Genomic DNA, 221,796 nt, shown 5'->3' on the forward strand with positions numbered 1-221,796 from the left:
GCGCTCCATCGCTGCCGTCTGGCATCGCATTGGCTCGTTGCTTGGCGAGTTCTCACCAACCGAGTGCGCCAATTACTTCGCCCATGCCGGATACGCTTCAGTGTAAGCCGATCACGCTCTAACCCCTTTTAGCCGTTTATGCCGATTAGAGGCTTTTAGCACCGAATTCGCGGCCTCGATGCCGGACTTTTCGTCAATTCATGGAGATGAATTGTCCAGTCATCCGCATTCGGCTTGCGCCAGGGCGCGGTTGTCCCCAGGCAAGCCCGAACATAGAAAGAACACTGCGAAAAGGCCAGCAATTCGGCGGCCTCAGCGGCGCTGCACCGTCTCCACCACCACCGCCCGGGCCGACACCTGGCTGTTCTGCAGCCGGGCATCGCGCAGCGCCGTGCCGAGCGCGGCCAGGTAGTCGTCCAGCGGCTCGATCACCGGGCGCGGCTGCGGGAAGAGCGGCCGTTCGGAGGCGAAGACGACGATGAGGTCCGTGCCATAGGGCTCATCCACCTCCCACCCCGGGAAGCCCGGGCGGGGATCGCCGAGGCGCACCCGCGCGCCGGCACCCTGGGGCTGGGAGGGCACGAGATGCACGATCTCGTTCGATTTCATGATGTAGCTGACATAGAGGTAGCTGGCCCGGTCCGGCATCTGCACGTCGAGCCGCAGCAATTCCGCATGCTGCAGCGGCTGGATGCCGGCGATCTGCACGCGCGGCGCCGCGCCGGCGGGGGCGGCGACCTGGCGGAGCACGTCGAGCGCGCCGCAATAGGGGCCATCGAAGGGCTGCAGGGCCAGGGTGGCGGCGCCGGCCGGCACGCCGCGATCGGCCAGCACGCGGCGGATCTGCGCCTCCCCGCCCCGGCGCAGCACGCCGGCCAGGCTGAGCGACTGGTCGCCGGCGGAGCCATCGACCAGGCTGCAGGGCGCGGCGGAGGCGGCGGCCTGGGCGGCGGCGCGGAAATCCACGCGCGGGGGCACCGGCACGGCGGCCGGGGCGGGCTGGGTGACGACCGGGGGCGCGGGGGCCGGCAGGGCGGCGATGACGGGGCCGGGCGCGGGCTCCGCGGCCGGCCTGGCCGGTGCGGCCTGCGGCGGCGCGGTGGTGACCGGGGCGGGCTGCGGGGCGGCCTGCGCCGGGGCCTGGGGCGCGATGGCGACCGGCGCCGGCTGGGGCGCCGGCTGGGGCGCGGGCTGGGGCGCGGGCTGCGCCGCGGGCGGGGCCGTGGCGGGCTGGGGCGGGCTGGCGGCCGGGGCGGGCGCCGGCTGCGGGCTGGTGGCGGCCGGGGCGGGCGGCGGCGCCAGGGGCGGCGGGGCGATGGCGGCCGGCGGCGGCACGGGGCCGGCCACCGGGGGCGGGGCGCCCTGGGGCGCCAGCACGCCGAGGCCGGTGGGCGGCAGCACCGCCGGGGGCGGCGCGGCGGGGCTGGCGATGGCGGGCGGCGCCACGGGCTGCGTGGCGGGCGGGGCCGCGGCTTCCGGCGCGGGGCGCGGCGGCTCCACCGCCGGCGGGGCCGCCGGCGTGGCGGGATCGCTGGCCGCGGGCGGCAGGCTGGCCACGGGTGCCGGCGCGGGGTCCTTGCCCATCAGGAAGAAGGCGGCCGCGCCTGCCGCGACCAGCACGGCCAGGCCGCCCCCGATCAGCGCCGGCGAGGCACCGCCGGACCTGGCCGGCGGCGGGGGCGGCGCGGCGGGGCGGGGCGGATCGGCCGGCCGGGCGGCGGGCGGGGCCGCGACCATGGTGGCGTCGTCGAGCCCCGGCAGCTTGCCGGCGCCGGCGAAGCCGAAGCCCGTGGGTTCCGGCGCGGCGGCACCGCCGGCGGCGCGGATCGCCTCCGCGAAGGCCGTCGCGGTGGGAAAGCGGTCATCGGGGCGCTTGGCGAGGGCGCGGGCCAGCACGGCGTCGAAGCCGCGCGGCGCGCTGACGGCCAGCTGGCTCGGCGGCGGCGGGTCCGTGTTGAGGACGCGGTGCATGAGCGCGGTGTAGTTGCCCTCGAAGGGCTTCTCCCCGGTCAGCAGCTGGTAGAGCACGACGCCGGCGGCCCAGATATCGGCGCGGGCATCGACGGGTTCGCCGCGCAGCTGTTCCGGCGCCATGTAGGCGGGCGTGCCCATCACGGTGCCGACCTGCGTCATCGAGGAATTCTCGATGCGCGCGATGCCGAAATCGGCGATCTTCACCGCGCGGTCGCCGGCCAGCATGATGTTGGCGGGCTTGATGTCCCGGTGCACCACGCCGCGGCCATGCGAATAGGCGAGCGCGGCGAGGATCTGGTCCATCAGCCGCACCACCTCCGCCACCGGCATGCGGTCGCCGCGGTCGATGATGGATTTGAGGGAGCCGCCCTCCACCATCTCCATCACGATCCAGGCGGTGTCCGCATTCTCCCCGTAGTCATAGACGCCGACGATGTTGGGGTGGCTGAGGCGGCCGGCGGCCTGGGCTTCGCGCCGGAAGCGCGCATGCGCTTCCTGCGATTCGGCATCCCCGCCTTCCGGCAGCCGGACGAGCTTCACGGCGACGCGGCGTTCGATCATGCGGTCGAAAGCCTCGACCACCGTGCCCATGGCGCCGGCGCCGAGCGTGCCGCGGGCCTCGTACTTCCCTGAAAGCTCCCTCGGCAGCATGGACCCCGCCTGCGGCCCTGGCCGCGATCGTTGCGCCGGCGGAGGCTACCGCCGGGATCATCGGCCGCAACAATAGGGGCGCGCGGCGGCATCGGGAAGCGTGATGCGCCCGGGTGGCGGAGCGGGATTGCTTCGCCTAGCGTCGCCGCCGGGGATTCTTCCAGGGACGGATGGCCATGGCGGTGCGCAGGCTCGGCATCATCTTCAACGGCGCGACGGGCGAACTGGCCCGGCGGCAGCATCTGCCGGCGCTGGTGGCGATGCGGGAGGAAGGCGGGCTGGCCCTGTCCAACGGCGACCGCGTGATGCCGGATGTGATGCTGGTGGGACGCTCCGCCGAGCGCCTGGCGCCGGTGGCGCAGGCCACGGGCTTCACGCGGTTCACGGATGACATGGGCGCGGCGCTGGCGAATGCGGAGGACACGCTGTTCTTCGATGTCGGCGCGACGGGCGGGCGCGTGGAGGTGCTGAAGCGCGCCATCGCGGCCGGCAAGCACATCTACACGGACAAGCCGATCGCGCCCGACGTGCCGACGGCGATGGCGCTGGTGGCGGCCGCGGATGCGGCGGGCGTGAAGCACGGGACGGTGCAGGACAAGCTGTTCCTGCCGGGCTTCGCGACGCTGCAATCCCTCATCCGCTCCGGCGTGCTCGGAAGGCTGCTGGAGGTGCGGCTGGAGATGGGGCGCTGGATCTGGGACGGGGAGCTGCATCCGGGCCAGCGGCCGAGCTGGAACTACCGGAAGAAGGATGGCGGGGGGCTGATCCTCGATATGTTCCCGCATTGGCGCTACATGCTGGACCACCTGGTGGGGGAGGTGCAGTCGGTCTCCGCCGTGGCGCGCACGCAGATTCCGCGCCGGCGCGACGAACAGGGCGCGCCCTATGAGGTGGATGTGGAGGATGCGGTCTTCGCCAAGCTGGAACTGGCAGGGGGCGTGATGGCGTCCGTGAACTGTTCATGGGCCACGCGGGTGCGGCGCGATGCTGGCATCCAGGTGCAGGTGGACGGCACCAAGGGTTCGGCTGTGGGCGGGCCCTATGAATGCTGGATCCAGGATGAGAAGCAGACGCCGGTGGAAGGCATCTCCGCCGCCATCAAGATGACGCGCAGCTTCTTCGATGACTGGACGCCGGTGCCGGTGCCGACGGGGATGGTGAACAGCTACCGCGCGGGATGGGAGAAGTTCATCCGGCACCTGATGGAGGGTGCGCCCTTCCCCTATCCGCTGGTGGAAGGGGCGAAGGGCGTGCAGCTGGCGCAGGCCGCGTATCGCAGCGCGGCGGAGCGGCGCTGGGTGGACCTGCCGAAGCTGGGGTGAGGCTGGGCGGCCTCAGCCCGCGCCCGACATCGCGATCAGGTCGCGGGCGCGTTTCGCGACGGGTTCGTCCACCAGCTTGCCGCGGACGATGATGGCGCCGCTGCCGCTGGCCTGGGCGGCGGCATAGGCGGCGTCCACCTCCCTTGCCCATTCCAGCTCCGCCGCTGGCGGCACCAGGCCGGCGCGGAGCGGCGCGACCTGGGCGGGATGGATGGCGAGCTTGCCGCCGAAGCCGATGGCGAGGCTCGCGCGCATCGCGGCCTCCGCCCCCGCGGCATCCTTCACATCGAGATGCACGCCATCGATGGGCGCGGCGAGGCCGGCGGCGCGGGAGCCCGCGACGCAGAGGCGCTGCGCATGCAGGATCGCGGCATCCGCATCCGCCGCGCCCGTGCCGAGATCGGCCAGCAGGTCCACCGTGCCGAGCGCCACGCGCGTGATGCCGCAGGCGCGCCAGGGCAGGCTGGCGAGATGCACGAGGCCGCGGGCGGTCTCGACGATGGGCAGGATCTCGATGGCCGAGGGATCGCGGCCCAGCGACGCGCAGGACTGGCGGAAGGACCAGGCGAAGGCGAGCAGGTCCTCCGCATTGTCGGCCTTGGGGAGGACGATGCCTTCCGCGCCAGCGGCCAGGGCGGCCTGGAGATCGGCGAGGCAGAGCGGCGTGGTGGCGGCATTGACGCGGACGTAGCGCAGCGCGGTGCCCGTGCGGGGTGTGGCGAGCAGCGCGGCGAGGGCTTCGCGCGCGGCGGTCTTCTCGCCCGGGGGGACCGCGTCCTCCAGGTCCAGGATCGCGGCATCGGCGGCGGAGCCCATCGCGCCCTCCGCCCGGCGGGCGACATTGGCGGGGGCGAAGAGGAAGATACGGGGCGTGGTCATGCGGAATCCTGCCTCAAGCCTGCGGGATACGGGCGGTGGCCTTGATTTCCACGAGCAGCCCGGGGCGGGACAGCTCGACGATGCCGATGGCGGTCCAGGGCGGCTGGTGGCCCTGCATGAAGCGATCCCGCACCTGCTTGAACAGCGCGATGTGGGACTGCAGGCCGACATGGAAGGTGGTGAGGTCCACGATGTCCCGCACCGTGCAGCCGGCCTCCGTGAGGATGCGGCCGACATTCTCGAAGGCGCGGGCGAATTGCGCCTCGGGATCGGCGATGACGTTCATCTGCGCGTCGCGGCCGAGCTGGCCGGCCATGAAGAGGAAGCCGTTGCAGATCATGCCGGGGGAGTAGCCGGACTGGGTCGGGAAATTCTCCATGCCCGGGGGGACGATGGCGCGCATCAGCCGAAGCCCTTCTGGCGGGAAGCCTCGGCACCCCAGAGGCGGAAACTGTCGGAGGCCGGGACCTCGTTCCGCTCGATCATGCCCTGCCAGACGCCGCAGGCATCGACGAAGTTGGGGATGCTGCCGGGGAACATGGCGTAGGAGATGCCCTCCGCCAGTTCGAGTTCCGGCACGCCCTCCGCATAGGCGCCGCGGATATGCACGGCGAGTTCCCACCAGGCGCGGCGCGTGGTGTGCACGGCGGCCAGCGTGACTTCGACCAGGCCGCGCGGGATGGTGCTGCCGGCCTGCGCGGCATCCAGCGCGGCGCGATAGGCGGCTTCGCGGTTGTAGGCGGGCAGGTGGTGGCCCCATTTCTCCGCGGCGAAGGCGAAGCAATGGGCGCCCTCCGCAAAGGCAGCCAGGCGGACGGCCAGCTCGATCTCGGCATCCGTGCCGCCGCCGTTGCGGAACTTGGCGATGTGGTGCGTGGCCAGCGCTTCGTCCGTGGAGACGAGGACGGCGAGCCAGACGAATTCCTTCGACCGTTCGTCCATGCTGCGCGGCGTCAGCGTCAGCGCCGTATAGGCCGCGTCGTAGCCCGCGAGCAGTTCGGGCGCGGCGATGGCCAGCAGGCCGTGATGCGGCAGCAGGTAGCCGCGCTTGGCGCGCACCTCCGCAAGGCGGCGATCGACTTCCGCGGCGTCTGGCATGCCGGTCATGGCCATGGCTTCTCCCCCATCCGCCTGACCATGACCATGCAAGCGCCGTGGCGGCAAGATGGGGTGGACGCGGCGGCGCGCGGGCGGCAGGCTTCGCGGCATGGTGATCAACGGGTTGAAGGCGCGGCTGGCGCAGGGTGCGACGGCTGTCGTGGTGACGCTGCAGCTGGCGCGCAGCGGCGATGTCGCGCGCATCATGGCGCAGGCGGGGTATGACGCGCTGGTGCTGGACCGGGAGCACAACCTGATCGGCGGCGATGCGGCGGGCGAGATCATGATGGCGGCGCTGGATGCCGGCATCCTGCCGCTGATGCGCCTGCCGGATGCGCAGCCCGGGCCGATCGGCCAGGCGCTTTCGGCGGGCGCGCTCGGCGTGATGATCCCGCGCATCGAGGATGCGGCGCAGGCGGAGGGCGTGGCGCGCGCGGCACGCTTCGCGCCGGAGGGGCGGAGGCCCCTGCCCCCGCTATTCCCGCATTTCCGGCGGCGCGCGATCGGCCAGGGCGACGCGGTGGCGGCGCTGTCGGCCGAAACGCTGGTGGTGGTGATCATCGAGACGCGGCTTGCGGTGGAGAATGCGGCGGCGATCGCGGCGGTGCCGGGGATCGACGTGCTGTTCCTCGGCGCTTCGGATCTGAGTGCGGATCTCGGCCGGCCGGGGATGAAGGAGGACCCGGTGCTGTGGGAGGCGGCGGCGCGGGTGGCCGAGGCCTGCCGCGATGCGGGCAAGGTGCCCGGCATCGGCGGCATCACGGAGGAGGCACATTTCGCGCGCGCGAAGGCGCTGGGCTTCCGCTGGATCTCCGCGGGGCATGACGCGGCGCTGCTGCAGGCCGCCGCGACCGCGAAGGTGGCGTCGATCCGGGCCTAGACGTTCCAGGGCCGCACGCGCCACAGCGCGCGGTGCGTGGCGTCCGAGGCGCGGAGATAGGCGACGTAGTCGGCGGAGTTGAGGTAGCGGAGCGGCTGGAAGGCACGCTCGCTGGTCGTGATGAACTCCGGATTGGCGACGACCTTGGCGATGGCGGCGGAGAGGCGCGCGACGACATCGGGCGCCATGCCGCGCGGGCCGCCGACGCCGCGCAGGCTGCCGCCGAGGATGTCGAGGCCGAGTTCGCGCAGCGTCGGCACATCCGGCGCCATGGCGTTGCGCGCTTCGGCCATCACGCCAAGGGTGCGCCAGGGCTGGTTGCGGGCGAAGGTCAGCGCCTCACCCAGATTCGCGGTGGCGACGGTGACTTCCTTGCGCAGCAGCGCGAGCGCCGCGGGGGCAGCGCCCTGGTACACCACGGGTTCCAGCTGCGCGCCCGTCGCCTGTTCCAGCAGCAGCGTGTTGATGTGGCCGGCGGAACCCACGCCCTGGGTCGCGACGGTGATGCGGCCGGGTTCGCGCTTCGCGGCCTCCACCAGGTCCGTCATGGTGCGGATGGGGCTGTCCGGGTGGACGGAGAAGGTGCCGGGATCATCGACGACGCCGGCGATGAAGGTGAAGCTGTCCATCGTCCAGCCGGCATTGCGCTCGATGGGGATGGTGACGATGCCGGGCGTGTTGATGATGGCCAGCGTGTAGCCATCCGGCGCCGCGGCGGCGAGCGCGCCGAGGCCGATGCCACCGCCCGCGCCCGGGCGGTTCTGCACGACGAAGGGCTGGCCCAATTCGCGCTCGAGGTACTGCGCCATGACGCGGGCGGAGATGTCCGTGCCGCCGCCGGCGGCGAAGGGGACGATGAGCGTGACGGGGCGTTCCGGCCAGGCGGCCAGCGCCACGCCCGGCGCTGCCAGGCTGAGCGATGCGGCGAGCGCGGCGCGACGGGTGAGCATCATCGAGACCAGTCCTCCTTCAGCGGTGCGACGGGTGACTCTGCGTTCCTGCGCGCGACCCGATCTGGTGTCGGGATGAGCGATCCGGCTTGTATCGGGATCGCGGCGGCGTGAAGCTGGCATAACACTCGACGCTTGCGGCTGTCCATGTGGCGACTGGATTGCCGGAATGGCGCAGGCGCGATGCCGGAATGCGAAAGGGACCGCGCGATGAACGAGGAGAAGCTGGTCGTCGCGCTGGGCGACGACCTGTACGAGGTGGAGCGGCCCTGGGCGCTGGATGGCGCGAGCTTCAAGGGCGGGCGCATCACCGATGTCGCGGTGGATGCGGATGACAACGCGCATGTGCTGGTGCGCTACGACCGCTATGTTGATCCCGCGGGGCTGCCGGCGGTGGTGGTGGTGGCGCCGGATGGCAGCGTGGTGCGAAGCCACGAATTGCCCGGCGTGACGGATGGCCACGGCATCACCATCGGGCCGCGTGGCCAGGCGCTGATCGCGGATCGCGACCGGCATGAGATCCAGGTGCTGGATGGCGCGGGCGCGGTGGTGCTGCGGCTCGGCGAACGCAACCGACCGGGGCGGCCCTTCAGCCATCCCGCCAATGCGGCGGTGCATCCGAATGGCGACATCTACGTGGCCGATGGCTACGGCAACTCCGTGGTGCACCGCTTCTCCGCCGGGGGGACGCTGCTGAAGACATGGGGGAGGCCGGGCGCCGGCGCGGGGGAGTTCACCACGCCGCATGACCTGGCCTTCGGGAAGCAGGGCGAGGTGATCGTCTGCGACCGGGAGAACAACCGCATCCAGTTCTTCGACCCCGATGGCGCCTTCATCCGGGAGGCGACGGATCTGTTCCACCCCATGGGCATCGTCGTGGAGCCCGATGGCTGCATCCTTGTCAGCGACCAGATCCCGCGCCTCACGCGCCTGTCGCCGGAGGGGAAGCTGCTGGGGCGGTGCCGGCCGGTGCTGAATGCGGGGCATGGGCTGGCGCAGGACAGAAGCGGCAACATCCTGCTGGCGGAAATCCGCGACAACCGGCTGACGCGGCTGACGCGGAAGGGCTGAGCCACCATGCATGACCTCGTCATCCGCAACGGCGTCCTGGTGACGGCGAGCGACGTGTTCCAGGCCGAGATCGGCATCACGGGCGGCGTGATCGCGACGCTCGGCCAGGGGCTGCAGGGGCGCGAGGTCATCGATGCCGCGGGGAAATTCGTGATCCCCGGCGGCATCGACAGCCATTGCCACGCCGAACAGCGGATGAGCGGCGGCGTGAACAATGCCGATGACCTGTTCACGGCGACGCGGAGTGCGGCCTGCGGCGGTACGACGACGATCATCGCCTTCGCGCTGCAGCCGCGCGACGGCACGCTGGCGGATATCGTGCCGCACTACACCGAGCGGGCGCGGCGCTGCGCGGTGGACTATGCCTTCCACCTCTGGGTCACGAACCCGACGGAGGCCGTTCTGCGCGAGGAATTGCCCGCGCTGATCGAAGCCGGGCACCGATCCGTGAAGGTCTTCATGACGGGGAAGACCAACTGGCTGGACGACTTCGCGCTGCTGCGCGTCATGGAAGTGGCGCGGGAGCATGGGGCGCTGGTGACCGTGCATGCGGAGAACTGGGGCATCCACCAGTATCTCGGCGAGAAGCTGGCCGAGGGCGGCTTCAGGCATCCGAAATACCAGGCCGTGCTGAAGCCCGCGATCGGGGAGCGGGAGGCGGTGCACCGCATCGCGTCCCTGGCGGAGCTGATCGACACGCCGATCCAGGTCTTCCATGTCAGCGCGCCGGAAGCGGCGGCGGAGATCGAGGCGGCGCAGCGGCGCGGCGTGCGCGTGCATGCGGAGACCTGCACGCAATACCTGGCGCTCTCCGCCGCCGATCTCAACCGGCCGGGATTCGAGGCGGCGAAATACGTCTTCGGCCCGGCGCCGCGCGGCAGCGCGGAACGCGGATCGCTGTGGGACTATCTCAAGCGGGGCGTCATCGATGTCGTCACCTCCGACCACGCCCCCGTGAATTTCGATGCGCCGGATGGCAAGAAGCGCTGGGGGACGGAGCCGCGGGTCGACCAGATCCCGAACGGCATCCCGGGGGTGGAGACACGGCTTTCGATCCTGTGGTCCGAAGGCGTCGCGAAGGGGCGGATCACGCCTTCCGAATTCGTCGCGCTGTCATCCACCAATGCGGCGAAGGCCTTCGGGCTGCATCCGCGCAAGGGAACCATCGCGGTCGGCGCGGATGCGGACCTGGTGGTGTGGGATGGCGCGCGGTGCGATCGCGTGACCAATGCGGCGCTGCACCACGCCGTGGACTACACGCCCTATGAGGGCATGGAGCTGACGGGCTGGGCCGAGACGACGCTGCTGCGCGGCGCCGTGGTGTATGACCGCGGCCGCTACCTCGGCCATGAGGGCCAGGGACAATGGCTGCGGCGGGAGCGCTATGACTGGCTGCGGCCCAGCGGGCACTTCCCCTCCGGCTACGATCCCTTCCGCCAGATCGTCACGCATCCCGACCTGGGGTAGGCGACGTCAGGGAAGCTTGACATTCCTGGCATGATTCGCCATTTCAGAAATTCCTGAAATAACGGTCAGCCATGAAGCTACCTCCGCTCGTCCAGTCCTTCGTGCTCCATTTCGGCGAAATGGGCAGTCGCTGGGGCATCAACCGCACCGTCGGGCAGATCTACGCGCTGCTCTACGTGTCACCCGGCCCGCTGAATGCGGAACAGATCGTGGAGGCGCTGGGCGTCTCCCGCTCCAACGTCTCCATGGGCCTGAAGGAATTGCAGGCCTGGAACCTGGTTCTGCTGAAGCATATCCCGGATGACCGGCGCGATTACTTCACCACCCCCGACGATGTCTGGCTGATTCTGCGCACGCTGGCGGAGGAGCGGAAGAAGCGGGAGGTGGACCCGACGCTCTCCGTGCTGCGCGAGCTGCTGATGCAATCGCCGGGCAGCGAGGATGAGCGCCACGCCCAGGCCCGGATGGCCGAGATGCACGGCCTGATTGAGCGCCTGACCAATTGGTACGAGGACGTGAAGCGGTTGGAAACCGAACGTCTGGCAGCCTTGCTGGCGCTGGGCGCCAAGGTGACGCGGCTGCTGGAGGCAAAGGACAAGGTCGTCGGCCTGGTTCGGCCGCGCAAGGGAGGTTGAGCCATGGATCCGGTCCTGCTGGCGCGCATCCAGTTCGCCGCCAACATTTCCTTCCACATCCTGTTCCCCACCATCACCATCGCGCTGGGCTGGGTGCTGCTGTTCTTCAAGCTGCGCTTCAACGCCACGCGCGACGAGGCATGGATGGATGCCTATCGCTTCTGGGTGAAGGTCTTCGCGCTGTCCTTCGCGCTCGGCGTCGTGTCCGGCATCACCATGTCCTTCCAGTTCGGCACCAACTGGCCGGGCTTCATGGAGCGCGTCGGCAACATCGCGGGGCCGCTGCTGGCCTATGAGGTGCTGACGGCCTTCTTCCTGGAGGCGACCTTCCTCGCCATCATGCTGTTCGGCTTCAGCCGCGTGCCGGGCTGGGTGCATACCGGCGCCACCTTCCTGGTGGCCTTCGGCACGACGATGAGCGCCTTCTGGATCATCGTGCTGAATTCCTGGATGCACACGCCGCAGGGGCATGAGATGCGCGATGGCGTCGCGCATGCCGTGGACTGGGCGGCGATCGTGTTCAACCCCTCCATGCCCTATCGCCTGACACATATGCTGATCGCCAGCGCGCTGACGGTGGCCTTCCTGCTGGCAGGCATTTCCGCCTGGCGCTGGCTGAAGGGGGACCGCGCGCCGGCGGTGATGGCGGCGCTGCGCACCGGCGTGGTGATGGGCGCGGTGCTGGCGCCGGTGCAGGCCTTCGTCGGCGACCTGCACGGCCTCAACACGCTGGAGCATCAGCCCGCCAAGGTGGCGGCGATGGAGGCCAATTGGGAGACGCGCGGGCATGTGCCGCTGGTGCTCTTCGCCATCCCGGATGAGGCGAACCGCACCAACCGCTTCGAGATCGCGATCCCCTCCGGCGCCAGCCTGATCCTGAAGCACGATCCCGCCGGCGTGGTGCCCGGACTGAATGAGTTCGAGGGCAAGCACCCGCCGGTGGCGCCGGTCTTCTACGCCTTCCGCGTCATGGTGGGCACCGGGCTGCTGATGATCGCCATGGCCTGGGCGGGTGCCTGGTTCCTGTGGAAGCGCGGCGCGCTGCCGGTGCTGATGCTGCGCGGCTTCGCGGCGATGGCCTTCGCGGGCTGGGTCGCGACGCTGGCGGGCTGGTACGTGACGGAGATCGGCCGCCAGCCCTGGCTGGTGACGGGCGTGCTGACCACGGCGCAGGCCGCGGGGCCGGTGCCGGCCATGGCCATCGGATCGACGCTGGTCACCTACCTCGTGCTCTATGTCCTGCTACTGGGCGCCTACATCACCACGATCTACCGGCTGGCCAAGAAGGGCCGCGTGGCGGAGGCGACGGACACGTCCATGGTGAAGCCCGGCAGCGCGCCGGGGGAGATGGTGGCATGACCCCCTTCCTGCCTGCCGAATGGCTGCCGGTGATCTTCGCGGGCCTCATGGCGACGGCGATCCTGGCCTATGTGGTGCTGGATGGCTTCGACCTCGGCGTCGGCATCCTGCTGGAGACGCGGGCGGCGGAGCCCGACCGGGACCGCATGATCGCCGCCATCGGGCCCTTCTGGGACGCGAACGAGACCTGGCTGGTGCTGGGCGTCGGGCTGCTGCTGGTGGCCTTCCCGGTGGCGCATGGCATCATCCTGACGGCGCTCTACCTGCCCGTGGCGGTGATGCTGGTGGCGCTGACCTTGCGCGGCGTGGCCTTCGAGTTCCGCGCCAAGGCGACGGACGAGGCCGGCAAGCGGCGCTGGGACCGGTGGTTCTTCGTGGGATCGCTGGGCGCGGCGCTGGCGCAGGGCTGGATGCTGGGCCGCTACGTGCTGGGCTTCGCGGAAGGATGGGCGGCGATCGGCTTCGCGGCCATGACGGCGATCGGGCTCGCCATCGCCTATGCCTTCATCGGCGCCTGCTGGATGATCTGGCGCTGCGAGGGCGAGTTGCAGCGGCACGCCATCCTCTGGGCGCGGCGTGCGATCTGGCCGCTGGGCTTCGGCATCCTCCTGGTCTCCGCCGTCACGCCGCTGGTCAGCGACCGCATCGCGACGCGGTGGTTCGAGATGCCCGTCGTGTTCCTGCTGGCGCTGCTGCCGCTGGCGACGGCGGCGCTGCTGGTGGGGCTGGCGCAGCTGCTGGCGCATATGCCGCTGCCGAACGACGTGCTGCGCCGCCTGCCCTTCTGGGGCGCGGTCGGGCTGTTCCTGCTATTCTTCGCGGGGCTGGCCTGGTCCTTCTTCCCCTATGTGGTGCCGGAACGACTGACGATCTGGGACGCGGCGAGTGCGCCGGAGAGCCTGTCCATCATCCTGGCCGGCGCGGCCTTCGTGCTGCCGGTGATCCTGGCCTATACGGTCTTCGCCTGGCGCATCTTCGGCGGCAAGGCGCAGGCGCTGAGCTACGACTGAGCCCGCTTTGACAGGGAAGCGCGGAGCTTCCTACCGTGTCCCCCGGCACAGGGGGACACGGCATGGGCACGCGCAGCATCCGCATCATCATGGATGGCGTCACGGGGCGGCTTGGCACAAACCAGCACCTCGGGCGATCCGTGATGGCGATCCGGCGCGATGGCGGGCTGGCGCTGGCGGATGGCACCAGGCTGATGCCGGAACCGGTGCTGCTGGGCCGCAATGCGGAGAAGCTGGCGGCGCTGGCGGCAACGCATGGCGGGCTGGCCTGGAGCACGGATCGCGACGCCTGCCTGGCTGATCCCGCCAACGCGATCTACTTCGACGTCAGCGCCACCGGCGGCCGGCACCAGCGCGCCATGGCGGCGATCCGCGCGGGCAAGCATGTCTATCTGGAGAAGCCCGTCGCTTCCTCCGTCGAGGAGGCGCTGGAGATCACGCGCGCGGCCGATGCGGCGGGCGTGAAGCATGGCGTGGTGCAGGACAAGATCCATCTGCCCGGCTTCATGAAGCTGAAGAGCGTGATCGAGACCGGCATGCTGGGGCGCGTGCTGTCGGCGCGGCTCGACTTCGGTTGGTGGATCTTCGATGGGGTGCTGCATCCCGCGCAGCGGTCGAGCTGGAACTACAAGCGGGCGGAGGGCGGGGGCCTCGTCCTCGATATGTTTCCGCACTGGCGCTACATCGTCGAGCACCTGCTGGGGCCGATCCGCGGCGTGTCCTGCCGCATCGCGACGCGGGTGCCGGAGCGGCGCGACGAGAAGGGGCGGCCCTACGCCGTGGATGTGGAGGACGAGGCCTTCGGGACCTTCGAACTGGAAGGCGGCGTGCTGGTGCAGGTCAGTTCCTCCTGGGCCACGCGGGTGAAGGGGGAGGACATGCTGACGGTGAAGGTGGACGGCACCATGGGCTCCGCCACCTGTTCGCTGCACCGCGCGCATGTGCAGCCGCTGGCAACCACGCCGAAGCCGCGCTGGGACGTGGATGCGCTGGTGGACAACCGTCATGCCGAGCACTGGCAGGAAGTGCCGGACATGGGCCCTTATGCAAACAGCTACCGGCGGGGGTGGGAGATGTTCCTGCGCCACGTGGCGGAGGATGCGCCCTTCCCGTCTCCGCTGCTGGCCGGCGCGAAGGGGTTGCAACTGATCGATGCCTGTTATCGCAGCGATCGCGAAAGGCGCTGGATCGATGTGCCACCGTTGACGGCGTGATCGGCGATTGACCGCGCTGGTGGGCGGCTTACGATCCCCGGCAACGGAGGCACAATGAAGCTGGGCGCCCTGATCGACCACCATGGCCACCTGGCGCCGCGCGATGCGCTGGCGGAAGCGATGGGCCGCCACTTCATGCCCTTCCCGAAGGATCCCCCACCGCTGCTGTTCGACGTGGACGGCAACCATGCGCAGATGGAGGCGCAAGGGATCGTGAGCCGCATCGTCTCCGTCCCGCCGATCCTCTACCTCTATGAGTTGCCGGCGGAGGAGCAGGCGCGGCGCATCGCCGCGATGAATGACTGGCTGGCAAAGACCGTGGCCGGCACGCGGATGACGGCGATGATGGTGCTGCCGCTGGGCGACACCGCGGCGACGCTGGCGGAGATCGCGCGCTGCCGCAGCCTGCATGGCACGGCGGATTTCGCGATCGGCACTCATGTGCATGGCGTGGACCTCGACAAGGCCGTGCAGGCGGAGGTGTGGGCGGCGCTGGCGGAGGGCGGTGGCCTGGTGATGATCCATCCCTGGCAGGTGCGGGATGGGGCGCGGCTGAACGACCTGAAGCTCGGCAATCCGCTGGGCAATCCCTTCGAGACGACGGTCGCGGCGGGGCGATTGATCGAGGCGGGGACGCTGATGACGCATCCATCGCTGCGCGTGATGCTGGCGCATGGCGGTGGCACCCTGCCCTTCATCCTGGGCCGGATGGATCGGGCATGGGAGGCTGCCGCGCATGGCCGCGCGCCGGAACGGCCTTCGCTGGCGGCGAAGCGGTTCCTCTACGATACCGTGCTGTTCGAGGCCGCGCCGCTGCGGTTCCTGGCCGGCATGGTCGGGGCGGATCGCATCATCTTCGGCACCGACAGCCCCTTCGACATGAGCCTGCAGGACCCCGCCGGATTGCTGGCGGAAGCGGGGCTGGCGCGATGAAGGCGGTGCGGCGCTGGGCGGGCGGCCAGGGCGCCGCGGTGCTGACGCTGGCGGCGCTGCTGGCGATCTGGGAAGCGGCCGTGGTCGGGCTCGACATCCCGCGCTTCCTGCTGCCGGCGCCGAGCGACGTGGTGGCGGAATTCATCAAGGACCACAAGCTGATCTTCGGCCACGCCATCCAGACGGTATGGGGAATCCTGGCGGGCTATGCCGCGGCCGTCCTCTTCGCGCTGGCGGCGAGCATGGCGATGATCCGCTGGCCACTGGTGGAACGGATGATCATGCCGATCTTCGTTGCCAGCCAGTCCGTGCCGAAGATCGCGATCGCGCCGTTGATCCTGCTGTGGATCGGCGCGGGGGCGGGATCGAAGATCCTCGTCGTGGCCTCCATCGCCTTCTTCCCCGTGGTGATCAACACCATGGCGGGGTTCAAGCAGGTGGACCAGGGGCTGATGGACGTGTTCCGCAGCGTGGATGCGACCAGCCGGCAGACCTTCCTGCGGCTGCGCCTGCCCTATGCGGTGCCCTACATCTTCGCGGGGCTGCGCATCGCGACGACGCTCGCGGTGCTGGGTGCGATCGTGGCGGAATGGTTGGCCGCGACGGATGGCATCGGCTACCTGGTGCTGTCCGGCAGCTTCAACTTCAACACCGCGCGCAGCTTCGCCGCCATCATCCTGCTGGCCGTCATCGGCATGAGCTTCTTCGGCGCCATGGGCGCGATGGAACGCGCGCTGTCGTGGCGCAGGCCCTCGGAAGAGGCGACACGGGTCCAGGCTTGAACACGGGAGAGAACACGATGAGCGGTATCGGACGACGCAGCTTCGTGGCTCTCGGCGCGCTGGCCGGGCCCATCCCCATCGGGCTGCGGCCCGCGCGGGCCCAGGGGCGCTTGCAGGACGCGATCCTGCGGCTGAACTTCACGCCCTGGGGCATGCACGCGCAGTACTATGCCGGGCTCAAGCAGAACATCTATCGCAGCGAGGGCATCAACCTCGAGATCCGCCCGGCGGCGGCGGGGCAGCAGAACGAGGTCTTCATCGCGGCGGGGCGGGAGCAGTTCCTGGTCGCGAATGCGGATGGCTACATCAAGTCCCGCGCCGCGGGGCTGCCCGTCGTGGCCGTGATGGCGGACCAGCCGGACAATCCCTTCTCCGTCTTCTCGCTGAAGACCAGCAACATCACGAAGCCCGCCGACATGCGCGGCAAGAAGATCACCTGGTTCCAGAGCCAGGTGCGCGGGCTGCTGGACCCGCTGCTGGCCTCCGGCGGGCTGACGCGGAACGACATCACCTTCCTGACTGTCAGCCGCGGCGCGGAGGTGCAGATCGTGGCCGCGGGTCAGGCCGAATGCGGCTTCGGCTTCAGCTACGGCCAGCCGCTGACGCTGGAGGATCGGGGTTTCCCCTGCAACGTGATGGCGCTGAAGGATTACGGCGTGAAGTTCGCGGGCACCCAGATCGTGGCGAATGAGCGGGAGGCGCAGCGCGGCGACCTGACGGAGCGCTTCATCCGCGCGACCATGAAGTCCCTGATCTGGACGCGGGACAACATGGAGACCGCGATGAACTACGTCGTGGAAGTCGCACCCGACCGCAGCCATGCGCTGGAGGTGCGGAAGCTGCGAATCATCTACGACCTCTACCGCAGCCCCGACTTCAGCCAGCGCTTCGGCCGGTTCGAGGAGAGCAAGTGGGAGAGCTCCATCAACTACCTGATGGAGGGCGGCGATCTCCAGCGCCGTCCCACGGCGCGGGAGCTCTACACGAACGACTTCGTGGACCGCATCCCGGAGGCGCTGCGGCTTTCCTCGCTGGTGCATGGAAGGGCGGCGAGCTGAGCGTGGACGTGGTAACAGGCCTGCGGGGCTTCGCGGGGCCGGCGGGCACGGAGGATGCGCCGCCCTTCATCGCGGTGGAGGGCGTGCAGGTTGTCTATGGCGCCGGCGGCACGGAGGCCGTGCAGGCGCTGAGCGACATCCATTTGGCGGTGCCGGAAGGCGCCTTCGTGTCGCTGGTGGGCCCCTCGGGCTGCGGGAAATCGACGCTGCTCAAGGCGGTGGGGGATCTGCTGGCGCCGACGGCGGGGCGCATCACCATCGGCGGCACGCCGGCGGCGGAGCTGCGGCGCCAGGGGCGCATCGGGACGGTGTTCCAGGCACCGAACCTGATGCCGTGGCTGCGGATCGAGGACAATGTGCGGCTGCTCTACCGGATCGTGGCGGAGAAGGCGCCGCGCGCGGGGCTGGTGGAGCCGGACGTCCCTGCCCTGCTCAAGCTCGTGGGGCTGGACGGGTTCGGGGGGAAGCGGCCGGCGCAGCTTTCCGGCGGCATGCAGTCCCGCGCGGCCCTCGCGCGGGCGCTCGCGTTGGACCCGACCGTGCTGCTGATGGACGAGCCCTTCGCCGCGCTGGACGAGATCACGCGCGACCGCATGGGGATCGAGCTGATGCGCATCCATGCGCAGTTCCGCAAGACGGTGCTGTTCGTGACGCATTCGCTGGCGGAAGCGGCCTTCCTGTCCGACGCCATCGTGCTGATGACGCCGCGGCCGGGCCGCATCGCGCGCATCATCCCCGTGCCGCTGCCGCGGCCGCGCGTGCCGGAGATGCGGCTGACCGACGAATTCGCGGCGCTGGTCGCGGAGTTGAACCGGGACCTGTATCGGATGATGGCATGACGCATCCCGTGCTGACGTCGGCGGCGATGGAGCGCGCGGCGCTGCTGCTGGTGGACATGAACCGCAGCCACCTCGACCACGAGATCGGGCATCTGCTGGTGGCGAAGCCGGATGCGGACCGGATCATCCGGGCGGCGGTCAAGGTGCGGGAGGCCTGGGCGGCGGCGAGGCGGCCGGTGATCTTCGTGCGCACGCATCACCGCTGGAACAGCGACACGGGCGAGGTAATCGACAACCGCAACCCCTTCTGGATGGCGCAGCACAAGGCCCCTATCCCGGGCCTCGCCAAGCCGCGCAAGACGCTGGCGGTGGAGGGCGCGGCGGTGACGGAGGTGGTGCCGCAGCTGGCGCCCCGGCCGGGGGAGCACACGGTCTTCAAGCATCGGTACAGCCCCTTCCACAACACGGATCTGGAGCTGCTGCTGAAGAACCTCGGCACGGAAACGCTGGTGATCGGCGGCGTGAACACCAACAACTGCGTGCTCTGCACCTGCTTCGAGGCCTTCAACCGCGACTTCCGCGTGGTGCTGATGCCGGATGTCTGCGCCAGCATGAACGGGGCGGACTATCACGACGCCTCCCTGAAGCTGATCGAGGCGGCGCTGGGCTGGCTGGTGCCCTCCGCCGATGTGATTGCCGCCTGTGGCGCCGGAGGAACGGCCTGATGGATTTCGACCTGCTGCTGCGGAACGCGCGCCTGCCGGGGATGGCGAAGGATGCACCCGCCGTCGATGTGGGCGTCGTCGCTGGCCGCATCGCCGCCATCGCGCCAGGGCTGCCAGGCGCGGCGAAGGACAGCGCGGATGCAGGCGGTAGGCTCGTCTGTGCGGGCTTCGTCGAGACACATATCCACCTCGACAAATCCTGCATCCTGGAACGCTGCCGCTGCGAGACCAGGCGCTTTCCGCACGAGGCCATGCAGATGGTCTCGGAGGTCAAGCACAGCTTCAGCGTGGAGGATGTGACGCGCCGCGCCAGCGGCACGCTGGAGAAATGCATCAGCCACGGCACGATGCGCATGCGCACCCATGCGGAGGTCGATCCCAAGGTCGGGCTGCGCGGGTTCCAGGGGGTGAAGGCGCTGGTGGATGCCTATGCCTGGGCCATGGATATCGAGATCTGCGTGATGCCGCAGGAGGGGATGCTCAACAATCCCGGTACCGAGGAGCTGATGATCGAGGCGCTGAGGACCGGCGCACGCGTCATCGGCGCGGCGCCGAACTTCGACAGCGATCGCCATGGACAGATCCGGCGGGTCTTCGAGATCGCGCGGGAATTCGATGTCGATATCGACATGCATCTCGACAGCGGGCATGTCCCGGATGACTTGGACACGCGGCTGGTCTGCGAGCTGGCGGACCAGTATGGCTGGGGCGGGCGGGTCGCAGTCGGGCATGTGACGAAGCTTGCGCACCTCACCCTGCCCGCCTTCGACGACATCGCGAAGCGCATGGCGGATTCGGGCGTGGCGCTGACGGTGCTGCCGGCGACGGACCTCTACCTGATGGCGCGGGCCTTCGACCATGCGGTGCCGCGCGGCGTGGTGGATGCGACCAGGCTGGTGGCGCAGGGCGTCACCTGTTCGCTGGCCTCCAACAACATCCTCAATCCCTTCACGCCCTTCGGCGATGGGCAGTTGCTGCGGCAGGCCAACATGTTCGCGAATGTGGTGCAGCAGGGCGCCGACCGGGAAGTGGCGGCGGCCTGGGGCATGGTGACGGATGGGGCGGCGAAGCTGATCCGGAACAAGGATTATGGCGTTGCCATCGGCAATCCCGCCGACCTCGTCGTGCTGGACGCGCCGGACGAGATCGCGGCGCTGCGGCAGCTGTCACCGACGCTGATGGGCTTCAAGCGCGGGCGGCGGACCTTCACCCGCCAGCCCGTCGAGTTGCACAAGCCGCACTGATCAGCGCGCGGCGGCGCCGGAGACCTCCACGGCGCGGCGCCACTTCGCGAGTTCGGCGCGGTGGATGGTGGCGGCTTCCTCGGCCGTCGTGCCGGTGACGGTCGCGCCGAGTTCGGCGAGGCGCGCACGGATGGCGGGTTTCGCCAGCGAGATCCGGGTTTCCGCTGACAGCTTCTCAATGACGGCGGGTGGCGTGCCGGCGGGGGCAAAGAACATCACCCAGGCGCCGGCATCGAAGCCGGGCACGGTTTCCGACACCGCGGGCACGTCCGGCAGCAGGTGGGACCGCGTCGCACCCGTGACGGCGATTGCGCGGACCTTGTTCTCGGCCAGGAAGGGCGGAAGGGTCAGGATGCCTTCCACGCACATCTGCACGTCGTTGGAGAGGATGGCCTGAAGGGTGACGAGGCCGCCGCGATACGGGACGTGTGTGGCCTCCAGCCCCGTTGCGGCGCGCAGCATCTCCATCGCCAGATGGTTCGTCGCGCCGATGCCGGAGGAGGCGTAGTTCAGGCGGCCGGGGTTCGCCTTGGAATAGGCGACGAGTTCGGCCAACGTGCGCGCCGGCAGGCTGGGCGCGATCACCAACACCTGCGGGAAGGTGACGAGATGCGTGACCGCGGCGAAGTCGCGCGACACGTCGAAGGGCAGGTTCGGCATCATCGCGGGGTTGATCGCCATGTTGCCGGGGGAGCCGACGAGGAAGGTATCGCCATCGGGCCGCGCCCGTGCCGCGGCTTCCGTGCCGATGGCGCCGCCGGCACCGGTGCGGCTTTCCACGATGAAGGGCTGGCCGAGGCGCTCCGCGAGGTCCTGCGCGATGAGGCGGGCGACGACATCGACGGCGGAGCCTGGCGTGAAGGGGAAGATGAAGCGCACGGGGCCGCGCGGCCAGGCGGGTTGCGCGGATGCGGCGCTGGTGATGCCGAGGGTGGCAGCAAGACTTGCCAGGGCGCGACGGCCCAGCGTGATCGTGGCCATGTGACGTTTCCTCCTGTTCAGGACAGCCTGGAACAGGGTGTGTCGGCAGAGCAAGGGGCCTTCCGTACGGCGCGATATGGCAGGAGACTGCGCGGCCTCTGGTCAGGGATCATCGCCTTCCATGCCGCCACGCCAGCTGAAGCTCGCCGCCTTCTTCAACCCGCCGGGGTCTCATGTCGCGGGGTGGCGGATGCCGGATGCGGTGCCGACCGACCTGGAGTTCGACGAGTATCTCGACGTGGTGCGGGAGGCCGAGCGCGGGGTGTTCGACATGGTGTTCTTCCAGGACAGCGCCGCGGTACCACCCGCGATCACGCTGGCCGGCAAGGACACGGAAGCGGCGGCGGGCGCGGCGCGCACGGTGCGGATCGAGCCGATGACGCTGCTCGCGGCGCTCGCGGTGACGACGACCCGTATCGGCCTGGTGGCGACAGGCACCACTTCCTACAACGAGCCGTACCACATCGCACGGCGTTTCGCGTCCATCGACCACCTCAGCAAGGGGCGCGCGGGGTGGAACCTCGTGACGTCGCAGAACGAGGACGAGGCGCAGAATTTCGGGCGGGATGCGCATCTGGATCACGCGCTGCGCTATGAGCGTGCGGCGGAGTTCCATGATGTGGTGGTCGGTCTCTGGGAAGGCTGGGACCACGACGCCTTCATCAGGGACAAGGAAAGCGGGCGGTACTTCGATCCGGCGAAGCTGCGCATCCTCCATCACGTGGGCAAGCATTTCCGGGTGCGCGGGCCGTTGAACGTCGCGCGGTCGCCTCAGGGCAGGCCGGTGATCGCGCAGGCCGGGTCCTCGGAGCCGGGAAAGGAGCTGGCGGCGCGGACGGCGGACGTGACCTTCACGGCGCAGACGTCGATGACGGAGGCACAAGCCTTCCGTGCGGATGTGCGGGAACGCGCGATGCGCCACGGCCGGTCGCCCGACGCCATCAAGATCATGCCGGGGCTCAACTATGTGCTGGCGGAGACGGAGAGCGACGCGCGGGCGCTGTATGAGCACCTGCTGTCGATGATGACGGATGAGGTGGTGATGCCGTCGATCATGCGGCTGTCGGGCGGGCTCGACCTGCGGCAATTCCCGCTGGATGGGCCGCTGCCGGAGTTGCCGCAGAGCAACGCGGCGCATGCGCGGCAGAAGATGCTGGTGGAGCTGGCGCGGCGGGAAAACCTGTCGATCCGGCAGCTGGCGCGGCGCTATGCGACCTCGAACGGACACAACGTCTTCGTCGGCACGCCGAAGGCGCTGGCCGACATGATGGAGGAGTGGTTCCAGGCGGGCGCGGCGGATGGCTTCGTGATGCTGTCGCCCTACTACCCCACGCCCATGCGGAATTTTGTCAGATGGGTTGTGCCCGAATTGCAGCGGCGGGGAATCTACCGGACGGCCTATGAGGGCACGACGCTGCGCGAGAACCTCGGGCTGGTCAGCCCGGCGCCGCCGCTCAGGTGAAGGCGCTCCAGAGGAAGGAAACGCCGGAGAAGGCGACCATCACCTCGATGAGGGCGGTGTGGATGCGGAGATGGATGCGCGCGATGAGGAAGCGCGCGACATAGGCGCCGGGGATCATGCAGAGGCCGACAAGCACGCCGCCGATGAGCAGCGGGCCGTCGATCAGATCCAGGCGGCCGTAAAGCAGCGTCTTGGCGATGTTGACGGCGGCGCCGATCACGGCATCCGTGCCGACCAGCGCGCCACCGGCCAGGCCGAGGCCGAGGAGCAGCGGCACGACGATGACGCCGCCGCCCGGCAGCGCGCCGGCGACCAGGCCGAAGAGGAAGCTGATGCCGATGACGGCGATGGGCGTCGGCACGACCTTCCGCTTGTCCAGCCATCGGCGCAGCGGGATGGAGATCAACAGGAAGCTGCCGATCAGCGCCGCCAGCGGCGCGCGCGGCAGCACATCGTAGATCAGGCCACCCACCAGCACGCCGGGCAGCGAGGGTAGCAGCACGCGCAGGATCAGGTCCGGGCGGATCTGGTCGCGATAGACCCAGGCGCGGGAGAGGTTGCCGAAGGTCATGGCCACCGCCATGACCGGCACCACGCCCTTCACGCCGACGACGGGGACGAGGAAGGGCGTGACGATCAGCCCGGCGCCGAAGCCGCTGAGCCCGCCCAGCACCGCGCCCCCGAAGGCGATGAGGCCAAGGGCGAGGAAGCCCAGCCAGCCAAGATCCTCCATCAGCCCGCCAGCACCGCCGCAACCCAGCCGGCGGCGGCGAAGAGGCGTTCATCCTCATGCCGCTCCGACACCAGTTGCAGGCCGAGCGGCAGGCCGGCGGGGCCCTTGCCGAAGGGCAGCGTGAGGCAGGGCGTGTAGAGCATCGTCCAGAGCGAGTTGAAGGTGGCGCTGCCGGTGCCGGAAAGGCCGACCGGCGCCTCGCCGGCGGCGGAGAGGGTGAGCACGGCGTCGAAGCCGGCCAGCGCATCATCGGCCCAGAGGCGCATCGCCTCCGCGCGGCGCTGCGCGTCCACATAGGCGGCGACGGGCGTGGTCTCTCCGTCGCGGATGCGGCCCTCGCCGAGTGCCTTGCTGATGAGGTGGCGGTGGCCGTGGCGTTCATGGCCGAAGTTGCGCGCGCCCTCGAAATTGGCGATGCGCTGATGGACCTTCAGCCAGCCGTCGAAGGTGGGCGACGGCAGGGTGAGGTCGGTGACGGTGGCGCCGGCGGCCTCGCAGCGGCGCGCGGCTTCCTCCAGCGCCTGCTGGGCGGCGGGTGACGCCTCGGACCATTCGGGGGTGCGGCAGAGGGCGAGGCGCGGCGCGCGGTCGAGCGGCGCGATGGGATCGTAGGGGATGCGGGTGAGGACGGCGCGGAGGCGCTGCACATCCTCCAGCGACCGGGCGCAGAGGCCGACCGTGTCGAGCGAGCCGGATTGCTGGAAGACACCGACGCGGCTGACCTCCCCAAAGCTCGGCTTGTAGCCCCAGAGGCCGCAGAAGGCCGCGGGGCGGATCATGGAGCCGGAAGTCTGCGTGCCGAGCGCCAGCGGCACCTGGCAATCCGCGACGGCGGCGGCGGAGCCGGAGGAGGAACCGCCCGGCGTGCGCGTCGGGTCGAGCGGGTTGCGCGTGGCGCCGGGATGGCGGTTGGCGAACTCCGTCGTCACGGCCTTGCCGAGGATGGTGCCGCCGGCCGCGCGGATCAGCGCGGCGACGGCGCTGTCGGCATAGGTGCGACGCCCCGCATGGATGGGGGAGTTGCACTGGGTCGGCATGTCGAAGGTCTCGATGATGTCCTTCAACGCGACGGGCACGCCGTGCAGCGGGCCGCGCGGGGCGCTGCGATCGGCGGCGCGGGCCTGGACGAGGGCCAGGTCGGGATCGAGGAAGGCCCAGGCGCCGACCTCCGCATCGCGCGCGGCGATGCGGTCGAGGCAGGCGCGGGTCAGGGCTTCCGCGGTCAGGGTGCCGGCGGCGATGGCATCGGCGGCGGCGCTGGCGGTGAGGGTGGCGGGATCGATGGTGAGGGACATGGGCGTGATCCTCAGCCGGCCAGGATGCGTTCGGCCCAGGCGGCGACGGCGAGGAGCCGATCGTCGTCGTGGCGGCGGGAGACCAGCTGCACGCCGACCGGCATGCCGTTCGGCCCGGTGGCGAAGGGCAGCGTGATGCAGGGCATGTGCAGGTTGGTCCAGAGGTAGTTGAAGATGGGGTTGCCCGTATGGGCGAGGCCGGAAGGGGCTTCGTCAGGGGCGCTCGGCGTCAGCAGCGCGTCGAAGCCGTGCTCGGCCATCAGCGCATCCATCAGGGCGCGGCAGCGATCGCCCTGGCGGATGGCGGCGCGGAACTGCGCGAGGGTCGAGGCCTCCCCGACATTCACGCGTTCCTCCAGCCAGTCCTGGCTGACCAGGTGGCGGGAGCGCGTGAGTTCGTCGGCGTAGTTGCGCACGGCCTCGTAGCCGCAGACCACGCGATGGGCGTCGCGCAGCGTGGCGAGGTCGGCGGGGACCTCGAACGCCGTGACGGTGGCGCCGGCTTTCTCGAGTACGCGGGCGGCGTCCTCGATGGCCTGGCGCGTCGCGGCGGACGCCAGATCCCAATGCGCGGTTCGGGCGATGGCGATGCGGGGGGCGGCGATGGCGGCGGGCGGCTCGTAGGCGATTTCCATGATGGCGGCGCGGAAGAGGGCAATATCCTCCACGGCGCGGGCCATGATGCCGACGGTGTCGTAGGCCTCCGTGTTGGTGCGGACGCCGCTGTTGCCGAAATGCTGGAAGGACGGCTTGAAGCCGACGACGCCGCAATAGGCGGCGGGGCGCAGGACGGAACCGCCGGTCTGCGTGCCGATGGCGAGCGGCACCTGGTAATCCGCGACCGCGGCGGCGGAGCCGGAGGAGGAGCCGCCAGGCGTGCGCGTGACGTCATGCGGGTTGCGCGTGGCGCCGGGCTTGCGGTTGGCGAATTCCGTCGTGACGGTCTTGCCGAGCAGCACGGCGCCGGCAGCGCGGGGGCCGGCGACCGTCGCGCCATCGCGGTTCGGGCGGTGGCCGACATAGATGGAGGAGCCGTAGCCCGCCGGCATGTCGGCGGTATCGATGATGTCCTTCACGCCGAAGGGGATGCCGTGCAGCAGGCCCGTCTCCGGCCCGGCATCGAGCGCGCGGGCGCGGGCGCGCGAGGCTTCGGGATCGAGGAAAGCCCAGGCGGCGACGGTGCCGTTACGCTGCGCGATCCGTTCGAGGCAGGCTTCCAGCAGCGTCGTCGCGGTCAGCGTGCCGGCGGCGATGGCGCGGCGGGCGGCGGCGGCGGTCAGGCGTTCCGGCGCGGTGGCGAAGGCGGCATCCATCGGGTCACTCCGGCTGGTCGTCGCGGCGGGATCAGCAAGCACGATGCCAGCGCAGCATTGCGCGGCAGGGCCGTCAAACGCCGCATGCCGGCGGCATCGCGGTGATGCCGAAGCGGGATGCTGCCTGGATCGCGGGATTCTGCCGATGGCGCGGGCATCGCCGGCACCATCCCCGCCGCCTTGCGGCAGCCGCCCTGCCGCGGCGCGCTGTGGCCCGAGGATTGCAAAGCCGTCATGGAGATCGAGCGTCAGGAGGCCGCATGACCTGCTTCACCAAGCTGCGCCGCTTCGCCACCGCGCTGCTGCTGCCCGCGCTGATGGGCATGACGACGCAAGCCGCCGCGCAGGGAACGCTGCGCGTAGCCATGACGCTGGCCGATATCCCGCTGACCGATGGGGCGCCGGACCAGGGCACGGAAGGCGTGCGGTTCAGCGGCATCACGCTCTATGACGGTCTGACGAACTGGGATCTGACGCAGGCGGAACGGCCGGCGGAGCTGCGGGCGGGCCTCGCCACCGAATGGGCGCCGCGGCCTGACGATCCCACGCGCTGGATCTTCAAGCTGCGCCAGGGCGTGCGCTTCCACGACGGGTCCGTGATGAATGCGGATGCCGTCATCTTCACCTTCGAGCGGGCGCTGAACAGCAACCATCCCGCCTATGACGTCTCCGCCCGCCGGCAGCTGCAGGCCTTCATCCCCGCGGTGAAGGCGTGGTCGAAGATCGACGACTACACCATCGAGATCGAGACCAACGGCATCGACAGCCAGCTTCCCTTCCAGATGACGCGGCTCTTCGTCGTCTCCCCCGCGCATTGGGAAGCGGTGGGGCGGGACTGGAATGCGTATCGGCGCAATCCGTCCGGCACCGGGCCGTGGCGGATGGATGCGCTGGTGCCGCGGCAGCGGATGGAGCTGGTGCCGAACCGTGACTACTGGGATCCATCGCGCCGGCCGCGGCTGGACCGGCTGGTGCTGCTGCCCATTCCGGAAGTCTCCGCACGCACGGCGGCGCTGCTGTCGAACCGGGTGGAATGGGCGGAAAGCCCCTCCCCCGACAGCGTTCCGCGGCTGCGCCAGGCGGGGTTCAACATCTCCACCAACGCCATCCCTCATATGTGGCCCTATACGGTCAGCGTGCTGCCCGACAGCCCCTTCCACGACATTCGCGTGCGGCAGGCGGTGAATCTGGCGATCGACCGCGACGGGCTGGTGCAGGTGCTGAACGGGTTGGCGGTGCCGTCCATCGGCAACCTCACGCCGGATCATTCCTGGTTCGGCACGCCCTCCTTCCGCCCGCGCTTCGACCAGGCGGAGGCGCGGCGGCTGCTGGCAGCCGCAGGCTACGGGCCGAACCGTCGGCTGCCGCTGAAATTCATCATCTCCGCCAGCGGGTCGGGGCAGATGTATCCGCTGCTGATGAACGAGTATGTGCAGGAGAACCTCCGCCAGGTCGGCATCGACCTCGAATTGCAGGTCTTCGAGTGGGAGGCGCTGCGCGGGCGGCGGCGGGATGGCGCGCAGGGGGCGAGCAATCGCGGCGTGCATGCGCTCAACAATTCCTGGAACTCGATGGACCCCTATAACGGCCTGCTGCGCTTCTTCGGGCCGAACGAGTTGCCGCCCAACGGCACCAACTGGGGCAATATCCGGGACGAGGTGCTGGAAGGCCTGGCGGAACGCGTGAAGGGCGAGTTCGATCCGCAGCGCCAGGCCGCGCTGCTGGCGCAGATCCACACGCGCTTCGTGGACCAGGCCTACTTCATCTGGGTGGTGCATGATGTCGGCCCGCGTGCCCTGTCCCGCCGCGTGCAGGGGCATGTGCATGCCAAGTCCTGGTACGTGGATTTCTCGCCGCTGTTCCTGCGCTGAGGGCCGCGCGTGCTGCGATACCTGCTGCGGCGGCTGGCCTATGTCGCGCCCATCGCCGTCGGGGTGACGCTGATCGTCTTCCTGCTGGTGCATATTGCGCCGGGGGATCCGATCAGCGCCATCCTGCCGGATGACGCGAGCGCAGAGATGGTCGCGGAGGCGCGGCGCGAGTACGGCTTGGACAAGCCCCTGCCGGTGCAATACGGCATCTGGCTGTGGCGCGCGGCGCAGGGCGAACTGGGGACCTCCATCCGGTCCGGGCGCACGGTCGCATCCGAATTGTCGATGGCGGTCGGTAACACCTTCATCCTCGCGGTGGCCGCGGGGCTGCTCGCCTGCGTGCTGGGCGTGGCGCTGGGCCTGGTGGCGGGGCTGGCGCGGGACCGGATCGGCGATCACCTGACCAGCCTCTTCACCCTCGCCGGCGTCAGCCTACCGCATTACTGGGTGGCGATCCTGCTGGTGATCGTCTTCGCCGTGGAGAATCCCTGGCTGCCGCCGCTCGGCATGGGGCCGGACAGCAGCGATGGCTGGCGGCCGGACTGGGCGCATCTCCAGCACCTGATCCTGCCCGCCATCGCGACGGCGCTGATCCCCATGGCGGTGATCGCGCGAACGATGCGCGCTTCCGTCATCGAGGCGCTGGACCAGGATTTCGTCACCACGCTGCATGCCAAGGGGCTGCTGCCGGGGCGCCGGCTCTGGCATGTGCTGCGCAACGCGCTGCCGACGACGCTGGCTGTGACCGGGCTGCAACTCGGCAACATGCTGGGGGGCTCGGTGCTGGTGGAGACGGTCTTCGCCTGGCCGGGCACGGGTTTTCTCCTCGCCAACGCCATCTTCCAGCGGGACCTGCCGGTGTTGCAGGGCACGATGCTGGTGCTGTCGCTGTTCTTCGTGGTGCTCAACCTGGCGGTGGATCTGCTGCAAAGCTGGGCCGATCCACGGATACGGCGGGCATGAGCGCGACCGTCGCCGTGCCGGCCAGGGCGCAGGGCACGGGGTATTGGGGCGGCGTCGCCCGGCGCTTCCTCCGCCAGCCGCTCGCGGTGGCGGCGACGCTGGTGCTGCTGGTGGTGATCCTGGCTGCCATCGGCGCCGACTGGATCGCGCCGGCCGATCCCTTCCAGACCAGCGTGGCGCGACGGCTTGCCGCCATCGGCACGCCGGGGCGGCCGCTGGGCGGTGACGAACTCGGGCGGGACATGCTCTCGCGCCTCATCCATGGCGGGCGCGTCTCGCTGGCCATGGCGATCGTGCCGGTGGCGGTGGCGCTGGTGATCGGCGGCTTCCTCGGCGTGCTCGCGGGCTATGCTGGCGGCGCGGTGAACATGGCCATCATGCGGGTGATGGATGTGTTCTATGCCTATCCCTCCATCCTGCTGGCGGTCGCCATCGCCGGCGCGCTGGGTCCCGGGATGCTGAACGGGATGGTGGCGCTGACGCTGGTCTTCGTCGCGCCCATCGCGCGCGTGGCGGAGAGCGTGACGACGCAGGTGCGGGCGAATGACTATGTCGTGGCCGCGCGGCTGTCCGGCGCGCCGACCTGGATGATCCTGCGGCGCCATGTGCTGAACAATGTCGCGGGGCCGGTGCTGGTCTTCGCCGCCAGCCAGGTGAGCGTCTCCATCATCGCGGCCTCGGGGCTCAGCTTCCTCGGGCTTGGCGTGTCGCCGCCGCAGGCGGATTGGGGGCTCATGCTCTCCGCCCTGCGGCAGGCGCTGTATGTGAATCCCTGGGTGGCGGCGCTGCCGGGGGCGGCGATCTTTCTCTGCTCAATGGCGGTGAACATCGTGAGCGACGGCATCCGTCGCGCCATGGAGCTGCGGCGATGATGGCGCCCCTCCCCTCCCTGCCCGATCGCGGCGGGCCGGCGCAGCCCATGCTGACGGTCAGCGGGTTGCGGCGCTGGTTCCGGCTGGACCGGCGGCGCGTGATCCGCGCGGTCGATGGGCTCGACTTCAGCGTGGCCAAGGGAGCCACGCTCGGCATCGTGGGCGAGAGCGGCTGCGGGAAATCGACCGCGGCCAAGCTGGTGGCGGGGATCGAGGCCGCCGATGCCGGTGAGGTGGTGCTGGATGGGGAGGTCTTCTGGGCCCGCGGCGCGCGGATCGGCGCGGAGGCACGGCGCGCGGTGCAGATGGTGTTCCAGGACAGCCATTCCTCGCTGAACCCGCGCATGACCGCCGCCGAGAGCATCGCCTTCGGGCCGGAAGCGCATGGCGTGAAGCCGGCCGTGGCGCGGGCCTATGCGCTCGAATTGCTGGAAGCGGTGGGGCTGCCGCCCGACCGTTTCGCGGATCGCTCCCCCCTGGCGCTGTCCGGCGGCCAGCGCCAGCGCGTGAACATCGCGCGCGCGCTGGCGCTGCGCCCGCGGGTGCTGCTGCTGGATGAGCCGGTCTCCGCGCTGGACAAGTCGGTGGAGGCGCAGGTGCTGAACCTGCTGGTGCGGCTGCGGGCGCAGCTCGACCTCACCTATATCTTCATCAGCCATGACCTGTCCGTGGTGCGCTACGTCGCGGATGAGGTGGCGGTGATGTATCTCGGCCAGGTGGTGGAGCAGGCGCCGGCCGCGACCATCTTCGCGCAGCCGCTGCACCCCTATACGCGGGCGCTCTTCGCCTCCAAGCCCTCGGTCGATCCGCGCCGGCGTATCGCGGCGCCGCCGATCCTGGGCGATCCGCCGGACCCGGTGGACCCGCCCTCCGGCTGCCGGTTCCGGACGCGCTGCGGCTTCGCGGAGGCGCTCTGCGCCACCAGCACGCCGCCGCTGGGCGCGGTGGCGCCGGGGCATCGCGTGGCGTGCTGGATGACGGTGCCGCGCAGCGGGCACAGCAAGGCCGGGGCCGCGGCATGAGTGTGGCGCTGGAGGTCAGCGGGCTGGAAGTGGCGTATCGCGCGGCGCGCGGCTTCGTGCCGGTGGTGCGCGGCGTCGATCTCTCGCTGGCGAAGGGGCGCGTGCTGGCGCTGCTGGGGGAGTCGGGCTCGGGCAAATCCGTCACGCTGCGCAGCGTGGTGGGGCTGACGGCGCGGGAGGGGGCGCGGGTTTCGGGCAGCGTGCGCGTGCTGGGACAGGATGTGCTGGCGATGGATGCGCGCCGGCAGCTCGATCTGCGCGGCAGCCAGGTGGGCTTCGTGTTCCAGGAACCGATGACCGCGCTGGACCCGGTGTTCCGCGTGGGCGACCAGATCGCGGAGGTGCTGGTCCGCCACCGCGGGGCGACATGGGCGGAGGGGATGGCGCGGGCGCGGGCGCTGTTCGACCTGGTGCAGATTCCCGCCGCGGCGCAGCGGCTGCGCGCCTATCCGTCCGAATTGTCGGGGGGCCTCCGGCAGCGCGCGATGATCGCCATCGCGCTGGCCTGCGAGCCGCCCCTGCTGCTGGCGGATGAGCCGACCACGGCGCTGGATGCGACGGTGCAGATCCAGGTGCTGCTGCTGCTGCGCGACCTGCAGAAGCAACTCGGCACGGCGGTGGTCTTCGTGACGCATGACCTGGGCGTCGCCGCCGAGATCGCCGATGAGGTGGCGGTGATGTATGCCGGCCGCATCGTGGAACGTGGCAGCGCGGAGCAGGTGCTACTGGCGCCGGAACATCCCTATACGCGGGCTCTGCTGGGCTGCGTGGTGCGGGGCGGCTATGCGGAGGCGCCGCTGGTGGAGCTGGCCGGCAGCCCGCCTGACCTGGCACGGCTGCCGCCGGGGTGCAGCTTCGCGCCGCGCTGCGCGGCAGCCTTCGCGCCCTGCGGGGTGGAGGAGCCGGGCGAGCGCGAGCGGGAGGCGGGACATCGGGCGCGCTGCCATCTGGGCGGCACCGCAATCCCCCAGCCCATCCCTGCCCCGTAAGCACGGGGGAGGGATTGCCTCAACGCTCCACCACGGGCGCCACGGGCATGCCGGTGCCGAGGCGGCCGAGGCCGGGGAGCTTCAGGGCGGGCTGGAGGACGTCGATGCCGGCGACGGCGCCGAGGATGTTGATCTCGATGCCCTCCACCAGGCCGATGGTGAGGCCGAGATAGCCGCCGAGGGTGGCGCGGAAGCCGGTGCCGGTCAGCGACAGCCAGCGGCCATCATGCGGATAATCCTTGCCGATGGCGGTGGGCGGCAGGGTGGCGCGGACCTCCGGCACCGCATCCAGGATGGCGGCGACGAAGGTGTTGGAATTGGGACCCGGCCAGGCGCGGTAGTCGCCGCGGGACTGGTGGGGATAGGCCTGGATGGCGGCCTGCATGCGGGGGATCAGCGCCTCCGCCGCCGGGCCATCGGCGGCGAAGACGACCTCCGGCAGCCGGCCGAACCAGCGGCCATCGGGTTCGAAGCCGTTGACGCGGATGGGGTCGCCCCAGGCGGTGTAGTCGTAGCGCGTGTAGGTGCGGGCGCCGCGCGGCTTGATGACGATCCAGCAATGGCTGGCGAAGATGCCGCGCCACCGCACGGTGGGCGCGGCCAGCACGCGCACCACCGCGGCATCGGGGTCGGGCGGCGGCAGCAGACCGGCGCTCGACCGGTCCGCCGCCCACCACCCGTCGCCGATGCCGTTGCGCAGGTGCAGCAGCCCGGAAATGCCGAGCGGCAGCAGCCAGAACAGCAGGAACAGGAGCAGCCCGATGCGCAGCGGCGACATCAAGCGCCCCTGATCGGGCTCAGCGCTCGCCGGTCGGCGTGGCGGTGGCTTCCATCATCCATACGGCCTTGTCGATGTTGCGGGACACCGCGGTCAAGAGATCGGCGGTATCGGCGTCGCCGGCCTCGTCCGTCTCATCGATGCCCTCGCGCACGGCCTTGGCGACGGCGCTGTAGCGGTCGAGCAGCGCGTTCAGATGGTCCATGCCGGCGTTGATGTCGGCGGGATAGGGCGGCAGGCGCGTGGAGCCGGCGACGGACTGGGAGGTGCCCATGGCGGTGCCACCGAGCTGGACGAGGCGCTCCGCGACCTCGTCGATGTCCTTCTCCAGCGTGCCGTAGAACTCCTCCAACATGATGTGCAGCGCGTGGAAGTGCGGGCCCTTCACGTTCCAATGGGCGTGGCGGGTGGTGTTGTAGAGGTCGATGCTGTCGGTCAGGCAGGCGGAGAGCACGCCGATCGAGGTCTGCTTGGCGTTGTCCTTCAGGTCGTTGCGGTTGGCGACCTTGGCGGTGGATTTCGGCATGGGGTTGTCTCCACGGTTGTTCCAGCGGGCCCAACGTGGATCAGCCCTGGTCGTTGCATGTCCTCATGATGACGCGCCGGGGGGCACGTTCAGGTAGCGCGCGGCCTCCGGCGGCGCGGCGCCGCGATGCAGGGCGGCGGCGCCGGCGAGGATGGCGAGGTCCGATTCCGTCATGCGGCCGGCCTCCCGCAGATGCTCGGTCCAGCTCTCGACCAGCCAGAATTCGACCCAGCGTTCGGGATGGGCCACGTCCTCGAACAGCCGCCAGCCCAGCGCGCCGCTGCGCAGCCGGACCTGGCGGCATTCCGCCATGATGGAGAGGAAGGTGGCGCGGTCGGCGGGGTCTATCTGGTAGCGCACCACCTCCAGCACCCGGCCGCTGTCGTCGTTCAGCAGCGCGGCCAAGGCGGGGGCGGCGGGTTCCGGCGCGGGGATGGCGGGGGCGGGCCTGGCGTCGGCGGCCGGGGCGGCGGGCGGCTCGATGGAGAAGCGGCGGACGGCGATGCCGCTCGCGGCGCAGAGGGCGCCGGAGACGGCGAGCGCCCAGCCGATGCCCAGCACCTCGCCCCCCCAGCCGCTGAGGGCGGAGCCGAAGGTCAGGCCGCCGAAGGTGGCGAACTGGTAGATGCCGATGGCGCGGGCGCGCACCCAGCCGGGGACGGAAAGCTGGGCGGAGGCCTGCAGGGTGGAGGCACCCGTGATCCAGGCGACGCCATAGAGCAGCATGGCGAGCAGCCCGACGGACCAGTGATGCGCCTGGCCGAGGAGCACGAGGGCGAGGCCGGCCAGGATGGCCGCGCCGGTGACGGTGCCGTTGCGGTCGAGCCGGGAGCGGAGCGAGGGCAGGATGAAGCCCGCGCCGACCGCGCCCACCCCCATCGCCGCCAGCATCAGGCCAAGCCATTCGGGGCCGAGGCCGAGCTGCTGGCGGACGAGCAGCGGCAGCAGGCCCCAGACCGCCGCGGCGAAGAGGAAGAACATGAAGCCGCGCAGGATGGTGGCCCGCAGCACGGGGCTGTTGCGGGTGAAGCCGATGCCGGCACGGATGGCGGAGAGGAAATGCTCCTTGGGCAGGCCGGCGCGCGGTGCCTCCCGCTTCCAGAACAGGAGCGCGACGATGACGACCATGAAGGAGAGGGCGTTGAGGGCGAAGGTCGCCTCCGGCCCCGCGGAGGCGACGGTGAAGCCGCCGATGGCCGGGCCGATGGCGCGGGTGATGTTGAAGCCGATGCCATTCAGGACGATGGCACTGGCGAGATCCGCGCGGGGCACGACCTCCGGCGTGGTCGCGGACCAGGCGGGGGAATTCATGGCGGTGCCGGCGCCGATGGCGAAGGTGAGCGCGACGAGCCCCCAGGGGCCGAGCATGCCCTGCCAGGCCAGCAGCGCCAGGATGGTGCCGGCGGCGGCGATCCAGGCCTGGGCGGCGATCAGGTAGTGGCGGCGGTCCACGATATCCGCCAGCGCGCCCGCGGGCAGGGCCAGCAGGAAGACGGGCAGCAGGCTGGCCACCTGCACCATGCTGACCATGAGCGGCGAGGGTGCGAGGGAGGTCATCATCCACCCCGCGCCGGTGTTCTGCATCCACATGCCGGTGTTGCTGCAGAGATTGGCCAGCCAGAGCAGCCGGAAGGCGGGGTGGCGGAGCGGCAGGAGGGCGGCGGGGAGTTGCATCGGCCACAGGGTGGCAGGAGCGGTCGCGCCGCGTGAAGCGCAAAGCAGCGAGAGGTGGCGGAAGGCCGGATCCCGGGGCTAGGCTCACCGCATGGAGACGCCACGGTTCCGGACCTATGCCGATTTCTGGCCGCATTACCTGCGCCAGCATGCGCGGCCGGCGACGCGTGCCTGGCATGCGGTCGGGACCTTCACGGGGCTGGGGCTGCTCGGCCTTGCCGTGGCGACGGGGCGGCCCTGGCTGGCCCTGCTGGCGGTTGTGGTCGGCTATGGCTGCGCCTGGCTGTCCCACTGGCTGGTCGAGGGCAACCGCCCCGCGACCTTCGGGCATCCGCTCTGGTCCCTGGCGAGCGACTTCCGGATGGCCTGGCTGTTGGTAACCGGGCGGTTGCAGGACGAGCTTCGGGCAGCGTCTCGAACAAATCAATAATGATACAATTTACGAATTATGATGCGCGTGAAGGCGTCGTCCCGGCTTGCATGGGGATCGCGGCACGGGGCTGATCGGGCCCTATCAAACTGCAATTGCGAGGGTTTTCCTGGCGTAAGGGCTGGGCATCCCGAGCCAGCGGGCCGTCTCAAAAGCAGCACGCCATCGGCATGAACCGCGCCTGGCGCCGGTAACCCTGCAGAAACCTGTTGACGCGGGCGTCATCCAAAATATACGACAATCCTCGAAGAAAGCGACCATCCCCAGCGATTCCCCGCCCTCATGAAGGAGCGATGACATGACCGGCTTCGCCTCCATTCACGGCTCCGCCTGCGACGACACGATCGACACGACCTCGGCCGGATCCCGCCGGGACTACATCGAGGCCGCCGGTGGCGCCGATACGGTGAATTCGGGCGGGGGCAACGACAGCATCCATGCGGGTTCGGGCCATGACCTGGTCTATGCGGGTTCGGGGAACGACGAGGCCTTCGGCGATGCGGGCCGGGACACGATCTATGGCGGGTCGGGCAACGATTTGATCCAGGGCGGCAGCGAGAACGACGCCCTGTTCGGCGAGGCCGGGCGGGACACCCTGATCGGCGGGCAGGGCGAGGATTTCCTGGCCGGCGGCTCCGGCAACGACGTGCTCACCGGTGACGGCGCCGGCTTCGCCGCCCGCGAGGACACCTTCTTCTACGACAGCAACTTCGGCGATGACATCATCACCGACTTCGACCTGACCCGCGACGTGCTGGAGATCAAGGGCGGGATCAACGCGACCGGCGTGAACGATCCCGCGGACCTGGCCCCGCTGGTCACCGAGGTCCAGGGGAACGCGGTGATCGCCTTCGCCAATGGCGACAGCATCACGCTGCAGGGCATCTCCAAGGATGACCTGCTGGCCGACCTCGACCACGTGATCCGCATCGTCTGACCGGCGCCGTCACATGACGGCGAACTTGATGGCGGAGAGGGCGGCCAGCAGCCAGACGGCGCCATGCACCTCCCCTGCCCTGCCGGCCAGGGTCTTCACCAGCGCATAGGTGATGAAGCCGAGGCCGATGCCGGTCGCGATGCTGAAGGTGAAGGGCATGGCAAGCGCCGTCAGGATGGCGGGCAGGTATTCCGTCGTGTCGTCCCAGGCCAGGTCCTGCAGCCCCTTGGCCATCAGGCAGGCCACGAAGACCAGCGCCGGCGCCGTGGCGAAGCCGGGGATGGAGGTGGCCAGCGGCGCCAGGAAGAGCGTCAGCAGGAACAGGCCCGCGACCGTCAGCGCCGTCAGCCCCGTGCGGCCGCCGGCCTGGATGCCGGCCGCGCTTTCGATGTAGCTGACGGTGGTGGAGGTGCCGAGCGCGGCCCCCATCATGGCGCCGCCGCTATCGGCCATCAGCGCGCGGCCGAGCCGCGGCACGGTGCCGTCCTTGTTCATCAGGCCGGACCGGTGCGTGGTGGCGATCAGCGTGCCGGTGTTGTCCAGCAGATCCACCAGGAAGAAGGTGAAGACGATCCCCACCAGGCCGACGCCGATGGCGCCGGCGATGTCCATCTGGAGGAAGGTGGGCGCCAGGGAGGGCGGCGCGGAGACGATGCCCTTGAACTCCGTCAGGCCGAAGGGCAGGCCGATGGCGGCGGTGCCGATGATGCCGAGCACGATGGCGCCCGGCACGTTCCGCGCGACCAGCCCCGCGATCAGCACGAAGCCCGCGCAGGCGATCAGCGTGCTGGTGGTGGAAAGCGGGCCGAGGCCGACCAGCGTGGCCGGATTGGCCACCACCACCCCCATGCCGCGCAGCCCGATCAGGCCAAGGAAGAAGCCGATCCCCGCCGCGATCCCGAGCTTGAGCGAGAGCGGGATGCCGTTCACCAGCCATTCCCGGATCTTGAGCACGGAGACGAGGAAGAACAGGAAGCCCGAGAGGAAGACGGCGCCGAGCGCCACCTGCCAGGAAATTCCCATCCCGCCCACGACCGCGAAGGCGAAATAGGCGTTGAGCCCCATGCCGGGGGCGAGCGCGATGGGGAAGTTGGCGAGCAACCCCATCAGCGCGCTGCCGATGGCGGCCGCCAGGCAGGTGGCCACGAAGGCGGCGCCAGGGTCGATGCCGGCGGCGGCCATGATCGAGGGATTGACCACGACGATATAGACCATGGTCAGGTAGGTCGCGATCCCGGCCAGGATCTCCGTGCGCGGCGTGGTGCCGCGGGCGGTCATGTCGAAGAAGCGGTCCAAGGGGGCGACTCCTCTGCGCTGCAATGCAGCGAAACCCTAGGCTGGTTCGAGCGGGAAGGAACAGGGCGTGGCGTGGATCTGGCTGGGGCTTGCGGGTTTGCTGGAAGTGGGTTGGGCGGTCGGGCTGAAGTTCACCGAGGGGTTCTCCCGCCTGCTGCCCACCGTGCTGACGCTCGGCGCCATGGCGCTGAGCATCGGGCTGCTGGGCGTGGCGCTGAAGACCCTGCCGGTCGGCACTGCCTATGCCGTCTGGACGGGGATCGGCGCGGTGGGCACGGCGATCTTCGGCGTGCTGGTGCTGGGGGAGCCCGCGACCGCGGCGCGGATCGGCGGCATCGCGCTGATCGCGGCAGGGATCGTGACCCTCAAGCTCGGAAGCTGATTGCCGGTCCCCGCCTGGCTGGTAGCGTGTCGCCGGGCCATGGGGGACGGATGATGCGGGCAGCGCTGTCGGCGATGGCCTTGATCGCGGGGCTGGCGGGCCCTGCCGCCGCGCAGACGCTGCGGATCGGCATCGGGGCGGACCCCAACATGCTCGACCCCGCGCGATCCTCCGGCTTCGTGGAGCGGGTGGTCTTCACGGCGCTGTGCGACCGCCTGGTGGATGTGGGGCCGGACCTGGCCTTCCGGCCGGAACTCGCCACCGCCTGGGCATGGGAGGATGGCGGGCGGACGCTGCGGCTGACGATCCGCATCGATGGCCGCTTCCATGATGGCACGGTGCTCGATGCCGCGTCGGTGAAGGTGAACCTCGACCGCTACCGGACGGCGCCGGAATCGCTGCGGCGGTCAGAATTGCGGCCGGTGACGGCGGTGGAGGCACCTGACCCGACGACGGTCCTGATCCGGCTGTCGGAACCCTATGCGCCGCTGCTGTCGGTGCTGTCCGACCGGGCAGGCATGATCATGTCCCCCGCCGCGCTGGCGCGGATGGGTAACCGGATCGCGGAGGACCCTGTCTGTTCCGGCCCCTTCCGCCTGGTCCGCCGCGTGGCGCAGGAGCGGATCGAGCTGGAACGCGTGGCGGAGCACTGGAATGCCGCCAACATCCATGTCCAGCGGCTGGTAATCCTGCCGATCCCGGACAACAGCGTGCGGCTGCTGAACCTGCGCGCCGGGCAGCTGGACCTGATCGAGCGCATCGCGCCATCGGATGTGGAGGGCGCACGCCGCGCACCGCGGATGGCGGTGCGGGAGGCGACCTCGATCGCCTACCAGCTTCTCTACATCAACCAGGCCGGCGCGCTGCGGGATGGGCGGGTCCGGCGGGCCTTCGAGCTTTCGATCGACCGCGGCATCATCAACCAGGTGGCGCTGCAGGGGCTGTTCGTGCCGAGCAACCAGCCGGAGCCACCGGGCACCGCCTTCCATTTCGCCGACCTGCCGATCCCGGCGCGCGACGTGGAGGCGGCGAAGGCGCTGCTGCGGGAAGCGGGAACGCCGAACCCCGAATTCACCCTGCTGACGCCGAACAGCCCGGTCGAAAGCCAAGTGGCGGAGATCATGCAGTCCATGGCGGCGGAGGCCGGGTTCAGGCTGCGCATCGTGACGATGGAAGCGTCCTCCATCGTCACGCGGGCCCATGCGCGGCAATACGACGCGGCCTTCGGCATCTGGTCGGGGCGGGCCGATCCGGATGGCAACATCGCGGCCTGGGTCGCCTCCGACGGGTTCCTCAACCGCACGGGCTATGCGAACGCCGCTGTCGATGCGGCCTTCATCGCGGCGCGACAGGCGACGGACCAGGCCGAGCGGCAGCGGCACTACCGGGGCGCGGCAGCGCAATGGCTGGCGGACCGGCCGGTGATGATCCTGTATCACTATCGATGGTTCTGGGGGCTGCGGGCGGGGATCACGGGCTTCGAGCCCTCACCCGATGGCCTCATCCGGTTTTCGGGGCTGCGGTTGCCGCCGGGCTAGCGTCCAGGAAGACCGGGCGGGCCTGCGGGTCCCAGGGGATGCGGGCCTCCGCCAGGGTGGCGGCCAGATGGCCGCGGTCCAGCCGTGCATGGCGGACCAGCAGCCCGACATAGACGCCCATGAAGGCGGGGCCGTGGCCGTCCCCTGCCCCGTCATGGTCGGCCGTCATCGCATGCGCGATTTCATGCAGCAGCACCCAGCTTGGCAGTTCTGCCGGCGCCTCGATCGCCAGGCGGCTGCCGGTGGCGATGACGCGGGCTGAGGGGCGCTTGCGGCGGACCCTGGGTGGCCAGCGGAGGCCGGCTTCGGCCCAGACGTAATCGACCAGCGCCTGCATCTGCGCGAAGGGCACGCGGGAATGGTCGAGCGGCGCGACGACCCGGTCCTCCCACGCATAGACGCGGCGAGCGCGGGGCTGGTCTCGGCTCACGGCTTGCCGCGCAGGCTCCGCGGGCCGGCGCCCGCGCCGACCGGACGGTCCAGGCCGACCCGCCCGCCGGCTTCCTGCCCATGCCGGAAGGCGGCGCCGTCCCGCACGCGGCGGGTGGTGCTGCGGGAGACGAGGCGGATGCCAAGTTCCTTGAAGGCGGCCTGCACGCGCTTCTCCTTCGCCACCACCAGGGCGGTGCCGGCGGCGGGCGTGGCGCGGGCCGCGGTGGCGGTTTCCCGGCGATGGCGGGCGATCTCCTCCAGCCGCTCGGACACGCGCTCCGCGAATCCGTAGCGGAAGCTGCGAAGCCGGGCCTGGGGTTGCAGGCGGCTGCGGCGATAGGCCTCGCTGGCGCGGAAATCGGCTTCCTCCCGGTCCACGGCCCCGGCGACGAGGTGGAGGAGGTATTCGCCCATCAGCACGTCGGGCTCCAGCCCGAAGAGCACGAAGGTGCCTCGGCCGGCGGTCCAGCCCTTGGTCTCGGTCAGGCGGATGATGGCGAGGAAGATGGCGCCGACGGCCTGCAGGCGCGGGCCTTCCATGACGATCTCCCGCTGCAGGCAGGCTTCCTCACGCAACTCGACCTCGGACATGCTGAGGCCATAGACCTCCAGCAACTGGCCGACCTTCTCGGCCGCGGCCATGGCCTCGGCCTCCGAACAGCCGCGGTCGGTCGTCTTGGCGGCCAGCGCACGGATGCGGGCCTTCACCTTCTCGAGTTCGCTCGCCTGGCTCATCCGTCCTTCCGGGGTGGGGAGAGGGCCCGGTAGCGCGCGAGCCGAGGCGCCGTCCAGGGCAAGCTGGGCAGCGCCGATCCACCATGCATAATGGACGAACTGGTCCATACACAGAGGAATACGCCATGATCGCCCGTCGCCACCTCGCCTTCGGTGCGGCCGCCGCCCTGGCCGCCCGCCCGGCCGCCGCGCAGGACGGTTTCCCGACCCGGCCCATCACGCTGGTCGTCGCCTGGGCGCCGGGCGGGTCCAGCGACCTGGTGGGGCGGATGGTGGCGGAGGGGATGGCGAAGCAGCTCGGCCAGCCTGTCGTGGTGGAGAACCGGCCGGGTGCGGCCGGGACGATCGGCCAGGCTTCCGTCGCGCGGGCGCGGCCGGATGGCTACACCATCCTGATGTCGGGGCGCGGCACCTTCGCCATGGCCGGCCACCTGATGCCGAACCGCGGCTATGACGATGCGCGGGACTTCGCCGCGATTGGCCTGCTGTGCGAGACGCCGATCTACCTCTGCGTCAACCCGCGCCTTGGCGTGCGGGACGTGGCGGGGCTGGTGGCGCTGGCGAAGGCGCGGCCGGGGGCGCTGAACTACGCCTCCTCCGGTGCCGGAAGCTCCGCGCACATCGCCACGGAGCTGTTCCTGTCGATGGCGGGGATCGAGGTGCAGAACGTGACCTATCGCGGCGGTGCGCCGGCGGTGCAGGCGCTGATCACCGGCGATGTGCAGATGGCCTTCGTCGATGCGGTGACGGCGCTGCCGCTGATGCGGGCGGGCCAGGTGGTGGGGATCGCGGTCGGCAGCACGGAGCGCTTCCCGCAGACGCCGGAGGTGCCGACCATCGCGGAGACGCTGCCCGGCTACGAGATCTCCTCCCAATTCGCGCTGCTGGCGCCGGCGCATACGCCGGCCCCGGTGATCCGGCGGCTGTGGGGCGCGATGGATGCCGCGATGAGGGACCCGGCGATGCTGGAGCGCCTGCGCGCGGCGGCGTACATCCCACGCGTCGGCACACCGGAAGCCTTCCCCGCCTACCTTGCCGCGGAAACGCAGCGATGGGGCGAGGTGATCCGGGCGCGCCGCATCACGCTGGAATAGGACGCACGCATGCAGGACCTGCCCGCGCGGATGGAGCTTCACGCCATCCGCAGCCTGACCCTGACGGACCGGCATTTCCTGCTGGGCCGGGCGGAGGGGCAGGAGGCCATCGTCACCGGGCTGCTGAGCCTGGCGCAGGGCGAGGGTCGGCAGCCCGTGGTGGTGGTGATGCATGGCTCGGGTGGCATCGGGCCTTCGGTCGCGCTGTGGCAGCGGCAGATCAATGCGATGGGCGCGGCCGCCCTGGTGCTGGACGGCTTCACCGGGCGGGGGCTCGTCTCCGTCGCCGGGGACCAGGCGAGGCTCGGGCGCCTGGCCTTCGTGCTCGACATCTACCGCGCGCTCGGCGTGCTGGCGGCGCATCCGGGGGTGGATCCGGCGCGGATCGCGGTGCTGGGCTTCTCCCGCGGGGGACAGGGCGCGCTCTATGCCGGGATGGCGCGCTTTCATCGAATGTGGAACCGGAGCGGCGTGACGCCGGTGGGCACCGCGGCGGTCTATCCGGATTGCGGCACGCGCTACATCGGGGATACGGCGATGCTGCCGGCGCCGCTGCGCGTCTTCCATGGCCGGCCCGACGACTTCAACCCGATCGGGCCCGCGCGGGCGCATGTCGCGCGGCTTCGGGAAGCGGGGCATGACGCCGAGATCGTCGAATACGACGATGCGCATCATGGCTTCGACAACCCGCTGAGCCCGGCGGCGGCCCTGGTGGAAGGGTCGCAGAGCGTGCGGGATTGCCGGATCGAGGAGCGGGAGCCCGGGCTGCTGGTGAATGCCGCGACGGGCCAGCCCTTCAGCTATGCCGATCCCTGCGTCGCCACCCGCGTGCATGTCGGCGGCAACGCCGTGGCAGGGGCCGCGCTGCGGCGCGACGTGCTGGCCTGGCTGCGCGGGCTGCTTCGGCTAGACTGAGGCGAGCACGACGGAGTTCGTACCATGCTGCGCATCTGGGGCCGCGCCACTTCCTCGAATGTCATGAAGCTGCTCTGGCTGTGCGAGGAGCTGGCGATCCCCTTCGAGCGGATCGATGTCGGCGGCCCCTTCGGCGGCACGCGGGAGGCTGCGTATCTCGCGAAGAACCCGAACGCCCTGGTGCCGGTGATCGAGGAGCCGGACGGCTTCGTCCTGTGGGAGAGCAACGCCTGCCTCCGCTACCTCGCGCGGTCACGAGTGCCGGGCCACGCGGTGTATCCGGGCGACCTGCGCGCGGCGGCGGATTGCGACCGCTGGATGGACTGGCAGCAGACGGCGCTGAACCCGCCGCTGGTCACGGTCTATTTCACCCTGTTCCGCATCCCGGAGCCGGAACGGGACTGGGCGGCCTTCGAGAAGGCGAAGGCGCAGGTGGAGGCGCTATTCGGGATGCTGGACGACCGGCTGTCCCGCAGCGCGTTCCTCTGCGGCGATGCGCTGACGCTGGCCGACATCGCGCTTGGCATCTACGCCTATCGCTGGCTGCTGCTGCCGATCGAACGGCGGGCGATGCCGCACCTCCAGCGCTGGCACGATGCGCTGGCGGCGCGGCCTGGTTTTCAGAAGTACGTGGCGCTGCCGCTGAGCTGAGGGACGCTCGTGGCGACGAAAGCAGCGTCGTCCCCCGCCCCGACCAGCCTGCGGCGTTGCGGCAGGGCCGCAACCCCCCTTCCCGCAAGCGCGGGGGAGGGAGAAAGGCGGATCAGCTTTCCAGGCGGATGCCGAGGTCGCGGATCAAGGGGCGCCAGACCGCGTTCTCCCGCCGGATCAGCTCCGCGCATTGCGCCAGCGTCAGGGGCTCCGTCTCCGCGCCCGTGGTGCCGAGCTGGCGCACGACTTCCGGGCTGGCCATGGCGGCGCGCACCGCGGCGTTGACGCGGGCGAGGAGGTCCGGCGAGGCGGCGCGGTGCAGCGAGACGCCCTGCCAGCCATCGGCCACGCAATCCGCGATGCCTGCTTCCGTCGCGGTGCGGACATCCGGCACGGCGCGGGCGCGGTTGGCGCCGAAGGTGATCAGCGCCCGGGCGCGGTTGGTGGAGAGCAGCGGCAGCGCATTCGTCACATCAGCGACGGCGCAATCGACGCGGCCGGCGATCAGGTCCTGCAGCACGGCCGGCATGCCGCGATAGGGCACGTGTTCCACCTGCACGCCGGCGCGGACGCGCAGCAATTCCATCGCCATGTGGTGCGGGCTGGCGACGGCGGGCGTCGCATAGGTCAGCGCCTGGCGCTGGCCGGCGGCGCGCCATTCCTCGAAGGTGGTGAGCGGGCTTTCGGGGCGGGTCAGGATGAAGAAGGGGAAGCGGGCGATGAAGCCCGCCATGACCAGGTCGCGATCCGGGTCGAAGGGCAGCCGGCTGTAGAGGGCCGGGTTGTACACCATCATGCCGTTGTCGACATGCAGCACGGTGCTGCCATCGGCGGGTGAGGACAGGACCGCTTCCGTCGCGACGATGCCGCCACCGCTCGGCCGGTTCTCCACCACCACGGGCGGCACGCCGGGCGCGGCAAGCGCGCGGGAGATCATGCGGGCGAAGAGGTCGGAGGCCCCGCCGGCGCCATAGGCCACCATCCAGCGCGTGGGCCGATCCGGCCAGGCGGCGCCCTGCGCCAGGGCGGGCATGGCGGTGAGCGCGAGGGGGGTCGCGAGCAGGGCGCGGCGGCGGAGCGTCATGGGGCCTCCTGGGGCTGACGGGCTCATGCTGGGGGCAGAACGGGCGGGCGCGCCAGCCCCTCCGCGCGAAGCCGGGCGATCAGTTCGCCCAGGCGCCGGCGCTTATGGGCGGCGATGTCCATCTCCGCCCAGGGCAGGAAGCCGCTGCCGGTGCCCATGCCGAGCTTTCCCTCTGCCATGTGCTGCCCGACGATGGCGGGGGCGCGGTAGCGGGCGTCGCCGAGGGACGATTCCAGATAGCGGCTGGCGTGGTGCAGGATGTCCACGCCGCCCCAGTCGATGAATTCCAGCATGCCGAGCACGCCGAAGCGGAAGCTGAAGCCGTAGCGAAGCGCTCGGTCGATGTCCTCGGCACTGGCGACGCCTTCCTCCACCAGGCGCGCGGCCTCGTTCATCGCCAGCGCCTGGATGCGGGGGATGATGAAGCCGGGGCTCGGCGCGCAGCGGACCGGGACCTTGCCCACGGATTCCAGCAGTTCCATCAGGCGCGCCGTGACGGCGGGATCCGTGTGCTGCCCTGGGGAGATCTCGACCAGCGGCACCAGGTAGGCGGGGTTGAGCCAATGCGCGTTAAGGAAGCGCGCGGCGTTCGGCACGGCGGGGGAGAGGTCGTCCACCATGATGGTGGAAGTGGTGGAGGCCAGGATGGCGTCGGGCGCCATCAGCGCCGCGGCCTCCGCCAGCGCGGCGCGCTTCAGATCGAGGATCTCGGGCACGCCCTCGAACACCACCGGCATGTCGCGCAGCGCGGCGGCTTCGGCTGCGGGGAGGATGGTGACGCGTGCGGCGATGGCGGGCACGGCGGCGGCATCGCCCAGGCCGAGATCGGCCAGCATGGCGAGCGTCGCCGCGATCTCGGCGTGGGCGGCGGCGGCCAGGGCGGCGAAATCCCCGGCGGCGCGGGGCTTGAGGTCGAAGAGGGTGACGGGGTGGCCGGCATAGGCGAAGTGCACGGCGATCCCGCGCCCCATGCGGCCGGCACCGAGGCAGCCAATGGCGATTCGCTCAGAAGCCATCGCGCAGTACCTTCGCACGGCCGGCGCCATCGGTTGGCAAGCCGCAGCGCGCGAGCGTGCGCGATTCGAGAAAATCCTCGGCGCAGATGGCGCTGCCGATGGCGAGGAAGGCGCGGGCGAGCGGTGTTGGCAAGCCGGCCACGCGGCCGGCATCGATGAGGAGCGACAGGCCGAGGCGCGTATCCTCCCGCATGTAGCGATGCTCGGTCAGCACGATGTTCTCGCGCCAGTCGCCGCTATCGGTCAGCCGGTCATGGCTGCCGCGGCCGTAGCACCATTCGGGGCCTTCCTTGGCGTAGTGGTCGGCCAGCGGGAAATGCGGCGCGGCGTAGCCCAGGGCTTCGCGCGTCGCCACGCGCTCCGCATCCAGCGCATCGGTCACGCGGCGGATGCTGCGCTGGGTGCCTTCCTTGTGGATGTCCCACTTCGGGAAATGCTCGAGCGGCCCGGCATTCATGGTGATGAGCGGCGGGTGGATGATGGGCCCCGCATTCATCAGCGCGCCGGACAGCGCATCGCCGCAGGGTTCGATCACACCGGGGAAGGCGGCGCCGATGGTGGCGATGGCGTGGTCGGCGAGGGCCAGCGGGAAGACGCCGACCGGCAGGCGCTTGGCGCGCACCGTGATGGCGACCAGCTCCGGGCCGTGCTTGCGGGCGAGCCAGGGCAGCGTGCCGGTCTCCGCGAAGGCCACGCGTGCGCCAGGGCGATGCGCATGCAGCGCGCGCGCCAGGATGACGGTGCCGAGCGTGCCGGGGGTGAGGAAGACGACCTGGCCATCCTCCAGCAGCGGGGCCAGTTGCGGCGCCAGCGCCTCATGCGTCGTGGCCGGCGCGGGGGCGAGGATGAGGGCGGCGCCGCTTATCGCCGCCGCCAGGTCGGCGGTGACGAGGGCGGGCGTGATGGCGCGCTGGCCGCGTGCATCCTTGACCGTGATGGTCGTGGCCTGGCGCGCCGCCTCCGGGTTCGTGCGCCAGAGGCGGACCTCGTGCCCGGCCTCGGTGAAATCCGCGGCCGCGGCGAAGGCGCCGTTGCCGCCACCAAGAACAGCGATCTTCATGCGTGCTCGCTCAGGGAATGGACCATCAGGGCTTCGGCATCGGCGCCGAAGCGCGCCATCGTCAGGCGCAGCATCTGCAGCGCCAGGCCCGACATGGGCACGGGCGTGCCGGTCTGCGCCGCCAGCTGCAGCACCGCCTCCAGATCCTTCACCATGGAGGCGGCGCTGCCGATGGGCGGCTCGTGGTTGCCGGAGGCCATGCGGGGCACGAAGAGGCGCAGCGGCAGGCTATCCGCAAAGCCGCCGGCGAAGGCCTCCGGCAGGCGCGCGGCATCGATGCCGGCATTCTGCGCCAGGCGCACGGCCTCCGCGATCACGCTCATCAGGCTGCCGGAGATGATCTGGTTGCAGAGCTTCGCCGTCTGGCCGGCGCCGACCGGGCCGAGATGCGTGAGGTTGCGCGCCATGGCCATGACGTAGGGGCGGATGGCCTCGATGTCGGCGGCCTCCCCGCCCGCCATCACGGCGAGCGTGCCATCCGAGGCGCCGCGCGTGCCGCCGGAGACGGGCGCATCCACCCAGCGCGTGCCGTTGGCGGCCAGCAGCCGCGTGGCGATGGCGCGGGTGCGGTCGGGCGCGATGGAGGCGTGGTCGACGACGATGCGGTCCGCGGCGGGCGCCTCCGCGATGCCGCCGGGGGCGAAGCAGACGGCCTCGGTCGCGGCGGCATCCATCAGGTTGAGGAAGACGATGCGCGCCCCGGCCGCGGCCTCGGCGGGCGTGGCGGCGAGGCGCGCGCCGGCCTCCACGAAGGGTGTGGCCTTGGCTGGGCTGCGGTTCCAGACCGTGACGTCCTGCCCCGCCGCCAGCAGGCGCCGCGCCATCGGCGCGCCCATCAGGCCGAGGCCGAGGAAGGCGAGCTTCACAGCGGCCATTCCGCCGGGCCTTCATGGGTCACGGCGCCACCCGGCGCCTGGCCGACCAGCTTCGCGTATTTCGCCAGCAGGCCCGCGCGGTGGCGCGGCGCAGGCGGCGTCCAGGCGGCACGACGCGCCGCGACGTCGCTGTCCGGCACGAGCAGGTCCATGCGCATCGCCCTGGCGTCGATGCGGATGCGGTCGCCGTCCCGGACCAGCGCGAGCGGGCCGCCGATGGCGGCTTCCGGCGCGACATAGCCGATGCACATGCCGCGGGTCGCGCCGCTGAAGCGGCCATCGGTGACGAGGGCGACCTTCTCCCCCATGCCCTGGCCATAGATCAGCGCGGTGACGCCGAGCATCTCCCGCATCCCCGGGCCGCCGACCGGCCCCTCGCCGCGGATGATGAGGACCTGGCCTGCTTCGTAGTCGCGGGCGCGGACGGCTTCCACGCAGGCATCCTCGCCCTCGAAGACGCGGGCCACGCCCTCGAACACCAGGGACTTCAGGCCGGCCACCTTGATGACGGCGCCATCGGGGCAGAGGTTGCCGCGCAGGATCGCGACGCCGCCATCGGGCGCGATAGGCGTCGCGGGGTCGCGCACCACCTGGCCATCCGGGGCCTCGGCGCCGGCATACTCCTCCGCCATGGTACGGCCGGTGACGGTCAGGCAATCCCCATGCATATTCCCGCTGCGGATCAGCGCGCCGATGATGATGGCCGCGCCCCCGGCATCATGCACGTCCTTGGCGGTGAAGCGGCCGCCCGGGCGGAGATCGCCGATCAGCGGCGTGCGGGCGAAGACGCGGGCAACGTCCTCCATGGTGAAGCGGATGCCGGCCTCATTCGCGATGGCGGGCAGGTGCAGCGCGGCGTTGGTGGAACCGCCGGTGGCGGCGACGATGGCGGCGCCATTCTCCAGCGCCTTCCAGGTGACGATCTCCCGCGGCAGCGGCCCGCCCTGTTCCAGCATGGCGAGCAGCCGCTTCGCCGCCTGCTGCGCGATGGCGGCGCGGATGGAATAGACGCCCGGCACCATGGAGGAGTTGGGCAGCGAGAGGCCCAGCGCTTCCCCCACCATCGCCATGGTGTTCGCGGTGAACTGGCCGCCGCAGGAACCCACGGTCGGCAGGCAGGCGTGCTCGATGCGCGCGGCCTCCGCCGCATCCATCGTGCCGGCCATGACGGCGCCCACGGCTTCGTAGCTGTCGAGCACGGTCAGGTCGCGGCCCTTGTAGCGGCCGGGCAAAGCGGAGCCGCCATAGAGGAAGATCGAGGGCAGATTGATGCGCAGCATGCCCATCATCACGCCGGGCAGCGTCTTGTCGCAGCCGCCGAAGCCGAGCAGCGCGTCATAGGCCAGGCCATGCATCGTCGCCTCGATCGTGTCCGCGACGAGTTCCCGGCTGACCAGGCTGAACTTCATGCCCTCATGATTCATGCTGAGGCCGTCGGAGACGGAGGGCGCGGTGAATTCGCGCGGCACGCCGCCCGCCGCCGCCACGCCGAGCCGCGCGGCATCCACCTGGAAGCCATGGGTCTGGTTGCAGGGCGTCTGGTCCCCCTTGAAGGAGACGATGCCGATCATGGGCTTGGCGAGGTCATCCTCCGACAGGCCCATGGCGCGGTAGAAGGCCCGGTGGGACGCACGGTCTAGGCCATCGATGGTGATGCGGGATCGGTTCGGCATGCGGGAAGGTTAGGCAGAAAGCCGGGCGCTTGTCTTGCCCCGGGCCGTCTGCGAACCTTCCCGCGCTGCCGGAGGATTGCCGCCCCATGCTGACCCGCCGATCGCTTGGCCTCGCCACGCTGGCCCTGCCTGCCCTGGGCGCCGCGGCGCGGGCGCAGTCCTTCCCGGAACGCCCCCTGCGATGGGTGATCGCCTATGGCGCGGGCGGGCCTTCGGACCAGTTCGCGCGGCTGATCGGGCGGCAGATGGCGTCGCGGCTGGGCCAGAACGTGGTGGTGGATAACCGCCCGGGCGGCGGCGGCGTGCTGGCGACGGAAACGGTGCTGCAGGCGCCAGCCGATGGCCACACCATGCTGATGGTGGACAATGGCATGGCGATCTACAGCCCGGCCCTCTATGCCCGGCTGCCCTATGACCCGGATACGGCGCTGACCGGCGTCGGGCTGATCGCGCGCTTCCCGCTGATCCTGATCGTGCGCACCGAAAGCCCGATCCGCGACTGGGCAGGCTTCCTGGCCGCGGCACGCGCCAAGGCCCCCACCTTCGGCAGCGGCGCGGTGGCCAGCCCGCAGCACCTGGCGATGGAGTATGTCGCGCGCGTCGCGCGCTTCGATGCGACGCATGTGCCCTATCGCAACTCCCCGGCCGCGCTGCAGGACATGCTGGCGGGGTCGGTGGATTGCATGCTGACGGACAGCGCCTCCTCTATGGGCGCGATCCGGCAGGGGCAGGCGCGGGCGCTGGCGGTGATGTCACCCGCGCGCATCCCGGCGCTGCCGGAGGTGCCGACCTTGCAGGAACTCGGCCTGGCGGAGGCGGAGGCCTATGCCTGGATGGGGATGAGCGTGGCGGCGGCGACGCCGGCCGCCTCGGTGGCGCGGCTGAACGCGGTGCTGAACCAGGCGATCGCGAGCGACGAGGTCGCGCAGGTCGTGCGCAACCTGAGCGCGGAGGCGGTGCCCGGCGATGCGGCGGCCTTCAACGCGCAGATGCGCAGCGAGATCGCGCGCTGGCGGCCGCTGATCCGGGACCTCGGCATCAAGCTTGACTAGGGCGGGCTGCGTCCGCCTTCGCTGGGTGCTGCCGCAACAGACCGATGCGGCGACGCTGTCGGCCTGGCATGCGGCGCTGGAACCGGCGGAACAGGCCCGCGCCGCGCGTTTCGTCAGCGACCTTGACCGTCACGCCTATATCGCCGCCCATGCGCTGGCGCGGCGCATGCTGGCCGAGGCCGGCGGCCTGGCGCCGGATACCTGGCGCTTCGTGGAAGGCCCCGCCGGGAAGCCGGAGGTGGCGCCCAAGCACGGAATGCCCTGGCTGCGCTTCAACATCAGCCACACGCGCAACCTCGTCGCCTGCGCGGTGGCGCGTGATGACGATGTCGGGCTGGATGTGGAGGACCTGACCCGGCGCGAGGCCGGCGAGGGCATCGCGGAGCGCTTCTTCGCGCCGAGCGAGGCCGCGATGATCGCGGCGCTGCCGCGCGCGGAGCGGCATGAGGCGTTCCTGCGCATCTGGACGCTGAAGGAGGCCTTCGTGAAGGCGACGGGCGAGGGCATCGCCATGGGGCTGGAGAATTTCGGCTTCACCCTGGGCGAGCCCCCTGCCCTCGCCTTCGCGCCGGCCAGCACGGGCCCCGTGCCGGCCTGGCGGTTCCTTCAGTTCAAGCCGACCGCGACCAACATCCTGGCCGTGGCGCTCAGGCGCCGTCAGCCGGGGTAGGTCAGGTGCTTGACGTCGGCGGCCCAGGTATCGGGCAGGTCCAGCATCTCCGTCGTCACGCCATCCTCCGCCAGGTGATGCAGCAGCGCACCGCAGCGGCGCAGGCCCTGGAGGTTGTCCTGCTGGTCCGGCGTCATGACGAAGGAGGCGGCGGGGCACCAGATGCGGCTCACGGCGCCCTCGGCTTCCTGCCGGAACATGTGGAGATGGCCGGAGGCGACGAGGCGCAGCGCGGGGTGGCCGAGCAGCGGCGCCAGGCCGGGCCGCGAGGCCGGCGGCACCGACCAGACATCGATGGCGGGATCGTCCGGCGTGGTGACGAAGACGGGCTTGTGGAGGAAGAGTGCGAGGCGACGGTCGCCGATGGTGGCGGCGGTGGCGGCGACGAAGGCGGCCTGGGCTTCCTCCTCCACGCCCGTCGCCATGATTTCCGTGTTCAGGCCGACGGCCCGCCAGCCCGGCAGGTCCACCGCGCCGAAACCATCGCCGAAAAAGCGGCGGTAGCGGGCCAGGCGTTCGGCGTTGACGGGCTGGTGCGGCATGCCGACCGGGTGGCTGCCGGTGTCGTGGTTGCCGGGGATGAAGAGGTGCGGGCCGGGGAAGGCACGAAGCAGGTCGGCCGCGAAGGCCAGGTCATCCTCCCGATCCGCGCCATCCAGCGACAGGTCGCCGCTGAACACGGTGAGGTCGGGGCGCCGATCCTCCGCGATGCGGCGTAGCGTCGCGACATTGTCGAGGAAGAGGCCGTTGCGGGGGGAGAGGTGGGTATCGCTGATCTGCAGGATGGTGGGCATGGCGTGACCTATTTGCCGACCTTGGCCAGGACTTCGGCGCGGAGGAATCGTTCGACGATGAGCATGAAGAGCACACTCGGCACCAGCAGGATCAGCGCGGTGATGGCGGCCACCTGCATGTTGCCGCCCGCCGCGGCGCTGAACAGCAGCAGCGGCAGGGTGCGGACTTCCGGTGCGCCGACGAAGTAGCTGGCGGTGAATTCGTCGAGCGATTCGAGGAAGACGAAGACGGCGCTGGCGGCGATGCCCGGAGCGGCGAGTGGCAGGGTAACGGTGCGGAATGCCGTCAGCGCGCCAGCGCCGATGTTGCGCGCGGCGAGTTCCAGATCGTCATCCACCGCGGCGAAGGCGGCGGTCGCGATCCAGATGGAATAGACGAGGCCGTGCGCGGCATGGACGAGCACCACGCCGATGACCGTGCCATTCAGGTCGAAGGTGAAGAAGATGCGCGCGATGTTGATGTAGACGGGCAGGTTCGGGAAAGCCTGGGGCAGCAGGAACAGCATGAGGATCGCGGCCCGCCAGCGCAGATTGGCCTTGGCCAGCGCCCAGGCGGCGGGGACGGAGACGGCGAGGCAGAGCAGCGTCGTCAGGCTCGCGATCCAGATGGATAGCCAGAGGCTTTCCATCGCCTGGCCTTCGGGGCGGAAGACGCGTTCCCAGAAGCGGAAGCCGTACTGGCTCGGCAGCCGGTTGGGCCAGAACCAGGATTCGGCAACCGACCACAGGACCAGGTTCACCAATGGCCCGAAGATGAAGAAGGCGAAGAGGCCGAGCAGGATGCCGCGCGGCAGCCACCACATCACCGATCGGCTCATCGCGCACGCTCCGCCGCTGCCTGGCGCAGCCAGACCCAGGCGACAAGCCCGGTCATGACGCAGGAGACGAGGCCGAGGGCATTGGCCGTGCCGTAGTCCCCGAAGGAGTTGATGCGCCAGGCCATGGCGACGGTCAGCATCGTCGGGCTCTGCCCGCTGATCATCATGGGCACGGAGAGCACGGACATCATGGTGACGAAGGACAGCACGAGCGCGACCATGATGTTACGCGCGACCTGCGGGATGACGATGCCAAGCAGGATGCGAAGACGGTTGGCGCCGAGGTTCTGCGCGGCCTCGATCCCCGACCGGTCCAGCGCGGCCATGGCGCCCGCGACCAGCAGCGTCGCGAAGGGAAGCTGCTTCCAGACGAAGGTGATGACGATGCCGCGCCAGTCGAGGAAGCTCTGCGCCCATTCCTGCGGCATCAGGCCGATCCAGACCAGCGTGTTGTTCATCAGCCCGTTCTGGCCGATGAAGCCGCGCATGGCCTGCGCCGCCACAATGAAGGGGATGAAGAGCGGCCAGCGATACATGGCGCCCAGCAGGCGCAGCGCGAGCCTCGAGCGGCCGAGCGTCAGGTAGCCGCCGATCGAGACCGCGCCGAGCCCCGTCAGCGCGGTGGAGGCCACGACGATCAGCAGGGTGAAAAGCAGGTCCATGCGGTAGAGCGACGCGGCATTCGCCAGGTTCGCAAGGGTCGCGCCCTGCGGGCCTTCGAAGGCGCCGCCGACCGAGAAGGCCAGCGGCACCAGGAAGAAGGCGCCGACGACGAGAAGCGCCGGCGCCAGGAGGAGATAGGGCAGCACCGCGTCAGTTCAGGACGACACGTTCATAGGCTTCCTGCAGCGCGCGCATGAAATCCGCCTGCGGCATCGGTCGCGCGCCGCGCGCCAGCTGGTCGGGCCCGACGTCGCGGAACAGGCGGTCCCAGGTCTGCTGGTCCAGGTGCTGGCGGACATGCTGCGCATCGATGCCGGGCAGCCAGTTGAAGCGGCGGACGATGCCCTCCGCCTGCACCGGCGGGCTGGTGGCCAGTTCGATGAAGCGGCGGGCCACGTCGCTGTTCGCGGCGCGGGCGGGGATGACGTAGTACATGGGCTGGCCGGGCATGCCGGATTCCGGCAGCACGAGGCGATAGGCCGGGTTGAGGCGCCCCTCCGCCTGCCAGCTGTAGAACATGTCCATCCAGACCGGGCCCATGTCGATCTCGCCGCGGTTCATCGCATCCAGCGTGCCGGCATTGCCGGGGGTGATGACGACGTTGCGGTTGAATTCGCGCAGGCGCTGGAAGGCGGGCGTCAGCGCGCTGACGGCTTCCGCATCGAAGGGGCCCTCGATCAGGCGCTTCTGGTCGGGGCCAAAGGCATAGGCCCAGCCGAAGACGAAGCCGACGCCGGACATGCCGCCGCGAATGCCGTTGTAGCCGAACCGGCGCGGGTTCTGCTTCACCCAGTTCTCCAGCTCCGCGAAGCTGCGGGGCGGGTTGGCGACGCGGGCGGGGTTGTAGGCCAGCGCGATCTGGCTGTTGAACATCGGCAGCACGAAGCCATCGACATTCTGGCCGAGCGCGTTGCGCGTGACGTCACTGGTGGCCAGCTGCCCCGTCGCGGCCTGGTCGCGATAGCGGGCAAGCAGGCCCTCCGCCACCATGCGGCCGGCCATGGTCTGGTGCACGACGGCGACATCGACATCGACGCTGTTGGTATTGGCGCGGCGCTGCGCCTCCAGCCTTTCCCAGATGCGCTGGCTGCCGGCATCGCCGGGCCCGGTGCCGAGCGCGCGGACCGTGACGCCCGGGTTCTGGCGCTGGAACATCGGGCCGAGATAGTCCGTGATGTAGTCGACCATGTTCTGGTCGCCGGCGGTCAGCACGTTCAGCGTGACGCGCTGCTGCGCCAGGGCGGGCGTGGCGGCCAGGGTTGCCGTCGCGGCCAGGAATGTCCTGCGGTCCATGGGCTTGCGTCCTCCGTTTCTTGCGCGTTCAGGGGGCGGCGAAGACATGCGCCGCGGGAGAGGGAATGCCGAGCCGCACCGCGGCGCCTTCCGGCAGCCGGTCCGGCACATCGACCAGCACGTCGTCGCGGCCGACGCGGATGGAGGCGCGCCAGCGGCCGCCCGGATAGGCGGAGAGCGCGACGGTGCCGTGGAAGACCAGGCCATCGAGCGGTTCGCCGGCGGCGAGGATGCGCGCTTCCTCCGGCCGGAAATGCACGGTGGCGGGGCCCGGCGCGGGCGCGCGGCCAGGGGGAAGGCGGAGAGGCGCCTCCCCGGGTGCTGCCTCCGCCTCGGCGCCCGCGACGCGGACCGGCAGGCGGTTGGTGGCGCCGAGGAAATCCGCGACATAGGCGCTGGCCGGCCGTGCCCAGAGATCCTCCGGCGTGCCGGCCTGGGCGATGCGGCCTTCCTGCAGGATGACGATGCGGTCGGCGAGGATCATCGCCTCCTCCCGGTCATGCGTCACATGGATGGCGGTGATGCCGAGGGATTGCTGGAGCGCGCGGAGTTCGTGGCGAACGCCCTCCCGCACCCGGGCGTCGAGGTTCGACATCGGCTCGTCCAGCAGCAGGATCGCCGGATCGACCGCCAGCGCGCGGCCGAGCGCTACGCGCTGGCGCTGGCCGCCCGACAGTTGCGCGGGCAGCCGGTTGCCGAGGCCCTCCAGCCGCAGCAGGCGCAGCATCTCCTCCACCTTCGCCTCGATCCGCGCGCGATCCCAGCCGCGCAGCTTGAGGCCGTAGCCGATGGTCTTGGCGACGGTCATGTGCGGCCAGAGCGCGTAGGACTGGAACACCATCGCGGCGCCGCGCTTCTCCGGCGGTGCCGCGGTGATGTCCTGCCCGCCGGCGCGGATGCGCCCGCCGGCCGGCGCGACGAAGCCCGCGATGGAGCGGAGCAGCGTCGTCTTGCCGCAGCCCGACGGGCCGAGCAGCGCCACGAATTCGCCGGCGGCGACGGAAAGGGAGATGCCGTGCAGCACCGGCGTCCGCCCGAAGGAAACCGACAGGTTCTCCACCTCGACGCTGCTGCCCAAGCCTGCCTCCCTTTTGCGCGGACGGTAGAGCAGGCGGCCCCCGGCTGGAAAGGGCCGCAACCGCGATAAGTGCATGACATCGGGCCGCGGGGTGTCTGGCGTCCCGGCGGGGATGTCCCCTATCCTCCCCGCCGCACCCTGACCCACGGATCGCAGCGCTGAAGCCCGCCATGACTGTGCCGCACGGGCCGCGAGGCGACATCCGCCTCGACGGCATCACCAAATCCTTCGGCGATACGCAGGCCCTGGCCGGCATCAGCATCGTCGCGCGCCCGGGGACCTTCCTCGTGCTGCTTGGCCCCTCGGGCTGCGGCAAGTCCACGCTGCTGCGCGTGGTGGCGGGGCTGGAGGCGCCGACCAGCGGCCGCCTGCTGCTGGAAGGGCGGGACGTGACCGGCCTGCCGCCCGCGGCGCGCGGCATCGCCATGGTGTTCCAGTCCTACGCGCTGTTCCCGCATCTGTCGGTGGCGGAGAACATCGTCTTCGGGCTGCGCGCGCGGCACGTGGCGGCGGCGGAACGCCAGGCGCGGCTGGCGGCGGCGGCGGAGATGCTGGGGCTGACCACGCTGCTCGCCCGGCGGCCGAGCCAGCTCTCGGGCGGCCAGCAGCAGCGCGTGGCGCTGGCGCGCGCCGTGGTGGCGGAAGCGCCGATCTGCCTGATGGACGAACCGCTGTCGAACCTCGACGCCAAGCTGCGGGCGGAGATGCGGCGGGAGATCCGCGCGCTGCAGCAGCGACTCGGGATCACCATGGTCTACGTCACGCATGACCAGGCGGAGGCGATGAGCATGGCCGACCAGGTGGTGCTGATGCGGGACGGCCGGGTGGAGCAGGATGCGACTCCGGCGGAACTCTATGCGCGGCCGGCCAGCGTCTTCGCGGCCTCCTTCATCGGGACGCCGCCCATGTCCCTGCTGCGGCTGGTGCCGGGGGAGCATGGCGCGGAGGTGCCGGGCGCGCCCGGCTTCGCCGTGGCGCCCGCCAGCGCCGCCGGCCAGGTGCTGGGGCTGCGGCCGGAGGAAGTGTCGCCGACGGAGGGGCCGGGCCTGCCCGCCCGCGTGCAGGCGGCCGAGTTCCTGGGCGCGGAGACGGTGCTGGCCGTGGCGGTGGGCGATGGGGCGGAGGCGATGCAGCTGCGCGTCCCCGGCCACCACGCCCTGCCCGCCGGCACGCCCCTGCGGCTGAAGCTGCCGCCGGCCCTGCACCTGTTCGACCCCGCCAGCGGCCGCCGGCTGCCGGACCCCGTCACTGCCTGAACGAACACGCCTGAACCAACACGGAGGAGAAGCCCGATGACGATCACCCGCCGCGCCACGCTCGGCGCGCTTGCCGCGAGCCCGCTGCTGGCCTCGCCCGCCGTCCACGCCCAGGCGCCGACCGAGATCGTGTTCAACTACCCGATCGCCGTCGGCGGGCCGATCCCGCGCCTGATCGACGGGTATTGCGAGGAATTCGCGCGGGAGAATCCGCGCTTCCGCATCAAGCCGATCTATGCCGGGTCCTACCAGGACACGCTGACCAAGACGCTGACGGCGATGCGCGGCGGGGACGCGCCGCAGCTCGCCTGCCTGCTGGCCGTCGATATCTTCACGCTGATCGAGGAGGACGCGATCCTGGCGTGGGAGGATATGGCGGGGGTGGAGAAGCCCTGGCTGGACAGCTTCTATCCCGGCTTCATGGAAAACAGCCGCGCCCGCGGCAAGACCTGGGGCATCCCCTTCCAGCGCTCCACCATCGTGACCTACTGGAACAAGGACGCGTTCCGGGAAGCCGGGCTGGATCCGGAGACGCCGCCGCAGAACTGGGCGCAGCAGGTGGAGTTCGCGCAGAAGCTGACGAAGCGGCAGGGCGACAACGTCACGCAATGGGGCATCCAGATCCCCTCCTCCGGCTTCCCCTACTGGCTGTTCCAGGGGCTGACGACGCAGGCCGACGTCCGGCTGATGAATGCGGATGGCAACCGCACCTTCTTCAACGACCCGAAGGTGGCGGAGGCGCTGCAATACTGGATGGACCTGTCCCAGCGCCACCGCGTGCATCCCGGCGGCATCGTCGAATGGGGCACCACGCCGCGCGACTTCTTCGAGCGCAAGACGGCAATGATGTGGACGACCACGGGCAACCTGACGAATGTCCGCCGCAACGCCCCCTTCCCCTTCGGCGTCGGCATGCTGCCCGCGGGCCGCAGGCTGGGCAGCCCGACGGGGGGTGGCAACCTCTACGTCTTCAAGTCGGCCAATGCGGCGCAGCGGGAAGGCGCGGTGCGCTTCGCGCGCTTCCTGACGACGCCCGAGCGCGCGGCGCATTGGGGGATCGAGACCGGCTACGTCGCCGTCACGCCCGCGGCCTTCGAGACGGCGGCGATGCGCGCCTATGTCGCGGACTTCCCCGCCGCCGCCGTGGCGCGGGACCAGCTGCCGCATGCGGTGGCGGAGCTTTCCACGCATGAGAACCAGCGCGTGACCAAGGCGCTGAACGACAACCTGCAGGCCGGGCTGCTCGGCCGGAAGCAGGCGGGCCCCGCCATGGCGGATGCGCAGGCCGAGGCCGAGCGCATCCTGCGCCGGTACCGCTGAGGAAACGGCGATGCGGGGCCGGACGACCATCCATGCGTGGCTGATGCTGTCGCCGGCCCTGCTGCTGCTGGTGGCCTTCACCCATTATCCCGCGATCGCCACCATCTGGCATTCCCTCTTCTCCACGCCGCGGGGCAGCCGCCCCGCGCGCTTCGTCGGCGCGGAGAACTACCTGGCGCTGGCGGAGGACCCGATCTTCTGGCAGGCGCTGACCAACAACCTGGTCTATGCGCTGGCGACCATCCCGCTCTCCATCGGGCTGGCGCTGATGATGGCGCTCTGGGTGAACGGCAAGATCCATGGCCGCACCGCGCTGCGCATCGCCTTCTTCACGCCGACCGTGCTGCCGATGATCGCCGTGGCGAATCTCTGGCTGTTCTTCTTCACGCCGGATTACGGCCTGCTGGACCAGGTGCTGCGCACGCTGTTCGGCTGGGGGCCGACCAACTGGATCGGCACGACGGAAACCGCGCTCGGCGCGATGATCGTCGTGGCCGTCTGGAAGGAGGCGGGGTTCTTCATGATCTTCTACCTCGCCGCGCTGCAGGCCATTCCGCCCAACCTCTACGAGGCCGCGGCGATCGAGGGTGCGTCGCGCGCCCGCATCTTCTGGCGCGTGACGTTGCCGCTGCTGGGGCCGACGACGCTCTTCGTGCTGGTGAACGCCGTCATCAACGGCTTCCGCCTGGTGGACCACATCATCGTCATGACGAAGGGCGGCCCGGACAACGCCACGGCGCTGCTGCTGACCTATGTCTACGAACTCGGCTTCCGGTTCTGGGACACGGCCACGGCCTCCGCCCTCACGGTCGTGCTGCTGGTGATGCTGGCGCTGACGGCAGTGCTGCAATTCGCGCTGGGCGAGAAGCGGGTGCATTACCGGTGAACGGGACGATCGGGCGTATCGCCGAACATGCGGCGGCCTGGCTGCTGGGCCTGGTCTGGGTGGCGCCGCTGCTCTACGCGGTCTGGGCCGCGATCCACCCGCAGGGTTATTCGACGCGCTTCGAGTTGTTCGCGCCGCTGACGCTGGAGAATTTCACCGCTGCCTGGGATGCGGCGCCCTTCGCGCGCTACTTCCTGAACACCTTCATCCTGGTGACCATGGTGCTGGCGGCGCAGTTCGTGCTCTGCACGCTCGCGGCCTTCGCCTTCGCCCGCAGCGAATTCCGCGGCAGCGGGCTGCTGTTCGGGCTGGTGCTGCTGCAGTTGATGATCATGCCGGACGTGCTGCTGGTGGAGAACTACCGCAGCATGCGGGCACTCGGCCTGGTGGATACGATCCTGGCGATCGGGCTGCCCTACATGGCCTCCGCCTTCGGCATCTTCCTGCTGCGCCAGACCTTCAAGCAGATCCCGCGAGAGCTGGAGGAGGCCGCGCGGGTCGAGGGATGCGGCACCCTGGCGATCCTGCTGCGGGTCTATGTGCCGCTGGCGAAGCCGACCTACCTGGCCTATGGGCTGACCTCCGTCAGCTACCACTGGAACAACTTCCTCTGGCCGCTCGTCATCACCAACACGGTGGAGACGCGGCCGCTGACCGTGGGGCTTTCCGTCTTCGCCTCCACCGACCAGGGAATCGACTGGGCGATCATCTCGGCCGCCACGCTGATGACATCCGCGCCCCTGCTGCTGGGCTTCCTGATGTTCCAGCGGCAATTCGTGCAGTCCTTCATGCGGGCCGGCATTCGTTAGGGCACGGACAGGCCGATAGGCGCTGCCGATCCGGTGATCCCGCGGGCATCCTTGTTGCGCTGGGGGAGGAGAGGCCGCATGTCTGGCCGATGACCCTCCCCCCCGACCGCCACCAATCAGCGCCAGAGATCAGCCCGGGTCGGGTATCGAGCCTGCTGACCCGGGCAGGCCTTCCCCCGGAACGGGGGGAAGCGAGGCTGGTGGCCGGGATGCTGGCGGAGGTCGGCACGCTGGAACCCTCGGCCGCGGAGGCGGCGGAGGCACTGCGGAAACTGCGGGCGAATGGCGGCATCCCGCCCGAGCCGGAAGCGCCATCCGCCGCCGCGATCCAGGCCATGGCGGGGATGCTCTCCGGCATGGGGCTCAGCGCATCCGCGGCGGAGATCACGGTGCTGGCCCGGCGCTTCGCCGATGCCCCGCCGCCGTCGTCCGCCATCCTGGCCCAGGCCTGGCGAACATTGCGGCGCCCGGCACTGCGCGCCCGCCTGGCCACTGCCATGGCGGAGCATCCCTCCCTGCCCGCCCGCAAGGTGGATGTCGAGGCCGCACTGGAGGCCCTGACGGGCAGCGACGACTCCCCAGCGACCGTGCTGGCGGCACTCCGCGGGGCCATCCAGCAGCGCCTGCGCGGCGCGGGATCGGTCGAGGCCGCTGCGGCCGTGGCGGCGGACGACTCGGCGGCGCTGCTCGGCAAGCCGGAGGCGACGCTGGAAGCCATCGCGGTCGGCGCCCGGCTGGCGGCGGACGCGTTCGGGCTCGATGCCACCGCGGCAGAGCGCTTCGCGGAGGCCACGGTCGAGGCGGAGCGGGTGCGCCGCAAGGCATTGCGGGACGCGGCCGCCGCGGCCCGCAAGGCGCGGGCGGAGGCCGATCGCCAGCAGCGGGAATGGGAAGCGAGCCTGGTCACGCGCGACGCCATCGCCCCGCTGCTCGGCTGTTCGCCGGCCGAGGCGGAAGCCTGGCTCCGCGCGAAGCGTATCCCGGTTGCGCGCCGCATCGCGAAGGGCCGCGGACGCGGCGCGGAAGAGCTGCAGTTCGATCCCGCCGTGCTCGCGACGCTGCGCGCCGAGGTGGCGGCATGGCGGCAGGAACGGGTGGCGCCGGCCAGGGCGAACCCGCGCGCCAGCATCGCCAAGGCGGCTGAAGCGCCGGTCCGGGTGGACAACGCCGTGCTGGCGGAAGCCGCGGCCATGGATCGCTTCGTCAGCCATTTCACCACGGCACGCGCGCTCGACCGTCGCATCACCCTGATCACCGGCCCCACCAACTCCGGCAAGAGCCACCAGGCGCTCGACCGGCTTGCCAAGGCGGAGAGCGGAATCGCGCTCGCGCCGCTGCGGCTGCTGGCGCATGAATTCCGCGAAGCCCTCGCCGCGCGCGGAATCCTGGCGAGCCTCGTCACGGGCGAGGAGCGCGATCCGGTGCCGGGAAGCCGCTTCACCGCAGCGACGGTGGAGATGTGCCCCTTCAACACGCCGGTCGATGTCGCGGTGATCGATGAGGCCCAGCTGCTGACCGATCCCGATCGGGGCCATGCCTGGACAGCCGCCATCATGGGCGTCCCGGCCCGGGAGGTCGTGGTGCTGGGCTCGCCGGACTGCATACCCCTCGTCCGCCGGATCGCGACGCTGACGGACGAGCCGGTGGAGGAGATCGTCCTGGAGCGGAAGTCGCCGCTGCTGGCGGCCGATGAGCCCATCGCGCTTGGCGACCTGCGCAAGGGTGACGCGCTGATCGCCTTCTCCCGCCGCGATGTCCTGGAACTGCGCAGCGAATTGCAGCGTCGCAGCCGGCGGGTCGCGACCATCTACGGCGCGCTGAGCCCCGAAGTGCGCCGCGCCGAGGCGAGGCGCTTCCGGGAGACGGGCGAGGCGGACATCCTGATCGCCACCGATGCGATCGGGCTCGGGCTCAACTTGCCGATCTCCCGCATCGTGTTCTCGACGCTCGAGAAGTGGGATGGCACGGCCAGGCGGGCGCTCAATGCCTCCGAGGTCAGGCAGATCGGCGGCCGGGCGGGACGCTTCGGGCACCATGAGGAGGGGATCGTCGCCGTCCTCGTCGGTGCCGGGCGCCCGGCGGCGATCAAGCTCGCGCTCGGGACCCAGCCCGCTGCGCCGGCCGACCTGCGGCCCCGCGTGGCGCCGGACCTCGCCATCGTCACGGCCGTGGCGCGGGAGATGGGCACGACATCGCTCTACGCCACGCTCACGCGGCTGCAACGGGCTGTCCTTCGGCCGGATGATCCGTCCTACCGCCTTGCCGACATCTCCGCGCAGATCAGCATCGCCGCGGAGATCGACAAGCTCGACCTGCCGCTCGCGACGCGCTGGACCTATGCGCTATGCCCGGTCGATACGCGGGACTACGGGATCGAGCGCCTGTCGCGATGGGCGCTGGACCACGCCCGCGGCCACAAGGTCCGCCCCCCCGAAGCCGGCCCCCTGCCCCGGCCCGACACCGCGGGCCCGCTGGAACTGGAGCGGGCGGAGAAGACCTACAAGCGGCTGGTGGCGTGGCGATGGCTGTCGATGCGCTTCCCGGACGTCTATGTCGCTGCCGATGCCGCGACGCGGGAAAGCAACCGGCTGAACGACTGGATCGAAGCGGTGCTCGCCAGCCATCCTGCGCGCGGCGGGCGCCATGCGCAGGAACGGCCGGAGCCGAAGGCCAGGCGCCGGGCACCGGCGCCGCGGCGGTAGTCCCGCCCTCAGATCCAGGGCTTCTGCTGCCACAGGGCCCGGAAGCGCGTATCGGCATCGCGGAGATGCGCGACATAGGCATCGCCCAGCATGATGCGGAGCGGCTGCTGCGTGCGGCGGCATGCCTCGAGGTAGTCCGGGTCCCTCGACACCTTGTCGATCGCCGCGGTCAGCCGCGCCAGGATCGGCGCCGGAATCCCGCGCGGTCCGACGAAGCCCCGCAGGCTGCCGATGGCAACATCGACGCCCTGCTCGCGGAAGGTCGGCAGCGTGGGGTCCAGCGTCGAGCGTTCCTCCGCCATCACGCCCAGCATGCGGAAGGGCTGGCTGGCGGTCATGATCATCGCCTCGCCCAGATTGGCGGCGGCGCCGCGCACTTCCCGCTGCGTCACGGCCAGGACACCCGGCGGCAGGGCGTTGTAGATCACCGGCGTCAGGCTGATGCCCGCCGCCATCTCCAGCATCCGGACACTCAGGAAGCTGGTCGATCCGCGCGCCTGCGTGGCGATCGTGATCATCTCCGGCTCCCGCCGCGCGGCGGCCACCAGGTCCGCGAGGCTCGCGATGCCCGACTGCGCGTGCACGCCGATGATCGCCGGGTCATCGACCAGGCTGGCGACGAAGGAGAAACTGTCGAGGTTCCAGCGGGGATTCCGCTCGATCGGGATGGTGACGAGGCCTGGGGTATTGAGGATGCCGAAGGTGTGGCCATCCGGCCTGGAATCCGCGACGGCATTGATGCCGATCTCGCCGCCCGCGCCCGGCCGGTTCTGCACGACGAAGGGCTGGCCGAGTTCACGTTCGAGGAACTGGCCGAGGGTGCGCGCGGTGATGTCGTTGCCGCCGCCCGCGCCGAAGGGCACGACCAGCGTGACCGGACGGTCAGGCCAGGCGGGCTGCGCCTTCACGATGGCGGGCTGGGCCAGGGTGGCTGCGCCCAGGGCCAGCCATCGGCGGCGTGTCAGGGCGATGGGGAAGGTCATCGTCGGGCCTTTCATCGGGCTGGGGCATGGCAATCCTGCGCCGGCGGTCCTGGCATCAGCCATCCGAGACCGCCGAGGGCCTGTTGCCGCCTGTCGTGCTTGCGATGACTATCCCATGGCGAATGAGGGCGCGCCTAGATGAACCCTCCCTGTCACTGCCGGAGATGCCGATGAGCGACCAACCTGCCCTGCCGCTTCTTTTCACGCCGCTGACGCTGCGGGGGCTCACGCTCAAGAACCGCATCGTCGTTTCCCCCATGTCGCAGTATTCGGCCGTGAATGGCGAGCCGACGGATTGGCACCTGGTGCACCTCGGCAAATTCGCGATGGGCGGCGCCGGCGTGGTGTTCTGCGAGGAAACCTCCGTTTCCGAACGGTCGCGCAAGACCTATGACTGCCCGGGCATCTACACCGAAGGCCAGGTCCGCGCCTGGCGGCGCATCACGGATTTCATCCAGGGCCAGGGCGCCATCGCGGCCATGCAGCTTGGCCATGCGGGGCGGAAAGTCGCCACCCGCGCGCCCTGGGACGGGTTTGCGCCGCTGGGCGAACAGGATGCCGCGAATGGCAGGCCGCCCTGGGCCGGGATCGCCCCGAGCCCCATTCCCTTCAAGGAAGGAGCCTTGGTTCCGAAGGAGATGGACGCCGACGATATCCGGCGCGTCATCGCCCTGCATGTCGATGCGGCGAAGCGGACGCGGGATGCCGGGTTCGGCATCCTCGAGATCCATGGGGCGCATGGCTACATCATCCAGCAATTCCTTTCGCCCATCACGAACCATCGGAAGGATGGCTATGGCGGGGATATCCAGGGCCGGATGCGGTTCGGGCTGGAATTGATGGAAGCCGTGCGCGAGGCCTGGCCCGCCGAACTGCCCCTGTTTTTCCGCGCGTCATGCGTCGATGGCCGGGGCGGGATCTGGAGCCTGGACGATACCGTGGTGCTGGCGCGTGAGCTTAAGGCGCGCGGGGTCGATGTGATCGACTGCTCATCGGGGGGCATCGAAGGGCCGCTGACCCTGCACCTGGTGCCGCGCGTGCCGGGTTATCACGTGCCGTTCGCGGAGCGGATCCGGAAGGACGCGGCCATGCCCACCATGGCGGTCGGCCTGATCACGGAAGCGCATCAAGCCGAGGGCTACCTGCAGGCCGGGCAGTGCGACCTGGTGGCGCTGGCGCGCGAGATGATGTGGAACCCGAACTGGCCGACGCATGCCGCAGCGGCGCTGGGCATGGACAAGCCGCATGAGCAGCTGCCGAGGCCCTATGCGTGGTGGCTGCAGAAGCGGGAGGATGTCCGCCGGATCAGCCAGGCTTGATCGGCGAAAGGTCTATCGCCCGTGACCGCACGCGACGGGCTGCCACCGCCGCGCGAGGGGAATCTGTCAGGGTCTCGGCGGCGGCCGCTGCAACGCTTCAGGCGGCCGCGGAGGCCGGCCCGTCGCGGTGGTCGGCGGGGCCCGACAGCCTGATGGCCCCGTTCGGCTCGCGCAGCACGTAGCCGCGGCCCCAGACGGTGCCGATCAGTTCGGCCGCCCCGGCATTGGCGAGCTTCTTGCGCAGCTTGCAGATGAAAACGTCGATGATCTTGACCTCGGGTTCATCCATGCCGCCGTAGAGGTGGTTCAGGAACGCTTCCTTGGTCAGCACCACGCCCTTGCGCAGGGTGAGCAGTTCGAGGACCGCGTATTCCTTGCCGGTGAGATGAACCGCGCGTCCGTCCACGAGGACCTCGCGCGATCCGAGATTCAAGGTCAGGGGGCCGACCGAGAGGGTGGGCTGGCTGAAACCCTTGGCCCGACGAACGATGGCCTGGATGCGGGCCACCAGTTCCTGCTGATCGAAAGGCTTCGTGATGTAGTCGTCAGCCCCCATGCCGAAACCGCGAACCTTCGCCTGGGGGCGGGTGAGCCCGGAGAGGATGAGCACGGGCGTCTCCACCCTCGCCGCACGGAGGCGGCGCACCACCTCATAGCCCTCCATGTCCGGCAGCATGAGGTCGAGGACGACGATGTCGTAGTCGTAGAGGCGGGCAAGCTCCAGCGCCTCCTCGCCGGTGTCGGCCGTGTCGATGATCATCGCGGCGGCCTTGAGTGCCAAGGCAACACCTCGCGCCACGATTGTATCGTCTTCAACCAGAAGGACACGCATGGGCCGGCTCCACACACCTGATGCGTGTAGAGATACCACCTTCACGCGATATGTGAAGGCCTGATTCATCCGAAAAATGGATAATCTTTCGCGTCTATATAAAAAAAGAGAGAAACTGATAGAAATGAAGATAAATCCGATCGGGCAGCGACTGACATTGGCGGAGGCGTTAATCCGGTCCTCGCCCTTAACCCAATCGCAAGGGCGTATCGTGGCCGTTGACCAGAATGGCATCGCGCTCTCCGGGTTCAGGCCACCCCTCGCCTTGCGTGACCGCGTCGCGACCACGGACCGATCGGGCACCACCATCATCGCCGAGGTCGTCGGCACGCGTGACGGGAACGCGCGGGTTGCCGTTCTCGGCGATGCCGACGGTCTCTCCGAAGGCAGCACCGCACGCGCCACCGCGACCGAGGGTTTGGGCATCAGCCAGGCATGGCTCGGCCGCGTGCTGGATCCGATGGGAAATCCGCTCGACGGGCAGCCGAAGCCGCCCCCTGCGCTCCACCGATGCCCGACACGGCGCCAGCCGCCCGCCCCCGGTCTGCGCCAGCGCCTCGGGCCCGCCGTGTGCCTGGGTGTCCGCGCGCTGGACTGCTTCTGCACGATGCGGGAGGGGCAGCGCCTCGGGCTTTTCGCCGCGTCGGGGGTCGGCAAATCCACCCTGCTGGCAAGCCTGGCGCGCTCGGGCGATTTCGACGTCACCGTCGTCGGCCTGATCGGTGAGCGTGGGCGTGAAGTCCGTGAATTCGTCGAGGACGATCTTGGCCCCGCGGGACTGGCCAGAAGCGTCGTGATCTGCGCGACATCCGATGCCGCCGCCGCCGTCCGGCGAGAGGCCGCCTTCGCCGCCGTCACCGTCGCCGAACACTTCCGCGACCAGGGGCAGCGGGTTCTCCTGCTGCTCGATTCCGTCACGCGATTCGCGCAGGCCTGCCGGGAGATCGGCCTGGCCGCGGGGGAACCGCCCGCGACGCGGGGATATCCGCCCAGCGTCTTCCGTGAACTGCCGGCACTGCTGGAACGGGCGGGGCCGGGCGGGCCCGGCGCCGGCAGCATCACCGCCCTCATTACCGTTCTGGTCGAGGGCGACGACCATGACGAGCCGGTCGCGGATTCCGTCCGGGGCATCCTCGATGGCCACGTCGTGCTGGACCGGCGGATCGCCGAGGGTGGACGCTTTCCCGCCATCGATGTGCTGCGCAGCCTCTCCCGCACCGTGCCCGGATGCCAGACCGCGGAGCAGGCCGCGCTCGTCACGCAGGCGCGGCGCCTGCTGGCGCTGCGCGATGAGGTCGCCGACCTCGTGCGCCTCGGCGCCTACCGGGCCGGAACCGACGCCGACACGGACCGGGCCTTGCGCGCGGCCCCCCGCATCGAAGCGATGCTCAGCCAGAAGAAGACCGAGGCCAGTTCGATGGAGGAGGCCTTTGCCGCGCTGGCACGGGCGGTGAGCGATGAGCCGGCCTGACCCGCTGGCCGTGATGCGCCTGCTGCGCCGCGCCGAGCTGGAGGCCGCGCGGCAGCAGGCGGCCGAGGTGCTGGATCGGCGCCGCCAGGCCGAGCAGGCCGTCACCGCGACGATGCTGGCCGTGGCGGAGGAGAAGCGATCGGCCGAGCCGGCGGCTTACGCCGGCTGGGTGTCGGCGCCGCGGGCCGAACTGGCGTTGCTCGCGAGCCGGCTGTCGGCGGCGGAGGCCAGCGTCACGCTGGCGCAGAACAAGGTCGTCGCCGCCAAGCTGTCGGAGCAGCTGGTCATGGATGCGCAGCAGCGGCAGCGGCAGGCCATGCGCCGCAAGCGCCTCGCAAAGGAACAGAAGCTCCTCGACGATCTCTGAGCCCGGCTGCCGCGTGCATGGAAAGCAGGCTCCGCGACATCGGCCGGGAGGATCGGGGCCTTCCGCCGGCCAGGCGTCAATGCACCCCGGGGCGTGGCGTCCCGATGGCATCGCCGGCACCTGGCGGGCATGCGGGAATGATCGTGGCCTGGGACAGGGCCTTCGCCAGGTCGCAGAGGGCTTCCAGGATCCGCACGGCCGCGCTGTACTGCGCGCTTCCGATCGGCGCTTCCGCGCAAACCTTGACGGCGGCGCGGCGGGCAGCGTCCGCGGCCCGCATCGCCGCGAAGCGGGTCTCGGAGGTCATCAGGCGTGGTGTACGAGCCATGGCCAAGGTCTAGCAGGCGGTTCGCAGCAAACTCTGAACGGGCCCCATCGAAGCGGCGGCTGATCCTGCCGGCATGGAAGGCTCAGCGCAGCTTGAGCGGGCACTCCTGCACGCAACGCTCGGCATGGGTGGCGAGGCAACGGCCCAGGATGCCTTCCCGCTGCATGGCGCCGACGCAGTTCAGCAACGGGAAGCTCGCGCGGCGCAGCGGTTGCGCGGCGCGGGGCTTGGCGCCGGTCTCCTCCTCCGCGATGCAGAGGGCCTCATCCTCATCGGGTGCCAGCACGCAACCCGGCGACCGCCCTTCGAATGTGACCAACCAAGCGCCCACGACGCACGACCCACTTGCTGTCAAGCCAACTTGACAATTCCGGCGCCTCCACGCAAGCCGACTTGACAATCAATGACGAAAATCATCCGGTCCATCCGTCCCGGTGGCCCTCAGCCGGGGCCGAGCCGCAGGATGGCCCGCGCCATCGCCTGCGCGCGCGGGACGAGGCTCGCCACCTCCAGGTATTCCTCCGGCGTGTGGGCCCGTCCGCCGACCGGGCCGACCGCGCACAGGGTCGGTGCCCCCATCGCCGCGGTGAAGCCGCTATCGGCACAGCCGCCGCTGAACTCCCCCTCCGGCACGAAGCCCGTCTCCCGCGCCGCATCCCGGTACAGGTCGAACAGCTTCCGCGCCTCGGGGGACTGCGTCAGCGGCAGGAACTCCCCCTTGATGGTCAGCGTGGCGCGGGTGCCCGGGACGAAGCTCTTCGCGATGATGGCTTCGATCTTCGCCATCACCTCGTCGCGGTCGGCCGGTTCGACATAGCGCAGGTCGATCTGCCCCTGCGCCCAGGGTGCCACCGTGTTCACGGACTGCCCGCCGCTGACCAGGCCGACATTCAGCGTGATGCCGCGCTTCAGGTCGGTCAGCGCATGGATCGCCGTGATCTTCGCGGCCAGCTCGCCGATGGCGCTGATGCCGGCTTCGAAATTCCCGCCGGAATGGGCGGCCTTGCCTTCGATGTCGAAGACCGAGAAGACGCCGCCCTTGCGGCCCGTGACGATGCCGCCGGTGGGGCGGCCGGGCTCCGAGTTGAAGACGACGCGCGCGGCCCGCGCCTCCGCCTCGATCACCGGGCGCCCCTCCGGGCTGCCGATCTCCTCATCGCCCGTGAACAGCGCGACGAGCGGCCCCGGCGCGCCGCCGAACTTCCGGAAGGCGGCGAGGACGAACATGTTCATCACCAGGCCGGCCTTCATGTCGGCGACGCCCGGGCCATAGGCGCGCGCACCCTCGATCCGGAAGGGGCGCCGCTCGGGCTCCCCCTTCGGGAAGACCGTGTCGCGATGGCCCATCAGCACGATGTTCTGCCGGTTGTTGCCGCCGCTCAGGCCATCGCCACCCTCGACCGTGGCGCGGATGCAATCGCCATGCTTCCGCTGCGGAAGGACTTCCGTCGGGATGCCCTGCGCTTCCATGAAGCGGCGCACCTGGGCGCCGACCCGGTCAACCCCTTGCTTGTCGTAGCTGCCGCCATCGGTATCGACCATCTCGCGCAGCGTCGCGAGCATGGCGTCCTGCTGCGAAGCAAGCCAGGCCAGGATCTCGTTCTCTGCGCTCATGGTGCGTCTCCCGCTGCATCGATGGGCGCAGGCTGGCACCGCGCCCGAGGCCTGGGAAGCCCAGGGGCGCCGATGCGTGACGCTCGTCCTGCCGGGCGATGCAGGCTCGGCTATTCCACCCGCCCGATGCGCTGCACGGCGCGCACCAGGCGCGCGCTGTCCTCGGCGAAGAAGGCGGCGAAGGCGGGCGCGTCCATGTAGCGCACCGGCGCGCCGGCGGCCGTGAAGGCCTGGACCAGTTGCGGGTCCGTGACCGCTTCGCGCATCGCATCGCGCAGCTTCTGGATCACCGAGGCCGGCGTCGCGGCGGGCGCGAACATGCCGGCCCAGATGTAGAACTCGACGTCGGCGAAGCCCTTCTCGATGAAGGTCGGCACGTCGGGGAAGGCGGGCACGCGCTCCCTCCCCCAGCAGCCCAGCACCCGGATGCGGCCGTCCCGCGCATGCTGCGTCAGCGTGCCGGGTGCCGAGGCCAGCGCCTGGATCTGCCCGCCGAGCAGCGCCGTGATGGCCGGGCCCGCGCCCGTGAAGGGCACGTGCAGCAGCCGGATATTGGCGGAGGCCGCGAGCATCTCCATCGCCACATGCAGCGTGCCGTAGGTGCCGGAGGAGCCGTAGGGGATGTTGCCTGGATTGGCGCGGGCGGCGGCGATGAACTCCTCCATCGTGCGCCAGGGGGCGGAGGCCGGCACGGCCAGCATGGTCGGGTCCGCATTCACCAGGGCGACGGGCGCGAACTGGTCGGCGGTATAGGGCGGCGCGCGGTTGAACAGGCGCTCCGCCTCCGGGATCACGGCGAGCGACGACAGCGCCATCACCAGCGTGTAGCCATCCGGCGCGCTGCGGGCGACGAAGCCGTTGCCGATGGCGCCGGCGGCGCCGCCACGGTTCTGCACCACCACCGGCTGCCGCAGGATCTTTTCGAGAGCCGCGGCCACGGGGCGGGCGGCGAGGTCGGCCTGGCCACCAGGCGGGAAGGGCACAACGAGGTTGATGGGGCGGGTCGGGTAATCCGTGCCCTGCGCCTGTGCGGCCAGGGGCATGAGCGCGGAAGCGGCCAGCAGCGAGCGGCGGTCGATCATCGTTCTTGTTCCTCCCGGTGGTTTGGCGCCTCCCCCCGCGCATGAGCGCGGGAGGAGGAAAGGCAGGCGTCAGGCGACGGGGTTTTCCAGGATGCCGATGCCCGGCACCTCGATCCGCACCACGTCGCCCGCCTTCATGAACTTCGGCGGGTTGAAGCCGATGCCGACGCCGGCGGGCGTGCCCGTCGCGATCACGTCGCCCGGCTCCAGCGTGATGGCAGCGCTGATCGCCTCCACCAGGGTCGGGATGTCGAAGATAAGGTCGGAGACGGGCGCATGCTGCCGGCGCTCCCCGTTCAGCCAGGTGGTCAGCGTCAGCGCCGTGGGGTCCGGGCACTCGTCGGCCGTGAGGATAGCCGGGCCCATGGGCGCGAAGGTGTCGAGGCCCTTGCCCAGGATCCACTGGCTGTGCCGCTTCTGCAGGTGCCGCGCCGTGACGTCATTGACGATGGTGTAGCCGAAGACGTGCTTCAGCGCGTCCGCCTTGCTGATCCCGCGCCCGCCGGTGCCGATGACGACGCCGAGTTCGCCCTCGTAGTCCAGGCCCCCGGTCGGGTCCATCGCGCTCAGGATCGGCTCGCCATTCGCGATGATGCTGGTGTGGGGCTTGCTGAAGACGACGGGGAACGGGGGCACCACGTCCTTGGCGCCGCCATCGAAGCCCGATCCCGCGAATTCCTTCGCGTGCTCGTGATAGTTCTTGCCCACGCAGAAGATGTTCTTGGGCGTGCGGGGGATGGGCGCCAGCAGCTTCGCCCCCGCCGCGACCGGCGCCTTGGCGGCCGCCGCCTTGGCCGCCGGCAGCGCGCCGGAGGCGATCAGCCCCACCATGTCCCGCGGCAGGCCGGCATCGGCGGCGGTCAGGTCCAGCACCTGCCCCGCCGCATCCAGCGCGCCCACGCGCGCGCCCTTGGAATCCGTGAACGTCACCAGCCGCATCGCGCGGTCCCCCAGTCAGTTGAGCTTGGCGCGCATCTGCCCGGATTCCGAGGGATTGGCCAGGGGGAGGCTCGCCGCCGTCTCCAGCGCCCGTGCCGCGCGGAAGGCGAGGTCATCCCGGTAGAGCGCCGCGGCCACCTGCACCGCCCGCGGCATGCCGGCCTCATCCAGGCCGATCGGCACGGCGATGGCGGGCTGGCGGGTCAGGTTGAAGGCGAAGGTCCAGGGCGCCCAGTCCCGCCACAGCGCTTCCACCGGGCGGATGGTCGGCGCATCGGCGTCCAGCGCCGCGGTCGGTGTGGCCGCCGTCAGGATCAGGTCGTAGCGCTGGTGGAAGCGCGCCATGGCGTGCCCGCATTCCACGCGCAGCATGTCGGCGCCGAGGAAATCGGCCGCGCCCATGTCGCCCATCTTCCGGGCCACTTCCTCGATCCCCGCATCCAGATGGCCGCGCTTCTCGGCTGGCGTGCCGGTCCAGATGCGGGCGATCGCGACGCCCCAGACGCGGGAGAAGATGGCGCGGGTGTCGGGCAGCTGGGGGTCCGCTTCCTCGACGATCGCGCCCTGCTCCGACAGCAGCCTGGCCGCGACCTGCAGCGCCGCCTCCCCTTCCTCATCCAGCGGGGGCTCGAAGCCCAGGCGCCGGACGACCGCCACCCGGAGGCCGGCCACGCCCTGGTCCATGCCCGCCCGCCAATCACGCGGGTCATCGGGCAGGCAGACGGGGTCGCGCAAATCGTGGCGCGCCATGGCGGACATCATCAGCGCCGCGTCGCCCACGCTCCGCGTCATCGGCCCGGCGCAGGCGACGGCGGAGAAGGCGCCATGCGGCCATTGCGGAATGCGCCCATAGCTCGGCTTCACGCCGACCAGGCCGCAATAGGCGGCGGGGATGCGGATCGATCCGCCGGCATCGGTGCCGATATGCAGCGGCCCGAAGCAGGCCGCCCCCGCGGCCCCGGCGCCGGAGGAACTGCCGCCCGGCGTTCGCTGCGGGTTCCAGGGGTTGCGGGTGATGCCATGCAGCGGGCAGTCGCCGGGCGTCTTCCAGCCGAATTCCGTGGTTGTCGTCTTGCCGATGATGACGGCCCCCGCCGCCTTCAGCCCGACCACGGCCGGCGCATCCTCGGTTGCCGGCGCGGGGTCCGTCACCAGGCTGCCGCGCCGCGTCGGGAAGCCCGCCATGTTCAGCAGGTCCTTCACCGTGCAGGGCACGCCATCCAGCATGCCCATGGGCCGGCCCGCGGCCCAGCGCGCCTCACTTTCCCCGGCATCCTTCAGGGCGCGGGGGTTCATGGCGGCGAAGGCATTGACCCAGGGGTTGTAGCGGGCGATCCGCTCCGTCACCGCCTTCAGCGCCTCCACGGGGGAGAGGGCGCGCCGCGCATAGAGCGAGAGCAGCTGCTCCGCCGTCATCAGCGCGGGATCGGTCGGTGTGGTCATGCGGGGCTTCCAGGGGGGCTCGGTGGCGGGCAGCATGGCGCCACGCAGCCCGAGAGGAAACCCCGATGCCCGAACCGACTCCCCCTTGGGAACTCACCGAGCCCGAGTGGCGGAAGATCGTCGGCCGCGCCCGCGCCGGCCGCAGCCTGCGCCCGGCTTCCTGGCCCGGCGGGGCGCGGTGCTGCGTGACGCTGTCCTTCGACGCGGACCATGAGACGGGGCCGCTGCGCGACTCCGATGACAGCCCGATGCGCATCAGCCAGGGGCAGTACGGTTCGCGCCAGGGCATTCCGCGCATCCGCGCGCTGCTGGCCAGGCACGGCATCCCGGCGACCTTCTTCTACCCCGCCGTCAGCGCCATGCTGCACCCGGAGGAGATCCGCGCCGTGGCCGATGAGGGCCATGAGATCGGCATCCATTCCTGGATCCACGAGGCCAACACCAAGCTGCCCCAGGGGGTGGAGCGGGACCTGACGCTGCGTTCCGCCGATATGCTGGAGAAGCTGTCGGGCCAGCGCCCCGTCGGCATCCGCACGGCCTCCTGGGACTTCTCCATCGACACGCTGTCGATCATCAAGGAGATGGGGCTGCTCTACGATTCGTCGCTGATGGCTGACGACGATGCCTATGAGCTGCTGGACCAGGGCGAGCCGACCGGCATCGTGGAACTGCCGCCGGAGTGGATCCGCGACGACGCCGTCTATTTCAACATGCTCCGCTTCAGCGGCCTTCGCCCCTACACGCCGCCTTCCGCGGTGGAGGAGATCTTCACGGCGGAATTCGACGGCGCCTATGCGGAAGGGGGCATGTTCCTGCTGACCATGCATCCGCACATCATCGGCCACCGGTCGCGCCTGCCGCTGCTCGACCGCCTGATCACCCGCATGAAGAAGCATGAGGGCGTGTGGTTCGCGACCCATGCGCAGGCCGCGCAATGGTGCAAGGACCATGGTGGCGGCTGACCGTCGCTGGCTGCCGGCGCTGCTGCTGATCCTGCTGGCCTGGCTGCCGCTGGCGGCCCAGGCGCAGGACCGCGTGCTGCAATCCGGCTGGTATGCCGGGGAGCCGCAGCAATACCTGCGCCAGGGGGAGTTGACGGGCCTCGACATCGAGATGGTCCGCGCCATCGCCCGCCAGGCCGGGGAGGAGGTCCGCTTCCTCCCCATGGAATACCTGCCGCTGCTCGATGCCGTGGCGGCGGGGCGCCTCGACCTCGCGACCGGCATCCCGGAGACGCCGGAGCGGGCCGCGCGCTTCGCCCTCTCCCTGCCCTACCGCCACGATACCAACGTGCTCATCACCCGGCGGGGGGAAGCGGCGCGGCTCCGCTTCGCCGATGCCGCCGGGCTCGCAGCCTTCATGGCGGAAGACAGGCATTTCCGCCTCGGCGTGCGGGCCGGCTTTTCCTACTTCGATGCGGCGCTCGATGAGGTGATCGCCGCCCCGCCCGCGCCGGGCCGTGTCCGTGCGGCGAGCAACGACGCCACGAACATCCGCCGGCTGCTGGCCGGCGAGATCGATGGCTTCCTGGCGGAGCGGCTTTCCGTCGCGCTCGCGATCACCAGCCTTGGTGCCGCCGCACAGGTCGAGGAAGCGCGGATGCGGATCGTCATCCCCCTGCACCTCGCCTTCAACCGGGAGACGATGACGCCGGCGCTGCTCGGCCGCATCGATGCGGCGATCGAGATGCTGACGGAGGACGGCACGCTGGACCGCATCGCCTCCCGCTTCCGCTTTCCCATCCTGCTGTCGCTGACCATCGACAGCCGCTGGTTCCTGATGCTGCAGATCACCGGCGCGATCGCCAGCGCGCTGGCCGGGACGCTGGCCGCGCGGCACAGCGGCTGGTCGCTGTTCGGGGCCTTCGTGCTGGCCGCCATCACGGCCGGTGCCGGCGGCGTGCTGCGGAACCTGCTGATGGGGCGCTTCCCGCTCGGCATCCTGCGCAATCCCCTGTTCCTCCAGCTCATCCTGGGCACGGTGCTGGTGGTCTGGGCGGTGATGCATGCCTGGGCGCTGCTGCGGGGCCGGGCGATCCTGGCCTTCTGGATCGCGCAGCTGGCGGTGGCGATGCGCCGGCGCCGCGCCGATCGCTGGCTGTTCGATTTCGCCGATGCGCTCGGCCTGGGGGCCTCCACCGTCCTCGGCGTCACCATCGCCTTCGGCATGGGGGCGGACCCGCTCTGGCTCTGGGGGCCGCTGCTCGGCACCATCACCGGCGCGGGCGGCGGCATCATCCGCGACGTGCTGCGCGGCGGCGGCAGCATCCCGAACCTCACGACCGGCTTCTACGGGGAGGTGTCGCTGATCTGGTCCCTCGCCCTCACCGGCTACCTGATGGCGCGCGGGCCGGGGATCGAGATCGATGAGGTCGTGCCCGCCGTCATCGTGGCCGTCATCGGCTGCGTCGTGACGCGCATGGCGGCACTGGCCTTCGGCTGGAAGCCACCGCGCCTTGCCTGAGCAGGAGCCTGCATGACCTCCCCCTTCGTTCCCGGCACCGCCGTCCATGTCGAAGGCCGCGCGGGCGGCCCGCTCTCGGGCCTCCGCTTCGCGGCGAAGGACCTGTTCGACGTGGCCGGCCATCCGACCGGCGGCGGCAACCCGGACTGGGCGCGGCAGAACCCGGTGCCCTCGCGGCATGCCTGGGCGGTGCAGGCGCTGCTCGACGCGGGCGCCACGCTGATCGGCAAGACCATCACGGACGAGGTCTCGCTCGGCATCCTCGGCGAGAATGCCTTCGAGGGCACGCCGCCGAACCCCGCGGCACCGGGCCATGTGCCGGGGGGTTCCTCCTCCGGTTCCGCCAGCGCCGTCGCGCAGGGGCTCTGCGAGACGGCGCTCGGCACCGATACGGGCGGGTCTGTGCGCGTGCCCGCCAGCTTCTGCGGGCTGTTCGGCATCCGCCCGACGCATGGGCGGCTCGACCTCTCCGGCATGATGCCGCAGGCGCCGTCATCGGACACGACGGGCTGGTTCGCGCGGGATGCCGCCACCTTCGCCCGGGTTTCCGCGGTGCTGCTGGAGGAGGCGATCGGCGATGCGGTGCCGGCGCGGCTGGTGGTCGCGACCGATGCCTTCGCCTTCGCGGATCAGGAAGCCGCGGCGGCGCTCACCCCGATGCTGGACCGGCTAAAGCGCCTGGTGCCGGAGTGGCGGGAAGAAGCCATGGCGCCCCAGGGCCTCACCACCTGGTCCCGCGCGCAGCGCACGCTGCAACCGGTGGAGGCATGGCAGACCTTCCGGCCATGGGTGGAGCGCGACAATCCGCGCTTCGCCTTCGGGGTCGCGCGCGGCCTCGTCATGGCATCGCTGACGCCGGAGGCGGAGTTGGGCTGGGCGGCGCTGGTGCGGCGGGAGGCGCGCGGGCGGCTGCGGCACCTGCTGCCGCCAGGCACCATCCTGGCCATGCCGACCACGCCCTTCGCCGCGCCGAAGGCGGGACTGCCGCTGCCGGAACTGGACGGCATCCGCGCCGCCATCAACGTGCTCTGCGCCCATGGCGGGCTGGCGGGCCATCCGCAGGTCAGCATCCCCGGCGCCACCGTGGATGGCCGGCCGATCGGGCTCAGCCTGCTTGCCGCGCGCGGCGCCGATGCCATGCTGGTGCGCATGGCACTCGCGATGGAGCATGGCTGATGGAGGTGAACATCCCCGAGGTGGTGGAGGAGATCCGCGGCCTGTTCGAACGCTACGAGCAGGCGCTGATCGACAAGGATGTCGATGTGCTGGACGCCACCTTCTGGAACAGCCCGCACACCATCCGCTACGCGATCCATGAAAACGGCTACGGCTTCGACGAGATCCACGCCCATCGCGTCCGCCGCCCGCCGGGCCCCGGCATCAAGCTGGCGCGCCGGCGCCTCGTGATCACGACGCTGGGGCGGGACATGGCGACCGTGAACCTGGAGTTCGACATGCGCGGCCGCGCCACCACGGGCCGGCAGAGCCAGACCTGGGTGCGGTTCCCCGACCTCGGCTGGAAGGTCGTCTCCGCCCATGTGTCGGTGACGGAGGCGACGCCCGCCTATTGAGTCAGTGGATGGCGCCCTGGCGCATCAGCGCAGCGTAGATGTCCCGCGTCGCGGCGCCGAGCGAGCGCGACAATTCCTCCAGCGCCGCGATCCGCTCCACGCGCGGGGCGGCGCGCGACGCTTCCTCCGCCGAGAGCAGCAGCGGGACCAGGCCGGTGGCGCGGGCAAGCCCGATGAGGAGGGAATCCCGGGGGTCCGGGATGCTGTCGTCCAGCAGCACGTGACGCAGCCGGGCGCGCACTTCCTCCACCGCCGCGGCGCCTTCCGCCTTCGGGTAGCGGCGGTCGGGGAAGACCCAGAGGAAGCGGTCCTCCACCCGGCGCAGCACGCCCTGCTGAACCAGGCGTTCCAGCAGCTGCGTGCGGAGCGGCCCCGCGCCCTTGGCGATGTCCTGGATCCAGCCGCGGCTGGTCCGCGCGCGGCCGAGGGCGCCGAGCCGGGCGAGCACGCCATCCAGCACCGCATCGCCGGTCGGCCGCGGGTCGACGACCGAAAGGCTGTCGAGGTCCGTGTCCACCCGCCCGGCCAGGGCGAGTTCCATCAGGATGGCGCCGACGACGGCAAGATCCCCCGCCGGGCCGGGCAGCCCGACGGGCTTCCCCGTCTCGTCATCGAGGAGGAGGAGCAGGATCTCCTCCGGCATCGTCAGGGCCATCGCATCCATCCCGGGCATCGGGCGCGATGGTGCACGAAAAAGGGGCGGCCGTCAGGCGGCCGCCCCCGCTTCACCACCGTGGGCTCTTTGTCAGCTGACGGTGATGTTGAACTGCCGGGCCACGGCGGTCCATTCGGCGATCTCGCGCCGCATCAGCGCGATGAAATCCGCGCCCGCCGGCGGCGGGTTGCGCGGCATGGTCTGAAGTTCGACGAAGCGGGACGCCAGCTCCGGCCGCGCCAGGATCGGCGGGATGATGGAGGCCAGCTTCTCCACGATCGGCGCCGGCAGGCCCTTCGGCCCCGACAGGCCGAGCCACTGCGCGGAGGTCAGCTTGGGATAGCCGAGTTCCGCGAAGGTCGGCACGTTCGGGAACATCGCCAGGCGCTGGGCGGTGGAGACCGCGAGCGCGCGCAGCGACCCGTCGCGCATCTGCTGCGTGTTGGTGGTGATGGGGTCCACCATGCATTCGATGTTGCCCGCGAGCACGTCCTGCATGGCCGGCGCGCTGCCGGCATAGGGGATGTGGTCGAAGTTGGGCGCCCCGGCCTCGGCCGACAGCATCGCGCCCAGCAGGTGCGGCGCGGAGCCGATGCCCGAGGAGCCGTAGCGCACCGGCCGCGTCTTCGCCGCCGTCACCAGCTGCTCCAGCGTCTGGAACGGGGAGTTGGCGCGCACCAGGATGATGTTCGGCGCCTCCACCAGCTGCATGATGTGGGTGAAGTCGTTGATCGGGTCGAAGGGCAGGCTCGGCCGGGTCGCCGTGCTGAACACATGCACGGAGGCATGGCTGACGAGCAGCGTGTAGCCATCGGCCGGGGCCTTGGCGACGAGGTCGGTGCCGATGATGCCGCCGGCGCCCGGGCGGTTCTCCACCACGATGTTCTGGCCCAGCGCCTGCGCCATGGCGGGCGCCATCAGGCGGGCGACGGTATCCACCAGCCCGCCCGGGGGGAACTGTGCCACCAGGCGGATCGTACCGCGGGTCGGCCAGGCGCCCTGGGCGCAGAGCGCGGCCGGGGCGGCGAGGGTCCCGACGGCGCCGGCGGTGAGGCCGAGCAGGTGACGACGTTGCAACATGGATGCGCTCCCAGAGGTCAAACCAGGGAGAGGTTCCGCACAAATTCCGGGCAACATGCCCGGTTCCTATGGCGGATACCCCAACCTGCCTCCCGGTTAGGCAAGCGCCATGCCGCGGCATCGGCCTGACCTGACGGCGCGGCCACCTGCCGGTAGGCTGCGCTACACCTCCCGCTGCGTGGTGCCCAGGCCGACGCCGCGGATATCCGCCACCGCCACGGCGAGCGAGCGGTTCAGGCTTTCGATCCGGGTCACGAGGTCGAGCCAGGGCTGGACCCCGGCGAGTTCCCCGGCCGAGAAGATCAGCGGCAGCAACCCCGCGGCCCGGGCCAGGCCCAGCAGCAGCGCGTCATGCGGGTCCGGGATCTCCTCCCGCAGCAGCAGGGCACGCAGCCGCGCCCGCGCTTCCGTCACTTCGGCCCGCCCGGGCGCCTTGGGGTAGCGGCGGTCGGGCAGGATCCAGAGCACCCGCTGGTCCAGGCGGCGCAGGATGCCCCTGGCCACGAGGCGGTCCAGCAGCAGGGCGCGCGCATCCGCCGCATCCCGCGCCAGCAGCGGGATGGCGCCGCGCGCATCGGCCGGCGCCCCGGCCTCGGAAAGGCGCGCCAGCGCCCGGTCCAGCACCGGATCGCCGGTCGGCGTCGCATCGACCAGGATCAGGCGGTCCCGGTCCGTATCCACCCGGCCGGCCAGGGCCAACTGCATCAGCAGGGCCCCGGCCAGCGCGCGGTCCGGCGCCATGCCGGCGCGCCCGACCGGCCGCCCGGTCTCGTCATCGAGGGAGAGGAGCGTGATCTCCTCCGCCAGGGTCAGGGCGCCGTCCATGCCGGTCAGGCCTGGGCGAGCGCCGCGGACCAGGGCGACATCACGTCGGTGATGCCCTGGCGCGTGCCGTCGGCGGCGATGCGGATCAGGTTCGGGCAGGCGAAGTTCACGGGCAGCACCGCATGCTCCACCACCTCCAGCGGCCCCATCGCCGCCAGCGCGTCGAGCGTCGCCTGGGGCAGCCGGCGGTCGGCGGTGGCGCCTTCCGGGCCGCTGACATCGATGCGGGGGAAATGCGCCGCCGCTTCCGGGTCCATCCCGAAGCCCGCGACCAGAGCGAGGGTCTGGTACACCGCCGCCAGGATCCGCCGCCCGCCGGAGGCGCCGAGCGCGATCTCCGGCACCCCCTGTGGGCCGGAGGCCAGCACCGGGGACATGTTGGTCAGCGGCCGCTTGTTGGGCCCGATGGCATTGGGCGTGCCCGGCCGCGGGTCGAACCACATGACGCCGTTGTTCATCAGCACCCCCGATCCCGGCAGCACGACGCGGCTGCCCATGGAGGAGAGCAGCGTCGTCGTCATCGCCACCATCATGCCGTCCGCATCGCAGACGGTCAGGTGCGTGGTGCAACTGTCGGCGCCCTTGGGCTCGGCATCGCCCAATCCCTCCAGCCGCTCCGCATAGGCGGCCTGCATGGCCTTGGCGAAGGCCAGGTGCCAGGCCGTGCCGGGCTCGCTGCCCGACCAGTCCGCACCCTCCATCAGCTCCATCACGCGCCGGAAGGTCGGCGTGGCCGTCAGGCCGTTGGAGAGGTGGAGCGTGCGGCCGCGCCACGGCACGGACACCGCCGGCAGCACCCGCGCCCGGCAGCCCGCGAGGTCGGCAGCGGACAGCACGCCGCCCATCGCCTTCACATCGGCGGCGATGGAGGCGGCGATGTCACCCTCATAGAAGTCGCGGAACCCCGCGGATTGCAGCCGCTCCAGCGTCGCCGCGAGGTTGCCCAGCTGGAAGAAGCCCGGCGTGCCCTGATAGGGCGCGACGGGCGGCAGGCCACCCGGCAGGTAGATGCGCGCGGATTCGGCATAGAGCTTCAGGGTGGAGGCCGCGTTGGCGATCTTCAGCGTGGTGAACCAGTCCTGCGCCAGGCCCCGCTTTGCCAGCGCCACCGCCGGCGCCAGCACGTCCCGCGCCGGCAGCCGCCCGCGCTTTTCATGCAGCAGGGCGTAGCCGGCGACCGAGGAGGGGATGACGAAGCTCATCGGCCCGTGGATGTTGCGGTCGCCCTCCACCTCCGGCCAGGCGAAGAGGTCCTGCTTCATGCGCCCCGTGGTGGGGAAATCCTTCGCATCGAGGCCGGCGGGGGAGACAGGGCCGAAATCGAAGGTCTCCGCCGGGCCGCCGGGCGCCGCCACCTGCGCGAAGCCGATGCCGCCGAGGCCGCTGTTCCAGGGCTCCATCGCCGCCAGCGCGAAGGCCATGCCGACCGCGGCATCGGCGGCATTGCCACCCGCGTCGAGGATCGCGATCCCCGCCTCCGCCGCATCCCGCGACTGGCTGGCGACCATGCCGCGCCGCCCCGTCGCACCGGGCTTTCGCACCCCCCAATGCTGGCTGACATGGACGGGCGGCGAATAGGTGAGCGTCATCGGGCAGGGTCCTCCGTGGGCGGGAGGATCGGCCGGGGGCGGCGGGCGGGCAAGCCCGCCTCAGCCCCCCTTCTGGCTGTCCGCGAGGCCCTTGCCCATCAGCAGCCCCATCTCTCCGGGCCGGTCGCTATAGGCGCGCATGGTGCGGTAGGGCACTTCGGTGATCTCCGCGATCAAGTTCAGCTTCTGCGCCACATCCAGCGCGCTGAACTTCCCCGCCCGCGGCCGCTTCTCATACAGCGTGGCCACGGCCTGCACGGTACGGGGCGGGATCAGGCCCAGCACCCGCACATGGTCCGGCGTGATGTCGGCGGCGACCAGCGTGCGGTCCACCATGGAATAGGGGACGGAGGCCGCGGCCCGGTGGGCCGGGGTCGCGGCGGCGGGCGCCGTCAGGCTCAACTCGCGGGCCGGGAAATCCAGCTCCGCGCCGTTCTCCTGCTCGATGAAGACGCGGTCGCCATCGCTGTCCAGCACCACGCCGCTGCGCTTGCCGTCGCGATGCCAGACCCTCTGCCCAACCCGGAACATGCGCCGATCCTCTCCAGCCAGGCCGCGGGCGAGGATCGCCGGCGGGTCGTCAGGCCCGGTTCTTGCCGAGCCGGCGGCGTTCGACCTGGCGTTCGAAGTCCAGGTCCTCATGCCAGGCGAGGTGGGCATCGAGCGCCGCCTGCGCGCCGGCGGCATCGCCGCCGGACAGGCGTTCCAGGATGTCCCGGTGTTCCTGCGCGATGCGCGGCTTGGGGCGGACGTCGTGGCCCAGGCCCCAGACGACCGACAACTGGCGCGCCACGCTGAGCCAGAGGCCATGCAGAACGCCATTGCCGGACAGCCGGCAGAGCTCCCCGTGGAAGGCCTCGTCCGCCGCCACGATGGCCGCCGCATCCGGCCCCTGCGCCGCCGCCTCATACCGCTCCGCCGCCCGCCAGGCAGGCGCGAGGCGCTCCGCCGTGGCGGGGCCGCTCGCGGCAATCTCGCGCAGCGCCAGCGTTTCCAGCGCCGTGCGCACGCGCATCAGTTCGGCGACGTTGCGGTTGGTGATCTGCATCAGCCGCATACCCTTGTAGGGCGTGCTGACGACGATGCCCTGGGATTCCAGCAGGCGCAGGGCTTCCCGCACCGGGACGCGGGAGATGCCGAGGTCGCGGGCGATTTCCGCCTCCACCAGCCGGTCACCCGGCAGGAAGATGCCGCGGGCCGCGGCGGCGACGATGGCCTCCGCCGCCTGTTCCACCATGGTGCGGGGTTGCACGGGCGACAGGCGCGGGGCCTCCGCCGCGCCGTCGCGGGACGGCGGCTCGGAGAGGTCGGGAGACAGGGTGATCACGATGCGGGGGGCCTCGGTCAATCGTATCCATTCTAAATTCAATCTATTGGTTCGAGTAGCCTCTTGATCGAGTCAACGAATGCCACCGCGGCGGTAACACGGCGGTGTCGCTTTCCTGCAACAGAATCCCCCCTTGCCCGCCGCGCGAATCCCTGGCTGTTGCGGCCGCGGCGCGACCGGCACCGCCAGAGTCCCGGCGCGCCACCCAACCCTGCCGGGAGACACCCACGATGTTCGGAATGTTCAAGAGCCAGGCGCCGGCCTTCGACCTGACGCCGCGCAACTGCCTCGTCGCCAGCCTGCTCTACTGCATGGCCTCGGACGGGGAGATGGACCAGGAGGAGATCGGCCACCTCCTCTCCGTCATGGGCCCCAATGCCACGCGCCAGGCGCTGGACAATGCGCTGCGCTACTGCCGCGCGACGCCGGCGGAGCAGTTCGCCGCTGCCGCCGCGCCGAAGCTGCGGCATGACCAGAAGCTCTGCATCCTCCTCAACATGATCGACAGCGCCATGTCCGATGGCCAGGCGGAGCCGGAGGAGCAGCGCCTGGTCATGGGCTTCGTCCAGGCCTTCGGGATCAGCGAGGCGGAGCTGGAGCCGCATTTCCGGAGCCTGACCGCCAAGAACGACCGCGCGGTGCTGGACCGGTAACGGCCGGGCGGGGGGGACAGCCTGGCCTGGTTGTCCCCCTTGCCACATCTGCCTTTTGCCCGCAGATGGCCCCGCGAAGACCACCCCCGGGCGCCGGGGCATGCAGGCAGGGAGATGATCCGGTGGCAGAGACCGTGAAGATCGGCAAGCTCGGCATGGAGGCGGCCTTCCGCGCCTTCATCGAGGACGAGGCCCTGCCCGGCACCGGGATCGAGCCCGCGCGCTTCTGGTCCTCCTTCGAATCCATCCTCGAGGAATGGGCACCGCGCAACGCGGAGCTGCTGGCCAAGCGCGACGAGCTGCAGGCGAAGATCGATGCCTGGCACCGCGCCAACCCCGCCCGCCCCGTGGACCTGCCCGCCTACACCGCCTTCCTGAAGGAGATCGGCTACCTGGCCCCGGCGCCGGAGCCCTTCACCGTCGGCACGACCGATGTGGACCCCGAGATCGCGACCATGGCGGGCCCGCAGCTCGTCGTTCCCGTCTCCAACGCCCGCTACGCGCTGAACGCCGCCAATGCCCGCTGGGGCAGCCTCTATGATGCCCTCTACGGCACGGATGCCATCCCGGAGACCGACGGGGCGGAGAAGGGCCGCGGCTACAACCCGAAGCGCGGCGCCAAGGTCATCGCCTTCGCCCGCCGCGTGCTGGACCAGGCCGCGCCGCTGGCCGGCGGTGCCAGCCATGCCGACAGCAAGGGCTACGCGATCGAGGGCGGCACCCTTGTCGTCACGCTGAAGGACGGGACCAAGGCGCATCTGGCGCGCCCCGGCCAATGCATGGGCTACCAGGGCGAGACCTGGGCGCCCAACGCCATCCTGCTGTCCAACAACGGGCTCCGCATGGAGCTTCACATCGACCGCGGCAGCGCGATCGGGCGTGAGGATCCGGCGGGGGTCAGCGACCTGGTGATGGAAGCCGCGCTGACCACGATCATGGATTGCGAGGACAGCGTCGCCGCCGTCGATGCCGCGGACAAGATCGACGTCTACCGCAACTGGCTCGGCCTGATGAAGGGCGACCTGACGGCCGACCTCGAGAAGGGCGGCAAGACCATCACCCGCCGCCTGAATGCCGACCGCGTGTGGAAGACGCCGAATGGCGGCGCCATCACGCTGCATGGCCGCTCCGTCATGCTGGTGCGCAATGTCGGCCATCACATGATGACGGATGTCGTCACGCTGGACGGTGCCGAGATTCCCGAGACCGCGCTGGACGCCATGGTCACGGTCGCGATCGCGCTGCACGACATCCAGCCGCCCGGCCGCGGCAAGCGCATGAACAGCCGCACCGGCAGCGTCTATGTCGTGAAGCCCAAGATGCACGGGCCGGAGGAAGTCCGCCACGCGGACCTGCTGTTCAAGCGCGTCGAGGATGCACTCGGCCTGCCGCGCTACACCGCCAAGCTCGGCATCATGGACGAGGAACGCCGCACCACGGTGAACCTGGCCGCCTGCATCCGCGCCGTGAAGGACCGCGTGGTGTTCATCAATACCGGCTTCCTGGACCGCACGGGCGACGAGATCCACACGGCCATGGAAGCCGGCCCCGTCGTGCGCAAGAACGACATGAAGGGCCTGCCCTGGATCAAGGCCTATGAGGAGTGGAACGTCGATGTCGGGCTCGCCGCCGGGCTGCGCGGCCGGGCCCAGATCGGCAAGGGCATGTGGGCCATGCCGGACATGATGGCGGCGATGCTGGACCAGAAGGTCGGCCACCCCAAGGCCGGCGCCAACACCGCCTGGGTCCCCTCCCCCACCGCCGCCACGCTGCACGCGCTGCACTACCACCAGGTCGATGTCCCCGCCCGCCAGGCGGAGATCGCGGCCGGCGGCCCCCGCGGGAAGCTGGAGGACATCCTGACCGTCCCCGTCGCCACCAACACCAACTGGGCGCCGGAAGACGTGCAGGCGGAGCTCGACAACAACGCCCAGGGCATCCTGGGCTATGTCGTGCGCTGGGTGGACCAGGGTGTGGGCTGCTCCAAGGTGCCGGACATCAACGATGTCGGCCTGATGGAGGACCGCGCAACGCTGCGCATCAGCAGCCAGCACATCGCCAATTGGCTGCGCCACGGCATCGTCACCCGCGCCCAGGTGGAGGAGACGCTGAAGCGCATGGCCGCGGTGGTGGACCGCCAGAACGCCGGCGATCCGCTCTACACGCCGATGGCGCCGGGCTTCGACGGGCCGGCCTTCAAGGCGGCCTGCGACCTGGTCTTCGACGGGGCGACGCAGCCGAATGGCTATACCGAGTTCATCCTGACCCGGCGGCGGCGGGAAGCAAAGGCGAAGGGATAACCCCCTCACCCAACCCTCTCCCCTTTCGGGGAGAGGACTTTTCGAGGCTGCCGCCGCATGATTCCCGGGCTGGTGGCGCCAGAGAGGGTGCCTTAGCCTCGCAGCGCGATCACACTGCGGAGAGCGGACACTGGCCCGATACGCCTTCCTGCTGCTGCCCCTCCTGGCCGCCTGCGCCACCCGGTCCGAGGTGGTGGAGCTGTCGCCGGAGGTCTTCGGCCTGACGACCCACGCCTCCACCCCCGCCACCGCGGCGCGACGCGGCGTGGAGCTGGCGCAAGCCTACTGCGCCCAGCGCGAACGCGGCTTCGACATCGTCCGCAGCGAGATCTGGCCGAACGAATACCGGATCGCCTTCCGCTGCCCGCGCATCACGGCGGACCCCGTGGCGGAAGCCCTGGCGGTGCCCGCGCCGGCGCTGCCGCCGCCCCCTCCCGAACCCGCCCCCGCAACCGCGCGAAACCGCCGGGGCGTTCCCAGCAGCCCCGGGCTCTTCTAAGATGCCGCCTTGGCAGCGGAAGCAGTGATGGCGGACGAGGACTGGACGATCCCCCCGGAGATGCGGCCCGACCCGGCCGACTACCGCTTCGACCTGGCACGGACACTGGCCTCCGTGGTGGCCATCAAGTCACGCGTGCCGGCCGATGCCTTCTCCGCCCGCACGCTGGGGACGGAACGGGAGGGCAGCGGCGTCGTCATCGGCGAGAAGGGGCTGGTGCTGACCATCGGCTACCTGATCGGCGAGGCCGACAGCATATGGATCACCACCGCCAGCGGCCGCGTCGTGCAGGGGCATGGCCTGGCCTATGATTTCGAGACCGGCTTCGGCCTGGTGCAGGCGCTGGGGCGGCTCGACTCCCCCGCCATCCCGCTCGGCACCGCGGCGCTGCCGGACGCCGGCACCAACACGATCCTCGCCGCCGCCCCCCATTCCGGCCGCAATGCCGCGGAGGGCGGTGCGCTTGCCTGTTCCATCGTCGCGAAGGAACCCTTCGCAGGCTACTGGGAATACCTGCTGGAGGAGGCGCTGTTCACCGCGCCGGCCCATCCCTCCTGGGGCGGTGCCGCGCTGATCGGCGAGGATGGCGCCCTGATCGGCATCGGGTCGCTGGTGCTGCAGCACCGGGATTCGAAGGGACGCCGGCTGGACCTGAACATGGCGGTGCCGATCGGGCTGCTGCACCCGATCCTGGGCGACATGACCAGCTATGGCAGGGTCAACAAGCCGGCGCGCCCCTGGCTCGGCCTCTACTGCGCGGACCAGGAGGAAGGGATCATCGTCGCCTCCGTCGCCAGCAAGGGTCCGGCCGAGAAGGCCGGCATCAAGGCCGGCGACCGGATCATCGGCATCGATGGCGAGGATGCGGCGGACCTGGCCGCGCTCTGGCGGCGCCTCTGGTCGCTCGGCCAGGCGGGTGTCCTGGTGCAGGTGGCGGTGGAACGGGATGGCCGGCGCTTCAGCCTGCCCGTCACCAGCGCGGACCGGACCAGCTTCATGAAGGCGCCGCGGCTGCATTGAGGGGCGCCTGTGACCTTTAGGTCACTAACCCGATTATGCCGTTTATGCCGATTATGGGCCTTTAGCACCGATTCCGGCGTGGTCCGGGGCGCATTTCGCCCGTGATCAGGGGATCATAGCGGGAACGGAGCGGCGGTTCCAGCTTGTCGTCACCGGCGCCGCCAGCCCTGCGTCGCCCGCGCCGTCAGCGCCCCCACCCCCATCTGCGCCAGCTTGGCCAGGATCGCCACCCCCAGCAGCACGCAGGCCATGGCGGCCGCGGCGCTGGCCTGCCCGGCCTCGTCCATATGGACGACGGAGACGGAGGCCGGCTTGGTGTCCGGACCGTAAAGGAAGATCACCGCGCTCACCGTCGTCATGGCATTGACGAAGAGATAGACCCAGATCTCCAGGATCGCCGGCAGGCAGATCGGCAGGGTGACGCGGCGGAAGGTCTCCGCCACCGGGACCTTCAGGCTCGCGCCCACGGCCTCGAACTCCGGGTCCAGCTGGCGGATCGCCGTCGTCGCGGCCAGGTGGCCCACGGTGTAGAAATGCACCAGGGAGTTCAGCACCAGGATCGCCAGCGTGCCGTAGAGGAAGCCGAGCGGATTGGCCGGGTGGTTGAAGAACAGGATGTAGGCGAGCCCCAGCACCAGGCCCGGGATCGCCAGCGGCACCGTCGCCAGCAGCCCCACCGCGCCGCGCAGCGCGCCATCGCCGCCCGACATCCGCGGCGCGCGTTCCATCACATAGGCGCCCAGGAAGACGATGGCGGTCCCGATGCAGGCGGTGCCGAGCGCCATGCGGATGGAGGTGCCGACCGCGCCCCATCCCTGGGAGTCGAAGCGGGCGAAATCGTAGTTGTCGAGCGTCAGCGACAGGTTCCAGGGCCAGAAGCGCACCAGCGATCCCCAGGCGGCGACGGCGACGATGCCGACCAGCACGCCGGCCATGGCCAGGCAGAACAGCGCCAGGGGCAGGTCCCGCGCCAGGCGCGGCTTTGGCGCCAGCGGCACGGCGCGGCCCGTCAGCGTCGCGGCGCGCTTGCCTTCCGCCCAGCGTTGCAGCGCGAAGGCGGCAAGGGCGGGCAGCAGCAGCACCAGGCCCACCACCGCGCCCATGTTGAAGTCCTGCAGCCCCACGACCTGCTTGTAGACATCGGTCGCCAGCACCGGGAACTGGCCGCCGATCACCTTCGGGATGCCGAAATCCGTGACCACGGTGGTGAAGGTGACGACGGCGGCGGAGACGATGCCGAAGCGCGCGCCCGGCAGCGTGACGGTGGCGAAGATCCGCGCGCGCCCGGCCTTCAGCGCTTCCGCGGCCTCATAGAGCCGCGCATCGGCGGTGGCGAGCGCGACGGAGAGGATGATGGCGGCGGCCGGGAAGGTGCTGAAGACCTGCGCCACGATGATGCCGGGCGCGCCGTAGATGTTCTCCATCGGCAGCATCCAGCGGAGCATGCCCTGGTTGCCGAAGAGGTAGATGAGCGAGAGCGCCGGCAGCAGCGACGGCGCCAGGATCGGCAGCAGCATCACGGCGCGGAAGAACGGCTTGAAGGGCAGGCGCGACCGCGCCAGCGCATAGGCATAGATGAAGGCCAGCGGCACGACGATCACCATCGTCAGCGCCGCCGTCCAGACGCTGTTCCAGGCGGAACGCAGCAGCGCGGGCGTGCTGACATAGGTGGCGAAGTTCGCCAGCCCGACGAAGCGGCCGGCCTGATCCTCGAAGGCGCGGGAGAGCAGCGTGGCCATGGGCAGGCCGAGGGCCAGCAGCAGGAAGACCCCGGCCAGCCACAGACCCGCCCGCATCAGGCGCTGGTCGGCGGAGGCCGTGACGCGAACGGCCGGGCCGGCCAGGGCCTCACTCATCCGCAGGGAAGACCATGATGCGGTCGGGGGCGATGGCGGCGAGCACCTGCGCGCCCGGCAGGGCGCCGGTGGCCCGCACCAGGTCGGGGGCGGCATCGGCCTCCAGCCGGAAGGCGCCCTGTTCCAGCGCCAGGCGGCAGGTGGGGCCGAGGAATTCCAGATGCGTCACGGTCATGGGCAGGGCGCCGGGCATGCCCTCCGCCGCCTGGCCCAGTCGCACATCCTCCGGCCGCACGAAGGCACGGATGGGGGTGCCATAGACCAGGCCGCGCACGGCATCGGCGGCCAGGGTCACCCCATGGGCGGTGATGCTGCCCGGCGCGGCCTGCACCACGGCATCGAAGGCGCTGGACCGGCCCACGAAGCTGGCGACGAAGGCGGTGGCGGGGCTGCGGTACACTTCCTCCGGCGTGCCGACCTGCTGCACATGGCCGCTGCGCATCACCAGGATGCGGTCGGAGACGGCCATCGCCTCCTCCTGGTCATGGGTCACCATGATGGTCGTGACGCCGAGGCGGCGCTGCAGGTCGCGGATCTCCTGCCGCAGATGCAGCCGCACGATGGCATCGAGGGCGGAAAGCGGTTCGTCCAGCAGCAGCAGGCCCGGTTCGGGGGCCAGCGCACGGGCCAGCGCCACGCGCTGCTGCTGGCCGCCCGAGAGTTGCGCCGGATACTTCCTCGCATGCTCCGCGAGGCCGACGAGGTCGAGCAGTTCGGCGACGCGCGCCGTGACGCGCGCCTTCGGCCAGGCCGGCCCGCGCAGGCCATAGGCGATGTTGTCGGCCACGGAAAAATTGGGGAACAGCGCGTAGGACTGGAAGACGATGCCGAAATCCCGCGCGGCCGGCGGCAGGCCGGTGATGTCCCGCCCGGCCTGGCGGATCACGCCCGTCGTCGCGGGATCAAGCCCCGCGATGGCACGCAGCAGCGTGGTCTTGCCGCAGCCGGAGGGGCCGAGGAAGGAGATGAACTCCCCTTCCTGGACCCGGAGGCTGACATCCTTCAGCGCGACGAAGGTGCCGAACTGCTTCCCCACCCCGGCGATGTCGAGGTAGGGGGCCTGCGTCGCCGCGTGGCGCAGACCGCCCTGGAGCAGCGTGTCGAGGGCGGTCATCCGATCGGGCTCAGCGCGGCGCCGACTTGCCGTCGAAGCGCTGCGACCATTCGCGCAGGATGCGGTCGCGCTGCAGCGCCGTCTCCCGGAAGTTCACGTTCACCAAGCGCTGCGCGAATTCCGGCGGGTAGTTCCGCACCGTGGCATCCACCCCCGGCAGGGCGAGCAGCGCGTAGAAGCGGCCATACTGTTCCATCGCGGGGCGGGAGACGGCGAAATCCGCCAGGCGCTTCGCCGCATCCAGGTTGCGCGTGCCGCGCAGGATGGCGGTGCCTTCCAGGTCGAAGCCCACGCCATCGGTCGGGATGATGACCTCGATGGGCGCACCCTGGTTGCGCAGCGTGACCGCGCGCATGTCGAGCGAGATGCCGACGCCGTATTCACCGCGCGCCGCGTTGTTGCAGGGGGCGCTGCCGGAATGGGTATAGACCTGCGCATTCTCATGCAGGCGGGCCATGAAGGTCCAGGCATTGGCCTCCCCCATCGATCCAATCCAGCCCGCGACGGTCAGGAAGCCGGTGCCGGAGGAGGAGGGGTTGGGCATGGCGACCTGGTTGCGGAAGCGCGGGTCCAGCAGGTCCGCCCAGGTGGAGGGCCGCGGCAGGTTGCGCTGCGCGGCGACGGCCGTGTTGAAGCAGATGGTGGAGACGAAGGCGTCCATGCCCGTCCAGGTCATCGGGCTGCGGTCGCTGCGCATGTTGGGGCGGAGCGCATCGGCGCCGGCGGGGGTGTAGCCCTCCAGCATCTCCAGCGCTTCCATCTGCAGCAGCGAATAGACGGAGAGGCCCCAGACGACGTCGGCGCGGGGGCTCTGGCGTTCCGCGATCAGGCGGGCGGTGATGACGCCGGTGCTGTCGCGCACCCAGACGATCTCGATGTCCCGCACCGCGGCCTCGGCGGCCGCCTTGAAGGGGGCGAGCTGTTCGTTTTCCAGCGCGGTATAGACGGTGAGGCGCGTCCGGGACTGGGCCTCCGCCTCCGCGAGCGGAAGGGCGGCCAGGAGGCCGGCGGCAATCAAGGCGAAACGCATGCGGGTGGGGTCCTTCCCTGGCGTGCGTCGCCTGCCCTAGCCGCGATCTGACGTCGCTGTGATGACGATACTGTTTCAGATCGGTGTCAGGCGTCAATCGGCCCGTCAGGGGGCCTCGCCGGCCGCCATCCGTTCCTCGATCGCGGTGATGGCCCAGGGGAGGTCGGCGATGCTGTCGATGACGAGGTGGGCGCCGGACTCCACCAGCTCCGCCGTCGCGCGGGCACGGATGGCGTCGCGCCCGGCCTCGGGCAGCGCGGCGAGTTCCTCGGCGGAGAGCCCGGCGATGTTGCCGGACAGCGCCAGGCCCACGGTCCAGGTGCCGGCGGCGCGGCCTTCCCCGATTCCGGGCGGCGTGTCGTCCACCTTCACCACGGTGGAGGCCGGCCAGACGCCCATCTCCGCCATCACCTTCCACATCTGCAGCGGCGCCGGGCGGCCGGCGGCGAGGTCCCCGGCGCAGACCATGATCTCCGGCGTGAAACCCTGCGCGGCGGCCAGGGGCGCCAGGCGCTGCATGATGGGCCGGGTGTAGCCGGTGGTGGAGCCGATACGGATGCCGCGTTCGGCGAGGCTCGCCAGGGTTTCGCGGGCGCCGGGGATCAGGGCGGAATGGGCCTCCACGGCCGCGATGTTCAGGGGCTCGAAGACCTCGAAGATCGCCTGGACGTCGGCTTCGTCGAAGTCCCGGCCGTGCCGGGCGCGCCAGGCTTGGTTCACGGCGGCGCCGACCATGCGGATATGGTCCGCCTTGGCCATGCCCATGGGCCCGCGCGCATCGGCGATGGAGATGGCGACGCCGAAATGCGCGAAGGCGTCGACGAAGGCGCCCATGGGCGCGCGGCTGCCATGGTCCAGCACCGTGCCGGCCCAGTCCAGAACAACGGCCTTGATCATGCGGGCAACCCCCAGGCGGTGAAGACATCGGCGGCCAGGCCGAAGGCGGTGGAGGCCCCGGTGCCGGAGGTGACGGAGACGAGCATGACGCCCGCGGCCACTTCCTCGAAGAAGGCGTCATCGGGGCCGGAGGGATAGATTCCGATCCAGCGGTCGATGGTGGGCGGCGGCGTGCCCAGCACCCTGGCGTATTCGTCGAGGATCAGCGCATCCACCGCTTCCGGCTGGAAGGGGTCCGGCGTCGGGTCGTAGTGGTGACTGTCGCCCACCACCAGCGACCCATCGGCCGACTGCACGACGATGAGGTGCACGCCGTTGCCGAGATGCGGCTGCTGGTCCCGCGCGAGTTCCGCCCGCAGCGCGGGCAGCGAAGGACAGCCATGGTAGCCGCGGTAGCGATGAAGGCCGAGGTCGCTCATCACCGCCGCCGGCAGCCGCCAGCCGGGATCGGCGAGGCGCAGCATGTGCAGCTTGCAGAGCGTGACCTGGCGCTTCGCGAAGGCGTCCGGGAAGAGGCTGACGAGGTCCGTGCCGGGGCAGACGGCGATGCGGTCGGCGTGGAGCGGGCCCTGCGGCGTCTCGATACGGCCCGTCTCGACAGACAGCGCGGCGCGGCCCGGGAAGAAGGTCACGCCCTGGGTCGCGAGCCAGCTGCGCAGCTTCGGGATGGCGTCGCGGCTTTCGACGCGGAGCTCGTGCGGCGAATGCAGCGCGGCCAGCACGGCGCCGTCCTGGCGCAAGGGCTCGGGCAGCGCATCGCGGCGCAGCACCGTGCAGCCCTCCCCCATCGGGCCGGCGGCGAATTCCTCGATGACGGCGACGGCTTCGGGGCGGCGCGCGGCCATCAGCGTGCCGCGATGGATGACGGGGATGCCGGCGCGGGGCGCGACATCGGCCCAGACATCGCGGGCATGGCGGGCGCGGCGCCAGGTGTCCGGCGCCCCCTGGCCGGTGACGGTGACGAAGCCGAAATTGCGGATGGAGGCGCCATTGGCCCGCACGTCGCGGTCCAGCACCCCGACTCGCAGCCCGGCCCGCGCGCCCTTCAGCGCATGGGCGAGCCCCACGATGCCGTGGCCGATGACGAGGAGGTCGAAGCGATTCATCCCCGCAGCATCGGCACGCCTTCGCAACCGCACAAGCGACAATTCAGAAACGGTTGGGGGAGAAGCACCGGGGCGCGGCGCCGCGGCCGCGGATGCCATCGGCCACCAGCTGCCCGACCACGGGGCCGAGCGTCCATCCGTTGAAGGTGACGGCGTGATGCAGGCCGGGCACGCGGGCATCGGCGCCGATGATGGGGCCGGGCAGCTGGACATTCACCCCCGTCCAGGCGCGGATGACATGCAGCCCCGCCAGCGCCGGCAGCACCGTGCGCGCGACGTAGAGATTGCCCTCGATCGAGGCGCGGAGGTTGCGCGGGCGGCCGGCGCTGTCCGTCACGCCGGGCCAGGCGCCGCCGATGACCAGATGCCCCGCATCGCCCTGCTTGACCGAGAGATGGCGGCCGGAATGCAGGATCAGGTGGCGCATGATCTCCTGCCCCGCGGCTTCCGTCGCCATCACCTGCTGCACGGCGGCCTTCACGGGGATGGGGGCGCCGAGCATGGCGCCGAGCTGCGCGGCCCAGGGGCCGGTCGCGTTCACGACATGGCCCGCGCGGATGCGAAGCCCATCGGCGGTGTCGGCGGTGAAGCCGGCGCCGTCACGTTCGATCGCGGCGATGGCGGTGGCGGCGCGGATACGGGCGCCGGCGCGGGTGGCGGCACGCATCAGGACGGAGAGGCCGCGCAGCGGGTCCATCTGGCCCTCATCCGGGCAGAAGGCGGCGCCGGCGAAGCCGGGGGCGAGGTAGGGCGCCATGGCGTAGAGCTCGTTCGGGCCGAGCATGTCGGACGCCACGCCGAACTGGCGCTCCATCGCCACCTTGTCGGTCAGGGCGCGCATCTGTTCGGCCGTCTCGGCCAGCATGATGCCGCCCTCGGTCCGGATGCCGAGATGTTCGCCGGACTCGGCGGCGATGGCGCGCCAGAGGCGGATGCTCTCGGGCCCGATGGCCAGCACCTGGGCGGCGGCGCTGTCAGGCCCCTCCGCCGCGCCGGCGCTGTCATAGGCATGGAGCTGGACATGCAGGCTGCCGGCATTGGCGGTGGTGGCGCCCTGGCCGGGCTCCGCGCGTTCCACCACCAGCACATCCAGGCCATCCCTCGCGCAGGCCAGCGCGGTGGACAGGCCGAGGGCACCGCCGCCCACGACCAGCACGTCGCAGGTCAGCGTCTCCCCGGTGGGTGGCTTGCGGGAAGCGGGGGCGGTGGGGCCGGGATCGGCGGAGGGGCCTTCCGTCCATTCCGGCTTCTCCATCGCCAGTGCGATGGCGGGCACGGGCTTGAGCGGCGCGCGGGGGGCGGCGAAGCCGGCTTCCTCCGAGGCGCCGACCAGGCGGGCGACCGTCGCGCCGCACATGCGGCCCTGGCAGCGGCCCATGCCGGCGCGCGTCGCCTTCTTCACGGCGCCGAGCGAGCAGGCGCCCTCGGCCTTGGCGGCACGCAGCGTGCCGGCCGTCACTTCCTCACACCGGCAGACCAGCGTGGTGTCGGCGATGGCGGTGACGTCGAAGGCAGGCACGGCGAAGAAGCGCCAGAGCGCGTCCTGGAAATCGACCGCGCGGGCGAGCGCCCGGCGGGAGGCGGGATCTTCGGGCACGTTCGGCAGCAGGTCCCGCGCGGCGGCGAGGCCCGCGAGGCGGCCGCGCGAGAGCGCGATGCGCGATCCGCCGATCTGCGCACCATCGCCGATGGCGAAGACGTTCGGCAGGCTGGTGCGGCCGTCCTCGTCCGTGATGGTCTCCAGCCGTCCGAGGCCAGAATCGGTGAAGCGATGGGCGCAGCCGAGCGCGCGGGCGAGGCCCGTCTCCGGCTGGAAGCCGAGGTTGAGGGCCAGCGCATCGGCCTCGATGGTCATCTCGCCGCTGGGGGTGGCGGCGCGGAGGCGGGCGAAGCGGCCCTCCCCTTCCGCGGCGATGGGCGTCGCGCCCCAGATCAGGGGCACGCCGGCGCGCTTCAGGGCCGCGAGGTAGCGGGCGCCATCCCAGGCGAGGTCCGGCGCCGTCGCGGCGAGGCGGAGCGCCTGGCGCCAGGCGCGAAAGCCGGGCTTGGGCGCGGCTTCCAGCACCGCCGCGACCTTCACGCCGCCTTCCACCAATTCGCAGGCGAGTTGCAGGTTGAGCGGGCCGTTGCCGGCGATGACGACGCGTTCGCCGGGGGAGACGCGGTTGGCGCGTGCCAGGGTCTGCAGGCAGCCCGTGGTCATCACGCCGGGCAGGGTCCAGCCCGGGATGGGCACGGGGCGTTCATGCGCGCCGGCCGCGATCACCAGGCGGCGCGGGCGGAACAGCACGTTGCGGCCTTCCACCAGCGCGGCGACCTCGTTCTCGGAAAAGCCGCCCCAGACGGTGGCGCCGAAATGGAAGGTCACGCCGGCCGCCTTCGCGCGGTCCCGCAGCGCCTCGCCCTGGCGGAACTGGCGGTCCGGCGCGGCGTGCCTGTGGCTCTTGGCCAGCGGCTTGAGGTACTGGCCGCCGGGGGCGTCGCGCTCATCAAGGGCGATGACGCTGGCGCCGGCCTCTGCCGCGGCGATGGCGGCAGCGAGGCCCGCGGGGCCGGCGCCCACCACCAGCACGTCGCAGCCGCGCTGCTCGGCCTGGTGCTCGGCGGGCGGTGCGAGCGGCGCGGGCGCTGCGGGCGGCGCGCGTTCCACGCGCATGCCGGGTTCCACCTTCGCCAGGCAGGCGCGCTGGTTGGCACGGCCATCGATGGTGACGAGGCAGTCGAAGCAGGCGCCCATGCCGCAATGCAGCCCGCGTGGCGCGCCGGATGCCGTATACCGCAACACCATCTCACCGGCGGCGGAAAGGGCCGCGGCCACCGTTTCCCCGGGCAGCGCGGGAATCGGGCGGCCGTCGAAGGTGATGCCCACGGCTTCGGCAGCTTGGGTGATGTCCGGATGGGTCAGGCGCATGGAGTGGGCTTGATGCTTTCGCGGAAACTGGGCTGGATGCTGCCCACTTGAGACATGGGAGTCATTCGATGGCCGGCGAGCCTTTTCGCGGCTGCTACACCGTCCTGATCACGCCCTTCACGGAAGATGGCAGCGCCGTCGATGTCAAGGCGCTGGAGCGGCTGGTGGAATTCCAGATCCGCGAGGGTATACGCGGCCTGATCCCGCTGGGCTCGACGGGCGAGTTCCTTTCCGTGTCCCCCGACGAACGCACGCAGATCGTCGAGACGGTGGTGAAGACCGCGCGTGGCCGCGTGCCCGTGCTGATCGGCACGGGCGCCGAGGATACGCGGGAGGTCGTGCGCACCTCCAAGGAAGCCGAGGCGCTGGGCGCGGACGGCGTGATGATCATCCCGCCCTTCTATTCGGTGCCGACGCTGCCGGAGCTGATGCACCACTACGACACGGTGGCGAAGGCGATCGGCATTCCCATCATGGTCTACAACAACCCCGCCACGGCGAATGTGGACATGACGGCGGCGATGCTGGCCGAGATCTCCCGCATCCCCAACTGCAAATACGTCAAGGAAAGCACGCTGGAAGTGACCCGCGTGCGGGATATCGTCGATCTCTGCGGCGACCGGATGGAGGTCTTCGCCGGCGTGCTCGGCTATGAGAGCGCCTGGCTCGGCGCCATCGGCTGGGTCGCGGTGTGCAGCAACCTGGCACCGAAGCTGTCCACGGACATGTTCCATGCCGCGGCCTTCGAGAAGGACATGGACAAGGCGCTGCCCCTCTATCGGAAGCTGATGCCGCTGCTGCCCTTCGTCGGTGGGCCGCGCTACGTCAGCGGCACCAAGATGGGTTTCAAGCTGATGGGCATGGGCATGGGCAATCCGCGCCCGCCGCGGCTGCCGCTGCCCGGTGCCGATACGGCCGCGCTGTCCGCCGTGCTGCAGAAGATGGGCCTGCTCGCCGAAGGGGCGCGGCAGGCCGCCTGAACCGAACGACCTCACAGGGAGAATTCCGATGCGTCGCCTACTGCTTGCCGCGGCCCTTGCCGCCTTTGCCACACCCGCCTTCGCCCAGGCGCCGGCCTGTACGCCGCGCGTCGCCGACAGCGAACTCATCAAGCCGCGCACGCTGGTGATGTCCATCAACCCGACGCTGCGGCCGCTGCAATTCGTGGATGCGCAGGGCCAGCTGCAGGGGCTGCGCTTCGAGCTCGGCGTGGAGATCGCGCGGCGGCTCTGCCTGACGCCGGAATGGGTGCGGATCGAGTTCAGCGCCATGATCCCGGGCCTCGCCGCGCGGCGCTGGGACATGATCAACACCGGCACCTTCTACACGGAGGAGCGCGCGCGCATCATGCAGATGCTGCGCTACGAGAACCAGGCCGTCGCGATCAGTGCCGCGCGCGGCAACCCGCTCAACATCCGCAGCGTGGATGACCTGGCGGGCCGCACCATCGGCGTGGAGATCGGCGGGTTCGAGGAGGCGCGCACGCGCCAGATCAGCACGGAGCTGCAGGCCAAGGGCCTTCGCCCGCTGAACATCCGCACCTTCGACAATTTCGCCGTGGCCTTCCAGGCGCTGCGCGCCGGCCAGGTGGAGGCGGTGACGAATGTCGATGCCGTCGCCGCGGAATACGACCAGCGCGGCGAATTCTCCCGCGTGCTGTTCGGCCTCTATCCCAGCCCGGCCAGCCTGAATTTCCGCAGCCGCGTGCTGGCGACGGAAGTCGCGAAGGTGATGGAGGAGATGCGCGCCGATGGCTGGTACGACCGGCTGTTCGACCGCTACGGCGCCAGCAAGTGGACCGGCGCCTTCGAGATCGTCGGCCCGCAATAACGGGACTGCACCGGCCCCGCATCGGCGGGGCCGGTTTCCTTGAGCAACGGGGAGCCTTCCCATCCATATCTGGTCCTGGTCGGGGTTCCTCGACTACCTCTTCAATGCCTATCTCCTCGAAGGTGCGGTCACGACGCTGTGGCTGACCGCGGCCTCCCTCTTTTTCGGCCTGGTGCTCGGCGTGCTGATCGCGTTGATGCGCCTGTCCGGCAACAAGGTGCTGGCCGGCGTCGCGGGGTTCTACTGCTGGATCTTCCGCGGCACGCCGCTGCTGGTTCAGCTGCTGATCATCTATACGGGCCTGCCGCTCTTCGGCATCCGCTTCAGCGTGACGACGGCGGCGCTGCTCGGCCTCGCCTTGAACGAGGCCGCCTATCTCAGCGAGATCGTGCGGTCCGGCATCTCCGCCGTCGGCAGCGGGCAGCGGGAAGCGGGCCTCGCGCTCGGCCTGTCCCGCACCCAGGTCTTCCGCACCATCACCTGGCCGCAGGCCTTCCGCATCATCATCCCGCCGCTCGGCAACAGCGTGAACGGGCTGCTCAAGACCACCTCCGTCGCCAGCGTCATCTCCATGGAGGAGCTGCTGCGGCGGACGCAGATCCTGATCCAGGAGAAGTTCCTGGTGCTGGAGCTCTTCATCGCCGCCGCCTGCTGGTACCTGGTGATGACCACGGCCTGGGAACTGGTGCAGCGGCAGCTCGAGAAACGCTATGGCCGCGGCTATGCCGGCCATGCAGCAGACCGACGATAGGAGGTTCACGATGAGCACCTACGACATCGCCATCCGCGGCGGCCAGGTCGCCACCAGCTTCGGCGTCACGCGCTGCGACATCGGCATCAAGGATGGCCGAATCGCCGCGATCGCGGAGAGCATCACGGACGCCGCCCAGGTGATCGATGCCGGCGGGCTGCTGGTGCTGCCCGGCGGCGTGGACAGCCACTGCCACATCGAGGAGACGTCGCGCGGCGGCTATACGATGAGCGACGGCGAGCCGCAGGTCACGGTGAACGAGGAGAGCTTCGTCACCGCCTCCGCCAGCGCCTTCGCCGGCGGCACCACCAGCGTCGTGTGCTTCATCCCGCAATGGAAGGGCTTCGGCGTCTGGGAACGCTATGTCGATGCCCGCAAGCGCGGCGAGACGGGCATGCTCGACTTCGCCTTCCACCAGATCATCAGCGACCCGACCGAGGCGGTGCTGAAGCAGGAAGTGCCGAAGCTGGTGGCCGAGGGCGTGCGCAGCCTCAAGGTCTTCCTGACCTATGAGCCGCTGCATCTGAGCGATGCCGAATACATCAAGGTGCTGCTGACGGCGCGGGAGCATGGCTGCCTCGTCACCGTCCATTGCGAGAACTACGACGCCATCGGCTGGCGCACCCGCGCGCTACTTGATGCGGGCCTGACGGGGCCGAAGTACCACGCCTGGTCGCGGCCGCGCGTGGTGGAGCGGGAGGCGACGCATCGCGCCATCGCGCTGGCGGAACTCGTGGACCAGCCGATCCAGGTCTTCCACGTCTCCTGCGAGGATGCCGCCGAGGAGATCGCGCGGGCGCAGGCGCGGGGCGTGAAGGTGTGGGGGGAAACCTGTCCGCAATACGTCACCCTCACCGCCGCCGACATGGACCGTCCGGGCTTCGAGGGGGCGAAGTTCATGTGCTCGCCCTCCCCCCGTGACACGGCGGAGCATGGGCGGATCTGGGAGATGATCCGGCGCGGCACGCTCGACGTCGTCTCCTCCGACCATTGCGGCTTCAGCTACGAAGGCACCAAGGGCAAGGGTTCCTCCGGCCGCAATGCGAGCTTCGAGAAGATCCCGAACGGCATCCCGGGCCTGGCCGCGCGGTTGCCGATCATCTTCAGCGAGGGTGTGTCGAAGGGCCGCATCTCCATCGAGAAGTTCGTGGAGTTGACGAGCACCAACCCGGCACGGCTGATGGGGCTGTATCCGCGCAAGGGCGCGATCCAGCCGGGGGCGGATGCGGACCTCGCGCTGTGGGACCCCGCAAAGAAGGTCACCATCACCAACGCGCTGATGCAGCACGCCATCGACTACACGCCCTATGAGGGGCTGGAAGTCACGGGCTGGCCGGTGACGACGATCCGGCGGGGTGAGGTGGTGATGCGGGACGGGAAGGTGCAGGCGGAGCCGGGGACGGGGCGCTTCCTGCCGCGCGGGCCCTACGAGATGGTGAAGCCGCGGGGGATCACGCCGGAAGGGTTCGGGGCATAGGCAGAAGACGGGGGAGCGCTGCTCCCCCGTGCCCCCTCGCCAGGGTCCAAGGGGACCCTGGACCGCCGGATTTACGGGGCTGCGAGGCTGCGCAGGAGCCTTGCGAGGTCGGGTTCCAGCACAAGGGCCGCCGCGGCTTCGGGGCGGAACAGGCGGCGTTCGCGCTGGTGGCGCTCCGGCCATTCCGCCAGCATCCGCGTCACGCGCAGGCGGAAGACCAGCACCTCACAGGGCAGCAGCACGCCATTGGCCTTGCGCTTGTCATAGGCATAGGTGCCAAGCGGATCGGGATCGGCCTCCCCCTCCAACCCCGCCTCCTCGAAGGCCTCGCGCGCCGCGCTGACATGGGGAGCCTCGCCAGGCTCGACCCAGCCCTTGGGGACCACCCAGCGACGCGTCTCCCGGCTTGTCACCAGCACCACGCGCAGGTCGCCGGCCTCGCCCGTCAGCGGCACGGCCGCGCATTGGCGACGCAGATCACCCGCGGGCCTGCCGCCCATCATCACGCCATCCGGCATCGCCAGCCCCGTTCCCCAACCAGGCCGGGGGTGAACCCCGTTGATTCCACATGGAGAATCATGGGGCGCTTGTGAAGGGCGGATTAACGGATTGGCGCTGTTTCAGTATACAAGGCGCAAATTCATGGAGGTGTCACGAAGCCAGGCCCAGCACCTGCAGCGCATGGGCGCGCAGCTTCACCTTCTGCACCTTCCCGCTGGCGGTCATGCCGATGGCCTCGAAATCCTTCACGATGCGGAGGTGCCGGGGCAGGCGGAAATTCGCGACCTGGGGCTTGAGCCAGGCGAGGAGGTCCGCGGCCTCGATACTGGCGCCGTCGCGCAGCTGCACGAAGGCGGCGCAGACTTCGCCGAGCCTGGCATCGGGAACGCCGACCACCTGGGCCATGGCGACGGCGGGGTGGGCGGAGAGGACCTCCTCGACCTCCGCGGGGGCCACGTTCTCCCCGCCCACGCGGATCACGTCCTTGATCCGGCCGGCCATGCGCAGCCGGCCATCCGCATCCATCGTGCCGAGGTCGCCAGTGCGCAGGAAGCCGTCCGGGGTGAAGGCCTTGGCCGTGTTGTCGGGATCATTGAGGTAGCCCTTCATCACGGACCAGCCCTTCACCTGGATCTCGCCCGCGCTGCCGGGCGGGAGCGCGGCGAAGGTCTCGGGATGGGCGATGCGGAGTTGGAGGCCTTCATGGGGCACGGCGCCGCCGGCGATGCGGGCGGCGACGGGTTCGCGATGGTCGGAAAGCGCGACGTTGGGCGAAGCCTCGCTGAGGCCATAGGCCCAGCAGAGATCGCCGACGCCCATCTCCTCCACGATGCGGCGCATCGTCTCCGGCCCCGCCGCGGCCCAGCCGCCGCGGAGGTGGATGCGGGTGCGGTCGAAGGACGGATGGGCGAGCATGAGCTGGAAGATCGCGTCATTGCCGGAGGTGACGGTGCAGCGCTCCTGATCCAGCAGAGCCAGCGCCTCGCCGGCCTCGAAGGTCGGGGGCGTGACGAGGGTGGCGCCGGTGACGAGGCAGACGAGGAGCGAGAGGGTGGAGCCCGCGACGTGGAAGAAGGGGCGGCAGTTGAGATAGCGGTCATCGCTGCGCACGCCGAGTTTTTGCGAACAGACGGTGGCGTTGCGGAGCATGTTGTGATGCGTCAGCAGCACGCCCTTGGGATGGGCGGTGGTGCCGGATGTGTATTGCACCAGTAGCGGATCATCGGCGTTGACCTGCGCGATGGCGGCGTCGAGCACCGCTTCAGGTGACTGCTGCGCGCGGAACACGTCCCAGGATTCCTCGCCGCTGACGATGATGTGCGCGAGATCGGGCAGTTCCGGCGCCACCTGGCGCACCGCGGCGGCGAAGTCGATGCCAAGGAAGGTCGCAGACAGCAGCACGGCCTTGCACTTCGCGCGCGACAGCGCGAAGGCGATCTCCGGCGCCTTGAATCGCGTGTTGATGGGCACGGTGACGGCGCCGATCAGCGCGCAGGCGTAGAAGCTGCTGACCCAGCGCGCATCGTTCCCCATGAGCAGGCCGACGAAGTCGCCCTTGCCGATGCCGCGCGCGAGCAGGCTGCGCGCGATGGCGCGGGCTTCTTCGCGGAGCTGCGCATGGGTGAGGCGCGCATCGCGGGCGACGACCGCCTCATCCGCGCCACGGTCACGCGCATGGGCGTCGAGGAAGTCGGCGAGGCGCTTCGTCCAGCTCATGAGCCGAAGCCCGCCATGGTCTTGCGCCATTCGGCGGCGGCCAGGCTTTCCTCGATCGCCAGCAGTTCCGTGGCCAGCGCACCGCGGGGGTCGCGTTCCAGCCCCTCATCGATGCTGCGCTTGGCCAAAGCGAGGCCGGTGGCGGGCGCCTTCAGGATCGTTGCGGTGATCTCCGCCAGCGCGGCTCCCAGCGCTTCGGGCGGGAGGAGGCGCGTGACGAAGCCAGCGGCGACGGCCTCCTCCGCCGTCAGGGTGCGGCCGGTGAACATCATGTCCTTGGCGAGGCGCTTGCCGAGGATGCGGGGCAGGCGTTGCGTGGCGCCCACCGTGCCCCACAGCGCCTCGGGCGTGCGGAAGCTGGCCTTGGGGGTGGCGATGATGAAGTCGCAGGCGCCGGCGATCTCGACGCCGGAACCAATGGCGGGCGCCTCCACCACGGCGATGCTCGGCATGGGCAGGCGTTCGATCAGGTCGTAGGCGAGGAAGCCTTTCACGCGGCGGGCGCGGACGGCGTCGTCGCTCATCCCCTGGCGTTCCTTGAGGTCCGCGCCGGCGCAGAAGACGGGACCGTTGCCGCGGATGACGACGAGCTTTGCGGCCTCCGCGGTCGCACGGCGGCAGGCGGCGGCGAGTGATTCCGCGAGCGCGGTGTTCAGCGCGTTGCGGGCGGCGGGACGGTTCAGCGTCAGCGTCACCAGGCCATCGGCCGCGTCGTAGATCAGGACGTCATCGGTCATAGGGCGGATTCCTCGCGCAGCGCGGCGATGCGGGCGGCGTCGTAGCCGAGTTCGGAAAGGATGGCGTCCGTATCAGCGCCGAGCGCGGGTGCGGGGCGTGGCGCGGGGTCGTCGAAGCCGTCGAAGCGGAAGGGCAGGCGCAGCGCGGGGTGCGTCGCTTCGCCATGCGGGACTTCGGCGATGCAGCCGCGGGCCTGGACATGCGGGTCGGCCACCACCTCGTCCAGCGCCAGGACGGGGCCGTTCGGCACATCGACGGCGTCCAGCGCCGCGACGGCCTCCGCGCGGGTCATCGCCTCCATCGCCGTCGTCATCGCTTCCATCACGCGGTCGCGCTGGGCCAGGCGGCCCGCATTGGTGGACAGCGCCGCATCCGCCAGCAATTCCTGCAGGCCGAGCGCGGTGCAGAGCGGCGCCCAGTGCTGGTCGCTGGCGGTGATGTGCAGGAAGCGGCCGTCGCGGCAGCGGAAGCTGGCGGTGGGCACGCGGCCGGGATGTTCGGTGCCGAGGCGGGGCGGCACTTCCCCCAGCGCGAACAGCCGCGCGGCGGCGATGGTCAGCAGCGCCACCTGGCCATCCAGCATGCTGAAATCGACATGCGCCCCCTGCCCCGCCGCATCCCGCCCGCGCAGCGCCGCCAGCAGGCCGATGGCGACCCAGAGCCCCGAGGTCAGGTCGGCCACGGGAAGGCCGGGCTTCACCGGGCCGCCGCCGCGCTCCCCGGTCAGGCTCATCAGCCCGCCCATGGCCTGGAAGACCGTGTCGTAGCCCTTGCGCTTCGCATAGGGACCGGTCTGCCCGAAGCCGGTGCAGGAGAGGTAGACAAGGCGCGGGTTCACTTCCTTCAGCGACGCATAGTCGAGCCCCCGCCGCTTCAGCGCGCCGGTCGGGAAATTCTCGACGACGACATCGGCGCGCGCCGCGAGGTCGCGGATCACCTGGCGGCCGCCTTCCTTCCGCATGTCCACGGTGATGCTGCGCTTGGCGCGGTTGCAGGCGAGGTAGTAGCCGCTGACGCCGAAATCGAAGAAGGGCTCGAAGCTGCGAGTCTCGTCGCCGGTGCCGGGCTGCTCCACCTTGATGACCTCGGCGCCCATCTCCGCCAGCAGCATCGTGGCGAAGGGGCAGGCCAGCACCCGCGACAGGTCAAGGATGCGCACACCGTCCAGCGGCTTCATGGCGAGGCCCCCGCCAGGCGGAGGCGCATCGCCTCGGCTTCCCGCACCAGGCGCCCCATGAGTTCCTCGGCGCCCGGGATGTCATCGATCAGGCCGGCGGATTGGCCGGCCTCCGTCTTGCCATTGGCGACATCGCCATCCAGCGCCGCGTCCTTCAGGGACCGTGATCTGAAGAGATCGTCCAGCGCTTCCTTCGTGGCGCCGGCGCGCTCCGCCGCTTCCATGGCGCGGGCGAAATGGTTGCGGAGCTGGCGGATGGGCAGGCCCTGCTTGCCGACCAGGGCGGTGTCCGCGATGCCGGCCTTCAGCACCGCCTGCTTGTAGGCGTCATGCACCGTCGCCTCCCGCGTCATCAGGAAGCGGGTGCCGAGTTGCGCGCCCTCCGCCCCCAGCGCGAAGGCCGCGCAGATACCGGCGCCATCGGCGATGCCGCCGGCGGCCACCACGGGGATGGTGACGGCCTTCACCACGGCGCGGACCAGCACGAGCGTGGACACCTCATGCGGCGGCGGGTGGCCGCCGGCCTCCCCACCCACGACGATCAGGGCATCGACGCCGGCGGCTTCCGCCTTCACGGCATGCTCCGGCGCCGCCACCACATGCAGCCAGCGCGCGCCAAGGCGCTGGAAGCGCTCGACATGGCCGCGGGGGCCGCCCTGGCTGCCGATCATCACGGGCACGCGCTCCGCCGCCGCGATATCGAGAAACTCGGAGGACCGCTTGTTGTAGAGCGGCACGTTGACCGCGAAGGGGGCGTCGGTGCCCGCGCGCACCGTGCGGATGGCGGCGACCAGGTCATCCGGCCGCATGGGCCCTGCCGCGATCACGCCAAGCCCGCCCGCCCGGCTGACCGCCAGCGCCAGAGCGGGGCTGGAGGAGGCCCAGCTCATGCCGCCCTGGATGATCGGGTGGCGGATGCCGAGCAGGCGCGGCAGGCGCGATCGGAATCCCATGCGGTCCATGCGGCGTTTCCTCGACAGGCCCTTGCCGGTTTCGGGCATATTGGTTGATATTGTCAACCGTCAGGGAGGAACGCCAATGATGCGAATGACGCGCCGTGCCTTGGTGGCTGCTGCCGCCGCCCTGCCCCTTCCGGCCCTGGCACAGGCGCCCTGGCCCAGCCGGACCATCCGCTTCATCGTCCCCTTCGCGCCAGGCGGCCCGGTGGAGGTGCCGGCGCGCTTCCTGGCGGACCACCTCGGCCGCGCGCTGGGCCAGACCGTGCTGGTGGAGACGCGCCCCGGTGCGGGCGGGTCCATCGGGGCACGAGAGGTGGTGGCGACGAATGATCCGCACACGCTGCTGGTCTCGACCTCCGGCGTCGCCATCGCGCCAGCGCTGATGCGGAACCCGGGCTACGACCCGATCGCCGACCTGGTGCCCATCACCGTCATCAGCGATGCGCCGATGGTCATCATGACGCGGCCGGACCATCCCATCCGGGACCTGGCGGACCTGATCGCGCGCGCGAAGGCGCGGCCGGATGGCCTCACCTATGGCACCTCCGGCGTCGGTTCGACCACGCATATGGGTGGCGCGCTGTTCGCCACCCGGGCGGGGATCGAGCTGCTGCACGTGCCCTATCGCGGCGCGGCGCAGGCGACCACGGCGCTGCTGTCCGGCGACACGGATCTGGTGGTCGCCGGCACCATCGATGCGCTGCCGCATCTGCGCGACGGCAGGCTGCGCGGCATCGCCATCACCAGCGGCCAGCGCAGCCCCGTCCTGCCCGCGGTGCCCAGCATCGCGGAGGCGGTGCCGGGCTTCGACCTTGCCATCTGGTACGCCATGTTCGGGCCGCGCGGCACGCCGGCCGCGGTGGTGCAGCGCCTGGCGGCGGAGATGGCGCCGCTGGCCCGCGGCAACATCCTGGCGACGCGCATGGAGGAAAGCGGCGCCACGCTGCTGCTGGACGGGCCCGCGCGGCTGGCGGAGCGCATGCGCGTCGAGGTCCCGCAATGGCGGGAGGTCGCGACGCGCGCGCGGATCAGCGCGGAGTAGCGCCGGCGAGGCGCAGCAGCGCCGCCGCGATCTCCGCCGGGCGTTCCAGCGGCGTCAGGTGGCGCGCACCCTCCAGCGGCTGAAGGGTGGCGCCGGGGATGCGGCGGACGATCTCCTCCGCCATGGCGGGGGGCGTCGCGCCGTCATCCGTGCCGACCATGACCAGCGTCGGGACGCGGATGGCGGCAATCGCTTCCCGCAGGTCGGCCTGCCCCAGCATGCGGCAGGCGGCGGCGTAGGAGGCGACGTCATTCGCCAGGAACACCGCATCGGCGGCGGCCTCCACCTCCGGATGCGCCTCGCGGAAGGCGGGGCTGAGCCAGCGGGCGTGCTGGAAGGGCAGCAGCGCGGCCATACCGGCTTCCTCCGCCTTCGCGGCGCGATCGCCCCAGGCCTGGGGGGCTTCGGGGCCGTACCAGGCGGTGGTGTCGATCGGGACCAGGGCCGTGCAGCGCGCGGGATGGGCGACGGCGAAGGCCAGCGCGATGGTGCCGCCCATGGAACAGCCGCAGACCAGCGCGCGGTCCCAGCCCGCATCATCCAGCACCGCCGCCAGATCATCCGCCATGCGGGAGACGGGCGTCGGCCCGGCATCGCGGCCGGAGGCACCGTGGCCGCGGCAATCCATCGCCAGCAGCTCGGCACGACCCCCGATGGCGGCGGCGACCTGGTTCCAGAAATGCCGGTCGAGCGCCAGGGAATGCAACAGCGCGATCCGCGGCGCGCCCGGGGCCGGGGCGATGGCATAGGCCAGCGCCAGGCCATCGGCGGCGCGGGCGATGCGCGTGGCGGCGAAGGGCATCAATGGTGTTCCCAATCGTCGAGGGAGTCGGTGTTGGGCGGGGAGGTGCCGAGGATGTCCCCGGCTGTGGTGACGCCAAGGCCGTTCAGCAGGCGGTTGGAGTAGTTGAAATAGGCGCAGACCTGGTTAGCCTCCAGGATCTCCCCGTCATTCGCCCCGGCCTCCCGCAGCGCGGCGATATCGGCCTCCACCATCCCCTGCGGATCGAGCGTCAGCTTGCGGACGTAGCGCAGCAAAGCGAGTTCCTTGCCCTGGAAGACGCGTTCGGGCTGGGCGGCGGCGAAGGCCTTGTAGATGGCGCCGGCGCGGGCCTCGTCCTTCAGCAGGCGCGACAGGCCGGCGAAGTGGTGCGCGACCGAGTAGTCGCAGCGGTTCGACAGGCTGGTGTAGACGGCCAGGCATTCCAGGAACCAGACGGGCATGGAATTGCCGGTGTGGTGGAGGACCGATTTGTAGAGGGCGCTGTGCCCTTCCATCGTGTGCGGCCGCAGGCTGTGCGCGCGCATCACGTTGTCGATCTTGCCGCCCGGGCCCTTCACGCGGTCATAGAGCGTGCGCAGATACCCTTCGCTTTCGTCGTAGGGCACCAGCCGGATCCAGGCGGGATTCGCGTCTTCGGTCATGACATCCTCTTGGCGAAGCGCCGTTCCAGCCGCGCGGCGGCGGCGGAGAGCAGGGCGCAGATGATGAAGTAGAAGAGCGCCACGACCAGCCAGGTCTCGAACACACGGCCGGTGGTCGCGGCGACCTCGTTCCCCAGGAAGGACAGGTCCTGGATGGAGATGAGCGAGATGATGGAGCTGTCCTTCACCAGGCTGATCCCCTGCCCCGCCAGCGGCGGCACCACCCGCGCCACGGCCTGTGGCAGGATCACCAGGCGGAACAGCCGGAGGCGCGAGAGGCCGAGCGCCTGCCCGGCCTCCCACTGCCCGCGCGGCAGGGACTGGATGCCGGCGCGGACGATCTCCGCGACATAGGCGCCCTCGAACAGGCCGAGGCAGAGGATGGCGGCGATCACGCCGGTGGCGTGCTGCGGCGGGCCGAAGAGCCAGCCGATGACGCGCAGCGTGTCCTCGTCCTGCCGCCGGATCCAGTCCTCCAGGCCCAGGGCGGGGACGATCTGCGCGGTGACGAAGAAGTAGAAGACGAAGATGAAGACCAGCGGCGGGATGTTGCGGATGGTCTCGACATAGGCGCCGGCCACCAGGCGCGGCAGCAGGGCCGTCGCGCTGCGCGCGATGCCCATCAGCGTACCGACCACCGCCGCCACGATCGCCGCCCAGAAGGAGACGCGGAGCGTCGTCATCACGCCCTGCAGCAGCAGGTTGGCGACCCAGCCGCGTTCCGCGTCGTGCCGTGCGACGAAGCCCAGCACGGGACCGAAATTCCAGCGATAATCCAGCGCCGCGCCGGCGCGCCAGGCCAGGAAGCCCAGCGCACCGACGACGATTGCCAGCAGGGCGGCGTCCAGCAGGCCGAAGCGCGGGGTGCCCCGCGCGAAAGGACCTCCCGGACGTTGCATCAGCCCGGGACCTGGTCCCGCCATTCGCGGTTCTGGAACCAGTAGGCTTGGCGTTCCTCCAGGAATCCGTCGAGCTGGCGCGACGCGATCCAGTTGTTGAGGAAGTTCAGCGCATCCGGGTCGCCCTTGCGCACCGCCATGCTGTCGATCTGGCGGGCCAGCGGCTGGGCGAAGGGGCTGAACAGGGCGGCTTCGTTGTCCAGCACCGCGAAGCGCGGGCGGGGCATCGATCCCACCATGCCATGGGCGCGGCCGTTCACGACTTCCAGGATGGACTGCGCATCGTCGTCGAACTGCCGGAAGGTGGCGCGGGGGAACAGGCGCTGCGCGGCAGCGAGGGCGGAGGTGCCGCGACGGCCGCTGATGGTGACGTTGGGGCGGTTCCAGGCCTCCATCGTCGTCATGCCCTCCGCCAGGCGGCGGCTGGCGGCGAGGTCCACGCCCGAGGCGGAGTAGGAATTGGTGAAGTTGGCGGAGAGGTTGCGCGCCGCCGTCACCGTCATGCCGCCGATGATCATGTCGAAGCGCCCGGCGAGCAGCGCGGGGATGATGCCGTCCCAGGCCGTGGGCACGAATTCGGGCCGCACGCCCATATCCTGCGCCAGGCGCGTCGCGACGTCGATCTCATAGCCGATCAGCTCGCCCGCGCGGTTGCGGAAGGCCCAGGGCACGAAGGTGGACATGCCGACGCGCAGCGTGTTGCGGCGCTTGATCTCCTCGATGACCGAGGACGCGGCCAGCGCGGCGCGGGCATCCGCGGTCTGCGCCTGGGCCGTGCCGGTGATGGATACCGCGGCGCCGGCCGCGGCGGCGGGGGCCAGGAAGCGTCTCGTGATCCAACCCATCGTCTCTCTCCTTCTCGGTTGTCGTTCAGGCCGCGGCGCCGCGCAGCCGGCGTTCCAGCCCCTGCACGGCAAGCGACAGCGTGACCGTCACGCATAGATAGAGCGCGGCGACGGTCAGCCAGATCTCGAAGGTCATGAAGGTGTCGCTGATGACGTTCCGGCCTTCATTGGTCAGGTCGAAGATGGCGATGACGCTGACGATGGCGGAGTGCTTGATCAGTGACACGCCGAGGCCGGCGAGCGGCGGCAGGATCACGCGCAAGGCCTGGGGCAGGATGATGAGGCGATACGCCTGGGCGCGCGAGAGGCCCAGCGTCCACGCGGCTTCCCATTGGCCGAGGCGCACGGCCTGGATGCCACCCCGGAAGATCTCCGCGGCGAAGGCGCCTTCGAAGATGGCCAGCGCCAGCACCCCGGCCCAGAAGCGATCCATGCCGAGGATCGGCGCCAGGATGAAATAGACGATGTAGAGCTGCACCAGCAGCGGCGTGTTGCGGATGGCCTCCACATAGCAGGCCACGATCCAGCGCCCGGCGACCGAGCCCGACAGCCGCAGGATGGCGGCGCCGAGGCCGATCACCACCGTCAGCAGCAGCGCGAGCGCGCTGATCTCCAGCGTTACGGCCAGGCCCTTCAGCAGGGGCCCGGGGAAGAACTCACCCTCGAAGACCTGGAACAGGTGGCGGGGCACGCGGTGCCATTGCCAGTTGTAGCCCATCCCCGCGGCGCCGGAGACGACAAGCCAGACCAGCGCACCGGCGAAGACCGCGAATTGCGCGATATCGATCAGGGCGCGGCGGCGGCCCTGCCACCGCGCGGCGGCGGGGGGTGGCCTCACGGCGGCAGGATGCGGCGCGGCGGGCGCGACAGGATGCGCGCGACCATGGGGGCGAAGACGGCGATCGGCGCTTCCGGCAGGCCGGCGGCGATGGTGGTGATGTCGTAGCGCTCCACGAACTCGGCCGTGGCGGCGAAGTGTTCGTGGCCGCGCCAGCGTTCGCGGCCATCCGGGTCCACCGCTTCGTCCGGGTGGTCGTGGCAGTGGTGCGACTGGAAGATCTGGTGGCGTTCCAGGATCCAGCGGCTGGCGTCGCTGACATAGGGCGCCAGCATGGCGGCGGCGAAGGCGCCATGGCTGTTCGGGCAGACGGTGAAGCCGACATCGTGGAACAGGGTGACGACGACGTATTCCTCGTCCCGCCCATCCTGCAGCGCCGCCGTCGCGGCCTGGATGCTGTGGCGGTAGTTGTTGACCTGGTAGCCGAAGCCGGGATCGGCGGCGGTCGCCTCCAGCATCCGCAGCGCATGCGCCGCCTGCTGCCCGGCATCGAAGACCTGGCGCTGCCGCGCCAGCAATTCCCAGTCGCCACGGCGGAAGGCGTCGAGGCGCGGCGCCTCGACATACTGCCAGCCGGGCTCCAGCAGGGGGGACCGATCCGCCGCCATCGCGCGGGTCAGCCCGTCGGCGCCCGGTAGCGGAAGGCCTTGTCGAAGCGGCCCACCACCCATTCGCCGCAGGCCACGGGCGCGTGCTTCGCCTGGGCGGGATCGTCCAGCAGGTCACGCGGATCGACCACGGTGTGGAAGCCGGGATCGTAGAAGACGGCGACGCTCTGCCGCGCGCGGCCGGAGGTGTTCACCACGCGATGCGGGTTGGAATGGAAGCGGTCATTCGTCCAGCGATGCATCAGGTCGCCGATATTGACGACGAAGGTGCCCTCGATCGGGTGGGCCATCACCCAGTCGCCGCTCGCGCTGCGCACCTGAAGCCCGCCCGTCATGTCCTGGTAGAGGAAGGTCAGACCGCCGTAATCCGTGTGGGGGGCGACGCCGAACTGGTCCTGGCCGAGATCGGGCGGCTGCGGCGGGTACCAGATCAGCGAACCGCGGGCGAGCGGACGCGCGAAGCGCTCCGCGAAGAAGCCGGCATCGCGGCCGAGGCTGAGCGCCAGGCCGCGCAGCACCGCCTGGCCGAGGCCGAGCACCGCCTCGTAATAGGGATAGACCGTCTCCCGCAGCGCGGGCAGGGCTTCCGGCCACTGGTTCGGGCCCATCAGCGGCGTGCCGGCGGCGACGTCGGGATCATCCTCCGGCAGTTCCAGGCCGAAGACGAAGCTTTCCTTCAGATCGACCTTGGCGCCCGTATACATCTTGGCACCGCCATGGCCGATCCAGCCGCGGTGGCGCTTGTTGACCTTCACCGCGGCCTTGGCGTCCTCCGGCAGGGCGAAGAAGTCGCGCGCGCGGGCGAAGACGCCGTCGATCAGCGCCTGGGGGATTCCGTGGTTGGCGACGTAGAAGAAGCCGATACGCTCGCTGGCTTCCCGCATCGCCTGGCCGGCGGCGGCGCTGCCTTCAGGGTCGCCGGCCACCAGGGCGCCGATGTCGATGACGGGGATCTCGCTGACGGCGATCTGCTTCGCGGTCGCATAGGCCATGGTGACAGTCTCCTCTGTCGCCATTGTCATGCGGAAGCCGCGTGGCCGCCAGCCCAGAAGGCGAGTTCCTCGCCCGTCACCTGTCCCTCCACCGCCGCCGCCAGGCCGAGCGCCATCAGCGGCGCCAGCTTGAAGCCGTGGCCCGAACAGGCGCTGGCGAGCGTGACGCCGGGCGCGACCCCGCGCAGCACGAAGCGGTCCTCCGGTGCCATGGTGTAGAGGCAGTGGCGCGCCGCGATCAGGCGGTAGCGGTCGAATCCGGCGATGGCGCGGGCACCGGCATCCAGCAGGGCGGCGACGCGCCCGGCCCTGGGCGGATGGCGTGGCGCGGCGGGATCGACGGTGAGGGAGGTGTCGTAATCCCCGATCTTCAGCCGCGTGCCCGCCCGCGGCGGCAGCACATAGATGCCGCCCGTCGCATGCCCCGGCAGGCGGCAGAGCAGCATCGGCGCGTCCTCCCACAGCCCCGGCGGCGGATCGAGATAGGCGATGGTCTGGAGCGAGGCGCGGAGCCCGAATCGCCGCGCGGCTTCCGGCATCAGCGCCAGCACGCCGGCGCCGGCGGCCACCAGCGTCGCATCCGCGGCGACGCGCGATCCATCCACGAGCAGCGGACCCCCTTCCGGGCAGGCGGCGACCGGGGTGTGGGGCCGCAGTTCCACGCCACAGCGCGGCAGCAGCCCGGCCAGGTCCGCCAGGATGGGTGCCGCCAGCAGCATGCCCGATCCCCCGACCTCCATGGCGCGGATCACGCCCTCCGGGTTCAGGGTGGGGATGGTCGCGGGATCGACGGCCGCGAAGGGCAGGCCGTGGCTGGCCTGGGTCCGCGCCACCGCGCCCTGCCAGGGGGTTTCCTCCCGCAGCGCATAGATGGCGCGGGCCGGCACCAGGCGATCCTGGCCCGTCTCCGTGAAGAGCGCGCGCCAGGCGGCGAAGGCAGCCGGCATCATCGCGGCGTAGCCTTGCATGGTGCCGTAGGCGTGGCGGATGATCCGGCCCTCATCGGCGGAGGAACCGCCGGGGTTGGGGATCGGCCCGCCCTCCAGCACCGTCACCGCATGGCCGCGCCGCGCCAGCGCCCAGGCGGCGGAAAGGCCGAGGATGCCGGCGCCGACCACGGCGATGCGCCGCGGCCGGTCCGTGCGATCCTGCAGCAGCCCAGCGATTCGGCGGGTCAGGGAGTCCATGGATGCGTCTCGACCGGATGAGCGTCTCGGCGCTGGAGGCGCGCTTCGCCGTGGGCCAGCGCGGCATCATCCTGCCGCTCGGCAGCCTGGAACAGCATGGCGCGCCGGGGCTGCTGGGGACGGATGCGATCTGCGCGCAGGCGGTGGCGGATGGCGCGGCGGCGCGGGCGGATGGCGTCAGCGCGCCGGTGCTGGCCTATGGACAGGCGCAGTTCCATCTGGGGCGGGCGGGCACGGCGAGCCTGCGGCCCTCCACGCTGATGGCCGTGCTGGTGGATGTGATGACCAGCCTGGCGCTGGGCGGCTTCACCCGGGTGCTGCTGCTGACCGGCCATGGCGGGAACATCGCGCCGGCCCAGGCCGCGATCCAGGAGGTGATGGCGGAGGTGTCGATGGGGCGCCTCCTCCTGCCCGCGCCGCTGACGGTGAAGCTGCGGACGTGGTGGGAGGGGCCGCGCCTGACGGCGCTGCGGCGGGAGCCGTATGGGGACCGGGAGGGCTTCCACGCGACGCCGTCGGAGATCGCCATCGCCATGGCGCTGCATCCGGAGGCGCAGCCGGAAGGCTGGCCGGCCTTCCGCCCCCTGCCCGCCGACCCGCTGCATGATGCCGGCGGCGACCGCCACCTGGATGCGGCGCGCCACCGCGCCATGTTCCCGGACGGGCTGATCGGCAGCGACCCGTCCCTGGCCCGCGCCGAACACGGCCATCCGTTGCTGGAGGCCGCGGTCGCCGATGTCGCGGAGGTCTTCGCGGCCTTCCAGGCGGCACCGGATCATGCGGCGCGGTAGGCGGTCGCCTCCACCTCCACCGTGATGCCGGGGGCGAAGAAGCTGCTCATGTAGATCCAGCCAAGCGCGGGGCGGATATCGGCGAAGACCTCCCCATGCGCGCGGCCGGATTCCTTCCAGTGCTCGGGGTTCACGACGTAGATGCGGGTCTTCACCACATCGGCCATCGTCATGCCCACCGCCTCCAGGCTCTCCCGGATCAGGTCGAGGCAGGCCAGCGTCTGCCGGTACACATCGCCGGGGTGCAGCACCGTGCCGTCCGGCGCGCAGGGGCTGCAGAGCGCCGTCTCCGCATAGGGCCCCACGCGCACCGCCCGGCTATAGCCGCAGGCGACCTCCCAGGGCCGGTCGGTGGCGTGCGACGACCGCTGGCCTGTTGTCGGCCCGGCCGATTCAGACGTCCGCGACCTGCGGTCGCTCCCGTCATCGGACGGGCTCACCCCTGCGAAACGCCCCAGCGCGTGTTGATCTCCTCGAAGAAGCCGCTGGCGGTGCGGATGGTGATCCAGGCGTTCAGGAAGTTGGTGAAGACCACGTCGTTGACCGGGCTCAGGAAGGCCATCGGGATCGGGTTGCGCGGCGTGTTCTGGAAGATGGCGACGAGGTCCGGATACTCCTTCGTCAGGAAGGCGGCCTCGATCAGGGAGGACATGGTCGCGTCCACCCGGTTGCCGAGCAGTTCCTGCCAGTCCCGCGCCGGGCTTTCCACGCGGCGCAGCGTGGCGCCGGGCAGCGCGGACTGCACCCAGGTCTCCATGGTGGTGCCGAGGTTGACGCCGATGGTGACGTTGCGCTGGTTCAGCGCGTCCCAGTTGGCGAAGCGGTTGGCATCCCGCCGGCGGACCAGCGGCACGAAGGCGTTGCGGCCCCAGGGGATGGAGAAGCTGGCGGCCATGGCGCGGGGGACGGACATGGAGGTGCCGGTGAAGACCACGTCGTACTGGTCCGCCTGCAGCCCGTTGATCAGGGTGCGCCAATCCGTCGCGATGAATTCCGCGCGCACGTTCATGTCCCGCGCCAGCTGGTTGGCGGCATCGATCTGGTGGCCGCGATACTCCCGGCTGGCGGGGTCGCGGAAGCTCATCGGGTTGAAGTCGCCCGTCGTGCCGAAGCGGATGCGCCCCGCCGACTGAATGGTCTGGAGGCGGGAGGCCCCGGCGGCCTGGGCGCTGGCCTGGCCGGGCATCGCCACGGCGGCGGCGGCCGCGGCAGCGGCGGGGAGGAAGCGGCGTTGCATGGGGGGTCTCCTGACGAGCAAGCGGGCTTGCTTTGGGACATAAGGGTGCGACAACGATTGGCCAGGTGCAACGGGTGCGCCGGGATTCGATGGGACACCGCATCGCATGAAACTCCAGGCGCGCGCCACCATCCTTCTGCTGGCCGCCCTGCCCCTGCTGGCGGGCTGCGGGGGCAATTGGGGGTGGCATGTCGTCGATCCCCGGGATTCCCGCGGCCAGGCCAACCTGTCCTTCATGCTGTCGGGCTTCTGGGCCACCGTGTCGCTCAGCCTGTCCACCATGCTGCTGTCGGTGCTGCTGGGCCTGGCGGTCGCGATGATGGGCATGGCGCGCTTCCGCGTGCTGCGCTGGACGAACCGCGCCTATGTGGAGCTGTTCCGCGCCATCCCGATCCTGGTGATGATCCTCTGGGTCTTCTACGGGCTGCCCGTGGTGCTCGACATCCGGCTCGATGTCTTCGTCGCCGCGATGCTGGCCATCGCGATCTGCGACAGCGCCTTCGAGGCCGAGATCTTCCGCGCCGGCATCCAATCCGTGGAGCAGGGGCAGCGGGAGGCCGCGATGGCGCTCGGCCTGTCGCCCTGGCAGCGCATGCGCTTCGTCATCCTGCCGCAGGCCATCCGCCGCGTGCTGCCGCCCATCGCCAACCAGTTCATCTACGTCGTGAAGATGTCGTCCCTGGCCAGCGTGATCGGCTACCAGGAGCTGACCCGCAAGGCGAATGAGCTGGTGGTGACGGTGTTCAGGCCGCTCGAGATCTACACCATCCTCATCCTCGAATACCTCGTGCTCATCCTCTGCATCTCCTTCGCCGTGCGGTGGCTGGAGAAGAAGATGGGCGCGGACCAGGGCGTGCGGCGGGTGGGGTAGGCTGCATCATGCCGTGAGGCGCCGGGCGCGCGCCCGGCTTCGCCGCATGAGCGGCGGGCGCTACCTGTCCACCGCATCGGCGGCGATGATCATCGGCCGCCAGAGATCGATCTGCGCGGCGACGAAGGCCGGGAAATCGGCGCCCGCCATCGGCGCGTGATAGTTGCCGATGGTGGCGAATTGCGCCGTCGTCGCCGGGCGCGCGCAGATCTCCGCCAGGCCGCGCTGCAGCCGCTCCGCGATGGCGGGCGGCAGGCCGGCCGGCGCGCTCAGCCCGTGCCAGTTCTTGATGATGAGGTCATGGCCGAGCTCCCGGAAGGTCGGCAGGCCGGGCGCGGCCGGGATGCGGTCCTCCGCCGCCACGGCCAGGCCCACCAGCTGCCCGGCCGCGATGGCGGGCAGGCTGCCCACGATGCCCTCGAAGTTCAGCGCCACCACGCCCGTCATCAGGTCGATGCGCAGCGGCCCCGCCCCGCGATAGGGGACATGCACCATGTCGATGCCCGCGCGCAGGCAGAAATTCACCCCCGTGATGTGCCCGATGCTGCCGATGCCGGAGGAGCCGAAATTGATCGTCCCCGGCGCGGCCTTCGCCTTCGCCACCAGCTCCTCCAGCGTGCGGACGCCGAGGGAGGGATGCGCGACGCAGCCGCCGAAGGTGCTGCCGAGATAGGCGACATGCGTGAAATCACGCAGCGCGTTGTAGGTGATGCGCGGGAACATGGTCGGCGCGATGGTGAAGGGCGCGTTGTTGGAGAGCAGGAAGGCGTGCCCATCCGCGGGTTCGCGCTTCAGCGCCTCCGCAGCCAGCATGCCCGCCGCGCCGGGTCGGTTATCGACCACGAAGGACTGCCCGAACATCTCCGCCATCTGCGGCGCGATGACGCGCGCGACGAAGTCGCTCGACCCGCCGGGCGGGAAGGAGATGAGGATCCGCACCGGACGGCTCGGCCAGGCGGGCTGCGCGATGGCCGGCAGCGCGAGCGTCGCGGCGGTGGCGGCCAGTAGTCGGCGGCGGCTCGGCATGCAGGCGGGCTCCGTCCGGATCGGTACGGGCCTTGCATGCCAATCCCGTGCCACGCCCTCCCCTCCCTGATGACGAGGCCCCGAAGCCCGCCCATGCCGCGCCTGACGATGCTGCTGAATGCCGGCTTCTCGGGCCCCCAGGCCTGGCTGCTGCTGGCCATCCGCCGCGGCTACCTCGGTGATATCGCCATCGACCTGACGCCCGGGACGGGCGCCTGGAACGCCGCGCCCGGCCTCGTCGCGGGGGGCCATGACCTCGCCTATGGGGATGTCCATTCCTTGGTGGAGGTCGCGGCGCGGCAACCGGAGGTGGCGCCGATCGGCATCTTCGCCGTGCACAATGCCTCCCCCAGCGCCATCGCCGTCCTGGCAACGGGTCCGATCGGGGGGCCGGCGGACCTGCCGGGACGGCGGCTGACCGGCCATGCCTCCGATGTCGCGCTGCGCTGCTTCCCCGCCTATGCCGCCGCCACCGGCATCGATCCCGCCGGCATCGTGGTGGCCCCGGCGGAAGGGGCGATGGCCAACCTCGTCGCCTGGATGCGGGCGGGGGAGGCCGATGGCCTGTTCGGCTATGTCAGCACGATCACCGCCGCCATCGGCCGCGACGCCGCGCGGGGGCTGCGCTTCCTCCGCTACGACGCCGCCTTGCCGGACAGCCTCGGCAGCCTGGTGATGGCCTCCCCCCGCCTGGTGCGGGACGAACCGGCGCTGCTGGGCCGTCTCTGCGCCGCCCTCGCCCGTGGGGTGCGGGAGGCGATGGCGGAGCCCGCGGCGGCGATGGACGCGGTGCTGTCCTTCGCCCCCGCCGCCGATCCCGTGGCCGAACGGCTGCGCTGGGAGACGACGCTGGCGGTGGAGATGGCAAATGCCGCGCCCGGCCTGCCCCCCGGCGCGATCGCCCCCGGGCGCCTCGCCCGTTCCGCCACCGCCTTCGCCGCCAGCCTCGGCCTGCCACCGACCGATCCCGACCGCCTCTTCACCTCACGCTTCCTGGGAGCCGCCCGATGAGACGCCTCCGCATCCGCCTCAATGCCGGCTTTTCCGGCCCCCATGCCGGCTTCCTGCTGGCGGAGGCCGACGGGCTGCTGGAGGCAGCGGGCATCGCGGTGGAATGGCAGCCGGGCAACGGCGCCGCGGCCGTGGTGGCCGACATGGCGGAGGATGTCTGCGACCTGGCCTATGGCGACCTCTCCGCCCTCATCATGCGGCTGGGCCACAGCGCGCCGGGCAGCGGGCCGCAGGCGGTCTTCATCGGCTTCAACCGCACGCCGCTGACCATCGCCGTGCCGGTCGCCGGCGCCGCGCAGCATCCCGTGGACCTGGGCGGCCGCATCCTGACGGGCCATGCACGGGATGCCGCGCTGCTGGCCTTCCCGGCGCTGGCCCGCGCCGTGGGGCTCGATGCCCGCAGCGTCCGCATCCAGCCATCGGAGGCATCCCTGGCCGAGCAGGTGCGGCAGATGATCGTGGGCGACGCTTCCGACGGCGTGTTCGGCTTCGCCAACACCATCATCGCGTCGCTGGAGGCGGCGCGGCTGGATTTGGCGGGGTCGCTGCGCTTCCTGGACTACGCCACCTGGCTGCCGGACCTATACGGCAACGCCCTGATCGCGTCGCGCCACCTGGTGGAGCGGGAGCCCGAGGTGCTGCGCGCGCTGGTCGATGCCGTGGCGCGCGGCTTCGCCGCCGCGGTGGCGGACCCCGAACGGGGCGTGGAGGCCGTGCGGCGCCTGGCGCCCGATATCGACCTGCGGATCGAAACGAAGCGCTGGCGCGGCACCATCGCGCGGGAGATGGGGCACCCCGAGGGCGCGGTGCTCGGCATCGGGGACGCGCACCCGGCCCGGCTGGCGCAGGCGATCACGCAACTGGCGGAGGCGCTGGAACTGCCACGCCGGCCTGGCGCGGCGGAGGTCTTCACGCCGGACTTCCTGCCACCGATCGAAATCAGGCGAGGTCGGTGATCGCACCATGCGATACCGTTTCTTTACCGCAACCGCCTTATCGACGGTCCCTGCCCCCATCCCAAAACGGATCGGGTCTGCAGGAGATGCTCGATGTTCGGTGACCTCTCGATCCGCAGACGGCTGATCGGCACCTTCGGTCTTCTGCTCGTGCTCACGGTCCTGCTCGGCGCCGTCGCGCTCAACCGCATGGGCGCGGTGCGCGAGGTGGCCGTTGATCTCGAAACCAACACGATGCCGAGCGTGCGGGGGCTGGGATCCCTGAATGTTGTCGCCGGCGACCATCGCTTCAACCTGGCGCTGCACGTCGTCAAGACGACGGAGGCGGAGATGCGGCGGGTCGAGGGACGGATGGAGATGTGGGAAGCCCGCTTCGCGCAGGTGCTGACCGCGTATGAGCCGCTTGCCAACAGCGCCGCCGAGCGGCAGCTCATCGGCAGCATGCGCCGCGCCTGGGATGGCTACGTGCTGGCGGCGCGGGAGACGCTGGCGCCATCCCGCGCGATGCAGAAGGAGCAGGCCGCACAGCTGCTGGAAGACCGCGCCATCCTCGCCTATCGCACGCTGAGGGAGGAACTGGACAAGCTGGTGCAACTCAACATCGACGACAGCGCGCGATCGGGGCGGGAGGCTGCCGAGGCCTTCTCCCAGACCTGGACCCTGGTCCTTGGCCTTGTCGCCCTGTCGGTGCTGCTGGGCGGGGGACTGGCCTTCATCATCCTGCGCGGGGTGGATCGCGACATCGCCTCCGTCATCAGCCCGATGCAGGCGATGGCGGGCGGCAACCTGTCCGTGGTGGTGCCCGCCATAGCGCCGCGAACGGAAATCGGCCGCATCGCCACCGCCCTGCACGCCTTCCACCGGGCGCTGCTGGAGAAGCGCGCGGCCGACGAAGCCACGGCGCGGGAGGCTGCTGCCAAGGCGGCCCGGGCCGCGGCTCTGGAAGCCATGGTGCAGGGCTTCGAGGCGGAAGCGACAGCGGCGCTCGCGCGCGTCATGGAAGCCTCGGCGGCGCTCGACACCACGGCGGGCGAGATGCAGGACATCGCGACTGGCGGTGCGGAGCGTGCCACGTCCCTCGCCGCCGCATCCGAACAGGCCAGCGCCAATGTGCAGACCGTGGCCGCCTCGGCGGAGGAGATGGCCGCATCGGTCGGGGAAGTCGCCCGGCAGATCAACGGCAGCGCCCAATCGGCCCGCCTCGCGCTGGAGCAGGCGGAGGCGACGGACGTGGCGGTCGGCGAGCTTTCGGGCTCCGCGCAGCGCATCGGGGAAGTCGTGCGCCTCATCACCGGCATCGCGTCGCAGACCAATCTCCTGGCCCTGAATGCGACGATCGAGGCGGCGCGTGCCGGCGAACACGGCAAGGGCTTCGCCGTGGTGGCCGGGGAGGTCAAGGCGCTGGCCACCCAGACCGCCCGCGCGACGGAGGAGATCGGCGCCCAGATCAGCGCGATCCAGGTCGGCACCGCCAAGGCGGTCAGCGCCATCCAGGACATCGCGCGCACCATCGCGACCATGAGCAATGCGACGCAGCAGGTGGCCGCGGCTGCCGAGGAGCAGGCCGCGGCGACCCATGAGATCGGCCGTGCCGTCGCGGAAGCCGCGGCCGGAACGCAGGATGTGAGCCGTCACGCAAGCGGCGTCACGCAGGATGCGCGGCAGACCGGCGAGACCGCGCGGCGTGTGCGCGGCGCCTCCTCCGGCCTCCAGCAGGATGCGCTGGCACTGCGGGGGCGGATCGACAACTTCCTGGGTGGCATCAGGGCCGCCTGACCGCCCGCGATCCACTCGACAGCGCTGGCCCATGCCTGGTCCGGCACCCGGGAGCCCGGATCCTTCGCGGATGCCCGGCCGGTCTGTCAGCGGGCCAGCGCCGGCGCCAGGCTGGCGGCGAGTGCCTTCACCGCCTCCGCCACGGGTCCGGCCAGCAATTCGGGCGTGACGACGGAGACGGCGCCACCGCAATTCAGCGCCATCACGCGCGACCCATCGGGGCAGATGATGGGCACGCCGATCGAGTTCACATCGGGATGGGCGCGGCGGAGGTTCAGCACGAAGCCGTGGCGGGCGAAGTGCTCCAGCGCATCCTCGATCTCCGCCCGCGTCCCGGCTTCCAGCCGCGCCAGCACGGCCAGGCGCTCCGCCGCATCGACACCCGCCAGCCAGGCCCAGCCGAGTGCGGTGGACGCGATGGGCAGGGTGGCGCCGACAGTGAAGGACAGGCGGAGGATCGTCGGCGCCTCGGCCCGCGCCACGATCAGCATCGTATCGTCCTGCCGGGTGGCGAGCGACAATTGCACGCCGAAGCGGTCCGCGATTCGCTGCATGCCGGGTTGCGCGGCCTCCGCGATGCCGCCCTTCGCGAGGGCAGCGTAGCCGAGCGAGAGCAGCCCGTAGCCCGGGCGCAGCCGCCCCGGGTCCCGCCCCGGCACCAGCACGCCCATGCCGGTCAGCGTGTGGCACAGGCGCCAGACGGTGGATTGCGCGAGGCCCGTCATCGCCGCGATCTCCGTCGTGCCGAGCTCCGGCCGCGCGGCGGTGAAGCAGCGCAGCACCTGGACGCCGCGGGCCAGCGCCGTGACGAACTGGCGGTCCTTCTCCTCCACAGGCCCCCCGTTCCGTGATGCTGCACCGCATGGGCGGAAGGTTGACGCCGGCCGGGTGCGGCGCGACGCTCCACCCACGATGCAAATAGCCAATCCGCACAGCGAATTCAAACCCGGCGCGCTGACCGCCCATGGCTTCCCGGACCTGCGCCCCTTCTTCGCGCCCCGGGCGGTGGCGCTGCTGGGCGCGACGGAGGACCTGGCGAAGTTCGGCGGGCGCTGCCTGAAGCAGATGCTGGATTTCGGCTTCGCCGGGGATGCCTTCCCGGTGAACCCGAACCGGGCGACGGTCTTCGGGCGCCCCTGCTTCCCGAACCTCGCCGCCCTGCCGGCACGGCCCGACCATGTCGGCATCGTGCTGCCGGGCAAGGCGTGCATCGAGGCGGTGGCGGAGTGCGGGCGGCTCGGCATTCCCTTCGCCACCGTCTTCTCCTCGGGCTTCGGGGAGCTGGGCACGGAGCAGACGCTGGCGGCGCAGGCGGAGCTGGTGCGGGTGGCGCGCGCGGGCGGCGTGCGCATCATGGGGCCGAACTGCAACGGCATGATCAACTTCGTCGATGGCTTCGCCCTGACATCGACCGCCACCATCAGCGGGCCGAGGCGCCCGGCGGGCGATATCGGCGTGGTGGGGCAGAGCGGCGGCGCGGCGCAGGTGAACGTCATGTGGCGCGCGCAGGAGATGGGGCTCGGCATCTCCTACCAGGTCAGCAGCGGCAACGACGCGGATCTGGACCTGCTGGACTATGCCGCCTTCATGCTGGAGGACGCGCACACCAAGGTCGTGCTGATGCTGGCGGAGCGCATCCGGGATGGTGCGCGCCTGCGCCTGCTCGCCGCGCGGGCCGCCGAGCTGGAGAAGCCGATCGCGCTGGTGAAGTTCGGCAGGACGGAGGCCGGCGCGCGGGCGGCGGCGTCCCATACCGGCGCCATCACCGGATCGGATGCGGTGTTCGATGCGGCCGCCAGGCAGCTCGGGCTGATCCGCGTGAACGATGCGCGCGAACTCTATGAGGTCGCGATGCTGCTCCGCCGGCGGCAGCGCCCCGCGGGGCATGGCGCGGCGGCACTCGCCGTGTCCGGCGGCAACCTGGTGGCGCTGACGGACCAGGCGGCGAGCGTCGGCATCCGCTTCCCGGACTATGTGGCGGAGACGGCGGAGCAGCTGCGGAGGCTGATCCCGGGCTTCGCCGCGGTGAACAACCCGACCGACCTCAGCGCCGGCGCCATCGGCACCAGGGACACCTTCGCGAAGGCGGCGGCGATCATCCTGGAGGACCCGGCGGTGGACGCGCTGGTGCCCGTCATCACCATCGCGCCGAACGACGACATCCGGTCCGTCACGGCGCTGTCGGCGGCATCCGACAAGCCCGTCGCCATACTCTGGACCGGCCGGTCCGCCGCTGATCCCACGCTGACGCCGGAGGTGCTGGTGCGGGAGGGCCATGCGGTCTTCCGCGATGCCCTGCCCTGCGCGCAGGCGCTGGCGCGCAGCATGGACTGGGCCGCCTTCCTGCGCCGCCGCACCGCGCCGCCCACGCGGCCCGCGGGCCTGGACGCGGCGCGAGCGCGAAGCCTGCTGGCCGCGGCGCCGGCCGGGGCGATGAGCGAGGCTGCATCACGCGCCGTGCTCGCCTGCTACGGCCTGCACGGGCCGCTTGAGGGCATCGCCAAGACGGCGGAGGAAGCGGTGGCGGAAGCCACGCGCATCGCCGGCCCGGTCGCGCTGAAAATCCTCTCCGCCGACATATCGCACAAGACGGAAGCCGGTGGCGTGCGCCTCGGCGTGCAGGGCGCGGAAGCGGTGCGCGAGGCCTTCGCGGCCATCATCGCCAATGCCCGCGCCCATGCGCCCGCGGCGCGGATCGAGGGTGTGCTGGTGCAGGAGATGGTGGCGGGCGGGCAGGAGATGCTGCTGGGCCTGACGCGCGACATCACGTTCGGCCCGGTGCTGACCATCGGCTTCGGCGGCACACTCGTGGAAGTGCTGCGCGACGTCACCTTCCGCCTGCCGCCGGTTTCGACCGACGAGGCAGAGGAGGCGCTGGAATCGCTGCGCCTGGCGCCGCTGCTGCACGGGCATCGCGCCGCGCCCGCCTGCGACATCGCGGCACTGGCGGAGGCCATCGCGCGCTTCTCCTGGCTCGCCACCGATCTCGGCGAATTGGTGCATGAGATCGACGTGAACCCCATCGCGGTGCTGCCGCAGGGCATCCGGGTGCTGGACGCGCTGGTCGTGACGCGGGACGCTGGGGCATGACCCTTCTGATCGACCACGCCGAGGCCGGTGTCCTCCGCCTCACCCTCAACCGCCCGCAGGCCGCGAATGCGCTGTCCCGCGCGCTGCAGGATGCGCTCGTCACCGCGCTGCACGATGCCGCGACGGATGCGGCGACGCGCGCCGTGCTGGTCACCGCCGCCGGCGGGCGCGTCTTCAGCGCCGGCGCCGACCTCCGGGAGGATCTCGGCCTGCCGGTGGTCGAGGCGAAGCGGCTGCGCCGCGCGATGCTGCTGCGGAGCATCCTGGCGGTGCTGGATTGCCCGAAGCCGGTGGTGGCGATGGTGCGCGGCAAATGCGTCGGTGGCGGCGCCATGCTGGCGCTGATGGCGGATGAGGTTCTGCTGGAATCCGGGGCCTCCATCGCCATGCCGGAAATCGCGCTGGCCATGCCCTCCCCGCTCGGCATCACCATCATCAGCGCGCGGGGCGGCCGGCAGGCGGCGCATCGGCTGATGCAGGCGAACCAGCCCATGGATGCCGGGGCGGCGCTGGCCTCAGGACTTGCCGATGCGGTGCATGACGATGCGGCGCTGGAGGAAGCGGCGCAGGCGCGCGCCGCCGCGCTCGGCGCGATGGATCCCACCGCCTATGCCACCAACAAGCGATGGCTGAACGGCCCGCTGCGCGCGCGCATCGTCGCGGCCGCGCAGGCCGCCGAGGCCGCCCATGCGACAGGTCCCCATGATGCGCATTGAACTCTCCCCCGAACTCGCCGAACTGCGCGGCCCGATCCGCCGCTTCGTGACGGAGCAGCTGGAACCCATCGCGGCGCGCATCGATGCGGAGGGTGAGATCCCGGATGCCGCCTGGGACCTGATGCGCAGCCAGGGATGGCTCGGCATGCTGCTGGCGGAAGCGGATGGCGGCGGCGGCGCGGACCTTCCCACCTACTGCCTGGTGATGGAGGAAGTGGCGCGCAGCCATCGCTGCTTCACGCTGCTGCTGGACGCGACCAGCGGGCTGACACCCATCGCCATCGCGCGCCACGGCACGGCGGCGCAGAAGGATCGCTGGCTGAAGGGCCTCGCCACCGGTCGGCTGCGCGCTGCCTTCGGCCTCACGGAACCCGGCGCGGGATCGGACGCCGCGGCCATCACGACGCGCGCGACGAAGGTCGAGGGCGGCTGGAAGATCGAGGGCCGCAAGCAGTGGATCAGCGGCGGCCATGCCGCCGACGTCGTGATGGTGATGGCCGTCACCGATCCCGCCAAGCGCGCCCGCGGCGGCATCGGCGCCTTCCTGGTGCCGCGCGGCACGAAGGGCTTCGACGTCACGCGCATCGACACCACGATCGGGTCGGAGGCGATCAAGCTCGGCGAACTCACCTTCACGGATTGCGTGGTGCCGGATGACGCGCTGCTGGGCGATCCCGGCCAGGGCTTCGCCATCGCCATGGGATCGCTGAGCAATGGGCGCCTCGGCGTTTCCGCCGCCTGCGTCGGCGCGGCGGACCGGCTGCTGGAGATGTCGATCGCGCATGCGAAGGACCGCAGCACCTTCGGCCAGCGCCTGGCGGACCGCCAGGCCATCCAGTGGATGCTGGCCGACAGCAAGGCGGAGATCGAGGTTTCACGCGCCTTCCTCTACGAGACCTTGCGCAAGGCCGCGGCGGGGGAAGACCTCGGCAACCTCGCCGCCATCTGCAAGCTGCAATGCAGCGAGATGGTCGGCCGCGTGGCGGATCGCGCGGTGCAGATCCATGGCGGCGCCGGGCTGATGCGCGGCGTGCCGGTGGAGCGCTTCTACCGCGATGTGCGCCACTACCGCGTGGGCGAAGGCGCCTCCGAGGTGCTGCGCATGGTCATCGCGCGGGAGCTGGTGAAGTGAGCACCGTCCTGACCGAGACGCGCGACAGCGTCGCCTTCGTCACGCTGAACCGGCCGGAGGCGATGAACGCGCTGTCCATGCAGCTGCGCGCGGAGCTGGCGGCGGCGATGCGGGCGGCGGAGGCGGACGCCGAGGTGCGCGTGGTGGTGCTGCGCGGCGCGGGCGAGCGTGCCTTCTGCGCCGGCGCGGACATCAAGGAATTCGTCGAAGTCCCCTCGCCCCCTGCCTACCGCCAGGCCCGCGTTCCCGAGAGCTGGATCAGCCCCTTCGATCACACCCGAAAGCCGATCATCGCGAGCATCCATGGCTTCTGCCTCGGCGGCGGGCTGGAAGTGGCACTCGCCTGCGACATCCGCATCGCGGCGGAGGATGCGCAGTTCGGCCTGCCGGAAACCGGCCTCGGCATCATGACCGGCGTCGGCGGATCGCAGCGCCTGCCGCGCATGGTGGGGCTGGCGCAGGCGCTGGACATGATCCTGACCGGCGACCGCATCGACGGTATCCGCGCGCGGGAGATCGGCCTCGTCACCCGCGTGGTGCCGCGCGCCGATCTGGCGGCGGAGACGGAGGCGCTGGCCGTGAGGCTCGCCGCGCGGCCGCCCATGGCGATGGCCTTCGCGAAGGAGGCCGTGCGCGCGGCGCAGGATCTGCCGCTGCGCGACGGCATGCGGCTTGAGATCGACCTCATCACGCATCTGCTGAACACCGAGGACCGGATCGAGGCCGCGCGCGCCTTCCGGGAGAAACGAAAACCGCAATTCACCGGCCGCTGACGCGGCCGCGACGAAGGGGAGGAACAACAAGATGCCAGGACCCACACGCAGGCTGCTGATCGGTGCCGCGCTGGCCCTGCCCGGCCTTGCCCAGGCCCAGGCGCCCTGGCCTTCCCGCCCCATCCGCCTGATCAATCCCTGGACGCCGGGTGGGCCCGCCGATGTGGTGGCGCGGCCGGTGGCGCAGAAGCTGTCGGAATCGCTCGGCCAGCCCGTGGTGATGGAAAACCGCCCTGGCGCCAACGGCACCATCGGCGCCGCCGCGGTCGCCCGCGCGGCGCCGGATGGCTACACGCTGTTCTTCAGCCATGTCGGGCCCATCGCCATCAGCCCGAACTTTTCCGCCAGTGTCCCCTTCGATCCGGTGCGCGACTTCGCGCCGGTCACGCAGCTCGTCTCCGGCCCCATCGTGCTGGTGGTCCGGCCTGACGTGCCGGCGAACAGCGTGGCGGAGCTGCTGGCGCTGGCCCGCGCGCAGCCCGGCGCGCTGTCCTACGGCTCCGTCGGCCCGGCCAGCACCACGCATCTGGCCGGGGAGATGCTGGCGATGATGGGCGGCGTGCAGCTGCTGCATGTGCCCTACCAGGGCGCGGCACCGGTGGTGACGGACCTGCTTGGCGGGCGGCTGCACTTCGCCTTCATCAACTTCGCCGGGGCGGTGGCGCAGATGCAGGCCGGCACGCTGCGCGCCATCGCGGTGTCCACCGAACGCCGTTCCTCCGGCCTTCCCAACCTGCCGACGGTGGCGGAAACGCTGCCGGGCTTCGAGGTGAACTCCTGGTACGGCGTCATGGCGCCTGCGAATACGCCCGCGGCCATCGTGGACCGCCTGCACCGCGACATCGCCGCGGCGCTGCGCGCGCCGGATTTGGCGGCCGCGCTGCGCGCCCAGGGCTTCGACATCGAAGCGACGACGCCCGCGCAATACGCGGCGAAGATCGCCGCGGACCTGCAGCGCTGGGGCGAGCTCGCGCGCGCCACCGGCATCAAGGTTGGATGACCCTTCGATCGCCGAAGGGCGCAGGCGGTGCAGCCGCCGAGCACCCGGAGGCGTGAATCGATGCGTGCTTCAAGGAGGAAACCATGGGCATGCGCATCTGGCACCAGGGCCTGGTGATCTTCGAGGACCTGCCCGAATACGCGGCGGCGACGAAGAAGCACCTCGCCTCCGTGGTGCGGCCGGACACGGAAATCGTCATGCACGGCATCCTGAAGGGCACCTACGCCACCGACTATCCGATCGATGAGCTGCAATACCGCCCGCTGGCGCTGATGCATCGCGCGCAGCCCATGGCGGCGGCCTATGCCGCGGAACGCCAGGGCTATGATGCCTTCGTGATGAGCTACCTCTCCGGCGTCATGCTGCCGGAAATCCGTGCGCTGGTGGATATTCCCGTCGCCAACTACCTGGAAGCCGCCGCGCACCTCGCGACCATGTATGGCTACCGCTTCGGCATCACGCGCTTCGCGCCCCAGCTCGGCAACGAGATCAAGGATTTTCTCGACAGCATCGGCCTGGGTGCGTGCTTCGCGGGCACGGTGGCGTCGGGATACTCCTACAAGGAGATCTTCGGCGGCTTCGCCACGCCCGATGCCGTCATCTCCCGCTTCGAGGAAACGGTGCGCGACTTCGCGAAGAACACGGGCTGCGACGTCATCATCCCGGGCGAGATGCCGCAGAACGTCTTCCTGACCACCAACGGCGTCCATCGCGTGGACGACATCCCCGTCATCGACGGCATCGCCGCCACCTACAAGCTGGCGGAGATGATGGTGGACATGAAGCGGCAATTCGGCCTGACGCGCAGCCGCCACGGCCAGAAGAACTGGCGCCCGCCGCCCGACCGCGTGGCGGACGTCATGCGCTTCTACGGCGTGGACAAGGCCTGGAAGGCGATCGGGGCACTGGAATGAACGCGACCCGCCGCGCGCTGCTGGCCGGCGCGGTCCTGCTGCCCGCCGTGGCGCGCGCGCAGGATGGTTACCCCACACGCCCCATCCGCCTGGTGGTGCCCTGGCCGCCTGGCGGGCCGATCGACCTGGCGGCGCGGCCGATCGCCGCACGCATGGCGGAGCTGCTGGGCCAGCCCGTGGTCGTCGAGAACCGCGGCGGCGCCAATGGTACTATCGGCGCGCTGCATGTCAGCCAGGCGGCGCCGGATGGCTACACCCTGCTGGTCGCCTCGCCCGGGCCGGTCTCGATCAGCCCGCTGGCGCGCGGCCAGGCGGCGCTGGAGCCGCTGCGCATCTTCGCGCCGGTCTGCCAACTGGTGTCCTCGCCCTCCGCGCTGGTGGTGCGGAAGGATCTGCCGGCCCGCGACATCCCCTCCCTCATCGCGCTGGCGAAGGCCCGGCCCGGCGCGCTGACCTATGGCTCGGCGGGGCCGGCCAGCATCAACCACCTCAGCGCCGCGACACTGGCCGCGCGTGGGGGCGTGGAGATGCTGCACATCCCCTACCAGGGCGCCGCGCCGCTGCTGACGGATTTGATTGCCGGGCGCATCGACATGGCCTTCCTCGGCATCGGCGTCGCCCTGCCGCTGGTGACGCAGGGCAATGCCCGCGCGCTGGCCGTCGGCAATCTGAAGCGCGCCGCCGCCATGCCGGATGTGCCGACGGTGGCGGAGACCTATCCCGGTTTCCAGGCCGACAACTGGTACGGCATCCTGGCGCCCGCCGGCACGCCGCGCGCCATCATCGACCGCCTGCGCCGCGATGCCGCCGCCGCGGTCCGCACCCCCGCCGTGACGCGGGCGATGGTCGAGGCGGGAAACGAGGTCGCGCCATCGGAATCGCCCGATTCCTTCGCCGCCATGATGGCGGAGGACCTGGAACGCTGGCGCGAATCCGTCCGTGCGGCGGGGCTGCGGCCGGAGTAGCCTGCCCGCATGGCCGTGACCCGCCGTGCGACACTCGCCCTGCTTGCCCTTCCCGCCTGTGCCCAGGGTGCCGGGCTGCTCGCCACGCTCCGCCCCGGGCATCCCAGGCTGCTGACGACGCCGGCGGAACTCGCCACCCTGCCCGCCCGGCTGGCGGCGGAGGAGACCGGCCGCCGCTGGCGCACCGCCTTGCTGCGCGACGCCGATGGCCTGCTCGCCCGCCCGCCGGTGGAACGCCGCTTCGAGGCCCGGCGCCCCGTGCTGCTGCCGACGTCACGGGAGATCCTGCGGCGGACGGAGGCGCTGGGCGTCGCCTTCCTCCTCACCGCCGATCCCCGCTACGCGGCGCGGCTGGCGGCGGAGATGCGCGCGGCCGCCGCCTATCCCGACTGGAACCCGAGCCACTTCCTCGACGTGGCGGAGATGACCACCGCCTTCGCGCTCGCCCTGGATTGGTGCCACGCCGCCTGGGGTGAGGCCGACCGTGCCATGGCGCGCGACGCCATCATCGCCAAAGGTCTGCAACCCGGGCTGGAGGGCTTTCGCCAGCGCGCCTTCTGGACGCGGGTGACGCACAACTGGGCGCTGGTCTGCATGGGCGGGCTGGTCTGCGGCGCGCTGGCGGTGGCGGAGGACGCGCCGATGCTGGCGGCGGAAATCCTGTCCCTCGCCATCCCCGCCGCGCGACCGGCCCTGGCTTCCTACGCCCCGGACGGCGCCTGGGATGAGGGCGTGGCCTATTGGGACTACGCCACGCAATACGCGGTCTTCCTGATGGCGGCGCTGGACAGCGCGCTGGGCTCGGATCAGGGGCTTTCCGCCGTGCCCGGCCTGGCGGAGGCCTGGCGCTTCCGGCTGCACCTGGAAGGGCCGACGGGCCGCGTCTTCAACTTCGCCGATGGGCCGGAGGGCGTGCGCAACACCCCGGCGCTGATGTGGCTGGCGCGGCGCTACCAGGCGCCAGCCGCGGCATGGCTGATCGGCCGCGCGCCGGGCGTCACGGGGACCGGCGTGCTGTGGTACCAGCCGGGCGGGCAGGCGCCCGGGGCGATGGGCCTGCCGCTGGATGCCCGGTTCCGGCATGTCGAGGTGGCGAGCCTCCGCGGCGCCTGGGGCGAGCCCGGCGCGAGCTGGATCGCCTTCAAGGGTGGCGACAACGCGGCCAATCACGGGAACCTCGACCTCGGCACCTTCGTGATGGAGGCGGGTGGCGAGCGCTTCGCCATCGACCTCGGCGCCGATGACTATGCCCTGCCCGGCTATTTCAGCCCGGGCCAGCGCTTCAGCTACTACCGCAACGCGACCGCGGGGCAGAACGCGCTGCTGGTGGATGGCGCGGACCAGCCCGCCCGCGCCACGGCCGCGATCACCACCTTCCGCTCCGAACCGGGCTTCGCCCGCGCCGTCGCGGACCTGTCCGCCGGCTACCCGGCGCTGGCCTCCGCAAGGCGGGGTATCGCGCTGCTGGACCGGCGCGTGATGGTGGTGGCGGATGAGGTGACGGGCAGCGCGGGACGGCGCCTGCGCTGGCAGATGCACACGCGCGCGGCCGTGGAGCTGGCCGGCGCGGCGGCCGTGCTGCGCCAGGGCGCGGCGGTGCTGCACGCCCGCATCCTGGAACCCGCCGGCGCGGTCTTCAGCCTGGACAGCGCCGCCCGGCCGCCGCCGGAGAACCCCAATACCGGGGTGCAGCGCCTGGCGGTGGAGGCCACGGGCGCCGCGCGGATCCTGGTGGCCTTCGCGCCGGGGGAACCGGTGGCGGAGGACCGGGTGGCGCCGGTGCGGCGGCCGGTCACGGCCTGGGGCTAGGCGCCCCGGCGCGCATCGTGCCGAGCAGCGCGCGGACCGCGGCGCCGCCCTGGTCCACCAGCGGCAGCGTGCCGCCGGAGAACAGCCAGGACTGCACCAGCCCGAAGGTCATGGACCGCGCGGCCATGGCCGCCAGATCCGCCGTCCAGGGCGCCGCGAGGCCGCCCGCCACGGCGGCGCGCTGGAAGGCGCGCGCGAGCGCGGCCTGTAGGCCGGTTTCCGCCTGGCGCTGCCGGTCCAGCGCCGGCGCCATGTCCTCCGTGTATTCGCAGCGCAGCAGCAGCACCGTCAGCACCTGCCGCCGATCCGGATCCGATTCCAGCGTGGCGAAGCTTTCCACCACCGCCTCCGCCAAGCCCTCCAGCGGGTCGTCGCCCTCCAAGGCGTCGATCCGTGCCACCAGGTCCTCCAGCGGCAGTCGGGCGCGCTCCTCCATGGCGAGGAACAGCGCCATCTTGTCGGCGAAATGCCAATAGACGGCGCCGCGCGTCACGCCCGCGGCGCGGGCCACCTCCTCCAGCGTCGCGCGCGCCACGCCGCGCTGCAGGAAGACGGTCACCGCCGCGTCGATCAGCGCCGCCCGCGTCCGCTCGGCCTCCGCCTTCGTCTTGCGCGCCATCGGTCATGCCCTTCCCACGGTGGTTGCAACCCTTCGTCACTTTACATACGTTCATGAACGTATATTGTCCAGCCCTCTCGCCGGGCAAGCCATCCGCCTGCCCGCCCCTTGCAAGGCCAATGACATGAGCTGGTCGGACTTCCTGTCCCGAACCCTGGGCACCCAAGCGGCGGCCCCGCAACCCGCCCCCTCCCCCCTCAGCCGCCGCCAGGTCGCGCTCGCGGCGCCGGTCGCGCTGCTGGCGGTGGCGGGTGGCGGGAAGGCGATGGCGGAAACCGCTTCCCCCGGCGGCCCGCCGCCCGTCCCCGTCACGGTCGTCACCCTGCGGGCGGAACCGGTGAAGCTCACCACGGAACTGCCCGGCCGCGTCGCCGCCTTCCGCACCGCGGAAGTCCGCCCCCAGGTCGGCGGCATCATCCGCGACCGCCTGTTCACGGAAGGGGAGAGCGTGGCCGCGGGCCAGCCGCTCTACCAGATCGACCCCGCCAGCTACGAAGCCAGCCTGCAAAGCGCGGAGGCCAGCCTGGCGCGCGCGGAAGCGACCGCCGCATCCGCCCGCACCACCGTCAACCGCTACCGCCCCCTGGTCGCGGCGCGCGCCGTCAGCCAGCAGGATTTCGATACCGCGACGGCGAGCCTCCGCCAGGCGGAGGCCGATGTCGCCTCCGCCCGCGCCGCCGTCACCTCGGCGCGCCTCAACCTCGGCTACACGCGCATCACCGCGCCTATCGCCGGGCGCGTCGGCCGGTCTTCCGTCACCGCCGGGGCGCTGGTCACGGCGGACCAGGCCACCAGCCTCGCCACCGTCATCCAGCTCGACCCCATCTATGTCGATGTCGTGCAGGCCAGCGCCAGCCAGCTTCGCCTGCGGCGGGAGATGGAGGCCGGCCGCCTGACCCCGGCGGAGGGCGGCGGCGCGCAGCTGCGCCTGATCCTGCCCGATGGCTCCACCTATGATCGCCCCGGCCAGCTCCAGTTCACCGAGGTGGTGGTGGACCAGGGCACGGGCTCCGTCGTGCAGCGCGCCATCTTCCCCAACCCCGATGGCATCCTGCTGCCCGGCATGTTCGTCCGCGCGCAGCTGGAGGAAGGCGTCTCCCCCGGCGCCGTGCTGGTGCCGCAGCAGGCCATCAGCCGCACGCCGCGGGGCGAGGCGACGGTGACGGTCGCGACCCCGGCGGGCGAATTGCAGCCGCGCCGCGTGCAGGCGGAACGCACCGTCGGCAATCGCTGGCTGGTCACGGCGGGGCTTTCCGCCGGCGACCGCGTGGTGGTCGAAGGCGCCTGGCTGCGGCCGGGCGTGCGGCCGCAGATCACCGAGATCACGCTGGAGGAGCTGGACCGCCGCGCCGCCACGCCCCGCCAGGCCCGGGGCTGAGGGCGCGCCATGTCCCGCTTCTTCATCGACCGCCCGGTCTTCGCCTGGGTGGTGGCCATCATCGTCATGCTGGCCGGCGTGCTCGCCATCCGCCAGCTGCCGATCGCGCAATACCCCTCCGTCGCGCCGCCCAGCATCTCCATCACCGCAACCTATCCCGGCGCCTCGGCGGAGACGGTGCAGAGCACGGTCGTGCAGGTGATCGAGCAGCAGCTGACCGGCATCGACAACCTGCTCTACTTCTCCTCCCAATCCACCAAGGACGGCACCGCCACCATCCGGCTGAGCTTCGCCCAGGGCACCAACCCGGACGTCGCGCAGGTGCAGGTGCAGAACAAGGTGCAGCTGGCCACGCCGCGGCTGCCGCAGGTGGTGCAGCAGCAGGGCCTGCGCGTCGCCAAGGCCACCCAGACCTTCATGATGGTGATCGGCTTCGTGTCCACCGATGGGCGGCTGGATGCGACGGACCTCGGCGATTTCGCCGTCTCCACCGTGCAGGACCAGCTGTCCCGCACCCCGGGTTTCGGCGACATCCAGGCCTTCGCCTCCCAATACGCCATGCGCATCTGGCTGGATCCCGCGAAGCTGCGCGCCTTCGGCCTGACGCCGGGCGACGTGACCAGCGCGATCGAGGCCGAGAACGTCCAGGTGGCCGCCGGCGAACTGGGCGCGCTGCCCTCCGCGCGCGGCCAGCGGCTGAACGCCACCGTCGTCGGCCCCACCTACCTCCGCAACCCCGAGGCCTTCGGCGCCATCCTGCTGAAGGCGAATGCCGATGGCACGCAGGTGCGGCTGCATGACGTCGCCCGCGTGGAGCTGGGCGGGGAGAGCTACTCCACCTCCTCCCAGTTCAACGGCCGCCCCGCCGCCGCCATGGCGGTCAGCCTGGCCAGCGGCGCCAATGCGCTGGCGACCGATGCCGCCGTGCGCGCCACGCTGGAACGGCTGAAGCCCGCCTTCCCGCAGGGCGTCGAGGTGGTCTACCCCTACGAGACCACCCCCTTCGTGCGCCTGTCGATCCATGAGGTGGTGAAGACCCTGGCCGAGGCGGTGCTGCTGGTCTTCATCGTCATGCTGGTCTTCCTGCAGAACCTGCGCGCCACGCTGATCCCGACGCTGGCGGTGCCGGTGGTGCTGCTGGGCACCTTCGCGGTGCTCCACGTCGCGGGCTTCACCATCAACACGCTGACGCTGTTCGGCGTGGTGCTGGCCATCGGCCTGCTGGTCGATGACGCCATCGTGGTGGTGGAGAATGTGGAGCGGCTGATGGAACAGGGGCTCTCGCCCCTCGACGCCACGCGCCAGTCGATGCGGGAGGTCGGCGGCGCGCTGGTCGGCATCGCGCTGGTGCTGGCGGCGGTGTTCCTGCCGATGGCCTTCCTCGGCGGCTCCACCGGCGTGATCTACCGCCAATTCGCCATCACCATCGCCACCGCGATGGGGCTTTCCGTCCTGGTGGCGCTGATCTTCACGCCGGCGCTCTGCGCCACGCTGCTGAAGCCGCGCGCGCATGGCGCGGCGGAACGCGGCCTGGCCGGCTGGTTCAACCGCAACTTCGCCCGCGCCACCAACGGCTACGGCCGGGTGCTGGGGCGGATGCTCGGCAAGCCGCTGCGCTGGATGGTCGTCTATGGCCTGCTGGCCGGCGGGATGGCGCTGCTGTTCACCCGCCTGCCCACGGGCTTCCTGCCGGATGAGGACCAGGGCGTGCTCTTCGTGCAGGTGCAGGGATCCCCGGGCGCCACGGCGGACCGCACCCATGCGGCGCTGGATGCGGTGACGCAGCATCTGCTGGGGGAGGAAGGGGCGAATGTCGCCTCCGTCTTCACCGTCAACGGCTTCAGCTTCGGTGGCCGCGGGCAGAATGCCGGCCTCGCCTTCGTGTCGCTGAAGGACTGGTCGCAGCGGGAGGGTCGGCAGAACAGCGCCCAGGCCATCGCCGGCCGGCTGATGGGCCGCTTCTCCGGCTTCGCGGATGCGATGATCTTCGGCTTCGCGCCGCCCGCCATCATCGAACTCGGCAACGCCACGGGCTTCGACATGATGCTGGTGGACCGCGCCGGGCTGGGGCACGACGCGCTGCTCGGCGCCCGCAACATGATGCTGGGCGCCGCCGCGCGCAGCCCGGCCCTGGCCGGCGTCCGCCCCAACGGGCAGGAGGATGAGCCGCAGTTCCGCCTGGTGGTGGATTGGGAGAAGGCGCGCGCGCTGGGCCTGGCGCCGGCCGATGTGACGGCGACGATCAGCGCCGCCTGGGGCTCGACCTATGTGAACGACTTCGTCGATCGCGGCCGCGTCAAGCGCGTCTATGTCAGCGGCGAACCGGATGCCCGCGCGGCGCCGGAGGATCTGTCCCGCTGGTTCGTCCGCAATGCCTCCGGCGACATGGTCTCCTTCGCCGCCTTCGCGACGGCGGAATGGGGCCAGGGATCGCCGCGGCTGGAACGCTACAATGGCCAGCCCTCGATGGAATTGCTGGGCGGCGCGGCCCCCGGCGGCACCAGCGGCACCGCGATGGCGGAGATGGAACGCCTGGCCGCCGCGCTGCCGCAGGGCATCGGCATCGAATGGACCGGCCTGTCCTATGAGGAACGGCAGGCCGGGTCCCAGGCCCTGGTGCTCTACGGCATGGCGATGCTGGTGGTCTTCCTGTTCCTCGCGGCGCTCTACGAAAGCTGGGCGATCCCGGCCTCCGTGATGCTCGTCGTGCCGCTCGGCGTGCTGGGCGCGGTGCTGGCCACCACGCTGCGCGGCTTCGCCAACGACGTCTATTTCCAGGTCGGCCTGCTGACGACCATAGGCCTGGCCGCGAAGAACGCGATCCTGATCGTCGAATTCGCGAAGGAGGAGATGGAACGCGGCAAGCCACTGGCGGAAGCGGCGCTGCACGCGGCCACGCAGCGGCTGCGCCCCATCCTGATGACGTCGCTGGCCTTCGTGCTGGGCGTGCTGCCGCTGGCGATCGCGACCGGCGCCGGATCGGGCGGGCAGACCGCGATCGGCACGGCGGTGATCGGCGGCATGCTGTCCGGCACGGTGCTCGCGATCTTCTTCGTGCCCGTCTTCTTCCTCGTCGTGCTGCGCCTCGCCCGCCGCCCCACCCCGCGCGCCCTGCCGGCCGCCCATCCCGTGCCGGGAGAATGACCATGAGACACCCCCTTCCCGCCCGCCTGCTGCCCGCCATGGCGCTGGCCCTGCTGCTGCCCGCCTGCAGCCTGGTGCCGGATCTGGCACCGGTGGAATCCCCCGTGCCGGCCGGATGGCCGGAAGGCCCGGCCTATCGCCGCCCCGCCACCGTGGCGGCCGGGGCGCCGACGGCGGCGGCGATCGGCTGGCGCGACATGCTGCGCGACCCGCGGCTGCAGGACACGGTGGCCCTGGCGCTGGCCGCCAACCGGGACCTGCGCGTCGCCGCGCTGAACGCCGCGAATGCCGAGGCGCAGTACCGCGCCCAGCGCGGGGATCTGTTCCCCAGCCTCGGCGCCACCGGCGGCGTGGAGGCCGCGCGCAGCCCGGCCGCCGTGGCGGGCGCGCAGCCCGCCACCTATGGCGGCACGGCCGGCGTCACGGGCCGGACCTGGTCCGCCGGGATCGGCTTCAGCAGCTATGAGCTGGACCTGTTCGGCCGCGTCCGCAGCCTGACCGCCGCCGCCTTCGAACAGTATCTGGGCTATGAGGAGACGCGGCGCAGCACGCAGATCAGCCTGGTGGGCCAGGTGGCGAATGCCTGGCTGACCATCGCGGCGGATGCGGAGCTGCTGGACCTCACCCGCCAGACGCTGGCGAACCAGGAGGATTCCTACCGGCTGACCCAGGCGAGCTTCGCCGGCGGCAACACCACGGAAGTGGCGCTGCGCCAGGCGCAGACCGCGGTGGAGACGGCACGCGCCAACCTCGCCCTCTACACCCGGCAGCTGGCGCAGGACGTGAACGCGCTGAACCTGCTGGCCGGCCAGCCCGTGCCGGACGCGCTGCTGCCGATGGCGGGCGCGCTGGCCGCGCCGGTGGCGGAAGCGGTGCCGGAAGGCCTGTCATCGGCGCTGCTGCTGCGGCGGCCGGATGTGCTGGCGGCGGAACACAATCTGGTGGCGGCCAATGCCAATATCGGCGCGGCGCGCGCGGCCTTCTTCCCCTCCATCACGCTGACGGCCAGCGCGGGCAGCGCCAGCACCGGGCTGAACCGCCTGTTCAGCGCGGGGTCCGGCAGCTGGAGCTTCGCGCCCCAGGTGAACCTGCCGATCTTCACCGCCGGCGCCAACCAGGCCAACCTGGACGCAGCGCGCATCCAGCGCGACCTGCAGGTGGCGACCTACGAGAAGACGATCCAGACGGCGTTCCGGGAGGTGGCGGACGCGCTGGCGGCCCGCGGCACCTATGACCAGCAGATCGCGGCGCAGGAAAGGCTGGTGGAGGCCTATGCCAGCGCCTATCGCCTGTCCCTGCTGCGCTTCCGCCAGGGGCTGGACAGCTTCACGGCACCGCTGGATTCGCAGCGCCAGCTCTATGCCGCGCAACAGACCCTGATCAGCCTGCGCCTGGCGCAGCGGCAGAACCTGGTCACGCTCTACAAGGCGCTGGGCGGGGGATGGGAGGAACGGAGCGTCGTGGCGGCCCGCTGAGCCGGCGCCTCAGCCCGCCAGGATCGCGCCGAAATCGGCATCGGCGAGGTCCGCGGAGAAGGCCGGGAAGCGCGTGGAGAGCCGGCGCGGCCAGCCCGCCACCAGGCGCTCCACCGCCGGGTCCGGCGCGCAATCCACCAGGCCCCGGGCGGGCACGCCCTCCGCCTCCAGCGCCGCGATCGCCATGGCGGCGCTGACGGCCAGGGATGGCACATGCAGCAGCCGCGCCGGCAGCGCCGGCATCAGCGCCGCCCGGCAGGCCAGCGCCACGCTGGCCCGCACGCTGGCGATAGGCAGCGGGTGGTCCGGCGCCAGGGGGGCGGTGAAGCGGGCGCCCCGCCTGGCATGGGCCACCAGGTCACTGATGAAGCCGGCGCCAGGCGGGCCGCTGCGCGTGGTGCGCAGCACCGAAATCGGCAGGCGCAGCACCACGGCATCCGCCTGCCCCCGCCGGGTCGCGTCGGCCAGCAGCGCTTCCGCCACCGCCTTCGTCATGCCGTAGGTGGAGGAGGGGCGCGGCGGGCTCGCCTCATCCGGCTCGGCCTCCCCGCCCCCGAAGACGCCGATGGAGGAGAGCAGCAAGAAGCGTGCGCCGGCCGCGAAGCGCAGCGCGGCGCGCGTGCCCTCCACATTGATCGCCCAGGCGGCCTCGGGATCGGCCTCGCTCGCCTGGGTGGTGATGGCGGCGGCGTGGATGACGGCATCGAAGCGCGTGCCTGGCGGGAAGGCTTCCGCGATCTGCGCGACATCGCCCGTCACCACGCCGGGCGAGGCGGCGCGGTCGAAGCGCGTCACGCGGGCGCCGGATTGCTCCAGCGCCGTCGCGATGCAGCCGCCCAGGAATCCCGCGCCGCCGGTGACGAGGACGCTATTCGGCGGTGACATTCGCGCTGCGCACGACCTCCGCCCAGCGCTGCACATCCTCCGCCAGGAAGGCGGCGAAGGCCGCGCCCTCCCGCAGGTTCGGCGCCATGCCGAGGCGGATGCACTCCGCGCGCACGCTCTCCTTCCGCATGGCCTGGGCGGCCAGGGCGCGGTAGCGGGCGACGGCGGCTTCCGGCACGCCGGCCGGGGCGAAGAAGGCAAGCCAGGCATCGGCCTCCACCCCCGCGACACCGGCCTGCGCCAGCGTCGGCAGTTCCGGCAGGTGGGGAGAGCGGTTGGGGGAGGCCACGGCCAGCGCCCGCACCCGCCCGGCCTGCACCTGGGACAGCACGGTCGGGGTGGTGGCGAAGCTGGCATCGATATGGCCGCCCAGCAGGTCCTGCATCAGCGGCGCCGAACCGCGATAGGCGATGTGGTTCATCTGCAGGCCGGTCCGCGCGCGGAACAGCTCCAGCGTCAGATGCGCGGCCGAGCCCTGGCCCGTGGAGCCGCAGTTCAGCCGGCCCGGCTGGGCGCGGAGCAGGTCAAGGAATTCCGGCATGCTGCGCGCCGGCAGGTCGTTCTTCACCACCAGGATGTGCTGCAGATCGACCAGCAGCGCGATCGGCGTGAAGTCGTTGATGGGGTGGTAGCCGCCGCCCTGCGGGATCAGGGAGATGTTGGTGGCATGGGTCTGGTTGGTGCCGAAGACCAGCTGCGTGCCGTCCTTCACCCCCTGCGCCACGCGGCGCGTGCCGATGGCGCCGGCGCCGCCGCCGACATTCTCCACCACCATGGGCTGGCCGAGATCGGCGGAGAATTCCTGCGCCATCATGCGGGCGATCAGGTCCGTCGGCCCGCCGGCGGGATAGGGAACCACCAGCGTCACGGGCCGCGGCGGCACCCAGGGCGCCTGCGCGACAGCGGGGGCGGACAGGGCGGCGAGGCCCGTTGCGGCGATCAGGCGGCGGCGCGACAGCATGGTTCCTCCCGGGGATTGGCCTTGGCGCCGCACCCTGGCGAAGCGGGCTGCCAGGCGCAATAGCTAGCCGAAGACGGCCTTGATGGCGGCCTCCGCCACCTCCCGGTCCTGGTCGCCGGTGCCGGAGCCGACGCCGATGCCGCCCACCACCACGCCATCCACGATGATCGGCACCCCGCCCTTGAGGTTGGTCATCCGCCCCTCGGTCGCGATGGCGAGCTTCAGTTCCAGCTCCGGCCCCATGCCGCCGGTGGGCCGGCCGGTGGAGGCCGCGGTTTCCGCCTTGCGCCGCGCCGATTCCACCGACAGCACGCGGGCGCCATCCATGCGGATGAAGGACAGCAGGTTGCAGCCTTCATCCACCACCGCGATGCATTGCGGCTGGCCCATGGATGCCGCGTGGTCCACCGCCGCGCGGATCAGCGCGATCGCGGCCTCATGCGTCAGCTTGGTCGTCGCGCGGGTCAGCGCCATGGGCTCTATCCTTCCGGAAGGTCGGTCACCAGCATGCAGCCGGGCGCATGCGTCGCGTAGTAGGGCAGGCCGGAAGCTTCCAGCGCCGTCAGCGCCGTCAGCCCGCAGGCCCAGAACAGGGATTCCTCCCCGGGTTCGGGCAGCAGCACCTCTCCCCAATCCGGCTTCCCGATATCGAGGATGCCGAGATGCGCGGCATGGCCGCGATGGATCGGCGCGCCATGGCTGCGCGGCAGGCGCCCGGTGATGAAGGAGACGCGGCGCACATCCTCCTGCGCGAAGGGGCGCATGGAGACGACGAGGTTGCCGCTGAAGCGCCCCGCCGGCACGGCGGGGATCCAGGTGCGGAAGAGCGGCCCCTGGATGCCGAGTTCAACATGCCGCATGCGGATGCCGGCGCGGGCCAGCGCGGCTTCCGCCCCGAACCAGCAGCCGATGGCGACCGCGACCATGTCCTTCCGCCAGGCGGCCATCAGGTGCTCGGCCGGCGTCGCGACGCCGTCGCGGTACAGCATGTAGCCCGGCAGGTCGGTCCGCACATCGAGGTCGGCGCCCAGTTCCGGCAGCCGCGGATCGCCCTTCTTGCCGACGGCCAGAAGCGGGCAGGCCGCCGGATTCTCCTCGCAGAAGCGGACGAATTCCTTCGCCGCCTCGGCCGGCAACACCACGAGATTGGCCTGAACATAACCCCGGGCCCGGCCGACACTGAGCCCGCGATACCCCCCCCGCACAAGCTGGCGAAACGCCAGCCCGGTCTCAGACATGACGAATGAAGCCCCCATCCACGCGCAACACCGTGCCCGTGACATAGGATGCGGGATCGGAACAAGCAAAGGCCGCCATCGCCGCGACCTCCTCCGGCCGCGCATAGCGGCCCATCGGAATCTGCGCCCAGGACCGGGTGCGGACCTCCTCCTGGCTGATGCCCTCCCGCGCCGCGGCGGCGGCATCGGTCAGGTGCACGCGTTCGGTGCCGACGCGGCCGGGCATCAGGATGTTCACCGTCACGCCCTGCTTCGCGACCTCCGCCGACAGGGTCTTGGACCAGGCGATGATGCCGGCGCGGATGGAATTCGAGATGCCGAGGACGGGCAGCGGCTGCACCGCGCCGGTGGAGACGACCGTCAGGACGCGGCCCCACCCCGCCGCGCGCATCGCGGGCAGGAAGAGGTCCGTCAGCCGATAGACGGCCAGCGCCATCCCCTGGAAGGCCTCCGTCCAGTCCTTCGGATCGCGCCCCGCCGCGCCGCCATAGGCAGGGCCGCCGGTATTGTTCACCAGGATCTCCGGCGCGCCGAATTCCGACGCGACGCGCGCCGCAAAGGCATCGAGCCCGGCGGTGTCCAACAGGTCCAGCGCGAAGCCCGCCGCGCCCTCCCCCAGCGTCGCAACGGCCTGCGCCGTGGCGGCCCGGTCCCGCGCCGCGATGGCGATGCGGGCACCCTCCGCCGCCAGCGCCTGCGCGATGGCGAGGCCCATGCCGCGATTGCCGCCGAGCACCAGCGCGCGGCGCCCCTTGATGCCTAAATCCATGCGCGGGGTCCGAAGGCGGAGGAGACGGATTGCTCGATGAAGCGCCCGCGGCCCGGCCTGGCGCGCAATTCGCCCTGTTCCACGACGACCTCCCCCCGGGACATGACCAGTTCCGGCCAACCGGTCACGGACATGCCCTCCCACGGCGTATAGTCGACGTCATGGTGCAGCAGGTCGTTGGTGATGGTCACGCGCCGCTCCGGGTCCCAGATGGCGATGTCGGCGTCGGCGCCGATCGCGATCCGCCCCTTGCGGTCCAGCCCATAGGTCGCGGCGTTGTTGGCCGCCGTCAGCGCCACGAAGCGCGGCAGGCTGATGCGGCCCACGACCACACCCTCGCTGAACAGGATCGGCAGGCGCGTCGCCAGCCCCGGCACGCCGTTGGAGACCTTGCGGAAGGGCGCGTTCGGCCCGGCGCGCAGCTTGCCCTCCGCATCGAAGCGGTAGGGCGCGTGGTCGCTGTTGAAGAGGTCGAAGGTCCCATCCTCGATCCCCCGCCAGCAGGCGGCCTGGGAGGCCGTGTCGCGCGGCGGCGGGCTGCACATGACCTTTGCGCCGAGTATGTCGGGCTGGTCGAGGTCCTGTTCCGTCAGCGTCAGGTATTGGGGACAGGTCTCCGCGATCACCGTCACGCCGCGCGCGCGGGCGCGCCGGATCTCCTCCAGCGGTTCGGCGCCGGAGACATGCACGATGACCAGCGGCACGCCCGCAATCTCCCCGAGCGTCAGCGCGCGATGCGTCGCCTCCCGCTCCACCGGCAGCGGGCGCGATGTCGCGTGGAAACGCGGCGCCGTCTGGCCACGCCGTTCCAACCGATCCGCGAGCCAGCCGATGATCTCGTGGTTCTCGGCATGCACCAGAACCACCGCACGTTGGTCCCGCGCCACTTCCAGCACATCGAGGATCTGCGTGTCGGACAGGCGCATCGCCTCATAGGTCATGTAGACCTTGAGGCTGCGGTGGCCCCGCGCGATCAGCGCCGGCAGTTCCTGCCCCAGCACCTCGGGCCTCGGGTCCGCCAGCACCAGGTGGAAGCTGTAGTCGAGGAAGGCGTTGCCCTCGGCGCGCCGGTGGTAGTCCTCCACCGCCGCGCGGAGCGACGCGCCGCGATGCTGCACGGCGAAACTCAGCGTGCAGGTCGTGCCGCCGAAGGCCGCGCTGCGGGTGCCACTCAGGAACCCATCCGCCATGCGCGCACCGGCGGAAGCCAGGCCCGGCGCCTGCACCTGGTCGATATGCACATGCGCATCGATGCCGCCCGGCAGCACCAGGCGGCCGGTGGCATCGATCACGCGATCCGCATCGCCCAGGCGATCCGCAATGGCGGCGATCACGCCATCGCGGATGCCGATATCGGCGCGGAAGACATCGGCCGCGGTGGCGACGGTGCCACCACGGATCACGGTATCGAAGCGGGTCATGGGCTTCGCTAGGCCGGCAAGCGGCGGATGTCCATCGACGGCAGGAAGGAGGGATCAAAGACATCGGCCGGCGCGATCGGCGTCGTCAGGCCGAAGGCGCGGGAGACGGTGGCGACGGAGGTGGCGAAGCGGTCGGCGCGCACCCCGCCCATGCCGTCGGCGCGGCTCTCCTCCGTCGTCATCTGCTTCTCGATCAGCCAGCGCAGCTTCTCCGTCTCCAGCGCCACATCGGTCAGCGGTTCCTTGCGGCGAAGGGCGGCGATGGCGGCGGCGGGATCGGCGGCGGCGGCCTGCCAGCCCCGCGCGGCGGCGGCGGTGAAGCGGCGCACGGCGTCCGGGTTCGTCTCCAGCATGCGCTTGGAGGCGAGGATGCCATTGCCGTAGAGCGGCAGGCCGGTATCGGCGAAATACTGGAAGCGGATGTCCTGCGGCCGCGCACCCGCGCGGACCAGGCCGAAATACATGGTGCTGTCGAAGCCGAGAATGGCGTCCACATCGCCCCGCATCAGGAAGGCTTCCCGCAGGCGCAGGTCGCCATACTGCCAGCGGACGCTGGCGGCATCGATGCCGGCCGTCGCGGCAAAGGCGGGGAAGATGCGGTAGGCGCCATCGGTCAGCGCGGCGCCGATCCGCTTGCCGGCCAGGTCACGCGCCGTCGCGATGCCGGCGCGGGGGAAGGACGCGGCGGAGAGCGGGCTGCGGTAATAGACCATGTAGACGCAGCGCGCGGCGCTGCCCGGGTTCTTGGCGTTGAATTCCAGCAGCACGTTGATGTCGCCGATGCCGAATTCGTAGGTGCCGGAACCGACGCGCGTCACCGCCTCACCCGATCCGCCGCTGCTGTCGAAGGTGCAGCGCAGACCGGCCTCGCGGAACCAGCCGCGTTCCTCCGCCAGGAAGAAGGCGGCGTTCGACCCATCGAAGGGCGCGGCGAGGGAAACCTTCACCTCCAGCGCCTGGGCGCGGACGGCGCCGGCGGCCAGGATGGCGGGGGTGGCGAGCAGCAGGGAACGGCGGGTCGGCATGGGGGTTGCTCCTCGGGATGGCGAGGGGTGTGCTGCAACCGCCGTGCCAGCCCCGGATTGCCGCGAAACCCGATCCCGCGCAGGATTGTGCGCAATCCCGTGCGCGAAGGAGCGGCAGATGGCGGGCGACCCGCATCGCCTCGTGGGCGTCATCAACGCGGCCAACCGCCCCAGGGCGGAGGATGCCGATGCCGTCCACGCCCATCTCTTCGAGGCGATCGTGGACCAGCGCCTGCCGCCCGGCACCAAGCTGACCGAGCGATCGCTGGTGGAGACCTTCGACCTCGGCCGCCGCGCCATCAACGATGCGCTGAAGCGCCTGGTCTGGGAGAGGCTGGCGGTGGCGCCCCCCAACCGCGGCGTCTTCGTGGCCGCCCCGGATGCCGAGGAAGCCCGCGCCATCTTCGCCGCCCGCCGCGCGATCGAGGGCGGCTGCGTGGAAGCCGTGGCCCGCGGCGGCAGCGCGGCCGACGCGAACCTGCTGCTGGAGAACCTGGCGGAGGAACACCGCCTGCGCCGCGCGGGACGGGTGCGGGAGGCGATACGCCTTTCCGGCGGCTTCCACACCCTGGTCGCGCGGCTCTCCGGCAATCCGATCCTGGAGGAACAGGTGCGGCTGCTGGTGGCGCGCACCAGCCTGGTGGTGGCGCTCTATGAGGACCGCGCGGGCCTCGCCTGCTGGCATGACGACCATGAGGAGCTGGTGGCCCTGATCCGCGCGCGCCGGCACCGCGCCGCGGTCACGCTGATGCAGAAGCACCTGGCGGATATCGAGCGCGGCTTGCGGCTGGACCGCCCCTCCACGGAGGGGATCGACATCCGCCTGATGCTGGCCCGGTCCCCTTGACGGCAGCGCGGGGTTCCGTGGGAGGCTGGCGCGAATACGGGGGAGACGGCGCGATGGATGGGCTGGTGCTGCAGGGCTATTTCCGCTCGACCGCCGCCTGGCGGGTGCGGATCGCGCTGAACCTGAAGGGCATGGCCTACGCGAAGGTGTCCCGCCACCTGCGGCGGCGGGAACAGGCGGCGCCCGACTATGTCGCGCTGAACCCGCAGGGGCTGGTGCCGGCGCTGGAGGTGCCGGGCCAGGGCGTGCTGACGCAATCCATGGCGATCGTCGAATGGCTGGAGGAGACGAAGCCCCTGCCGCCGCTGCTGCCCGCCGATCCCTGGGGCCGCGCCCGCGTGCGGTCGCTGGCGCAGATCGTCGCCTGCGACATCCACCCGATCCAGAACCTGCGCGTGCTGGCCTACCTCAAGCACGAGCTGGGGCAGGAACAGCCGGCGATCGACGCCTTCGCGCGCCACTGGATCGAGACGGGGCTGGCGGCGCTGGAGGCGCGCCTCGCGCGGGAGGCGGAGACGGGCCGCTTCTGCCATGGCGATGCGCCGGGCGTGGCCGATCTCTGCCTGGTGCCGCAGCTCGGCAATGCGCGGCGCTTCGGGGTCGACCTCGCGCCCTACCCCACCGTGCTGCGGATCGAGGCCGCCTGCACGGCCCTGCCTGCCTTCCAGGACGCCGCGCCGGACAGGCAGCCCGACGCGGAGTGAGCCTCAGCCGACGCTGTTGCGCAGGACGCCAACGGCATCGACCTCGAATTCCAGCGCATCGCCGCTGCGCAGGAAGCGCGGCGGCTTCTGCGTGGCGCCGGTGCCCTCCGGCGATCCCGTCGCGATCACGTCGCCCGGCTGCAGTGGCGTGATGGTGGAGAGGTAGGCGATCAGCGCGGGGATGCCGAAGAACATCGCGCCCGCCTTGCTGTCCTGCACCGTCTTGCCGTTGAGGCGCGTGCGCAGCGTCAGCTCCTGCCAGTCGCTGACTTCATCGGAGGTGACGACCCAGGGCCCGATGCTGCCGGACTCGAAAAAATTCTTGCCGGCGGTGACGCTGTGGGCCTGCCAGTCGCGCACGGAGCCGTCATTGAGGATGGTGTAGCCGCCGACATGCTCCATCGCATCGGCCTCCGCGATGCGATGGCCGCCGCGGCCGATGACGACGGCGAGTTCGCATTCATAGTCGAACTGCTCCGACACGCCGGGCAGCCGCAGCGCCTGGCCGGGGCCGACCAGCGCCGCCTGGTGCTTGAGGAAGTAGGAGATGTTGGCCGGCCCCTTCACCTCCCCGCCCAGGGGATGCGGCTTCGGGTAGTTCAGGCCGATGCAGAACAGCCGCGAATCCGGCAGCGGATTCAGCAGGGTGATGGCGGAAAGCCGATAGCGCGGGCCGTTGGCATCCGTGCAGGCCATGGCTTCCGCCATGGTCTCGGCGGGCAGGGCAACGACTTCCGCACCCTCCAGCAGCCCGTAGCGCGCGGCACCCCCGGTCGAGAATCGCAGCAGCTTCATCCCCTGGCCCTTTCAGCCTGGCACCACCACCTCCGGCATCGCCGCCAGCAGGGTGCGCGTGATTGCGTGTTGCGGGGCATCGAAGATGGCGGCGGTCGGCCCCTGTTCGACGATCACGCCCCGGTGCAGCAGGGCGACACGGTCGCAGATGTAGCGGATGACGGCCAGATCATGGCTGATGAAGAAGTAGGTCAGGCCGAGCCGGGCCTGGAGATCGACCAGCAGGTTCAGCACCTGCGCCTGGACGGAGACGTCGAGCGCGCTGGTGGGTTCGTCCAGCAGCAGCAGCGCGGGCTCCGTCACCAACGCGCGGGCGATGCCGATACGCTGGCGCTGGCCACCGCTGAATTCATGGGGGTAGCGGTGCAGGTGCTGCGGGCCGAGCCCGACCTGCGCCAGGATTCGCGCCGCGCGCTCCGTCCGGCCGCGCGCATCGAGCCCGATGGCGGCGCGGTGCACCACCAGCGGCTCCGTCACGATGTCATGCACGGACATGCGCGGGTTGAGCGAGGCATAGGGGTCCTGCCAGACCACCTGGATGCGCGCGCGCAGCCGGCGCATGGCCGCGGGCGTCAGCCGCGCCATGTCCTCGCCCTCGAACAGGATGCGGCCGCTGGTGGGCTGATCGAGCCGCAGGATGCAGCGCGCGAGCGTGGACTTGCCGGAGCCCGACTCACCGACCAGGCCGAAGCTCTCGCCCTTCGCGACGCTGAGCGACACGTCGCGCAGCGCGGTGACGGGGTCGGCCCGCCGCAGCAGGCCGCCCCGCGTGAAGGTCTTGGTCAGGCCCTCGATCTCAAGCATGGGCGAGCACGCAGGCCACGCGGTGGCCATCCTCCACCGCGACCGTCGCGGGCAGCGTGGCGCAGGCCGCGCTTGCATGCGCGCAGCGCGGCGCGAAGCGGCAGCCGGGCGGCGGCGACAGCAGGTCCGGCACGCTACCGGCCAGGCCCTGCAGCGCACCGCGCGCGACATGGCGCGTGGGGATCGCGGCCAGCAGCGCCTGGGTATAGGGATGCGCGGGCCGGCGGATCACCTGCGCGACGCGGCCGCTCTCCACGATGTTGCCGGCATACATGACGGCGACATGAGAGCAGAGCTGGGCGACGACGCCGAGGCTGTGGGTGATCAGCATCACCGCCATGCCCGTCTCCGCCACCATCCCCTTCAGCAGCGCCAGCACCTGCGCCTGGACCGAGACATCGAGCGCCGTCGTCGGCTCATCCGCGATCAGCAAGGATGGCCGCCCGATCAGCGCCATGGCGATCAGCACGCGCTGCCGCATGCCGCCAGAGAACTGGTGGGGATAGTCATCGAGCCGCGAGGCCGCGTTGGGGATGCCGACCTTGTCCAACATCCGCGCCGCCAGGTCCCGCGCCGCGGCCCGCGTGGTTCGTTCGGTGTGGCGCGCCGCGGCGAGCGCGACATCGACCAGCTGGTCGCCGATGCGGAAGCTCGGGTTCAAATTCGTCGTCGGGTCCTGGAAGATCATCCCGATGCGGCGGCCGCGCAGCTTACGCAACTCGCCCTCGGGCATCGCCAGCACATCCTGCCCCTCGAACAGGATGCGCCCGCCGCGGTAGCGCGCCGGCGGCGTGGGGACGAGGCGGGAGACGGAAAGCCCCGTCAGCGACTTGCCGCAGCCGGTCTCCCCCACCACACCCCAGATCTCGCGGCGATTGATGGTCAGGTCGATGCCGTTGAGGACATGCGCCTCTCCATCGAAGGATTGCATGCCGAGATGCAGGCCCTGGATCTCCAGCAGCGCCGTCATCGCCGCGCCTTGGGATCGAAGAGGTCGCGCAATCCGTCGCCCAGCAGGTTGAAGCCGAAGACGGCGACGAAGATCGCCATGCCCGGCGCCAGCGCCATCCACCAGAAATCCGGCATGTAGCCGCGCGCGACGGAGAGCATGGCGCCCCATTCCGGCGTCGGTGGCCGCACGCCGATGCCGATGAAGCCGAGCGAGGCGACCGTCAGGATCGCGAAGCCCATGTCGAGCGACATCTTCACGATCACCGGCGTAGCGACGTTGGGCAGGATGTGGCGGAACAGGATGCGCGCGCCGGAAGCGCCGATGGCGCGAGCGGCGGTGACGAACATCTCCTCCTTCCGCGCCATGACCTCCGCGCGCACCAGGCGGGCATAGCCGGGCCACCAGGACAGCGCGATGGCGAAGACCATGTTGGCCATGCCGGCGCCGAGTGCCGCCGCAACGGCCATGGCCAGCATCAGGCCGGGGATGGTGAGCTTGAGGTCGGCGAGGCGCATCAGCACCTCATCCACCCAGCCGCCCGCATAGCCCGCGATGGCGCCGATGACGGTGCCGACCGCCGTGCCCAGCAGCACCACGGCAAGACCGGCGACGATGGAGACGCGCGCGCCCGCCATGACGAGCGAGAGCACATCCTGCCCGACCTCGTTCGTGCCGAAGGGATGCGCCAGCGAGGGCGGGCGGAAGCGCGCGGCCGTGTTCACGCTGCCCGCAACATGCTCCGGAAAGGGCGCGAGCCAAGGCCCCGCCACCGCCAGCAGCAGCAGCCCCGCCACCATCACCAGGCCGAGCACGGAGAGCCAGCTGCGGGAGAAGCGATAGGCAGCGCGGCGGAAGGCCTGCCGCGGGGCGACCGTCGCGCTCATTCCACGCGCACCCGTGGATTGACGAGGCCCTGCGCCACATCGACGAGCAGGTTGGAGAAGACGAAGATGCTGCCGATGACGAGCGTGACGCCGATCACCGGCATGAAATCCTGCGACACCACGGACTTCGTGGCGTAGAGGCCGATGCCGGGCCAGTCGAACACTGTCTCCACCAGCACCGTGCCGCCGAGCAGCCAGCCGAAATAGAGGCCGATCACCGTCAGCGTCGCCGCCACCGCGTTGCGGCTGACATACTTGAACAGGATGAGCGAGCGGGAGAGGCCGAGCGCGCGCTCCGTCAGCACATAATCCTGCTGCAGCACCTCCAGCGTCGAGGCACGCATCATGCGCATGATGGTGGCGAGCGGCGAGAGCGACATGGCGAGCGCGGGCAGCAGCAGGTGCTGGCAGGCGACACCGAAGGCGTAGAGATCACCGGCCACCAGCGCATCGATCGTGAGAAAACCCGTCACCCAGGGTGGCGGGTCCTCCGTGATCGGGAAGCGGCCGGACAGCGGCAGCCAGCCGAGCCACATGGCGAAGCCGAGTTGCAGCAGCAGTCCGAGGAAGAAGCGCGGCATGGAGATGGCGCCCAGCGCCGCGATGCGGGAGACCGCGTCCGGCCAGCGATCCCGCCACACGGCCGTCGCCAGGCCCATCGGCAGCCCGACCGCGACGGCGATGAACATCGCGGCGAAGACCAGTTCCAGCGTCGCCGGCAGGAAGGCCGCAAGGTCCTCCGCCACCGGCCGCCGCGTGAAGATGGAGACGCCGAAATCGCCGCGCAGCAGGCCCGAGAGGTAGCTGCCGTATTGCGTCAGCAGCGGGCGATCCAGGCCGAATTCGCGCGCGACATCGGCGATCTCCGCCGCGCTGGCATTCGGCCCGGCGGCCAGCGCCACCGGGTCCCCCGGCAGCATCCGGCCGATGATGAAGACCAGCACCGTGAGCCCGAGCAGCACCGGCACCGTCAGCAGCAGGCGCCGCAGCAGGAAGCGGATCATGCGGTGCTCCCTGCCGCCTGCCTCATCGCAGCGAAAGCCCCGCGACCTCGATCGCGTTGGACGCGACGGGGACGAAGCGGAAGCCCTGGACGTTGTCGCGCAGCGCCAGCTTGCGGCGTTCCAGCACGCCGAAGATGTCCGGCGCGTCGGCCACCACCTTCTCCTGGAACTGGCGATAGATGGCGATGCGCTTCGCCTCGTCCGGCTCCGACCGCCCGGCCTCGATCAGCGCATCGACCTCCGGGCTGTTGTAGACGGCGTTCTGCCAGTTGCCGTTGCGCGACGAATGGTAGGCGGCGAAAGCGATGTTGTCGGGGTCGCCGTAATTCGCAGTCTGGTAGACCGGGAAGAGGTCCGGGAAGGTCTCCGGCGACCGGCAGGCCGCGACCATGTCCGGCCAGTTCATCGGGCGGATTTCCAGCTCGATATTCAGCTGCTTCAGGCTGTCGAGCATGATGAGCGCCCAGCGCCGCTGCTGGTCCAGCCCCGCGACATGCACCATGGTCAGCTTGATGCCGCCATTCGGGCTGCGCGACCGCGCCAGGTGTTCCCGTGCCTTCGCCAGATCCGTGCGGTAGACGGCGAGATCGGGATTGTGGCCGAGGATTCCGTTGGGCAGCGGGCCCACCATGAGGTCTGCATAGCCCGCCGCATCGGCGATGGCCTGGTAGTTGGTGGCGTAGCTGATCGCCTTGCGCAGTTCCACATCCATCAGCGCGCCGTGCCGCGTATTCAGCTTGATGGAAAAGGTGCGGTACTCCGGCTCGATCACACGGACGATGCCGGGGCGGTCGCGCAGCGCATCCATATCCTCGCTGGTCAGGTCGACCGCGATGTGCGCCTCGCCGCGCTGAAGCTGGAGGCGCTGCGTCGCCGTCTCCCGCACGATGCGCCAGATCGCGCCGGTCAAATTGCCGCCGCCGGGCTTCCAGGCATTCGCCACGCGCTCCAGCTCATAGAGGTTGCCCGCTTCAGCGCGGCGCACGCGGAAGGCGCCGGAGGAGGCGAGGTTGGAGCGCAGGAAGGTCTGCCCGTCATCGCTGCCGAGATTGGCCTCGACCTGCTTCTTGGAGACGATCCAGGCCCAGGGCAGCACCTGCAGGAAGGCCGAGAAGGGCTTCGCGAGCGCAAATCGGACAGTGCCGGCGTCGGGCGCGGTGACACCCTCCGGCGTCACGACACCCTGGATCATCCAGGCATTGCCGCGGTTCAGGCGAATGAGGCGGTGGAAGGAATAGACCACATCCTCCGCCGTCACCGCGCTGCCATCCTGGAACTTCGCCGCCGGGTCCAGCTTGAATTCGTAGGTCAGGCCATCGGCGGAGACGGTCCAGGAGGCCGCGAGGTGCGGCACCGGGCGCGGCGGATTGCCCTCCACCCGCACCAGGCTGTCATAGGTGTTCCGCAGCAGCATGCTGGCGGAATAGCCCGTCGCGATGTGCGGATCGAAGTTGGGGATGTCCTGGTTGGACGCGATCACCAGGATGCGGCGCCCGCCCTGCTGGGCGAAGGCGCCCTCCGGCAGCGTCAGCGCGCCGAGTGCGCCCGCAGCCGTCGCCAGCAATGCGCGCCGCGACAGCGCGGCGGAAATCGGATCGATCATGCCCCTCTCCTTCACGCGGCCGCTTCCGCCGCCATCGCCTTCCCGTAGTCCCGTTGCGCCGCCTGCGGCGAGACGAAGCCGAGTGCCACGTCCCGCGCCAGCTGCGCCGGATCACGCTGCGCAGGGTCGCCATAGCCGGCGCCGCCTGCAAGGGTGAGTTCGACGATTTCGGCGGTGCGAGTCAGTTCCACGAGCTGCCCCGTGCCGCAATCGCGGATCTCCCGCCCCCCGGCATCCAGCACGCGGCCCTGCGCGCCGCCGCCCGGCAGGCCACCGGCCAGGCCCGGGATCGGGTTGCGCACGCCCTCGGGATAGACGGAGACCAGCGTCGGCCGCCCGTCATCGAGCCGCTTGCGCAGCCGCACGCTCTGGCCGAGACCGCCACGGTGCCGCCCGGCGCCGCCGCTATCCACATCGAAGCGCTTGCTCAGCACCAGCACCGGCACGCGGCTTTCCAGCAACTCGATCGAGGTGTTGGAGGCCGAGGTCGGCCAGAGCATGGTGGAAAGCCCGTCGCCGCAATCCGATCCGCCCTGCCCGCCGCCGCAGAACAGCATGTCGGAGTAGAAGCGCCCCGACGCATCCTGGCCGTAGATCGTCGCCGCCACGGCAAGGCCGGTGAAGGCCTGCACCTGGCGCGGTGCCGCATCCTCCAGCGCGCGGAAGATCACCGGCGCCAGGTACCAGCCCGTGCGCGTGCGGATGTTGACCGAGGCCGGCTTGGTGCAGTTGAGGATGGATCCCTCCGGCGCCAGCACGGTGAAGGGCCGGTAGCAGCCGGCATTGCCGCGCACACCGGGCGTCAGCATGCATTTCAGCGGATAGGTCGCATGCGCCGCCGTGTAGTTCATGGTGCAGTTCAACCCGCCCTGCGCCATCTGCGGCGGCGCGCCGGCGAAGTCGATCACCATCTCGTCGCCCTTCACCGTGATGGCGACGGGGTATTCGACCAGCTTGCCGAACGGGTTGTTGCAGATGGTGGAGCGGTAGGTGCCGTCGGGCAGCGCGCGGATCGCGTCGCGCATCGCCTTCTCCGACAGGCCCTGCACCACCTCCGCCAGCGCGCCAAGCTCCTCCATGCCGTAATCGTCCATGAAGGCGAGCAGCCGCTCCGCGCCGATGGCGTTGGCGGTGATGAAGGAGTTGACGTCGCCGACCACCTGATCGCCGTTGCGGACATTCTCGGCCAGCAGGCGGAACAGCGTGTCATTGGGCCGGCCCTGCTCCACCAGCTTCATCGGCGGAATCTGGAAGCCTTCCTCATAGATCTCCCGCGCCCGCATCGAATCCTTGGTGCCGCCGATGTCGGAGACATGGCCGACCGTGCCCATCAGCCCCACCAGCACGCCCTGGCGGAAGACCGGCGTGACCACCGCGATGTCGAAGAGGTGCCCGGCGCAGAGCCAGGGATCGTTGGTGACCAGCACATCGCCGGGCTTCAGCGTCTCCGCGGGGTAGCGTTCCAGCAGCGCCTTCACCGCCCGCGGCAGCGTCAGGTTGAAGACCGGCATGGCGCGCGGGCTGTGGGCCAGCGGTTCGCCGCGATGGTCGAGCAGTTCGCAGGCGAAGTCCTGGCTTTCCGAGATCACGAGGGAGAAGGCGGTGCGGCAGACCGTCAGCCACATCTCCTCCACCACATTCACCAGGCGGGACCACATGATCTCGAGTCCGATGGGATCGGCGGCGATGCGGCGCACTGCCTCCGCGCGGTCCATCGTCGCGGCCACCAGCGTCGCGGCAGCGCGGGGCTGGGCGACGGCGATGCGCAGGTTGAGGCTCTCGTCCACCGTCACGCGATCGCCTGGCGCGATGATGGTCGTGCTCTCCCGCTCCTCGATGATGGCGGGGCCTTCCACGATATCACCGGGGCGCAGCGCGTAGCGGTCATGCACCGTCGCCTCCGTCGCGCCATCGGCGAACCAGGCGCGGCGACGGCCCTTGAGGTGCGACGTGGCCGCCCCGCCGGCGGCGCCGGCCAGCGGCAGCACGGGGGTGGGGCCGGCGGAGCGGACGCGGAAATTCACCGCCTCGATCCGCGCGCCATCCGGCACCATGGTGTAGCGGGCGGAATAGGCGCGGGCGAAGTTCTCCCGGATCGCCGGCAACGAAGCCGCATCGATGCGGCCGGCCGGCAGCTTCACGCTGATGTCGTGCATCTGGCCGACCAGGCGCATATCGGCGCTGCGCTCGACCACCACGTCACCCGCGGCGATGCCTGCCTCCGTGAGGCGCGCGCGGCCCTCCTCCTCCAGCGCGGCCAGCAGCGCATTGATGGCGTCGCTGTCGAAGCCGTCGCGGAACTCGCAGCGCAGGCTGCGGGCACCGTCGAAGGAGAGCGGCGCGGCGAGAAAGCCGAGAGCGGAGGCAGCGCCGGAAGCGGGCGGGATGATCACCTCCGTCACGCCCATCGCACGCGCGACATCGGCGGCGTGGGCCGGCCCGGCGCCGCCGAAGCCGACCATGGCGTAGTGGCGCGGATCCTTGCCCTTCTCCACCAGGTGGACACGGGCCGCGGCGGCCATGCTCTCCACCACCACCTTGTGGATGCCCCAGGCCGCTTCCTCGATGGAGAGGCCGAGCGGTGTCGCGACGGTGGCGACGGCGCGTCGCGCCGCTTCCAGATCGAGCGTCATGCGCCCGCCCAGGAAGAAGCCGGGATCGTAGTAGCCGAGCACGAGATTGGCATCCGTGACGGTCGGCTTCTGGCCGCCCATGCCGTAGCAGGCCGGGCCGGGATCCGATCCCGCGGAATGCGGGCCCACCTTCAGCAGCCCGACCTCATCGATCGCGGCGATGGAGCCGCCGCCGGCGCCGATCTCGATCATCTCGATCGCCGGCGCCTTGATGGGCAGGCCCGATCCGCGGGTGAAGCGCTGCAGCCGCGCGGCTTCCAGCAGCGGCGCGACTTCGGCGCGGCCATCCTCGATCATGCAGGCCTTGGCGGTGGTGCCGCCCATGTCGAAGCTGATGACGTCGGGCTTGCCCGCCAGCGCGCCGAACAGCGCGGTGGCCAGGCCACCGCCGGCGGGACCGCTTTCCAGCAGGCGGATCGGGACCTCGCGCGCCGTCTCCAGCGAGACGAGGCCGCCCGCGGAATGCATCAGCCGCAGCGGCCCGTCATAGCCGCGGGCCGAGAGCGCGCCATGCAGCCGGGCCAGGTAGCCCTGCATCAGTGGCTGGACATAGGCATTGGCGCAGGTGGTGACGATGCGCTGGTATTCGCCCATCTCCGCCACCACGCCGGACGATATCGACACCGCGATGCCCGGATGCCGCGCGCGGATCAGCGCCGCCGACGCGCGCTCATGCGCCGGATTGGCATAGGCATGCAGGAAGGCCACGGCGATGGCCTGGCAGCCCGCGGCGACCAGCGCATCGGCGGCGCGTTCGACGGCACCGGCATCGAGCGGCGTGACGACCGTGCCCTGCGCATCCATCCGCTCCGCGACTTCAAGCCGCAGGTCGCGCGGCACCAGCGGCTGGGGAAACTGGAGGAACAGATCGTAGATGTCGTAGCGCTGTTCCGTGCCCATCTCCAGGATGTCGCGGAAGCCATCCGTCGTGATCAGGCCGAGCTTCGCGCCGCGGCGTTCGATGATGGCGTTCGTCACCAGCGTGGTGCCGTGCACGATCTCGCTGACCTCGGGCAGCGCGATGCCGCGCAGCGCCACCAGCTCCTCCAGCCCCTTCAGCGCGGCCTCGGAGGGGTCATGCGGCGTGGTCAGGCGCTTGTGCAGCGTCACCTGGCCGTCCTGCGCATCCACCAGCACGAAGTCGGTGAAGGTGCCGCCGATATCGAAGCCGATGCGCCAGCGTACGGTGTCCATGCTCATTCTTCCTTCAGGCGCTGCGCTTCACGGGGCGATGCGCGGCATCGCCGGTGATGGCGCCGATGCGCGCGGCGCCGTCCAGCAGCGCGCGCGCGATGTCCCGGCGTTCCGCCGCATCCGTCGTGGCGGCGGGGTAGGAGATGCAGAGGCTGACCACCTCCGCCGTCTCGGGCTCCGCCACCGCCACCGCGATGGCGCCGACGCCGCGATTGGCTTCGTCATGCGATGTCGCGTAGCCGCGGCGGCGCACCTCCGCGAGGCGCCGCAACAGATCCTCGACATCCTGCGGCGCGTTCGGCGATGGCGGCGCGAAGCCGGCGGCGTAGAGGCGCCGCACCTCCGCATCGGCCAGCCGCGCCAGCAGGCTGCGGCCGGTGGCGCTGGCGAAGGCCGGCAGGCGGCGCCCGATGGTGGAGGCGACGCGCAGCGCATTCGTGCCCTGGTGGTCCGTCACCGCCGTCACCTCCAGCCCCGCGCGAAGCGTGACGTAGCCGGTATGGCCGCAGGCGGCGGAAACCTCCGCCACCACCGCATCGGCGCGATCGATCAGGGAGGAGGAGCGCCGATAGGCCCGCGCGACATCCACCAGCAGCAGGCCGGGCCGGTAGCGCTTGCTCTCCCCGACATTCTCCAGCAGCCCGGCATCGCGCATGGCGCGCAGCAGGCGGGACGCGTTGCTCTTCGGCATGCCGAGGCGGCCGACGAGGTCGGTGACCGTGAGTTCCGTGCAATCGGCGCCGTAGCAGCGCAGCACCTGCGCCGCGGCATCGAGGATCGTCACCAGGCCGCCCTTGGCAGAAGTTCCATTAAATGGAACAGTGGTTGCGGAATACGGAACGCTAGGCCCGGCGGCGCGGCCGCGTCAACCGCCTTTCGCCATCCGCCGGGCGCTCTATGCTGGCGCCCATGCTGCGCACCTTCTCCGTCCGTGACGGCCACCTGCATGTGGAGGAAGACGCCCCCGCCGATGCCCTGCCGCTCGGCGTGCTCTGGCTCGACCTGCAAAGCCCCTCCGCGGAGGAGGAGGCGGCGGTGGAGCGCCTGGCGGGCCTCGACATCCCGACGCGCGCGGAGGCCGCGGCGATCGGGGAGAGTGCGCGCCTCTACCTCGAGGACGGCGCCCTGGTGATGACGGCGGCGGTGGTCGCCGGCGTGTCGGAGGGGCGGCGCCCGGTGGCGGCGGATGTCACCTTCGTGCTGACCTCCTCGCTGCTCGTCACCGTGCGGGATGCCGACCCCCTGCCCTTCCGCGCCTTCGTGCAGAAATGCAAGCGGGAGCCCGCGGTGCGGGAGAGGCCGGAGACGGTCTTCCTCGCGCTGGTGGAGACGATCATCGATCGCGCCGCGGAACTGCTGGACGGCGCGCAGGCGGACCTGGAGCGTGTCTCGGCGGAGGCCTTCGCGGATGGGGACCGCCAGGCGCGGCGCCGGCCGATCGATTCCCGCCTGCTGGTCAAGCGGCTCGGCCGCATCAACGCGCTGGCGGCGCGGCTGCGGGAAAGCCTGCTCGGCCTCGGCCGCATGCTCGCCTTCTTCCGGCAGAACGGCGCGGAGGGGCTGCCCGAGCCGGCGCGGCGGCGCCTCGCCTCCATGGAGGGCGACGTGCGCGCGCTGGCGGAGTTCGATGCGCAGCTCTCCAACGAATTGAGCTTCGTGCTGGAGGCGCTGTTCGGCCTGACCAATGCGGAGCAGAACCGCATCATGCGCGTCTTCACCATCGCCTCCGTCCTCTTCCTGCCGCCGACGCTGGTCGGCACCATCTACGGCATGAACTTCGAGGTGATGCCCGAGCTGAAGTGGATGCTCGGCTATCCCATGGCGCTCGGCCTGATGGCCGCTTCCGCCATCCTGCCCTACTGGCTGTTCCGCCGGAACGGCTGGCTGTAGCCATGGGGCTGCCGAATGATCTCCTCGGCGTGCTGCGGCAATGGCTGCCGGCCAGCGCCAGGGCATCGCTGAACCGCTTCCTCTACGAGGCCGCCTACCGCATCCCCGCCGTCGCGCGCAGCGGCTTCTTCAATGGCGGGCTGATGCCGCTGTCGCCGGACCTGATGGAGCTGCCGGGGCTGGGCGGCACGCCATCCCAGGCCAACCTCTATCACTTCGTGATGCTGGACCAGCTGGCCGGGCTGGTCTGGGAACCGGCGCGGCTGCTGGAGATCGGCTGCGGTGCCGGCGGCGGACTGCGCTATGCCCGCGCGGCCTGGCCGCGCAGCGCGCTGATCGGCGTCGATGCCAGCGGCAGCGCCATCGCCGCCGCGACGGCGCGGCTGGCGGGGCAGCCCGGCATCACGGTGATGCAGGCGCGGGGCGAGGCGCTGCCCCTGCCCGATGCGGTCTTCGACGTCGTCATCAGCATCGGCACGCTCACCAATGTCGGCGCCGGCGCCTTCCTGCGGGAAGCCGCGCGGGTGATGCTGCCGGGCGCCTATCTCTCCCTGTCCGCCGGCACGGGCTGGAGCGCGGTGGACTACGCCGCCATGCTCCGGCGCCATGGGGCGGAGGCGGGGCTCGAACTGATCCGCTTCGAGGAGATCACCCCCGGCACCATGGCCGCGATCGCGGCGGATGCGGAGGCGCATGCCGCCATGATCGCGCGCCTGCCCTTCTTCCTGCGGGGCCAGGCGCGGGAATGGGCGGCGCTGCCGGGTAGCGTCCGGCATGCCCGCTACCTCGCCGGTGCCAGGCGCGACATGGCGGCGGTGTTCCAGCGCGTGGCGTGACGGGGTAGCCTCTCCGCAGAGGAGAACGGCCATGGACAATCCCCTGATCCGCCTTGCCGGGTATGCCGCCGGCTGGCGCGCCGCGCCGCTGCCGGGCCTGGTCGAGCATCATGCACGCCGCGCGCTGGTGGATTGGTTCGCGGCCATGCTGCCGGGCTGCCTGCAGCCGCCGGCGACGCTGCTGGCCGCGGCGCTCGCCGGCGAGCGCGGCAGCGGCGGCGCCTTCTGCTACGTGGATGGGGAGGCCGGCGGCATCCGCCACGCCGCCCTGCTGAACGCGGTGGCGAGCCATGTGGTGGAATTCGACGACATCCACCGCGACAGCGGCCTGCATCCCGGCGGCCCCACCATCGCCGCGGCGCTCGCCGCCGCGCAGGCGCGGGGTGCCTCCATGGAGACACTGCTGCGCGCCGTGGTCGCGGGCTATGAGGTCGGCGGGCGCATCGGCCTTGCGATCCAGCCCAGCCACTACCGCAACTGGCACATCACCGGCACGGTCGGCACGATCTGCGCCGCGGTCTCCGCCAGCGTGGTGCTCGGCCTCGATGCCACGCGGATGGCGCATGCGATCGCGACCGCCGCCACCATGGCGGGCGGCCTGCAGCAGGCCTTCCGGGGAGAGGGCATGTCGAAGCCGATGCATCCCGGCCATGCGGCGGAAGCCGGCGCGCTGGCGGCGCTCGCGGCCTCCGGCGGCGTGACCGGGGCGCTGGATGTGCTGCACGGGCCGGTCGGCTTCGCGGCCGCCACCAGCGAGGATGCGGGCAAGTGGGACCGGGCGCTGGCGGGGCTCGGCGAGGCGGTGCCGCTGATCACCGGCATCACCTTCAAGAACCATGGCTGCTGCGGGCACATCTTCGCGGCGCTCGATGGCCTCGACGCGCTGCGGGCGCAGCACGGCTTCGGGGCGGATGACGTCGCCGCGATCCATGTCGGCGGCTATGGCCCCACCAAGGATATCTGCGACCGGCCGGAGGTCTCGACCGAGCAGCAGGCGCGGTTCAGCCTGCAGTATTGCGTGGGCGCCCTGATGGTGCTGGGCGGCGTGCGCGTCGCGGCCTTCACGCCGGAACGGCTGGCGGATCCGCGCATCCGGGCGGTGATGCCGCGCGTCACGGTCTCGCTCGACCCCGAACTGGCCAGCGCCTATCCGGCGCGGCGGGCGGCGAGGCTGCGGGTGACGCTGGCGGATGGGCGGGTGCTCGACCATTTCCAGCCCACCCGGAAGGGCGACCCCGACGCGCCGCTGACCGATGCCGACCTGGCCGCCAAGTTCCGGGAGCTGGCCGTGCCGGTGGTGGGGGCACCGCCGGCGGAGGCGCTGCTGGAGGCGCTGACGAAGGGCACCGCCCTGCCCGGCCGCGTGGCGCTGCTGGCGCGGGCCCGGGCCGCCTGAACCGGCGGGGGCGGCGCCGCGTTCCGCCCCGGCATCGAGGGAGCATGGCATGACGGATCGCGTGGCGCTGGTGACGGGCGCGGCGCGCGGCATCGGCCGCGGCATCGTGGAACGCCTGGCCAGGGACGGCTTCCGCGTGGTGGGCGCGGACCTGGCGGAGGCGCCGCCGGGCCCCGCGCGGATGGTGCGGGCGGATGTGGGCGACCCCGATGCGGTGGCCGCGCTGGTGGCGGGGATCGAGGCCACCGAAGGGCGGCTCGATGTCCTGGTCAGCAATGCGGGCATGATGAAGCGGGCTCCCCTCGATGACCTGGCGCCGGGCGACTGGGACCGGGTGATCCGCACCAATTTGACCGCTTCCTTCCTGCTGGCCCGCGCCGCGGCGCCGCTGCTGCGCCGGCAGGGGGGCGCGATCGTCACCATCGCCTCCACCCGCGCGCGGCAATCGGAGCCGGAGACGGAGGCCTACGCGGCCTCCAAGGGCGGGCTGGTGGCGCTGACGCATGCGCTGGCCATCAGCCTCGGCCCCGCCATCCGGGTGAATTGCGTGAGCCCGGGCTGGATCGCGACCAAGGGGGAGGCGCTGCGGCCGGAGGACCATGCCCAGCATCCCGTGGGCCGCGTCGGCACGGTGGAGGATGTGGCGGGGCTGGTCGCCTGGCTGGCGGGGCCCGATTCCGGCTTCGTGACCGGGGCGGAATTCGTGGTGGATGGGGGCATGACGCGGAAGATGATCTACGCCGAATAACCCGATTGAACGTCGTTGTTTCGGCCGTTCTTGATTTCCACGAACGGGTTATGTATCTGCGGGTCCCGGCGTGATTTACGCCGCCAGAGGACCCCCGCACCATGACCGCCATCCCCGCCTTCCGCCGCCGCTCCCTGCTCGGGCTTGCCGCCGCGGGGCTGTGCATGCCGGTCGTCGCCCGCGCCCAGGGCTGGCCGGAGCGGTCGATCCGCCTCATCGTCCCCGTCGCGCCGGGCGGCAGCCAGGACATCGTGGCGCGGCTTTCGGCGCGGGCGATCGGCGATGTGCTCGGCCAGTCCGTGACGGTGGAGAACCTGCCGGGCGGCGGGTCCAACATCGGCTACGCGGCGGCGGCGCGGGCGGCGGCGGATGGCTATACGCTGCTCGCGGGGTCCGACACGCTGTCCATCACCGGCGCGCTGACGCCGCGCCTGACCTATGATCCGCTCGGCTTCGCGGCGGTGCACCGGACGGTGCGGGTGCCGCAGATCCTGGTGGTGCGCGCCGACCATCCGGCGAAGGATTTCGCCGAGTGGTTCGCGCTGTCGCGGCGGGAGCCGCCGGCGGTGGGCACGCCGGGCAATGGCAGCCTGGCGCATCTGCTGCTGGAACAGCTTTCCCGCGCCGCCGACAGCGCCTGGACCCATGTGCCCTATCGCGGCGGGGCGCTGGCGGTGAACGACCTGATGGCCGGGCAGCTGCAGGGCGTGATGATCAATATCGGCGCCGTCACCGACCATGTGCGCGGCGGGCGGCTGCGCGGCCTGGCGGTGTCCGCCGATGCCCGCACCGCCGCGCTGCCGGAGGTGCCGACGCTCGGCGAACTCGGGCTCGGCGCCATCACCGCGGTGGGCTGGCACGGGCTGGTGGCGCCGGCGGGGACGGACCCTGCCATCGTCGCGCGGCTCAATGCCGCCAGCCGCGCCGCGGCGAAGCGCGCCGACGTGGCGGAACGCTTCGCGGGGCTGGGCGTGGAGCCGACGGATGAGGGGCCGGAGGTGCTGGCCGCCGCGATCCGGGACGATGCCGCCCGCTATGCCGAGGTGGTCCGGCGCTTCAACATCCGGGCGGAGTGAGGCGCCCGGCGCCGGCCCGGTGTGGCTTTGAGGCCACTAACCCCTTTAAGCCGATTATGCCGATTAGAGGCTTTTAGCACCGATTCTCATGCCCTCGGCAGGCGGGGCGTGAGGTCGGCGCGGAGCCCCCGCGCCTCCAGCGCCGCCAGGCGGGCGGGCAGCGCGGCCAGCAGGCGGCGCTGCGCGGCTTCCGGCAGCAGGGACCAGGCGCCGATCTCCTCCCCGGTCCGGCCGCAGCCGATGCAATGGCCGGTCAGCCGGTCCAGCACGCAGACCTGAATGCAGGGACTGGGTGCGGTCACGCGCCCGCCGCCGCGCGGCCGGCGAGGAAGCCGAGCACGAAGCTCTGCGCCAGGCCGTTGCCCGGGATGTAGCCCGCCGTGCCCGTGCCGCTGATGCCGCAGGCGACGCCACCGGCGGCGAAGAGGCGCGGGATGGCGGTGCCATCCGGGCGCAGCACGCGCGCCACCGCATCCACCCGCGCGCCGCCCTGGGTATGGGCCAGCGCGCCGGTGATCTCCGCCGCGTAGAAGGGGGCGGCGAGCGGCGCCTTCCAGTGGCGGCGGCCGAAGGGGTCCGTCGCCTCCCCCTTCGCGCAGGCGATGGCCTGCGCGAGGGTTTCCGCCAGCACGGCTTCCGGCAGGCCGAAATGGGCGGCGAGGTTGGCCACGCTGTCGAACCGCCGCATGGCGCCGAGTTCGACGGCGCGGCGGAAGGGGCCGCCGGCCTGGGCGGCCTGCTGCGCGTGTTCGTCCCAGATCTCCACCGCCCGGCCCTCGGGCTGGGAGAGGAGGACGCCCGTCATCTCGCTGGGGCCCATGTCTTCCGCGCAGAAGCGCCGGCCTTCGCGGTTGACCATGACGGAGCCGAGCGCGGGGAGCGAGGCGCCGAAGCGGGGGCGCACCGTGCCGATCAGGTGGGGCGAGACATGGGGCTGGCCCTGGTAGGCGTCCATGCATTGCATCTCCGCCCCCAGTTCCGCCGCCACGCGCACGCCGAAGCCGGTGGACCCCGCGCCGCCGGCATGGACGGCGTGGCGGGCGGGGGGTGCGAAGCGGGCCAGCAGGTCCGGCGCGCCGCCATAGCCGCCGGTGGCGAGGATGGTGGCCCCGGCCTCCGCATGGTGGGTGGTGCCGTCGCGGGTATAGGTGGCGCCGGTGATGTCCGGCAGCAGGGCGGTGACCTCAGCCCCGTCCTGGAAGGTGATGGCGGGGAAGCGGGCGAGGGCGGCGCGGAGCAGGGTGTTGAACTCGGTGCCGCTTTCGCCGGGGGTGGCGTGCAGGCGCTTCACGGCGTGGCCGGGCCAGTCGGTGGTGGTGTGGAGGTGGAGCGGCACGCCGGCCGGGCCATCGATGAAGTCGGCCGTGGCGGCGGCACCTTCGGCCACGCTGCGCAGCAGCAGCTCCGGCACCGTGTCGCCGTTCTTGGCGCGGACATCGGCGATGAAGAGGTCGGGGCTGTCCTCGATGCCGAGTTCGCGCTGCCAGCGCGTGCCGGGGGCGGAGAAGAGGCCGCCGGAGGTGGCGAAGGTGGAGGGCTGGCCGGAATCGAGCAGCAGGACGCGGGCGCCGTGATGGGCCGCGGCGAGGGCGGCAACCAGGCCGGCGGCGCCGGCGCCGGCGACGAGGACGTCATGCGTGTTCATGGCCGGGACCATCGCGCGGGTTGGGGGTGCTGTGAAGCAGGGAGGGCTTGATTCGAGACGGTCCAGGGGCGGTTCGCCCCTGGTGGGTGGGGTGTGGAGAGGGCGAAGCCCTCACCACCGATCTGCTGGCGGTAAGTGACTGATCCCGTTTCCGCTTCTGGTGATGCCCCCTCACCACCCGATGGGGGGAGAGGGCTCTGTCCTGCTTGACAGGGGCCGTGGGCGGCGGCGCAGTTGGCGCGCCAAACCGGGGGTGCCTGACCATGTTCCGACGCAGCCTGCTTGCCGCTGCCCTTGCCCTGCCCGCGCTGAAGGGCGCCGGGGCGCAGGCGCCCTGGCCGGACCGGCCGGTGCGGCTGGTGAACCCCTTCACCGCGGGGTCCGCGACCGATGTGGTGGCGCGGCTGGTGACGACGGACCTCTCGGAGCGGCTGGGCCAGCAATTCCTGGTGGACAACCGGACGGGCGCTTCCGGCAATATCGGCACGGAATTCGTGGCGCGGTCGCGGCCGGATGGGCAGACGCTGCTCGTCGGATCCCCGGGCACCATGGGCATCAACCCCTTCCTGTTCCGCACCCTGCCCTATGACGCCACGCGGGATTTCGTGGCGGTGTCGCATACCGTGTCCTTCCCCCAGGTGGTGGTGGTGAACCCGAACGGGCCGATCCGCAGCATCGCGGACCTGGTGGCGGCGGCGCGGGCCCGGCCGGGGGCGCTGAACTACGGGTCCTCCGGCGCCGGATCGACGGCGCATCTGGCGGTGGAGCTGCTGCGCGCCGCGACCGGCATCGACATGGTGCATGTGCCCTTCCGCGGCGGCACCCAGGCGGTGCAGGCGGTGATGCAGGATGAGGTGCAGGTGGCGGTGGAGGGGTTGCCCTCCCTCCCCGGCTTCCTCTCCGGCGGGCAGTTGCGGGCGATCGGCGTGACCTCCGCCGAGCGGTCGCCGAAGATCCCGGAGGTGCCGGCGGTGTCGGAGACGGTGCCGGGCTTCGATGCCGCGGCCTGGGTGATCTTCTTCGCGCCCACGGGCACGCCGGCGCCCTTCATCGAGCGGCTGTCGGCGGAGATCCGGATCTCGCTCAACCGGCCGCAGGTGCGGGACCGGCTGCTCGATTTGGGCGCGACGGTGGTGGCGAGCGACCCCGCGACGACCACGGCCTTCCACCGGCGGGAGCTGGAGAAGTGGAAGCGGGCGGTGGAGCTGTCCGGCGCGCGGGTGGATTAGCTGACCGCGCGGTCAGGATATCCTGGCCGCGGTGACTGGGTTCGCTGAACGGGCGGTCAGGGAATGGCCGGGCGCAAGCGTGGCGTTTGGCGAGGGGGATGATGCCCTGGCACGGGCGCGCCCTGCAAGGAAATAATGCCTATATCCTGATCGGGTAGGGGCGGTGGCCCCCCTCACCCGACCCTCTCCCCCCGTTGGGGGGAGAGGGTTGGGGGTCAGGCGGCTTCGCCGGCCGCCTGGCCTTCGCGCACCGCGGACATCATCAGGCGCGGCGCCAGCGCATCCCCCACGGCGCGGACCGGCACGCCGGCGGCGCGCAGCGGCGCCAGCAGATCGTCGCGCGGCGTGCGGGGCGTGGCATGGGCGAAGAGGGAGACGCCGGGGATCTCCGTCTCCGCCCCCGTCAGCAGATGGCGGAGCGTGAGGGCGCCGCGCGAGAGGCGGATGGGTTCCTGGCAGGTCATGATCCAGACCTTGGCCGCGGCCAGGCGGCGATGGATGGCCTGCATGGTGAGGACGGGGCTGTCGCGGGCGATCACCTCCCGCGGCGTGACCAGCATCACGCGGTCGAAGTGGAGCGCGATGAGCAGCGTGGCGTCATAGGCGCCGGGCGTCGCATCCATGTCGAAGACCACGGCCAGGCTGCCGCGGCGGGTGGGGTCGGCCAGCAGGGCCGCGCTCGCGGCGCGGATGTCGAGGGCGGTGCCGTCCTGGTCGGTGAAGCCGGGGGGCGGGACCATGGTGGCGCCGGTGGCGAGCACCACCGCATCGGGGCGGAGCGCCAGCACGTCATCGGCCGTGGCGGGGGCGCCGAGGCGGCAATCGACGCCGGCGGCGCGGGCGCGGCGCAGGGATTGCGCGACGGCCAGGCCGATATCGCCGCAGCCGGGCAGCCGCGCATGCAGCGCGGCGGCGCCGCCCTGGCCAGTGCCGAGCAGCGTGACGGCATGGCCACGCTCCGCCGCCGCCGTCGCGGCCTGCAGCCCCGCCATGCCGGCACCGACCACGACGACGCGCTTCGCCGCCGGGGCGCGGGGCACGGCGGGGGCGGCATCGCGGGGCGTGCCGATATGCGGGTTCACGGAACAGGCGATGGCCGCGCCGCGATGGATCTCCCCCCAGCAGGTGTTGCAGTGGATGCAGGGGGTGATGGCGGCCTCTTGCCCGGCCTCCGCCTTGGCGGGCCAGAAGGGATCGGCCAGCAGGGGGCGCGCCAGCATGATGAGGTCGGCGGTGCCCTCGGCCAGCAATTCCTCCGCCAGGGCGGGCGTCGGCACGCGGCCGATGAAGCCGATGGGCACGGGGCCGGCGGCGGCACGCATCGCGGCGACCAGGTCGCGATAGGGGGCGACGGGTTCGTGCATGTCCGGCGCGTGGCGGTGCAGCGCCCAGCCATGGGCGTGGCTGCCCTGGCTGAAGGTCAACGCGTCCGGCGGCGCATCGGCGACGATGGCGGCGACCAGGCGCGCGGCCTCCGCCTGGTCGATGGAGCCGGGGACGAAATCATGCGCCGGCATCTTGAGGGCGATGACGAAGCCGGCGCCGCAGCGGGCGCGGATGGCGCGCAGGATCGCCCGCGTGAAGCGGGTGCGGCCGGCGATGTCCCCGCCCCAATCGTCGCTGCGGCGGTTGGTGACGGGGGAGAGGAACTGGAGGGGCAGGAAGCCATGGGCGGCGGAGACCTCCACCCCCGCGAAGCCGGCGCGCAGCAGGCGATGGGCGGTGTCGGCGTAGTCCTCGACCAGGCCTTCGATCTCGGCGGCGGTGAGGGTGCGGGGCACGGTCCAGGACATGCCATCCGCGACCGGGGAGGCACCGACGCTATCGAGGCCGCGCGCGCCGTGATGGGCGCTGCCGCCATGCCAGAGCTGGCCGATGGGCAGGGCGCCGTGGCGGGCGATGGCGGTGGCGAGCTTCTCCAGCCCCGGGCGCGTCGCTTCGTCATAAGCGGCGATGCGGACGGGGGTGGCGGCGGAGGGGGCGGCGCAGAGGGCTTCGGTGATCACCATCGCCGCGCCGCCGGCGGCGCGGGCGGCGAGGTGGTTGATGAGCGTGTCGGTGACGCGGCCGCCGGCGGGGAAGCGCGTGGACATGGCGGCATAGGCGATGCGGTTGCGAAGCCGCCGGCCGGCGAGGGTGATGGGGGTGAAGAGCATCTTCTTCTTCTTCGTTTCCTGGACAGGCACTGATCGAGGGGAGCCCCCCCTCCCCCAACCCCCGAGGGCCTTCAGGCGTGCAGGTGGCAGGCGACGCCGCCCTGGCCCTCGCCCGCGCTGGTCCAGGCGGGCATGTCGCGGGCGCATTGGGGCATGGCGTGGATGCAGCGGGGGTGGAAGGGGCAGCCGGGGGGCGGGTTCGCGGCGGAGGGAATCTCCCCGATGATGCGGGGCAGCACGCCGCGGCGGGACGGGTCCGGCAGGGGCGAGGCATCGCGCAGCATCTGGGCGTAGGGGTGCAGCGGGTTCGCCAGGACGCGCGACGCCGGACCTTCCTCCACGATGCGGCCGAGATACATGACCGCGACGCGGTCGCAGAACCAGCGGATGACGCTGAGGTCGTGGCTGACGAAGAGGAAGCTGAGGCCACGGCGCTGGCGGAGTTCCTGCATCAGCAGCAGCACCTGCGCCTGCACCGAGACATCGAGGGCGGAGACGGGTTCATCCGCGACGATCAGCTCCGGCTCCACCGTCAGGGCGCGGGCGATGCCGATGCGCTGGCGCTGGCCGCCGCTGAATTCATGCGGGAAGCGGTCGAGCGCGGCGGCCGGCAGGCCCACTTCCTCCAGCAGCGCGCCGGCGCGGCGGCGGGCTTCAGCGCCGGTTGCGATGCCATGGACCTGCATGGGCTCCATCAGGGCGGAGCCGATGGATTGGCGCGGGTCGAGGGAGGAATAGGGGTCCTGGAAGACGATCTGCATGCGGCGCCGCAGCGCCTTCAGCGCGGGGCCGCGCGCGGCCAGCACATCCTCCCCCTTCCAGCGGATGGTGCCGCCATCGGGCTCGATCAGGCGGAGCAGCGCGCGGGCGGCGGTGGATTTGCCGCAGCCGGATTCGCCGACCAGGCCGAAGGCCTCGCCCTGGTGGATGGTGAAGGAGACATCCTCCACCGCGCGGACCGTGACGGTCTTCGGCGTGGGGAAGCCCTTCTTGGAGACGAAATGCTTGCGGAGGTTCGCGACCTCGAGGACGGGGGCGGTCATTCGTTGCGGAGCTTCGGGTCGGTCGCGTCGCGCAGGCCGTCGCCGACCATGTTGAGGCCGAGCACCAGCAGCAGGATGGCGATGCCGGGGAAGACGGCGAGCCAGGGGGCGTCGAGGATGTTCTCGAACCCGTCGCGCGTCATGCCGCCCCAGGTGGGCGTCGGCGGCTTCACGCCGAGGCCGATGAAACTGAGCGAGGCCTCCACGCGCACGGCGGTGGCGAGCCAGAGCGTGCCCATCACCATCACCTCCGACAGGATGTTCGGCAGGATGTGGCGGAAGAGGATGCGGGTGTGGCTGAAGCCGAGCGCGCGGCCGGCCTCCACGAAGGCACGTTCCTTCAAGGCGAGTGTCGGCGCGCGGGCGACGCGGGCGAAGGGGGCGATGGCGGTGAGCGCGATGGCGACGACGAGGTTGACGAGTTCCGGCCCCAGCAGCGCCACGACGATGAGGCCGAGGATCAGCGAGGGGAAGGACAGCAGCACGTCCATCACCTGCATGACGAAGAGGTCGAACTTGCCGCCGATATAGCCGGAGACGAGGCCGATGGCGCCGCCGATGACCATGGCGGCGGCGATGGCGCCGAGCGAGACGGTGAGCGAGATGCGCGCGCCCCACATGAGGCGGGAGAGGATGTCGCGCCCGAACTGGTCGGTGCCGAGCCAGTAATCGGCGGAGGGCGGCTGCAGGCGGCTGATGATGTCCTGCTCCGCGGGGTCATGCGGCGCGAGCCAGGGGGCCAGCACGGCGGCCAGCACGATGGCCAGGCAGATCAGCGCGCCGGCCAGGGTGGTGGGGTTGCTGCGCGCCTTGCCGAGCGCCCGCTTCCAGGCGGGGATGGCGGCGGGGGCGACGAGTTCTGCGGCGCTGTCGCTCATGCCTGCTTCACCCGCGGGTCGAGGATTCCGTAGAGCAGGTCGGTGATGAGGTTCACCACGACGATGAGGAAGCAGTAGATGACCATCAGGCCCTGGAGCATCGTGTAGTCCCGCTGGTTCAGCGCGCCGACGATGATCTTGCCGAGGCCGGGGCGGTTGAAGACGATCTCCGTCAGCACGGAATTGCCGAGCAGGATGCCGACATAGAGGCCGACGACGGTGACGATGGGGATGGAGGCGTTGCGCAACCCATGCACCCAGACCACGCGGCGCCAGGGCACGCCCTTGGCGCGGGCGGTGCGGATGTAGTCTTCGCCCAGCGATTGCAGCATGGCGCTGCGCGTCACGCGCGTGATGTAGGCGGCCATGACCAGGCCGAGGGTGATGGCGGGCAGGATCAGCTTGTGCAGGCGGTCGCCGTAGTCTTCCAGGTTCGCGCTGCCGATGACCGGAAAGATCCTCCAATGGAGGGCGAAGGCCAGCAGGAGAAAGATGCCGGAGACGAAGACGGGGAAGCTGAGGCCGATCAGGGAGAGGATGCGCGCGCCGACATCGATGATGCCGTTGCGGTGCAGCGCGGCCCAGATGCCGACGGGGACGCCGACGATGATGCCGAAGATCATCGCGCCGACCGTCAGGTCGATGGTGTGGGGCAGCACGGCCGAGACCTCCGCCATGATGGGGCGGTTGGTCACCATGGAGTTGCCGAAATCGCCCATCAGCGCATTGCCGATGAAGCGGAAATACTGTTCCCAGAGCGAGGCATCGAGGCCGAGGCGGGTGCGCAGCGCGGCCACCGCCTCCGGTGTCGCCTGGTCGCCGAGGATGACCAGGGCGGGGTCGCCCGGGACGATGCGGACGATGACGAAGACCAGCGTCAGCACCGCGATCAGCGTCGGGATGGCGGCGAGGAGACGGCGGAGGACGAAGCCCATCATGGGGTGGGCGCGATCCGGCCAAGGTGCGCGCAACCCCCACCCCGACCCTCACCCGCAAGCGCGGGGGAGGGAGCAGTCACGTTGGGGGTGGGGGAGGTTCGCATCACCGGATGCGCGTCGCTTCGGTGATGAGCGGGCCGAGCGACATGCTGCCCTTCAGCTCATACCCGTAGTCCACATTGTCGCGGCGGGCGAAGACCAGCAGGGTTTCCAGCAGCGGCACGCCGCAGACATTCTCCAGCAGGATCTTCTGCGCCTCCGCCCAGAGGCGGCGCTGCTCCTCCAGGTTGGTGGAGACGCGCGCCGCGTCGATCTGGCTGTCGGCCTGGTCGCAATGGGAGAAGTTCGTCACCGCCGTCGGCGTCTGCACGCGCGAACGGCCGTGGTAGAACTGCGTCAGGTAGATGTCCGCCACCGGGAAGCGCGCGGCGGAGTAGTAGACGAGCGGCGAAAGGTCCTGGCGGATCTGCTGGTGCCAGGTCGCGTGCTCCACCACCTGCAGGTCGAGCGTGATGCCGGACCGGCGCAGCTGCTGCTGCACCACCTGCATCATGGTCAGCATCTCCGGCAGCTGGGTGTGGATGACGCGGATGGTCAGGCCGTTGGGATGCCCGGCCTCCGCCAGCAGGGCGCGGGCGCGGTTGCTGTCGAAGGGCAGCAGCGGCGTGGCGTTGGAGAAGCCGAGATAGCCGCGCGGCACCAGGCTCTGCCCTTCGCGCGTCACGTCCTGGCCGCGGAAGCGCACCAGCTCCGCCCGGTTCACGGCATGGGCGAGGGCGCGGCGGACGCGGATGTCGTTGAAGGGGGGCTGGCGGGTGTTGAGGTTGAGGATCGCGAGTTCACCGGGCTCGAAGACATCGACCACGGTGTTGGGGATCTGCCGCGTGCGGTTCAGCCAGGTCTGGTCCGCGCGGCCGTAATTCACGTCCAGCTCCCGGTTCTGGTAGGCCAGGTCGCGGGAGGCGTCGGAGGGGATGAAGCGGTAGGAGATGCGGGCGAGCTGCGGCGCGCCGCGGAAATATTGCTGGTGCGCGACGAGTTCGGCGGACTGGTTCGGCGTGACGCGATCCAGCGCGAAGGGGCCGGTGCCGATCGGGTTGCGGGCGAAGGCGTCGCCGCGTTCCTGCACCGCGCGGCGGCTGACGATGTAGCCGCCGGAGTAGTTCGTGAGGATGCCGAGCAGGCTCGGCACGTTCTCCCGCAGCGTGATGCGGACGGTGTAGGGATCGACCGCCTCCACCTTCTCGAAGGCACGGAAATCCGCGGCGAAGGCGGAGGTCGCGGCGGTGCCGGACTTGCCGAGGCTGAAGACCACGTCCTCCGCCGTCAGCTCCCCGAAGCCGCCATGGAACTGCACGCCGCGGCGCAGGTGGAAGGTCCAGGTCTTGCCATCCGCGCTGCTCTCCCAGCGCTCGGCCAGGTCGGGCTCGATCTCGGAGGGATCGATGGAGCCGGGCTTGAAGCGGACAAGCCCGTTGAACATCCAGGCCACGACCACGCGGTCAATGGTGGAGACGGCGAAATGCGGGTCGAGCCGCCCGACATCCTGCGCCGCCATGCCGACGCGCAGCGTCTGGCCTTGCGCCTGGGCGTCCTTCGGCACCGTGCCGATGGCCGCCGCCAGCGCCATCACGCTGCCGAGCAGCGCCGACTTGAATCCTCGCATTGCCTTGCCTTCCCCGTCCCAGTCGATGGCCCCTTCGGGGCCGTGTTCCTTCACGCCGCGACAGACTGCACCCGGAAACGCCCGATGTCGAAGGCATCGAGCGGCACGTCGGTGCGGCCATCCATCACCAGTTCCGAGAGCACGGCGCCGATGCCGGGCCCGGTCTGGAAACCTTCGCCGCAAAGGCCGAAGGCATGCAACAGGCCGGGCGTCGTGTGCGACGCGCCGATGACGGGAAACTTGTCGGGCATCTGGCCATCGGTGCCAGACCAGGACCGGATGACCATGGCATCGCGCAGCGCGGGCAGCACGGCGATGGCGCGCTGCATGGCGCCGAAGCTGGCCTGCGGGGTGGGACGCACGCTGAGCGCGGCCTCATCCCCCTCCCCGTGCCCGCCGCCGAAGATGACGTTGCCGCGGGGGATCTGGCGAAGGTAGAGGTCGCCGCCGACGACGCCCAGGCTGTTGCGGAGGAAATAGGGCAGCGGCTCCGTCACCAGCATGTTGGGGTGTAGGGGCGCGACCGGCACGGGCTCCCCGAACCTGGCCGCGACCTCGCCGCCCCAGAAGCCGGCGCAGTTCAGCAGCCAGGGGGCGCGGAAGTCCTGGCCATTGGCCGTCACATGGAACAGCGCCCCGTCATGCGCCATGGCGGTGACGGCGTGGTGTTCGCGGATGCTGGCGCCGGCGGCCTTGGCGGCGCGGGCCAGGGCCGGGGCCAGCAGGCGGGGATTGGCGCTGCCATCCTCCTCCATCAGGCTGCCGGCGATGACGGTGTCGCTGAAATAGGGGTGCAGCTCGCGGATCGCGTTGCGGCCGATCATGCGCGGGCGCAGGCCGAATTCGGCGGCCTTGGCGTTCCAGTCCAGCAGGGACTGCTCCTCGGCCTCGCTGCGGGCGAGCTTGAGGTGGCCGCAGGGGTCGAATTCGGCGTCGGTGCCGGTCAGTTCGGGCAGCCGCGCCCAGATGGCGCGGGACTTGATGGCGAGCGGCAGGCCGGCGGGGTGGCGGCCCTGCTGGCGGACGCCGCCGTAGTTGGACCCCGTGGCCTGGCTGCCGACCAGGCCACGTTCCAGCAGGATGGTGGGGACGCCGCGGAGCGCCAGGTGAAGGGCGGCGGAGGTTCCTGCGCCGCCGCCCCCGATGATGATGACCTCGGCGTCCTGCTGCATCCGGCCTACTGAACGGGTATGGGTTTCACGGGGGGCTGGCCGCGCAGGCGGCCGACCGCATCGACCTTCACGCCCAGCGCATCGGCCAGAACCTCGGCGGCCGGCGGGCCGCAGAGGCGGCCCTGGCAGCGGCCCATGCCGACGCGGGAGAAGGCCTTGGCGCGGTTCATCTCCGGCGCCTCGGCCGCCGCGGCGGCGCGGAGTTCGCCGGCGCTGATCACCTCGCAGCGGCAGACCGAGACGCTGTCCGCCATCTTGGCCGCGAGCTTGGCGGGATAGGGGAAGGCGCGGTCGAGCGCGGCGCGGAAGCGGGCCTCCGTGCGCAGACGCGTATCCAGGTGGACGGTCAGCGCGGCGTCGGAAGGCAGATGGGCATCGGCCAGCAGGGCGAGCGCCGCGCGGGCGCCGGCGAGTTCCGCGACCTCCGCGCCGCCGATCCCCGCGCCGTCACCGGCCAGGAAGACGCCGGGCACGGGGGTGCGGCCGGCGGAATCGCGGCGGGGCACCCAGTTCTGCTGCTTCGTGTCGTAGTCGAAGGGCACGCCGGCCAGGTCCGCCAGCTGGCTTTCGGGCTTCAGCCCCCAGCCCAGCGCGACGGCGTCGCAGGGGGTGACGTGTTCCTTCCAGCCGGAATCGCGCCAGCGCAGCCCGGTGACCGCCGTATCACCCTCGATCGCGATCGGGGTCGCATCCTCCACATAGGGCACGCCGGAGAGGCGCAGGCGGAGGTCCATCAGCACGCCGCGCAGGAAGGTGGGCGTGTTCCAGAGCAGGCCGGAGGTCTCCCACGCCTTCTGGAGGAAGGGGGTGGTGTCCAGCACCAGGGCGGGCTTGGCGCCGGCCTTGATGTATTGCAGGGCCGTCAGGATCAGCAGCGGGCCGCTGCCGACCAGCACGGGGGACATGCCGATGCCCACCCCCTGGGCCTTGAGGGCGACCTGCGCGCCGCCCAGCGTGGTGACGCCGGGCATGGTCCAGCCCGGCATGGGCACCACGCGGTCCACCGCGCCGGTGCAGAGGATGAGGGCGTCGTAGCTGACCTCCCCCTGCTGGTTGCCGCCGGTAAGGGTCTGGAGCGTGCGGGTTTCCGGGCGGATGTTCCAGACCAGCGTATCCGGGCGCCAATCCGACCGGGCCTTCATGGCATCGAGCGTGGCGTGGAGGCGCTTCGCGCGGCCGGAATCGGCGCCGTAGAGCGAGGCGGCATCGCGCTGGAAGCCGGCCGGCGGGCGCTGGGTGATGCGGCCGCCGCCATCGGGGCTTTCCTCGATCCAGATCGGGCGGAGGCCCGACCGGACCAGCTGTTCCACGGCGCGGATGCCGGCCGGGCCGGCGCCAACCACGACAACACTCTTCATCGACGGATCACCTTCATCCCTGGTGCCGCCAATGTGGTGCAGGCGCGCCGGATTCCAGAGCCCTCCACCAGAACCCAGCAATCCTGGCAGGCGCCCATCCAGCAGAAGCCGGCCCGGCCGCCATCCCCGAATTCGCTGGTCCGCACATGGGCCAGGCCGCCCGCCAGCATGGCCGTCAGCAGCGTATCGTCTTGTTTTGCAACGATCTCGGCGCCGTCCACGGTGAAGGCGATGGCGGGCCGGTCCTGGTCCACCAGGCGCGTGACGGTCATGCCAGCGCCTCGAAACGGCAATTAACCTTAATCTCCCCGACAGTTGCGGAGTTCGGCAGGCGCAGCACCGTCTCCACCAGCACGGCCACATCCTCCGGCCGGCTCATCGCCTCCCGCGGCCATTTCGCCTTGGCGGTCATGTCGGTGGCGACGAAGCCGGGGCATACCGCGGTGGCGCGGATGCCATGTTCCCAGCCGAGGCGCCGGACCTCCTGCGTCAGGGCCACCACGGCGAACTTGCTCATGGCGTAGCCCAGATTCTCATTGGCCACGCGCTTGCCGGAGAGGGAGGCGAGGTTCACCACCCTGCCCTGCCCGCCGGCCACCAGATGCGGCCAGGCGGCGCGGATCAGCCGCATTGGCCCCTTCACGTTCACCCGCCATTGCTGGTCGATGGGGGTTTCGTCCGCGTCCAGCAGCCGGCCCATGGGGTTGATGCCGGCGGCGTTCACCACGGCGTCGATCCGGCCGAAGCGGGCCATGGCGGCGGCGACCCAGGCTTCCGAGGCCCCCTCCTGCTCCGCATCCCAGGGGTGGAGCATGAGGTCCGGCCCGGCGGCGAGCTTCGAGGCGCTGCCCCGGATGCCGGCGGAGACGAGCCAGCCGGAGCCGTGCAGGCGGCGCAGGATCTCCCGCCCGATGCCGCGGGTGGCACCGGTGATCAACACGACCCTGCCCACTGGATCAAGCACTGGCGAAGACCTTCCCTGTCGCGACGTGGCAGCGGGCGGCGTGGCCGGGGGCGGTCTCTGCCAGGACCTGTTCCTGCTCGCACCCCGCGCGGCGCTGCGGGCAGCGCGCGGCGAAGCGGCAGCCGGCCGGCATGGCATCCAGCGGCGGCACGCGGCCCGGAATGGCGGAGAGCGCCTGGCCCGCGGCATCGAGGCGCGGGATCGCGGAGAAGAGCGCCCGCGTATAGGGATGCTGGGGGCTGGCGAAGATGGCCTCGACCGGGCCCTGCTCCACGATCTCCCCGGCATACATGACGGCGACGCGATCCGCGATCTGCGCGACGACGCCGAGGTTGTGGGTGATGAAGACCACCGCCATGCCGTATTTCGCGCGGAGGTCGGCCAGCAGGCCGAGCACCTGCGCCTGGATGGTGACGTCGAGCGCGGTGGTCGGCTCATCCGCCAGCAGCACGGCCGGTTCGCAGGCCAGCGCGATCGCGATCATCACGCGCTGGCGCATGCCGCCGGAGAATTGGTGCGGGTATTCCGAGAGGCGCGTGGCGGCGGAGGGGATCTTCACCTCCTCGAACAGCTCCCGCGCCCGGGCCAGGGCCGCCTTGCGGTCCAGGCCCCGATGCAGGCGCAGCGCCTCCGCCACCTGGTCGCCGACGGTCATGACCGGGTTCAGGCTGGTCATCGGCTCCTGGAAGATCATCGCCATGCGGTTGCCGCGGACGGATTCCAGCTGCTTTTCCGTCAGGCCCGCGATGTCCTGCCCATCCAGCACGATGCGGCCGGCGGCGACGCGGCCATAAGGCGGCTGCACCAGCCCCATGACGGAGAGCGCGGTGACGGATTTGCCGCAACCGCTTTCGCCGACCAGGGCCAGCGTCTCGTTCCGGTTGAGGCGCAGCGACAGGTCCCGCACGGCGGGGTGCCAGCGCCCGCCGATGCGGAATTCGGTCCGGAGGCCGATGAGTTCGAGGGCCGGTCTGTCCATGCCCCGCCACGTTGCGCCAGCCCCGCGCGGGCTTCAAGCGGGTGACTAGAGCGTGACGAAACTTCCCTCTCGCGCGCTGCGCAGGATGGCCTCGATCGTCCGCTGGACGGAAAGACCGGAGGCGCCGCTGTTGCTGGGTGGACGTTTTTCCGCGATCGCGCCCAGGACCTCCGCGATCATGGAACGGTGGGGGCCGTGGTCGAAGGCCATGGGGTCCGCGCCGCCGCCGCCGGCGAGGCCACGGTCGAGGATCTCGACCGGTTGGCCCTTGAGGTGGAGTTCCAGCCGTTCGGCGACGAGGACCGCGCTGCCGCCGGTGCCCGCGATCTCGATGCGCTCGGGGAAGCCGGGCTCGGCGACCGTGGTGGCATCCAACACGCCGATGGCGCCGCTGGCGAAGTGGAGCGTGGCGGCGGCGATGTCCTCCGTATCGATGGACCGCAGCGGGCTGGTGACGGCGAGCGCGGCCAGGCGGTCCACGGGGCCGGCGAGGTGCAGCAGCAGATCGAGGGTGTGGATGGACTGCGTCAGCAGCACGCCGCCGCCATCCCGCGCCTTCATCCCCCGCCCCGGCTGGGCGAAATAGGCGGCATCGCGCCACCAGCGGATGGAGGCGGAGCAGGAGAGCAATTTCCCGAGCGCGCCGGAGTCGATGGCCTGCTTCAGGCGGAGCGAGGCGGGGCGGAAGCGGTGCTGGAACACCACCGCGAGGGTGATGCCGGCCGCGGCGTCGAGCAGGCGCTGGGCGCGCTCCGCGGTGATCTCGAGCGGCTTCTCCACCAGCACATGGCGGCAGGCGGCGGCGGCGGCCTGGACCATGGGGAGATGCGCGCCGGGCGGTGTCAGCACCAGCAGCAGGTCGCTGGCGGCGATCAGCGCATCCAGGCTGTCGAAGACCGGCACGGACCAGCGGGTGGCGAAGGCCGTGCGACGATCGGCGCTGGGGGAGAAGCCGCCGGCGATGCGGACCTGGCCCGCCGCCTCCAGGTCCCGCAGCGCGAGCATATGGGGCTGCGCGGCCATGCCGAGGCCGGCCAGTCCGACGCGGATCATGCTGATGTCTCCCGGAGCGCCGCGAGGCAGAGGACGTTGAGTTCGTTTTCGTAGGCGAGGCCGGCGCTGAGCGGCGCCTCCATCGCGTGCCGCACCGCGGCCTTCACGGCCTGGGTGGCGACGGGGGAATGGCTGGCCAGCCTGGCGCAGAGGGCCATGGCGGCGTCGTGCAGCGCCTCCTCCGCCACCAGCTGTTCGACCAGGCGGAGGCGGAGCGCTTCCCCGGCATCGATGGTGTCACCGGTGAGGAGCAGGCGGAGCGCCTGGCCGGTGCCGATGAGACGGGGAAGGAGCTGGGAGGCGCCGCCGCCGCCGACCCATCCCCGCGTGACCTCCGGGAAGCCGATGCGGGTGGAGGGGGCGGCGAGGCGGATATCGGCGGCCAGCGCCAGTTCGAACCCGCCGCCCAGCGCCCAGCCCTTCAGCGCCGCGACGACGGGCTTGCGGATGGACCGCACGGCGCCCGGATAGTCCGGGCGATGGCGGAAATCCCAGGCGGTCGGGAAGGCCTCGATGGCCTTGAGGTCCATGCCGGCGCAGAAGGCGCGCGGGCCGGCGCCTTCCAGCAGCACGGCGCGGATCGTGTCATCCGCGTTGATCGTGCGAGCGTGGTCGGAAAGCTGTTCGGCCATCCCGTTGGTGATGGCGTTGTGCTTGGCGGGGCGATCCAGCGTCAGGCGCGCGACCGCCCCTTCCCGATGCAGCAGGACCTGCCCGTCCATCCGTTTCCATCCCCGTTGTCGCGGGATAGCCTACAGCACGATCTGTCCGAATGGACAGATCTCGTGCTGTAGAAGCTGTTGTTTCTAAAGCACTATCGGTTCACACTGATTCAGTGTGAACCGATAGTGCTTTAGCGGCAAATCACTCGGAGGGAATGGGCGGGATGCGCAGGGTCTCGGCGGCGCAGGCGGCATCGCTGGTGCGGGATGGCGACACGCTGCTGATCGGCGGGTCGGGCGGCGGGCATGCGGTGCCGGATGCGCTGCTGGCGGCGCTCGGCCAGCGCTTCCGGGATGAGGGGCTGCCGCGCGGCATCACGGCGCTGCACCCCGTGGGGGTGGGCGATGGCGGCCAGCGCGGGATGGGGCATCTGGCGCAGAAGGGGCTGCTGCGGCGCAACATCGCAGGCAGCTTCGTCAACAGCCCGCCCGTGGGGCGCATGGCGCTGGACGATGAGATCGAGGCCTGGTCCCTGCCGCAGGGCGCGCTGTCGCAATTGATGCGGGAGATGGCGGCGGGGCGGATGGGGCTGTTCACCAAGACCGGGCTGCACACCTTCGTCGATCCGCGCCTGCAGGGCGGGCGGCAGAGCGCCTCCGCGAAGGAAGACCTCGTGACGCTGGAGGTGGTGCGGGGCGAGGAGATGCTGTTCTACAAGCCCTACCACATCGACATCGCCTTCCTCCGCGGCACCACGGCGGATGAGGATGGCAACGTCTCCATGGAGCAGGAGGCGGTGACCTTGGAGATGCTGAGCGAGGCGCAGGCGACGAAGCGCTGCGGCGGCATCGTGGTGGTGCAGGTGAAGCGCATGGCCGCGCGCGGCACGCTGCATCCGAAGATGGTGAAGATCCCGGGCATCCTGGTGGACCTGGTGGTGGTGGAGCCGGCGCAGGAGCAGACCTTCCTGGTGCCCTATTCCACCGCCTATTCGGGGGAGCTGCGCATCCCGCTGGATGACATCCCGGTCCTGAAGCAGGATTCGCGAAAAGTGGTGGCGCGAAGGGGGGCGCTGGAATTGTTTCCGCGCGCCATCTGCAACCTCGGTTCCGGCATCTTCACCGGCATCGCCAATGTGGCGGCGGAGGAAGGGTGCCTGGACGCCATCTGCCTGACCAATGAACAGGGCAATGTCGGCGGCGCGCCGGCGAGCGGGGGCGATGCGGGGGCGGCGATGAACCCGGATGCGCAGCTCGACCAGCCCTACCAGTTCGACTTCTACGATGGCGGCGGGCTCGACCTCGCCTTCCTCTCCTTCGCGGAATTCGATGCGGCGGGGAACGTCAATGTCTCCCGCTTCGGGGACAAGCTGATCGGGCCGGGGGGCTTCATCAACATCAGCCAGAACGCGAAGCGGGTGGTGTTCGGCGGCACGCTGACGGCGGGTGGCAAGCCCAAGGCGGTGGCACAGGTGGAGCAGATCACCTTCGCCGGCGCCTATGCGCGCGAGCGGGGGCAGCCCGTGCTGTATGTGACGGAGTGCGCGGTGTTCCGGCTGGGGGATGCCGGGCCGGAACTGGTGGAGATCGCGCCGGGGCTGACGGTGGAGGACATCGCGGCGCGGATGGGATTCCGCCCGGCGGTGGCGCCCGGCCTGCGGGCGATGGATGCGCGGTTGTTCGCGCCAGAGCCGATGGGGCTGAAGGCGGAGATCGCGGCGAAGCCGGGCAAGCCCGTGAACCCGCGGCTGGCGGCGCTGTGATCCTGGGCATCGAGGCGGGGGCGGCGGAGAGCTTCACCAAGGCGGTGACGGAGCGCGACCTGCTGCTGACCGCCGAGATCACCGGGGACCACGACCCGCTGCATGTGGACGAGGCCTATGCGGCCCGCACCGCCTACGGCCAGCGGATCGCGCATGGGGCGCTGGTGCTGGGGCTGCTTTCCTCCACCGCGTCGCGCATCGCGCACCGCGCCATCGCGGGCGGGGCGGAGGGCGTGCCCGTCTCCCTCGGCTATGACCGCGTGCGCTTCCTGGCGCCGGTCTTCGTGGGGGATGTGCTGACGGCGCATTACATGGTGGAAAGCATCGACCCGGTGCGCGGCCGCAGCGAGGCGGCGTGCGAGGTGGTGAAGGCCGATGGGACGCGCTGCCTGGTGGCGCGGCATATCCTCAAATGGGTGGCGGAATCCCGGTAACTGGGCGGTTCCCAAGCGGGCCGGGACCGCGCTAGCCTTCCCCTCCAGAGCCGGGCGCATGACCCGGCCGAACAATGGGGAGATAGTCCATGGAACGTCGCGCCTTGCTCGGCGGCATCGCCGCTGCCTCCGGCCTGCTGGCCGCACCGAATGTCGTCATCGCCCAGGCCCCGATCACGCTGAACGGCGCCAGCCAGTTCAATGACGAGCACGTCTTCAACCGCTGCATGACGCGGTTCGAGGAGCTGGTGAAGCAGTATTACGGCCGGCCGATCAACTTCGTGATGCACAAGAACAGCTCGCTGGGGCTGGAGAAGCAGTTCTTCGAATACATGTCGGCCGGCCGCGCGGTGGACTACGCCATCGTCAGCCCCGCCCACATGTCCACCTTCAGCCGCGCCGCCCCCTTCATCGACGCGCCCTTCCTGTTCCGCGACCTCGCCCATTGGAACACGGTGCTGGACCAGGACCTGTTCAAGCCGGTGGCGGATGAGGTGGCGCGCCGCGCCCGGGTGGAGCTGATCGGCTATGCCGGCGGCGGCATCCGCAACATCTTCTCCTCCCGCCCCGCCCGCAACATGGCGGAGCTGCGCGGGCTTCGCGTGCGCGTGCAGGGCGCGCCGATCTGGTCCCGCACCTTCCAGGCGATCGGCATGGCGCCGCAGGTCATCGCCTATAACGAGGTGTACAACGCCATCCAGAACAACGTCATCGAGGCCGGCGAGAACGAGGCCGCGGGCGTCGAGCAGATGCGGTTCTTCGAGGTGGGGCCGAACCTGCTGATGACGCAGCACGCCATCACCATCCGGCCGCTCTGCTTCTCCTCCCAGACGCTGGCGCGCCTGCCGCGGGAGCTGCAGGAGGCGATCCGCCGCGCGGGCAAGGAGGCCGGCGTCTTCGGCCGCCAGACCGAGAGCAGCGAGGATGAGCAGAAGGTGGCGGCACTGGAAGCCGCGGGCCGGCTGCGGCGCATTCCCTTCACGGAGCGCGCGCAGATGAACGCCGCCGTGCTGCCCGTGATGGCGGCCTATGCGCGGGAGATCGATGCCGAGGGCATCCAGACCCGCATCAACGCCATCACCTCGTAAGGCGATCCGCGGGGTGGCGCGTGCCACCCCGCTTCCTGTCCCGCCCCTGCAAGGAATACACCGCATGGCGCCGCAATCCGGCGTTCGTGGCGCCCTTCGACGCTTCAACGAACTCTATGCCCGCTTCCTGGAATGGCTGCTGGTCTTCTCGGTCGCCAGCATCATCCCGCCCGTGGCGCTGCAGATCTTCGCGCGCTTCACGGAGCTGCTGCCGCGCTACATCTGGACGGAGGAGGCGAGCCGCTTCCTGCTGGTCTGGACCGTGATGGTCGGCGCCATGGTCGCGATCCGGGAGGGCACGCATTTCAACGTGGACCTCTTCCCGAACCTCAAGGGCCGTGGCCGCGCGGCGGCCGACCTGCTGGCGGGGTTCTTCGTCGTGGTCTTCGCGGTGATCTTCGTCTGGTATGGCTGGGAATTCACCGACAGCGCCTGGTACCGCATCAGCGAATTGGCGGAACTTCCGCTCTGGACCATCTACATCGCCTGGCCCGTCGCGGGGCTGAGCTTCCTGATCTTCATGGCGGAGCGCGTCTGGGATGACCTGGCGGTGCTGACCGGTGCCGAGGAACCCCGCGCATGATGGCCTCCACCCTCACGGCCGGGCAGGCCGCGGCGTTCCTGTTCGGCGGCTTCTTCGGGCTGCTCTTCCTGCGCGTGCCGGTTGCCATCGCGCTCGGCCTGGCCTGCCTGCCGCCGCTGCTGCTGGAAGACCGCCTCTGGCCCATGATCCTGGTGCAGGAGACCTTCAACGGCTTCAACAGCTTCATCCTGATCGCGGTGCCCTTCTTCCTGCTGGCCGCGAACCTGATGAACATCGGCGGCATCACGGACCGGCTGGTCCGCTTCTCCCGCGCCATCGTCGGCCACATGCCGGGCAGCCTCGCGCAGATCAACGTCGTGCTCTCGATCTTCTTCGCGGGCATCTCCGGCAGCTCGACCGCGGATGCGGCCAGCCAGTCCAAGATCTTCATCGATGCGCAGCGGAAGGAGGGGTATGATGACAGCTTCTCCGTCGCCATCACCGCCGTCTCCGCGGTGCTCGCCGTCATCATCCCGCCCTCCATCCTGATGATCGTCTGGGGCGGCGTGCTGACGGTCTCGATCGGCGGGCTGTTCCTGGCGGGCGTGCTGCCGGGGCTGCTGATCGGCGTGGCGCAGATGGCCACCGTGCATGTCTATGCGAAGATCCGGAATTACCCGACCTATACGCGGGCGACGTTCAGGGAATTCATCGCCTCCTTCATCGTTTCCGTGCCCGCGCTGATGACGCCCTTCATCATCATCGGCGGCAAGATCTTCGGCTGGTTCACGGCGACGGAAGCGGCCTGCATCGCCGTGCTCTATGCCGGCGCGCTGTCCATCTTCGTCTACCGGGAGATGGACCTGAAGGGGCTGAAGACCGCCTTCATGGATACGGGCAAGCTGTCCGGCATCACGCTGTTCTGCGTCGGCACCGCCTCCGCCTTCGGCTGGCTGCTGGCCTACTACAAGATCCCCGAGGCGATGCTGTCGGGCGTCATCGCCTGGGACATGGGGCCGGCGCTGACGGGCTTCTTCATCGCGGGCGTCTTCCTGATCGTCGGCTGCTTCCTGGATGCCATCCCGGCCATCATCATTGTCGGCACCATCCTGCAGCCCATGGCGGAACATGCGGGGCTGCATCCCATCCACTTCGCGATGATCTCCATCGTGTCGCTGGCCTTCGGGCTTGTGACGCCGCCCTATGGGCTCTGCCTGATGATCGCCTGTTCGGTGGCGGGCATCCGCATCACGGATGCGCTGAAGGACACGCTGATCATGCTGGTGCCGATGCTGGCGGTGCTGGCGACGCTGATCCTGTGGCCGGACATGGCGCTGCTGCTGCCGCGGCTGATCGAGCCGGATTTTCTCAAATAGGGTTGCCAGGGGTGGGGGCGCCTCCCTCACCCAACCCTCACCACCGTGCGGGGGAGAGGGCTTTTCGAGGGGCGGGGGAAGCGCCACCTTGGGCGGGTGACGAACCCCTCCCCCGCCCGCGCACCGATCACCTCGCTGCGCCTGCTGCTGCCGCAGCTTCGCCCCTACCTGCCACGGGCCATCGGCGCCGTCGTCGCGCTGCTGCTGGCGGCGGCCATGACGCTGGCCATCGGCCAGGGGCTGAAGGGGCTGATCGACAACGGCTTCAGCGAAGGCGCGGAGGGGCTGGACAGCGCGGCGCTGGCCATGGGGGGCATCGTCGCCGTCCTCTCGGTCGCGACCTCCGCCCGCTACTACCTGGTGTCCTGGCTGGGGGAGCGGGTGGCGGCGGATCTCCGCCGGCGGGTCTTCGACCATGTGCTGTCCCTCTCGCCGGCCTTCTTCGAGACGGCGCGGACGGGCGACATCCTGTCGCGCATGACGGCCGACGTGGCGCTGCTTCAAAGCCTGATCGGCTCCGCCATCTCCATGGGGCTGCGCAACGCCATCACGGGTGCGGGGGCGCTGGTGATGCTGGTGGCGACCAGCGCCAAGCTGGCCGGCATCATGCTGGTGGTGCTGCCGCTGGTGGTGGTGCCGCTGGTGCTGTTCGGGCGGCGGGAACGGCGGCTGTCCAAGACCGCGCAGGAACGCGTGGCGGACCTGGCCGCGACGGCGGAGGAAGCGCTGAACGGGCTGCGCATCGTGCAGGCCTTCACGCATGAACCGCAGGACCGCAGGCGCTTCGCGGCGGAGGTGGAGCGTTCCGTCGCCGCGGCGCTGCGGCGCATCGCATCCCGCACCGCGTTGATCCTGGCCGTCATCCTCTTCGGCTTCGGCGCCATCACCTTCAGCCTCTGGGTCGGCGGGCGGGATGTGGTGGAGGGGCGGATGACGGGCGGCGACCTCTCCGCCTTCGTCTTCTACGCCATGCTGCTGGCTTCCTCGAGCGCCACGATGAGCGAGCTGTGGGGCGAGATCCAGCGCGCGGCGGCGGCGGCGGACCGGCTGCTGGAGATCCTGGCGGCGAAGCCCGCCATCGCCGCGCCGGCCAGCCCGGTGGCGCTGCCCGTGCCGGCGGCCGGGCGCCTGGCCTTCGAGGCGGTGGGCTTCCGCTACCCGACGCGGCCGGACGCGCCGGCGCTGGACGGCTTCTCCCTGGTGGTCGAGCCCGGGGAGACGGTGGCGCTGGTCGGACCCTCCGGCGCCGGCAAGACCACCGTCTTCCAGCTGCTGCTGCGCTTCTACGACCCGCAATCGGGCCGCGTGCTGGTGGATGGCGTCGATGTCAGCCAGGCGGATCCGGCGGCGCTGCGCGCGCGGATCGGCATCGTGCCGCAGGATGCCGCGATCTTCTCCGCCAGCGTGGCGGAGAATATCCGCTACGGGCGCCCCGATGCATCCGATGCCGAGGTGCGGGCGGCGGCGGAGGCGGCGGCGGCGGACCGGTTCATCGCGAAGCTGCCGCAGGGCTACGACACGCATCTGGGCGCGCGGGGCGTCACGCTCTCCGGCGGGCAGCGGCAGCGGATCGCGATCGCGCGCGCCATCCTGCGCGATGCGCCGATCCTGCTGCTGGACGAGGCGACGAGCGCGCTGGATGCGGAAAGCGAGCAGGCGGTGCAGCAGGCGCTGGAGGCGCTGTCGCGGGGCCGCACCACGCTGGTGGTGGCCCACCGCCTGGCCACCGTGCGCAATGCCGACCGGATCGTGGTGATGGAGGCCGGGCGGATCGTCGCCATCGGCCGGCATGAGGCGCTGGTGCGGGAGGGCGGGCTCTATGCCCGGCTCGCGGCGCTGCAGTTCGGGGAGAACTGAGGCGGGGCCGCCTGCCCCGCTCCCCCCCCGGGGGCAGGGGTCAGATGCCCTCGAACAGCCTCGTGCTGAGGTAGCGTTCGGCGAAGCTCGCGGCGATGCCGACGACCAGGCGGCCCTTCATGGCGGGGTTGCGCGCCACTTCCAGCGCCGCATGCAGCACGGCGCCGGAGGAGATGCCGATGGGCAGCCCCTCCTCCCGCGCGCAGGCGCGGGCGGCGGCCAGGGCCTCGCGCTCCGACACCCGCATGACGGCATCCAGCTTCTCCAACTCCAGCACGGAGGGGCGGAAGCCGGCGCCGATGCCCTGGATGTCGTGCGGCCCGGCTTCCTCGCCGGACAGCACCGCCGATTCGGCGGGTTCCACGCCGATGATGCGCAGTGTCGCGCGGCGCGGCTTCAGGGCCCGGGCGATGCCGGTGAGGGTGCCGCCGGTGCCGACGCCGCCGATGATGGCATCGACATCGCCGGCGGTGTCGGCCCAGATCTCCTCGGCCGTCGTCGCCTCATGCACCGCGGGGTTGGCGGGGTTGTCGAACTGCTTCGGCATCCAGGCGCCGGGGGTGGCGGCGATGATCTGTTCCGCGCGCTGGATGGCACCCGCCATGCCGCGGCGGGCGGGGGTGAGTTCCAGCTCCGCCCCCATCAGCTTCATCATCTTGCGCCGTTCGATGCTGGCGCCGTCCGGCATCACGACGATCAGGCGATAGCCCTTGGCGGCGGCCACGAAGGCCAGCGCGATGCCGGTATTGCCGGAGGTGGGCTCCACCAGCGTGGAGCGGCCGGGGGCGATCAGGCCCTCGCGCTCCGCGGCCTCCACCATCGCCAGGCCGATGCGGTCCTTCACCGAGCCGAGCGGGTTGAAGAATTCGAGCTTGAGGGCGAGGCGGGCGGCCAGGCCTTCCTTCGCCTCCAGCCGCGGCAGCCGGACGATCGGCGTATTGCCGACGATGTCGAGCACGCTGCCATGCACGCGCCCCGCGGGCGGGGCGGCGGCGCGGGCGGCGGGGGGGGTCTTCCGGCTGGAACGGTCGGGCATGCAGGGGAGCCTTCGGCTGCGCGCGGCGTTTCTGCGGGTGTTCTGGCCCGGCGCCGGGCGCCTGTCCATGCCGGGGCTGGCAAATCACGTCGATACGATGTAAATAACCTCGTCTCCAACGCGCGGGAATCGAGAAAAATGCTGCTCCGCCAGGACCGTGTCATGACCGCCATCGCCGTGATGCTGGATGTGGGCTTCCACGCCGGGCGCGGGGGGGAAGTGACGGGCGGTGCCGAGGTGGCGGAGCGGATGGGCGCGGCGCGGCGGGGGATCGAGCCGGTGTTCCAGGCGCTGTCGCGCACCGGGCTGCTGGACAGCGTGCGCGGGCCGCGCGGGGGCTACCGGCTGGGGCGGCGGCCGCGGGACATCAAGCTGATCGAGATCGTCAGCGCCGTGACGGAGGAGCCGGAGGCGATGCCCGGCGACCTCTCCGGCAAGCTGCAGGTGGCGGTGGTGGCGCCGCTGTGGCGGGAGCTGGAGGACGGGCTGCGGGAACGCCTGGCGGCACAGACGCTGGATGACCTGCTGAAGCGCGCCCAGGCCGCCGGGCTCAAGCGGCCGACGACGGAGCCGCTGAACTTCGCGATCTGACGCGCCCCGGGGCGGGCGGATGGGCCGCCCGCCTTTAAGCGAACAGTAGGACGGTATCGGCATCCTCCGGCCGCTAACCCGGAGAAGAACGTACCATGATGCTGTCCCGTCGCCTGGCGCTCGGCGCCGCCGTCGCCACGCTGGCCGCGCCCCATGCCGCGCGGGCGCAGAGCCGGCGCTTCAAGGTGGGCCACAACAACTCCACCGATTCCGTGCTGCATGCCGCGGCCACCGGCTTCGATGCCGCGCTGCAGGCCGCGAGCGGCGGGCGCTACGGGCTGGAGATCGTCCCCAATTCGGCGCTGGGCAGCGAGGCGGAGATGCTGAAGGCGGTGTCGGAGGGCACGCTGGACGCGACCATCGCGCCGGTCGGCACCACCGCGGCGCTGGCGCGGGAGGTGGGGCTGCTGGAGACGCCCTACCTGTTCCGGGACGCGGCGCAGGCGCGCGGCGCGCTGGACGGGGCGCTCGGCCAGCATTGCGCGGCGCTGCTGCGCGACAAGGGGCTGAGCGTCGGCGCCTGGTGCGAGGTGGGCTTCCGGCACATCACCGCCAACCGGCCGGTGCGTGATCCGGCGGCGTTGCGGGGCCTCAAGATCCGCGTGCCGATCTCGGAAGCCATCATGGAGAGCTTCCGCGCCATGGGCGCGGCGGCGGATGCCCTGCCCTTCCCGCAGCTGCCGGAGGCGCTGCGCACCGGGCGGTTCGAGGCGCAGGAGAACCCGGTCAACATCATCGTCGCGGCGCAGCTGCACCGCTTCCAGTCGCACCTGTCGCTGACCGGGCATGTGTACACGCCGGCCGCCCTCGCCATGTCCACCGAGGTGCTGGAGGAGTTGCCGCAGGCCGACCGGGCGATGGTGCTGGCCGCCATGCCGGCGGGGGCGGCGGCGTCCCGGCAGCTGGCGGACCGGATGGAGAGCGCGGGGCTCGACCAGCTGCGGGCGGCGGGCATGACGGTGGTGACGGATGTGGATGGCGCGGCGATGCGGGCGGCGACGGCGCCGGCGCGGGAGCGTCTTTCGGCCGTCTTCGGCGCGGAATCGGTGCGGCGGATGACCGGGCTGGTATCCTGACGGCGGACGGCGGAGCAGGGCCATGCGCCTCGACCCCCGGTCCATCCGGTTCCGGCTGCTGGGCGGCTTCCTGGCGGTGATCGCGGCCTTCGGGCTGGCGGCCGGCCTGGCGCTGATCAAGGCGGAGCAGCTGCGCGACGCCAATGCGGGGCGCGATGCCGCCTTCGCCGCGCTGGGCGGCACGGCATCCGCCGCGCGGGCCGTGGGCGATGCGCGGCAGCGCCTGGCGGCCTACCAGGCGAGCGAGGCGGCGGCGGAGCGCGACGCGCTGCTGGCGCAGCTGCAGGCGCTGGAGGGGCAGCTGGCGAGCCTGCCGGGCAGCCCCGGGCCGGGGGCGCTGACCGAGGCGGGGCGGGCGCTGACGGAGGCGCTGGCCGAGCGCGGGGCGGCCGCCGGCGCGCTGGCCGGGGCGAGCGGCGCGCTGGGCAACCCGGTCAGCACGCTGGCGGATATCGCCGCGCGCAGCGGGGATGCGGGGCTGGTCGCCCAGGTGATGCGCCTGCAGGCGAGCTATGCCGTCATCCTCGGGGCCATCGGGCGCTATGCCGGCAGCGAGGAACGGCGCGACGCGGCGCTGGCCACGGAGGAATCCGCCCGGCTGCGCGGCATCGCGCAGGAGATCGCCGGCAACGGGACCCTGACCGCGCGGGCGCAGCGGATGACGCAATCCATCCTGACCGCCGCCGATGCGCTGCTGCAGGCGCAGGGCCGGCTGGACGCCACCATCGCCGCCCGCCAGGCGCGGGCGCAGGCGATGGAGGCGCTGCTGGCCCGGGCCTCCGACGGGGTGAATGCGGCGCGGGACGCGGCGGGGCAGCGCTTCGCGGCGATGACGGCGGCGACGCAGGCGGCGGCCGATGCGCAGCGCATGGCGCTGCTGGGCGGCGCGGCGCTGGCCTCCGCGCTGGGGCTGGTGCTGGCGGTGCTGATCGGCCGGGCGACGACGCGGCCCATCCTGGCGCTGGGCCGGCGCATGGACGGGATGGCGGCGGGCGCGCTGGAGGAGCCGGTGCCGGGCGGCGAGCGGCGCGACGAGATCGGCGCCATGGCCCGCTCCGCCGAGACCTTCCGGGCCGGGCTGCTGCGCGCCCGCGCGCTGGAGGCGGAGGCGGAGGAGGCGCGCCAGGCCGCGGAGGCGGCGCGGCTGGCCGCGCAGCGGGAGCTGGCGGACCGGGTGCAGGCGCAGTTCGGCGCCGTGGTGCAGGGGCTGGGCGATTCGGCGGGGCTGCTGGACGGCTCGATCGCCAGCCTCTCCGGCACGGCGGATGAGACGGCGCGGCGCGCCTCCTCCGTCTCCGTCGGGGCGGAGGCGATGACCGCCACCGTGCAGACCGTGGCCGCGGCGACCGAGGAGCTGGCGGGATCGGTGCAGGAGATCAGCCGCCAGGTGGCGCGCGCGGCGGAGGTGAGCCGCCAGGCGGTGGCGGATGCCGGCGCGGCGAATGACCGCATGGCGGGGCTGTCGGAAGCCGCGGGGCGGATCGGCGACGTGCTGAAGCTGATCGGGGACATCGCCGGGCAGACCAACCTGCTGGCGCTGAACGCGACGATCGAGGCGGCGCGGGCCGGCGATGCGGGCAAGGGATTCGCGGTGGTGGCCAGCGAGGTGAAGGCGCTGGCCGGGCAGACCGCCCGCGCGACGGAGGAGATCGGCCAGCAGATCACCGGCATCCAGGGCGCGACGCGGGAGGCGGTGGAGGCGATCCGCGGCATCGCCGGGATCATCGAGCAGGTGGACCAGATCGCCACCACCATCGCCGCGGCGGTGGAACAGCAGGGCGCCGCGACGCAGGAGATCGCGCGCAACGTGGCGGAGACCGCGTCCGGCACCCGGCAGGTATCCTCCAACATCGCCCATGTGAGCGCCGGCGTGGACGCCAACAGCCAGGCGCTGCGCACGCTGCGCGACGCGACCGGGGAGGTGACGCGGCAGGGCCAGGCGCTGCGCGCTTCGCTGGACGGGCTGCTGCGGGGGCTGCGCGCGGCCTAGAGCACGCTGCGTTCAAATGAACGCAGCGTGCTCTAGAAGTCATTGAATCTGGAGCAAGAAATGCGTTCAGAAGATTCCATCTGAACGCATATTGCTCCAGACGGGCTTCAGCCTCGGCAGCCCGCTGAATGCCGGGGCGGGCCGGTCACATGGCGGCGCGGCGCGCGGCCTCGGCCTGCGGCAGCACGGCGCCGAGGCCGAGCGCCGCGACCTGCCCGATCACGACCAGGGCGGGCTTGGGCAGCGCGGCGCGGCGCGCATCGAGGGTGCAGGTGCCGAGGGTGCTGTGAAGCACCTGCTGATCGGGCGTCGTCGCCTGGGCGATGATGGCGACCGGCGTCGCGGGCGGGCGGCCGCCGGCCAGCAGGCGCAGCGCGATCTCATCCAGCCGCGACAGGGCCATGAAGGCGGCGATGGTGCCGTCCAGCCGCGCCAGGGCATCCCAGTTCACGGCGCCCGGCAGGTCGCCGGCCTCGTCATGGCCGGTGACGAAGGTGACGGCGCTGGCGACGCCGCGATGCGTCAGCGGGATGCCCGCGGCGGCCGGGGCGGCGGTGCCGGCGGTGACGCCGGGGACGACCTTCCAGGGGATGCCGGCGGCATCCAGCGCCTGCGCTTCCTCACCCCCCCGGCCGAAGACGAAGGGGTCCCCCCCCTTCAGGCGCACCACGCGCAGCCCGGCGCGGGCGCCGGCGATGAGGCGGGCATTGATCCGGGCCTGGCTGACCGGGGCGGCGCCCTTGCGCTTGCCGACGGGCACCACCTCCGCCCCCGGGCGGACCAGGCGGAGCACGGCGCGGCCGGGCAGCGCATCATGCAGCACGAGGTCCGCGCGCTTCAGCGCTTCCGCCGCGCGCAGGGTCAACAGGCCGGGATCGCCGGGGCCGGCGCCGACCAGCCAGACCTCCCCAGGCATCGGGCCCTGGGCCGGGCCGAGCGCGGAACGCTTATTCACGATTCACCATCGCTTATCACCGGACAGGACGAGGAGAACACCATACTCCAGCACCATCACCAATAGGGCCATTCCCGGGCGCATGACAGCCATTACCGGGCCGGGGAGAAAAATTCTGGCATTTCGCGATCATCCGCTGCGTCGATGCGTTGATTGTGACGTTCCCAGGCGTTAATTGAACCCAGCCACGCCACACCCGGCGCCCGTCGCGCCGCAGGGAAGGAAGCCGCCATGGCCGCACCGGCGAAGATCCGCCCCGCCACCGCCCCGGTGGTGGTCACCGCCAATGATCTCCGTACCGGACGCGTGGTTTGGCTGGCCGAGGCGGGCTGGACCGGCGACGTGGCCGGCGCCCGCGTCTTCCCGGCCGCGGATGCCGCGGCGGCGCTCGCGCTCGGCCAGGCGGCGGAGAAGGCGCGGATCGTCGTCGCCGCCTATACCGTCGAGGTTGCGGCCGGGCCGGTGCCGTTGAAATTCCGGGAAAGGCTGCGCGCGGCCGGACCCTCCATCGATGCCGAGCCGCGCCCGGCGCTGCGACAGGCTTCCTGACCGCCATGGACCAGATCACCCACGCCATCCCGCCCCATGCCCGCACCTACCGCTATGACGAGGTGGACCGGGACTTCCTGGCCGCGCGCATCGCGGAATTCCGCGATCAGGTCGCGCGGCGCCTGTCCGGCGAGCTGACGGAGGACGAGTTCAAGCCGCTGCGGCTGATGAACGGCCTCTATCTGCAGCTGCACGCCTATATGCTGCGCGTCGCCATCCCCTATGGCGTGATCGATGCGCGGCAGATGCGGCAGCTGGGCCACATTGCCCGGCGCTGGGACCGCGGCTTCGGCCACTTCACCACGCGGCAGAACATCCAGTTCAACTGGACGAAGCTGGAGGATGTGATCGACATGCTCCAGGCCCTGGCCGATGTGGACATGCACGCCATCCAGACCAGCGGCAATTGCGTGCGCAACGTGACGACCGACGAATTCGCCGGCGCCGCGAAGGACGAGATCGTCGATCCCCGCGTCTATGCCGAGATCCTGCGGCAATGGTCCACGCTGCACCCCGAATTCACCTACCTGCCGCGCAAGTTCAAGATCGCCATCACCGGCGCGCCGCATGACCGCGCCGCCATCAAGGTGCACGACATCGGCGTGACGGCGAAGCGGAACGAGGCCGGCGCCATCGGCTTCGAGGTCTGGGTGGGCGGCGGGCTCGGCCGCACGCCGATCATCGGCACGAAGCTGTTCGACTTCGTGCCGGAAGCCGACTTCCTGCAGACCATGGAAGCGGTGCTGCGCGTCTACAACGCGCTCGGCCAGCGCGACAACATCTACAAGGCGCGCATCAAGATCCTGGTCCGCGACCTCGGCGACGAATTCCGCCGGCTGGTGGAGGAGGAGCTGGCCGCGATGCCGGCCGGGCGCTACCGGCTGGACCCCGCCATCACCGCCGCCATCCGCGCGCATTTCGCGCCGCCCCCCTTCGCCGACCTGCAGGACGATCCGCCGCGCTACCGCCGCGCGCTGGAAGCGGACCCGGCCTTCGCGACCTGGGCGCGCAACTCGACGCACCCGCACCGCGCGCCGGGCTATGCCTCCGTCGTCATCTCCCTCAAGCCCATCGGCGGCATCCCGGGCGATGCCTCGGCCGAGCAGATGGAGGCGGTGGCGGAACTGGCGGAGGCCTTCTCCTTCGGCGAGATCCGCGTCAGCCATGTGCAGAACCTGGTGCTGCCGCATGTGCGGCAGGAAGACCTGCACGCGCTGTGGAAGGGGTTGCGGCAGCACGGGCTGGCGACGCCGAATGTCGGCCTGATCAGCGACATCATCGCCTGCCCGGGCATGGATTACTGCGCGCTCGCCACCGCGCGCAGCATCCCCGTGGCGCAGCGCATCAGCGAACGCTTCGCGAGCCTCGACCGGCAGCTCGACATCGGGACGCTGCACGTCAACATCTCCGGCTGCATCAACGCCTGCGGGCACCACCATGTGGGCCATATCGGGCTGCTCGGCGTGGATAAGCGGGGCGAGGAGGTGTACCAGATCACGCTCGGTGGATCGGCGACCAATGATGCGACGATCGGCGAGCTGATCGGCCCCGCCTTCGGCTACGACAGCGTCGTGGACGCGGTGGAGACCCTGGTGCGCACCTATGTCGCGCATCGCGAACCCGGCGAGCTGTTCAAGGACACCTACCGCCGCATCGGCCCCGCGCCCTTCAAGGAAGCGCTCTATGCCCCTGCTTGATGGCGACCGGCTGGTCGAGGACCGCTTCGCCCGCGTCGCGGATGACGAGCCGCTGCCGAAAGGCGCGGCGCTGGTGTCGATCGACCGGCTGCGGCGCGAAGGCGCTGCGCTGGCCGGGCGCAACGCGCCGCTGGGCGTGGCGCTGCCGCCCGATACCAACCCCGCCGCGCTGAAGCCCTGGCTGCCCCGCCTGGCACTGGTGGCGCTGAGCCTGCCGAAGCACCGCGACGGCCGCGCCTTCACCCAGGCCCGCGCGCTGCGCGAATACCACGGCTATACCGGGGAGATCCGCGCCACCGGCCATGTGATCCCGGACCAGTACGCCGCCCTGCTGCGCTGCGGCTTCACCACCGTGGCGGTGCCGGACGATGCCGACGCCACCGTCTGGACCCGGATGCGGGATACCATCCCGCTGGCCTACCAGCCCGCCACCACCGGCGATGGCGGCGCGAACCTGCTGCGCCGGCGCGTGAGCCTGGCGCCGCGGGGCTGACCGGGCCGGCGCGGGGCCCGGCCGGGGGGTAGCGCCCCCCCTGCCCTTTCCGCCGCCCGGCCCCGCTCAGGCCGCCCGCAGCCGGGCCGACAGGCCGGCGAGGTTGTCCTGCAGCCGGCGTTCCTGGGCGCCCACTTCCTGGCCGAGGGCGATGACCTGGCGCGCGGCCTCCCCCAGGCTGTTGGTGCCTTCGGAGACGCCGGCGACTTCCGCGGTGACGCGGGCGGTGCCCTGGGCGGCCTGCTGCACGCTGCGGGCGATTTCCTGCGTGGCGGCGCCCTGCTGTTCGACCGCGGCGGCAATGGCGGCGGCGATGCTGTCCAGCGTGCCGATGATGCCGGCAATGCCCTGGATGGCGCCGGCGGAGGCAAGGGCGGATTGCTGCATGGCGCCGATCTGGTGGCCGATATCGTCCGTGGCCTTGGCGGTCTGCGCGGCCAGCGCCTTCACCTCGCTCGCCACCACCGCGAAGCCCTTGCCGGCATCGCCGGCGCGCGCGGCCTCGATGGTCGCGTTCAGGGCCAGCAGGTTGGTGCGGGCGGCGATGTCGGCGATCAGCTGCACGACCTGGCCGATGCGCTGGCTGGCCTCCGCCAGGCTGCCCACGGTCTGGTCGGTGCGGCGGGCTTCCTCCACCGCCTGGCGCGCGGTGCGGGCGGCTTCGGCGACCTGGCGGGTGATCTCGGCCACCGAGGCGGAGAGTTCCTCGGTGGCGGCGGCGACGGTGGAGACCTCCGCCGAGGCCAGGCCGGCGCCTTCCGCCGCGCGGCCGGCGCGTTCGCCGGCGGCGCTGGCGCGATGGCCGAAATCGACGCCGCTATCGGCCAGCGCGTCGGAGGCGCCGCGCAGCGCGGTGGCGACGGCGCCGATCTCGCTGTCCAGCTGGCCGGCGATGACCAGGGCGGTGCTGCGGCGCTGCGCTTCCGCCGCATCCCGCAGCCGGTCCTGTTCGGCACGGAGGCGGGCCGCTTCCTCCGTCGTGGCGCGCAGCGTCTCCGCGGCGCGGGCGATCTCGCCCAGCTCGTCGCCACGGTCGCGGAAGGGTACGGGGGCGGTGGTCTCGCCTTCCGCGATGCCGTGCAGGCGGTGGGCGATCCTCGTCATCGGCCGGCGGACGCCTTCGGCCAGCCAGATGGCGGCGGCGCCGGCGGCCAGCAGCAGCGCGGCCAGGGCGCCGAGCAGGGCCAGGCGGTTGCCGGCGGCTTCCTCCGCCATCGCGGTGCTGTCCTGCCAGATCTCGATCACGCCGACGACTTCGCCGGCGAGGCTGCGGAGCGGCTGCGCCCGGGCCATGCCTTCGCGGCCATCGATCGTGATGGCGCGCGTGGTGCCTTCCCCCTTCAGCGCGGCCTGGAGGGCTTCCTGCGGCAGCAGGCCGCCGCCCTGGCGGCTGGCGCCGAAGACCACCAGGCGGTCGCCGGCCGTGCGGTGCAGCACCACCTGCGCGCCGGTCTGCCGGTGCAGGCGCTCGGCGATGGCGGGGCCCATGGCGAAGCCGGCATCCACCGCGGCGATGACGCGGCCTTCATGGCGCAGCGGCACCACGGCGAGGATGCTGATGTTCTCCCGCCCCGGCTCGATCCCCGCCGAGGGGCGGCCTTCCGCGAAGGCGCGCTGGATCGTCTCCCGCCGCGGGACCATGCGGTCCCCATGCGCTTCGGGGGTGTGGGCGCGGGCGAAGGCGATGCCGGGGGGGGTCACGATGTTGACCAGGCCGGGGCCATAGGCCTGGGTCAGGGCGCGGTGGACGGGGGCCAGGATGGCGAGCGTCGCGGCACGGTCATTCGCCACCACGGCGCGCAGCAGGTCCGGGTTGCCGGAGAGGGTGGTGGCGATGGCCAGGGCGATGCGGCCCTCATCCTCGATCGCGCTGGCCAGGCGTTCGGCGGCGGTGCCGATCAGCCCATCCACGCTGCGCGCGGCCTGCCTGTGCTGCTGCCACAGGGCGAAGCCGCCCATGGCGGCGCCGGAGACGAGCGCCGCTCCCCCGATAGCCGATAGAAGGCGGATCCGCAGCGACATGGCGGGCATCGGGATACTCCGTTTTCCCGATCATTCGCCCTGCGGTGCTGACGAAGCGTTACCGGGCGGCGTGGGTGGCGCTCAGGCGCCGCCGGGCGCCGCGTAGGGCACGCCCACCGTGCGCACCAGCCAGGCGAGGCGGTGGCGCTGCGCGGCCTGGGCATGGGCGCGGGCGGCGGTTTCGGCGGCCAGGCCATCCCGCGCCTGCAGGGCGGCGAGGATGGCCTGGTGTTCGGCGTGGGCCTGCTGGGCGCGGCCGCCCACCGTCAGCAGGGTGGGGAGCAGCGCCATGGTGGCGCCCAGCTGTTCCAGGCTGCGCAGCAGATAGCGGTTGTGGGCGGCCAGGTAGAGCAGGCCGTGCAGGCGCTGGTTGGTCTCCGCCAGGGCGCGGGCATCGTCGAAACAGGCGGGTTCGGAGGCGATGAGCTCCGCCATGGCGCCGATCTCCGTCGGGCTGGCGTGCTGCGCGGCGAGGCGCGCGGCGGCGCCTTCCAGCACCTCCCGCATCACATAGAGCTCCACCACCTGGGCGTGGTCGGGGCGGGTGACGGTGAGGCCGCGGCGCGCCTCGTGGGTGAGCAGACCCTCCGATTCCAGACGGGCGATGGCCTGGCGGACGGGGGTGCGGGAGACGCCGAAGCGGGCGGCGAGGTCCGTCTCCGTCAGCCGCAGCCCCGGGGCGAGGGTGCCGTCGCGGATCGCGGCGCGGATGCGCGCATAGGCTTCCTGGCCGAGGTCCCGGCTGGGCAGGGGCATGTCCATGGCCCTGGTCTAGCGCAGCCCGGGGCGCGATTGGAACGGGTATCTGGACATCAGTGGATACCGTTGGATACAAAGGCGCCCAGAAGCTGACCGAGGGGCCGCCATGCCCGACTTCTCCCGAGTCTATGACGTGCTGGTCGTGGGCGGCGGCAACGCCGCGCTCTGTGCCGCCATCACCGCCGCGCGGGCGGGGGCGAGCGTGATCCTGTGCGAGGCGTCGCCTCCCCCGCTGCGCGGCGGCAATTCGCGGCACACGCGCAACCTGCGGACCATGCATCCCGGCCCGACCCAGGTGATGACGGACAGCTACCTGGAGGAGGAGTACTGGGACGACCTCCGCCGCGTGACCGCGGGCAAGACGGATGAGGCGCTGGCGCGCATGTGCATCCGCGCCAGCCAGCATGCGCCGGACTTCCTGGCGAGCTGCGGCGTGGTGTTCCAGCCGAGCCTGTCGGGCACGCTGTCCCTCTCCCGCACCAATGCCTTCTTCCTGGGCGGCGGCAAGGCGCTGGTGAATGCGCTGTACCGGGAATGCGCGCGGCTCGGCATCGTCACGCTGTTCGACACGGAGGTGCAGCACATCAAGGTGGAGGAAGGCTGGGCGACGGAGGCGGTGGTGAGCCATGCCGGCTTCCCGGAGCGCATCCGCTTCAAGGCGCTGGTCGCGTCCTCCGGCGGGTTCCAGGCGAACCGCAACTGGCTGCGGGAGTATTGGGGCGATGCGGCGGACAACTTCCAGATCCGCGGCACGCCCTATGCACAGGGCACCATCCTGAAGGATCTGCTGGCGCAGGGCGTGCAGGAGGTCGGCGATCCCACGCAGTTCCACGCGGTGGCGAATGACGCGCGGGCACCGATGGAGGATGGCGGGCTGGCCATGCGGCTGGATTGCGTGCCCTTCGCCATCGTCGTGAACCGCAATGTCGAGCGCTTCTACGATGAGGGCGAGGATGTCTGGCCGAAGCGCTACGCGATCTGGGGGCGGCTGATCGCGCAGCAGCCGGGCCAGGTGGCGCTGGCGGTGACCGATAGCCAGGCCGTCATGAACTTCCTGCCCTCCGTCTATCCGCCCTACAAGGCCGACACGATCGCGGGCATCGCGCAGCAGGCCGGCATGGATGCGGCGAAGCTGGAGAAGGTGGTCGCCGACTACAACGCTGCCGTCGTGCCGGGCACCTTCACGCCGATGACGCCCGATGATTGCCGGACGGAAGGGCTGACCCCGCCGAAAAGCCACTGGGCGCGGCGCATCGACAAGCCGCCCTACTACGCCTATCCGCTGCGGCCCGGCATCACCTTCACCTTCCTCAGCGTGAAGGTGGACGACAAGGCGCGCGTGCTGATGGCGGATGGCAAGCCTTCCGGGAACATGTTCGCCAGCGGCGAGATCATGTCCGGCAACATCCTCGGCCAGGGCTACCTGGCGGGGTTCGGCATGACGCTGGGCACGGTCTTCGGCCGCCTGGCCGGTGAGGGAGCGGCGAAGCATGTCCGCAACTGAGATGAGCAAGCTGGACGCGCTGCTGCGCGAGGCGGAAGTGACGGAAAGCGACGCCTACCAGGAAGCGCGTCGCCAGATGGCGGTGTGCAATGCCTGCCGGTATTGCGAGGGCTATTGCGCCGTCTTCCCCGCCATGGCCGCGCGGCGGGAATTCGCGACGGCGGACCTGACGCACCTGGCCAATCTCTGCCATGGCTGCAAGGGCTGCTACCACGCCTGCCAATACGCGCCGCCGCATGCCTTCGGCATCAACATCCCGGCCACCTTCGCGACCATCCGGCAGGAGACCTACGCGCAATATGCCTGGCCGCCCGCCATGGGCCGTGCCTTCGAGAGGAACGGCACGGTGGTGGTGGCCGTCGCGACGCTGCTGACGACGCTGGCGCTGCTGCTGGCGGTGGCGCTGGTGGATCCGTCCAAGCTGTGGACGGCGCAGACGGGCACGGGGGCCTTCTTCCGCATCATCCCGCTGTGGCTGATCAACGCGCTGGCGGGCACCACCTTCGGCTTCGCCATCCTGGCGATGGCGATGGGGGCGGTGCGGTACTGGCGCGGCACGGGGGGGCTGGGCGGGCCGATCGCCCCCGCGCCGGTGGCGGAGGCCGCGGTGGATGTGCTGACCCTACGGAACCTCGGCGGTGGCGGGCATGGCTGCAACGATGTCGATGACAGCTTCGCGCAGCAGCGGCGCTGGCTGCACCAGGCGATGTTCTACGGCTTCATGCTCTGCTTCGCCGCGACGACGACGGGGGCCATCTACCACCACGTCTTCGGCTGGAAGTCGCCGCATGCCTTCCTGAGCCTGCCCGTGCAGCTCGGCACCTGGGGCGGCGTGCTGCTGTGCATCGGCACGGCGGGGCTGCTGCGGGTGAAGGTCATCACCGATCCGGTGCCGGTGGCGCGCAAGCTGCTGGGCGGCGAGTATGCGATGCTCGGCCTGCTGTTCCTGATCGGATCGACGGGGCTGCTGCTGCTGGCGGTGCGGCACACCGGCGCCATGGGCTTCATGCTGGCGCTGCATTTCGGGCTGGTGCTGTCGCTGTTCGTGGTGCTGCCCTACAGCAAGATGGTGCACGGCGTGTATCGCGGCATCGCGCTGCTGCGGAATGCGCGGGAGCGTGCGCGGGCCTAGGCGGCCTCCGCCGGCGCCGGCACGGGCGGGAAGAGGCACTCCGCGATGAAGGCATCGGCGAGGTCGGCGCCGATGCAGGAAGCGAGCATCCGGCGCGTGCGGTCGTTGCGGCGCTGGCCTTCGATGTAGCGGGCCTGCGCGGCGGCCATGGCGATGGCGTCGCAGCGCGGGGCGGCGCGGAGGCGCCGGAGCGTCGCGGCCCCCAGATCGAGCCCCGCCTGGAAGGCCGCCGCATCCGCCGGCCGCACAGCGACGACGCGGGGCGAGAAGATCGCGGTCCATTCAGGCAGGATGCGCGTGGTGCCGAGCGCGTCGCGATGCGGGGCGATGTCACCGGCCCAGGCTTCGATCAGCGCATCGGCCTGCGGCACCGTCGGCGACAGGTCCAGGAAGCAGCCGGTGGCGCGGTCCTGGCCGGCGATCACGTCGAAGCCGTAGATGGGCAAGCCCTGGTCCAGATGCGGGAAGGCGCAGGCGTGCAGCACCGCGATCTCACCGGGGATGGCGAAGAATTCGACATGCAGGCGGCGCAGCGCGGGGGTTGCCACCACCGTGTTGCGCCAGGCGATGGGGCGGCGCAGCGTGCCTTCCGCGCGGGCGCGCGCCAGCCAATCCTCCGCCGGCAGGACGGTGGCGCCGGGCAGCGCGATGGCGCTGGCGGCCAGCGCATCGGCCGCGTCTTCCAGCCGCCGGATCAGGGTCACGGTCAGCCCGCCGCCACCCAGCGGTCCAGCGCATCGAAGGCGCGGCGGGCGGCGGCGACGACGGCATCGGGATCGAACTGCGCGGCCGCGGCGCCTTCATCCAGCGCCAGGCGGAAATCCCGCCACAGCGTGCCGGTTTCCGCGCCATGCGGCACGACATGGGCGGCGCCGCTGGTCGCATCGATGCCGAGCGTGGCGTGCAGGTGGCGGGCGATGAGCTGCCCGCCAAGGGTCGAGCCTTCGAGCACATAGAGCGCGCCCAGCGCCTGCTCCACGCTGCGCACGGCATGGGGTTCGCAGCGCGGCAGCGCCGCGATCTCCGCCGGCGGGAAGCCGAGCGCGCGGAGGTCCGCCATCAGCGCGGCGCGGCGGTTCAGGCGGCGATGGAGCGAAAGGCAGGCCGGCAGGCGATGCGCCATGGCATCCAGCGCCGCTTCCAGCGGCGCGTGGTGGCCATGCAGCCGCGCCACCAGCAGGCGATACTCCGCGATGGTCAGGTCGGGCGCCATGAGGCGGGCGAAGCGGGCATTCGCCTCGATCCGGTCATGCAGGTCCCGTGTCTCCTGCCGCAGGCGGAGCGTCAGCGGCGGGGCCAGGGTGGGAAAGGCGGGGGCTTCCGCCAGCGCGATGGACATCATGTCAACGCCTTCTGCGTTTCGATCGTGGCGGTCAGAAGCCCCTCGCGGTTGCGGACCACGCCCTCCGCCGAGACGGTGAGCGTGTCCAGCGAGCGGGTGAGCTGCACATAGGCCTCCCCCGTCTCGCTGATCGCGAGCTGCATGCGGGTGATCACGTCGTTCACGCCGGCCATCATGCCGGCGGCGTCCACGGTCTGCTGGCAGCCATCGCCGATCTTCTCGGCCAGCGAACGCTGGCGGTTGAGCAGGTCCGTCAGCGTGGCGGTGGCGCCGTGAACGGCCTGGACGATGGCGCCGAAATCTGCCTGCACGCCGCGCGTGGCGGCCACCAGTTCCCGCAGGCGGGACTCGATGTTGGCGCTGAGCGTCCCCGCCTCCCCGGCCAGCACCTTCACCTCCTGCGCGATGACGGCGAAGCCGGCGCCGTGCTGGCCGGCGCGCGTCGCCTCGATCCGCGCATTCAGCGACAGCAGGTTGGTCTGGGCGGAGATCTTGTTGATGCCGCGCAGGAACTCCCCGATCGTGCCGAAGGTGGAGACCAGCGCGTCGATGGAGGTGGCGCCGGCGGCGGCGCGGGTTTCGGCATCCTCCGCCTGCGCCCGGGCCGCGTCGGTCAGCGACGTCATCTCCTGCGTCGAGGCGAGCAGGGCCTGGCCGGCCGCCTGGGAGCGCTGGAGGAAGTCGGAGGTCTCCGCCGCGCTGACGGAGAGCGAGCAGGCCTCCATCATCGTGCCCTCGAGCGTGTTCGAGAGCTTGGCGCCGGCTTCCCGGATCACCGCGCATTCCTCCAGCACGCGGGAGGAGAGGAAGTCGAGGCGGGAGAAGTCCTTCTCCCCTTCGGGCCGGGGCCTGCCGCGGCGGTCGTTCGCCACCCCGGCATCCCCCGTCCCGGCAAGCGTTCCCATGCCGTCCATGGTGGCCTCCGGCTACTGGATCTGCAGCACCTTGCCGAGATTGGCCTTGTGCATCAGGGACAGCACGGCCGGGTTGGCATTCACGATGCCGACCGACTTGTTCTTCGACTTCGCCGTGTGGCTCAGCATCATCAGCATGCCGGCGCTCGCGGCCTCCATGCTCTGCACGCCCGCGAAGTCGAGGCGGATCTGCGTGACCGCGCCGTTGGCGAGCACGGGTTCCAGCTGCTGCTTCAGCGTCGCCTGGCTCATGCTGTCGAGCACGCCGCGCAGCGTGACGGAGGCCTGCGAGCCGCTGGCCTGGACGGAGACGTTGATGGACATGGCGGGTCTCCTCAGGCCACGGAATGCCAGCGGCTGCCGGGGGCGGCGGGCAGCGTGGCCGGCAGGGTGCCCGCGCCGCGCGGGGCGAAGAGGTCGGCTTCCGACCGGGGATCGACCACCACGGGATCACCGGGCTGGTCGGAGGCGGGGGCGCTGACGGCGCGGCCCTGGCGCGACCAGATCTCCCCGATCGCGCTGGCGAATTGCGCGGCCAGCAGGATCTCCTGGTCCAGCCAGGGGCGCGCGGCGCCGGCCAGCGGTGCGCGATGCGCGGCGAAATCGTCGCGGGACCTGAACATCTTCTCGCTGTTCAGCTCCGCCGCGGTCGGCGGGCGGCCGGCCCAGGTGGCGTCGATGACGCGTTCGCGGCGGAACCACATGATCATGTCGCCGCGGTTGCCGATGGGCGCGGCGAGCAGGCCGCTGGCCAGCGCGCGCAGCTCCGGCCCCGCCGGCGTGTAGTCGCCCAGCGCATCGGTGGCGAAGACGCGCCATTCGGAACTGTCGAAGCTCGGCAGGCGGGAGCCGAAGAGGGAGGCGATGCCGCGCACCGTCAGCGCATCCGGCGTCACGCCGACCAGGTGGACATGGCCCGCGGGCCCGGCGCGCAGCACGGCGGCGCCATCGGCATCCGCGAGCCTCAGCAGGTCGGAGGAGAAGCGATCCTCCGCCCGGCCCGCGGCCGCGACCTCCACCCCGCTGATCGAGACATAGGTGGGGGCGAGCGCCGCGACGTGGCGGGAGACGGCATGCATGGCGTGCAGCCGCGCGCTGGTCAGGTGGTCGCCCCGCATGGCGGCGGCGGCGGCCAGCATGGCCTGGCTGCCATCCACCGTCGCGATCATCTCGGCGCTCAGGCGCTGGCGATCGGCGATGCGGGCTTCCTGCGCCTCCAGCTCCACGAGGCGGGAGGCGAACATCATGGAGAGCTGTTCGATGACCACGCGGCTGTCGTAGTTCAGGAACTTCTCGTCCTTGTTGTGGATGACGAAGAGGCCCCAGACATGGTTGTCGATGTTGATGGGGAAGATGATGTTGCTGCCGACGCCGAGGTTGCGGTTGTAGCCGTTGTCGCAGGGATGGATGCCGCGCAGCCAGCAATCCGTCATGTCGATGGCATCGCCGCTGGGCACCGGGTCGCCGCCGCCGCCCATGGTGAGGAGCGGGACGGAGCCGCGCTGCGTCGGCTTCTGGCGCGTCTTGCCGGTGCGCAGGATCTCCTTCGCGTTCTCCGGCACGTCGGAGGCGGAGAAATGGTAGCCGAGGAAGGAATGCGGCAGCTTGCTGTCGGGCGCGTGATGCTCCGCCGCCACGACGCCGTGGCCATGGGCGAGGAAGCGGTAGAGCTTCACGCGGTCATAGCGCGTGACGAAGTGCATCATCTTCGCGGAGGCCTCGAACAGCCCCTGCACCGTGGTCTGGCGCGCGACGGCATCGAGGGCGGTCGCGACCATGGTCTGGTAGTCGTGCTCGGCCTCCACATAGGGCTCGATCTCGATGAAGAGGCGCCCTTGGCGGATGTGGCAGATGGCCTCGAACCGCTTGCCCTGCGCGACGAGCGGCGTGGGGTTGTCGAAGTAGCGGCGGCCGGGGCGCAGGATCTCCGCCATGCGCGCCAGGCTCTCGGCATCGCGGAAGGCGACGCTGGGCGACTGGCCGAGCACGGCCTGCGGCGCGACGCCCAGGATTTCCTGCACATTGGCGCTGACATGCTCGACGATGCCGGTTTCCGGCACCACCACCATCATGACGCCATGCGGCTGCACGGTGCCGATGCGCGCGAGCGGCAGGTTGTCATGCTCGCAGGGCGCGGGGCGCCCGTTCCAGATATGTGCTCGGATGTTCGCCATGCCTTGGCTTCCCTTCTCGGCCGGCCATGTGGACATCCGGGGACATCGCACCGATGCCCGGCCTCATCGCCCAGCATCCCGTCGGCGACGGTGGCGACGCGCATGATCGTCGGATGAGGTTTAATGATCGGTTCCCGATAGAAGGATGTTGCGCCGCACCGCATGAAATCGCGGCAAAGCGCGCGAAACTTTGCCCTTTTCGGAAGCGGATTGGCGCGCGCCGCATCTTCACGAAGGCGAAACCACTGCGCTGCTAGCCATGCTGCTAGGCCCGGCGATCCTGGCGGGCCGCAAGTGGCAGGAGGCCACGGCGCGCATGGAATTCGGCACGCGGAGCATCCGGTCCGCCGGGCAGGGCAGCGGCAGCGTGGAGGTGACCTTGCCCCCGGCCTTCCGCGGCCTGGCGGGCCTACCCTGCCGCGTGGCGCTGCGCGACGGGCTGCGGCCGGAGCTGGTGCTGCAGCCGGAACTGGCGGGCGCGCGCGCCGCCTTCGGGCATCTCTGGGCGCTGCTGTCGGATGCGCTGGACCTCGGCGCGCAGGCGGTGCCGCTGGCGGAATGCGCCATCACGCTGTGGCCGGCGGCGGAAGCGCCGGGCGCCATGCCGCGCCTGGCCTGGGCGGATGGGCTGGCGCTGGCCGGGCGCCCGCCGCATGAGGCCGCGGCGCTGGCGCGCAGCCTGGCCGCGCTGGCGCAGATCGCGGCGGGGCGGCGCGGCATCGGCGCGGCGCTTTCGCAGGATTTCGGCGCGGCCTGCGCGCAGGCGCTGGGCGGCATCGTCATCCATCCCGCGATGCAATCGGCCTGCGACATCGGCGCGGCGCTGCTGGCGGCCGGCGGGCTCGGCCAGGACCCGGTGCTGGCGCTGGCGGCGGGCGATGCGCGGGGCGACGCCTTCCGCGACGCGGCGCTGCCGCGCCTTCGGCTGCTGGCGGAGCAGCACCTGGACTGGACCGACGATCCCGCGCGGCACGCCTCCCTCCTCGTGGCGTGGCGGCGCGGCGTCGCCCTCGAACTCAGCGGAGCATGAAGAGCATGGCGCGTCCCCAGACCGCGACGAATGCGGAACCGGAAGGCCTGCTGCAGCTGCAGCCAGGGCCCGACCATGTGCGCACGCCGGCGACGGAACGGCTGGCGGCGCGGGCGCTGGCCTATCTCGATGCCGGGTTTCCCGTGCATTTCCGGGGCCCGGCGGGCAGCGGCAAGACCAAGACGGCGCTCGACCTCGCGGACCGGCTCGGCCGGCCGGTGCTGCTGCTGGTGGGCGATGCCAGCTTCGACACGGCGGCGCTGGTCGGGCGTGAATCCGGCAGCCGCACGCGGCGCGTGGTGGACCGCTACATCACCAGCGTGATGAAGGTGGAGACGGAGACGGTGCCGGTCTGGCTGGACCGCGCGCTGACGGTCGCCTGCACCGAAGGCTGCACGCTGGTCTATGACGAATTCAACCGCGCCCCGCCGGCCGCCAACAACGTGCTGCTGACGGTGCTGGAGGAACGGGTGCTGGCGCTGCCCAAGGCGCGGGGCAGCGACACGGCGATCCGCGTGCATCCGAATTTCCGCGCCATCTTCACCTCCAACCCCGAGGACCATGCGGGGACGGAGGAGGCGCAGGACGCGCTGCTGGACCGGATGGTGACCATCGACCTGGATGGCTTCGACCGCGACACGGAAGTGGCGATCGCGGTGGCGCGGTCGGGGCTCGACAGCGACCAGGCCGGGCGGATCGTGGACCTGGTGCGGGATTTCCGCGTCTCCCGCGAATGGACGCGGCGGCCGACGCTGCGCGCTTCCGTCATGATCGCGCGGCTGACCAAGGCGCAGGGGATCGAGGTCTCGGCGGAGGAGGAACGCTTCGTCGAGATCGTGCTGGATGTGCTGGGCAGCCGGGTGAAGCCATCGGTCGCGGGCATGCCGGATCCGAAGCACCGGCAGATGCTGGTGCGGCTGGTGGAACATTTCTGCGGGCCGCGCCTGGCCGGGCAGGCGGTGTGATGGCCCGCCCGCGCAGCAGCCTCTCGACATCGCGGCCACGGCCCCGGCGGCAGGGCACGGAGACGGCGCTGGAAGGCGCCGCGACGGAATTCGCGCTGCTGGCGCAGCGGCGGTCGCGGCTGTCCCGCCAGCTGGAACTGCTGCGGCGGCAGCATGAGGCGGCGGCCACGACCATGGCGCAGGTGATGTCGCGCATGGCCGTGCTGTCGGAGCGCATCGGCGTGCTGGTGCCGGCGGAGGATGCCTCCCCCGCCCTGCCCGCCGCCCCTTCCCCGCAGGCGGAAAAGCCGCCCCCCGTGGTGCGCCGTCGCGGCGTGCCGATGACCTATTGAGGATCGAGCCCCATGGAACTCACCGAGATCGTGGAGACGGCGAAGCGGCAGATGACGGTGATCACCGGCCTGCCGGCGGATACCGTCGCGCGGCTGGACCCGGCCGAGGATGGCTGGGCGGTCGCGATCGACATGCTGGAACACCGCGCCATCCCGCGCACGCATGACCTGATCGCGGCCTTCGAGGTCACGCTGGACAATGGCGGGCGCATCCTACGCTGGAAGCGCACCGGCCGCTTCCAGCGCGGCCAGGCGCGCGAGGAAGCCTGATCCCATGCAGCACGCGATCGGGGGCTCCTCCCTCGCCGACATCCTGGAGCGGATCCTCGACAAGGGGATCGTGGTGGCGGGCGACATCTCCGTCAGCCTGGTCGGCGTGGAGCTGCTGACCATCCGGGTGCGGCTGGTCGTCGCCTCCGTCGATCGCGCGCTGGAGATGGGCATCCGCTGGTGGGAGGCGGATGCGGCGCTGACCGGCCAGACGCAGAAGCTGACGCAGGAGAATGCGATGCTGGCCGAGCGCGTGGCGCTGCTGGAGAAGCGGCTCGCGGGGGTTGGGGCGTGAGCGGCGCGCGCGGGCCGCGCAGGCCGATCTCCGTCGCGCGGGCGATGTCGGAGCAGGCGCGAGGCGACCGGCCGGCGATCGATCCCGTCGCCTCCATCACGGGGATGATGGAGGGGCTGAAGGGCCTGGCGGAGGGGCTCGGCAAGCTGGCGGAGCAGGCGAAGGGCGCGGAGGGGGAGCCGAAGGTGAGCTTCGGCTATTCGATCCGCACGCTGGATGGCGCGATCTCCGGCGGCAGCGCACGGCGGGAGGCCGCGCCGGAGACCGTGGCGCCGGCGGCGCGGGAGCCGCTGGTCGATGTGTTCGAGGAAGCGGAGGCGATCCTTGTCGTGGCGGAGCTGCCGGGCGTGGCGCCGGAGGGCATCGCGGTGGAGCTGCGCGGGGAGGCGCTGGCCATCACCGGCAGCGGGCGCCAGCGCTACCACCGGCTGGTGCCGCTGCCCTGCGCCGTGCGGGCGGAGGGCATGAGCCACGCGCTGCGCAACGGCATCCTGGAGGTGCGCATCCCGCGCGCGGGGACGGGCGGATGAGCGGCGGGCTCTGGCTCTACGGCATCGGGATGCAGGCACCGGGCGGCGCGCCGCTGGGCGAGGGTGTGGCCGGCGCGGCGGTGGAGGCGATGGATGCGGCGGGCTTCGTGGCGCTGGTGTCGCAGGCGCCGGCGGAGCGGCCGGCGCCGACGCGCCGGCACATGCTGACGCATACCGCGGTGCTGGAACGCGCGACGGCGGCGGCGGATGTGCTGCCGGTGCGCTTCGGCACCGTGGCCCCCTGCGCGGTGACGCTGGCGCGCTGCCTGGCGGCGAATGCGATCAAGCTGCGCGACGCCATGGCGGGGATCAGCGACTGCGTGGAGCTGGGGCTCCGCGTCTCCTGGCGGGAGGGCGTGATCTTCGAGGAGATCCTGGCGGCCGAGCCCGCGCTGCGCGCCATGCGGGACCGGCTGGCGACGCGGCCGATGCAGGACAGCTACCAGGACCGGATCGAGCTGGGGCGGCGGGTGGAAGCCGCGCTGGCGCAGCGGCGCGCGCGGGAAGCGGCGGCGCTGGATGCGGCGCTGGCGCCGCTGGCCGCGCAGATGGTGGCGCTGCGTGAGGTGGATGAGGGCATGATCGCCAACCGCGCCTTCCTGGTGCGGCGGCAGGAGGAGCAGCGCTTCGATGCCGCGGTGGCGGCGCTGGAGGCGGCCCAGGGGGCGCGGCTGCTGTTCCGCTATGTCGGGCCCGTGCCGCCCTTCAACTTCGTCTCGCTGCGGGCCGAGTGGTTCGGCGCGCCGGCGCAGGCGGCATGAGGCGGCGATGGGCCTGCTCCGCACCCTGCTGACCCTGCCGATCAGCGCGCCCATCGCCGGTGTCGGCTGGGTGGCGAACCAGGTGGCGCAGGCGGTGGACCAGCAATGGCACGATCCGCGCCGCGTGGAAGCGGCGCTGCTGCTGCTGGAACGCCGGCTGGAAGCGGGCGAGATCACGGAAGCGGAGTTCGAGGCGGCGGAAGCCGAGCAGCTGGCGGAGCTTGCCGCCATCCGGGCCGCGCGGGGATGAGCGCGCTGTCGCTCCACGTCATCGGCGCGCAGGTCGATGACGCCAATCGCGGCATCGCGCGGATCGACCCGGCGGCGATGGCGGCACTCGGCTGCCGGACCGGCGACGTGCTGGCGATCGAGGGCCGGCGCGTGGCGCATGCGCGGGCGCTGCCGCTGCCGGTGGCGGCGCGGGGCGAGGCGCGGATCGCGCTGGATGGCGTGACGCGCGGCAATGCCGGCGCGGCGCTGGGCGAGGCCGTGACGGTGCGCGCGGCGGGCGATGTGCCGCGCGCCGCGCGCGTCACGCTGGCGGGCCCGGCGATCAGGCCCGGGCTGATCGCGCTGGGGCGGGTGCTGGAGGGGATGCCCCTGGCTGCGGGCGACAGCCTGCGCATCGCCCTGCCCGGCGGGCGGGAGGCGGAGCTGCGCGTGCAGGCCGTGCAGCCCGCGGGCCCGGCGCTGGTGGATGCGGCGACGGTGGTGGCGCTGGAAGGCGCGGCGGCGCCGGAAGCGGCGGGGGCCGTGCGGTATGAGGACCTGGGCGGCCTGTCCCGCGTGGTGGAGCGGATCCGGGAGGTGGTGGAGCTGCCGCTGCGCCACCGCGACGCCTTCGCGCGGCTCGGCATCGCGCCGCCGCGCGGCGTGCTGCTGGTGGGGCCGCCAGGCACGGGCAAGACGCTGATCGCGCGCGCGGTCGCGACGGAAAGCCGCGCCGCCTTCATCGCCGTGGCCGGGCCGGAGATCATGGACCGCTACTACGGCGCCAGCGAGGGCGCGCTGCGGTCGGTGTTCGAGCGGGCGCGGAAGGAAGCGCCCGCCATCATCTTCATCGATGAGCTGGATGCGATCGCGCCGCGGCGCGACGGGCTGTCCGGCGAGAAGCAGGTGGAGAAGCGCGTCGTCGCGCAGCTGCTGACGCTGATGGATGGCCTCGGCGGGCGTGGCGACGTGGTGGTGCTGGCGGCGACCAACCTGGCGGACAGCCTGGACCCCGCGCTGCGCCGGCCCGGGCGCTTCGACCGGGAGATCCGCGTCGATCCGCCGGATGAGGAAGGGCGGCGGGAGATCCTCGGCGTGCATACGCGGGCCATGCCGCTTGGCGGGGATGTGGACCTCGGCGTGCTGGCGGGGCTGACGGCGGGCTATGTGGGCGCGGATCTGGCGGCGCTGTGCCGGGAAGCGGCGATCGCGGCGCTGCGCCGCGCGGGGGCGCTGGAGGCGGCGGAGATCGCGCCGGGGCTCGCGGTGACGCAGGCGGATTTCGCGGCGGCGCTGGCGGGCATCGTGCCGAGCGCGCTGCGCGAATCCCACCTGGAGATGCCGCGCGGCGGCTGGGACGACGTGGCGGGGATGGAGGCGCTGCGCGGCACGCTGGAACGCGCGGTGCTGTGGCCGCTGCGCCATCCCGGCGCCTTCGCCCGCATGGGGCTGCGGCCGCCGCGCGGCGTGCTGCTGCATGGCGCGCCGGGCACGGGCAAGACGCTGCTGGCCAGGGCATTGGCGGCGGAGGCGGGGATCGCCTTCATCGCGGTGCGGGGGGCCGAATTGCTCTCGCCGTGGCAGGGCACGTCGGAAGCGGCGCTGCGGCGGGTGTTCGACCGCGCGCGGCAATCGCGGCCCTGCCTGGTGTTCTTCGACGAGATCGACTGCATCGCGGGGCGGCGCGGCGGCGGCGATGGCGCGACGGTGGAGCGCATGGTCGCGACGCTGCTGGCGGAACTCGACGGGATATCGGATCCGCCGGGGATCGTGGTGCTGGGGGCGACGAACCGCGCCGAGGCGATGGACCCCGCGCTGCTGCGGCCCGGCCGCTTCGACCTGGTGGTGCGGATGGAAGCGCCGGGGCTTGCGGCGCGGCGCGCCATCCTCGGCCTGCATGCCGGGCGGATGCCGCTCGGCGCCGATGTGGACCTGGATGCGCTGGCCCAGGCCAGCGACGGGATGGTGGGCGCGGACCTCGCCGGGCTCTGCCGCCGGGCCGCGCTGGCGGCGATGGAGGAGGCGGCGGACCCGATGGGGGCCACGGTCCGGGCCGCGCATTTCGCCTCGGCCCTGGCCATGACACGGGAGGAAGCGCCATGACGGCGGAGTTGCGGATGCTCGGCATCGCGCCGGGCGGGGATGCGGGTGCGCTGCTGGCGCGGATGGAAGCGCTGCCGGGGCCGCCCATGGCGCTGCTGCGCGCCGGCACCGTCGCGGCCCTGATGCAGGAGGCGGAGCCGCCCGCGCAGGCGCTGCTGCTGGCGAAGGACCGCGCGGGGCTGCTGCGGAAGCTGGCGGCGCTGCAGCGGCGGCTGGAGGCCGGGTGCATGGCAGGGCCCTTCCTGCCCGCCGATCCCGGCGCCGCCACCCTGCCGGCGGAAACCTGGCCGGCGCTGCTGGCGGCGCAGGCGGAAGCGGCCGCGCGGGCGCTGGCGGATCATGGCGGGACGCATCAGTGGGACGTGATCCTGCGCTGGTCGCCGGACAGCGTGCTGGCGCCGGCGCGGGACGGGCTGCGGGGCTTGGGCCGCGCGGCGATGGCGGCCACCGTCTCCGGCCTTCTGGCGGAAGCGCGGATGGCGCGGCTGGCGGCGCTGCGCGCGGCGCTGGCCGGGCGCGTGCTGGCGGTGGCGGAGGCTTCGCCGGTGGCGGAGGACACGGCCGTGGGCCTGACGGTGCGCGTGGTGGCGGGGGGCGAGGCCGCGATCGAGGCCGCGCTGCTGGCCATGCCGGGCGACCTGACGCGGGATGTGGCGGCGGATCTGCGCGGGCCGCTGCCGCCGCTGTCCTTCGCCGCGGCGCGCGTCGCGGCGGTGCCGGCCGATGCGATTGACCGCGCCTGGAGCCTGCTGGAACTGCCGGAAGCGGTGGCGCCCGCGGAATTGCAGCGGCGCTGGCGCGGCCTGGCGGGCCGGCTGCATCCGGACCAGCGGGGGCCGGATGCCGATCCCGGGCGCTTCGCGGAAGCCGCCGAGGCCTATCGCCTGCTGCACAGCCTGGCGGGCGGGGGGGAGGTGCGGCGCGCGGCGCTGGCCGGGCGGGATGCCTGCCGGCTGCTGCTGCCGGAAGCCCAGACGATGGGGATGCCGTGATGGACGCGCTCTACGCCTATGCCGTGGTGCCGGGGGATGCCGCGCTGCCCGGCGATGTTGCCGCCATCCTGCCCGGCGCCGGCTTCGGCCTGGTGCGGGCCGGCGGCTGCGCGGCGCTGGTGAGCCCGGTGGCGCGCGCGCCCTTCGAGGCCGGGCCCGGCACCCGCGCCCATGACCCCGCCTGGGTGGCGGAACGCGCCGCCGCGCATCACGCCGTGGTGGCGGCGCTGCCCGGCCCGGTGCTGCCGCTGGCCTTCGGGGCGCTGTTCTCCGGCCAAGAACCGCTGGCCGCCTGGCTGGCCGGGCGCGCGGAGGCGCTGCGGGCGGCGCTGACGCAGGTGGAGGGCTGCGCCGAATGCACGGCGAAGCTGGAGGAGGACCCGGCGCGCCATGCCGCCTGGCTGGATGCGCATGACGAGAACCTGCGCGAGCTGGCGCGGCGGGCGCGCGATGCCTCGGCGGGCACGGCCTTCCTGCTGGCCCGCACGCGGGAGAAGCGGATGGCGGAGGCGCGGGCCGCGCGGGCGGCGATGATGGCGCGGGATGTCGCGGCGCGGCTCGGCCGGCATGCGCATGTGATGCCGGAGCCGCTGACCGCCCTGGTGCGGCGGGCGGACATGCCGGCGCTGATGGCGGAGCTGGCGGAGACGGCGCGGGACCTCGCGGAAAGCGGGATCGCGCTGCGGCTGGTGGGGCCCTGGCCGCCCTATGCCTATGCGCGGGCGGCGCTGTCCCATGCGTGACGGGCCGAGGGAGGTGCTGCCGCCGCCCGGCGCGCAGCCGCTGGTCGGCCCGCCGGAAGCGCTCGTCGATGTACTCGACCGGCTGCTCGATACCGGCGTGGTGGTGGATGGGCAGATCGTGCTGTCGCTGGCGGGCGTGGACCTGGTGCATGTCGGGCTGCGCGCGCTGTTGGCTTCCGTCGATCGGGCGGCGTGCCTGACGGCGTCGCGGCCGGAGGCGCCGCGATGATCGCCGTGCAGGAAGCCCCCATGCGGGAGGCACCGGTGCGGGAGGCACCACCGCTGGCGCGCATCGCCCTCGATCCCGCCACCATCGAGCAGGACCTGGCGCGGCTGGTGCTGACGCTGGTGGAACTGGTCCGCCGGCTGATGGAAGGCCAGGCGCTGCGGCGGCTGGAAGCCGGCACGGTGACGGCGGAGGAGGCGGAGCGGCTGGGGCTCGGCCTGATGCAGCTGCGCGGCGCGGTGGAGACGCTGTGCGAGCGCCTCGGCCTGCGGCCGGAGGAATTGAACCTCGATCTCGGCCCGCTGGGCCGGCTTCTCTGAGGGGGCGAGGCCGATGCAGGTACCGGGTGGAATGGAGCTGGGGCGCTGGCTGGCGGGCGGGACCGCGCTGGCCAGCGCGGCGCTGCTGGGCTGGGCCGTGCTGCGGCCGCAGCCGGTGATGCCGGCGGGGGCATCGCTGGCGGCGGCGGATCCCGCGGCGCTGGTGGCGGCGCTGACGGCGGGGGATCGCGGCGCGCTGGTGGAGGATCTGCGCGGCGTCGCCGCACTGCTGCAGGGGCCGGACCTGCCGCTGCCGGCGCGGGTGGCGCGGGCCCGGCTGGAAGCGGTGGCGGCGGCGGAGGACCGGCGGGCGCAGGAAGCGCCGCCGGCCCTGGTGCTGACATCGCTGGTGCAGCGGCTGGATGGCACCGTCGCGGCGCTGCGGGAACAGGGACGATCCGGGCCGGTGGATCTGCGGCTGCTGCTGGCCGCGGCTCTGGCCCTGGCCGCGGCGCTGGCGGCGCTGGCCGGTGGCGCGGCGCGGGATGCGCGGCAGGATGAGGAGACGGGCGAGCGCACGGCGCTGGGTGGCGCCCTGGCGCAGGCGCAGGATTCCGCCCGGACGATGGAGGTGATCGCCAAGGGCGCGGAGGCGCGGCTGCTGACCGCCGCTGCGCGGATCGAGCGGTCGGCCGAGGGGCTGGAGCCGCTGCAGGCGCGGATGGACGGGCTGGCGGCGAAGCTGGAGGCGGCCGGCGCCGCGGGGCAGGACATCGATGCGCTGCGGGCCGGGGTGGCGGCGCTGACGGCGGCGATGGCGGAGCAGGCGGCCTCGGCCCGGGCGGCGCTGGGCGGCCTGGCGGCGGAGATCGCGCCCCTGGCCGGGGAGGCCGCCGTCGCGCGGGCCGAGATGGCGCGCATCGCGGAGGGGGCGGAGGCGCGGGCGGAAGCGACCGCGCTGCGGCTGGAAGCGCGCGTCGCCGCGGCGACGGAGACGGTGACGGCGGAGGTGCTGCGCCAGGGCGAGGAAGCCGCGGCGCGGGTGGAGGGGGCGATCACCCCCCTGGCGGTGCGGCTGGAGGCGGCGCTGGCCGGCAGCCGGGTGGAGGAGGCCGGGCGGGCCGCCTGGCTGGAGGAGGCGCTGGCCGCCCTGCCCGCGGAAGCGGCGGCGCGGGTGGCGGAGGCGCTGGCGCCCCGGCTGGAGGACAACCGCGTGGCGCTGGCCGTGGCGTCCGAGCGGCTGGAGGCGGGCATGGTGGCCCTGCCCGCCCAGGTGGGGGACCGCGTGGAGGCCGCGCTGCTGGCGGCATCGGCCGCCCATGGGGCGGAGGTTTCGGCCGCGGTGGCGGAGCGGCTGGCGGAGCGCGTCGGCGCCGGGCTGGCCGCGCTGCCGGGCGCGATCGCGGACCGGGTGAAGACCGGCCTGGCGACGGCGACCGCGGCGCAGGGGGTGGCGGTGGCCGATGCGGTTTCCGCCGTGATCGTGGAGCGGCTGGAAGCCGCCACGGCGACGCAGGCCGAAGCCGTGTCCGCCGCGCTGGCGGGGCTGCCGGGGCAGCTGGATGCCCTGCCCGGCGCCGTGGCGGCGCGGCTGGAGCCGGCGCTGGCCGCGGCCGGCGCGGCGCAGGCGGAGGCGATGTCCTCCGCCCTGGTGGAGCGGCTGGAGGCGGCCACGGCGACGCAGGCCGGGGCGGTATCCGCCGCGCTGGCGGGGCTGCCGGGGCAGCTGGAGGCCCTGCCCGGCGCCGTGGCGGCGCGGCTGGAGCCGGCGCTGGCGGCGGCCGGCGCGGCGCAGGCGGAGGCCGTGTCCTCCGCCCTGGCGGACCGGCTGGAGGCGGGGCTGGCGACGCTGCCGGCGGCCATCGGGGACCGTGTGGAGGCCGCGCAGGCGGCCGGGCTGGGCGCGGTGCTGGAGGAGCGGCTGGGCGCCGGGCTGGTCGCCCTGGAAGGGCTGCCGGAGCGCGTCGGCGACGCGGTGGACCAGCGGCTGGAGGACAGCCTGGTGGCGCAGGCCACGGCCCTGTCCGCCGCGATGGCGGAGCAGCTGGAGGCCGGGCTGGCGGCGCTGCCGGCGCGGATCGGGCCCGCCCTGGAATCGACCCTGGCGGGGCCGGCGGCGCGGCTGGAGGCGCTGGCGGAGAGCACGGCGGCGGCCGGCGCCACGGTGACGGCGGCGGCGACGGACCTGGCCGGGCGCCTGGCGCGGCGCGTGGAGGAGGAGGCCGCCGCCAGCGCCCGCGCGACCGGGGAGCTGGTGTCGCTCGCCACGCAACTGACCGAGGCGGCCGGGACGGCGCGGGAGCGCATGGAGGAAAGCGCCGGCGCGGTGGAGGCCGCGGCGCGGCTGCTGGAGGATTCGGCCCGGCCGGGCCAGGCGGTGGTGGCGGAGCTGGCGCGCCAGATGGGCACGCTGCGCGACATGGCCACGCCCCCGCTGGATGGCCCCGCCGGCCGGCTGATGGCGGCGCTGGCGGAGGAGGCGGCGCCGCCGGCGCTGCACCAGGCGCTGGCCCATCTGGGCGCGGTGGGGCGGGAGGCCTCGGCGCTGCTGGCCGCCGCGGAACGCCTGGCGGAGGCGAGCGCCGGGCCCGCGCCCCCTGCCCTGCCCGCCGCCTTCGGGGCGGAGACGCCGGCGCTGCTGGACAGCCTCGGCACCGTCATCGGCCAGCTGGAGGCGGTGGCGACGGCGCTGGCGCTGGCCAGCGACGCGGCGGGCCCGCCGCCGGACGCGGAAGCGGTTGGCGGGGCGGCGGCGCGCGCGGCGTGAAGCGGGGCTTAACCGCTGCTTCACCGCGGCGGGTGTAGGCCGGTGGGTATCGCGACGCGGGCCGACAGCGTCGCGCCAGGCCCCGCCCGAGGCGGGGCGACAGGAGGTTGGCGATGGTGTCAGTGGCGATCCTCGGCGAGGCCGGGGCCGCGGGGCCGCCCGCCCTGCAGCAGCCCGCGCCCGCGGTGCGGTCCGTGGCGCTGCGGGTCAGCGGCGCGAAGCCGGTGCGGCTGCGCGGCAGGCTGCTGGCCGAGGGTCGTTCGAGCGCGGCCGGCTGCATCGCCTGGCACGAGGTCGAGCTGTGGCAGCTGGAGGGATCGCGGGAGGTCGCGGTGGCGCTGCGCACGCGCCGCCCGGCTGCCGAGGCCGCCGACGTGCATCGGGCCGAGATGTTCCCCGACCTGGCGGAGGCGCTGGACTGGCTGGAGGCCTTCGACCCGCTGGCCGACCTGATGGTGGATTTCGATGCCGCCGACCGCCGGCTTTCCGCGGTGGAGGTGGCGCTGCGCGCCGCCGCGCTGCGCGGGCGGGCGGAGGTGGTGACGCGCGAATGGCGGGCCCTGCTGGGCGACGTGCTCTACGCGCTGGACGTGGACCCGCCGGCATGATGCCGGCCGGCGCGGCGGCGGGGGATGGCGCCGGCTTCGACTTCGTGCTGCTGCCGCGCCATGGCCGCCGTCCGCTGGGCTTCCAGGGCCGGCTGCTGGCGCGGCTGGAAGCGGCGCCGCCCGACCTGCCCGTGGCATCCAGCGTCACGCTGCATGAAGCGGCCTCCGGCGGCTTCGTCTGCGCCATCCGCCACCGGCTGCGGGATGCGGCGGGGGCGGAGGAACGCTGCTACGCGCTGGCGGCGGGCGATGCGCCGACGCTGCTGCGCTTCCTGCATGGCCATGACCCGATGGCGGATCTGCCACCCGCCGCGCTGGTGCCGCAGGCCGCCGCCGCCGGGGCCAGCCGCGCCGCGCTGGCGGAGGCGGCGAGCATCGCGCCGCGCCTGCGCGCCGTGTGGCGCGACCTGCTGGCCGCGAGCTTCGGGCCCCTGGCCCACCCCGACCACGACCCAGGCGCGTCGGCATCCCGCCGCCCCGCCCCCCGAGGAGAACCGTGATGAACGTCATCAACGTGCATGAGCCGATCGGCGTCTACGAGGCCTATGGGGTGGATGAGCCGGTGAGCCTGCGCGACGCGGCGCCGGCCTTCACGCGCGGCCCCATGGCCCGCGCGGAGCGGCCGGCCGCCATGGGCAGCATCACCCTGCGCCGCAGCGGCGCGCGGCCCCTGACCTTCACCGGCCGCCTGGTGAGCCGCCATAGCGGGGAGCGCGCGGGCGCGGCGCAATGGCATGAGCTCAGCCTCTACGAGACGGAGGAAGGCGGCTTCGTCGCCGATATCCGCGTGATGGGGGAGACGCATGGCAACGCCGGCCAGTTCCACGTCGCCAGCTTCAACGAGCTGGAGGAGGCGCTGCGCTTCTTCGAGGGCCATGACGCGCGGCGCGACGTGGTGAGCGACATCCCGATCGAGGATGCGGGCCTGTCGCCGGCGGAGCTGATGGTGCATGCGGCGACGCTGAAGGTGCGCGTGGCGGAAGCGGTGTCGGGCTATCGCGCCGTGCTGTCCGCCTTCCTGACCGCGCTGCACCGGGGCTTAGCCGGGCGGCCGGACATTCATGATGTTCGCGTCATTTTTCCTTGACGTCGCCGGCGTGAACCGTTCCGCAATCTGGCGTGCCGAGAATGGATGGCGTCGCCACCGCGGAGCGGGCGGCGAGGCGCCATCCCGGATGTCGGGCCGGCGCATAACCCAACATGGAGTCGCCCGATGACCATCAACAAGAGCCTCGCCTCCTCCTCCCTGGCCGAGGTGATCGACCGCATCCTGGACAAGGGCGTGGTCGTGGACGCGTTCATCCGCGTCGCGCTGGTCGGCATCGAGCTCATCGCCGTCGAGATCCGCGCGGTGGTGGCCTCGGTCGAGACCTACCTGAAGTATGCCGAGGCGGTGGGCCTGACGACCGACCCGGCCGCGGCCGCGGCCTGACGCGCACCGCGCGCGCGATGACGGTGGAACGGGAACAGCAGGCGCGCGGCCTTGGCGGCCGCGCGGCGCTGGAAGCCTACCGCGCCGCGCGCGTGGCGCAGCGCGGCGACCTGCGCGCCGCGCTCCGGGCGAACCGGGAGGCGCTGCGCGCCGCCCGGGTGCTGCCCGGTGGCGCGAAGGCGCCGGAGGATGCGGCGCCCGCCCCGGCGGAGCCGCCAGTGTTGCCGGTGGAGCCGGAAGCGCCGCGATCGGTCTTCGCCAGCCTGATGGAGGCGGAACGCGCCCTGGCGCTGCCGGAAGCGCCTGCCGAGGACGACGCGACGCCGGCAGTGGCGGAACCGACACCGGATGCCGCGGCGGAGAGCCCGATCGCGGATGGGCCCGACATGGACGAGCCCATCGCGGCCGAGCCGGTCCTGGCCGAGCCGGTCTTGGCCGAGCCGGTCGTGGATGCGCCCGTGGTGGCAGAGCCGGTTGTGGATGAGCCTGCCACCCCGGCGCCCGCCACGCCGGAGATCGCCGCCGCGATCGACCTGACGATGGAAACCCCGGCCGCCATCGACCTGGTCGCCGAGCCCGCGGCGCCGGTCGAGGCCCCGCGCGCGGCAACCGACCTCTCCGCGATCCGCGAACTCGGCCCGGGCATGCGGCACCGGCTGGCGCAGATCGGCTATCACAGCTGCGAGGACCTGGCGGCGGCGGACCCCGCGCGGCTGGCGCAGCAACTCGGCGAAGTCAGCCGGCTGCTGCGGCCGGAAAGCTGGATCGCCGCGGCGCGCGCCGCCATCGGCTGAACCCGCGCGGCTTGCGCGGGCCACCATCGCGGTGGCAGGGTCCCGGGAAACCGCCGCGGGGCCCGGATGCTGCATTTCTACGGATGGGCGACGCCCAACTCGCAGCGCGTCTCCATCATGCTGGAGGAATGCGGCCTTTCCTACGCCGTCACCGGCGTGAACATCCGCGCCCGCCAGCAATTCGCGCCCGACATCCTGGCGCTGAACCCCTATGGCAAGATCCCGATCCTGGTGGAGGATGGCCGCGTCCTCTTCGAGAGCGGCGCGATCCTCCTGCACCTCGCGGAGAGGCACGGCGTGCTGTGGGGGGAGGATCGCACCACCACGCTGTCCTGGCTGATGGTGGCGCTGACCTCGCTCGGCCCCTTCACGGGGCAGGCGCATCACTGGACGGCGTTGGCGCCGGAGAAGCCGGACGTGGCGCGGGCGCATACGGTGGCGCTGGTGGATCGCGTCTACCGGCTGCTGGAGGGGCGGCTGGCCTCCGTGCCGTATCTCGCGGGCAGCGATTGCAGCATCGCGGACATCGCGGCCTACCCTTGGGTGGCGAAGCATGGCTGGGCGGAGCGCGATCTTTCCGCGACGCCGTATCTTGCCGCCTGGTTCGCGCGAATGGGCGACAGGCCCGCGGTGCAACGCGGCATGCGCGTGCCGGAAGGCGCGCGCCTCGAATGACGACCGGGAGAGAGCACGCATGAAGAAGACCTGGCTGGCGGCGACCTTCGCGCTGATGGCGGGCGCGGCGACGGCGCAGACGCTGCCGCCGGACCGCGTGCTGCGGATGGTGCCGAATGCGGACCTGCAGACGCTCGATCCCATCAACACCACGGCGGGTGTCGTCTCCTCCCACGCCCAGATGATCTACGACCAGCTTTTCGGGCGGGATGCGGAGCAGCGGCCGCAGCCGCAGATGGTGGGGGCCTGGAGCGTCTCCGCCGATGCGCTGACCTGGCGCTTCACGCTGCGCGATGGCCTCGCCTTCCATGACGGCGCGCCGGTGACGGCGGAGGATGTCGTGGCCTCGCTGCGCCGCTGGGGCGCGCGGGATCCGCATGGCCGGCAGATCATCGCCATCACCGCGAGCCTGGCGGCGGAGCCCGATGGCAAGACCGTGGTGTGGCAGCTGCGCCGCCCCTACGCGCTGATGCTGGATGCGCTGTCGAAGCCCGCGGGCAACATGCCGGCGATCATGCCGGCGCGCATCGCGGCGGCCGATCCCTTCACCGCCATCCGCGACACCATCGGCAGCGGGCCCTTCATCTTCGTGCGCGAGGAATGGGTGCCGGGCAGCACCGTCGTCTATCGCCGCAACCCGAACTACGTCCCGCGTCGGGAGGCCGCTTCGGGCACGGCGGGCGGCAAGGTCGCGCATGTCGATCGCGTGGAATGGCTGAACATCGCCAATGCGCAGACCTCCGCGCTGGCGCTGATCCAGGGGGAGCTGGACTACATCGAGAGCCCCGGCGTGGATTTCCTGCCGCTGCTGCAGCGGCGGGGGATGCGGATCATCCGGACCAACACGCTCGGCGCGCCGGGCATGATCCGCATGAACCACATCCACCCGCCCTTCAACGATCCGCGCGCGCGGCAGGCGCTGATGCAGCTGGTGAACCAGGAGGAATTCCTCCAGGCCATGTTCCCGGACCCCTCGCTGTACCAGGTGTGCCACGCCTTCTTCGTCTGCGGGTCGCCGCAGGAGACGAATGCGGGCGTGCCGGCGGGGCTCGGTTCGCCGGCGGCGCGCGAGCGGGCGCGGGCGCTGCTGCGGGAGAGCGGCTATGACGGCTCCCCCATCGTCATCATGGACCCGACCGACAACCCCTTCATGCATGCGGCGACCTTGGTGCTGGCGCAGCAGATGCAGGCGGTCGGCTTCCGCACCGATGTGCAGGCGACGGACTTCGCCTCCATGGCCGGGCGGCGGGCGAACCGTCGGCCGCCGGCCGAGGGCGGCTGGCATATCGGACTGACCTTCTGGAACGGGCTCGGCGCCAGCGACCCCGTGGGCAATGTGCCGATGGCGGCAAGCTGCGACGCGGCCTGGCCGGGCTGGCCCTGCGATGCGGCGCACCAGGCGCTGATCGATGCCTTCCCCTATGCCGCGACGGCGGAGGAGCGGAAGCGCATCCTGGACGAGCTGCATGCCAGCGCCTACCGGCTGGTGCCCTATGTGCCCTTCGGGCAGTGGTACCTGCCCTCCGCCGTCAGCCCGCGCGTCAGCGACGTGCTGGCCATGCCGGGGATCATCATCGCCTGGAACATCCGGAAGGCGGCGCGGTAGCGCGTCGCCTCAGGGTGCGGCGCGGGTGTGGACCATCAGGTCGTTCTCGCCCCGCTGCACCACCTCTCCCTTCTGGTTCAGCAGGTCGAAGCCCAGCGTGACGATGCCGCGCGCGGGATTTCTCGTGATGCGCTTCGACAGCACGGTGATGCGGGCGGCGATGCGGTCGCCGACCAGGATCGGACCCGCGAAGCTCCATCGCCAGTTCAGCGAGACGATGGCGGCGAACTTGATGCCCGCGCGGTTCTTCAGGCCGTCGCAGAGTGCCAGCCCCAGCAGCCCATGCGCGACGCGGCCGGGATAGCCGAGCGCGCGGGCATAGTCGTCATCCATGTGGATGTCGAAGAAATCGCCGGTGAGGCCGGCGAAGGCGACGATATGCGCCTCGGTCACCACGATGCCGCCGGTCTCGAACGCCAGGCCGATGGTGGCGTCCTCGAAGCGCAGCAGGGAGGGATCGATCTTCATTTTCTACTGCCCTCAAACGCGTCGTGCCGAAGGCACGCCTGCGGCGTGACGCGCGGCCTCCGGCCGCTTGGCTTCGTCGTGCCGAAGGCACGCCTGAGGCGTGACACACAGGCGGCGGCGCCCGTTCGGGCGCTCGGCCAGCTGCGCCGGCCGCCAGCCATCGGCTCCGCCCGCTGGCCTCAAAGCTTGTGCATGTGCAGGCCGCCATCGATGTGGAAGGCGTCGCCGGTGCTGAAGGGGATGGCGCCGCTGACCAGGCCGGCGATGGCGTTGCCGACATCCTCCGGCTGGCCCCAGCGGCGGATGGGGGAAAGGCCTTCCGCGATGCGCTTCTCGTACCGCGCCTCCACCGGCGCCGTCATGTCCGTGCGGATCACGCCGGGGCGGATGTCGAAGACGGGAATGCCCTCCTCCGCCAGGCGGAAGGCGTAGCAGCGCGCCACCATGCTGACCGCCGTCTTGCTGGCCGTGTATTCGGTGCGGTCCGGGCTCGCCATCAGCGCATTGGCGGAGGAGACGAAGACGACGGCGCGCGGCCCGCGTTCCGGCGCGCCTTCCGCCACCATCCGGCGCGCCACGGCCTGCGTCACGAAGAAGGGCGCGCGGGCGTTGATGTCCATGCAGCGGTCCCAGCTTGCGGGCGAGACCTCCAGGATGTCGCCGCGCTGCATGGCGCCGACGCCGGCATTGTTCACCAGCGCCTCCACCCCGCCCCATTGCGCCCAGGCCCAGGCGACCATGGCGCCGACGGCATCGAGGTCCGCGACATCGCAGAGCGTCCAGTCGAAGCGGGCGCCTGCGGCTTCCACGGCGGCGGCGGTCTCGGCGAAGCCGTCCTCCCCCACATCGCAGCCCAGGATGTCGTAGCCCTTGCGGGCCAGGGCGATGCAGGCGGCGCGGCCGATGCCGCGGCGCGCGCCGGTGACGAGCGCGACGGGCCGGCTCATGCGGCGATGTCCTGGTCCATGCGGTCCTCCCCTTCAGGCGGCAGGATGCCGGGCGGGGCGGCTCAGCGCCAGTGGCCGGGGCGGATGGAGGCCGCGATGACGGCGCCATAGGCGGTGATGCCCAGCGCCACGCCGATGAAGTGCCCGGTCAGGCCAAGGCCCAGCGGATGCGCCAGCACCCAGCCGCCGCCGACCGCCAGGCCGAAGCGGGACAGCGCCGCCGCCAGCGGCCAGCGCATCCGCCCCGCGCCCTGGGAGGCGAAGTAGAGCGCCATGCCGAGCCCGAAGCCGCCATAGGCCGGCCCGATGATGCCGAGCGCCTGCGTCGCCACCGCCACCACCGCCGCATCCCCGCTGAACAGCCGCGCGAAGAAGGCGGGGAAGATCGCCACCACCAGGCCGATGGAGAAGGCCACGCCGAAGGCCATGGCGCCGCCCGTCCAGGCGATGCGCCGCGCCTCCGCCCAATCCCCCGCGCCGACGGCGCGGCCGACCAGCGCCGTCAGCGCCGAGCCCACGGCGAAGACCAGCGGGATCATCAGGAATTCGAGCCGCGCGGAGATGCCATAGCCCGCCACCACCGCGGGGCCGCGCGGCGCCAGCTGCGCCGTCACCAGGATGGTCGTCATGTTGGCGATGGCGGCGATGACGCAGGCCACCAGCCCGACCGAGAGGATGCGCCAGAACAGGGCGCCGGAGGGGCGGACGCGCAGCGTCGGCCGGAAGCCCGCGCCGCCGCGCCAGACCACGACCATCATCGCCAGCGAGGCCAGCAGGAAGACGCCGCCGAAGGCCGCGCCGAGGCCCGCGAGGCCCATGCCGAAGGGCTCCGCCAGCAGCCAGCCGATCGGCGGATAGGCGGCCCAGGCGATGACCAGCACCCGCGCCGCCAGCGCGTGCCGCCCCCCGCCGCGCAGCACGGAGGCGAGGGTATTGGCGAGCCAGGAAGGCACGGCGCCGAGCCCGAAGAGCCACATGGAATAGGCGGAAGCGGCCTCCGCCGCCGCGGGGCCGCCGACCAGGCCCAGCACGGCGTGGGGAAAGACCGCGAGCGGGATGGCGAAGGCGAGGCCCGCCAGCACCGCGATCAGCACGGCATGCAGCACCAGCGCCGCCGCCTGGTCCGGCCGCCCGCTGCCGAGCGAGCGCGCGATGGCGGAGACGACGCCGCCGCCCATGGCGCCGCCCGACATCATCTGCATCAGCAGCGCGAAGGGCAGCACGACGGCCCAGCCCGCCAGCGCCGGCGTGCCCTGCCGCGCCGCCAGCCACATTTCGACGAGCTGCGCGCCGGCCTGGAGGATGGAGCCGAGCGCGGTCGGCGCCGCGAGCACCAGGATCGGACGGAGGCGCGTCACGGCGATCGCCGCGGGCAGCCGGGGGCGGATCGGCCGGGATCCGCGGGCAGCGGTCTCACTCCGGCTTGACGCCCGCCCGCTGCGCCACGTCCCGCCACCGCGCGAGTTCGGGGGCGAGGATGGCGCGGAATTCCTCCGGCGTGCTGATGATGGGGCGCATGCCCTGGGAGGCGATGCGGTCCGTGAAGGCGGTGTCGGCGAAGACGCGTCGGATATCGGCGGCGATGCGCTGCGTGATCTCGGCCGGCGTGCCCGAGGGCACGACGAAGCCGAGCCAGCCGCTGGCCTCGTAGCCCGCGAAGCCGAGCTCCGCGAGGGTCGCCACTTCCGGCAGCAGCGGGTCCCGCGTGCGGCCGGTGGTGGCCAGCGCCCGCGCCTGGCCGTTGCGCACGGCGGCGACGATGGAGTTCAGCGTGGTCATCGTCATGTCCACCTGGCCGCCCAGCGTATCGGTCAGCGCCTGCGGGCTGCCGCGATAGGGGACATGGGTGATGTCGATGCCGGCGAGCTGCTTGAAGAACTCCCCCGCCATGTGGCCGGAGGTGCCGGTGCCCGGCGTGGCGTAGGTCAGGATGCCGGGCCGCGCGCGGGCCGCCGCCACCACATCCGCCACGCTCTGGAAGGGCGATTGCGCGCGCACCACCAGGGCATTGTCGTTCGACCCCACCAGCGCCACGGGATCGAAGCCGTTGATCGGATCATAGGGCAGCGAGGGATTGATGGCGGGGCCGATGGCGAGGACGGAGGAATTCGCCATCAGGATCGTGTAGCCGTCCCTCGGCGCGCGGAAGGCGGCCTCCGTGCCGATGATGCCGGCGGCGCCGGCGCGG

Annotated in this window: 214 protein-coding genes (1 of these 214 only partly in view); 109 read left to right on the forward strand and 105 right to left on the reverse strand. The window is 71.5% G+C overall.

The genetic code is table 11. The annotated features are described in order from the left end of the window. Positions 1–312: 312 nt before the first annotated feature. On the reverse strand, positions 313–2,625 hold the full coding sequence (locus JJI54_RS32855; protein WP_203076384.1) for a serine/threonine-protein kinase: 2,313 nt from the start codon (positions 2,623–2,625) through the stop codon (positions 313–315). A 176-nt stretch (positions 2,626–2,801) separates the two neighbouring features. On the opposite strand from JJI54_RS32855, the gene JJI54_RS26250 reads away from it, so the two are divergent. Beyond that, a complete protein-coding gene (locus tag JJI54_RS26250) occupies positions 2,802–3,947 on the forward strand; it encodes a Gfo/Idh/MocA family protein (RefSeq protein ID WP_203076385.1) in 1,146 nt (381 codons plus the stop codon). Positions 3,948–3,959: 12 nt separating this feature from the next. Here the strand turns inward: JJI54_RS26250 and JJI54_RS26255 are convergent, their stop codons facing one another. The 3 genes from JJI54_RS26255 to JJI54_RS26265 are packed head-to-tail and all read right to left on the reverse strand — an operon-like array spanning position 3,960 to position 5,933. Continuing rightward, positions 3,960–4,826 carry an HpcH/HpaI aldolase/citrate lyase family protein gene (locus JJI54_RS26255; RefSeq protein WP_203076386.1) on the reverse strand — a complete coding sequence of 289 codons (867 nt, stop codon included), beginning with the start codon at positions 4,824–4,826 and terminating at the stop codon, positions 3,960–3,962. A gap of 13 nt (positions 4,827–4,839) precedes the next feature. Continuing rightward, positions 4,840–5,229 carry a RidA family protein gene (locus JJI54_RS26260; protein ID WP_203076387.1) on the reverse strand — a complete coding sequence of 130 codons (390 nt, stop codon included), beginning with the start codon at positions 5,227–5,229 and terminating at the stop codon, positions 4,840–4,842. Continuing rightward, positions 5,229–5,933 carry a carboxymuconolactone decarboxylase family protein gene (locus tag JJI54_RS26265; protein WP_203076388.1) on the reverse strand — a complete coding sequence of 235 codons (705 nt, stop codon included), beginning with the start codon at positions 5,931–5,933 and terminating at the stop codon, positions 5,229–5,231. The genes JJI54_RS26260 and JJI54_RS26265 overlap by 1 nt, the downstream gene beginning before the upstream one ends. A gap of 100 nt (positions 5,934–6,033) precedes the next feature. On the opposite strand from JJI54_RS26265, the gene JJI54_RS26270 reads away from it, so the two are divergent. After that, positions 6,034–6,804 (forward strand): HpcH/HpaI aldolase family protein, encoded by a 771-nt coding sequence (locus tag JJI54_RS26270; protein WP_203076389.1) that lies wholly within the window; start codon positions 6,034–6,036, stop codon positions 6,802–6,804. Here the strand turns inward: JJI54_RS26270 and JJI54_RS26275 are convergent. Further along, positions 6,801–7,757, reverse strand: coding sequence for a tripartite tricarboxylate transporter substrate binding protein (locus JJI54_RS26275; RefSeq protein WP_203076390.1), 957 nt, complete (start codon positions 7,755–7,757; stop codon positions 6,801–6,803). The two genes, JJI54_RS26270 and JJI54_RS26275, sit on opposite strands and share 4 nt — an antisense overlap. A gap of 207 nt (positions 7,758–7,964) precedes the next feature. Between JJI54_RS26275 and JJI54_RS26280 the strand changes: the two genes are divergently transcribed. The 12 genes from JJI54_RS26280 (at position 7,965) to JJI54_RS26335 (ending at position 20,031) form a co-directional block, all read left to right on the forward strand. Further along, positions 7,965–8,825 carry a 6-bladed beta-propeller gene (locus tag JJI54_RS26280; protein WP_203076391.1) on the forward strand — a complete coding sequence of 287 codons (861 nt, stop codon included), beginning with the start codon at positions 7,965–7,967 and terminating at the stop codon, positions 8,823–8,825. Positions 8,826–8,831: 6 nt separating this feature from the next. After that, positions 8,832–10,292 carry a dihydropyrimidinase gene (gene hydA / locus JJI54_RS26285; protein ID WP_203076392.1) on the forward strand — a complete coding sequence of 487 codons (1,461 nt, stop codon included), beginning with the start codon at positions 8,832–8,834 and terminating at the stop codon, positions 10,290–10,292. A gap of 71 nt (positions 10,293–10,363) precedes the next feature. Continuing rightward, positions 10,364–10,927 (forward strand): GbsR/MarR family transcriptional regulator, encoded by a 564-nt coding sequence (locus JJI54_RS26290; RefSeq protein ID WP_203076393.1) that lies wholly within the window; start codon positions 10,364–10,366, stop codon positions 10,925–10,927. A 3-nt stretch (positions 10,928–10,930) separates the two neighbouring features. Further along, a complete protein-coding gene (locus tag JJI54_RS26295) occupies positions 10,931–12,286 on the forward strand; it encodes a cytochrome ubiquinol oxidase subunit I (RefSeq protein WP_203076394.1) in 1,356 nt (451 codons plus the stop codon). After that, positions 12,283–13,296, forward strand: coding sequence for a cytochrome d ubiquinol oxidase subunit II (locus JJI54_RS26300; protein ID WP_203076395.1), 1,014 nt, complete (start codon positions 12,283–12,285; stop codon positions 13,294–13,296). Before JJI54_RS26295 ends, JJI54_RS26300 begins: the two co-directional genes overlap by 4 nt. A 62-nt stretch (positions 13,297–13,358) precedes the next feature. Then, positions 13,359–14,510: a Gfo/Idh/MocA family protein gene (locus JJI54_RS26305; RefSeq protein WP_203076396.1), complete on the forward strand. Its 1,152-nt coding sequence runs from the start codon at positions 13,359–13,361 to the stop codon at positions 14,508–14,510. Between the two features lie 54 nt (positions 14,511–14,564). Beyond that, positions 14,565–15,443, forward strand: coding sequence for an amidohydrolase family protein (locus JJI54_RS26310; RefSeq protein WP_203076397.1), 879 nt, complete (start codon positions 14,565–14,567; stop codon positions 15,441–15,443). Then, positions 15,440–16,225, forward strand: coding sequence for an ABC transporter permease (locus JJI54_RS26315; protein WP_203076398.1), 786 nt, complete (start codon positions 15,440–15,442; stop codon positions 16,223–16,225). Before JJI54_RS26310 ends, JJI54_RS26315 begins: the two co-directional genes overlap by 4 nt. A 17-nt stretch (positions 16,226–16,242) precedes the next feature. Next, the gene (locus JJI54_RS26320; protein ID WP_203076399.1) at positions 16,243–17,283 is read left to right on the forward strand and encodes an ABC transporter substrate-binding protein; all 1,041 of its coding nucleotides are present in this window, start codon (positions 16,243–16,245) and stop codon (positions 17,281–17,283) included. Positions 17,284–17,285: 2 nt separating this feature from the next. Continuing rightward, positions 17,286–18,122, forward strand: coding sequence for an ABC transporter ATP-binding protein (locus tag JJI54_RS26325; RefSeq protein ID WP_318987588.1), 837 nt, complete (start codon positions 17,286–17,288; stop codon positions 18,120–18,122). Next, positions 18,119–18,787 (forward strand): cysteine hydrolase family protein, encoded by a 669-nt coding sequence (locus tag JJI54_RS26330; RefSeq protein ID WP_203076400.1) that lies wholly within the window; start codon positions 18,119–18,121, stop codon positions 18,785–18,787. Before JJI54_RS26325 ends, JJI54_RS26330 begins: the two co-directional genes overlap by 4 nt. Next, a complete protein-coding gene (locus JJI54_RS26335; RefSeq protein ID WP_203076401.1) occupies positions 18,787–20,031 on the forward strand; it encodes an amidohydrolase family protein in 1,245 nt (414 codons plus the stop codon). Before JJI54_RS26330 ends, JJI54_RS26335 begins: the two co-directional genes overlap by 1 nt. Here the strand turns inward: JJI54_RS26335 and JJI54_RS26340 are convergent, their stop codons facing one another. Next, positions 20,032–21,012, reverse strand: coding sequence for a Bug family tripartite tricarboxylate transporter substrate binding protein (locus JJI54_RS26340; RefSeq protein ID WP_203076402.1), 981 nt, complete (start codon positions 21,010–21,012; stop codon positions 20,032–20,034). 121 nt (positions 21,013–21,133) lie between these two features. On the opposite strand from JJI54_RS26340, the gene JJI54_RS26345 reads away from it, so the two are divergent. Next, entirely contained in the window at positions 21,134–22,474 is a 1,341-nt protein-coding gene (locus tag JJI54_RS26345) for an LLM class flavin-dependent oxidoreductase (protein ID WP_203076403.1), read from the forward strand. On the opposite strand, the gene JJI54_RS26350 is transcribed toward JJI54_RS26345, so the two are convergent. Genes JJI54_RS26350 through JJI54_RS26360 form a run of 3 tightly spaced genes read right to left on the reverse strand, consistent with a single transcriptional unit; the run spans position 22,467 to position 25,815 of the window. Then, positions 22,467–23,207, reverse strand: coding sequence for a sulfite exporter TauE/SafE family protein (locus JJI54_RS26350; protein WP_203076404.1), 741 nt, complete (start codon positions 23,205–23,207; stop codon positions 22,467–22,469). The two genes, JJI54_RS26345 and JJI54_RS26350, sit on opposite strands and share 8 nt — an antisense overlap. Next, positions 23,207–24,502, reverse strand: a complete 1,296-nt coding sequence (locus JJI54_RS26355; protein WP_226382139.1) for an amidase — start codon at positions 24,500–24,502, stop codon at positions 23,207–23,209. The genes JJI54_RS26350 and JJI54_RS26355 overlap by 1 nt, the downstream gene beginning before the upstream one ends. Positions 24,503–24,513: 11 nt before the next feature. Further along, a complete protein-coding gene (locus JJI54_RS26360; protein ID WP_203076405.1) occupies positions 24,514–25,815 on the reverse strand; it encodes an amidase in 1,302 nt (433 codons plus the stop codon). Between the two features lie 260 nt (positions 25,816–26,075). Here JJI54_RS26360 and JJI54_RS26365 point away from each other — a divergent pair, with 260 nt between their 5' ends. Genes JJI54_RS26365 through JJI54_RS26385 form a run of 5 tightly spaced genes read left to right on the forward strand, consistent with a single transcriptional unit; the run spans position 26,076 to position 31,532 of the window. Further along, the gene (locus JJI54_RS26365; protein ID WP_203076406.1) at positions 26,076–27,686 is read left to right on the forward strand and encodes an ABC transporter substrate-binding protein; all 1,611 of its coding nucleotides are present in this window, start codon (positions 26,076–26,078) and stop codon (positions 27,684–27,686) included. Between the two features lie 9 nt (positions 27,687–27,695). Continuing rightward, on the forward strand, positions 27,696–28,649 hold the full coding sequence (locus JJI54_RS26370) for an ABC transporter permease (RefSeq protein WP_164693682.1): 954 nt from the start codon (positions 27,696–27,698) through the stop codon (positions 28,647–28,649). Next, the gene (locus JJI54_RS26375; protein ID WP_203076407.1) at positions 28,646–29,521 is read left to right on the forward strand and encodes an ABC transporter permease; all 876 of its coding nucleotides are present in this window, start codon (positions 28,646–28,648) and stop codon (positions 29,519–29,521) included. Before JJI54_RS26370 ends, JJI54_RS26375 begins: the two co-directional genes overlap by 4 nt. Next, positions 29,518–30,543: an oligopeptide/dipeptide ABC transporter ATP-binding protein gene (locus JJI54_RS26380; protein WP_203076408.1), complete on the forward strand. Its 1,026-nt coding sequence runs from the start codon at positions 29,518–29,520 to the stop codon at positions 30,541–30,543. Before JJI54_RS26375 ends, JJI54_RS26380 begins: the two co-directional genes overlap by 4 nt. Beyond that, positions 30,540–31,532, forward strand: a complete 993-nt coding sequence (locus JJI54_RS26385) for an ABC transporter ATP-binding protein (RefSeq protein WP_203076409.1) — start codon at positions 30,540–30,542, stop codon at positions 31,530–31,532. The genes JJI54_RS26380 and JJI54_RS26385 overlap by 4 nt, the downstream gene beginning before the upstream one ends. A gap of 19 nt (positions 31,533–31,551) precedes the next feature. Here the strand turns inward: JJI54_RS26385 and JJI54_RS26390 are convergent, their stop codons facing one another. The 3 genes from JJI54_RS26390 to JJI54_RS26400 all read right to left on the reverse strand — a co-directional run bounded on the left by JJI54_RS26390 (position 31,552) and on the right by JJI54_RS26400 (position 34,510). After that, positions 31,552–32,310 carry a DUF3750 domain-containing protein gene (locus JJI54_RS26390; protein ID WP_226382140.1) on the reverse strand — a complete coding sequence of 253 codons (759 nt, stop codon included), beginning with the start codon at positions 32,308–32,310 and terminating at the stop codon, positions 31,552–31,554. Positions 32,311–32,329: 19 nt separating this feature from the next. After that, on the reverse strand, positions 32,330–32,836 hold the full coding sequence (gene dps / locus JJI54_RS26395) for a DNA starvation/stationary phase protection protein Dps (RefSeq protein WP_203076411.1): 507 nt from the start codon (positions 32,834–32,836) through the stop codon (positions 32,330–32,332). Positions 32,837–32,899: 63 nt separating this feature from the next. Continuing rightward, the gene (locus JJI54_RS26400) at positions 32,900–34,510 is read right to left on the reverse strand and encodes an MFS transporter (RefSeq protein ID WP_203076412.1); all 1,611 of its coding nucleotides are present in this window, start codon (positions 34,508–34,510) and stop codon (positions 32,900–32,902) included. 91 nt (positions 34,511–34,601) lie between these two features. Here JJI54_RS26400 and JJI54_RS26405 point away from each other — a divergent pair, with 91 nt between their 5' ends. After that, complete coding sequence (locus JJI54_RS26405; RefSeq protein WP_203076413.1) at positions 34,602–34,940, forward strand: DUF962 domain-containing protein; 339 nt, start codon at positions 34,602–34,604, stop codon at positions 34,938–34,940. 298 nt (positions 34,941–35,238) lie between these two features. After that, positions 35,239–35,877 carry a calcium-binding protein gene (locus JJI54_RS26410; protein ID WP_203076414.1) on the forward strand — a complete coding sequence of 213 codons (639 nt, stop codon included), beginning with the start codon at positions 35,239–35,241 and terminating at the stop codon, positions 35,875–35,877. Between the two features lie 9 nt (positions 35,878–35,886). Here the strand turns inward: JJI54_RS26410 and JJI54_RS26415 are convergent, their stop codons facing one another. After that, entirely contained in the window at positions 35,887–37,173 is a 1,287-nt protein-coding gene (locus JJI54_RS26415) for an NCS2 family permease (protein ID WP_226382141.1), read from the reverse strand. A gap of 67 nt (positions 37,174–37,240) precedes the next feature. Here JJI54_RS26415 and sugE point away from each other — a divergent pair, with 67 nt between their 5' ends. Together sugE and JJI54_RS26425 are read left to right on the forward strand one after the other, a co-directional pair. After that, positions 37,241–37,555 (forward strand): quaternary ammonium compound efflux SMR transporter SugE, encoded by a 315-nt coding sequence (gene sugE, locus JJI54_RS26420; RefSeq protein WP_203076415.1) that lies wholly within the window; start codon positions 37,241–37,243, stop codon positions 37,553–37,555. Positions 37,556–37,629: 74 nt separating this feature from the next. Further along, on the forward strand, positions 37,630–39,093 hold the full coding sequence (locus tag JJI54_RS26425; RefSeq protein ID WP_226382142.1) for an ABC transporter substrate-binding protein: 1,464 nt from the start codon (positions 37,630–37,632) through the stop codon (positions 39,091–39,093). Here the strand turns inward: JJI54_RS26425 and JJI54_RS26430 are convergent. Together JJI54_RS26430 and JJI54_RS26435 are read right to left on the reverse strand one after the other, a co-directional pair. Further along, positions 39,056–39,523, reverse strand: coding sequence for a hypothetical protein (locus JJI54_RS26430; protein ID WP_203076417.1), 468 nt, complete (start codon positions 39,521–39,523; stop codon positions 39,056–39,058). The genes JJI54_RS26425 and JJI54_RS26430 overlap by 38 nt on opposite strands. After that, complete coding sequence (locus JJI54_RS26435) at positions 39,520–40,260, reverse strand: DUF7168 domain-containing protein (protein ID WP_203076418.1); 741 nt, start codon at positions 40,258–40,260, stop codon at positions 39,520–39,522. Before JJI54_RS26435 ends, JJI54_RS26430 begins: the two co-directional genes overlap by 4 nt. A gap of 125 nt (positions 40,261–40,385) precedes the next feature. Here JJI54_RS26435 and JJI54_RS26440 point away from each other — a divergent pair, with 125 nt between their 5' ends. Genes JJI54_RS26440 through JJI54_RS26450 form a run of 3 tightly spaced genes read left to right on the forward strand, consistent with a single transcriptional unit; the run spans position 40,386 to position 42,920 of the window. Continuing rightward, on the forward strand, positions 40,386–41,354 hold the full coding sequence (locus JJI54_RS26440) for a Bug family tripartite tricarboxylate transporter substrate binding protein (RefSeq protein ID WP_203076419.1): 969 nt from the start codon (positions 40,386–40,388) through the stop codon (positions 41,352–41,354). Positions 41,355–41,363: 9 nt separating this feature from the next. Further along, the gene (locus JJI54_RS26445) at positions 41,364–42,269 is read left to right on the forward strand and encodes a dienelactone hydrolase family protein (RefSeq protein ID WP_203076420.1); all 906 of its coding nucleotides are present in this window, start codon (positions 41,364–41,366) and stop codon (positions 42,267–42,269) included. 24 nt (positions 42,270–42,293) lie between these two features. Further along, the gene (locus JJI54_RS26450; protein WP_203076421.1) at positions 42,294–42,920 is read left to right on the forward strand and encodes a glutathione S-transferase family protein; all 627 of its coding nucleotides are present in this window, start codon (positions 42,294–42,296) and stop codon (positions 42,918–42,920) included. 112 nt (positions 42,921–43,032) lie between these two features. Here the strand turns inward: JJI54_RS26450 and JJI54_RS26455 are convergent, their stop codons facing one another. From JJI54_RS26455 to JJI54_RS26475, 5 genes are read right to left on the reverse strand one after another with little or no spacing between them, the layout of a single operon-like run. Beyond that, positions 43,033–44,004, reverse strand: a complete 972-nt coding sequence (locus JJI54_RS26455; RefSeq protein WP_226382143.1) for a Bug family tripartite tricarboxylate transporter substrate binding protein — start codon at positions 44,002–44,004, stop codon at positions 43,033–43,035. Between the two features lie 23 nt (positions 44,005–44,027). After that, on the reverse strand, positions 44,028–45,020 hold the full coding sequence (locus JJI54_RS26460) for a 3-hydroxybutyryl-CoA dehydrogenase (protein ID WP_203076422.1): 993 nt from the start codon (positions 45,018–45,020) through the stop codon (positions 44,028–44,030). Next, complete coding sequence (locus JJI54_RS26465; RefSeq protein ID WP_203076423.1) at positions 45,010–46,080, reverse strand: NAD/NADP octopine/nopaline dehydrogenase family protein; 1,071 nt, start codon at positions 46,078–46,080, stop codon at positions 45,010–45,012. Before JJI54_RS26465 ends, JJI54_RS26460 begins: the two co-directional genes overlap by 11 nt. Further along, positions 46,077–46,955, reverse strand: a complete 879-nt coding sequence (locus JJI54_RS26470) for an NAD(P)-dependent oxidoreductase (protein WP_203076424.1) — start codon at positions 46,953–46,955, stop codon at positions 46,077–46,079. The genes JJI54_RS26465 and JJI54_RS26470 overlap by 4 nt, the downstream gene beginning before the upstream one ends. After that, positions 46,943–48,628, reverse strand: a complete 1,686-nt coding sequence (locus tag JJI54_RS26475; RefSeq protein ID WP_203076425.1) for a dihydroxy-acid dehydratase — start codon at positions 48,626–48,628, stop codon at positions 46,943–46,945. The genes JJI54_RS26470 and JJI54_RS26475 overlap by 13 nt, the downstream gene beginning before the upstream one ends. An 86-nt stretch (positions 48,629–48,714) precedes the next feature. Between JJI54_RS26475 and JJI54_RS26480 the strand changes: the two genes are divergently transcribed. Together JJI54_RS26480 and JJI54_RS26485 are read left to right on the forward strand one after the other, a co-directional pair. After that, positions 48,715–49,680: a Bug family tripartite tricarboxylate transporter substrate binding protein gene (locus JJI54_RS26480; protein ID WP_226382144.1), complete on the forward strand. Its 966-nt coding sequence runs from the start codon at positions 48,715–48,717 to the stop codon at positions 49,678–49,680. A gap of 25 nt (positions 49,681–49,705) precedes the next feature. After that, positions 49,706–50,350, forward strand: a complete 645-nt coding sequence (locus JJI54_RS26485; RefSeq protein WP_203076426.1) for a 4'-phosphopantetheinyl transferase family protein — start codon at positions 49,706–49,708, stop codon at positions 50,348–50,350. Here the strand turns inward: JJI54_RS26485 and JJI54_RS26490 are convergent. From JJI54_RS26490 to JJI54_RS26510, 5 genes are read right to left on the reverse strand one after another with little or no spacing between them, the layout of a single operon-like run. Then, entirely contained in the window at positions 50,338–51,144 is an 807-nt protein-coding gene (locus tag JJI54_RS26490; protein ID WP_203076427.1) for a metallophosphoesterase family protein, read from the reverse strand. The genes JJI54_RS26485 and JJI54_RS26490 overlap by 13 nt on opposite strands. Positions 51,145–51,152: 8 nt before the next feature. Beyond that, entirely contained in the window at positions 51,153–51,962 is an 810-nt protein-coding gene (locus JJI54_RS26495; protein WP_203076428.1) for an ABC transporter permease, read from the reverse strand. After that, entirely contained in the window at positions 51,959–52,771 is an 813-nt protein-coding gene (locus tag JJI54_RS26500) for an ABC transporter permease (RefSeq protein ID WP_203076429.1), read from the reverse strand. The genes JJI54_RS26495 and JJI54_RS26500 overlap by 4 nt, the downstream gene beginning before the upstream one ends. Before the next feature lie 4 nt (positions 52,772–52,775). Next, positions 52,776–53,918 carry an extracellular solute-binding protein gene (locus JJI54_RS26505; RefSeq protein ID WP_203076430.1) on the reverse strand — a complete coding sequence of 381 codons (1,143 nt, stop codon included), beginning with the start codon at positions 53,916–53,918 and terminating at the stop codon, positions 52,776–52,778. A gap of 28 nt (positions 53,919–53,946) precedes the next feature. Continuing rightward, the gene (locus JJI54_RS26510) at positions 53,947–54,996 is read right to left on the reverse strand and encodes an ABC transporter ATP-binding protein (protein ID WP_226382145.1); all 1,050 of its coding nucleotides are present in this window, start codon (positions 54,994–54,996) and stop codon (positions 53,947–53,949) included. Between the two features lie 170 nt (positions 54,997–55,166). On the opposite strand from JJI54_RS26510, the gene JJI54_RS26515 reads away from it, so the two are divergent. From JJI54_RS26515 to JJI54_RS26535, 5 genes are all read left to right on the forward strand, one after another. Further along, positions 55,167–56,252: an ABC transporter ATP-binding protein gene (locus JJI54_RS26515; protein ID WP_203076432.1), complete on the forward strand. Its 1,086-nt coding sequence runs from the start codon at positions 55,167–55,169 to the stop codon at positions 56,250–56,252. Between the two features lie 36 nt (positions 56,253–56,288). Then, positions 56,289–57,572, forward strand: coding sequence for an ABC transporter substrate-binding protein (locus JJI54_RS26520; RefSeq protein ID WP_203076433.1), 1,284 nt, complete (start codon positions 56,289–56,291; stop codon positions 57,570–57,572). 10 nt (positions 57,573–57,582) lie between these two features. Next, positions 57,583–58,458 (forward strand): carbohydrate ABC transporter permease, encoded by an 876-nt coding sequence (locus JJI54_RS26525; protein ID WP_203076434.1) that lies wholly within the window; start codon positions 57,583–57,585, stop codon positions 58,456–58,458. Next, positions 58,455–59,267, forward strand: a complete 813-nt coding sequence (locus tag JJI54_RS26530) for a carbohydrate ABC transporter permease (protein ID WP_318987589.1) — start codon at positions 58,455–58,457, stop codon at positions 59,265–59,267. The genes JJI54_RS26525 and JJI54_RS26530 overlap by 4 nt, the downstream gene beginning before the upstream one ends. 209 nt (positions 59,268–59,476) lie before the next feature. After that, positions 59,477–61,969 (forward strand): helicase-related protein, encoded by a 2,493-nt coding sequence (locus JJI54_RS26535; RefSeq protein WP_226382162.1) that lies wholly within the window; start codon positions 59,477–59,479, stop codon positions 61,967–61,969. Between the two features lie 8 nt (positions 61,970–61,977). On the opposite strand, the gene JJI54_RS26540 is transcribed toward JJI54_RS26535, so the two are convergent. Then, the gene (locus JJI54_RS26540) at positions 61,978–62,952 is read right to left on the reverse strand and encodes a Bug family tripartite tricarboxylate transporter substrate binding protein (RefSeq protein WP_203076435.1); all 975 of its coding nucleotides are present in this window, start codon (positions 62,950–62,952) and stop codon (positions 61,978–61,980) included. A gap of 170 nt (positions 62,953–63,122) precedes the next feature. Between JJI54_RS26540 and JJI54_RS26545 the strand changes: the two genes are divergently transcribed. Further along, positions 63,123–64,271 carry an NADH:flavin oxidoreductase/NADH oxidase gene (locus JJI54_RS26545; RefSeq protein ID WP_203076436.1) on the forward strand — a complete coding sequence of 383 codons (1,149 nt, stop codon included), beginning with the start codon at positions 63,123–63,125 and terminating at the stop codon, positions 64,269–64,271. A gap of 97 nt (positions 64,272–64,368) precedes the next feature. On the opposite strand, the gene ctrA is transcribed toward JJI54_RS26545, so the two are convergent. Then, complete coding sequence (gene ctrA / locus JJI54_RS26550) at positions 64,369–65,103, reverse strand: response regulator transcription factor CtrA (RefSeq protein ID WP_203076437.1); 735 nt, start codon at positions 65,101–65,103, stop codon at positions 64,369–64,371. 76 nt (positions 65,104–65,179) lie between these two features. On the opposite strand from ctrA, the gene JJI54_RS26555 reads away from it, so the two are divergent. Both JJI54_RS26555 and JJI54_RS26560 read left to right on the forward strand, forming a co-directional pair. Next, complete coding sequence (locus JJI54_RS26555; RefSeq protein ID WP_226382146.1) at positions 65,180–66,574, forward strand: FliI/YscN family ATPase; 1,395 nt, start codon at positions 65,180–65,182, stop codon at positions 66,572–66,574. Further along, positions 66,561–66,941, forward strand: a complete 381-nt coding sequence (locus JJI54_RS26560) for a hypothetical protein (RefSeq protein WP_203076438.1) — start codon at positions 66,561–66,563, stop codon at positions 66,939–66,941. The genes JJI54_RS26555 and JJI54_RS26560 overlap by 14 nt, the downstream gene beginning before the upstream one ends. 76 nt (positions 66,942–67,017) lie before the next feature. On the opposite strand, the gene JJI54_RS26565 is transcribed toward JJI54_RS26560, so the two are convergent. The 6 genes from JJI54_RS26565 to JJI54_RS26590 all read right to left on the reverse strand — a co-directional run bounded on the left by JJI54_RS26565 (position 67,018) and on the right by JJI54_RS26590 (position 72,347). Continuing rightward, on the reverse strand, positions 67,018–67,248 hold the full coding sequence (locus JJI54_RS26565; RefSeq protein ID WP_203076439.1) for a hypothetical protein: 231 nt from the start codon (positions 67,246–67,248) through the stop codon (positions 67,018–67,020). A gap of 103 nt (positions 67,249–67,351) precedes the next feature. After that, the gene (locus JJI54_RS26570) at positions 67,352–67,555 is read right to left on the reverse strand and encodes a hypothetical protein (RefSeq protein WP_203076440.1); all 204 of its coding nucleotides are present in this window, start codon (positions 67,553–67,555) and stop codon (positions 67,352–67,354) included. A gap of 155 nt (positions 67,556–67,710) precedes the next feature. Beyond that, positions 67,711–68,883 (reverse strand): M20 family metallopeptidase, encoded by a 1,173-nt coding sequence (locus tag JJI54_RS26575; protein WP_203076441.1) that lies wholly within the window; start codon positions 68,881–68,883, stop codon positions 67,711–67,713. Between the two features lie 110 nt (positions 68,884–68,993). After that, entirely contained in the window at positions 68,994–69,965 is a 972-nt protein-coding gene (locus JJI54_RS26580; protein WP_203076442.1) for a Bug family tripartite tricarboxylate transporter substrate binding protein, read from the reverse strand. Positions 69,966–70,034: 69 nt separating this feature from the next. After that, positions 70,035–70,904 carry a fumarylacetoacetate hydrolase family protein gene (locus JJI54_RS26585; protein ID WP_203076443.1) on the reverse strand — a complete coding sequence of 290 codons (870 nt, stop codon included), beginning with the start codon at positions 70,902–70,904 and terminating at the stop codon, positions 70,035–70,037. Positions 70,905–70,919: 15 nt separating this feature from the next. Beyond that, positions 70,920–72,347: an amidase family protein gene (locus JJI54_RS26590; RefSeq protein WP_203076444.1), complete on the reverse strand. Its 1,428-nt coding sequence runs from the start codon at positions 72,345–72,347 to the stop codon at positions 70,920–70,922. 65 nt (positions 72,348–72,412) lie between these two features. Between JJI54_RS26590 and JJI54_RS26595 the strand changes: the two genes are divergently transcribed. Genes JJI54_RS26595 through hpxZ form a run of 4 tightly spaced genes read left to right on the forward strand, consistent with a single transcriptional unit; the run spans position 72,413 to position 76,381 of the window. Next, complete coding sequence (locus tag JJI54_RS26595) at positions 72,413–73,309, forward strand: polysaccharide deacetylase family protein (RefSeq protein WP_203076445.1); 897 nt, start codon at positions 72,413–72,415, stop codon at positions 73,307–73,309. Next, positions 73,296–74,810 (forward strand): transporter substrate-binding domain-containing protein, encoded by a 1,515-nt coding sequence (locus JJI54_RS26600; protein ID WP_203076446.1) that lies wholly within the window; start codon positions 73,296–73,298, stop codon positions 74,808–74,810. Before JJI54_RS26595 ends, JJI54_RS26600 begins: the two co-directional genes overlap by 14 nt. Positions 74,811–74,822: 12 nt before the next feature. Continuing rightward, positions 74,823–75,986: an amidase gene (locus JJI54_RS26605; protein ID WP_203076447.1), complete on the forward strand. Its 1,164-nt coding sequence runs from the start codon at positions 74,823–74,825 to the stop codon at positions 75,984–75,986. Further along, positions 75,986–76,381, forward strand: coding sequence for an oxalurate catabolism protein HpxZ (hpxZ, locus tag JJI54_RS26610; RefSeq protein ID WP_203076448.1), 396 nt, complete (start codon positions 75,986–75,988; stop codon positions 76,379–76,381). Before JJI54_RS26605 ends, hpxZ begins: the two co-directional genes overlap by 1 nt. A gap of 1 nt (position 76,382) precedes the next feature. Here hpxZ and JJI54_RS26615 read toward each other — a convergent pair whose 3' ends face one another. From JJI54_RS26615 to JJI54_RS26640, 6 genes are all read right to left on the reverse strand, one after another. Then, complete coding sequence (locus JJI54_RS26615) at positions 76,383–77,036, reverse strand: GOLPH3/VPS74 family protein (RefSeq protein ID WP_203076449.1); 654 nt, start codon at positions 77,034–77,036, stop codon at positions 76,383–76,385. Positions 77,037–77,126: 90 nt separating this feature from the next. Beyond that, positions 77,127–78,116 (reverse strand): Bug family tripartite tricarboxylate transporter substrate binding protein, encoded by a 990-nt coding sequence (locus JJI54_RS26620; RefSeq protein WP_203076450.1) that lies wholly within the window; start codon positions 78,114–78,116, stop codon positions 77,127–77,129. Between the two features lie 162 nt (positions 78,117–78,278). After that, entirely contained in the window at positions 78,279–78,941 is a 663-nt protein-coding gene (locus JJI54_RS26625) for a GOLPH3/VPS74 family protein (RefSeq protein WP_203076451.1), read from the reverse strand. A gap of 5 nt (positions 78,942–78,946) precedes the next feature. Continuing rightward, positions 78,947–80,530, reverse strand: a complete 1,584-nt coding sequence (locus JJI54_RS26630; RefSeq protein WP_203076452.1) for a gamma-glutamyltransferase — start codon at positions 80,528–80,530, stop codon at positions 78,947–78,949. 60 nt (positions 80,531–80,590) lie between these two features. Further along, positions 80,591–81,061: a hypothetical protein gene (locus JJI54_RS26635; RefSeq protein WP_203076453.1), complete on the reverse strand. Its 471-nt coding sequence runs from the start codon at positions 81,059–81,061 to the stop codon at positions 80,591–80,593. 49 nt (positions 81,062–81,110) lie between these two features. Next, entirely contained in the window at positions 81,111–81,878 is a 768-nt protein-coding gene (locus JJI54_RS26640) for a GntR family transcriptional regulator (RefSeq protein ID WP_203076454.1), read from the reverse strand. A gap of 209 nt (positions 81,879–82,087) precedes the next feature. Between JJI54_RS26640 and JJI54_RS26645 the strand changes: the two genes are divergently transcribed. From JJI54_RS26645 to JJI54_RS26660, 4 genes are all read left to right on the forward strand, one after another. Next, a complete protein-coding gene (locus JJI54_RS26645; protein WP_203076455.1) occupies positions 82,088–82,510 on the forward strand; it encodes a tellurite resistance TerB family protein in 423 nt (140 codons plus the stop codon). Between the two features lie 122 nt (positions 82,511–82,632). Continuing rightward, positions 82,633–84,810 carry a malate synthase G gene (locus JJI54_RS26650; RefSeq protein ID WP_318987590.1) on the forward strand — a complete coding sequence of 726 codons (2,178 nt, stop codon included), beginning with the start codon at positions 82,633–82,635 and terminating at the stop codon, positions 84,808–84,810. A 193-nt stretch (positions 84,811–85,003) separates the two neighbouring features. Continuing rightward, on the forward strand, positions 85,004–85,309 hold the full coding sequence (locus JJI54_RS26655) for a hypothetical protein (RefSeq protein WP_203076457.1): 306 nt from the start codon (positions 85,004–85,006) through the stop codon (positions 85,307–85,309). Between the two features lie 27 nt (positions 85,310–85,336). After that, positions 85,337–86,329 (forward strand): S1C family serine protease, encoded by a 993-nt coding sequence (locus JJI54_RS26660; RefSeq protein WP_226382147.1) that lies wholly within the window; start codon positions 85,337–85,339, stop codon positions 86,327–86,329. Between the two features lie 149 nt (positions 86,330–86,478). Here JJI54_RS26660 and JJI54_RS26665 read toward each other — a convergent pair whose 3' ends face one another. The 6 genes from JJI54_RS26665 to JJI54_RS26690 all read right to left on the reverse strand — a co-directional run bounded on the left by JJI54_RS26665 (position 86,479) and on the right by JJI54_RS26690 (position 95,243). Then, positions 86,479–88,185, reverse strand: a complete 1,707-nt coding sequence (locus JJI54_RS26665; RefSeq protein WP_203076458.1) for a putative 2-aminoethylphosphonate ABC transporter permease subunit — start codon at positions 88,183–88,185, stop codon at positions 86,479–86,481. Then, positions 88,178–89,299: an ABC transporter ATP-binding protein gene (locus JJI54_RS26670; protein WP_203076459.1), complete on the reverse strand. Its 1,122-nt coding sequence runs from the start codon at positions 89,297–89,299 to the stop codon at positions 88,178–88,180. The genes JJI54_RS26665 and JJI54_RS26670 overlap by 8 nt, the downstream gene beginning before the upstream one ends. A gap of 10 nt (positions 89,300–89,309) precedes the next feature. Next, positions 89,310–90,329 (reverse strand): putative 2-aminoethylphosphonate ABC transporter substrate-binding protein, encoded by a 1,020-nt coding sequence (locus tag JJI54_RS26675; RefSeq protein WP_203076460.1) that lies wholly within the window; start codon positions 90,327–90,329, stop codon positions 89,310–89,312. 105 nt (positions 90,330–90,434) lie between these two features. Further along, positions 90,435–91,226 (reverse strand): phosphonoacetaldehyde hydrolase, encoded by a 792-nt coding sequence (gene phnX, locus JJI54_RS26680; protein WP_203076461.1) that lies wholly within the window; start codon positions 91,224–91,226, stop codon positions 90,435–90,437. Continuing rightward, on the reverse strand, positions 91,223–92,332 hold the full coding sequence (locus tag JJI54_RS26685) for a TIGR03364 family FAD-dependent oxidoreductase (protein WP_203076462.1): 1,110 nt from the start codon (positions 92,330–92,332) through the stop codon (positions 91,223–91,225). Before JJI54_RS26685 ends, phnX begins: the two co-directional genes overlap by 4 nt. A gap of 43 nt (positions 92,333–92,375) precedes the next feature. Next, positions 92,376–95,243 carry an FAD-dependent oxidoreductase gene (locus tag JJI54_RS26690; protein WP_203076463.1) on the reverse strand — a complete coding sequence of 956 codons (2,868 nt, stop codon included), beginning with the start codon at positions 95,241–95,243 and terminating at the stop codon, positions 92,376–92,378. Positions 95,244–95,311: 68 nt separating this feature from the next. On the opposite strand from JJI54_RS26690, the gene JJI54_RS26695 reads away from it, so the two are divergent. The 4 genes from JJI54_RS26695 (at position 95,312) to hydA (JJI54_RS26710) (ending at position 99,301) form a co-directional block, all read left to right on the forward strand. Beyond that, positions 95,312–96,223 (forward strand): dihydrodipicolinate synthase family protein, encoded by a 912-nt coding sequence (locus JJI54_RS26695; protein WP_203076464.1) that lies wholly within the window; start codon positions 95,312–95,314, stop codon positions 96,221–96,223. A 28-nt stretch (positions 96,224–96,251) separates the two neighbouring features. Then, on the forward strand, positions 96,252–97,073 hold the full coding sequence (locus JJI54_RS26700) for an ABC transporter substrate-binding protein (protein ID WP_203076465.1): 822 nt from the start codon (positions 96,252–96,254) through the stop codon (positions 97,071–97,073). 67 nt (positions 97,074–97,140) lie between these two features. Beyond that, on the forward strand, positions 97,141–97,824 hold the full coding sequence (locus JJI54_RS26705) for an amino acid ABC transporter permease (RefSeq protein ID WP_318987595.1): 684 nt from the start codon (positions 97,141–97,143) through the stop codon (positions 97,822–97,824). Positions 97,825–97,834: 10 nt separating this feature from the next. After that, the gene (gene hydA / locus JJI54_RS26710; RefSeq protein ID WP_203076466.1) at positions 97,835–99,301 is read left to right on the forward strand and encodes a dihydropyrimidinase; all 1,467 of its coding nucleotides are present in this window, start codon (positions 97,835–97,837) and stop codon (positions 99,299–99,301) included. A gap of 71 nt (positions 99,302–99,372) precedes the next feature. On the opposite strand, the gene JJI54_RS26715 is transcribed toward hydA (JJI54_RS26710), so the two are convergent. The 5 genes from JJI54_RS26715 to JJI54_RS26735 form a co-directional block, all read right to left on the reverse strand. Continuing rightward, complete coding sequence (locus JJI54_RS26715) at positions 99,373–99,819, reverse strand: NUDIX hydrolase (protein WP_226382148.1); 447 nt, start codon at positions 99,817–99,819, stop codon at positions 99,373–99,375. A 133-nt stretch (positions 99,820–99,952) separates the two neighbouring features. Then, positions 99,953–101,518, reverse strand: a complete 1,566-nt coding sequence (locus tag JJI54_RS26720; RefSeq protein WP_203076467.1) for an AMP-binding protein — start codon at positions 101,516–101,518, stop codon at positions 99,953–99,955. Continuing rightward, complete coding sequence (locus JJI54_RS26725) at positions 101,515–102,255, reverse strand: enoyl-CoA hydratase/isomerase family protein (protein ID WP_203076468.1); 741 nt, start codon at positions 102,253–102,255, stop codon at positions 101,515–101,517. The genes JJI54_RS26720 and JJI54_RS26725 overlap by 4 nt, the downstream gene beginning before the upstream one ends. After that, positions 102,252–103,433: a CaiB/BaiF CoA transferase family protein gene (locus JJI54_RS26730; protein WP_203076469.1), complete on the reverse strand. Its 1,182-nt coding sequence runs from the start codon at positions 103,431–103,433 to the stop codon at positions 102,252–102,254. Before JJI54_RS26730 ends, JJI54_RS26725 begins: the two co-directional genes overlap by 4 nt. Next, entirely contained in the window at positions 103,430–104,395 is a 966-nt protein-coding gene (locus tag JJI54_RS26735) for an NAD(P)H-dependent flavin oxidoreductase (RefSeq protein ID WP_203076470.1), read from the reverse strand. Before JJI54_RS26735 ends, JJI54_RS26730 begins: the two co-directional genes overlap by 4 nt. 79 nt (positions 104,396–104,474) lie before the next feature. Here JJI54_RS26735 and JJI54_RS26740 point away from each other — a divergent pair, with 79 nt between their 5' ends. Beyond that, positions 104,475–105,434, forward strand: coding sequence for a Bug family tripartite tricarboxylate transporter substrate binding protein (locus JJI54_RS26740; RefSeq protein WP_203076471.1), 960 nt, complete (start codon positions 104,475–104,477; stop codon positions 105,432–105,434). On the opposite strand, the gene JJI54_RS26745 is transcribed toward JJI54_RS26740, so the two are convergent. The 8 genes from JJI54_RS26745 to JJI54_RS26780 are packed head-to-tail and all read right to left on the reverse strand — an operon-like array spanning position 105,421 to position 112,228. Beyond that, complete coding sequence (locus JJI54_RS26745) at positions 105,421–106,236, reverse strand: alpha/beta fold hydrolase (RefSeq protein ID WP_203076472.1); 816 nt, start codon at positions 106,234–106,236, stop codon at positions 105,421–105,423. The genes JJI54_RS26740 and JJI54_RS26745 overlap by 14 nt on opposite strands. After that, positions 106,236–106,859 (reverse strand): carboxymuconolactone decarboxylase family protein, encoded by a 624-nt coding sequence (locus JJI54_RS26750; protein WP_203076473.1) that lies wholly within the window; start codon positions 106,857–106,859, stop codon positions 106,236–106,238. The genes JJI54_RS26745 and JJI54_RS26750 overlap by 1 nt, the downstream gene beginning before the upstream one ends. Next, a complete protein-coding gene (locus JJI54_RS26755) occupies positions 106,856–107,758 on the reverse strand; it encodes an amino acid ABC transporter permease (RefSeq protein WP_203076474.1) in 903 nt (300 codons plus the stop codon). The genes JJI54_RS26750 and JJI54_RS26755 overlap by 4 nt, the downstream gene beginning before the upstream one ends. Beyond that, the gene (locus JJI54_RS26760; RefSeq protein ID WP_203076475.1) at positions 107,758–108,603 is read right to left on the reverse strand and encodes a transporter substrate-binding domain-containing protein; all 846 of its coding nucleotides are present in this window, start codon (positions 108,601–108,603) and stop codon (positions 107,758–107,760) included. Before JJI54_RS26760 ends, JJI54_RS26755 begins: the two co-directional genes overlap by 1 nt. A gap of 25 nt (positions 108,604–108,628) precedes the next feature. Continuing rightward, positions 108,629–109,441 (reverse strand): amino acid ABC transporter permease, encoded by an 813-nt coding sequence (locus JJI54_RS26765; protein ID WP_203076476.1) that lies wholly within the window; start codon positions 109,439–109,441, stop codon positions 108,629–108,631. Next, entirely contained in the window at positions 109,438–110,049 is a 612-nt protein-coding gene (locus tag JJI54_RS26770; RefSeq protein WP_203076477.1) for a phosphohydrolase, read from the reverse strand. The genes JJI54_RS26765 and JJI54_RS26770 overlap by 4 nt, the downstream gene beginning before the upstream one ends. Before the next feature lie 8 nt (positions 110,050–110,057). Continuing rightward, positions 110,058–111,041 carry an isopenicillin N synthase family dioxygenase gene (locus JJI54_RS26775; protein WP_203076478.1) on the reverse strand — a complete coding sequence of 328 codons (984 nt, stop codon included), beginning with the start codon at positions 111,039–111,041 and terminating at the stop codon, positions 110,058–110,060. Between the two features lie 26 nt (positions 111,042–111,067). Next, positions 111,068–112,228 (reverse strand): NAD(P)/FAD-dependent oxidoreductase, encoded by a 1,161-nt coding sequence (locus JJI54_RS26780; protein ID WP_203076479.1) that lies wholly within the window; start codon positions 112,226–112,228, stop codon positions 111,068–111,070. A 2-nt stretch (positions 112,229–112,230) separates the two neighbouring features. On the opposite strand from JJI54_RS26780, the gene JJI54_RS26785 reads away from it, so the two are divergent. Beyond that, a complete protein-coding gene (locus tag JJI54_RS26785) occupies positions 112,231–113,019 on the forward strand; it encodes a creatininase family protein (RefSeq protein ID WP_203076480.1) in 789 nt (262 codons plus the stop codon). Here JJI54_RS26785 and JJI54_RS33040 read toward each other — a convergent pair. Together JJI54_RS33040 and JJI54_RS26795 are read right to left on the reverse strand one after the other, a co-directional pair. Beyond that, positions 113,004–113,324 (reverse strand): Rid family hydrolase, encoded by a 321-nt coding sequence (locus JJI54_RS33040; protein ID WP_203076481.1) that lies wholly within the window; start codon positions 113,322–113,324, stop codon positions 113,004–113,006. The genes JJI54_RS26785 and JJI54_RS33040 overlap by 16 nt on opposite strands. Before the next feature lie 131 nt (positions 113,325–113,455). Continuing rightward, positions 113,456–114,256 carry a transporter substrate-binding domain-containing protein gene (locus JJI54_RS26795; protein ID WP_203076482.1) on the reverse strand — a complete coding sequence of 267 codons (801 nt, stop codon included), beginning with the start codon at positions 114,254–114,256 and terminating at the stop codon, positions 113,456–113,458. A 106-nt stretch (positions 114,257–114,362) separates the two neighbouring features. Here JJI54_RS26795 and JJI54_RS26800 point away from each other — a divergent pair, with 106 nt between their 5' ends. Further along, positions 114,363–115,127 (forward strand): amino acid ABC transporter permease, encoded by a 765-nt coding sequence (locus tag JJI54_RS26800; RefSeq protein ID WP_203076483.1) that lies wholly within the window; start codon positions 114,363–114,365, stop codon positions 115,125–115,127. 60 nt (positions 115,128–115,187) lie between these two features. Here JJI54_RS26800 and JJI54_RS26805 read toward each other — a convergent pair whose 3' ends face one another. Further along, positions 115,188–116,153, reverse strand: a complete 966-nt coding sequence (locus JJI54_RS26805) for a Bug family tripartite tricarboxylate transporter substrate binding protein (RefSeq protein WP_203076484.1) — start codon at positions 116,151–116,153, stop codon at positions 115,188–115,190. Positions 116,154–116,246: 93 nt separating this feature from the next. On the opposite strand from JJI54_RS26805, the gene JJI54_RS26810 reads away from it, so the two are divergent. The 3 genes from JJI54_RS26810 (at position 116,247) to JJI54_RS26820 (ending at position 119,896) form a co-directional block, all read left to right on the forward strand. Then, positions 116,247–117,164 carry an ABC transporter substrate-binding protein gene (locus tag JJI54_RS26810; protein ID WP_203076485.1) on the forward strand — a complete coding sequence of 306 codons (918 nt, stop codon included), beginning with the start codon at positions 116,247–116,249 and terminating at the stop codon, positions 117,162–117,164. After that, entirely contained in the window at positions 117,161–118,120 is a 960-nt protein-coding gene (locus JJI54_RS26815; RefSeq protein WP_203076486.1) for an ABC transporter substrate-binding protein, read from the forward strand. Before JJI54_RS26810 ends, JJI54_RS26815 begins: the two co-directional genes overlap by 4 nt. 93 nt (positions 118,121–118,213) lie before the next feature. Further along, on the forward strand, positions 118,214–119,896 hold the full coding sequence (locus JJI54_RS26820) for a methyl-accepting chemotaxis protein (RefSeq protein WP_203076487.1): 1,683 nt from the start codon (positions 118,214–118,216) through the stop codon (positions 119,894–119,896). An 86-nt stretch (positions 119,897–119,982) separates the two neighbouring features. Here the strand turns inward: JJI54_RS26820 and JJI54_RS26825 are convergent, their stop codons facing one another. Continuing rightward, complete coding sequence (locus JJI54_RS26825; RefSeq protein WP_203076488.1) at positions 119,983–120,729, reverse strand: IclR family transcriptional regulator; 747 nt, start codon at positions 120,727–120,729, stop codon at positions 119,983–119,985. A 79-nt stretch (positions 120,730–120,808) separates the two neighbouring features. Here JJI54_RS26825 and JJI54_RS26830 point away from each other — a divergent pair, with 79 nt between their 5' ends. From JJI54_RS26830 to JJI54_RS26865, 8 genes are all read left to right on the forward strand, one after another. After that, positions 120,809–122,986 (forward strand): acetate--CoA ligase family protein, encoded by a 2,178-nt coding sequence (locus JJI54_RS26830; RefSeq protein ID WP_203076489.1) that lies wholly within the window; start codon positions 120,809–120,811, stop codon positions 122,984–122,986. Next, positions 122,983–123,702: an enoyl-CoA hydratase/isomerase family protein gene (locus JJI54_RS26835; protein ID WP_203076490.1), complete on the forward strand. Its 720-nt coding sequence runs from the start codon at positions 122,983–122,985 to the stop codon at positions 123,700–123,702. Before JJI54_RS26830 ends, JJI54_RS26835 begins: the two co-directional genes overlap by 4 nt. Then, the gene (locus JJI54_RS26840) at positions 123,689–124,834 is read left to right on the forward strand and encodes an acyl-CoA dehydrogenase family protein (RefSeq protein WP_203076491.1); all 1,146 of its coding nucleotides are present in this window, start codon (positions 123,689–123,691) and stop codon (positions 124,832–124,834) included. Before JJI54_RS26835 ends, JJI54_RS26840 begins: the two co-directional genes overlap by 14 nt. Continuing rightward, the gene (locus JJI54_RS26845) at positions 124,831–125,607 is read left to right on the forward strand and encodes an enoyl-CoA hydratase/isomerase family protein (RefSeq protein WP_203076492.1); all 777 of its coding nucleotides are present in this window, start codon (positions 124,831–124,833) and stop codon (positions 125,605–125,607) included. Before JJI54_RS26840 ends, JJI54_RS26845 begins: the two co-directional genes overlap by 4 nt. A 31-nt stretch (positions 125,608–125,638) precedes the next feature. Next, positions 125,639–126,607, forward strand: a complete 969-nt coding sequence (locus JJI54_RS26850) for a Bug family tripartite tricarboxylate transporter substrate binding protein (RefSeq protein ID WP_203076493.1) — start codon at positions 125,639–125,641, stop codon at positions 126,605–126,607. An 89-nt stretch (positions 126,608–126,696) separates the two neighbouring features. Next, entirely contained in the window at positions 126,697–127,521 is an 825-nt protein-coding gene (locus JJI54_RS26855; protein ID WP_203076494.1) for an aspartate/glutamate racemase family protein, read from the forward strand. Beyond that, entirely contained in the window at positions 127,518–128,486 is a 969-nt protein-coding gene (locus tag JJI54_RS26860; protein ID WP_203076495.1) for a Bug family tripartite tricarboxylate transporter substrate binding protein, read from the forward strand. The genes JJI54_RS26855 and JJI54_RS26860 overlap by 4 nt, the downstream gene beginning before the upstream one ends. Positions 128,487–128,495: 9 nt before the next feature. Further along, a complete protein-coding gene (locus JJI54_RS26865) occupies positions 128,496–130,295 on the forward strand; it encodes a heparinase II/III domain-containing protein (RefSeq protein ID WP_203076496.1) in 1,800 nt (599 codons plus the stop codon). Here JJI54_RS26865 and JJI54_RS26870 read toward each other — a convergent pair. Next, a complete protein-coding gene (locus JJI54_RS26870) occupies positions 130,279–130,914 on the reverse strand; it encodes a TetR family transcriptional regulator (protein ID WP_203076497.1) in 636 nt (211 codons plus the stop codon). The genes JJI54_RS26865 and JJI54_RS26870 overlap by 17 nt on opposite strands. Positions 130,915–131,038: 124 nt before the next feature. On the opposite strand from JJI54_RS26870, the gene JJI54_RS26875 reads away from it, so the two are divergent. The 3 genes from JJI54_RS26875 to JJI54_RS26885 are packed head-to-tail and all read left to right on the forward strand — an operon-like array spanning position 131,039 to position 136,911. Next, on the forward strand, positions 131,039–132,292 hold the full coding sequence (locus tag JJI54_RS26875; protein ID WP_203076498.1) for an efflux RND transporter periplasmic adaptor subunit: 1,254 nt from the start codon (positions 131,039–131,041) through the stop codon (positions 132,290–132,292). 9 nt (positions 132,293–132,301) lie between these two features. After that, on the forward strand, positions 132,302–135,436 hold the full coding sequence (locus JJI54_RS26880) for an efflux RND transporter permease subunit (protein ID WP_203076499.1): 3,135 nt from the start codon (positions 132,302–132,304) through the stop codon (positions 135,434–135,436). 2 nt (positions 135,437–135,438) lie between these two features. After that, positions 135,439–136,911 (forward strand): efflux transporter outer membrane subunit, encoded by a 1,473-nt coding sequence (locus JJI54_RS26885; protein WP_203076500.1) that lies wholly within the window; start codon positions 135,439–135,441, stop codon positions 136,909–136,911. A 9-nt stretch (positions 136,912–136,920) separates the two neighbouring features. Here JJI54_RS26885 and JJI54_RS26890 read toward each other — a convergent pair whose 3' ends face one another. The 7 genes from JJI54_RS26890 to JJI54_RS26920 form a co-directional block, all read right to left on the reverse strand. Then, the gene (locus JJI54_RS26890) at positions 136,921–137,796 is read right to left on the reverse strand and encodes an NAD-dependent epimerase/dehydratase family protein (RefSeq protein ID WP_203076501.1); all 876 of its coding nucleotides are present in this window, start codon (positions 137,794–137,796) and stop codon (positions 136,921–136,923) included. Beyond that, a complete protein-coding gene (locus tag JJI54_RS26895) occupies positions 137,780–138,757 on the reverse strand; it encodes a Bug family tripartite tricarboxylate transporter substrate binding protein (protein ID WP_203076502.1) in 978 nt (325 codons plus the stop codon). The genes JJI54_RS26890 and JJI54_RS26895 overlap by 17 nt, the downstream gene beginning before the upstream one ends. 63 nt (positions 138,758–138,820) lie before the next feature. Beyond that, positions 138,821–139,231: a GlcG/HbpS family heme-binding protein gene (locus JJI54_RS26900; protein WP_203076503.1), complete on the reverse strand. Its 411-nt coding sequence runs from the start codon at positions 139,229–139,231 to the stop codon at positions 138,821–138,823. A gap of 5 nt (positions 139,232–139,236) precedes the next feature. Next, positions 139,237–139,896, reverse strand: coding sequence for a D-glutamate cyclase family protein (locus JJI54_RS26905; RefSeq protein WP_318987591.1), 660 nt, complete (start codon positions 139,894–139,896; stop codon positions 139,237–139,239). 91 nt (positions 139,897–139,987) lie between these two features. Beyond that, positions 139,988–140,764 (reverse strand): SDR family oxidoreductase, encoded by a 777-nt coding sequence (locus tag JJI54_RS26910; protein ID WP_203076505.1) that lies wholly within the window; start codon positions 140,762–140,764, stop codon positions 139,988–139,990. After that, positions 140,755–142,185, reverse strand: coding sequence for a dihydropyrimidinase (gene hydA, locus JJI54_RS26915; protein ID WP_203076506.1), 1,431 nt, complete (start codon positions 142,183–142,185; stop codon positions 140,755–140,757). Before hydA (JJI54_RS26915) ends, JJI54_RS26910 begins: the two co-directional genes overlap by 10 nt. An 8-nt stretch (positions 142,186–142,193) precedes the next feature. Next, positions 142,194–143,210, reverse strand: coding sequence for an ABC transporter substrate-binding protein (locus JJI54_RS26920; RefSeq protein ID WP_203076507.1), 1,017 nt, complete (start codon positions 143,208–143,210; stop codon positions 142,194–142,196). A 118-nt stretch (positions 143,211–143,328) separates the two neighbouring features. Between JJI54_RS26920 and JJI54_RS26925 the strand changes: the two genes are divergently transcribed. Both JJI54_RS26925 and maiA read left to right on the forward strand, forming a co-directional pair. Continuing rightward, the gene (locus JJI54_RS26925; RefSeq protein WP_203076508.1) at positions 143,329–144,057 is read left to right on the forward strand and encodes a GntR family transcriptional regulator; all 729 of its coding nucleotides are present in this window, start codon (positions 143,329–143,331) and stop codon (positions 144,055–144,057) included. 53 nt (positions 144,058–144,110) lie between these two features. After that, entirely contained in the window at positions 144,111–144,761 is a 651-nt protein-coding gene (maiA, locus tag JJI54_RS26930) for a maleylacetoacetate isomerase (RefSeq protein ID WP_404817633.1), read from the forward strand. A 3-nt stretch (positions 144,762–144,764) separates the two neighbouring features. Here maiA and JJI54_RS26935 read toward each other — a convergent pair whose 3' ends face one another. From JJI54_RS26935 to JJI54_RS26970, 8 genes are read right to left on the reverse strand one after another with little or no spacing between them, the layout of a single operon-like run. Next, entirely contained in the window at positions 144,765–145,556 is a 792-nt protein-coding gene (locus JJI54_RS26935) for a fumarylacetoacetate hydrolase family protein (RefSeq protein ID WP_203076509.1), read from the reverse strand. A gap of 12 nt (positions 145,557–145,568) precedes the next feature. Next, the gene (locus tag JJI54_RS26940) at positions 145,569–146,360 is read right to left on the reverse strand and encodes an ATP-binding cassette domain-containing protein (protein WP_203076510.1); all 792 of its coding nucleotides are present in this window, start codon (positions 146,358–146,360) and stop codon (positions 145,569–145,571) included. Further along, on the reverse strand, positions 146,353–147,330 hold the full coding sequence (locus JJI54_RS26945; RefSeq protein WP_203076511.1) for an ABC transporter ATP-binding protein: 978 nt from the start codon (positions 147,328–147,330) through the stop codon (positions 146,353–146,355). The genes JJI54_RS26940 and JJI54_RS26945 overlap by 8 nt, the downstream gene beginning before the upstream one ends. After that, positions 147,327–148,196 (reverse strand): ABC transporter permease, encoded by an 870-nt coding sequence (locus JJI54_RS26950; RefSeq protein WP_203076512.1) that lies wholly within the window; start codon positions 148,194–148,196, stop codon positions 147,327–147,329. Before JJI54_RS26950 ends, JJI54_RS26945 begins: the two co-directional genes overlap by 4 nt. Next, positions 148,193–149,200, reverse strand: a complete 1,008-nt coding sequence (locus JJI54_RS26955) for an ABC transporter permease (protein WP_203076513.1) — start codon at positions 149,198–149,200, stop codon at positions 148,193–148,195. Before JJI54_RS26955 ends, JJI54_RS26950 begins: the two co-directional genes overlap by 4 nt. Before the next feature lie 22 nt (positions 149,201–149,222). Beyond that, on the reverse strand, positions 149,223–150,803 hold the full coding sequence (locus JJI54_RS26960; RefSeq protein WP_203076514.1) for an ABC transporter substrate-binding protein: 1,581 nt from the start codon (positions 150,801–150,803) through the stop codon (positions 149,223–149,225). Between the two features lie 11 nt (positions 150,804–150,814). Then, positions 150,815–154,630 (reverse strand): hydantoinase B/oxoprolinase family protein, encoded by a 3,816-nt coding sequence (locus JJI54_RS26965; protein ID WP_226382151.1) that lies wholly within the window; start codon positions 154,628–154,630, stop codon positions 150,815–150,817. Between the two features lie 13 nt (positions 154,631–154,643). Further along, the gene (locus JJI54_RS26970) at positions 154,644–155,414 is read right to left on the reverse strand and encodes an IclR family transcriptional regulator (protein WP_203076516.1); all 771 of its coding nucleotides are present in this window, start codon (positions 155,412–155,414) and stop codon (positions 154,644–154,646) included. 125 nt (positions 155,415–155,539) lie between these two features. Between JJI54_RS26970 and JJI54_RS26975 the strand changes: the two genes are divergently transcribed. The 5 genes from JJI54_RS26975 (at position 155,540) to JJI54_RS26995 (ending at position 160,576) form a co-directional block, all read left to right on the forward strand. Next, positions 155,540–156,520 carry a magnesium transporter CorA family protein gene (locus JJI54_RS26975; RefSeq protein WP_203076517.1) on the forward strand — a complete coding sequence of 327 codons (981 nt, stop codon included), beginning with the start codon at positions 155,540–155,542 and terminating at the stop codon, positions 156,518–156,520. A gap of 2 nt (positions 156,521–156,522) precedes the next feature. Then, positions 156,523–157,356 carry a class I SAM-dependent methyltransferase gene (locus JJI54_RS26980; RefSeq protein WP_203076518.1) on the forward strand — a complete coding sequence of 278 codons (834 nt, stop codon included), beginning with the start codon at positions 156,523–156,525 and terminating at the stop codon, positions 157,354–157,356. A gap of 31 nt (positions 157,357–157,387) precedes the next feature. Next, positions 157,388–158,752: an MmgE/PrpD family protein gene (locus tag JJI54_RS26985; protein WP_203076519.1), complete on the forward strand. Its 1,365-nt coding sequence runs from the start codon at positions 157,388–157,390 to the stop codon at positions 158,750–158,752. A 49-nt stretch (positions 158,753–158,801) separates the two neighbouring features. Further along, positions 158,802–159,500 carry an SDR family oxidoreductase gene (locus tag JJI54_RS26990; RefSeq protein WP_203076520.1) on the forward strand — a complete coding sequence of 233 codons (699 nt, stop codon included), beginning with the start codon at positions 158,802–158,804 and terminating at the stop codon, positions 159,498–159,500. Positions 159,501–159,601: 101 nt separating this feature from the next. Beyond that, complete coding sequence (locus JJI54_RS26995) at positions 159,602–160,576, forward strand: Bug family tripartite tricarboxylate transporter substrate binding protein (RefSeq protein WP_203076521.1); 975 nt, start codon at positions 159,602–159,604, stop codon at positions 160,574–160,576. Positions 160,577–160,662: 86 nt separating this feature from the next. Here the strand turns inward: JJI54_RS26995 and JJI54_RS27000 are convergent, their stop codons facing one another. Both JJI54_RS27000 and JJI54_RS27005 read right to left on the reverse strand, forming a co-directional pair. Then, the gene (locus JJI54_RS27000) at positions 160,663–160,878 is read right to left on the reverse strand and encodes a DUF1289 domain-containing protein (protein WP_203076522.1); all 216 of its coding nucleotides are present in this window, start codon (positions 160,876–160,878) and stop codon (positions 160,663–160,665) included. Beyond that, complete coding sequence (locus JJI54_RS27005) at positions 160,875–162,221, reverse strand: FAD-dependent oxidoreductase (protein ID WP_203076523.1); 1,347 nt, start codon at positions 162,219–162,221, stop codon at positions 160,875–160,877. The genes JJI54_RS27000 and JJI54_RS27005 overlap by 4 nt, the downstream gene beginning before the upstream one ends. Before the next feature lie 263 nt (positions 162,222–162,484). On the opposite strand from JJI54_RS27005, the gene JJI54_RS27010 reads away from it, so the two are divergent. Further along, positions 162,485–163,450, forward strand: coding sequence for a Bug family tripartite tricarboxylate transporter substrate binding protein (locus JJI54_RS27010; RefSeq protein WP_203076524.1), 966 nt, complete (start codon positions 162,485–162,487; stop codon positions 163,448–163,450). Between the two features lie 215 nt (positions 163,451–163,665). On the opposite strand, the gene JJI54_RS27015 is transcribed toward JJI54_RS27010, so the two are convergent. The 12 genes from JJI54_RS27015 to JJI54_RS27070 form a co-directional block, all read right to left on the reverse strand. Then, positions 163,666–165,606, reverse strand: coding sequence for an oxidoreductase (locus tag JJI54_RS27015; protein WP_203076525.1), 1,941 nt, complete (start codon positions 165,604–165,606; stop codon positions 163,666–163,668). Positions 165,607–165,677: 71 nt separating this feature from the next. Continuing rightward, the gene (locus JJI54_RS27020; RefSeq protein ID WP_203076526.1) at positions 165,678–166,649 is read right to left on the reverse strand and encodes an ABC transporter ATP-binding protein; all 972 of its coding nucleotides are present in this window, start codon (positions 166,647–166,649) and stop codon (positions 165,678–165,680) included. Beyond that, a complete protein-coding gene (locus tag JJI54_RS27025; protein WP_203076527.1) occupies positions 166,646–167,527 on the reverse strand; it encodes an ABC transporter permease in 882 nt (293 codons plus the stop codon). The genes JJI54_RS27020 and JJI54_RS27025 overlap by 4 nt, the downstream gene beginning before the upstream one ends. Continuing rightward, the gene (locus JJI54_RS27030; RefSeq protein WP_203076528.1) at positions 167,524–168,465 is read right to left on the reverse strand and encodes an ABC transporter permease; all 942 of its coding nucleotides are present in this window, start codon (positions 168,463–168,465) and stop codon (positions 167,524–167,526) included. The genes JJI54_RS27025 and JJI54_RS27030 overlap by 4 nt, the downstream gene beginning before the upstream one ends. A gap of 103 nt (positions 168,466–168,568) precedes the next feature. Further along, complete coding sequence (locus tag JJI54_RS27035) at positions 168,569–170,131, reverse strand: ABC transporter substrate-binding protein (RefSeq protein WP_203076529.1); 1,563 nt, start codon at positions 170,129–170,131, stop codon at positions 168,569–168,571. A 50-nt stretch (positions 170,132–170,181) separates the two neighbouring features. Next, positions 170,182–171,303: an NAD(P)/FAD-dependent oxidoreductase gene (locus JJI54_RS27040; RefSeq protein WP_203076530.1), complete on the reverse strand. Its 1,122-nt coding sequence runs from the start codon at positions 171,301–171,303 to the stop codon at positions 170,182–170,184. Positions 171,304–171,308: 5 nt separating this feature from the next. Beyond that, positions 171,309–172,661 (reverse strand): NAD(P)/FAD-dependent oxidoreductase, encoded by a 1,353-nt coding sequence (locus tag JJI54_RS27045; protein WP_203076531.1) that lies wholly within the window; start codon positions 172,659–172,661, stop codon positions 171,309–171,311. After that, positions 172,658–172,933, reverse strand: a complete 276-nt coding sequence (locus JJI54_RS27050; protein WP_203076532.1) for a (2Fe-2S)-binding protein — start codon at positions 172,931–172,933, stop codon at positions 172,658–172,660. The genes JJI54_RS27045 and JJI54_RS27050 overlap by 4 nt, the downstream gene beginning before the upstream one ends. Continuing rightward, positions 172,930–173,601 (reverse strand): SDR family NAD(P)-dependent oxidoreductase, encoded by a 672-nt coding sequence (locus JJI54_RS27055; protein WP_318987592.1) that lies wholly within the window; start codon positions 173,599–173,601, stop codon positions 172,930–172,932. The genes JJI54_RS27050 and JJI54_RS27055 overlap by 4 nt, the downstream gene beginning before the upstream one ends. Positions 173,602–173,617: 16 nt before the next feature. After that, positions 173,618–174,604: an ABC transporter ATP-binding protein gene (locus tag JJI54_RS27060; protein WP_203076534.1), complete on the reverse strand. Its 987-nt coding sequence runs from the start codon at positions 174,602–174,604 to the stop codon at positions 173,618–173,620. Between the two features lie 45 nt (positions 174,605–174,649). After that, entirely contained in the window at positions 174,650–175,657 is a 1,008-nt protein-coding gene (locus tag JJI54_RS27065; protein ID WP_203076535.1) for a Gfo/Idh/MocA family protein, read from the reverse strand. Beyond that, positions 175,654–176,379: an enoyl-CoA hydratase/isomerase family protein gene (locus JJI54_RS27070; protein WP_203076536.1), complete on the reverse strand. Its 726-nt coding sequence runs from the start codon at positions 176,377–176,379 to the stop codon at positions 175,654–175,656. The genes JJI54_RS27065 and JJI54_RS27070 overlap by 4 nt, the downstream gene beginning before the upstream one ends. 164 nt (positions 176,380–176,543) lie before the next feature. Here JJI54_RS27070 and JJI54_RS27075 point away from each other — a divergent pair, with 164 nt between their 5' ends. From JJI54_RS27075 to JJI54_RS27100, 6 genes are all read left to right on the forward strand, one after another. Then, the gene (locus tag JJI54_RS27075) at positions 176,544–178,082 is read left to right on the forward strand and encodes an acyl CoA:acetate/3-ketoacid CoA transferase (RefSeq protein WP_203076537.1); all 1,539 of its coding nucleotides are present in this window, start codon (positions 176,544–176,546) and stop codon (positions 178,080–178,082) included. Further along, positions 178,079–178,516 carry a MaoC/PaaZ C-terminal domain-containing protein gene (locus JJI54_RS27080; RefSeq protein WP_203076538.1) on the forward strand — a complete coding sequence of 146 codons (438 nt, stop codon included), beginning with the start codon at positions 178,079–178,081 and terminating at the stop codon, positions 178,514–178,516. The genes JJI54_RS27075 and JJI54_RS27080 overlap by 4 nt, the downstream gene beginning before the upstream one ends. 89 nt (positions 178,517–178,605) lie before the next feature. Beyond that, positions 178,606–179,604: a TRAP transporter substrate-binding protein gene (locus JJI54_RS27085; protein WP_203076539.1), complete on the forward strand. Its 999-nt coding sequence runs from the start codon at positions 178,606–178,608 to the stop codon at positions 179,602–179,604. 64 nt (positions 179,605–179,668) lie between these two features. Further along, the gene (locus JJI54_RS27090; protein WP_203076540.1) at positions 179,669–180,187 is read left to right on the forward strand and encodes a TRAP transporter small permease; all 519 of its coding nucleotides are present in this window, start codon (positions 179,669–179,671) and stop codon (positions 180,185–180,187) included. Next, positions 180,184–181,503 carry a TRAP transporter large permease gene (locus JJI54_RS27095; RefSeq protein ID WP_203076541.1) on the forward strand — a complete coding sequence of 440 codons (1,320 nt, stop codon included), beginning with the start codon at positions 180,184–180,186 and terminating at the stop codon, positions 181,501–181,503. Before JJI54_RS27090 ends, JJI54_RS27095 begins: the two co-directional genes overlap by 4 nt. A 96-nt stretch (positions 181,504–181,599) precedes the next feature. Next, positions 181,600–183,360, forward strand: a complete 1,761-nt coding sequence (locus JJI54_RS27100) for an ABC transporter transmembrane domain-containing protein (RefSeq protein WP_203076542.1) — start codon at positions 181,600–181,602, stop codon at positions 183,358–183,360. 40 nt (positions 183,361–183,400) lie between these two features. Here the strand turns inward: JJI54_RS27100 and cysK are convergent, their stop codons facing one another. After that, positions 183,401–184,396, reverse strand: a complete 996-nt coding sequence (cysK, locus tag JJI54_RS27105; protein ID WP_203076543.1) for a cysteine synthase A — start codon at positions 184,394–184,396, stop codon at positions 183,401–183,403. 138 nt (positions 184,397–184,534) lie between these two features. Here cysK and JJI54_RS27110 point away from each other — a divergent pair, with 138 nt between their 5' ends. The 3 genes from JJI54_RS27110 to JJI54_RS27120 all read left to right on the forward strand — a co-directional run bounded on the left by JJI54_RS27110 (position 184,535) and on the right by JJI54_RS27120 (position 188,053). Then, positions 184,535–184,987, forward strand: coding sequence for an RrF2 family transcriptional regulator (locus JJI54_RS27110; RefSeq protein WP_203076544.1), 453 nt, complete (start codon positions 184,535–184,537; stop codon positions 184,985–184,987). A gap of 95 nt (positions 184,988–185,082) precedes the next feature. After that, entirely contained in the window at positions 185,083–186,063 is a 981-nt protein-coding gene (locus JJI54_RS27115; RefSeq protein WP_203076545.1) for a TRAP transporter substrate-binding protein, read from the forward strand. 22 nt (positions 186,064–186,085) lie between these two features. Next, positions 186,086–188,053 (forward strand): methyl-accepting chemotaxis protein, encoded by a 1,968-nt coding sequence (locus JJI54_RS27120; RefSeq protein WP_203076546.1) that lies wholly within the window; start codon positions 186,086–186,088, stop codon positions 188,051–188,053. A 145-nt stretch (positions 188,054–188,198) separates the two neighbouring features. Here the strand turns inward: JJI54_RS27120 and cobA are convergent, their stop codons facing one another. After that, positions 188,199–189,008, reverse strand: a complete 810-nt coding sequence (cobA, locus tag JJI54_RS27125; protein ID WP_318987593.1) for a uroporphyrinogen-III C-methyltransferase — start codon at positions 189,006–189,008, stop codon at positions 188,199–188,201. Positions 189,009–189,239: 231 nt separating this feature from the next. Between cobA and JJI54_RS27130 the strand changes: the two genes are divergently transcribed. From JJI54_RS27130 to JJI54_RS27140, 3 genes are read left to right on the forward strand one after another with little or no spacing between them, the layout of a single operon-like run. Continuing rightward, positions 189,240–189,557, forward strand: coding sequence for a DUF2849 domain-containing protein (locus tag JJI54_RS27130; protein ID WP_203076547.1), 318 nt, complete (start codon positions 189,240–189,242; stop codon positions 189,555–189,557). A 5-nt stretch (positions 189,558–189,562) separates the two neighbouring features. Continuing rightward, complete coding sequence (locus JJI54_RS27135) at positions 189,563–191,254, forward strand: nitrite/sulfite reductase (protein ID WP_203076548.1); 1,692 nt, start codon at positions 189,563–189,565, stop codon at positions 191,252–191,254. After that, positions 191,241–191,747 (forward strand): DUF934 domain-containing protein, encoded by a 507-nt coding sequence (locus tag JJI54_RS27140; RefSeq protein WP_203076549.1) that lies wholly within the window; start codon positions 191,241–191,243, stop codon positions 191,745–191,747. The genes JJI54_RS27135 and JJI54_RS27140 overlap by 14 nt, the downstream gene beginning before the upstream one ends. Before the next feature lie 66 nt (positions 191,748–191,813). On the opposite strand, the gene JJI54_RS27145 is transcribed toward JJI54_RS27140, so the two are convergent. Both JJI54_RS27145 and JJI54_RS27150 read right to left on the reverse strand, forming a co-directional pair. Continuing rightward, positions 191,814–193,778: a methyl-accepting chemotaxis protein gene (locus JJI54_RS27145; RefSeq protein ID WP_203076550.1), complete on the reverse strand. Its 1,965-nt coding sequence runs from the start codon at positions 193,776–193,778 to the stop codon at positions 191,814–191,816. Positions 193,779–193,850: 72 nt separating this feature from the next. Then, positions 193,851–194,525 (reverse strand): GntR family transcriptional regulator, encoded by a 675-nt coding sequence (locus tag JJI54_RS27150; protein WP_203076551.1) that lies wholly within the window; start codon positions 194,523–194,525, stop codon positions 193,851–193,853. Between the two features lie 109 nt (positions 194,526–194,634). Here JJI54_RS27150 and tcuA point away from each other — a divergent pair, with 109 nt between their 5' ends. Next, positions 194,635–196,032, forward strand: a complete 1,398-nt coding sequence (gene tcuA, locus JJI54_RS27155; protein ID WP_203076552.1) for an FAD-dependent tricarballylate dehydrogenase TcuA — start codon at positions 194,635–194,637, stop codon at positions 196,030–196,032. Then, a complete protein-coding gene (gene tcuB / locus JJI54_RS27160; RefSeq protein ID WP_203076553.1) occupies positions 196,019–197,164 on the forward strand; it encodes a tricarballylate utilization 4Fe-4S protein TcuB in 1,146 nt (381 codons plus the stop codon). The genes tcuA and tcuB overlap by 14 nt, the downstream gene beginning before the upstream one ends. On the opposite strand, the gene JJI54_RS27165 is transcribed toward tcuB, so the two are convergent. Genes JJI54_RS27165 through JJI54_RS27185 form a run of 5 tightly spaced genes read right to left on the reverse strand, consistent with a single transcriptional unit; the run spans position 197,161 to position 201,594 of the window. After that, on the reverse strand, positions 197,161–197,868 hold the full coding sequence (locus JJI54_RS27165) for a hypothetical protein (RefSeq protein ID WP_203076554.1): 708 nt from the start codon (positions 197,866–197,868) through the stop codon (positions 197,161–197,163). The genes tcuB and JJI54_RS27165 overlap by 4 nt on opposite strands. Positions 197,869–197,870: 2 nt before the next feature. Then, entirely contained in the window at positions 197,871–198,506 is a 636-nt protein-coding gene (locus JJI54_RS27170) for a biliverdin-producing heme oxygenase (protein ID WP_203076555.1), read from the reverse strand. Further along, complete coding sequence (locus tag JJI54_RS27175) at positions 198,503–199,420, reverse strand: methyl-accepting chemotaxis protein (RefSeq protein WP_203076556.1); 918 nt, start codon at positions 199,418–199,420, stop codon at positions 198,503–198,505. Before JJI54_RS27175 ends, JJI54_RS27170 begins: the two co-directional genes overlap by 4 nt. Before the next feature lie 12 nt (positions 199,421–199,432). Beyond that, positions 199,433–199,744 (reverse strand): STAS domain-containing protein, encoded by a 312-nt coding sequence (locus tag JJI54_RS27180; protein WP_092960902.1) that lies wholly within the window; start codon positions 199,742–199,744, stop codon positions 199,433–199,435. An 11-nt stretch (positions 199,745–199,755) separates the two neighbouring features. After that, positions 199,756–201,594: a GAF domain-containing protein gene (locus tag JJI54_RS27185; RefSeq protein WP_203076557.1), complete on the reverse strand. Its 1,839-nt coding sequence runs from the start codon at positions 201,592–201,594 to the stop codon at positions 199,756–199,758. Positions 201,595–201,853: 259 nt separating this feature from the next. Here JJI54_RS27185 and JJI54_RS27190 point away from each other — a divergent pair, with 259 nt between their 5' ends. The 21 genes from JJI54_RS27190 to JJI54_RS27290 all read left to right on the forward strand — a co-directional run bounded on the left by JJI54_RS27190 (position 201,854) and on the right by JJI54_RS27290 (position 218,193). Beyond that, entirely contained in the window at positions 201,854–202,624 is a 771-nt protein-coding gene (locus JJI54_RS27190) for a hypothetical protein (RefSeq protein ID WP_203076558.1), read from the forward strand. A gap of 5 nt (positions 202,625–202,629) precedes the next feature. Continuing rightward, a complete protein-coding gene (gene gvpN / locus JJI54_RS27195) occupies positions 202,630–203,589 on the forward strand; it encodes a gas vesicle protein GvpN (RefSeq protein ID WP_203076559.1) in 960 nt (319 codons plus the stop codon). Further along, complete coding sequence (locus JJI54_RS27200; RefSeq protein WP_203076560.1) at positions 203,589–203,921, forward strand: hypothetical protein; 333 nt, start codon at positions 203,589–203,591, stop codon at positions 203,919–203,921. Before gvpN ends, JJI54_RS27200 begins: the two co-directional genes overlap by 1 nt. A gap of 12 nt (positions 203,922–203,933) precedes the next feature. Continuing rightward, the gene (gene gvpO, locus JJI54_RS27205) at positions 203,934–204,191 is read left to right on the forward strand and encodes a gas vesicle protein GvpO (RefSeq protein ID WP_092960907.1); all 258 of its coding nucleotides are present in this window, start codon (positions 203,934–203,936) and stop codon (positions 204,189–204,191) included. A 4-nt stretch (positions 204,192–204,195) separates the two neighbouring features. Beyond that, positions 204,196–204,486 (forward strand): gas vesicle protein GvpJ, encoded by a 291-nt coding sequence (gvpJ, locus tag JJI54_RS33195; protein ID WP_164693481.1) that lies wholly within the window; start codon positions 204,196–204,198, stop codon positions 204,484–204,486. After that, on the forward strand, positions 204,483–205,016 hold the full coding sequence (locus JJI54_RS27215) for an Hsp20/alpha crystallin family protein (RefSeq protein ID WP_203076561.1): 534 nt from the start codon (positions 204,483–204,485) through the stop codon (positions 205,014–205,016). The genes gvpJ and JJI54_RS27215 overlap by 4 nt, the downstream gene beginning before the upstream one ends. Beyond that, positions 205,013–205,777 (forward strand): GvpL/GvpF family gas vesicle protein, encoded by a 765-nt coding sequence (locus JJI54_RS27220; protein WP_203076562.1) that lies wholly within the window; start codon positions 205,013–205,015, stop codon positions 205,775–205,777. The genes JJI54_RS27215 and JJI54_RS27220 overlap by 4 nt, the downstream gene beginning before the upstream one ends. A 7-nt stretch (positions 205,778–205,784) precedes the next feature. Then, the gene (locus tag JJI54_RS27225) at positions 205,785–206,027 is read left to right on the forward strand and encodes a gas vesicle protein GvpG (RefSeq protein ID WP_226382153.1); all 243 of its coding nucleotides are present in this window, start codon (positions 205,785–205,787) and stop codon (positions 206,025–206,027) included. Further along, on the forward strand, positions 206,024–208,090 hold the full coding sequence (locus JJI54_RS27230; protein ID WP_203076563.1) for an AAA family ATPase: 2,067 nt from the start codon (positions 206,024–206,026) through the stop codon (positions 208,088–208,090). The genes JJI54_RS27225 and JJI54_RS27230 overlap by 4 nt, the downstream gene beginning before the upstream one ends. Then, entirely contained in the window at positions 208,087–209,082 is a 996-nt protein-coding gene (locus tag JJI54_RS27235; protein WP_203076564.1) for a J domain-containing protein, read from the forward strand. The genes JJI54_RS27230 and JJI54_RS27235 overlap by 4 nt, the downstream gene beginning before the upstream one ends. Then, positions 209,082–209,825: a GvpL/GvpF family gas vesicle protein gene (locus tag JJI54_RS27240; protein ID WP_203076565.1), complete on the forward strand. Its 744-nt coding sequence runs from the start codon at positions 209,082–209,084 to the stop codon at positions 209,823–209,825. Before JJI54_RS27235 ends, JJI54_RS27240 begins: the two co-directional genes overlap by 1 nt. Continuing rightward, on the forward strand, positions 209,818–210,054 hold the full coding sequence (locus tag JJI54_RS27245; protein ID WP_203076566.1) for a gas vesicle protein: 237 nt from the start codon (positions 209,818–209,820) through the stop codon (positions 210,052–210,054). The genes JJI54_RS27240 and JJI54_RS27245 overlap by 8 nt, the downstream gene beginning before the upstream one ends. Further along, positions 210,051–210,371 carry a gas vesicle protein K gene (locus JJI54_RS27250; RefSeq protein ID WP_226382154.1) on the forward strand — a complete coding sequence of 107 codons (321 nt, stop codon included), beginning with the start codon at positions 210,051–210,053 and terminating at the stop codon, positions 210,369–210,371. The genes JJI54_RS27245 and JJI54_RS27250 overlap by 4 nt, the downstream gene beginning before the upstream one ends. Before the next feature lie 31 nt (positions 210,372–210,402). After that, positions 210,403–213,078: a hypothetical protein gene (locus tag JJI54_RS27255; RefSeq protein WP_203076567.1), complete on the forward strand. Its 2,676-nt coding sequence runs from the start codon at positions 210,403–210,405 to the stop codon at positions 213,076–213,078. 116 nt (positions 213,079–213,194) lie between these two features. Beyond that, positions 213,195–213,686 carry a hypothetical protein gene (locus JJI54_RS27260; RefSeq protein ID WP_203076568.1) on the forward strand — a complete coding sequence of 164 codons (492 nt, stop codon included), beginning with the start codon at positions 213,195–213,197 and terminating at the stop codon, positions 213,684–213,686. Further along, positions 213,683–214,186 carry a hypothetical protein gene (locus JJI54_RS27265; protein ID WP_203076569.1) on the forward strand — a complete coding sequence of 168 codons (504 nt, stop codon included), beginning with the start codon at positions 213,683–213,685 and terminating at the stop codon, positions 214,184–214,186. Before JJI54_RS27260 ends, JJI54_RS27265 begins: the two co-directional genes overlap by 4 nt. Next, on the forward strand, positions 214,186–214,773 hold the full coding sequence (locus JJI54_RS27270; protein WP_203076570.1) for a hypothetical protein: 588 nt from the start codon (positions 214,186–214,188) through the stop codon (positions 214,771–214,773). The genes JJI54_RS27265 and JJI54_RS27270 overlap by 1 nt, the downstream gene beginning before the upstream one ends. Positions 214,774–214,899: 126 nt before the next feature. Further along, the gene (gene gvpA / locus JJI54_RS27275; protein ID WP_164693470.1) at positions 214,900–215,118 is read left to right on the forward strand and encodes a gas vesicle structural protein GvpA; all 219 of its coding nucleotides are present in this window, start codon (positions 214,900–214,902) and stop codon (positions 215,116–215,118) included. A gap of 17 nt (positions 215,119–215,135) precedes the next feature. Then, positions 215,136–215,912, forward strand: a complete 777-nt coding sequence (locus JJI54_RS27280; RefSeq protein WP_203076571.1) for a hypothetical protein — start codon at positions 215,136–215,138, stop codon at positions 215,910–215,912. Positions 215,913–215,978: 66 nt separating this feature from the next. After that, positions 215,979–216,587, forward strand: a complete 609-nt coding sequence (locus tag JJI54_RS27285; protein WP_203076572.1) for a glutathione S-transferase family protein — start codon at positions 215,979–215,981, stop codon at positions 216,585–216,587. Between the two features lie 19 nt (positions 216,588–216,606). Next, entirely contained in the window at positions 216,607–218,193 is a 1,587-nt protein-coding gene (locus JJI54_RS27290) for an ABC transporter substrate-binding protein (protein WP_203076573.1), read from the forward strand. A gap of 9 nt (positions 218,194–218,202) precedes the next feature. Here JJI54_RS27290 and JJI54_RS27295 read toward each other — a convergent pair whose 3' ends face one another. The 4 genes from JJI54_RS27295 to JJI54_RS27310 form a co-directional block, all read right to left on the reverse strand. Next, the gene (locus JJI54_RS27295) at positions 218,203–218,661 is read right to left on the reverse strand and encodes a MaoC family dehydratase (RefSeq protein ID WP_203076574.1); all 459 of its coding nucleotides are present in this window, start codon (positions 218,659–218,661) and stop codon (positions 218,203–218,205) included. A 179-nt stretch (positions 218,662–218,840) separates the two neighbouring features. Further along, positions 218,841–219,608: a 3-ketoacyl-ACP reductase gene (locus JJI54_RS27300; RefSeq protein WP_203076575.1), complete on the reverse strand. Its 768-nt coding sequence runs from the start codon at positions 219,606–219,608 to the stop codon at positions 218,841–218,843. 62 nt (positions 219,609–219,670) lie between these two features. Continuing rightward, positions 219,671–220,966, reverse strand: a complete 1,296-nt coding sequence (locus JJI54_RS27305; RefSeq protein ID WP_318987594.1) for an MATE family efflux transporter — start codon at positions 220,964–220,966, stop codon at positions 219,671–219,673. A 55-nt stretch (positions 220,967–221,021) separates the two neighbouring features. Continuing rightward, on the reverse strand, positions 221,022–221,796 hold the 3' portion of the coding sequence (locus tag JJI54_RS27310) for a Bug family tripartite tricarboxylate transporter substrate binding protein (protein WP_203076576.1). It continues 212 nt past the right edge of the window; 775 of the gene's 987 nt are visible here — the last part of the coding sequence; the start codon falls outside the window, past its right edge; it ends in the stop codon at positions 221,022–221,024.

Source organism: Falsiroseomonas ponticola, assembly GCF_016805305.1.
GTDB classification, from domain to species: Bacteria; Pseudomonadota; Alphaproteobacteria; order Acetobacterales; family Acetobacteraceae; genus Falsiroseomonas; species Falsiroseomonas ponticola.

What these genes read in the sequence shown, in the direction of transcription:
- JJI54_RS26615 (WP_203076449.1), bottom strand. Translation starts at nt 77,036, where the DNA reads ATGGCCCTGACGATGCCGGAGGAGATCCTGCTCCTCCTCCTCGATGAC.
- JJI54_RS26260 (WP_203076387.1), bottom strand. Translation starts at nt 5,229, where the DNA reads ATGCGCGCCATCGTCCCCCCGGGCATGGAGAATTTCCCGACCCAGTCC.
- JJI54_RS26445 (WP_203076420.1), top strand. Translation starts at nt 41,364, where the DNA reads ATGCAGGACCTGCCCGCGCGGATGGAGCTTCACGCCATCCGCAGCCTG.
- JJI54_RS26490 (WP_203076427.1), bottom strand. Translation starts at nt 51,144, where the DNA reads ATGCCCACCATCCTGCAGATCAGCGATACCCACCTCTCCCCCCGCAAC.
- JJI54_RS26545 (WP_203076436.1), top strand. Translation starts at nt 63,123, where the DNA reads ATGAGCGACCAACCTGCCCTGCCGCTTCTTTTCACGCCGCTGACGCTG.
- JJI54_RS26360 (WP_203076405.1), bottom strand. Translation starts at nt 25,815, where the DNA reads ATGGATGCCGCCTTCGCCACCGCGCCGGAACGCCTGACCGCCGCCGCC.
- JJI54_RS27280 (WP_203076571.1), top strand. Translation starts at nt 215,136, where the DNA reads ATGACGGTGGAACGGGAACAGCAGGCGCGCGGCCTTGGCGGCCGCGCG.
- JJI54_RS26555 (WP_226382146.1), top strand. Translation starts at nt 65,180, where the DNA reads ATGGATAATCTTTCGCGTCTATATAAAAAAAGAGAGAAACTGATAGAA.
- JJI54_RS27070 (WP_203076536.1), bottom strand. Translation starts at nt 176,379, where the DNA reads ATGGACGGGCAGGTCCTGCTGCATCGGGAAGGGGCGGTCGCGCGCCTG.
- JJI54_RS26750 (WP_203076473.1), bottom strand. Translation starts at nt 106,859, where the DNA reads ATGACCGAAGACGCGAATCCCGCCTGGATCCGGCTGGTGCCCTACGAC.
- JJI54_RS26375 (WP_203076407.1), top strand. Translation starts at nt 28,646, where the DNA reads ATGAGCGCGACCGTCGCCGTGCCGGCCAGGGCGCAGGGCACGGGGTAT.
- JJI54_RS26940 (WP_203076510.1), bottom strand. Translation starts at nt 146,360, where the DNA reads ATGCTTGAGATCGAGGGCCTGACCAAGACCTTCACGCGGGGCGGCCTG.
- JJI54_RS26995 (WP_203076521.1), top strand. Translation starts at nt 159,602, where the DNA reads ATGACCGCCATCCCCGCCTTCCGCCGCCGCTCCCTGCTCGGGCTTGCC.
- JJI54_RS26265 (WP_203076388.1), bottom strand. Translation starts at nt 5,933, where the DNA reads ATGACCGGCATGCCAGACGCCGCGGAAGTCGATCGCCGCCTTGCGGAG.
- tcuA (WP_203076552.1), top strand. Translation starts at nt 194,635, where the DNA reads ATGCCCGACTTCTCCCGAGTCTATGACGTGCTGGTCGTGGGCGGCGGC.
- JJI54_RS26695 (WP_203076464.1), top strand. Translation starts at nt 95,312, where the DNA reads ATGGCCGGCGAGCCTTTTCGCGGCTGCTACACCGTCCTGATCACGCCC.
- JJI54_RS27075 (WP_203076537.1), top strand. Translation starts at nt 176,544, where the DNA reads ATGCGCAGGGTCTCGGCGGCGCAGGCGGCATCGCTGGTGCGGGATGGC.
- JJI54_RS26920 (WP_203076507.1), bottom strand. Translation starts at nt 143,210, where the DNA reads ATGCCGACCCGCCGTTCCCTGCTGCTCGCCACCCCCGCCATCCTGGCC.
- JJI54_RS26985 (WP_203076519.1), top strand. Translation starts at nt 157,388, where the DNA reads ATGGACAATCCCCTGATCCGCCTTGCCGGGTATGCCGCCGGCTGGCGC.
- JJI54_RS26865 (WP_203076496.1), top strand. Translation starts at nt 128,496, where the DNA reads ATGGCCGTGACCCGCCGTGCGACACTCGCCCTGCTTGCCCTTCCCGCC.
- JJI54_RS26990 (WP_203076520.1), top strand. Translation starts at nt 158,802, where the DNA reads ATGACGGATCGCGTGGCGCTGGTGACGGGCGCGGCGCGCGGCATCGGC.
- JJI54_RS26385 (WP_203076409.1), top strand. Translation starts at nt 30,540, where the DNA reads ATGAGTGTGGCGCTGGAGGTCAGCGGGCTGGAAGTGGCGTATCGCGCG.
- JJI54_RS26950 (WP_203076512.1), bottom strand. Translation starts at nt 148,196, where the DNA reads ATGAGCGCGACGGTCGCCCCGCGGCAGGCCTTCCGCCGCGCTGCCTAT.
- JJI54_RS26520 (WP_203076433.1), top strand. Translation starts at nt 56,289, where the DNA reads ATGACGATCACCCGCCGCGCCACGCTCGGCGCGCTTGCCGCGAGCCCG.
- JJI54_RS26800 (WP_203076483.1), top strand. Translation starts at nt 114,363, where the DNA reads ATGAAACTCCAGGCGCGCGCCACCATCCTTCTGCTGGCCGCCCTGCCC.
- JJI54_RS27235 (WP_203076564.1), top strand. Translation starts at nt 208,087, where the DNA reads ATGACGGCGGAGTTGCGGATGCTCGGCATCGCGCCGGGCGGGGATGCG.
- gvpA (WP_164693470.1), top strand. Translation starts at nt 214,900, where the DNA reads ATGACCATCAACAAGAGCCTCGCCTCCTCCTCCCTGGCCGAGGTGATC.
- JJI54_RS27140 (WP_203076549.1), top strand. Translation starts at nt 191,241, where the DNA reads ATGCCCCTGCTTGATGGCGACCGGCTGGTCGAGGACCGCTTCGCCCGC.
- JJI54_RS26685 (WP_203076462.1), bottom strand. Translation starts at nt 92,332, where the DNA reads ATGAATCGCTTCGACCTCCTCGTCATCGGCCACGGCATCGTGGGGCTC.
- JJI54_RS26625 (WP_203076451.1), bottom strand. Translation starts at nt 78,941, where the DNA reads ATGGACGGCGCCCTGACCCTGGCGGAGGAGATCACGCTCCTCTCCCTC.
- JJI54_RS26965 (WP_226382151.1), bottom strand. Translation starts at nt 154,630, where the DNA reads ATGGACACCGTACGCTGGCGCATCGGCTTCGATATCGGCGGCACCTTC.
- JJI54_RS26735 (WP_203076470.1), bottom strand. Translation starts at nt 104,395, where the DNA reads ATGGACCGCATGGGATTCCGATCGCGCCTGCCGCGCCTGCTCGGCATC.
- JJI54_RS26340 (WP_203076402.1), bottom strand. Translation starts at nt 21,012, where the DNA reads ATGGCCACGATCACGCTGGGCCGTCGCGCCCTGGCAAGTCTTGCTGCC.
- JJI54_RS26860 (WP_203076495.1), top strand. Translation starts at nt 127,518, where the DNA reads ATGAACGCGACCCGCCGCGCGCTGCTGGCCGGCGCGGTCCTGCTGCCC.
- JJI54_RS26470 (WP_203076424.1), bottom strand. Translation starts at nt 46,955, where the DNA reads ATGGCCGCTGTGAAGCTCGCCTTCCTCGGCCTCGGCCTGATGGGCGCG.
- JJI54_RS26830 (WP_203076489.1), top strand. Translation starts at nt 120,809, where the DNA reads ATGCAAATAGCCAATCCGCACAGCGAATTCAAACCCGGCGCGCTGACC.
- JJI54_RS26595 (WP_203076445.1), top strand. Translation starts at nt 72,413, where the DNA reads ATGCCCGAACCGACTCCCCCTTGGGAACTCACCGAGCCCGAGTGGCGG.
- JJI54_RS26870 (WP_203076497.1), bottom strand. Translation starts at nt 130,914, where the DNA reads ATGGCGCGCAAGACGAAGGCGGAGGCCGAGCGGACGCGGGCGGCGCTG.
- JJI54_RS26835 (WP_203076490.1), top strand. Translation starts at nt 122,983, where the DNA reads ATGACCCTTCTGATCGACCACGCCGAGGCCGGTGTCCTCCGCCTCACC.
- dps (WP_203076411.1), bottom strand. Translation starts at nt 32,836, where the DNA reads ATGCCGAAATCCACCGCCAAGGTCGCCAACCGCAACGACCTGAAGGAC.
- JJI54_RS26600 (WP_203076446.1), top strand. Translation starts at nt 73,296, where the DNA reads ATGGTGGCGGCTGACCGTCGCTGGCTGCCGGCGCTGCTGCTGATCCTG.
- JJI54_RS26805 (WP_203076484.1), bottom strand. Translation starts at nt 116,153, where the DNA reads ATGCCGAGCCGCCGCCGACTACTGGCCGCCACCGCCGCGACGCTCGCG.
- JJI54_RS26380 (WP_203076408.1), top strand. Translation starts at nt 29,518, where the DNA reads ATGATGGCGCCCCTCCCCTCCCTGCCCGATCGCGGCGGGCCGGCGCAG.
- JJI54_RS26780 (WP_203076479.1), bottom strand. Translation starts at nt 112,228, where the DNA reads ATGGACTCCCTGACCCGCCGAATCGCTGGGCTGCTGCAGGATCGCACG.
- JJI54_RS26720 (WP_203076467.1), bottom strand. Translation starts at nt 101,518, where the DNA reads ATGAGCTGGACGAAGCGCCTCGCCGACTTCCTCGACGCCCATGCGCGT.
- JJI54_RS26280 (WP_203076391.1), top strand. Translation starts at nt 7,965, where the DNA reads ATGAACGAGGAGAAGCTGGTCGTCGCGCTGGGCGACGACCTGTACGAG.
- JJI54_RS27200 (WP_203076560.1), top strand. Translation starts at nt 203,589, where the DNA reads ATGGCCCGCCCGCGCAGCAGCCTCTCGACATCGCGGCCACGGCCCCGG.
- JJI54_RS26580 (WP_203076442.1), bottom strand. Translation starts at nt 69,965, where the DNA reads ATGATCGACCGCCGCTCGCTGCTGGCCGCTTCCGCGCTCATGCCCCTG.
- JJI54_RS27255 (WP_203076567.1), top strand. Translation starts at nt 210,403, where the DNA reads ATGGAGCTGGGGCGCTGGCTGGCGGGCGGGACCGCGCTGGCCAGCGCG.
- JJI54_RS26590 (WP_203076444.1), bottom strand. Translation starts at nt 72,347, where the DNA reads ATGACCACACCGACCGATCCCGCGCTGATGACGGCGGAGCAGCTGCTC.
- JJI54_RS27045 (WP_203076531.1), bottom strand. Translation starts at nt 172,661, where the DNA reads ATGAAGAGTGTTGTCGTGGTTGGCGCCGGCCCGGCCGGCATCCGCGCC.
- JJI54_RS26435 (WP_203076418.1), bottom strand. Translation starts at nt 40,260, where the DNA reads ATGAGCCAGGCGAGCGAACTCGAGAAGGTGAAGGCCCGCATCCGTGCG.
- JJI54_RS26565 (WP_203076439.1), bottom strand. Translation starts at nt 67,248, where the DNA reads ATGACCTCCGAGACCCGCTTCGCGGCGATGCGGGCCGCGGACGCTGCC.
- JJI54_RS26410 (WP_203076414.1), top strand. Translation starts at nt 35,239, where the DNA reads ATGACCGGCTTCGCCTCCATTCACGGCTCCGCCTGCGACGACACGATC.
- JJI54_RS27225 (WP_226382153.1), top strand. Translation starts at nt 205,785, where the DNA reads ATGGGCCTGCTCCGCACCCTGCTGACCCTGCCGATCAGCGCGCCCATC.
- JJI54_RS26390 (WP_226382140.1), bottom strand. Translation starts at nt 32,310, where the DNA reads ATGTCGCCGCTGCGCATCGGGCTGCTCCTGTTCCTGCTGTTCTGGCTG.
- JJI54_RS27130 (WP_203076547.1), top strand. Translation starts at nt 189,240, where the DNA reads ATGGCCGCACCGGCGAAGATCCGCCCCGCCACCGCCCCGGTGGTGGTC.
- JJI54_RS26850 (WP_203076493.1), top strand. Translation starts at nt 125,639, where the DNA reads ATGCCAGGACCCACACGCAGGCTGCTGATCGGTGCCGCGCTGGCCCTG.
- JJI54_RS26620 (WP_203076450.1), bottom strand. Translation starts at nt 78,116, where the DNA reads ATGTTGCAACGTCGTCACCTGCTCGGCCTCACCGCCGGCGCCGTCGGG.
- JJI54_RS26690 (WP_203076463.1), bottom strand. Translation starts at nt 95,243, where the DNA reads ATGCGCCTGACCCATCCGGACATCACCCAAGCTGCCGAAGCCGTGGGC.
- JJI54_RS26740 (WP_203076471.1), top strand. Translation starts at nt 104,475, where the DNA reads ATGCGAATGACGCGCCGTGCCTTGGTGGCTGCTGCCGCCGCCCTGCCC.
- JJI54_RS26320 (WP_203076399.1), top strand. Translation starts at nt 16,243, where the DNA reads ATGAGCGGTATCGGACGACGCAGCTTCGTGGCTCTCGGCGCGCTGGCC.
- hpxZ (WP_203076448.1), top strand. Translation starts at nt 75,986, where the DNA reads ATGGAGGTGAACATCCCCGAGGTGGTGGAGGAGATCCGCGGCCTGTTC.
- JJI54_RS26400 (WP_203076412.1), bottom strand. Translation starts at nt 34,510, where the DNA reads ATGCAACTCCCCGCCGCCCTCCTGCCGCTCCGCCACCCCGCCTTCCGG.
- JJI54_RS26505 (WP_203076430.1), bottom strand. Translation starts at nt 53,918, where the DNA reads ATGGACCGCAGGACATTCCTGGCCGCGACGGCAACCCTGGCCGCCACG.
- JJI54_RS26855 (WP_203076494.1), top strand. Translation starts at nt 126,697, where the DNA reads ATGCGCATCTGGCACCAGGGCCTGGTGATCTTCGAGGACCTGCCCGAA.
- JJI54_RS26405 (WP_203076413.1), top strand. Translation starts at nt 34,602, where the DNA reads ATGGAGACGCCACGGTTCCGGACCTATGCCGATTTCTGGCCGCATTAC.
- JJI54_RS27295 (WP_203076574.1), bottom strand. Translation starts at nt 218,661, where the DNA reads ATGAAGATCGATCCCTCCCTGCTGCGCTTCGAGGACGCCACCATCGGC.
- JJI54_RS26770 (WP_203076477.1), bottom strand. Translation starts at nt 110,049, where the DNA reads ATGGCGGCGGATCGGTCCCCCCTGCTGGAGCCCGGCTGGCAGTATGTC.
- JJI54_RS26955 (WP_203076513.1), bottom strand. Translation starts at nt 149,200, where the DNA reads ATGATCCGCTTCCTGCTGCGGCGCCTGCTGCTGACGGTGCCGGTGCTG.
- JJI54_RS26270 (WP_203076389.1), top strand. Translation starts at nt 6,034, where the DNA reads ATGGTGATCAACGGGTTGAAGGCGCGGCTGGCGCAGGGTGCGACGGCT.
- JJI54_RS26775 (WP_203076478.1), bottom strand. Translation starts at nt 111,041, where the DNA reads ATGGCCTATGCGACCGCGAAGCAGATCGCCGTCAGCGAGATCCCCGTC.
- JJI54_RS26560 (WP_203076438.1), top strand. Translation starts at nt 66,561, where the DNA reads ATGAGCCGGCCTGACCCGCTGGCCGTGATGCGCCTGCTGCGCCGCGCC.
- JJI54_RS27050 (WP_203076532.1), bottom strand. Translation starts at nt 172,933, where the DNA reads ATGACCGTCACGCGCCTGGTGGACCAGGACCGGCCCGCCATCGCCTTC.
- JJI54_RS26760 (WP_203076475.1), bottom strand. Translation starts at nt 108,603, where the DNA reads ATGGGTTGGATCACGAGACGCTTCCTGGCCCCCGCCGCCGCGGCCGGC.
- JJI54_RS26605 (WP_203076447.1), top strand. Translation starts at nt 74,823, where the DNA reads ATGACCTCCCCCTTCGTTCCCGGCACCGCCGTCCATGTCGAAGGCCGC.
- JJI54_RS26840 (WP_203076491.1), top strand. Translation starts at nt 123,689, where the DNA reads ATGATGCGCATTGAACTCTCCCCCGAACTCGCCGAACTGCGCGGCCCG.
- tcuB (WP_203076553.1), top strand. Translation starts at nt 196,019, where the DNA reads ATGTCCGCAACTGAGATGAGCAAGCTGGACGCGCTGCTGCGCGAGGCG.
- JJI54_RS27240 (WP_203076565.1), top strand. Translation starts at nt 209,082, where the DNA reads ATGGACGCGCTCTACGCCTATGCCGTGGTGCCGGGGGATGCCGCGCTG.
- JJI54_RS27060 (WP_203076534.1), bottom strand. Translation starts at nt 174,604, where the DNA reads ATGGACAGACCGGCCCTCGAACTCATCGGCCTCCGGACCGAATTCCGC.
- JJI54_RS26755 (WP_203076474.1), bottom strand. Translation starts at nt 107,758, where the DNA reads ATGCAACGTCCGGGAGGTCCTTTCGCGCGGGGCACCCCGCGCTTCGGC.
- JJI54_RS26585 (WP_203076443.1), bottom strand. Translation starts at nt 70,904, where the DNA reads ATGCGGCTGGTGACGTTCACGGATTCCAAGGGCGCGCGCGTGGGCGCG.
- gvpO (WP_092960907.1), top strand. Translation starts at nt 203,934, where the DNA reads ATGGAACTCACCGAGATCGTGGAGACGGCGAAGCGGCAGATGACGGTG.
- JJI54_RS27020 (WP_203076526.1), bottom strand. Translation starts at nt 166,649, where the DNA reads ATGACCGCCCCCGTCCTCGAGGTCGCGAACCTCCGCAAGCATTTCGTC.
- JJI54_RS27110 (WP_203076544.1), top strand. Translation starts at nt 184,535, where the DNA reads ATGCTGCTCCGCCAGGACCGTGTCATGACCGCCATCGCCGTGATGCTG.
- JJI54_RS27285 (WP_203076572.1), top strand. Translation starts at nt 215,979, where the DNA reads ATGCTGCATTTCTACGGATGGGCGACGCCCAACTCGCAGCGCGTCTCC.
- JJI54_RS26715 (WP_226382148.1), bottom strand. Translation starts at nt 99,819, where the DNA reads ATGCCGGATGGCGTGATGATGGGCGGCAGGCCCGCGGGTGATCTGCGT.
- JJI54_RS26450 (WP_203076421.1), top strand. Translation starts at nt 42,294, where the DNA reads ATGCTGCGCATCTGGGGCCGCGCCACTTCCTCGAATGTCATGAAGCTG.
- JJI54_RS27185 (WP_203076557.1), bottom strand. Translation starts at nt 201,594, where the DNA reads ATGGCGAACATCCGAGCACATATCTGGAACGGGCGCCCCGCGCCCTGC.
- gvpN (WP_203076559.1), top strand. Translation starts at nt 202,630, where the DNA reads ATGGCGCGTCCCCAGACCGCGACGAATGCGGAACCGGAAGGCCTGCTG.
- JJI54_RS27230 (WP_203076563.1), top strand. Translation starts at nt 206,024, where the DNA reads ATGAGCGCGCTGTCGCTCCACGTCATCGGCGCGCAGGTCGATGACGCC.
- maiA (WP_404817633.1), top strand. Translation starts at nt 144,111, where the DNA reads ATGGATGGGCTGGTGCTGCAGGGCTATTTCCGCTCGACCGCCGCCTGG.
- hydA (WP_203076392.1), top strand. Translation starts at nt 8,832, where the DNA reads ATGCATGACCTCGTCATCCGCAACGGCGTCCTGGTGACGGCGAGCGAC.
- JJI54_RS26700 (WP_203076465.1), top strand. Translation starts at nt 96,252, where the DNA reads ATGCGTCGCCTACTGCTTGCCGCGGCCCTTGCCGCCTTTGCCACACCC.
- JJI54_RS26425 (WP_226382142.1), top strand. Translation starts at nt 37,630, where the DNA reads ATGGCCTTGATCGCGGGGCTGGCGGGCCCTGCCGCCGCGCAGACGCTG.
- JJI54_RS26365 (WP_203076406.1), top strand. Translation starts at nt 26,076, where the DNA reads ATGACCTGCTTCACCAAGCTGCGCCGCTTCGCCACCGCGCTGCTGCTG.
- JJI54_RS27035 (WP_203076529.1), bottom strand. Translation starts at nt 170,131, where the DNA reads ATGCGAGGATTCAAGTCGGCGCTGCTCGGCAGCGTGATGGCGCTGGCG.
- JJI54_RS26515 (WP_203076432.1), top strand. Translation starts at nt 55,167, where the DNA reads ATGACTGTGCCGCACGGGCCGCGAGGCGACATCCGCCTCGACGGCATC.
- JJI54_RS27290 (WP_203076573.1), top strand. Translation starts at nt 216,607, where the DNA reads ATGAAGAAGACCTGGCTGGCGGCGACCTTCGCGCTGATGGCGGGCGCG.
- JJI54_RS27065 (WP_203076535.1), bottom strand. Translation starts at nt 175,657, where the DNA reads ATGATCCGCGTCGGACTGGCCGGCCTCGGCATGGCCGCGCAGCCCCAT.
- JJI54_RS26455 (WP_226382143.1), bottom strand. Translation starts at nt 44,004, where the DNA reads ATGACGCTCCGCCGCCGCGCCCTGCTCGCGACCCCCCTCGCGCTCACC.
- JJI54_RS26350 (WP_203076404.1), bottom strand. Translation starts at nt 23,207, where the DNA reads ATGGAGGATCTTGGCTGGCTGGGCTTCCTCGCCCTTGGCCTCATCGCC.
- JJI54_RS32855 (WP_203076384.1), bottom strand. Translation starts at nt 2,625, where the DNA reads ATGCTGCCGAGGGAGCTTTCAGGGAAGTACGAGGCCCGCGGCACGCTC.
- JJI54_RS26670 (WP_203076459.1), bottom strand. Translation starts at nt 89,299, where the DNA reads ATGACCGCCCTCGACACGCTGCTCCAGGGCGGTCTGCGCCACGCGGCG.
- JJI54_RS26745 (WP_203076472.1), bottom strand. Translation starts at nt 106,236, where the DNA reads ATGCCCTTCGCCGCCACGCGCATCGCCCGCGCCGCCGATGGCCTGGCG.
- JJI54_RS27190 (WP_203076558.1), top strand. Translation starts at nt 201,854, where the DNA reads ATGCTGCTAGGCCCGGCGATCCTGGCGGGCCGCAAGTGGCAGGAGGCC.
- JJI54_RS27090 (WP_203076540.1), top strand. Translation starts at nt 179,669, where the DNA reads ATGGCGCCGCAATCCGGCGTTCGTGGCGCCCTTCGACGCTTCAACGAA.
- JJI54_RS26785 (WP_203076480.1), top strand. Translation starts at nt 112,231, where the DNA reads ATGCGTCTCGACCGGATGAGCGTCTCGGCGCTGGAGGCGCGCTTCGCC.
- hydA (WP_203076466.1), top strand. Translation starts at nt 97,835, where the DNA reads ATGAGCACCTACGACATCGCCATCCGCGGCGGCCAGGTCGCCACCAGC.
- JJI54_RS26730 (WP_203076469.1), bottom strand. Translation starts at nt 103,433, where the DNA reads ATGAAGCCGCTGGACGGTGTGCGCATCCTTGACCTGTCGCGGGTGCTG.
- JJI54_RS26890 (WP_203076501.1), bottom strand. Translation starts at nt 137,796, where the DNA reads ATGTCACCGCCGAATAGCGTCCTCGTCACCGGCGGCGCGGGATTCCTG.
- phnX (WP_203076461.1), bottom strand. Translation starts at nt 91,226, where the DNA reads ATGATCAAGGCCGTTGTTCTGGACTGGGCCGGCACGGTGCTGGACCAT.
- JJI54_RS26660 (WP_226382147.1), top strand. Translation starts at nt 85,337, where the DNA reads ATGGCGGACGAGGACTGGACGATCCCCCCGGAGATGCGGCCCGACCCG.
- JJI54_RS27120 (WP_203076546.1), top strand. Translation starts at nt 186,086, where the DNA reads ATGCGCCTCGACCCCCGGTCCATCCGGTTCCGGCTGCTGGGCGGCTTC.
- JJI54_RS26810 (WP_203076485.1), top strand. Translation starts at nt 116,247, where the DNA reads ATGCCGCGCCTGACGATGCTGCTGAATGCCGGCTTCTCGGGCCCCCAG.
- JJI54_RS26575 (WP_203076441.1), bottom strand. Translation starts at nt 68,883, where the DNA reads ATGAGCGCAGAGAACGAGATCCTGGCCTGGCTTGCTTCGCAGCAGGAC.
- JJI54_RS27040 (WP_203076530.1), bottom strand. Translation starts at nt 171,303, where the DNA reads ATGCAGCAGGACGCCGAGGTCATCATCATCGGGGGCGGCGGCGCAGGA.
- JJI54_RS26310 (WP_203076397.1), top strand. Translation starts at nt 14,565, where the DNA reads ATGAAGCTGGGCGCCCTGATCGACCACCATGGCCACCTGGCGCCGCGC.
- JJI54_RS26465 (WP_203076423.1), bottom strand. Translation starts at nt 46,080, where the DNA reads ATGAAGATCGCTGTTCTTGGTGGCGGCAACGGCGCCTTCGCCGCGGCC.
- JJI54_RS26900 (WP_203076503.1), bottom strand. Translation starts at nt 139,231, where the DNA reads ATGGCGCTGACCCGCGCGACGACCAAGCTGACGCATGAGGCCGCGATC.
- JJI54_RS26895 (WP_203076502.1), bottom strand. Translation starts at nt 138,757, where the DNA reads ATGCTGTCGCGCCGCCGCCTGATCGCCGCAACGGGCCTCGCCGCCCTG.
- JJI54_RS26880 (WP_203076499.1), top strand. Translation starts at nt 132,302, where the DNA reads ATGTCCCGCTTCTTCATCGACCGCCCGGTCTTCGCCTGGGTGGTGGCC.
- JJI54_RS26945 (WP_203076511.1), bottom strand. Translation starts at nt 147,330, where the DNA reads ATGACGGCGCTGCTGGAGATCCAGGGCCTGCATCTCGGCATGCAATCC.
- JJI54_RS26910 (WP_203076505.1), bottom strand. Translation starts at nt 140,764, where the DNA reads ATGGATTTAGGCATCAAGGGGCGCCGCGCGCTGGTGCTCGGCGGCAAT.
- JJI54_RS26460 (WP_203076422.1), bottom strand. Translation starts at nt 45,020, where the DNA reads ATGGCTTCTGAGCGAATCGCCATTGGCTGCCTCGGTGCCGGCCGCATG.
- JJI54_RS26725 (WP_203076468.1), bottom strand. Translation starts at nt 102,255, where the DNA reads ATGACCGATGACGTCCTGATCTACGACGCGGCCGATGGCCTGGTGACG.
- JJI54_RS26885 (WP_203076500.1), top strand. Translation starts at nt 135,439, where the DNA reads ATGAGACACCCCCTTCCCGCCCGCCTGCTGCCCGCCATGGCGCTGGCC.
- JJI54_RS27030 (WP_203076528.1), bottom strand. Translation starts at nt 168,465, where the DNA reads ATGATGGGCTTCGTCCTCCGCCGTCTCCTCGCCGCCATCCCGACGCTG.
- JJI54_RS26480 (WP_226382144.1), top strand. Translation starts at nt 48,715, where the DNA reads ATGCTGACCCGCCGATCGCTTGGCCTCGCCACGCTGGCCCTGCCTGCC.
- JJI54_RS26315 (WP_203076398.1), top strand. Translation starts at nt 15,440, where the DNA reads ATGAAGGCGGTGCGGCGCTGGGCGGGCGGCCAGGGCGCCGCGGTGCTG.
- JJI54_RS27150 (WP_203076551.1), bottom strand. Translation starts at nt 194,525, where the DNA reads ATGCCCCTGCCCAGCCGGGACCTCGGCCAGGAAGCCTATGCGCGCATC.
- JJI54_RS26255 (WP_203076386.1), bottom strand. Translation starts at nt 4,826, where the DNA reads ATGACCACGCCCCGTATCTTCCTCTTCGCCCCCGCCAATGTCGCCCGC.
- JJI54_RS27175 (WP_203076556.1), bottom strand. Translation starts at nt 199,420, where the DNA reads ATGGACGGCATGGGAACGCTTGCCGGGACGGGGGATGCCGGGGTGGCG.
- JJI54_RS26645 (WP_203076455.1), top strand. Translation starts at nt 82,088, where the DNA reads ATGTTCGGAATGTTCAAGAGCCAGGCGCCGGCCTTCGACCTGACGCCG.
- JJI54_RS27025 (WP_203076527.1), bottom strand. Translation starts at nt 167,527, where the DNA reads ATGAGCGACAGCGCCGCAGAACTCGTCGCCCCCGCCGCCATCCCCGCC.
- JJI54_RS26935 (WP_203076509.1), bottom strand. Translation starts at nt 145,556, where the DNA reads ATGAAGCTGCTGCGATTCTCGACCGGGGGTGCCGCGCGCTACGGGCTG.
- JJI54_RS27085 (WP_203076539.1), top strand. Translation starts at nt 178,606, where the DNA reads ATGGAACGTCGCGCCTTGCTCGGCGGCATCGCCGCTGCCTCCGGCCTG.
- JJI54_RS26795 (WP_203076482.1), bottom strand. Translation starts at nt 114,256, where the DNA reads ATGCAACGCCGCTTCCTCCCCGCCGCTGCCGCGGCCGCCGCCGCCGTG.
- JJI54_RS27170 (WP_203076555.1), bottom strand. Translation starts at nt 198,506, where the DNA reads ATGATGTCCATCGCGCTGGCGGAAGCCCCCGCCTTTCCCACCCTGGCC.
- JJI54_RS26525 (WP_203076434.1), top strand. Translation starts at nt 57,583, where the DNA reads ATGCGGGGCCGGACGACCATCCATGCGTGGCTGATGCTGTCGCCGGCC.
- JJI54_RS27145 (WP_203076550.1), bottom strand. Translation starts at nt 193,778, where the DNA reads ATGCCCGCCATGTCGCTGCGGATCCGCCTTCTATCGGCTATCGGGGGA.
- JJI54_RS27270 (WP_203076570.1), top strand. Translation starts at nt 214,186, where the DNA reads ATGAACGTCATCAACGTGCATGAGCCGATCGGCGTCTACGAGGCCTAT.
- JJI54_RS26815 (WP_203076486.1), top strand. Translation starts at nt 117,161, where the DNA reads ATGAGACGCCTCCGCATCCGCCTCAATGCCGGCTTTTCCGGCCCCCAT.
- JJI54_RS27010 (WP_203076524.1), top strand. Translation starts at nt 162,485, where the DNA reads ATGTTCCGACGCAGCCTGCTTGCCGCTGCCCTTGCCCTGCCCGCGCTG.
- JJI54_RS26275 (WP_203076390.1), bottom strand. Translation starts at nt 7,757, where the DNA reads ATGATGCTCACCCGTCGCGCCGCGCTCGCCGCATCGCTCAGCCTGGCA.
- JJI54_RS26820 (WP_203076487.1), top strand. Translation starts at nt 118,214, where the DNA reads ATGTTCGGTGACCTCTCGATCCGCAGACGGCTGATCGGCACCTTCGGT.
- gvpJ (WP_164693481.1), top strand. Translation starts at nt 204,196, where the DNA reads ATGCAGCACGCGATCGGGGGCTCCTCCCTCGCCGACATCCTGGAGCGG.
- JJI54_RS27005 (WP_203076523.1), bottom strand. Translation starts at nt 162,221, where the DNA reads ATGAACACGCATGACGTCCTCGTCGCCGGCGCCGGCGCCGCCGGCCTG.
- hydA (WP_203076506.1), bottom strand. Translation starts at nt 142,185, where the DNA reads ATGACCCGCTTCGATACCGTGATCCGTGGTGGCACCGTCGCCACCGCG.
- JJI54_RS26330 (WP_203076400.1), top strand. Translation starts at nt 18,119, where the DNA reads ATGACGCATCCCGTGCTGACGTCGGCGGCGATGGAGCGCGCGGCGCTG.
- JJI54_RS26675 (WP_203076460.1), bottom strand. Translation starts at nt 90,329, where the DNA reads ATGCGTTTCGCCTTGATTGCCGCCGGCCTCCTGGCCGCCCTTCCGCTC.
- JJI54_RS26975 (WP_203076517.1), top strand. Translation starts at nt 155,540, where the DNA reads ATGCTGCGCACCTTCTCCGTCCGTGACGGCCACCTGCATGTGGAGGAA.
- JJI54_RS26925 (WP_203076508.1), top strand. Translation starts at nt 143,329, where the DNA reads ATGGCGGGCGACCCGCATCGCCTCGTGGGCGTCATCAACGCGGCCAAC.
- JJI54_RS27015 (WP_203076525.1), bottom strand. Translation starts at nt 165,606, where the DNA reads ATGCTCTTCACCCCCATCACCCTCGCCGGCCGGCGGCTTCGCAACCGC.
- JJI54_RS26875 (WP_203076498.1), top strand. Translation starts at nt 131,039, where the DNA reads ATGAGCTGGTCGGACTTCCTGTCCCGAACCCTGGGCACCCAAGCGGCG.
- JJI54_RS26980 (WP_203076518.1), top strand. Translation starts at nt 156,523, where the DNA reads ATGGGGCTGCCGAATGATCTCCTCGGCGTGCTGCGGCAATGGCTGCCG.
- JJI54_RS26355 (WP_226382139.1), bottom strand. Translation starts at nt 24,502, where the DNA reads ATGTCCCTCACCATCGATCCCGCCACCCTCACCGCCAGCGCCGCCGCC.
- JJI54_RS26635 (WP_203076453.1), bottom strand. Translation starts at nt 81,061, where the DNA reads ATGTTCCGGGTTGGGCAGAGGGTCTGGCATCGCGACGGCAAGCGCAGC.
- JJI54_RS26495 (WP_203076428.1), bottom strand. Translation starts at nt 51,962, where the DNA reads ATGAGCCGATCGGTGATGTGGTGGCTGCCGCGCGGCATCCTGCTCGGC.
- JJI54_RS26305 (WP_203076396.1), top strand. Translation starts at nt 13,359, where the DNA reads ATGGGCACGCGCAGCATCCGCATCATCATGGATGGCGTCACGGGGCGG.
- JJI54_RS26250 (WP_203076385.1), top strand. Translation starts at nt 2,802, where the DNA reads ATGGCGGTGCGCAGGCTCGGCATCATCTTCAACGGCGCGACGGGCGAA.
- ctrA (WP_203076437.1), bottom strand. Translation starts at nt 65,103, where the DNA reads ATGCGTGTCCTTCTGGTTGAAGACGATACAATCGTGGCGCGAGGTGTT.
- JJI54_RS26290 (WP_203076393.1), top strand. Translation starts at nt 10,364, where the DNA reads ATGAAGCTACCTCCGCTCGTCCAGTCCTTCGTGCTCCATTTCGGCGAA.
- JJI54_RS27245 (WP_203076566.1), top strand. Translation starts at nt 209,818, where the DNA reads ATGCGTGACGGGCCGAGGGAGGTGCTGCCGCCGCCCGGCGCGCAGCCG.
- JJI54_RS27220 (WP_203076562.1), top strand. Translation starts at nt 205,013, where the DNA reads ATGAGCGGCGGGCTCTGGCTCTACGGCATCGGGATGCAGGCACCGGGC.
- JJI54_RS26345 (WP_203076403.1), top strand. Translation starts at nt 21,134, where the DNA reads ATGCCGCCACGCCAGCTGAAGCTCGCCGCCTTCTTCAACCCGCCGGGG.
- JJI54_RS27180 (WP_092960902.1), bottom strand. Translation starts at nt 199,744, where the DNA reads ATGTCCATCAACGTCTCCGTCCAGGCCAGCGGCTCGCAGGCCTCCGTC.
- JJI54_RS27135 (WP_203076548.1), top strand. Translation starts at nt 189,563, where the DNA reads ATGGACCAGATCACCCACGCCATCCCGCCCCATGCCCGCACCTACCGC.
- JJI54_RS26295 (WP_203076394.1), top strand. Translation starts at nt 10,931, where the DNA reads ATGGATCCGGTCCTGCTGGCGCGCATCCAGTTCGCCGCCAACATTTCC.
- JJI54_RS26475 (WP_203076425.1), bottom strand. Translation starts at nt 48,628, where the DNA reads ATGCCGAACCGATCCCGCATCACCATCGATGGCCTAGACCGTGCGTCC.
- JJI54_RS27265 (WP_203076569.1), top strand. Translation starts at nt 213,683, where the DNA reads ATGATGCCGGCCGGCGCGGCGGCGGGGGATGGCGCCGGCTTCGACTTC.
- JJI54_RS26665 (WP_203076458.1), bottom strand. Translation starts at nt 88,185, where the DNA reads ATGAGTGAGGCCCTGGCCGGCCCGGCCGTTCGCGTCACGGCCTCCGCC.
- JJI54_RS27250 (WP_226382154.1), top strand. Translation starts at nt 210,051, where the DNA reads ATGATCGCCGTGCAGGAAGCCCCCATGCGGGAGGCACCGGTGCGGGAG.
- JJI54_RS26540 (WP_203076435.1), bottom strand. Translation starts at nt 62,952, where the DNA reads ATGACCTTCCCCATCGCCCTGACACGCCGCCGATGGCTGGCCCTGGGC.
- JJI54_RS27115 (WP_203076545.1), top strand. Translation starts at nt 185,083, where the DNA reads ATGATGCTGTCCCGTCGCCTGGCGCTCGGCGCCGCCGTCGCCACGCTG.
- JJI54_RS27300 (WP_203076575.1), bottom strand. Translation starts at nt 219,608, where the DNA reads ATGAGCCGGCCCGTCGCGCTCGTCACCGGCGCGCGCCGCGGCATCGGC.
- JJI54_RS26300 (WP_203076395.1), top strand. Translation starts at nt 12,283, where the DNA reads ATGACCCCCTTCCTGCCTGCCGAATGGCTGCCGGTGATCTTCGCGGGC.
- JJI54_RS27095 (WP_203076541.1), top strand. Translation starts at nt 180,184, where the DNA reads ATGATGGCCTCCACCCTCACGGCCGGGCAGGCCGCGGCGTTCCTGTTC.
- JJI54_RS26630 (WP_203076452.1), bottom strand. Translation starts at nt 80,530, where the DNA reads ATGACGCTCACCTATTCGCCGCCCGTCCATGTCAGCCAGCATTGGGGG.
- JJI54_RS26960 (WP_203076514.1), bottom strand. Translation starts at nt 150,803, where the DNA reads ATGATCGATCCGATTTCCGCCGCGCTGTCGCGGCGCGCATTGCTGGCG.
- JJI54_RS26535 (WP_226382162.1), top strand. Translation starts at nt 59,477, where the DNA reads ATGCTGGCGGAGGTCGGCACGCTGGAACCCTCGGCCGCGGAGGCGGCG.
- JJI54_RS26440 (WP_203076419.1), top strand. Translation starts at nt 40,386, where the DNA reads ATGATCGCCCGTCGCCACCTCGCCTTCGGTGCGGCCGCCGCCCTGGCC.
- cysK (WP_203076543.1), bottom strand. Translation starts at nt 184,396, where the DNA reads ATGCCCGACCGTTCCAGCCGGAAGACCCCCCCCGCCGCCCGCGCCGCC.
- JJI54_RS26335 (WP_203076401.1), top strand. Translation starts at nt 18,787, where the DNA reads ATGGATTTCGACCTGCTGCTGCGGAACGCGCGCCTGCCGGGGATGGCG.